Source organism: Lysobacter sp. M15, assembly GCF_022662515.1.
Classification (GTDB): domain Bacteria; phylum Pseudomonadota; class Gammaproteobacteria; order Xanthomonadales; family Xanthomonadaceae; genus JAKPBU01.
Genome location: NZ_JAKPBV010000002.1, coordinates 57,672 through 288,357, shown reverse-complemented (window position 1 = coordinate 288,357; position 230,686 = coordinate 57,672). Strand labels below are relative to the sequence as shown.

Annotated in this window: 203 protein-coding genes, 5 tRNA genes and 3 pseudogenes (2 of these 211 only partly in view); 100 read left to right on the top strand and 111 right to left on the bottom strand. The window is 67.4% G+C overall.

Going from position 1 to position 230,686, the window contains the following annotated elements; all coding sequences use genetic code 11:
• The 3 genes from ileS to murJ form a co-directional block, all read right to left on the bottom strand.
• Window positions 1-532, bottom strand: partial view of an isoleucine--tRNA ligase gene (gene ileS / locus MC380_RS02095; RefSeq protein ID WP_242162825.1) — the 5' portion only. 2,297 nt of this gene lie to the left of the window's left edge; the window shows 532 of its 2,829 coding nt (coding positions 1-532); its start codon is at window positions 530-532; the stop codon falls past the left edge of the window.
• Window positions 533-591: 59 nt separating this feature from the next.
• Window positions 592-1,575 carry a bifunctional riboflavin kinase/FAD synthetase gene (locus MC380_RS02090; RefSeq protein ID WP_242162738.1) on the bottom strand — a complete coding sequence of 328 codons (984 nt, stop codon included), beginning with the start codon at window positions 1,573-1,575 and terminating at the stop codon, window positions 592-594.
• 87 nt (window positions 1,576-1,662) lie between these two features.
• Window positions 1,663-3,300, bottom strand: a complete 1,638-nt coding sequence (gene murJ / locus MC380_RS02085; RefSeq protein WP_343223514.1) for a murein biosynthesis integral membrane protein MurJ — start codon at window positions 3,298-3,300, stop codon at window positions 1,663-1,665.
• Window positions 3,301-3,620: 320 nt separating this feature from the next.
• Here murJ and rpsT point away from each other — a divergent pair, with 320 nt between their 5' ends.
• Window positions 3,621-3,890 carry a 30S ribosomal protein S20 gene (gene rpsT, locus MC380_RS02080; RefSeq protein WP_242104631.1) on the top strand — a complete coding sequence of 90 codons (270 nt, stop codon included), beginning with the start codon at window positions 3,621-3,623 and terminating at the stop codon, window positions 3,888-3,890.
• 104 nt (window positions 3,891-3,994) lie between these two features.
• Here rpsT and cgtA read toward each other — a convergent pair whose 3' ends face one another.
• The 3 genes from cgtA to rplU all read right to left on the bottom strand — a co-directional run bounded on the left by cgtA (window position 3,995) and on the right by rplU (window position 5,803).
• Window positions 3,995-5,038 carry an Obg family GTPase CgtA gene (cgtA, locus tag MC380_RS02075; RefSeq protein WP_242104341.1) on the bottom strand — a complete coding sequence of 348 codons (1,044 nt, stop codon included), beginning with the start codon at window positions 5,036-5,038 and terminating at the stop codon, window positions 3,995-3,997.
• Window positions 5,039-5,194: 156 nt separating this feature from the next.
• Window positions 5,195-5,455, bottom strand: coding sequence for a 50S ribosomal protein L27 (rpmA, locus tag MC380_RS02070; RefSeq protein WP_242104342.1), 261 nt, complete (start codon window positions 5,453-5,455; stop codon window positions 5,195-5,197).
• 12 nt (window positions 5,456-5,467) lie between these two features.
• A complete protein-coding gene (gene rplU, locus MC380_RS02065; protein ID WP_242104343.1) occupies window positions 5,468-5,803 on the bottom strand; it encodes a 50S ribosomal protein L21 in 336 nt (111 codons plus the stop codon).
• A gap of 424 nt (window positions 5,804-6,227) precedes the next feature.
• Here rplU and MC380_RS02060 point away from each other — a divergent pair, with 424 nt between their 5' ends.
• The 5 genes from MC380_RS02060 to MC380_RS02040 all read left to right on the top strand — a co-directional run bounded on the left by MC380_RS02060 (window position 6,228) and on the right by MC380_RS02040 (window position 13,872).
• Complete coding sequence (locus MC380_RS02060) at window positions 6,228-8,294, top strand: S8 family peptidase (protein WP_242162736.1); 2,067 nt, start codon at window positions 6,228-6,230, stop codon at window positions 8,292-8,294.
• Between the two features lie 69 nt (window positions 8,295-8,363).
• Entirely contained in the window at window positions 8,364-9,332 is a 969-nt protein-coding gene (locus tag MC380_RS02055; RefSeq protein WP_242162734.1) for a hypothetical protein, read from the top strand.
• 95 nt (window positions 9,333-9,427) lie between these two features.
• Window positions 9,428-10,348, top strand: coding sequence for a hypothetical protein (locus MC380_RS02050; RefSeq protein ID WP_242104346.1), 921 nt, complete (start codon window positions 9,428-9,430; stop codon window positions 10,346-10,348).
• A gap of 156 nt (window positions 10,349-10,504) precedes the next feature.
• On the top strand, window positions 10,505-13,384 hold the full coding sequence (uvrA, locus tag MC380_RS02045; protein ID WP_242162733.1) for an excinuclease ABC subunit UvrA: 2,880 nt from the start codon (window positions 10,505-10,507) through the stop codon (window positions 13,382-13,384).
• Window positions 13,385-13,452: 68 nt separating this feature from the next.
• Window positions 13,453-13,872: a thioesterase family protein gene (locus MC380_RS02040; RefSeq protein WP_242104348.1), complete on the top strand. Its 420-nt coding sequence runs from the start codon at window positions 13,453-13,455 to the stop codon at window positions 13,870-13,872.
• 58 nt (window positions 13,873-13,930) lie between these two features.
• On the opposite strand, the gene MC380_RS02035 is transcribed toward MC380_RS02040, so the two are convergent.
• Window positions 13,931-14,377, bottom strand: coding sequence for a copper chaperone PCu(A)C (locus MC380_RS02035; RefSeq protein ID WP_242162731.1), 447 nt, complete (start codon window positions 14,375-14,377; stop codon window positions 13,931-13,933).
• 37 nt (window positions 14,378-14,414) lie between these two features.
• Here MC380_RS02035 and MC380_RS02030 point away from each other — a divergent pair, with 37 nt between their 5' ends.
• Together MC380_RS02030 and MC380_RS02025 are read left to right on the top strand one after the other, a co-directional pair.
• Entirely contained in the window at window positions 14,415-15,974 is a 1,560-nt protein-coding gene (locus tag MC380_RS02030) for a DUF4139 domain-containing protein (RefSeq protein ID WP_242162729.1), read from the top strand.
• A gap of 10 nt (window positions 15,975-15,984) precedes the next feature.
• Window positions 15,985-16,743, top strand: coding sequence for an enoyl-CoA hydratase/isomerase family protein (locus tag MC380_RS02025; protein ID WP_242104351.1), 759 nt, complete (start codon window positions 15,985-15,987; stop codon window positions 16,741-16,743).
• Between the two features lie 52 nt (window positions 16,744-16,795).
• Here MC380_RS02025 and MC380_RS02020 read toward each other — a convergent pair whose 3' ends face one another.
• The 3 genes and pseudogenes from MC380_RS02020 to MC380_RS02010 form a co-directional block, all read right to left on the bottom strand.
• Complete coding sequence (locus tag MC380_RS02020) at window positions 16,796-17,641, bottom strand: sulfurtransferase (protein WP_242162727.1); 846 nt, start codon at window positions 17,639-17,641, stop codon at window positions 16,796-16,798.
• A gap of 37 nt (window positions 17,642-17,678) precedes the next feature.
• A pseudogene (locus MC380_RS02015) lies at window positions 17,679-18,499 on the bottom strand (DUF1289 domain-containing protein).
• A gap of 109 nt (window positions 18,500-18,608) precedes the next feature.
• Window positions 18,609-19,310: an FKBP-type peptidyl-prolyl cis-trans isomerase N-terminal domain-containing protein gene (locus MC380_RS02010; protein ID WP_242104352.1), complete on the bottom strand. Its 702-nt coding sequence runs from the start codon at window positions 19,308-19,310 to the stop codon at window positions 18,609-18,611.
• 178 nt (window positions 19,311-19,488) lie between these two features.
• Here MC380_RS02010 and MC380_RS02005 point away from each other — a divergent pair, with 178 nt between their 5' ends.
• From MC380_RS02005 to MC380_RS01990, 4 genes are all read left to right on the top strand, one after another.
• A complete protein-coding gene (locus MC380_RS02005) occupies window positions 19,489-20,271 on the top strand; it encodes an enoyl-CoA hydratase-related protein (protein ID WP_242162725.1) in 783 nt (260 codons plus the stop codon).
• 27 nt (window positions 20,272-20,298) lie between these two features.
• Window positions 20,299-20,643, top strand: a complete 345-nt coding sequence (locus MC380_RS02000) for a hypothetical protein (RefSeq protein ID WP_242104354.1) — start codon at window positions 20,299-20,301, stop codon at window positions 20,641-20,643.
• The gene (gene nth, locus MC380_RS01995; RefSeq protein WP_242162723.1) at window positions 20,640-21,326 is read left to right on the top strand and encodes an endonuclease III; all 687 of its coding nucleotides are present in this window, start codon (window positions 20,640-20,642) and stop codon (window positions 21,324-21,326) included. Before MC380_RS02000 ends, nth begins: the two co-directional genes overlap by 4 nt.
• Before the next feature lie 236 nt (window positions 21,327-21,562).
• Complete coding sequence (locus MC380_RS01990) at window positions 21,563-22,705, top strand: OprO/OprP family phosphate-selective porin (RefSeq protein WP_242104356.1); 1,143 nt, start codon at window positions 21,563-21,565, stop codon at window positions 22,703-22,705.
• An 89-nt stretch (window positions 22,706-22,794) separates the two neighbouring features.
• On the opposite strand, the gene MC380_RS01985 is transcribed toward MC380_RS01990, so the two are convergent.
• Window positions 22,795-23,586: a hypothetical protein gene (locus MC380_RS01985; RefSeq protein WP_242104357.1), complete on the bottom strand. Its 792-nt coding sequence runs from the start codon at window positions 23,584-23,586 to the stop codon at window positions 22,795-22,797.
• A gap of 138 nt (window positions 23,587-23,724) precedes the next feature.
• Here MC380_RS01985 and pstS (MC380_RS01980) point away from each other — a divergent pair, with 138 nt between their 5' ends.
• The 10 genes from pstS (MC380_RS01980) to rnt all read left to right on the top strand — a co-directional run bounded on the left by pstS (MC380_RS01980) (window position 23,725) and on the right by rnt (window position 32,529).
• On the top strand, window positions 23,725-24,792 hold the full coding sequence (pstS, locus tag MC380_RS01980) for a phosphate ABC transporter substrate-binding protein PstS (protein ID WP_242104633.1): 1,068 nt from the start codon (window positions 23,725-23,727) through the stop codon (window positions 24,790-24,792).
• Between the two features lie 255 nt (window positions 24,793-25,047).
• Entirely contained in the window at window positions 25,048-26,136 is a 1,089-nt protein-coding gene (gene pstS, locus MC380_RS01975; protein WP_242104358.1) for a phosphate ABC transporter substrate-binding protein PstS, read from the top strand.
• 79 nt (window positions 26,137-26,215) lie between these two features.
• A complete protein-coding gene (pstC, locus tag MC380_RS01970) occupies window positions 26,216-27,184 on the top strand; it encodes a phosphate ABC transporter permease subunit PstC (protein WP_242104359.1) in 969 nt (322 codons plus the stop codon).
• Window positions 27,184-28,035, top strand: a complete 852-nt coding sequence (gene pstA / locus MC380_RS01965; RefSeq protein ID WP_242104360.1) for a phosphate ABC transporter permease PstA — start codon at window positions 27,184-27,186, stop codon at window positions 28,033-28,035. The genes pstC and pstA overlap by 1 nt, the downstream gene beginning before the upstream one ends.
• A 19-nt stretch (window positions 28,036-28,054) precedes the next feature.
• Window positions 28,055-28,882: a phosphate ABC transporter ATP-binding protein PstB gene (pstB, locus tag MC380_RS01960; protein ID WP_242104361.1), complete on the top strand. Its 828-nt coding sequence runs from the start codon at window positions 28,055-28,057 to the stop codon at window positions 28,880-28,882.
• Window positions 28,883-28,979: 97 nt separating this feature from the next.
• Window positions 28,980-29,690: a phosphate signaling complex protein PhoU gene (gene phoU, locus MC380_RS01955; RefSeq protein ID WP_242104362.1), complete on the top strand. Its 711-nt coding sequence runs from the start codon at window positions 28,980-28,982 to the stop codon at window positions 29,688-29,690.
• Between the two features lie 114 nt (window positions 29,691-29,804).
• Window positions 29,805-30,167, top strand: coding sequence for a hypothetical protein (locus MC380_RS01950; protein ID WP_242104363.1), 363 nt, complete (start codon window positions 29,805-29,807; stop codon window positions 30,165-30,167).
• A 126-nt stretch (window positions 30,168-30,293) separates the two neighbouring features.
• Complete coding sequence (locus MC380_RS01945) at window positions 30,294-31,118, top strand: DUF692 domain-containing protein (protein ID WP_242162720.1); 825 nt, start codon at window positions 30,294-30,296, stop codon at window positions 31,116-31,118.
• A complete protein-coding gene (locus MC380_RS01940) occupies window positions 31,115-31,861 on the top strand; it encodes a putative DNA-binding domain-containing protein (protein ID WP_242162718.1) in 747 nt (248 codons plus the stop codon). The genes MC380_RS01945 and MC380_RS01940 overlap by 4 nt, the downstream gene beginning before the upstream one ends.
• Before the next feature lie 41 nt (window positions 31,862-31,902).
• Entirely contained in the window at window positions 31,903-32,529 is a 627-nt protein-coding gene (rnt, locus tag MC380_RS01935) for a ribonuclease T (protein ID WP_242104366.1), read from the top strand.
• A 76-nt stretch (window positions 32,530-32,605) separates the two neighbouring features.
• On the opposite strand, the gene MC380_RS01930 is transcribed toward rnt, so the two are convergent.
• From MC380_RS01930 to rnr, 3 genes are all read right to left on the bottom strand, one after another.
• Complete coding sequence (locus MC380_RS01930; protein WP_242162716.1) at window positions 32,606-33,832, bottom strand: P1 family peptidase; 1,227 nt, start codon at window positions 33,830-33,832, stop codon at window positions 32,606-32,608.
• A gap of 13 nt (window positions 33,833-33,845) precedes the next feature.
• Window positions 33,846-34,595 carry a 23S rRNA (guanosine(2251)-2'-O)-methyltransferase RlmB gene (rlmB, locus tag MC380_RS01925; RefSeq protein ID WP_242104368.1) on the bottom strand — a complete coding sequence of 250 codons (750 nt, stop codon included), beginning with the start codon at window positions 34,593-34,595 and terminating at the stop codon, window positions 33,846-33,848.
• A gap of 76 nt (window positions 34,596-34,671) precedes the next feature.
• A complete protein-coding gene (gene rnr / locus MC380_RS01920; RefSeq protein WP_242104369.1) occupies window positions 34,672-37,008 on the bottom strand; it encodes a ribonuclease R in 2,337 nt (778 codons plus the stop codon).
• Window positions 37,009-37,202: 194 nt separating this feature from the next.
• Here rnr and MC380_RS01915 point away from each other — a divergent pair.
• The 5 genes from MC380_RS01915 (at window position 37,203) to MC380_RS01895 (ending at window position 45,599) form a co-directional block, all read left to right on the top strand.
• Window positions 37,203-37,289, top strand: a tRNA-Leu gene (locus tag MC380_RS01915).
• A 269-nt stretch (window positions 37,290-37,558) separates the two neighbouring features.
• The gene (locus MC380_RS01910) at window positions 37,559-39,865 is read left to right on the top strand and encodes a glycoside hydrolase family 3 N-terminal domain-containing protein (protein WP_242104370.1); all 2,307 of its coding nucleotides are present in this window, start codon (window positions 37,559-37,561) and stop codon (window positions 39,863-39,865) included.
• Window positions 39,866-39,956: 91 nt separating this feature from the next.
• On the top strand, window positions 39,957-42,203 hold the full coding sequence (gene parC, locus MC380_RS01905) for a DNA topoisomerase IV subunit A (RefSeq protein ID WP_242162715.1): 2,247 nt from the start codon (window positions 39,957-39,959) through the stop codon (window positions 42,201-42,203).
• 145 nt (window positions 42,204-42,348) lie between these two features.
• Entirely contained in the window at window positions 42,349-43,005 is a 657-nt protein-coding gene (locus MC380_RS01900; RefSeq protein ID WP_242104372.1) for a thiopurine S-methyltransferase, read from the top strand.
• Between the two features lie 92 nt (window positions 43,006-43,097).
• Complete coding sequence (locus tag MC380_RS01895) at window positions 43,098-45,599, top strand: penicillin acylase family protein (RefSeq protein WP_242162712.1); 2,502 nt, start codon at window positions 43,098-43,100, stop codon at window positions 45,597-45,599.
• A gap of 113 nt (window positions 45,600-45,712) precedes the next feature.
• Here MC380_RS01895 and asnB read toward each other — a convergent pair whose 3' ends face one another.
• The 7 genes from asnB to map all read right to left on the bottom strand — a co-directional run bounded on the left by asnB (window position 45,713) and on the right by map (window position 54,559).
• Window positions 45,713-47,407, bottom strand: coding sequence for an asparagine synthase B (gene asnB, locus MC380_RS01890; RefSeq protein WP_242104374.1), 1,695 nt, complete (start codon window positions 47,405-47,407; stop codon window positions 45,713-45,715).
• Between the two features lie 320 nt (window positions 47,408-47,727).
• On the bottom strand, window positions 47,728-48,855 hold the full coding sequence (gene dapE, locus MC380_RS01885) for a succinyl-diaminopimelate desuccinylase (protein ID WP_242104375.1): 1,128 nt from the start codon (window positions 48,853-48,855) through the stop codon (window positions 47,728-47,730).
• A complete protein-coding gene (locus MC380_RS01880) occupies window positions 48,852-49,214 on the bottom strand; it encodes a Spx/MgsR family RNA polymerase-binding regulatory protein (RefSeq protein WP_242104376.1) in 363 nt (120 codons plus the stop codon). Before MC380_RS01880 ends, dapE begins: the two co-directional genes overlap by 4 nt.
• Complete coding sequence (locus tag MC380_RS01875; protein WP_242162710.1) at window positions 49,211-50,221, bottom strand: glycoside hydrolase family 43 protein; 1,011 nt, start codon at window positions 50,219-50,221, stop codon at window positions 49,211-49,213. Before MC380_RS01875 ends, MC380_RS01880 begins: the two co-directional genes overlap by 4 nt.
• On the bottom strand, window positions 50,218-51,150 hold the full coding sequence (gene dapD / locus MC380_RS01870) for a 2,3,4,5-tetrahydropyridine-2,6-dicarboxylate N-succinyltransferase (protein ID WP_242162707.1): 933 nt from the start codon (window positions 51,148-51,150) through the stop codon (window positions 50,218-50,220). Before dapD ends, MC380_RS01875 begins: the two co-directional genes overlap by 4 nt.
• Entirely contained in the window at window positions 51,147-53,723 is a 2,577-nt protein-coding gene (gene glnD / locus MC380_RS01865) for a [protein-PII] uridylyltransferase (protein WP_242104634.1), read from the bottom strand. Before glnD ends, dapD begins: the two co-directional genes overlap by 4 nt.
• Before the next feature lie 59 nt (window positions 53,724-53,782).
• Window positions 53,783-54,559 (bottom strand): type I methionyl aminopeptidase, encoded by a 777-nt coding sequence (map, locus tag MC380_RS01860; RefSeq protein ID WP_242162705.1) that lies wholly within the window; start codon window positions 54,557-54,559, stop codon window positions 53,783-53,785.
• 335 nt (window positions 54,560-54,894) lie between these two features.
• Between map and MC380_RS01855 the strand changes: the two genes are divergently transcribed.
• The 6 genes from MC380_RS01855 (at window position 54,895) to tsf (ending at window position 61,794) form a co-directional block, all read left to right on the top strand.
• Window positions 54,895-55,392 (top strand): spore coat U domain-containing protein, encoded by a 498-nt coding sequence (locus MC380_RS01855; RefSeq protein WP_242162704.1) that lies wholly within the window; start codon window positions 54,895-54,897, stop codon window positions 55,390-55,392.
• 18 nt (window positions 55,393-55,410) lie between these two features.
• Window positions 55,411-56,163, top strand: coding sequence for a molecular chaperone (locus MC380_RS01850; RefSeq protein ID WP_242162702.1), 753 nt, complete (start codon window positions 55,411-55,413; stop codon window positions 56,161-56,163).
• Window positions 56,164-56,176: 13 nt separating this feature from the next.
• Window positions 56,177-58,489: a fimbria/pilus outer membrane usher protein gene (locus tag MC380_RS01845; RefSeq protein ID WP_242162700.1), complete on the top strand. Its 2,313-nt coding sequence runs from the start codon at window positions 56,177-56,179 to the stop codon at window positions 58,487-58,489.
• A complete protein-coding gene (locus tag MC380_RS01840) occupies window positions 58,486-59,511 on the top strand; it encodes a spore coat U domain-containing protein (protein ID WP_242162698.1) in 1,026 nt (341 codons plus the stop codon). The genes MC380_RS01845 and MC380_RS01840 overlap by 4 nt, the downstream gene beginning before the upstream one ends.
• A 359-nt stretch (window positions 59,512-59,870) precedes the next feature.
• Window positions 59,871-60,761, top strand: coding sequence for a 30S ribosomal protein S2 (rpsB, locus tag MC380_RS01835; RefSeq protein ID WP_242104380.1), 891 nt, complete (start codon window positions 59,871-59,873; stop codon window positions 60,759-60,761).
• A 154-nt stretch (window positions 60,762-60,915) separates the two neighbouring features.
• Entirely contained in the window at window positions 60,916-61,794 is an 879-nt protein-coding gene (gene tsf / locus MC380_RS01830; RefSeq protein ID WP_242104381.1) for a translation elongation factor Ts, read from the top strand.
• Between the two features lie 68 nt (window positions 61,795-61,862).
• Here tsf and MC380_RS01825 read toward each other — a convergent pair whose 3' ends face one another.
• Genes MC380_RS01825 through MC380_RS01815 form a run of 3 tightly spaced genes read right to left on the bottom strand, consistent with a single transcriptional unit; the run spans window position 61,863 to window position 65,647 of the window.
• Complete coding sequence (locus tag MC380_RS01825) at window positions 61,863-63,467, bottom strand: diguanylate cyclase (protein ID WP_242162696.1); 1,605 nt, start codon at window positions 63,465-63,467, stop codon at window positions 61,863-61,865.
• A 9-nt stretch (window positions 63,468-63,476) separates the two neighbouring features.
• Complete coding sequence (locus MC380_RS01820) at window positions 63,477-64,961, bottom strand: ATPase domain-containing protein (RefSeq protein WP_242104383.1); 1,485 nt, start codon at window positions 64,959-64,961, stop codon at window positions 63,477-63,479.
• Window positions 64,958-65,647: a hypothetical protein gene (locus MC380_RS01815; RefSeq protein WP_242162694.1), complete on the bottom strand. Its 690-nt coding sequence runs from the start codon at window positions 65,645-65,647 to the stop codon at window positions 64,958-64,960. The genes MC380_RS01820 and MC380_RS01815 overlap by 4 nt, the downstream gene beginning before the upstream one ends.
• Window positions 65,648-65,683: 36 nt before the next feature.
• Between MC380_RS01815 and pyrH the strand changes: the two genes are divergently transcribed.
• From pyrH to MC380_RS01720, 19 genes are all read left to right on the top strand, one after another.
• On the top strand, window positions 65,684-66,406 hold the full coding sequence (pyrH, locus tag MC380_RS01810) for a UMP kinase (RefSeq protein WP_242104385.1): 723 nt from the start codon (window positions 65,684-65,686) through the stop codon (window positions 66,404-66,406).
• Window positions 66,407-66,490: 84 nt separating this feature from the next.
• Entirely contained in the window at window positions 66,491-67,387 is an 897-nt protein-coding gene (locus MC380_RS01805) for a cation diffusion facilitator family transporter (RefSeq protein WP_242162692.1), read from the top strand.
• A gap of 193 nt (window positions 67,388-67,580) precedes the next feature.
• The gene (gene frr / locus MC380_RS01800) at window positions 67,581-68,141 is read left to right on the top strand and encodes a ribosome recycling factor (protein WP_242104387.1); all 561 of its coding nucleotides are present in this window, start codon (window positions 67,581-67,583) and stop codon (window positions 68,139-68,141) included.
• Window positions 68,142-68,207: 66 nt separating this feature from the next.
• A complete protein-coding gene (uppS, locus tag MC380_RS01795; RefSeq protein WP_277929527.1) occupies window positions 68,208-68,999 on the top strand; it encodes a polyprenyl diphosphate synthase in 792 nt (263 codons plus the stop codon).
• A complete protein-coding gene (locus MC380_RS01790; RefSeq protein ID WP_242162690.1) occupies window positions 68,996-69,832 on the top strand; it encodes a phosphatidate cytidylyltransferase in 837 nt (278 codons plus the stop codon). The genes uppS and MC380_RS01790 overlap by 4 nt, the downstream gene beginning before the upstream one ends.
• Before the next feature lie 57 nt (window positions 69,833-69,889).
• Entirely contained in the window at window positions 69,890-71,101 is a 1,212-nt protein-coding gene (locus MC380_RS01785) for a 1-deoxy-D-xylulose-5-phosphate reductoisomerase (protein ID WP_242162688.1), read from the top strand.
• A 79-nt stretch (window positions 71,102-71,180) separates the two neighbouring features.
• Window positions 71,181-72,545 (top strand): RIP metalloprotease RseP, encoded by a 1,365-nt coding sequence (gene rseP, locus MC380_RS01780; protein WP_242162687.1) that lies wholly within the window; start codon window positions 71,181-71,183, stop codon window positions 72,543-72,545.
• Window positions 72,546-72,676: 131 nt separating this feature from the next.
• On the top strand, window positions 72,677-75,256 hold the full coding sequence (gene bamA, locus MC380_RS01775; RefSeq protein WP_242162685.1) for an outer membrane protein assembly factor BamA: 2,580 nt from the start codon (window positions 72,677-72,679) through the stop codon (window positions 75,254-75,256).
• Window positions 75,257-75,448: 192 nt separating this feature from the next.
• Entirely contained in the window at window positions 75,449-76,486 is a 1,038-nt protein-coding gene (lpxD, locus tag MC380_RS01770) for a UDP-3-O-(3-hydroxymyristoyl)glucosamine N-acyltransferase (RefSeq protein WP_242104392.1), read from the top strand.
• The gene (fabZ, locus tag MC380_RS01765) at window positions 76,486-76,956 is read left to right on the top strand and encodes a 3-hydroxyacyl-ACP dehydratase FabZ (protein WP_242104393.1); all 471 of its coding nucleotides are present in this window, start codon (window positions 76,486-76,488) and stop codon (window positions 76,954-76,956) included. Before lpxD ends, fabZ begins: the two co-directional genes overlap by 1 nt.
• Window positions 76,957-76,963: 7 nt before the next feature.
• Window positions 76,964-77,749, top strand: coding sequence for an acyl-ACP--UDP-N-acetylglucosamine O-acyltransferase (gene lpxA / locus MC380_RS01760; RefSeq protein WP_242162683.1), 786 nt, complete (start codon window positions 76,964-76,966; stop codon window positions 77,747-77,749).
• A gap of 91 nt (window positions 77,750-77,840) precedes the next feature.
• Window positions 77,841-79,028 (top strand): lipid-A-disaccharide synthase, encoded by a 1,188-nt coding sequence (gene lpxB, locus MC380_RS01755; protein ID WP_242162681.1) that lies wholly within the window; start codon window positions 77,841-77,843, stop codon window positions 79,026-79,028.
• Between the two features lie 7 nt (window positions 79,029-79,035).
• Window positions 79,036-79,659 carry a ribonuclease HII gene (locus tag MC380_RS01750; RefSeq protein ID WP_242104396.1) on the top strand — a complete coding sequence of 208 codons (624 nt, stop codon included), beginning with the start codon at window positions 79,036-79,038 and terminating at the stop codon, window positions 79,657-79,659.
• A 249-nt stretch (window positions 79,660-79,908) separates the two neighbouring features.
• Window positions 79,909-83,427 (top strand): DNA polymerase III subunit alpha, encoded by a 3,519-nt coding sequence (dnaE, locus tag MC380_RS01745; protein ID WP_242162678.1) that lies wholly within the window; start codon window positions 79,909-79,911, stop codon window positions 83,425-83,427.
• A gap of 79 nt (window positions 83,428-83,506) precedes the next feature.
• Window positions 83,507-84,466 (top strand): acetyl-CoA carboxylase carboxyltransferase subunit alpha, encoded by a 960-nt coding sequence (locus MC380_RS01740; RefSeq protein ID WP_242104398.1) that lies wholly within the window; start codon window positions 83,507-83,509, stop codon window positions 84,464-84,466.
• Window positions 84,467-84,548: 82 nt separating this feature from the next.
• Window positions 84,549-84,854: a hypothetical protein gene (locus tag MC380_RS01735; protein ID WP_242104399.1), complete on the top strand. Its 306-nt coding sequence runs from the start codon at window positions 84,549-84,551 to the stop codon at window positions 84,852-84,854.
• Window positions 84,855-84,911: 57 nt separating this feature from the next.
• Window positions 84,912-86,252 carry a tRNA lysidine(34) synthetase TilS gene (gene tilS, locus MC380_RS01730; RefSeq protein ID WP_242162676.1) on the top strand — a complete coding sequence of 447 codons (1,341 nt, stop codon included), beginning with the start codon at window positions 84,912-84,914 and terminating at the stop codon, window positions 86,250-86,252.
• A gap of 67 nt (window positions 86,253-86,319) precedes the next feature.
• Entirely contained in the window at window positions 86,320-86,583 is a 264-nt protein-coding gene (locus MC380_RS01725; RefSeq protein WP_242104401.1) for an exodeoxyribonuclease VII small subunit, read from the top strand.
• Entirely contained in the window at window positions 86,576-87,547 is a 972-nt protein-coding gene (locus tag MC380_RS01720) for a polyprenyl synthetase family protein (RefSeq protein ID WP_242162675.1), read from the top strand. Before MC380_RS01725 ends, MC380_RS01720 begins: the two co-directional genes overlap by 8 nt.
• Before the next feature lie 44 nt (window positions 87,548-87,591).
• Here MC380_RS01720 and MC380_RS01715 read toward each other — a convergent pair whose 3' ends face one another.
• The 3 genes from MC380_RS01715 to pmbA all read right to left on the bottom strand — a co-directional run bounded on the left by MC380_RS01715 (window position 87,592) and on the right by pmbA (window position 89,961).
• Window positions 87,592-88,005 (bottom strand): DUF4870 domain-containing protein, encoded by a 414-nt coding sequence (locus MC380_RS01715; RefSeq protein ID WP_242104403.1) that lies wholly within the window; start codon window positions 88,003-88,005, stop codon window positions 87,592-87,594.
• A 113-nt stretch (window positions 88,006-88,118) separates the two neighbouring features.
• Window positions 88,119-88,544, bottom strand: coding sequence for a DUF4870 domain-containing protein (locus MC380_RS01710; protein WP_242104404.1), 426 nt, complete (start codon window positions 88,542-88,544; stop codon window positions 88,119-88,121).
• 37 nt (window positions 88,545-88,581) lie between these two features.
• Entirely contained in the window at window positions 88,582-89,961 is a 1,380-nt protein-coding gene (pmbA, locus tag MC380_RS01705) for a metalloprotease PmbA (RefSeq protein ID WP_242162673.1), read from the bottom strand.
• A 110-nt stretch (window positions 89,962-90,071) separates the two neighbouring features.
• Here pmbA and yjgA point away from each other — a divergent pair, with 110 nt between their 5' ends.
• Complete coding sequence (gene yjgA, locus MC380_RS01700; RefSeq protein ID WP_242162671.1) at window positions 90,072-90,635, top strand: ribosome biogenesis factor YjgA; 564 nt, start codon at window positions 90,072-90,074, stop codon at window positions 90,633-90,635.
• 44 nt (window positions 90,636-90,679) lie between these two features.
• Here yjgA and tldD read toward each other — a convergent pair whose 3' ends face one another.
• The 4 genes from tldD to MC380_RS01680 all read right to left on the bottom strand — a co-directional run bounded on the left by tldD (window position 90,680) and on the right by MC380_RS01680 (window position 98,352).
• A complete protein-coding gene (gene tldD, locus MC380_RS01695; protein ID WP_242104636.1) occupies window positions 90,680-92,125 on the bottom strand; it encodes a metalloprotease TldD in 1,446 nt (481 codons plus the stop codon).
• Between the two features lie 108 nt (window positions 92,126-92,233).
• The gene (locus tag MC380_RS01690; RefSeq protein WP_242162668.1) at window positions 92,234-96,127 is read right to left on the bottom strand and encodes a YhdP family protein; all 3,894 of its coding nucleotides are present in this window, start codon (window positions 96,125-96,127) and stop codon (window positions 92,234-92,236) included.
• A 123-nt stretch (window positions 96,128-96,250) separates the two neighbouring features.
• Window positions 96,251-97,741: a ribonuclease G gene (gene rng, locus MC380_RS01685; RefSeq protein ID WP_242104408.1), complete on the bottom strand. Its 1,491-nt coding sequence runs from the start codon at window positions 97,739-97,741 to the stop codon at window positions 96,251-96,253.
• Entirely contained in the window at window positions 97,738-98,352 is a 615-nt protein-coding gene (locus MC380_RS01680) for a Maf family nucleotide pyrophosphatase (protein ID WP_242162665.1), read from the bottom strand. The genes rng and MC380_RS01680 overlap by 4 nt, the downstream gene beginning before the upstream one ends.
• 120 nt (window positions 98,353-98,472) lie before the next feature.
• Here MC380_RS01680 and MC380_RS01675 point away from each other — a divergent pair, with 120 nt between their 5' ends.
• The 3 genes from MC380_RS01675 to MC380_RS01665 all read left to right on the top strand — a co-directional run bounded on the left by MC380_RS01675 (window position 98,473) and on the right by MC380_RS01665 (window position 100,364).
• Complete coding sequence (locus MC380_RS01675) at window positions 98,473-99,222, top strand: SIMPL domain-containing protein (protein WP_242104410.1); 750 nt, start codon at window positions 98,473-98,475, stop codon at window positions 99,220-99,222.
• 2 nt (window positions 99,223-99,224) lie between these two features.
• On the top strand, window positions 99,225-99,395 hold the full coding sequence (locus MC380_RS01670; RefSeq protein WP_242162663.1) for a hypothetical protein: 171 nt from the start codon (window positions 99,225-99,227) through the stop codon (window positions 99,393-99,395).
• 297 nt (window positions 99,396-99,692) lie between these two features.
• Window positions 99,693-100,364, top strand: coding sequence for an energy transducer TonB (locus MC380_RS01665; protein ID WP_242104412.1), 672 nt, complete (start codon window positions 99,693-99,695; stop codon window positions 100,362-100,364).
• Window positions 100,365-100,472: 108 nt separating this feature from the next.
• Here MC380_RS01665 and rlmH read toward each other — a convergent pair whose 3' ends face one another.
• Window positions 100,473-100,943, bottom strand: coding sequence for a 23S rRNA (pseudouridine(1915)-N(3))-methyltransferase RlmH (gene rlmH / locus MC380_RS01660; protein WP_242162660.1), 471 nt, complete (start codon window positions 100,941-100,943; stop codon window positions 100,473-100,475).
• A 109-nt stretch (window positions 100,944-101,052) separates the two neighbouring features.
• Here rlmH and MC380_RS01655 point away from each other — a divergent pair, with 109 nt between their 5' ends.
• A complete protein-coding gene (locus tag MC380_RS01655) occupies window positions 101,053-102,600 on the top strand; it encodes an alkaline phosphatase PhoX (RefSeq protein WP_242162658.1) in 1,548 nt (515 codons plus the stop codon).
• A 73-nt stretch (window positions 102,601-102,673) separates the two neighbouring features.
• Here MC380_RS01655 and rsfS read toward each other — a convergent pair whose 3' ends face one another.
• The 5 genes from rsfS to leuS all read right to left on the bottom strand — a co-directional run bounded on the left by rsfS (window position 102,674) and on the right by leuS (window position 108,358).
• Window positions 102,674-103,084, bottom strand: a complete 411-nt coding sequence (rsfS, locus tag MC380_RS01650; RefSeq protein WP_242162657.1) for a ribosome silencing factor — start codon at window positions 103,082-103,084, stop codon at window positions 102,674-102,676.
• Window positions 103,085-103,139: 55 nt separating this feature from the next.
• Window positions 103,140-103,772, bottom strand: a complete 633-nt coding sequence (gene nadD, locus MC380_RS01645) for a nicotinate-nucleotide adenylyltransferase (protein ID WP_242104416.1) — start codon at window positions 103,770-103,772, stop codon at window positions 103,140-103,142.
• Window positions 103,773-103,823: 51 nt separating this feature from the next.
• Window positions 103,824-104,852, bottom strand: a complete 1,029-nt coding sequence (gene holA, locus MC380_RS01640; protein ID WP_242162651.1) for a DNA polymerase III subunit delta — start codon at window positions 104,850-104,852, stop codon at window positions 103,824-103,826.
• Between the two features lie 22 nt (window positions 104,853-104,874).
• The gene (gene lptE / locus MC380_RS01635; protein WP_242104418.1) at window positions 104,875-105,405 is read right to left on the bottom strand and encodes an LPS assembly lipoprotein LptE; all 531 of its coding nucleotides are present in this window, start codon (window positions 105,403-105,405) and stop codon (window positions 104,875-104,877) included.
• Window positions 105,406-105,631: 226 nt separating this feature from the next.
• The gene (gene leuS, locus MC380_RS01630) at window positions 105,632-108,358 is read right to left on the bottom strand and encodes a leucine--tRNA ligase (RefSeq protein WP_242162650.1); all 2,727 of its coding nucleotides are present in this window, start codon (window positions 108,356-108,358) and stop codon (window positions 105,632-105,634) included.
• 96 nt (window positions 108,359-108,454) lie between these two features.
• Between leuS and MC380_RS01625 the strand changes: the two genes are divergently transcribed.
• Complete coding sequence (locus tag MC380_RS01625) at window positions 108,455-109,765, top strand: amidohydrolase family protein (protein WP_242104420.1); 1,311 nt, start codon at window positions 108,455-108,457, stop codon at window positions 109,763-109,765.
• An 18-nt stretch (window positions 109,766-109,783) separates the two neighbouring features.
• Window positions 109,784-110,029 carry a SemiSWEET transporter gene (locus tag MC380_RS01620; protein WP_242162648.1) on the top strand — a complete coding sequence of 82 codons (246 nt, stop codon included), beginning with the start codon at window positions 109,784-109,786 and terminating at the stop codon, window positions 110,027-110,029.
• Here MC380_RS01620 and MC380_RS01615 read toward each other — a convergent pair.
• Window positions 109,998-110,582: a DUF998 domain-containing protein gene (locus tag MC380_RS01615; RefSeq protein ID WP_242162646.1), complete on the bottom strand. Its 585-nt coding sequence runs from the start codon at window positions 110,580-110,582 to the stop codon at window positions 109,998-110,000. The genes MC380_RS01620 and MC380_RS01615 overlap by 32 nt on opposite strands.
• Before the next feature lie 145 nt (window positions 110,583-110,727).
• On the opposite strand from MC380_RS01615, the gene trxA reads away from it, so the two are divergent.
• The 7 genes from trxA to MC380_RS01580 all read left to right on the top strand — a co-directional run bounded on the left by trxA (window position 110,728) and on the right by MC380_RS01580 (window position 119,728).
• Complete coding sequence (gene trxA, locus MC380_RS01610; RefSeq protein ID WP_242162644.1) at window positions 110,728-111,600, top strand: thioredoxin; 873 nt, start codon at window positions 110,728-110,730, stop codon at window positions 111,598-111,600.
• A gap of 46 nt (window positions 111,601-111,646) precedes the next feature.
• On the top strand, window positions 111,647-112,078 hold the full coding sequence (locus tag MC380_RS01605; RefSeq protein WP_242162820.1) for a DUF4442 domain-containing protein: 432 nt from the start codon (window positions 111,647-111,649) through the stop codon (window positions 112,076-112,078).
• Window positions 112,079-112,157: 79 nt separating this feature from the next.
• Window positions 112,158-114,191 carry a bifunctional serine/threonine-protein kinase/formylglycine-generating enzyme family protein gene (locus tag MC380_RS01600; RefSeq protein ID WP_242162642.1) on the top strand — a complete coding sequence of 678 codons (2,034 nt, stop codon included), beginning with the start codon at window positions 112,158-112,160 and terminating at the stop codon, window positions 114,189-114,191.
• 42 nt (window positions 114,192-114,233) lie between these two features.
• Window positions 114,234-114,950, top strand: coding sequence for a DUF502 domain-containing protein (locus MC380_RS01595; RefSeq protein ID WP_242162640.1), 717 nt, complete (start codon window positions 114,234-114,236; stop codon window positions 114,948-114,950).
• Window positions 114,951-115,107: 157 nt separating this feature from the next.
• Window positions 115,108-115,878, top strand: a complete 771-nt coding sequence (locus MC380_RS01590) for a queuosine precursor transporter (RefSeq protein ID WP_242162638.1) — start codon at window positions 115,108-115,110, stop codon at window positions 115,876-115,878.
• 101 nt (window positions 115,879-115,979) lie between these two features.
• The gene (locus tag MC380_RS01585) at window positions 115,980-117,806 is read left to right on the top strand and encodes a DUF885 family protein (RefSeq protein WP_343223513.1); all 1,827 of its coding nucleotides are present in this window, start codon (window positions 115,980-115,982) and stop codon (window positions 117,804-117,806) included.
• 92 nt (window positions 117,807-117,898) lie between these two features.
• Window positions 117,899-119,728, top strand: coding sequence for a DUF885 family protein (locus MC380_RS01580; RefSeq protein WP_242162637.1), 1,830 nt, complete (start codon window positions 117,899-117,901; stop codon window positions 119,726-119,728).
• Window positions 119,729-119,818: 90 nt separating this feature from the next.
• Here MC380_RS01580 and MC380_RS01575 read toward each other — a convergent pair whose 3' ends face one another.
• Window positions 119,819-121,201, bottom strand: coding sequence for a DEAD/DEAH box helicase (locus MC380_RS01575; RefSeq protein ID WP_242104428.1), 1,383 nt, complete (start codon window positions 121,199-121,201; stop codon window positions 119,819-119,821).
• Between the two features lie 356 nt (window positions 121,202-121,557).
• Here MC380_RS01575 and MC380_RS01570 point away from each other — a divergent pair, with 356 nt between their 5' ends.
• The 3 genes from MC380_RS01570 to MC380_RS01560 all read left to right on the top strand — a co-directional run bounded on the left by MC380_RS01570 (window position 121,558) and on the right by MC380_RS01560 (window position 126,449).
• A complete protein-coding gene (locus MC380_RS01570; RefSeq protein ID WP_242162635.1) occupies window positions 121,558-121,923 on the top strand; it encodes a DoxX family protein in 366 nt (121 codons plus the stop codon).
• Window positions 121,924-122,076: 153 nt separating this feature from the next.
• The gene (locus MC380_RS01565; protein WP_242162633.1) at window positions 122,077-124,179 is read left to right on the top strand and encodes a M13-type metalloendopeptidase; all 2,103 of its coding nucleotides are present in this window, start codon (window positions 122,077-122,079) and stop codon (window positions 124,177-124,179) included.
• A 203-nt stretch (window positions 124,180-124,382) separates the two neighbouring features.
• Complete coding sequence (locus MC380_RS01560; RefSeq protein WP_242162631.1) at window positions 124,383-126,449, top strand: M13 family metallopeptidase; 2,067 nt, start codon at window positions 124,383-124,385, stop codon at window positions 126,447-126,449.
• Between the two features lie 9 nt (window positions 126,450-126,458).
• Here the strand turns inward: MC380_RS01560 and MC380_RS01555 are convergent, their stop codons facing one another.
• On the bottom strand, window positions 126,459-127,112 hold the full coding sequence (locus tag MC380_RS01555; RefSeq protein WP_242104432.1) for a rhomboid family intramembrane serine protease: 654 nt from the start codon (window positions 127,110-127,112) through the stop codon (window positions 126,459-126,461).
• On the opposite strand from MC380_RS01555, the gene MC380_RS01550 reads away from it, so the two are divergent.
• On the top strand, window positions 127,111-127,785 hold the full coding sequence (locus MC380_RS01550) for a 2OG-Fe(II) oxygenase (protein WP_242162818.1): 675 nt from the start codon (window positions 127,111-127,113) through the stop codon (window positions 127,783-127,785). The genes MC380_RS01555 and MC380_RS01550 overlap by 2 nt on opposite strands.
• A gap of 75 nt (window positions 127,786-127,860) precedes the next feature.
• Here MC380_RS01550 and MC380_RS01545 read toward each other — a convergent pair whose 3' ends face one another.
• Window positions 127,861-128,187 (bottom strand): MGMT family protein, encoded by a 327-nt coding sequence (locus MC380_RS01545; protein WP_242162628.1) that lies wholly within the window; start codon window positions 128,185-128,187, stop codon window positions 127,861-127,863.
• Window positions 128,188-128,234: 47 nt separating this feature from the next.
• Here MC380_RS01545 and MC380_RS01540 point away from each other — a divergent pair, with 47 nt between their 5' ends.
• Window positions 128,235-128,645, top strand: a complete 411-nt coding sequence (locus tag MC380_RS01540; protein WP_242104434.1) for a YbjN domain-containing protein — start codon at window positions 128,235-128,237, stop codon at window positions 128,643-128,645.
• Window positions 128,646-128,766: 121 nt separating this feature from the next.
• Here the strand turns inward: MC380_RS01540 and MC380_RS01535 are convergent, their stop codons facing one another.
• Together MC380_RS01535 and MC380_RS01530 are read right to left on the bottom strand one after the other, a co-directional pair.
• Window positions 128,767-129,888: an inorganic phosphate transporter gene (locus tag MC380_RS01535; protein ID WP_242104435.1), complete on the bottom strand. Its 1,122-nt coding sequence runs from the start codon at window positions 129,886-129,888 to the stop codon at window positions 128,767-128,769.
• Window positions 129,889-129,898: 10 nt separating this feature from the next.
• Window positions 129,899-130,525: a pit accessory protein gene (locus MC380_RS01530; RefSeq protein WP_242104436.1), complete on the bottom strand. Its 627-nt coding sequence runs from the start codon at window positions 130,523-130,525 to the stop codon at window positions 129,899-129,901.
• 234 nt (window positions 130,526-130,759) lie between these two features.
• Between MC380_RS01530 and MC380_RS01525 the strand changes: the two genes are divergently transcribed.
• On the top strand, window positions 130,760-132,088 hold the full coding sequence (locus MC380_RS01525) for a hemolysin family protein (RefSeq protein ID WP_242162626.1): 1,329 nt from the start codon (window positions 130,760-130,762) through the stop codon (window positions 132,086-132,088).
• Window positions 132,078-132,758: an exopolysaccharide biosynthesis protein gene (locus MC380_RS01520; RefSeq protein ID WP_242104438.1), complete on the top strand. Its 681-nt coding sequence runs from the start codon at window positions 132,078-132,080 to the stop codon at window positions 132,756-132,758. Before MC380_RS01525 ends, MC380_RS01520 begins: the two co-directional genes overlap by 11 nt.
• Window positions 132,759-133,587: 829 nt before the next feature.
• Here the strand turns inward: MC380_RS01520 and MC380_RS01515 are convergent.
• Genes MC380_RS01515 through MC380_RS01505 form a run of 3 tightly spaced genes read right to left on the bottom strand, consistent with a single transcriptional unit; the run spans window position 133,588 to window position 137,483 of the window.
• Window positions 133,588-135,717: an EAL domain-containing protein gene (locus MC380_RS01515; RefSeq protein ID WP_242104439.1), complete on the bottom strand. Its 2,130-nt coding sequence runs from the start codon at window positions 135,715-135,717 to the stop codon at window positions 133,588-133,590.
• Window positions 135,714-136,643 carry a phosphate/phosphite/phosphonate ABC transporter substrate-binding protein gene (locus tag MC380_RS01510; protein WP_242104440.1) on the bottom strand — a complete coding sequence of 310 codons (930 nt, stop codon included), beginning with the start codon at window positions 136,641-136,643 and terminating at the stop codon, window positions 135,714-135,716. Before MC380_RS01510 ends, MC380_RS01515 begins: the two co-directional genes overlap by 4 nt.
• 36 nt (window positions 136,644-136,679) lie before the next feature.
• A complete protein-coding gene (locus tag MC380_RS01505; RefSeq protein WP_242162624.1) occupies window positions 136,680-137,483 on the bottom strand; it encodes an RNA methyltransferase in 804 nt (267 codons plus the stop codon).
• 132 nt (window positions 137,484-137,615) lie between these two features.
• Between MC380_RS01505 and MC380_RS01500 the strand changes: the two genes are divergently transcribed.
• The gene (locus tag MC380_RS01500; protein WP_242162622.1) at window positions 137,616-138,434 is read left to right on the top strand and encodes an inositol monophosphatase family protein; all 819 of its coding nucleotides are present in this window, start codon (window positions 137,616-137,618) and stop codon (window positions 138,432-138,434) included.
• A gap of 918 nt (window positions 138,435-139,352) precedes the next feature.
• Here MC380_RS01500 and secF read toward each other — a convergent pair.
• The 6 genes from secF to MC380_RS01470 form a co-directional block, all read right to left on the bottom strand.
• Window positions 139,353-140,303: a protein translocase subunit SecF gene (secF, locus tag MC380_RS01495; protein WP_242104638.1), complete on the bottom strand. Its 951-nt coding sequence runs from the start codon at window positions 140,301-140,303 to the stop codon at window positions 139,353-139,355.
• A gap of 15 nt (window positions 140,304-140,318) precedes the next feature.
• Window positions 140,319-142,241 carry a protein translocase subunit SecD gene (secD, locus tag MC380_RS01490; protein ID WP_242162620.1) on the bottom strand — a complete coding sequence of 641 codons (1,923 nt, stop codon included), beginning with the start codon at window positions 142,239-142,241 and terminating at the stop codon, window positions 140,319-140,321.
• Window positions 142,242-142,295: 54 nt separating this feature from the next.
• Window positions 142,296-142,637, bottom strand: coding sequence for a preprotein translocase subunit YajC (yajC, locus tag MC380_RS01485; RefSeq protein ID WP_242162617.1), 342 nt, complete (start codon window positions 142,635-142,637; stop codon window positions 142,296-142,298).
• Between the two features lie 129 nt (window positions 142,638-142,766).
• Window positions 142,767-143,888: a tRNA guanosine(34) transglycosylase Tgt gene (gene tgt / locus MC380_RS01480; protein ID WP_242162615.1), complete on the bottom strand. Its 1,122-nt coding sequence runs from the start codon at window positions 143,886-143,888 to the stop codon at window positions 142,767-142,769.
• Window positions 143,889-143,955: 67 nt separating this feature from the next.
• Complete coding sequence (queA, locus tag MC380_RS01475) at window positions 143,956-145,008, bottom strand: tRNA preQ1(34) S-adenosylmethionine ribosyltransferase-isomerase QueA (RefSeq protein ID WP_242162613.1); 1,053 nt, start codon at window positions 145,006-145,008, stop codon at window positions 143,956-143,958.
• A 92-nt stretch (window positions 145,009-145,100) separates the two neighbouring features.
• Entirely contained in the window at window positions 145,101-145,532 is a 432-nt protein-coding gene (locus MC380_RS01470; RefSeq protein WP_242104446.1) for an Lrp/AsnC family transcriptional regulator, read from the bottom strand.
• Between the two features lie 138 nt (window positions 145,533-145,670).
• On the opposite strand from MC380_RS01470, the gene MC380_RS01465 reads away from it, so the two are divergent.
• Window positions 145,671-147,167 (top strand): aminotransferase class III-fold pyridoxal phosphate-dependent enzyme, encoded by a 1,497-nt coding sequence (locus MC380_RS01465; protein ID WP_242162611.1) that lies wholly within the window; start codon window positions 145,671-145,673, stop codon window positions 147,165-147,167.
• Between the two features lie 85 nt (window positions 147,168-147,252).
• Window positions 147,253-147,885 (top strand): uracil phosphoribosyltransferase, encoded by a 633-nt coding sequence (gene upp, locus MC380_RS01460; protein WP_242104448.1) that lies wholly within the window; start codon window positions 147,253-147,255, stop codon window positions 147,883-147,885.
• 22 nt (window positions 147,886-147,907) lie between these two features.
• Here the strand turns inward: upp and MC380_RS01455 are convergent, their stop codons facing one another.
• The 9 genes from MC380_RS01455 to rsmD form a co-directional block, all read right to left on the bottom strand.
• Window positions 147,908-148,621 carry a TMEM43 family protein gene (locus MC380_RS01455; protein WP_242104449.1) on the bottom strand — a complete coding sequence of 238 codons (714 nt, stop codon included), beginning with the start codon at window positions 148,619-148,621 and terminating at the stop codon, window positions 147,908-147,910.
• Complete coding sequence (locus tag MC380_RS01450) at window positions 148,618-149,508, bottom strand: MBL fold metallo-hydrolase (RefSeq protein ID WP_242104450.1); 891 nt, start codon at window positions 149,506-149,508, stop codon at window positions 148,618-148,620. Before MC380_RS01450 ends, MC380_RS01455 begins: the two co-directional genes overlap by 4 nt.
• Window positions 149,509-149,608: 100 nt before the next feature.
• Window positions 149,609-149,941, bottom strand: coding sequence for a hypothetical protein (locus MC380_RS01445; RefSeq protein WP_242162609.1), 333 nt, complete (start codon window positions 149,939-149,941; stop codon window positions 149,609-149,611).
• Between the two features lie 26 nt (window positions 149,942-149,967).
• Entirely contained in the window at window positions 149,968-150,693 is a 726-nt protein-coding gene (locus MC380_RS01440; protein ID WP_242162607.1) for a VirK family protein, read from the bottom strand.
• A gap of 94 nt (window positions 150,694-150,787) precedes the next feature.
• The gene (ggt, locus tag MC380_RS01435; RefSeq protein ID WP_242162605.1) at window positions 150,788-152,566 is read right to left on the bottom strand and encodes a gamma-glutamyltransferase; all 1,779 of its coding nucleotides are present in this window, start codon (window positions 152,564-152,566) and stop codon (window positions 150,788-150,790) included.
• On the bottom strand, window positions 152,563-152,817 hold the full coding sequence (locus tag MC380_RS01430) for a YfhL family 4Fe-4S dicluster ferredoxin (RefSeq protein ID WP_242104454.1): 255 nt from the start codon (window positions 152,815-152,817) through the stop codon (window positions 152,563-152,565). Before MC380_RS01430 ends, ggt begins: the two co-directional genes overlap by 4 nt.
• Window positions 152,818-152,933: 116 nt before the next feature.
• Window positions 152,934-153,422: a hypothetical protein gene (locus MC380_RS01425; protein WP_242104455.1), complete on the bottom strand. Its 489-nt coding sequence runs from the start codon at window positions 153,420-153,422 to the stop codon at window positions 152,934-152,936.
• A 42-nt stretch (window positions 153,423-153,464) separates the two neighbouring features.
• A complete protein-coding gene (gene coaD, locus MC380_RS01420) occupies window positions 153,465-153,977 on the bottom strand; it encodes a pantetheine-phosphate adenylyltransferase (protein WP_242104456.1) in 513 nt (170 codons plus the stop codon).
• Window positions 153,974-154,576 carry a 16S rRNA (guanine(966)-N(2))-methyltransferase RsmD gene (gene rsmD, locus MC380_RS01415; protein ID WP_242162603.1) on the bottom strand — a complete coding sequence of 201 codons (603 nt, stop codon included), beginning with the start codon at window positions 154,574-154,576 and terminating at the stop codon, window positions 153,974-153,976. Before rsmD ends, coaD begins: the two co-directional genes overlap by 4 nt.
• Here rsmD and ftsY point away from each other — a divergent pair.
• The 4 genes from ftsY to MC380_RS01395 all read left to right on the top strand — a co-directional run bounded on the left by ftsY (window position 154,458) and on the right by MC380_RS01395 (window position 158,724).
• Window positions 154,458-155,765 (top strand): signal recognition particle-docking protein FtsY, encoded by a 1,308-nt coding sequence (gene ftsY / locus MC380_RS01410; protein WP_242162816.1) that lies wholly within the window; start codon window positions 154,458-154,460, stop codon window positions 155,763-155,765. The genes rsmD and ftsY overlap by 119 nt on opposite strands.
• A 21-nt stretch (window positions 155,766-155,786) precedes the next feature.
• Window positions 155,787-157,121, top strand: coding sequence for a hypothetical protein (locus MC380_RS01405; RefSeq protein WP_242162601.1), 1,335 nt, complete (start codon window positions 155,787-155,789; stop codon window positions 157,119-157,121).
• Between the two features lie 79 nt (window positions 157,122-157,200).
• Window positions 157,201-158,319: an A/G-specific adenine glycosylase gene (mutY, locus tag MC380_RS01400; RefSeq protein ID WP_242162599.1), complete on the top strand. Its 1,119-nt coding sequence runs from the start codon at window positions 157,201-157,203 to the stop codon at window positions 158,317-158,319.
• Between the two features lie 135 nt (window positions 158,320-158,454).
• Window positions 158,455-158,724 carry an oxidative damage protection protein gene (locus MC380_RS01395; RefSeq protein ID WP_242162597.1) on the top strand — a complete coding sequence of 90 codons (270 nt, stop codon included), beginning with the start codon at window positions 158,455-158,457 and terminating at the stop codon, window positions 158,722-158,724.
• On the opposite strand, the gene MC380_RS01390 is transcribed toward MC380_RS01395, so the two are convergent.
• Window positions 158,706-159,146, bottom strand: coding sequence for a DUF6491 family protein (locus MC380_RS01390; protein WP_242162595.1), 441 nt, complete (start codon window positions 159,144-159,146; stop codon window positions 158,706-158,708). The genes MC380_RS01395 and MC380_RS01390 overlap by 19 nt on opposite strands.
• 147 nt (window positions 159,147-159,293) lie before the next feature.
• Between MC380_RS01390 and MC380_RS01385 the strand changes: the two genes are divergently transcribed.
• The 10 genes from MC380_RS01385 to MC380_RS01340 all read left to right on the top strand — a co-directional run bounded on the left by MC380_RS01385 (window position 159,294) and on the right by MC380_RS01340 (window position 170,531).
• A tRNA-Phe gene (locus MC380_RS01385) sits at window positions 159,294-159,369 on the top strand.
• A 163-nt stretch (window positions 159,370-159,532) separates the two neighbouring features.
• On the top strand, window positions 159,533-159,979 hold the full coding sequence (locus MC380_RS01380) for an LEA type 2 family protein (protein ID WP_242162593.1): 447 nt from the start codon (window positions 159,533-159,535) through the stop codon (window positions 159,977-159,979).
• A 109-nt stretch (window positions 159,980-160,088) separates the two neighbouring features.
• Window positions 160,089-161,885 (top strand): acyl-CoA dehydrogenase C-terminal domain-containing protein, encoded by a 1,797-nt coding sequence (locus MC380_RS01375; protein WP_242104463.1) that lies wholly within the window; start codon window positions 160,089-160,091, stop codon window positions 161,883-161,885.
• A gap of 174 nt (window positions 161,886-162,059) precedes the next feature.
• Complete coding sequence (locus MC380_RS01370; RefSeq protein ID WP_242104464.1) at window positions 162,060-162,731, top strand: HNH endonuclease; 672 nt, start codon at window positions 162,060-162,062, stop codon at window positions 162,729-162,731.
• 185 nt (window positions 162,732-162,916) lie between these two features.
• Entirely contained in the window at window positions 162,917-164,005 is a 1,089-nt protein-coding gene (locus tag MC380_RS01365; protein ID WP_242162591.1) for a hypothetical protein, read from the top strand.
• A 118-nt stretch (window positions 164,006-164,123) separates the two neighbouring features.
• Entirely contained in the window at window positions 164,124-166,037 is a 1,914-nt protein-coding gene (dxs, locus tag MC380_RS01360; protein ID WP_242162589.1) for a 1-deoxy-D-xylulose-5-phosphate synthase, read from the top strand.
• Between the two features lie 20 nt (window positions 166,038-166,057).
• Window positions 166,058-166,729, top strand: coding sequence for an ankyrin repeat domain-containing protein (locus tag MC380_RS01355; RefSeq protein WP_242162587.1), 672 nt, complete (start codon window positions 166,058-166,060; stop codon window positions 166,727-166,729).
• A 134-nt stretch (window positions 166,730-166,863) separates the two neighbouring features.
• Complete coding sequence (locus tag MC380_RS01350; protein ID WP_242162585.1) at window positions 166,864-167,598, top strand: sterol desaturase family protein; 735 nt, start codon at window positions 166,864-166,866, stop codon at window positions 167,596-167,598.
• A 36-nt stretch (window positions 167,599-167,634) separates the two neighbouring features.
• Complete coding sequence (locus MC380_RS01345) at window positions 167,635-169,542, top strand: 3-oxoacyl-[acyl-carrier-protein] synthase III C-terminal domain-containing protein (RefSeq protein ID WP_242162583.1); 1,908 nt, start codon at window positions 167,635-167,637, stop codon at window positions 169,540-169,542.
• 107 nt (window positions 169,543-169,649) lie between these two features.
• Window positions 169,650-170,531: a hypothetical protein gene (locus MC380_RS01340; protein WP_242162581.1), complete on the top strand. Its 882-nt coding sequence runs from the start codon at window positions 169,650-169,652 to the stop codon at window positions 170,529-170,531.
• 12 nt (window positions 170,532-170,543) lie between these two features.
• On the opposite strand, the gene MC380_RS01335 is transcribed toward MC380_RS01340, so the two are convergent.
• The 12 genes and pseudogenes from MC380_RS01335 to uvrB form a co-directional block, all read right to left on the bottom strand.
• A complete protein-coding gene (locus MC380_RS01335; protein ID WP_242162579.1) occupies window positions 170,544-171,593 on the bottom strand; it encodes a TraB/GumN family protein in 1,050 nt (349 codons plus the stop codon).
• Window positions 171,594-171,716: 123 nt separating this feature from the next.
• A tRNA-Pro gene (locus tag MC380_RS01330) sits at window positions 171,717-171,793 on the bottom strand.
• 113 nt (window positions 171,794-171,906) lie between these two features.
• Window positions 171,907-172,263 (bottom strand): MerR family transcriptional regulator, encoded by a 357-nt coding sequence (locus tag MC380_RS01325; protein WP_242104472.1) that lies wholly within the window; start codon window positions 172,261-172,263, stop codon window positions 171,907-171,909.
• Window positions 172,256-172,561, bottom strand: coding sequence for an integration host factor subunit alpha (locus MC380_RS01320; RefSeq protein WP_242104473.1), 306 nt, complete (start codon window positions 172,559-172,561; stop codon window positions 172,256-172,258). Before MC380_RS01320 ends, MC380_RS01325 begins: the two co-directional genes overlap by 8 nt.
• A gap of 14 nt (window positions 172,562-172,575) precedes the next feature.
• The gene (gene pheT, locus MC380_RS01315; protein ID WP_242162577.1) at window positions 172,576-174,963 is read right to left on the bottom strand and encodes a phenylalanine--tRNA ligase subunit beta; all 2,388 of its coding nucleotides are present in this window, start codon (window positions 174,961-174,963) and stop codon (window positions 172,576-172,578) included.
• Window positions 174,964-175,058: 95 nt separating this feature from the next.
• Entirely contained in the window at window positions 175,059-176,054 is a 996-nt protein-coding gene (gene pheS, locus MC380_RS01310; protein ID WP_242104475.1) for a phenylalanine--tRNA ligase subunit alpha, read from the bottom strand.
• Window positions 176,055-176,445: 391 nt separating this feature from the next.
• A pseudogene (gene rplT / locus MC380_RS01305) lies at window positions 176,446-176,784 on the bottom strand (50S ribosomal protein L20); the annotation flags it as partial.
• A gap of 11 nt (window positions 176,785-176,795) precedes the next feature.
• Window positions 176,796-176,993 (bottom strand): 50S ribosomal protein L35, encoded by a 198-nt coding sequence (gene rpmI, locus MC380_RS01300; RefSeq protein WP_006449141.1) that lies wholly within the window; start codon window positions 176,991-176,993, stop codon window positions 176,796-176,798.
• 482 nt (window positions 176,994-177,475) lie between these two features.
• Window positions 177,476-177,997, bottom strand: a complete 522-nt coding sequence (gene infC, locus MC380_RS01295) for a translation initiation factor IF-3 (RefSeq protein ID WP_242104641.1) — start codon at window positions 177,995-177,997, stop codon at window positions 177,476-177,478.
• A 71-nt stretch (window positions 177,998-178,068) separates the two neighbouring features.
• The gene (thrS, locus tag MC380_RS01290) at window positions 178,069-179,967 is read right to left on the bottom strand and encodes a threonine--tRNA ligase (RefSeq protein ID WP_242162575.1); all 1,899 of its coding nucleotides are present in this window, start codon (window positions 179,965-179,967) and stop codon (window positions 178,069-178,071) included.
• A gap of 221 nt (window positions 179,968-180,188) precedes the next feature.
• A tRNA-Val gene (locus MC380_RS01285) sits at window positions 180,189-180,263 on the bottom strand.
• Window positions 180,264-180,611: 348 nt separating this feature from the next.
• Window positions 180,612-182,654: an excinuclease ABC subunit UvrB gene (gene uvrB, locus MC380_RS01280; protein ID WP_242104477.1), complete on the bottom strand. Its 2,043-nt coding sequence runs from the start codon at window positions 182,652-182,654 to the stop codon at window positions 180,612-180,614.
• 331 nt (window positions 182,655-182,985) lie between these two features.
• Here uvrB and MC380_RS01275 point away from each other — a divergent pair, with 331 nt between their 5' ends.
• Window positions 182,986-183,522, top strand: coding sequence for a GspH/FimT family pseudopilin (locus tag MC380_RS01275; RefSeq protein WP_242162573.1), 537 nt, complete (start codon window positions 182,986-182,988; stop codon window positions 183,520-183,522).
• Between the two features lie 97 nt (window positions 183,523-183,619).
• Here the strand turns inward: MC380_RS01275 and MC380_RS01270 are convergent.
• From MC380_RS01270 to MC380_RS01250, 5 genes are all read right to left on the bottom strand, one after another.
• Window positions 183,620-183,696, bottom strand: a tRNA-Asn gene (locus tag MC380_RS01270).
• Window positions 183,697-183,738: 42 nt separating this feature from the next.
• The gene (locus MC380_RS01265) at window positions 183,739-186,108 is read right to left on the bottom strand and encodes a prepilin-type N-terminal cleavage/methylation domain-containing protein (RefSeq protein ID WP_277929827.1); all 2,370 of its coding nucleotides are present in this window, start codon (window positions 186,106-186,108) and stop codon (window positions 183,739-183,741) included.
• Window positions 186,109-186,162: 54 nt separating this feature from the next.
• Window positions 186,163-187,896 (bottom strand): hypothetical protein, encoded by a 1,734-nt coding sequence (locus tag MC380_RS01260; RefSeq protein ID WP_242162570.1) that lies wholly within the window; start codon window positions 187,894-187,896, stop codon window positions 186,163-186,165.
• Between the two features lie 16 nt (window positions 187,897-187,912).
• Window positions 187,913-188,530, bottom strand: coding sequence for a prepilin-type N-terminal cleavage/methylation domain-containing protein (locus MC380_RS01255; protein ID WP_242104481.1), 618 nt, complete (start codon window positions 188,528-188,530; stop codon window positions 187,913-187,915).
• Window positions 188,521-189,102: a prepilin-type N-terminal cleavage/methylation domain-containing protein gene (locus MC380_RS01250; protein ID WP_242162568.1), complete on the bottom strand. Its 582-nt coding sequence runs from the start codon at window positions 189,100-189,102 to the stop codon at window positions 188,521-188,523. The genes MC380_RS01255 and MC380_RS01250 overlap by 10 nt, the downstream gene beginning before the upstream one ends.
• Window positions 189,103-189,274: 172 nt before the next feature.
• Between MC380_RS01250 and MC380_RS01245 the strand changes: the two genes are divergently transcribed.
• Window positions 189,275-189,679: a type IV pilin protein gene (locus tag MC380_RS01245; protein ID WP_242104483.1), complete on the top strand. Its 405-nt coding sequence runs from the start codon at window positions 189,275-189,277 to the stop codon at window positions 189,677-189,679.
• An 87-nt stretch (window positions 189,680-189,766) separates the two neighbouring features.
• Here the strand turns inward: MC380_RS01245 and ppnN are convergent, their stop codons facing one another.
• The 5 genes from ppnN to grxD all read right to left on the bottom strand — a co-directional run bounded on the left by ppnN (window position 189,767) and on the right by grxD (window position 196,329).
• Complete coding sequence (gene ppnN / locus MC380_RS01240; RefSeq protein ID WP_242162566.1) at window positions 189,767-191,176, bottom strand: nucleotide 5'-monophosphate nucleosidase PpnN; 1,410 nt, start codon at window positions 191,174-191,176, stop codon at window positions 189,767-189,769.
• Between the two features lie 88 nt (window positions 191,177-191,264).
• Complete coding sequence (locus MC380_RS01235; protein ID WP_242104485.1) at window positions 191,265-194,429, bottom strand: TonB-dependent receptor; 3,165 nt, start codon at window positions 194,427-194,429, stop codon at window positions 191,265-191,267.
• 240 nt (window positions 194,430-194,669) lie between these two features.
• The gene (locus tag MC380_RS01230) at window positions 194,670-195,269 is read right to left on the bottom strand and encodes a YhgN family NAAT transporter (protein WP_242162564.1); all 600 of its coding nucleotides are present in this window, start codon (window positions 195,267-195,269) and stop codon (window positions 194,670-194,672) included.
• Window positions 195,266-196,012: an SDR family NAD(P)-dependent oxidoreductase gene (locus MC380_RS01225; protein ID WP_242162562.1), complete on the bottom strand. Its 747-nt coding sequence runs from the start codon at window positions 196,010-196,012 to the stop codon at window positions 195,266-195,268. Before MC380_RS01225 ends, MC380_RS01230 begins: the two co-directional genes overlap by 4 nt.
• Window positions 196,009-196,329, bottom strand: a complete 321-nt coding sequence (grxD, locus tag MC380_RS01220) for a Grx4 family monothiol glutaredoxin (RefSeq protein ID WP_242104488.1) — start codon at window positions 196,327-196,329, stop codon at window positions 196,009-196,011. The genes MC380_RS01225 and grxD overlap by 4 nt, the downstream gene beginning before the upstream one ends.
• A 146-nt stretch (window positions 196,330-196,475) precedes the next feature.
• Between grxD and MC380_RS01215 the strand changes: the two genes are divergently transcribed.
• Entirely contained in the window at window positions 196,476-197,054 is a 579-nt protein-coding gene (locus MC380_RS01215; protein WP_242162560.1) for a Fe-Mn family superoxide dismutase, read from the top strand.
• A gap of 165 nt (window positions 197,055-197,219) precedes the next feature.
• Here MC380_RS01215 and MC380_RS01210 read toward each other — a convergent pair whose 3' ends face one another.
• Together MC380_RS01210 and purE are read right to left on the bottom strand one after the other, a co-directional pair.
• On the bottom strand, window positions 197,220-198,359 hold the full coding sequence (locus MC380_RS01210; RefSeq protein WP_242162558.1) for a 5-(carboxyamino)imidazole ribonucleotide synthase: 1,140 nt from the start codon (window positions 198,357-198,359) through the stop codon (window positions 197,220-197,222).
• Window positions 198,360-198,371: 12 nt separating this feature from the next.
• On the bottom strand, window positions 198,372-198,905 hold the full coding sequence (purE, locus tag MC380_RS01205) for a 5-(carboxyamino)imidazole ribonucleotide mutase (RefSeq protein ID WP_242104642.1): 534 nt from the start codon (window positions 198,903-198,905) through the stop codon (window positions 198,372-198,374).
• 94 nt (window positions 198,906-198,999) lie between these two features.
• On the opposite strand from purE, the gene MC380_RS01200 reads away from it, so the two are divergent.
• From MC380_RS01200 to MC380_RS01190, 3 genes are all read left to right on the top strand, one after another.
• Window positions 199,000-199,269, top strand: coding sequence for a Trm112 family protein (locus MC380_RS01200; protein ID WP_242104491.1), 270 nt, complete (start codon window positions 199,000-199,002; stop codon window positions 199,267-199,269).
• A 20-nt stretch (window positions 199,270-199,289) separates the two neighbouring features.
• Complete coding sequence (nadC, locus tag MC380_RS01195; protein ID WP_242104492.1) at window positions 199,290-200,207, top strand: carboxylating nicotinate-nucleotide diphosphorylase; 918 nt, start codon at window positions 199,290-199,292, stop codon at window positions 200,205-200,207.
• 91 nt (window positions 200,208-200,298) lie between these two features.
• Window positions 200,299-200,637 (top strand): DUF3301 domain-containing protein, encoded by a 339-nt coding sequence (locus MC380_RS01190; protein WP_242104493.1) that lies wholly within the window; start codon window positions 200,299-200,301, stop codon window positions 200,635-200,637.
• A 120-nt stretch (window positions 200,638-200,757) separates the two neighbouring features.
• On the opposite strand, the gene MC380_RS01185 is transcribed toward MC380_RS01190, so the two are convergent.
• The 6 genes from MC380_RS01185 to MC380_RS01160 form a co-directional block, all read right to left on the bottom strand.
• Entirely contained in the window at window positions 200,758-201,216 is a 459-nt protein-coding gene (locus tag MC380_RS01185; protein ID WP_242104494.1) for a ClpXP protease specificity-enhancing factor, read from the bottom strand.
• An 87-nt stretch (window positions 201,217-201,303) separates the two neighbouring features.
• On the bottom strand, window positions 201,304-201,939 hold the full coding sequence (locus MC380_RS01180) for a glutathione S-transferase N-terminal domain-containing protein (protein ID WP_242104643.1): 636 nt from the start codon (window positions 201,937-201,939) through the stop codon (window positions 201,304-201,306).
• Window positions 201,940-202,145: 206 nt separating this feature from the next.
• Window positions 202,146-202,838 carry a cytochrome c1 gene (locus tag MC380_RS01175; protein WP_242104644.1) on the bottom strand — a complete coding sequence of 231 codons (693 nt, stop codon included), beginning with the start codon at window positions 202,836-202,838 and terminating at the stop codon, window positions 202,146-202,148.
• A 58-nt stretch (window positions 202,839-202,896) separates the two neighbouring features.
• The gene (locus MC380_RS01170) at window positions 202,897-204,156 is read right to left on the bottom strand and encodes a cytochrome bc complex cytochrome b subunit (RefSeq protein WP_242104495.1); all 1,260 of its coding nucleotides are present in this window, start codon (window positions 204,154-204,156) and stop codon (window positions 202,897-202,899) included.
• A 3-nt stretch (window positions 204,157-204,159) separates the two neighbouring features.
• Entirely contained in the window at window positions 204,160-204,813 is a 654-nt protein-coding gene (petA, locus tag MC380_RS01165) for a ubiquinol-cytochrome c reductase iron-sulfur subunit (protein ID WP_242104496.1), read from the bottom strand.
• A 146-nt stretch (window positions 204,814-204,959) separates the two neighbouring features.
• On the bottom strand, window positions 204,960-205,808 hold the full coding sequence (locus tag MC380_RS01160; protein WP_242104645.1) for a lytic transglycosylase domain-containing protein: 849 nt from the start codon (window positions 205,806-205,808) through the stop codon (window positions 204,960-204,962).
• Window positions 205,809-206,213: 405 nt separating this feature from the next.
• On the opposite strand from MC380_RS01160, the pseudogene miaB reads away from it, so the two are divergent.
• Window positions 206,214-207,566, top strand: a pseudogene (gene miaB / locus MC380_RS01155) (tRNA (N6-isopentenyl adenosine(37)-C2)-methylthiotransferase MiaB); the annotation flags it as partial.
• Window positions 207,567-207,594: 28 nt separating this feature from the next.
• A complete protein-coding gene (locus tag MC380_RS01150) occupies window positions 207,595-207,792 on the top strand; it encodes a hypothetical protein (protein ID WP_242104497.1) in 198 nt (65 codons plus the stop codon).
• Here the strand turns inward: MC380_RS01150 and MC380_RS01145 are convergent.
• The 18 genes from MC380_RS01145 to MC380_RS01060 all read right to left on the bottom strand — a co-directional run bounded on the left by MC380_RS01145 (window position 207,775) and on the right by MC380_RS01060 (window position 228,484).
• Window positions 207,775-209,472, bottom strand: coding sequence for an amidohydrolase (locus tag MC380_RS01145; RefSeq protein ID WP_242104498.1), 1,698 nt, complete (start codon window positions 209,470-209,472; stop codon window positions 207,775-207,777). The two genes, MC380_RS01150 and MC380_RS01145, sit on opposite strands and share 18 nt — an antisense overlap.
• A 157-nt stretch (window positions 209,473-209,629) precedes the next feature.
• Window positions 209,630-210,424, bottom strand: a complete 795-nt coding sequence (locus MC380_RS01140) for a hypothetical protein (RefSeq protein ID WP_242162556.1) — start codon at window positions 210,422-210,424, stop codon at window positions 209,630-209,632.
• Between the two features lie 47 nt (window positions 210,425-210,471).
• A complete protein-coding gene (locus tag MC380_RS01135) occupies window positions 210,472-211,488 on the bottom strand; it encodes a M15 family metallopeptidase (RefSeq protein WP_242162554.1) in 1,017 nt (338 codons plus the stop codon).
• Window positions 211,489-211,590: 102 nt separating this feature from the next.
• Window positions 211,591-212,700 (bottom strand): ABC transporter permease, encoded by a 1,110-nt coding sequence (locus MC380_RS01130; protein ID WP_242162552.1) that lies wholly within the window; start codon window positions 212,698-212,700, stop codon window positions 211,591-211,593.
• Window positions 212,701-212,833: 133 nt separating this feature from the next.
• Window positions 212,834-213,760, bottom strand: a complete 927-nt coding sequence (locus tag MC380_RS01125) for an ABC transporter ATP-binding protein (protein WP_242104647.1) — start codon at window positions 213,758-213,760, stop codon at window positions 212,834-212,836.
• A gap of 72 nt (window positions 213,761-213,832) precedes the next feature.
• Window positions 213,833-214,807, bottom strand: coding sequence for an HlyD family efflux transporter periplasmic adaptor subunit (locus MC380_RS01120; RefSeq protein WP_242104502.1), 975 nt, complete (start codon window positions 214,805-214,807; stop codon window positions 213,833-213,835).
• A 25-nt stretch (window positions 214,808-214,832) separates the two neighbouring features.
• A complete protein-coding gene (locus MC380_RS01115) occupies window positions 214,833-215,501 on the bottom strand; it encodes a TetR/AcrR family transcriptional regulator (protein ID WP_242104503.1) in 669 nt (222 codons plus the stop codon).
• Window positions 215,502-215,579: 78 nt separating this feature from the next.
• A complete protein-coding gene (locus MC380_RS01110) occupies window positions 215,580-216,374 on the bottom strand; it encodes a WecB/TagA/CpsF family glycosyltransferase (protein WP_242162811.1) in 795 nt (264 codons plus the stop codon).
• A 5-nt stretch (window positions 216,375-216,379) separates the two neighbouring features.
• Entirely contained in the window at window positions 216,380-217,189 is an 810-nt protein-coding gene (locus tag MC380_RS01105) for a polysaccharide pyruvyl transferase family protein (RefSeq protein ID WP_242104504.1), read from the bottom strand.
• Complete coding sequence (locus tag MC380_RS01100) at window positions 217,179-218,378, bottom strand: glycosyltransferase family 1 protein (RefSeq protein ID WP_242104505.1); 1,200 nt, start codon at window positions 218,376-218,378, stop codon at window positions 217,179-217,181. Before MC380_RS01100 ends, MC380_RS01105 begins: the two co-directional genes overlap by 11 nt.
• Before the next feature lie 26 nt (window positions 218,379-218,404).
• Entirely contained in the window at window positions 218,405-219,844 is a 1,440-nt protein-coding gene (locus MC380_RS01095; RefSeq protein ID WP_242162809.1) for a lipopolysaccharide biosynthesis protein, read from the bottom strand.
• A 50-nt stretch (window positions 219,845-219,894) separates the two neighbouring features.
• On the bottom strand, window positions 219,895-220,932 hold the full coding sequence (locus tag MC380_RS01090; protein ID WP_242162550.1) for a glycosyltransferase: 1,038 nt from the start codon (window positions 220,930-220,932) through the stop codon (window positions 219,895-219,897).
• Between the two features lie 14 nt (window positions 220,933-220,946).
• Window positions 220,947-222,101 carry a glycosyltransferase family 4 protein gene (locus MC380_RS01085; protein WP_242162548.1) on the bottom strand — a complete coding sequence of 385 codons (1,155 nt, stop codon included), beginning with the start codon at window positions 222,099-222,101 and terminating at the stop codon, window positions 220,947-220,949.
• Window positions 222,098-223,138, bottom strand: a complete 1,041-nt coding sequence (locus MC380_RS01080) for an acyltransferase family protein (RefSeq protein ID WP_242104508.1) — start codon at window positions 223,136-223,138, stop codon at window positions 222,098-222,100. Before MC380_RS01080 ends, MC380_RS01085 begins: the two co-directional genes overlap by 4 nt.
• A gap of 52 nt (window positions 223,139-223,190) precedes the next feature.
• On the bottom strand, window positions 223,191-224,459 hold the full coding sequence (locus MC380_RS01075) for a polysaccharide biosynthesis protein GumE (RefSeq protein ID WP_242104509.1): 1,269 nt from the start codon (window positions 224,457-224,459) through the stop codon (window positions 223,191-223,193).
• Window positions 224,460-224,547: 88 nt separating this feature from the next.
• Complete coding sequence (locus tag MC380_RS01070; RefSeq protein WP_242162546.1) at window positions 224,548-225,996, bottom strand: undecaprenyl-phosphate glucose phosphotransferase; 1,449 nt, start codon at window positions 225,994-225,996, stop codon at window positions 224,548-224,550.
• Between the two features lie 425 nt (window positions 225,997-226,421).
• Window positions 226,422-227,825, bottom strand: coding sequence for a GumC family protein (locus MC380_RS01065; protein WP_242162544.1), 1,404 nt, complete (start codon window positions 227,823-227,825; stop codon window positions 226,422-226,424).
• Window positions 227,807-228,484 carry a polysaccharide biosynthesis/export family protein gene (locus MC380_RS01060; RefSeq protein WP_242162542.1) on the bottom strand — a complete coding sequence of 226 codons (678 nt, stop codon included), beginning with the start codon at window positions 228,482-228,484 and terminating at the stop codon, window positions 227,807-227,809. Before MC380_RS01060 ends, MC380_RS01065 begins: the two co-directional genes overlap by 19 nt.
• Before the next feature lie 457 nt (window positions 228,485-228,941).
• Between MC380_RS01060 and MC380_RS01055 the strand changes: the two genes are divergently transcribed.
• Both MC380_RS01055 and ybeY read left to right on the top strand, forming a co-directional pair.
• Window positions 228,942-229,937, top strand: a complete 996-nt coding sequence (locus MC380_RS01055; RefSeq protein ID WP_242104512.1) for a PhoH family protein — start codon at window positions 228,942-228,944, stop codon at window positions 229,935-229,937.
• 75 nt (window positions 229,938-230,012) lie between these two features.
• Window positions 230,013-230,501, top strand: coding sequence for an rRNA maturation RNase YbeY (gene ybeY / locus MC380_RS01050; RefSeq protein ID WP_242104513.1), 489 nt, complete (start codon window positions 230,013-230,015; stop codon window positions 230,499-230,501).
• Between the two features lie 127 nt (window positions 230,502-230,628).
• On the opposite strand, the gene MC380_RS01045 is transcribed toward ybeY, so the two are convergent.
• On the bottom strand, window positions 230,629-230,686 hold the end of the coding sequence (locus MC380_RS01045) for a hypothetical protein (protein WP_242104514.1). It continues 431 nt past the right edge of the window; the window shows 58 of its 489 coding nt (coding positions 432-489); its start codon lies off the right edge, out of view — the gene reads right to left on this strand; its stop codon occupies window positions 230,629-230,631.

Sequence of the window (230,686 nt, the reverse complement as noted above, 5' to 3'; positions counted from 1 at the left end):
AGCCGCAGTCGAAGCACCAGTACACGGGCTTGACCCCGCGTACCAGGTGACCGCGTTCGATGATCCTGGCCAGCGAACGCAGGATGTCCGCTTCATAGCGGAAATCCATGGTCAGGTACGGCTTCTGCCAGTCGCCAACGACACCCAGGCGCTGGAAGTCGCGACGCTGCAGATCGATCTGGGTGGTCGCGTACTCGCGACACTTCGCGCGGAATGCGGCGGCATCGAGTTTGTCGCCGACCTTGCCGAATTCCTTCTCCACCTTGTGCTCGATCGGCAGACCATGGCAGTCCCAGCCCGGCACGTAGGGCGCATCAAAGCCGGCCAGCAGCCGCGACTTGACCACGATGTCCTTGAGCACCTTGTTGACCGCATGGCCGATGTGGATCTCGCCGTTGGCGTACGGCGGGCCGTCGTGCAGCACGAAGCGTTTTGCCCGCCCCTGCACCTTCTCGCGGATACGCGCGTACAGGTCCTCGCCCTCCCAGCGCGCGAGCGTGAGCGGCTCGCGCTTGGGCAGATCGCCACGCATCGGGAACGCAGTCTCCGGCAGCAGGATCGTGGACTTGTACGGGTTGTCTTGTTTTTCGCTCACGCGCTGGCTCGCCTGGGTGCTGGCTGTGGGAGGGAATTCTGCTGAAGAACCGCGCGCGCCTGGGCGGCGTCACGATGCATCTGCGCGACAAGGGTCGGCAGGTCCGGGAATTTCTCTTCGTCGCGCAGCCTGGCGACGAACTCGACCTCGATCCGACGGCCATACAGGTCGCCGTCGAAATCGAACAGATGCGCTTCCAGGAGCGGTTCAGTGCCATCAATCGTGGGGCGCGTACCGAACGACGACACCGATGGCCACGGCTGCGCGCCCACGCCATGCACGCGCGTGGCGTAGATCCCGCGCAGTGCCGGCGTCTTGTTGCCGAAGCGCAGGTTGGCGGTCGGGAACCCGAGCGTGCGCCCGAGCTGGCTACCGCGGACGACACGCCCGCCGATGGCGTAGGGCGCCCCGAGCAGTCGCGCGGCCAGCCCGAAGTCGCCCTGTCCTAGGGCGGCGCGGATGCGGGTGCTGGAGACGCGCTCGCCACCGAGTTCGACCGGGTCGATCGCGCCGGCGGCGAAGCCATGTTCCGCACCGAGCGCCTGCAGCGTGGACAGATCGCCGACGCGACCCTTGCCGAAGCGGAACTCCGGGCCGACCCACACCTCGCGCGCTGCCAGGCGCGAGACCAGCAGGCGCTGCACGAACTGCTCTGGCGACATCGCAGCCAGGGCGGCGTTGAATCGAAGCAGGCCGATCCGGTCGATCCCCGATCCGAACAAACCCTGCACTTTGGCGCGCGGCAGCATCAGCCTTGGCGGCTTGGCGTCGCGCGCGAAGAACTCGCGCGGCAGCGGCTCGAAGCTCAGTGCCACTGCGGGCACGTCCGTTGCGCGCGCGCGCGCGACCGCATGGCCCAGCAGCGCACGATGGCCCAGGTGCAGGCCGTCGAAGGCGCCGATGCAGACCACGCTGCCCTGGGGGCACAGCGGCCCGCCTTGCGCGTCGCGAAACATGCGGTCACGAAGCAGGTTGTTCATAAGGACCGGCGAGTATAGCTGCGGTGCAGCATGGCGACGGAGGCCGCGACCGGGCAAAGCCGCGTACTGCCGCGGGACGCTTCGCTGTCAATGCCGCAAATGCCGCGGCCGCAGGCCGGTGGCGAACAACGTCGCCCCGTAGACCAGCGCGCCGGCCGCCACTGCGGCCAGCAACCACACGGTGCGCTGCCACATGCTCGCGATCGTCGTCCAGTCGCCCACCCACCAACGAATCGCCACCAGCACCGCCGCCATGGTGAGGCAGGCCGTGGCCAGGCGCGCGGTGAAGACCTTCCATCCCGGTTGCGGCTGCAACATCCCGGCGCGACGCAGGTAGCGCCACAGCAGCCATGCGTTGAAGATGCCGGCCAGCGCAGTCGCCAGTGCGATTCCCCCGTGCGCGCCGTCCACACGGTAGTACCAGAGCGGCGTGGTCAGGGCGATGGTCAGCCCCACGTTCGCCGCCACGGTCCATAGCGCCGCGCGCATCGGGGTCTTCGTGTCCTGGCGCGCGTAGAACGCGGGCGACAGCACCTTGCTCAACATGAACGCCGGAATGCCCAAGCACATGGCGCCAAGGCTGATCGACGCCATGTGGGTGTCGTGCGCCGTGAACTTGCCGCCCTGGTAGACCACCGATGTCAGCGGCTCGGCGAGCAGCAGCAGGCCCAGCGCCGCCGGCACGCCCAGCAGCAGCGCCAGGCGCAGGGCCCAGTCGAGCGCGGCCGAGTAGCCGGCGGAATCGGTGGCGGCATGCCGGCGCGAGAGGTGCGGCAGGATCACGGTGCCGATCGCCACCCCGAACAGGCCCAGCGGAAATTCCACCAGCCGGTCGGACAGATACAGCCAGGTCTGGCTGCCGGTCACCAGCAGCGAGGCGAACACCGTTCCCACCAGCAGATTGAGCTGCCCCACCGAAGAGGAGAACAGGGTCGGCAGCATCAGCTTCGCCACCCGACGCACGTCGGGATGATTGAAGCCGGGTTTCAGGGTCGGCCGCAGTCCCAGCCGTCCCAGCGCCGGCCACAGCACCAGCAACTGCAGGATGCCCGCGGCCAGCACGCCCCAGGCCAGGGCCTTGGCCGGCACCTCGAAGTACGGCGCCAGCCACAGCATCGCCGCAATCACGGTCAGGTTGTGCAGCACCGGCGTGACCGCCGGCAGGGCGAATTTGCCGAAGCTGTTGAGCACCGAGGCCACCAGCGCCATCAGCGAGATGAACACCAGGTAGGGGAAGGTGATCCGCAGCATCTGCGTGATCCATTCGAACTTCTGCGGTTCGTCCATCGAGCCCGGTGCGAACGCGCCCGCGATCAGCGGTGCGGCCAGCATCCCCACGGCTGCGACCACCAGGACCACGGCAAACAGGGCGCCGGCCATGCGGTCGATGAACTCCTTCAGGGCGGCCTGGTCGCCGCGCTCGCGGATTTCGTTGAGCACCGGCACGAAGGCCATCTGCATCGAGCCTTCGGCGAAGATCCGGCGCAGGTAGTTGGGGATCCGGTAGGCGATGACGAAGGCGTCCATCGCCGCCGAGGTGCCGAAGATGCGCGACTGCAGCGCATCCCGGACGAAGCCCGCGATCCGCGACAACAGGGTCATGGCGCTGAAGATCGAGGTCGAGCGCAGCAAGCTGGCCTTGGGCAGCGGCTTGCCTGACGCCTCGGCCTCGCCCCCCGGCGAGACGACCGCCGGATCGAGCTTCGGATCCACCGGGTCGCTCACTCCAACCCCCGGATGTGGCGATCAGCGCTCTTTCCGCGCCCGGCCCCCGTGGGAGCGGCCTTGGCCGCGATTGCGTTTTCCATCATCCCGACCGAACCCAGAGCGATCGCGGCCGAGGCCGCTCCCACAGATGTGGCTGCCACGAGGCCTGCTCCCCCCGTAGGTCCGCCGCCCGCCCCGAGGGAGGTGCCTGGGCCGTTGACCCAAGTCCCTGAATCGCCCATACTTTCCCGCTTCGTTTGACCGGCCGGCTGCGCTTTTCGCGCGCCGTCGCTTTCGAACCCGCCCATTCCAACCCGCTTTTTCCAGAGATTCCGAACGTGGCCAACATCAAGTCCGCCAAGAAGCGCGCCAAGCAGACCATCGTGCGCAACGCGCGCAACGTCGCCCAGCGCTCGATGCTCCGCACTGCCGTCAAGAAGGTGATCAAGGCGCTCGGCGCGCACGATGCCAAGGCCGCGCAGGACGCCTTCGCCGCCGCCCAGCCGTTGCTCGACCGGATGTCGGCCCGCGGCCTCATCCACAAGAACAAGGCCGCCCGTCACAAGAGCCGCCTGACCGCACGCATCAAGGCGCTGCAGGCCGCCTAACACGCGCGAAACCCGCTGCGTCCAGAACCCGGCCCCGGCCGGGTTTTTTGTTGCCTGCGTTGCACCGCCGCGGCGATGCCGTGGCAAGGCGGCCGCGCCAGCGCTCACCCGTTTGCTTCCTGTTCTTCTTCACGCTGCCGGTCAAGGAAGGTCTGTACGGCCAGCATGACCGGCCATGTGCCTTCGCGGCCGATCGCCGAGGTCAGAAACCAGGGTTGCGTCCAGCCCAGCTCGGCAACCACTTGTTCGGCAAGCGTGCGCGCTTCGTCTTCGAACATCAGGTCCGACTTGTTGAGCACCAGCCAGCGCGGCTTGTCGAGCATCGCCGGGTCATATTTGCGCAGTTCGTGCTCGATCGCACGGACCTGCTCGACCGGGCTGGCTTCCACCCCGCCTTCCATCGGCGCGATGTCCACCAGGTGCAGCAGCAGCCGCGTGCGCTGCACATGGCGCAGGAACACGCTGCCCAGGCCGGCGCCGTCGGCGGCGCCTTCGATCAGGCCGGGAATATCGGCGATCACGAAGCTGCGATGCGGCTCGACGCTGACCACGCCAAGGTTGGGATAGAGCGTGGTGAACGGATAGTCGGCCACCTTGGGCGTGGCTGCCGACACGGCGCGGATGAAGGTGCTCTTGCCGGCATTGGGAAAGCCGAGCAGACCCACGTCGGCCAGCAGCTTCAGCTCCAGCCGCAACGTGCGCTGCTCGCCCTCGCCCCCAGGCGTCGAGCGGCGCGGGGACCGGTTGACCGAACTCTTGAAGTGCATGTTGCCCAGGCCACCATGCCCGCCGCGCGCAACCAGCAGACGCTGCCCGTGCTCGGTCAGGTCGCCGATGACCTCATCGGTATCGACGTTGTGCACGACTGTGCCCACCGGCACCGGGATGACCTCGTCTTCGCCGCCCTTCCCGTACATCTGGCTGCCCATGCCGCCTTCGCCGCGGCGTGCACGGAACTGCTTCTGGTGGCGAAAGTCGACCAGGGTGTTGAGGTTTTCGTCGGCCTGCAGCCAGACATCGCCGCCCTTGCCGCCGTCGCCACCGTCCGGCCCGCCCAGCGGGATGAACTTCTCGCGACGGAAACTCACGCAGCCGTTGCCGCCGTTTCCGGCGGTGACTGTGATTTCGGCTTCGTCGACGAGTTTCATTGCTGGTGGGAATCGAGGTTCGGTGAGCGGGGTTCAGCGAATTCTAGTGGGTCGTCCGAGCGCGGCTTCACCGGCGCTCCAAGGCAAGGCGGCAATTGCGCCCTCCGCAAATGAAAAACCCCGCCGAAGCGGGGTTTTCCGCGGATGTCGCCGGGATCAGGCGGCCGTCACCACGCTGACCGTGCGACGCTTTTCCTTGCCCTTGGTCGAGAACTCCACCGTCCCGTTGACCAGCGCGAACAGCGTGTGGTCGCGGCCCAGGCCGACGCCCATGCCCGGATGGAACTGGGTGCCGCGCTGGCGGATGATGATGTTGCCCGCTTCGATCGACTGGCCCCCGTAGATCTTGACGCCCAGGTACTTCGGGTTGGAGTCGCGGCCGTTGCGCGAGGAACCTACGCCCTTCTTGTGTGCCATGGCTGCTGCTCCTTACCTGCTCTTATCGGATTTGTCGCCGTCACCGGAAATACCGGTGATCTCGATTTCGGTGTAGTGCTGCCGGTGGCCCATCTGCTTGCGATGATGCTTGCGGCGGCGGAATTTCACGATACGCACCTTGTCGGCGCGGCCGTGGGACTTGACGGTGGCGGTGACCAGCGCGCCCTTGAGCGCATCGCCGAGTTTCACGCCTTCGCCGTCGCCGAGCATCAGGACCTGATCGAACCTGATCTCCTTGCCGGCTTCGACGTCGAGCTTCTCGACGCGGATCGTCTCGCCTTGCATCACGCGGTACTGCTTACCGCCCGTGACGAGGACTGCGTACATGGGTGTTTCCTTCTGTAGTTCTTCTAATGGTGACCCGCCCTGCCCGGTGCAAAGCCGGGCGGACAGAAGCGGAATTGTATCCAGAACAACGAGTTGCAGCAAGGCGCGCAGGCAGGCAATCAGGCGCGACAGCGGCGGCGGCCGGCATCCGCGGTCGATCCTAGGGTCAGCCCCAGCTTGCAGGACCGCCGCGCCGATCGAGAATCGGCTGCGTCGTCAAACCTGAACGCCAGCCGAGCGGGTCCTGAACGCTGGCGCCGGGATGGGGATGCCCAGCCGCGTACCGCTGGGTGGGTCAAACGGGGTCGGCCGGGTCGATTCCTACAACCAATTGTGCTCCGCCGGGATGGCGGGGCGATCAGGCACTTCCCGAAGGACAGGGGGGACCCTCGGGACGCCCCTTCACGATGTTCGGGAGAGAAGCATGATCCGCATCACCCGTTCCACCGGTCTCACGGCGCTTGCCGTGGCGACCGCGGTGTTCATCGCCCCGGTGGCTTACTCCGGCGGCAAGCTGGCGACCTTCGCCCAACGCGGCCTGCCGGCCAGTTCGCAGCTCGCGGCCAAACAGCAGGCCAGCACCGACCGCTTCATCGTTACCTATCGCGACGGCGGCGCCCGGCTCACCGCGGCTACGCGCAACGAGGCCCTGTCCAAAGCAGCGGTCGCGCTCGGCGTGCGCATCAGGCCGGTCCGCACTCTGGCGACCGGCGCGAGCCTGATCCGGACCGAGCGCAAGCTCGGCAGGGCCGCCGCCAAACGCCTGATGATCGAGTTGCTCAAGGATCCGAACGTGCGTGCGGTCGACATCGACGCCCGCGTGAAGCCCGCCTTCGTCCCGAACGATCCGCTGTACACGCAGCAGTGGCATTACGGCAATGGTGCCGGCGGGATCAATCTGGAGCCGGCGTGGGACCTCAGCCAGGGCGACGGCGTGGTGGTCGCGGTGCTCGATACCGGCATCACCGCGCATTCCGAACTCGACGGTCAGAAAGTGGCCGGCTACGACTTCATCGCCGACATCGACACCGCTGTCGACGGCGACGGCCGCGACGCCGACCCCAGCGATCCGGGCGACTGGCACGACGGCGAATGCAACATTTTCGGCATCCCCGAGGACAGCAGCTGGCACGGCACCCACGTCGCCGGCACCGTGGCCGCGGCGACCAACAACGGCGCGGGCGTGGCCGGCGTGGCTCCGGGCGCGCGGGTGCAGCCGGTGCGCGTGCTGGGCAAGTGCGGCGGCTTCTTCTCCGACATCGTCGACGCGGTGACCTGGGCCTCCGGCGGCAGCGTCGCCAACGTCCCGGACAACGCCACCCCGGCCGAGGTGATCAACCTCAGTCTCGGCGGCGGCGGCGCCTGCCCCGTGGCGATGCAGGACGCGATCGACGGAGCGGTCTCCCGCGGCACCACGATCGTCACTGCGGCCGGCAACGGCAGCAGCGACGTCGCGGGCCACACCCCTTCCAACTGCGAGAACGTGATCGCGGTATCCGCGGTCGGTCCGACCGGTGCGCTGGCGGGTTATTCCAATTTCGGCAACCTGGTCGACGTGGCGGCCCCGGGCGGATCGGGCGTGGCGCCGGCAGAAGACAACGTGCTGTCTACGCTCAACCTGGGCACGCAGGGGCCGACGACCGAGGGCTATGCCTGGTACGCGGGCACCTCCATGGCGGCGCCGCACGTCGCCGGGACTGTCGCGCTGATGCAAGCCGCAGCCGACACGCCGAAGACGCCCGATGTGATCGAGGAAATTCTCGAAAACACTGCCTACGCGAACGGCGGTTTCGCCGGCGGGTGCAGTTATGACAAGCCCTGCGGCACCGGCATCATCGACGCGCGCGCGGCGATCGCGGTGGCCAACGGATCCGAGCCGCTGCCGCCGGATCCCCCGCCGCCGCCGCCGCCGCCGCCGGGCATCCCGCTGCAGAACGGCGTGGTGGTGACCGGAATCCAGGTCGCCCAAGGCACGGACATCGTCTACGAACTGCAGGTGCCCAACGGCGCGTCGCAATTGTTCTTCGGCATGTCCGGCGGCACCGGCGATGCCGACATGTACGTTCGCCGGGGCCAGCGACCGACCGACACGGCCTACGACTGCCGGCCGTTCCGCTCCGGGAACGAGGAAACCTGCTACTTCCCCGCGCCGGAGAGCGGCACCTACTACGTGCGGATCAAGGGCTTCTCCGCCGCGACCGGCGTTTCGCTATATCCGAGCTTCGTGGATGCCAACTGGCCGCGCGGCGAAGCGGCCACGGTGACCCAGCTGTCCGGACACCGCACCCGGGTGCTGCTGACCTGGGATGCGGGCAAGCGCCAGGTGGATATCTACCGCGACGGCGCGATCTATGCCACCACTCGCAACACCGGAGCGTATACCGACATCTTCCGGATCGTGGGCACCGGCACCAAGACCTACATGATCTGCAACAAGGGCACCGAAGAGTGCTCGGACGAGGTCGAGATCGAGTTCAACTCGCGACGTTGACTGCCGCCAGTACGAGGGCCCGGTTCGCCGGGCCCTCGACTTGCCAGTACTTCCAGCATGAGGGGCGACATGTCTGCTGTTACGCTTCCGCTTCAGGCCCGCACGGTCATACGATCCGCGCTGCGTGCTGCGCAGCCGTTCGCAGTGGTTGCGCTGCTCGTCATCGGCACCGGCTGCGGGCAGCAGCCGAGCGGAGAACTCGCGCAGGCACCACAGGTCAGTCCATTGCCGAAGACGGACGCGCGGCTGACCGTGGCCAACAACAGCGGGCGCTACCATTTCGAAGGCATCGTGGCGGACCAGGCGACGCGCGAGTCCTTGTTGCGCAGCCTCGAATCGGTCTACGGCCGCGATGCCCAAGGCACGATCGCGCTCGACCCCAATACCCATCCGGCGCCTTGGGTGGGCGCGCTCGACAAGCTGTTCCTCGTTTTCCGCGTGCCCGGCGGCATGCTCGATTTCCGGGGCAAGCGCATCGAACTCAGCGGTGCGGTGCCCGACGAAAACCGGGCCGCTCTGCTGCGCAAGGCGCGCGAACTCTATCCGGACCATGCGCTGACCGGGTTGTTCGAAGGCGTCGATACCAATCACGCGCTGCCTGAGGGGGATGACCACGTTGCCTTGCTGGCCCTCCTCAACCGCATCCCGATCTCGTTCCAGGCCGACAGCGGGGTGGTTTCCCCCGGCAGTCTGGATGGCCTCAGCCGCGCCGCACGCGCAATCCAGGCGGCGGACACTGAGCTCCGCCTGCAGGTGGGCGTTCACCCGGAACGCAGCGACATGCCGGACTACGACCGCGACATCGCCTTCCAGCGCGCGAACTCCATCAAGGTGCAGCTGGCGATCCGCGGCATCGGTCCCGGCAGGCTCGATGCGACCGTGCTGGACGGCGGCCCGGCTGGCAAAGCCGGGCGTGTCGAATTCGCCCTGGCCGAGGTCGTACCGAGGGGCCTGGCGCGAGCCGAGCCTGCGGCCGCCAACGCCAGGCCGGGCAGTGGACGGTCCTCACCATTGGTGAACGCCCAGGCGACGCCCTGACAGGGTGTTGCACCGCGCAAAGGTGTCGCGCGTCATGCGCTCTGTCGTAAGGTGCGGATTCCATCGCGGCCGCGAGCCGGCGCAGACGCTACCCGATGACACCCACGATCCCGTATGCCACCGCCTGCCGCGGACGCACAGCGCTCGTCGCTGCGTTGGCCGGGCTGATGGCCGTGATCGCTGGCTGCAGCCGCCCACAGCAGGCTTCCGAGCTGCCGCACACGCCGATTCCGAAAGCCGAGGCCAGCCTGACCCTGGTCGCCGAGGGCAGCACGTTGCGCTATCTGGGAGTCGTCGCAGACGCCGCCACGCGCCGGCGGCTGACCGATGCGCTGGACGGCACCGGACCGGCGCAGGGCACGATCGACGTGGACCCGGCCACCCTGCCCCCGCCCTGGGCCGCGGAGCTGGGCCCATTGGCGGGCGCCCTGAGGCGCAGCGGCGGGCAGCTGCAGTTGCAGGGCAAACGGATCGAGCTTATCGGCGAACTCAGCCAGGAGCACCGGGCGACCCTGCTCAGGCAGGCACAGCGCCTGTATCCCGGGTATGCGTTGGCGGGACAGTTCATGGGCGTCGACCTGCGCCAGGCGCTACCGGAGCGGGGCGATCGGGACGGACTGCTTGCCTTCTTGAACGCCATTCCAATCCGGTTCCACGACAACAGTGGCCTGCTCGTCCCTGCCAGCATCGAAGGCCTGGCGCGCGGCGCGCGCGCGATCCGCGCTGCTGGACCGGTCGCGCGGCTGCGACTGCGGGTTTACCCGGAGCGCGACGGCGAAGGCGCTGCCATTGCCCGACAGCGCGCCGAAGCGATCGCCACCCAGCTGGCGCTGCGCGGCATCGGGGCGGACCAGGTCGAGGCCGTCGTGGCAGAGCCAAACGGTGGAGGCAAGGCCGACATCGTCGAATTCACGATCGCGCCGCCGCTGGACGCTGCGACGGACCAGCCTGCGACCGGCACCGAGCCGGTTGCGGAAGGCGAGGCCGGACCGGCGGCGCCCACGCCCGTCGACTGAACCGCGCCGCACAACCCGCCGTCTCAGCGGGCGAGACGCCGCCAGGCGATCTTGCCGAATCGCAAGTTTGCCCCCACCTCACCCAGTCGCTACGCTGGTCGATCGCCCGGCGTTCGCGGGCGTGATGCCCTTCTCCGCAGCAACCCGGACCCATTGATGGCGCTGGATACGATCCGCATCCGCGGCGCGCGGACGCACAATCTCAAGAATTTCGATCTCGACCTGCCGCGCGAGCGGCTGATCGTGATCACCGGACTGTCCGGCTCGGGCAAGTCCTCGCTGGCCTTCGACACGATCTACGCCGAGGGCCAGCGTCGCTACGTGGAATCGCTGTCGGCCTATGCGCGCCAGTTCCTGAGCGTCATGGAGAAGCCCGACGTCGATCACATCGAAGGGCTCAGCCCGGCGATTTCGATCGAGCAGAAGTCGACCTCGCACAATCCGCGCTCTACCGTGGGCACGATCACCGAGATCTACGACTACCTGCGCCTGCTGTACGCGCGCGTGGGCATCCCGCGCTGCCCCGACCACGGCTACCCGCTCGAAGCGCAGACCGTGAGCCAGATGGTGGATCACGTGCTGGCACTGGGGGTGGACGAGCAGACCCGCGACACGCGCTGGATGCTGCTGGCGCCAGTGGTGCGCGATCGCAAGGGCGAGCACGCCCAGGTCTTCGACCAGCTGCGCGCCCAGGGCTTCGTGCGGGTCAGGGTCGACGGCGTACTGCATGAGATCGATGCGGTCCCGCCGCTAGCCCTGCGGGTCAAGCACACCATCGAAGCGGTGATCGACCGCTTCAAGGTGCGCGAGGATCTCAAGCAGCGCCTGGCCGAATCCTTCGAGACCGCGCTGAAGTTGGGCGAAGGCAGCGCACTGGTCACGTCGATGGACGACGAGACCGCGGCCCCGATCCTGTTCTCCTCCAAGTACAGCTGCCCGGTCTGCGACTACTCGCTGCCGGAGCTGGAACCGCGGCTGTTCTCGTTCAACTCGCCGGTCGGCGCCTGCCCCACCTGCGATGGTCTGGGCGTGGCGCAATTCTTCGACCCAGCACGGGTGGTCGTGCATCCCGAGCTGTCGCTGGCCGCCGGCGCGGTGCGCGGCTGGGACCGTCGCAACGCGTATTACTTCCACATGATCCAGTCGCTGGCCAAGCATTACGGCTTCAAGGTCGACACCGCCTGGCAGGATCTGGACGAGGACGTGCGTCAGGCCGTGCTCTATGGCAGCGGCCGCGATGTGGTGAATTTCACTTACATCTCCGATTCGGGCAGCCGCCATCAGCGCAAGCACAAGTTCGAAGGCATCGTGCCGAACCTGGAGCGGCGCTACCGCGAGACCGAATCGTCCGCGGTGCGCGAGGAACTGAGTAAATACATCAGCGAACGCCCCTGCACCGAATGCGGCGGCGCGCGCCTGAATAGCTCCGCCCGCAACGTGTTCGTCGCCGACCGGCCGCTGCCGGACCTGGTGGTGCTGCCGATCGACGAGGCGCTGGCGTTCTTCGGCCAGCTGACCCTGTCCGGCTGGCGTGGCGAGGTCGCGTCCAAGATCGTCAAGGAAATCGCCGAGCGGCTGAGCTTCCTGGTCGACGTCGGACTCGACTACCTGACCCTGGAACGCAAGGCCGATTCGCTTTCCGGCGGCGAAGCGCAGCGCATCCGCCTCGCCTCCCAGATCGGCGCCGGCCTGGTCGGCGTGATGTATGTGCTCGACGAGCCTTCGATCGGCCTGCACCAGCGCGATAACGAGCGCCTGCTGGGCACGCTCACCCGCTTGCGCGACCTGGGCAACACAGTGATCGTGGTCGAGCACGACGAGGATGCGATCCGCCTGGCCGACCACATCGTCGACATCGGCCCGGGCGCCGGCGTGCACGGCGGCGAGGTGGTGGCGCAGGGCTCGTTCGAGGACGTGCTCAAGGCGCCGCGTTCGGTCACCGGCCAGTACCTCAGCGGCAAGCGCCAGATCGCGGTGCCGAAATCGCGGCACAAGCCCAACCGCAAGATGCTGCTGACCCTGCAGGGTGCCTCGGGCAACAACCTCAAGAACGTGGACGTCGAAATCCCGGCCGGCCTGTTCACCGCGATCACCGGTGTTTCCGGTTCCGGCAAGTCGACTCTGATCAACGACACGCTGTACGCACTGGCCGCGAACGAGATCAACGGTGCCTCGCACAAGCCCGCGCCTTACCGCGACGTGCAGGGGCTGGACCTGTTCGACAAGGTGGTGGACATCGACCAGTCGCCGATCGGCCGCACGCCGCGCTCGAATCCCGCCACCTACACCGGCCTGTTCACGCCGCTGCGCGAGCTGTTCGCGCAGGTGCCCGAATCGCGCGCACGCGGTTATGCCGCGGGCCGCTTTTCCTTCAACGTGCGCGGCGGTCGCTGCGAAGCCTGCCAGGGCGATGGCCTGATCAAGGTCGAGATGCACTTCCTGCCCGACGTGTACGTGCCCTGCGACGTGTGCCATGGCAAGCGCTACAACCGCGAGACACTGGAGATCCTGTACAAGGGACACAGCATCCACGACGTGCTCGAGATGACGGTCGAGGACGCACTCAAGCTGTTCGAACCGGTCCCCAGCATCGCACGCAAGCTCGAGACCCTGGTGGACGTGGGCCTGAGCTACATCAAGCTGGGCCAGAGTGCCACGACCCTTTCCGGCGGCGAAGCGCAGCGGGTGAAGCTGTCGAAGGAACTGTCGCGGCGCGACACCGGGCGCACGCTCTACATCCTGGACGAGCCGACCACCGGTCTGCATTTTCACGATATCGAGCACCTGCTGACCGTGCTGCACAAGCTGCGTGACGACGGCAACACGATCGTGGTGATCGAGCACAACCTCGACGTGATCAAGACCGCCGACTGGATCGTCGACCTGGGTCCGGAAGGCGGCCATCGTGGCGGCCAGATCATCGCCGAAGGCACACCCGAGGACGTCGCGCGGATGCCGCAATCGCACACCGGCCGGTTCCTGGCCAAGGCGCTTAACCTGGACACCAAGCCTGCCAGGCGCAGGTCGGCGGCCTGAGCAACGCGGCAGGCGCTGCGCGCGCGCCGCCAGCAGTCACTGTTTTCTTCCTCCCACATCCTGCCCGCATGAGCCTCGACAACCGCACCGCCCTGTTCCGCTTGCCGCTGCAACTGCGCTGGGGCGACCTGGATGCGTTCAATCACGTCAACAACTCGAACTTCCTCACCTACCTGGAGGAAGCGCGGATCCGCTGGTTCGACTCCATCGGCGAGGCCTGGGTGACCGACGAGTTCGCGCCGCTGCTTGCGGCGGTCCAGCTCAATTACCGGCAGCCGATTCCGTATCCGTCGGAGGTCGTCGTGCAGCTGTTCGTCGATCGCGTCGGCACGAGCAGCGTCACGATCGGCCATGCCATCGCCAGCGACGATGGAACGATCCTGTATTGCGATGGTCACGTGGTCGCGGTGTGGATCGATCGTGCCAGCGGGCGTCCACGGCCGTTGCCGGACTCGATCCGGAAGGCCGTGTCCATGCAGGAGCTGTAGGAGCGCCGCTTCGACGCGACCGCCTCACCAGCTCTCCAGTCGCGCTAAAGCGACGCGCCTACAACGCCGGCTTGCGCACCTCGAATTCGCCGAGCAGCTTGCCGCCGCTGGCCAGCTCGAACTCGATCGCCACCTTGCTGCCCGGCTTGGGCGCTGCTTTCGGCTGCATCAGCATCAAATGTAGCCCGCCGGGCTTGAGCACTGCGGCATCGCCTGGGGCGATCCGCAGCGTGGGGACCGCGCGCATCCGGCTCACGCCGCCATCGATGCGTGTTTCATGCAACTCCACGCTGGCGTAAGCCGGACTGCTCGCGGCCACGATCGTCACCGCCGATGCGCAGGAATTCTCGATCCGGCCGAACCCGGCGTGCATCGGCATGCCGCCTGGCGTGAGCCTGACCCAGCCCTCGCGCACCCGCGGCGCGCAATCGCTTGCGCATGCGCTCAACGCGATGCAACACATCCAAAACGCAGCCAACCCCGAAGCCAAGCGATGAGCGTTCATCGGCCTATCATAACGACAGGCCTCACAGGAACCGCTCATGCATCGTGCGCTACCCCTGCTTGCCCTCGCCTGCTCCATGGCAGGCTGTACCCGCGAACAAGCATCGCCTTCTGCGGCACCGCAGTCCGACAGAGCGGACCCGCTCCCCGTCGCGGCGTCCAGGAGTCCGCAAGCCGCCCAGCCCGGCACCCACCTGACGATCTACAGCGGCGATTACGAACAGCTCGCCGCCGGCGCCGATTTCCAGGGGCCGGCACCCGGTTTCGTGCTGGTGGAGCGTGCGCTGAAATACACGTTGAAGTCCGGCGTCAATCGCATCAGCGCCACCGGCGTCCCGCGCGCGATGGATGCCGAAGCCGTGACACTGCGGCCGCTGGGCGCAGGCATCGGCATCCTGTCGCAGCGCTATATCGCCCCACCGAAAGGTTCGCGCGACGTGCTGGCCGCTGCAGCCGGCAGGAGAGTGACGGTCGAACACACCTCCGGCGGCGCCAAGCAAACCGACACCGGCACCCTGGTCAGCGCCAGCGACGGGCTGACCCTCGCGCTGAACGACGGGCGGATCAAGGTGATTCGCGAGTACGACAACTTCAGCCTGGTCGAAGCCGAAGCGCTCATACCGCAACAGGCGGCCCTGCAATGGACCGTGCAGTCGGCGAAGTCAGGCGAAGGCCGCTTCGAACTGTCCTATCCGATGGGCGGCATGGCCTGGCGCGCGGAATACCTGGCCACGCTGGTGCCGGGCGGTGGCTGCAGGCTCGATCTCGACGGCGCGGCGCTGGTGGCGAACCGTTCTGGCGTCACCTTCGGTGATGCGAGACTGACGCTGGTCGCCGGTCAGCCGGCGCGCGAACAGCGTCAGCGCGAAGAATTCGGGTACGACGCGGCGGCTTCCGCGGCACCCGAGATGCAACAGATGGCGGGCAACGTGCCGCAGGAACGCACTTCGGGCGAATACCACGCCTACGAGCTGCCAGGCGGCTTCGAGATCGCCAATGGCAGCACCGAACGGGTGCCGTTGTTCGCACGGCTGAACGACGTCGCCTGCGAACGTGCCTACGAGACCACGCCCGAAATCGGGCTGTGGGAACCACCGCAGCCGCTGATCGAACCCGGCTTCAACAACCAGACCGGACCGCAGCCGGTAAAGAGCACCGTCTCGCTGAACAAGGACAAGGCCTCGGCGCTCGATCGCGCCCTGCCGGGCGGCCGCGTTCGCGTCTTCGACGGACGCGACTTCCTCGGCGAATCGACGCTGGCGCACACGCCGAAGGGTGCGCAGATCCGGCTCGAAGTGGGCACTGCGTTCGACCTGACCGCCGAACGTGAGCGCACCGCGTTCCGCGTCGATCGCGCCGGGCGCACGATGACCGAGTCCTTCTCCATTACGCTGAAGAACGCCAAGCCGATTGCCACGCCGGTGCTGGTGGTCGAGCCGATCCCGCGCTGGAGCGCATGGGAGATCGTCGACAGCAGCGTACCGGCGAAGAAACGCGACGCCCACCGCGCCGAGTTCGAAGTTACGGTGCCCGCCAACGGTGAGGCACGCGTCACCTACACTGCCCGCTACCGCTGGGCACCCGGCATCCGTCCATGACGCACCATCCATGACATTCGTCGAAACCATCGATCACGGCACCATCCACGAGTTGCGGCTGGCCCGTGCACCAGTCAATGCGCTGAACCCGGACCTGTGCGGCGCACTGACGAGTGCGATCACCGGTTCTGCGGCGGCGGGAGCGCAAGGACTGGTGTTGTCTGGCGGGCCGAAGGTCTTCTCCGCCGGCCTGGACGTGCCCTTCCTGCTGGCCTTGGGCGAGAACCGCGCTGCGCTCGCCGCAGCCTGGGACGCGTTTTTCCAGGCGGCACGCGCGCTGGCCAACAGTGCGGTGCCGGTGGTCGCGGCGATCGCCGGACACGCCCCCGCCGGCGGCTGCGTGCTGGCGCTGTGCTGCGATTACCGGGTGATGGCCTCGGGGCCGTACCGGATCGGCCTGAACGAAACCCAGGTCGGGCTGGTCGCTCCGGAGGGCATCCAGCACCTGATGCGGCGCGTGGTCGGTCCATATCGCGCGGAACGGCTGCTGGTCGGCGGGGAGATGGTCGACTCGGAGACCGCGCTGGCCCTGGGCCTGGTGGACGAGCTGACCGACATCGATCACGTCGCCCAGCGCGCCCGCGCCTGGCTCGAACCGCTGCTGCAGCTGCCGCGCACGCCGATGCTGCAGACCCGCGCCATCGCCCGCGCAGACCTGGTCGCGGCGCTGGCGCCCGAACGCATTCGCCTGGAGACGTTCCTCGACGCCTGGAGCGCACCCGACACACAGGCGGGACTGCGCGCATTGGTGGCGAAGCTGGGCAAATAATCCGGCGCCGGCGATGCGGTGCGAATGGGCCGGACCGGTCGGCCCGATCCGGTCAGTCGCCGGTGGCGACCGGCCGCGACGGATCGCCGATCCATCCGCTCCAGGAGCCCGGGTAGAGCTTCGCCCCCTTCAGGCCGGCGCGTTCCATTGCCAGCAGCAGATGGCAGGCGGTCACGCCCGAACCGCACATCGCGACCACGTCCTCCGGGGCACGTCCCCGCATCAGGGCGCGGTATTCGTCCGCGAGCTGGGCCGGCGGCTTGAACCGGCCAGCGCTCAGGTTGTCGGCATAGGGGCGGTTGACCGCGCCCGGCACATGGCCTGCGACCCGGTCGATAGGCTCCTGCTCGCCGCGGAACCTCTCAGCGGCCCGCGCGTCCAGCAGCAGGCCACCAGCCTCCACATGCGCCTGTACCTGCCCGGCATCGACGAGTCGCGCCGGATCGAAAGCGCCGCGATAGGAGGTCGGCAGCCGACGCTGAGTGAAGCTTTCCGACGGCAGGCCCAATGAAGTCCAGCGCTTCCAGCCGCCATCGAGCACGGCGACCTTCTCATGGCCGAACACGCGCAGCAGGAACCACAAGCGCGCCGCATAGGCGCCATCGGCATCGTCATAAGCCACGACCTGGCTTTGGGCGGTGATACCCCATTGCTCCAGCCGCGCGCGAAACTGTTCGGCATCAGGCCACGGGTGGCGCCCGGCGCCTGCCTGGCCCGGCGCGGCAAGGTCGCTTTCCAGATGCGCATACACCGCGCCCGGAATGTGCGCCTCCCGGTAGGCGGACTCCCCCGCGTTCGGATCCACCAAGCTGAAACGGCAGTCGACAACGATCACGTCGTCGCGCTGCAGAGCGATCGCCAGCGTTTCGGCCTGTACCAGCGTGGTCCAACCTGCCATTGGGATCCCTTCTCTTGTCTGGCGCACCAACGCGCGCTCAGGAGGCGCGCCGGTCCATCCGGTCCATGAAGTTGTGCAGCATCGACGCCGTGGCTCCCCAGATCCGGGCCCCTCCGTCGTGCGGTAGATATTCCAGCACGTACCGCGTGCGTCCACGATAGTCGATCGGCACCCGTCGCAGGTTGGCGGGGGCGAGCAGGTGCGCCAGCGGGACCTCGAACACCGCGGCAACCTCGCGCGGGTCGGGAACCGGTTCCGCGTCCCCATGCACCAGACCCACGAGCGGCAGCACCCGGAACCCGGTGATCGTGGCCAGCGGATCCAGCCAGCCGAGCGGCTCCACCTGGGCCGGCTGCAGGCCGATCTCCTCGCGGGCTTCGCGCAGCGCTGCCGCTGCCGGGCCCGGATCGGCTGCCTCGACCCGTCCACCCGGAAAGCTCACCTGACCGGCGTGGTTGCGCAGATCGTCGGTGCGCAGGGTCAGCAGCACATTGAGCGCATCGGTCCTGGCCACGAGGCCCACCAGTACGGCCGCGGGAACCAGGGCGCTGTTACCTGGCAGCAAACCCTCCAGTTCCGCCTGGTTCCAGGCCGGACCCGTCGGGATGGCGTGCGGCGGATGCAGTGCACGCCGGATCGCATCGATCCGGGCCGCATGTGGACTCATCCGCGACCTGCTTCGCGCTGCGGCAGCTCGGTCTCCATCAGTCGCAACCGTTCGTCGTCACCCATCTGAAGCCAGCTGGCGATCTCCGCGCCGGTGCGATGGCAGCCCAGGCAATAACCGTCCTCGCCCAGCATGCATACGCCGGTGCACGGGCTCAGAACAGCGCGATACGGGGGATAGAAGGAACTCATCTTCCGGATAGCAAAGCGCCGACCTTCGTGGTCGGCGCCAGCAGGTCCATGAAACCAGCAGGTTGATTCACCGCATCCCGCCGAGGCGGGCGACCTGCTGCGTTCGGGCTTACTTCACGCTCACCAGCTTGACGTCGAAGACGACAGCCTGGTTCGGGCCGATCGGAGACTGCGGCGTGTTGCCGTAGGCCTTGTCGGCCGGCAGCACCACTTCCCAGCGGGCGCCCGCGGGCATCATGACCAGCGCCTCGCGCAGGCCGGTCAGCGGGATCTGGCTGACCTTCATGGTCACCGGTCCTGCCGGCTGGCCCTGCTGCGGCGTGTTGGTATCGACGAACGTACGACCGTCGGCCAGCGAACCCTTGTACTGCAGCTGTACGTCGCTGTTCTGGGTCGGCTTGGCGCCCGAGCCCTTCTCCACCTCGCGATACTGCACGCCGCTAGGCAGGCTCTTCACGCCCGCCTTGGCCTTGTTCTGGGCCAGGAATGCATCGGACTTGGTCTTGTTCTCGGCCGAAGCCTTGTCGAACTGGGCCTTGGCCTTGGCCAGCTGGCGCTGTTGCATGGCCTGCACGGCCGTGCGCAGCTGCTCCACCGGCACGGTCGGCTGCTTCTTGCCGAAGCCGTCCTGCACGCCCTTGTAAACCGTGGCCAGATCCACCTGTTCACCGCTCTCGACCAGATTGCGGCCGAGGTCGTAGCCAAGCGCGTAGCTCAGCTTGCCCTTCTCGGACGCGGTGTCCTGCGCGCTGGCAGCGCCGGCGGTCAGGGTAATGGCCGTCAACGCGGCGGCAAGCAAACGCAACTTCATGCGGTACAACCTCCAGGTGGGGTGTGCGGGCGCGCGGAGCGCGCCGAGGGCACGTAACTCGAAATGGACACGCTAGGATACCGGGCAGCCGGCTTAACCGCCACTGACACCGACCCCCTACGACTGCGTCAGGCCTGACAAGTTCCGCGTCCGAACCCCGATTTACGAGCCTTTCACAATGTCCGACAACGTTCTGAAGATCGCCGACCACGGCACCGTGCGCGTCATCGCCATCGATCGCCCCGACAAGCTCAACGCCCTGAATGCTTCAACCCTGGAGGCGCTGCACCGCGCATTCGACCAGACCGCGGCGGATGCGGCGGTGCGTGTGGTGGTGCTGACGGGGTCGGGTCCGAAGGCCTTCGTCGCCGGTGCCGACATTGCCGAGATGGCGGATCTGACGCCGATGGAAGCACGCGATTTCTCGCTGCGCGGCCAGCGCATGATGCGACGGGTCGAGCGCATGCCCAAACCGGTGATCGCGATGGTCAATGGTTTCGCCCTGGGCGGCGGCCTGGAGCTGGCGATGTGCTGCCACCTGCGCATCGCTGCCGACACGGCACGCCTTGGGCAGCCGGAAATCAACCTCGGTCTGATCCCGGGTTTCGGCGGCACCCAGCGCTTGCTGCGTCTGGCCGGACGCGCGGCGACCCTGGAACTGTGCCTCACCGGCGCGCCAATCGACGCGAACCGCGCACTGCAGCTGGGCGTGGTCAACCGGGTAATTCCGGCGGCCGAACTCGAAGCGGAAACGATGCAGCTAGCAAACCAGCTCGCCAGTTCAGCGCCGCATGCGCTGCGCAGCATGCTCGACTGCGTCAACATCGGCGGCGAATGCGGCATCGAGGAAGGCCTGGAATACGAATCCGCGCAATTCGGGCTGGTGTTCGCCACCCAGGACATGCGCGAAGGCACGCGCGCCTTCCTGGAAAAGCGCAAGCCGGCGTTCGCGGGGCATTGAACGATGTCGGCTTGCAGCCGCTGCGGCATGGGTATCGACACCGGGCAAGCTGACGCCCTGCCTCGCGTCGCGGAGGCGCTGGCGCAGGGCGACGTGGCCCTGGCGCTAGACCGCGGCCTGCTGGACTGGAACGGCTGCGAGGATTGCGCTCGCTCCATGGGGATTTCCCTGGAACAGATCGCCATGCTTTCGTCGACCCGCGCCTCCCGATTGAAGGCACTGGAGGCGCGTCAGCGCTTCCGCACCCGCGAGCAGCGCCTGCAGCGACGCGCCGAAGAACGCGCAAGCAGAAGACTCCCGCCCGTATCGGCACTGCCTCCCGCTGCTGCCGCGGCGCTGGCCCGGGCCAGGACCAGGGCCGGCAAGCCTTGAGTGCCGCGCGCAAGCCGCGCCGCACCGCGCAGCTGTCCGCGGCGGAAGTGGAGGAGCTCTTCGCCCGACTGGCCGAACTCGACCCCGAGCCGGCGACGGAACTCGAGTACTCCAGTTCCTACGAGCTGCTGGTCGCGGTCATCCTGTCCGCCCAGGCCACCGACGTAGGCGTGAACAAGGCCACGCGCCGGCTGTTTCCGGTCGCCAATACGCCCGCGGCCATGCTGGCGTTGGGCGAAGAACGCCTGAAGCGCCACATCTCGACCATCGGCCTGTTCAACGCCAAGGCCGCCAACGTAATCGCCATGTCCCGGCTGCTGATCGAGCGACATGGCGGCGAGGTACCGAATAGCCGCGAGGCGCTCGAATCGCTCCCGGGCGTCGGCCGCAAGACCGCCAACGTGGTGCTGAATGTCGCGTTCGGCGAGCCCACCATTGCCGTGGACACGCACATCTTCCGGGTCTCGAACCGGACCGGCCTGGCCCCGGGCAAGGATGTGCGCGCGGTCGAGGACGCGCTGGAGAAACGCGTGCCCGACGCCTACCGGCTGCACGCGCACCATTGGCTCATCCTGCACGGTCGCTACACCTGCAGGGCGCGCAAACCGGATTGCCCGAAGTGCGTGATCCGCGACCTGTGCCGCTATCCGGACAAGACACCAGGCGACAGTCCTCTTCTGTGAGCAGCCAGCATGCACGGGCGGATCGGGAATCTCCCGGGCCGCGCGCGCAACCAGTCGGTCCAGAACATGCGAATGGCGAATTGTGTCGATTTCCTGACAAGCTCACGAACTTATGAGGCAGCATTTGACCGCCTGAAGGTCGGTGCGACGGTGGAGCCGGCGTTGTTGTCATCGCAACGAAATATTCACGCCCTAGCCTTGCGGCTCATCTTCCAGGCCCCAAGGGCATTGCCAACATGAAAGCCACCCGCCATCTCCTCGCCGTCGCCCTGCTCGCCGCGATCGCGCCCGCCGCCCACGCGGAAATCGCCATCGACGTGATCGGTGGCTCCGAAGTCAGTCTCGAAGGCCTGGTCCAGGCCGACGGCAACTGGTTCGACAACGATCTGGCGGACCTCAACGGCGTCGGCGCCAACGGCGACGACAGCGAGTACGAGCTGCGCCGCGCCGAGATCGTGCTCAAGGGCAAGGGCCCCGGCAACTTCGAATGGGTATTGGGCTACGACGCCAAGGCCGACAAGTTCCTGGACGTCAACGCCAAGTACAAACTCGGCGGTGACAGCAACCACTTCCTGCAGGTGGGCCAGTACAAGCAGCCCAACAGCCTGGAAGAACTGTCCTCGACCAAGAACAACGACTTCATCTCCAAGGCCGCGGTCACCAATACCTACGCCGTGGCCCGTCGCCTCGGCGCCGCCTACGGCTATGGCACCAGCGACTGGGGCATCACCGCCAGCTACTTCGGCCGCGAGCTGACCCGCAACCTGGCGCACGGCTCGGGCTGGGGCGTGCGCGGCAACTTCGCTCCGGTCAACGAGAGCGGCAACATCCTGCACTTCGGCCTGGCGTACGTGAACTACGACACCGATGCAGATACCTTCCGCGTGCGCTCGCGCCCGAATGCCGACCTGGCCACGGTGCGCCTGATCGATGCCGGCACCATGACCGACACCGACCGCATCGCCACCACCAGCGGCGAGGCGATGTGGGTGCACGGTCCGTTCAAGCTGCAGGGCGAGTACTACACCAGCACCATCGACCGCATGGAAAGCGGCGACTACACCAGCACCGGCGGCTACATCAGCGGGGTGTGGAACATCACCGGCGAGACCTGGGGGTACAAGGCAGGCGTGCCCACCACTCCGCTGCCGAGCGAACCGGCCAGCGGCATGTGGCAGCTGGGCCTGCGTTACGACACCATCGACCTGAACGACGGCGATGTCGAAGGCGGCAAGATGGATGCGTGGACCGCCGGCGTGAACTGGTACTGGCGCTCCAACTTCAAGTTCATGCTGAATTACGTGATGGTGAACAGCGAGCGCGAGGACGTCAGCGACGATCCGAACATCATCGAGGCACGCGCACAGTTCTACTGGTAATCAACCCAGCAAACGGACGAAACAAAAAGCGCGGCTCAGGCCGCGCTTTTTTTGTGCAGGAGGCTGGCCGCAGGGCGCTTGCGCCGCGGTCATTCGTACTCGGGTCCTCGCTCGGTCCGGACCACAACGCCATTGACGTAGTGCGACGTCACGGACTGGTAGGTGCCTTCGGGCGTGCGTTCGGTGCTGCTCACCGGTCCGTTCAAGGCCATGCCGTTTCCGTCGGTCTCGATCCGCGCTGCCCCTGTCGCCGGATCGATCTCCGGATCGGCGGTGTCGTCGTAAGGCGAAGTCATGAACGAATCTTCGGTTCGAACCCCATTCTCGAAACGGACCCAGCGGCAGTTGCCGCGGCTGTCGCCGTCGACTACGAAGTAGCCATCCCTTGGATTGCCCTGCTTGTCGGTGGTGATCGCATTGCCGTTGGGAGCGAAGGTCTCGGCATTCGTCGGCTGGCCGTTCGCGGCAGGCGTGGCTTTGTAGGGTTCGCCGACCGGCTGGCCATTCTGATAGTTCTGGTAGGCGACCTGCCCGTTTCCGTCCGGGCCGCCGACGGGCACGGCGCCGTTGTGCGGAGACACGGGCCTGACGTAAAGGACCTCGCCGGGCCAGATCAGGTCGGGATTGCGGCCACCCGCCGCATCCGCAAACTGCGGGTTGTCGGCCATGAACTGCGCGCGCTGCGCAGGGTCGTTCCAGTCGAGACCCTGCTGGGCCATCAGCCCGCTGATGGTATCGCCTGGCTCCACTGCCACCGGCACCGTGCCCGCCGGAGCCTGCTGACCCTCCGGCCCCTGTCCCTGCTGCGCCTCCATCACCGAGGTATAGCTGACGTCGGGATTGCCCTGATAGGGCGGCGCGGATGAAAGTTCGGTCCCCATTGCGGCCTCCTGCTTGCGTGTGGTTCCGACACGGGAAGCATCCCGTGCCGCATCGACGCCGGGAACTGGGGCCGGCCCTAGGTACTGTCACGCGGGCGACATGCCGCTGGCATGCCACTGTCACACAACCGTTATGGAATGCACGCCAGTGCGGCCCTGATCCGCATTCACCACTGGAGCGCTTTCGTGTTCAAGACCCTGAAATTCCGCGTCGCCGCGCTCGCCCTGGCGACGGCTTTCGCAGCCAATGCCTTCGCCGCCGACATCACCGGCGCGGGAGCGACCTTCATCTACCCGGTCATGTCCAAGTGGTCGGCCGACTACAACAAGGCCACCGGCAAGAAGATCAATTACCAGTCGATCGGTTCGGGCGGCGGCATCGCCCAGATCAAGGCGGGTACCGTGGACTTCGGTTCGTCGGACAAGCCGCTGCCTCCCGATGAACTGGCCAAGGCCGGACTGGCGCAGTTTCCTTCCGCGATCGGCGGCGTGGTGCCCGTGGTCAACCTGCCGGGCGTCGAGTCAGGCGCGATGAAGCTCGATGGCCCCACCCTGGCCAACATCTTCCTGGGCAAGATCAAGACCTGGAACGATCCGGCGATCGCCGCGCTGAACAGCGGCGTCAATCTGCCTTCGAGCAAGATCACAGTGGTGCATCGCTCAGATGGTTCCGGCACCACCTTCAACTTCGTCAACTATCTGTCCAAGGTCAGCGGCGACTGGAAGTCCAAGGTCGGCGAAGGCACCAGCGTGAACTGGCCGGCGGGCATCGGCGGCAAGGGCAACGAAGGCGTGGCCGCCTATGTCAAGCAGATCAAGGGTTCGATCGGCTACGTCGAGTTCTCCTACGCGCTGCAGAACAAGCTCACGTTCTCGCGCCTGAAGAACGCCGCCGGCAACTTCGTGCAGCCGCGCGACGAGACCTTCCAGGCCGCCGCCGCCGGCGCCGACTGGGCCAGCGCCACGGACTTCCACCTGGTGATGACCGATGCGCCCGGCGAGAACTCCTGGCCGATCGCCGCGACCAATTTCATCCTGATGTACAAGCAGCCCAAGAACGTCGAAGGCGCCAAGGCCGCCAAGGAGTTCTTCAAATGGGTCTACGCCAACGGCGACGAGCAGGCCAAGAAGCTCGATTACGTGCCGCTCCCCGACGCTCTGGTCTCGCAGATCGAGGCCTACTGGTCGCAGAACATGGCCTATTGATCCGGGCCCGGACGTTACCCAGAACAATCTTCTCTCGCTTAGTGAGCAACTGCGGGCCCTTAGGGGCCCGCTTTTTTTGCGCGATGCATCGCCGGGCAGAACCGGTTGTACGCGAGATCCGGCATCACGACGTGGTTAAGCCGCTCCCGGAGCAGGCAGAACACACGCGCAGGGCATGTCATTGGGCTGTAACAAAAACATCATTTCATAGCGGCTCCCGGCGGCAGTCGCCGCCCGATGCCCTCGGAGTTCCGTATGAACGTTCGCGTCGCCCTCATCGCCGCGGCGATCGCCGTTTCCCTCGCCGCCTGCAAGCCGGCGGACAACAACGCCCCGGTTGCAGCCGGCGACACGGCCGCTGGCGCCCAGACGGCGCCGACCGGCGACAGGATCACCGCCGAGATCACCGGCGCCGGCGCCACCTTCATCTATCCGTTGCTGTCGAAGTGGTCCGACGACTACAACAAGGCCACCGGCGCCAAGATCAATTACCAGTCGATCGGCTCGGGCGGCGGGATCGCCCAGATCAAGGCGGGCACGGTGGATTTCGGTTCGTCCGACAAGCCGCTGCCACCCGAGGAACTGGCCGAGTCCGGCCTGGCGCAGTTCCCGTCCGCCATCGGCGGCGTCGTGCCGGTGGTGAACGTGGAAGGGATCGAGCCCGGCAAGCTGCGCCTGACCGGCCCGCTGGTCGCGGACATCTTCCTAGGCAAGGTCAAGACCTGGAACGATCCAGCGATCGCCGCGCTCAATCCCGGCGTCGCCCTGCCCTCGGCCAAGATCAGCGTCGTGCATCGTTCCGACGGCTCGGGCACCACATTCAACTTCGTCAACTACCTGTCCAAGGTCAGTCCGGAATGGAAGGCCAAGGTGGGCGAAGGCACCTCGGTCGGCTGGCCCACCGGCGTCGGCGGCAAGGGCAACGAAGGCGTGGCCGCGTACGTGAAGCAGATCAAGGGTTCGATCGGCTATGTGGAACTGGCGTACGCCACCGAGAACGACATGGCCTATACCGCAATGCAGAACGCGGCCGGGAACTGGGTGCAGCCGAGCGCAGAGACCTTCCAGGCGGCGGCGGCCGGGGCGGACTGGAAGAACGCCAAGGACTTCAGCCTGGTGATCACCAACTCGCCCGCGGCCCAGGCCTGGCCGATCAGCGCGACCAACTTCATCCTGATGTACAAGCAGCCCAAGGACGCAAAGCGCAGCCGCAACGCGCTGGACTTCTTCAAGTGGGCGCTCGAGAACGGCCAGCCGCAGGCCGATGCGCTGCACTTCGTGCCGCTGCCCAAGGAACTGGTCGAGCAGGTCGAAGCGTACTGGGCTTCCGACATCAAGGCGTGACCGCAAGGACGATCGAGTCGGCCCACGTGCATGAGGCGGGCCACCGTTCGACGTGCATGAGCACCAGGAACGCAATCGAATGAACAGCATCGCAGTCCCTCTGCCCAGCAGCGAACGCGACCGCCTAGATCAGCGTGCCGATCGCGGATTCCGCTGGCTGGTCACGGCTGCCGGCGTCTTCGTGCTTGTGTCGCTCGCCGCCGCAGCGCTGTCGATGCTGTGGGGCGGACGCGAAGCCTTCGCGAAGTTCGGCATCGCATTCCTCTGGACCGACCAGTGGGATGCGGTGCAGCAGCAGTTCGGCGCGCTGGTGCCGATCTACGGCACCCTGGTCACGGCGCTCATCGCGATGCTGATCGCGGTGCCGGTCAGCTTCGGCATCGCCATGTTCCTCACCGAGATCGCGCCGAAGTGGCTGCGCGGCCCGGTGGGCAGCGCGATCGAACTGCTTGCCGGCATCCCCTCGATCATTTATGGCATGTGGGGCCTGTTCGTGCTGGTTCCGTTCCTGGCCGAGCACGTCTATCCCTGGGTGGATGCCCACCTGGGCCAGATGCCGCTGCTCGGCACGCTGTTCTCCGGCCCGCCGCTGGGCCTGGGCATGGGCACCGCCGGTCTGGTCCTGGCGATCATGGTGATCCCGTTCATCTCGTCGGTGATGCGCGAGGTGTTCCTCACCGTGCCCGGCCGGCTGAAGGAATCCGCGTACGCACTGGGATCGACCAAGACCGAAGTCGTGTGGGACGTGGTCCTGCCCTACACGCGCTCGGCGGTGATCGGCGGGATCTTCCTGGGGCTCGGACGCGCGCTGGGCGAGACCATGGCGGTGACGTTCGTGCTGGGCAACGCGCACTTCATGACCCTGTCGCTGCTCGAACCGGGCAATTCGATCGCCGCCACCATCGCCAACGAATTTACCGAAGCGGATTCTGCGATGTATCGCTCCGCGCTGATCGCGCTGGGGTTCGTCCTGTTCCTGGTCACGTTCGTCGTGCTGACGGTGGCGCGGCTGATGCTGCGCCAGCTGCAGAAACGCGAGGGCACCTGATGTCGACTTCGCTGCACGCACGGCGCCAGCTCAAGAACGCCGCGGCCCAGATTCTGGCCACCGTGGCGACGATCTTCGGGCTGTTCTGGCTCGTGTGGATCATGTGGACCACGCTGAGCAAAGGACTCGGATCGCTGAACCTCGCCCTGTTCACCGAGATGACCCCGCCGCCCGGCGACGAAGGCGGCATGCTCAACGCATTCGCCGGCAGCGCGTTGATGAGCCTGTTGGGCATCGCGATGGGTGCTCCGATCGGGGTGCTCGCCGGCACCTTCCTGGCCGAGTACTCCAAGCGCAGCTTGCTGGCCGAGGCCGTGCGCTTCGTCAACGACATCCTGTTGTCGGCGCCGTCGATCGTACTCGGCCTGTTCGTCTACACCGTGGTGGTCGCGCAGATGGGCCATTTCTCCGCGCTCGCAGGCGGCATCGCGCTTGCGTTCATCGTGCTGCCGGTCGTGGTGCGCACCACCGACGAGATGCTGCGCCTGGTTCCGGCGCAGATGCGCGAGGCTGCGCTGTCGCTTGGCGTACCGCAATGGAAGGTGATCTTGCAGGTGCTCTATCGCGCCTCCCTGCCCGGCATCGTGACCGGCATCCTGCTCGCGCTGGCACGCATCACCGGCGAAACCGCACCGCTGCTGTTCACCGCGCTCAACAACCAGTACTGGACGACCAACATCTTCCAGCCGATGGCCAATGTGCCGGTCGTGATCTTCCAGTACGCCATGAGTCCCTACGACACCTGGCATACCCTTGCCTGGGCGGGCGCCTTCGTCCTGACCCTGTTCGTCCTGCTGATCAGCCTGGTCGCGCGCGCCATCGTGCTGCGCAACAAGATGGTCCACGATTAAACCGACCGGATCGCCCGTCATGAACGATGTCCACGCCAGCACCGCATCCAAACCGCGCATCGCCACACCCCAGCGCGCAGCCGCCAACGCTTCGCCCGTGAAGCTGGCCGCACGCGGGCTCGACTTTCACTACGACAAGTTCCATGCGCTGAAGAACATCAACCTGGAGATCCCGGAGAAGCGTGTGACCGCGCTGATCGGGCCATCAGGCTGCGGCAAGTCGACCCTGCTGCGCATCTTCAACCGCATCTATGCCCTGTACCCGAAGATGACCGCCACCGGTGAGGTGCTGCTGGACGGCGAGAACATCCTCTCGCCGAAATATCCGATGAACCGGCTGCGCAGCAAGGTGGGGATGGTGTTCCAGAAGCCGGTGCCGTTCCCGATGACCATCTACGAGAACGTCGCCTATGCCATCCGTCATCACGAGAAACTGTCCAAGTCGGAGATGAACGACCGGGTCGAGCACGCGCTGCGGCAGGGCGCGCTGTGGGAGGAGGTCAAGGACAAGCTCGGCCAGAGCGCGCTGGGTCTGTCCGGCGGCCAGCAGCAGCGCCTGTGCATCGCGCGCGCCGTCGCGCTGAAGCCGGACGTGCTGCTGCTCGACGAACCCACCTCGGCCCTGGATCCGATCTCCACCAGCCGCATCGAGCAGCTGGTGGAGGAACTGAAAGCCGACTACACCATCGCCATCGTTACCCACAACATGCAGCAGGCGGCGCGCGTGTCCGACTTCACCGCCTTCATGTACCTGGGCGACCTGATCGAGCACGACACGACCGAGACGATCTTCTCCAATCCCTCGAAGCGGCAGACCGAGGACTACATCACCGGCCGGTTTGGGTGAGGCAGTTGCCCGCGCGGCATTGCCGCGCAGCTTGCCGAACGCCCGCCATGGACGGCTGCGGATACCACCTTAAGCGACGCTCACAGGATTCCAGACCATGAACAACCAGCCCCACGACCACATCGTCAAGAGCCATGACGAGGAACAGCAACGCCTGACCGGCGAGATCCTGCGCATGGGCGAGATGGCCTGCGCCCAGCTCAGTGCCGCCCTGGACGTGGTGGAACGACGCGACGACAAGGCGGCCGAGCGCATCATCGCCAACGACGAGGCGATCGATGCGCTCGAGCGCGAGGTAAGTCACGACGTGATGCGCCTGGCCCTGCGCGGACCGCTGGCCGCGGACCTGCGGATCATCCTGGCGGCGCTGCGCATCTCGGCCGACATCGAGCGCATCGGAGACTACGCGGCCAACGTGGCCAAGCGCTCGCTCACGCTCAACCGCACGCCACCGCTGCCGCATACCCGCGGCCTGCGCTCGCTCGGCGAATTGGCCCTGCAACAGGTGCGCGACGTACTGGTGGCGTATCGCGACCTGGACGACAACACCGCGCTGCGCGTACGCGCCCGGGATGCCGAGCTGGATGCGCAATACACCAGCCTGTTCCGCGAGCTGCTGACCTACATGATGGAGGATGCGCACAGCATCACGCCGTGCACGCACCTGCTGTTCATGGCCAAGAACCTCGAGCGGATCGGCGACCATGCCACCAACATCGCCGAAAACATTTGGTTCCGGCTGCACGGCGAACAGGTACTGCCGCCCCGGGAAAAGCGGGACGAATCCAATACCTTCGGGGTCGAATAACGAACCCTTAAGGAAGGCCGAAACGCCAGCACTTCCGGCAGGGGCGCAGGTCCGGCCAAAGCGGTAGGATGCCCCTCCCAGCGGGCGCGGCGCCCGCCCCAGCGGAGCATACGCATGAACAAGAAACCCCTCGCCCTCGTGGTTGCCGGTGGTCTGGTCCTGGCCGGCTCTTCCTTCGCTTTCAACGCCCTGGCCGGCGGTTACATGAATGCCCCCGGCGGGGAGAAAACCGCCGAAGGCAAGTGCGGCGAAGGCAAGTGCGGAATGGACAAGATGGACACCGACAAGGACGGCAAGATCTCCAAGGCCGAGTTCGCCGCCGCCCATGACGGCAAGGACGACCAGTTCGCGTCACACGACTCGAACGGCGACGGTTTCGTCGACGCCGACGAGATGAAGGCGCACATGGACGCCAAGGGCGACAAGGCCAAGATGGAAGGCAAGTGCGGCGAGGGCAAGTGCGGCGGCAGCGCCTGAGCCCTTGCGACAGACCGAACGCCCGCGCACCGCGCGGGCGTTCGCGTTTCCGGCGAGGCGCGGGCTCACGCCCGCAGACCGCCGTCGCACCGGACATCGCCCCATGTTTGAGATAGCGTCACCGGCGTGAACGCCATCACGCCCGACAAGAGCGCCGGCCTGGGCCTGCGCCGCGCCCTGCTCGAACCGCTAGGACAAGCTGCGCCCGGCAGCATCGATTTCCTCGAGTGCGCGCCCGACAACTGGATCGGCGTGGGTGGAAAACTCGGCGCGGCACTGGAGGTGCTGGCCGCACGCCATCCGCTCACCTGCCACGGTCTCTCGCTGTCGCTCGGCGGCCCCGACCCGCTGGACCAGGAGTTCCTGCGCCGCACGCGCGAGTTCCTCGACCGTCATGACGTAAGTCTGTACAGCGAACATCTGAGCTATTGCACCGACGGCGGGCACCTCTACGACCTGATGCCGATTCCGTTCACCGAGGAAGCGGTGAAACACGTCTCTGCGCGCATCCGCCAGGCGCAGGACGCGCTCGGGCGTCGGATCGCGGTGGAGAACGTGAGCTATTACGCCGCTCCCTGGCAGGCGATGGACGAGGCGGACTTCATCAACGCCGTGCTCGAGGAAGCCGACTGCGACCTGCTGCTGGACGTCAACAACGTGTACGTCAACAGCATCAACTTCGGCTACGACGCGCGCGATTTCCTGGCCAGGATGCCGGCATCGCGCATCGCCAGCTATCACATTGCCGGCCATTACGACCAGGCCGAGGATCTGAAGATCGATACCCACGGAACCGCTGTGAAGGACGCCGTGTGGTCCCTGCTCGGCGACGCCTATCGCCTGCACGGAGTGCGTCCGACCCTGCTTGAACGCGACTTCCTCTTTCCACCGCTCGCCGAGTTGCTGGCCGAAGTCGCCCGGATCCGTGAACTCCAGGCTGCGTCGCCGTGAGCGAACTCGGTCGGCAGCTGCATGCTTTCGCCGCACACCTGCGCGATCCGGCGCGGAGTCCGCCGCCGGAGGGCATCGAAGACCGGCGGCTGGCGGTCTATCGCGACCTGTTCGCCAACAACATACGCACCTTGCTTGCGGGCAATTTTCCGGTGATCCGCCGGACCCTCGCTGAGGACCGCTGGGCTGCGTTGGTGCACGACTTCTTCGCGGATTTTCGCAGCCACACGCCGCTGTTTCCGCAGATCGGCGAGGAATTCGTCCGCTACCTGCAGCAGCGGCAGCAGGTCGGCGCCGACGACCCGGCCTGGCTGGCCGAACTCGCCCATTACGAATGGGTCGAACTGGCGCTGCAGATCTCCGACACCACCGTGCCGGCCCACGACCCGCACGGAAACCTGCTGACTGGCATCCCGGTCGCCTCGCCGCTGGCCTGGCCGTTGGCCTATCGCTGGCCGGTGCATGCGATTGGGCCGGACCAGCTGCCTGATGAACCTCCGCCCGCGCCCACTCTGCTGCTGGTACGCCGCGACGCCGACGGCGAGGTGCATTTTTCCGAACTCTCGCCGCTGGTCTACCGGTTGCTTGAATTGCTGGAAGAGGACGCTGCCCGCACGGGCGCGGAAACGCTGTCCCGGCTCGCCGAAGAAGCGCAGGCCGCCGATCGCGATGCATTCCTGCAGGAAGGCGCGGCGATGCTGGAGCGGTTGCGCGGCGAAGGCGTGCTCCTCGGCGTCCGGTAGCGCCCGCAAGTCGACTCGAACGGCTCTGCTAGGCTTGTTGCATGGAAAATCTCCTCGCCACGCAAGCCGCGATCCGGCCGATGAAACAGCGCTTCCGCGGCTTCCTGCCGGTTGCGGTGGACGTGGAGACGGGGGGCTTCGACTGGAACCGGCATGCGCTGCTGGAAATCGCGGTGGTGCCGATCGACCTGGACGAGTCCGGGCGCTACGTGTGCGGTGAAACCGCCAGCGCGCACCTCGAGCCGGCGCCGGGCACCGAGATCGATCCGATCTCGCTGGAAGTGACCGGCATCCGCCTCGATCATCCGTTCCGCCTTGCCAAGCCCGAACGTGCGGCGCTGGACCATGTGTTCGCAGCGGTCCGCACGGCAGTGCGCAAGCACGAGTGCCAGCGCGCGATCCTGCTGGGGCATAACGCCCACTTCGATCTGAACTTCGTCAACGCCGCGGTCGCGCGCAGCGGTCACAAGCGCAATCCGTTCCATCCCTTCAGCGTGTTCGATACGGTCTCGCTCGCCGGAGTCGCCTACGGGCAGACCGTGCTCGCGCGCGCCGTGCAGGCCTCGGGCGACACCTGGAACAGCGACGAGGCGCATTCGGCGGTCTACGACGCGGAAAAAACCGCGCGGTTGTTCTGCACCATCGCCAACGCCTGGCCGGCGCCGTAACCGCACAGCGAATCTCCGCACCAAAGACTCGGAGATCATGGGCGGGCTACGGCCCGCATGTCGCCGGCTCCCGCGCTCAGCGCGCGTCGCCGGCCGCGGCCGGATCATCGCCGGATGCCGATCGAACGCCGTGGCGGGACAGGATCTCGCGCACCCGGTCCAGCGGAATCGCTTCGACCGTCTTGCCGTTGCCGCTGACCGTGGTCGCCATGAACAGCGAGTTGTACACCGCCTCTTCCACCGCGTCGACCGAGGCCTGGAACAGCGCGCTCATCTCTTCGTTCGCGAGTTGCGCGGTCTGCAGGCGCGTCGCGTCGTAGGCGCGGCGCACGGACGCGGCGGTGGAGAACGCCAGGGCGTAGTCGCCGCTGCCGTTGGAGGCGGAGCTGCCGGTGCGCCCGAGGCCCATCATCGCGCGCGAGGCGATCCGACCGAGGTTGCGATCGTCGACGGGGGCGTCGGTCGCGATGATCACGATCACCGAACCGTCGCCGCGATCGTCGGCCGGACCCGATGCCTGACTCGCATCGCCGCGCTGTTGCGCGACCGCATTCTGAAAGGCGTAACGGTCCAGCTCGCGCCCGACCGGCGCCCCGAGCACCTGGAGCACCCCGCCGTAGTTGCTCTGCACCAGCACCCCGACGGTCCAGCCGCCGAGCGATTCCGGCAGGACCCGGGATGAAGTGCCGATGCCGCCCTTCCAGCCGAATGCGACGGTGCCCGTTCCCGCGCCCACGCTGCCTTCCTGCACCGGGCCGGTGCGCGCACCTTCCAGCGCGCGGCGCACCGCTTCGGCAGAGAGCGGGCGCGCACGGATGTCGTTGAGTCCGCCATCATTGGTCTCGCCCACGACCGGATTGATCGAGCGCACCTGCCGCATGTCGGGCCGTTCCAGCATCCATTCCGCCATCGCATCGGCCGCCTTCCACACGCACAGTGTGCAGGTGAGCAGGATGGGCGTTTCCAGTTCGCCCAGTTCGGCGACCTGGCTGATGCCGACGAACTTGCCGAAACCGTTGCCGACATGCACTGCGGCGGGTACCCGTGAGCGGTAGGCGTTGCCCTCATGCGGCAGGATGGCGGTGACGCCGGTGCGGATGCGTTCGCCTTCGTGCAGGGTGACCTGCCCGACCCGCACGCCCGCCACGTCGGTGATGGCGTTCCAGCGCCCGGGCGCAAAGATGCCCGGCGCGACGCCGAGATCGCGCGCACGCTGACGTTCCTGCGCCTGAACCGAAATCGGGATCGCCAGCAGAGCAACCGCCAGCACCAGGCAGCCGCGCAGCTTCGTGCAACAGGCCATGCACCCACCCTCCTTATTGACGCTGGCGAACCGCCTCGAACAGGCACACCCCGGCAGCCACCGACACGTTGAGGCTCTCGACGTTGCCCGCTCCGGGCATGGGGATGGACACCAGCCGGTCGCAGTACTCGCGGGTGAGCCGGCGCAGGCCGTCGGCCTCGCCGCCGAGCACCAGGGCCACGTTGCCGGTCAGGTCGGTGGCATAGACCGTTGCATCCGAATCGCCGGCCAAGCCGTAGATCCACACCCCCAGCTTCTGCAGATCGCGCAGGGTGCGCGACAGGTTGGTCACCCGGAACACCGGGATGCTGTCTGCGGCACCGGCCGAGGTCTTGCGCACGGTCGCATTGACCTGCACCGCCTTGTCCTTCGGGATCACCACCGCGGTGACCCCGGCGGCTGCCGCGCTGCGCAGGCAGGCGCCGAGGTTGTGCGGATCCTGCACGCCGTCGAGCACCAGTACCAGCGCCCGGCCCGCGGCGGCTTCGACCAGCGCCGGCAGCTCGTGCTCGTCCCAGGTCCTGGCGGCGGCATAGCGCGCGACCGCGCCCTGGTGGCGCAGTCCGCCTGCCACGCCATCGAGCGCCTGCTGCGCGACCCGGCGCACATCGATGCCGTGGCGGCGTGCATTGCCCTCGATCTCGCCGATGCGCGGGTTCTTCGCGCCGGCTTCCAGCAGCACTTCGCGCACGTTGTCGGCGTCATGCTCGATCGCCGAGGCGACCGCATTGATGCCGGCGATCCATTGGGAATCTTTGCTCATCTCTCGTCCGTAGGGCGGGCCCTGGCCCGCCGTCGCTTTCTCATTATCCCGATGGCGGGCCAGGGCCCGCCCTACGTCAATACTTCTTCTTGCTCCGCTTCGCCGGCGCGCCGCGGGGCGGACGCGGCTTCGGTTCGCCGACGCCCTCCTCCACCAGGCGGAAGTCGATCTTGCGCTCTTCCAGGCTGGCCTTGAGCACGACGATCCGCACCCGGTCGCCCAGGCGGTACTCGCGCCCGCGGCGTTCGCCGCTCAAGGTCTTGCGGATCGGATCGAAATGGTAGAAGTCGTTCGCCAGCTGAGTGACGTGGACCAGGCCGTTCACCTTGGAATCGTCCAGCTCCACGAACAGGCCGAAGCTGGTCACGCCGCTGATCACACCGTCGAACTGACCGCCCACGTGCTGCTCCATCCACGCAGCCCGGTAGCGCTCATCCACTTCGCGCTCGGCCTCGTCGGCGCGGCGCTCGCGCTCGGAGCTCTGCAGCGACAGCGTGGCCATTTCGCGCGGGGTGTAGGCATGCCCGGTCGGATCCTGCGGATCGAGCGCATGCTTGATCGCGCGATGCACGAGCAGATCGGGGTAGCGCCGGATCGGCGAGGTGAAGTGCGCGTAGGCGCCCAGCGCCAGGCCGAAGTGACCGAGGTTGTCGGGCTGGTACACCGCCAGCGACTGGCTGCGCAGCAGCACCGACTCGATCAGCGCACCGTCGGGGCGGTCGCGGATCTTCTCCAGCAGGCGGGTGTAATCGCCGGGATGGACCTTGGACCATGCCGGCATCGACAGCTTGAATTCCTTGAGGAACTCGAGCAGGTCGGCGTACTTGGATTCGGGCGGCCGGTCGTGGATGCGGTACGGCGCCGGCACCTTGCGCGAGAGCAGGAACTTCGCCGCCTCCACGTTGGCCGCGATCATGCATTCCTCGATGAGCTTGTGCGCATCGTTGCGCTGGAGCATGCCGGCCTGCACCACCTCGCCCTGCGGGCCGATCACGAAGCGCACCTCGGAGGATTCGAATTCGATCGCTCCGCGCTTCCTGCGCGCCTTCGCCAGCACCTGATAGAGCTGGTGCAGGCGCTCGACCTGCGGCAGCAGGCGACCGATGCGCGCCAGCGCGGCGTCGCGATCATCCACCGGTACCGCGGTCTCCGGCGCGACCGCATTCCATACCTGGGTGTAGGTCAGGCGCGCGTGCGAGTTCATCACCCCCGGGTAGAACTTCGATTCGGTCACCTCGCCATCGCGCCCCACCTGCATGTCGCAGACCATGCACAGCCGGTCGACCTGCGGATTGAGCGAGCAGATGCCGTTGGACAGGGTCTCGGGCAGCATCGGCACGACGAAACCCGGGAAATAGATCGACGTGGCGCGCCGGGTCGCCTCCTCGTCCAGCACCGTGCCGGGACGGACGTAGTGGGACACATCGGCGATCGCGACCACGAGCCGGAACCCATGGCGGTTGGGTTCGCAATACACCGCATCGTCGAAATCCTTGGCGTCCTCGCCGTCGATCGTGACCAGCGGCAGGGCGCGCAGGTCGACGCGCCGCGCCGCGGTCGCGGCATCGACTTCCAGCGGCACGGCGCTGGCTTCGGCCAGCACCGCGGATGGGAATTCGTGCGGCAGGTCGTGCCCGTGGATCGCGGCCTCGACCACCAGCGAGGGCGTGAGCTTGTCGCCGAGCACCGTAAGCACCCGGCCGATCGGCGGGCGCTGCGCGGTGGGCGGCTGCACGATCTCGCAGACCACCAGTTGCCCGTGCCTGGCGGCCTGGCTCGCGTCGGCGGGAATCTGCACGTTGCGCTGGATGCGGCGATCGTCGGGCACGACGTAGCTGATCCCGGCCTCGGATTCGAAGCGACCGATCAGGCGGCTGATGCGGCGCTCGAGCACTTCCACGATGGCGCCCTGGCTGCGGCCACGCCGGTCCACGCCGGTGACGCTGGCCAGCACGCGGTCGCCGTGCAGCACCTTGCGCATTTCGGAGGGCGGCAGGAACAGATCGTCACCGGTGCCGCTGTCGGGCCGCAGGAAGCCGAAGCCCTCGGGATTTGCGATCACCGTGCCCGGGATCAGGTCGAGCTGGGTGGCAGGTGCCAGGTGGCCGCGCCGGTTTTCCAGCAGCTGCCCATCCCGGCGCATCGCCGAGAGCCGCTTGTCGAGTGCGGCGCGCCGGTCCGGGGCGTCCAGGCCGAGGTGCGCGGCCAGCGCGTCGGCATCCATGGGGCCGTCCGCGGCGGCGAGCACCTGCAGGATGGCCTCGCGGCTGGCGATGGGGTCGGCATAACGCTCGGCCTCGCGGCCGGCATGTGGGTCACGGAACGGTCCGTCGTTGCGTGGCGCGGAGGCCGACCGGTCGGAGCGGCCCCGACCAGTGCGACCCGGGACATCGGACGGACCCGGCTCGGGCATCCACGGCGGTCGTTTGGAAGGGGCGCGCCTGTTCTGGGGTGCGGACGGCGACGGTTTTGACGGTGTCGAGCCGCGGCGGCCACCGCCGCGCTTGCCTGGGGATTTGGTCATCGCGCGGATGGTACACGGCGCTCCGGCAAGCCCCGGTGTGCGTTGACATCGCCTGCCCCGCACCGCAACATACGCGCCCACCCGCCCGGGTGGCGGAATTGGTAGACGCACTAGCTTCAGGTGCTAGCGGAGGCAACTTCGTGGAGGTTCGAGTCCTCTCCCGGGCACCATATGCAGATTCAAGAGACCCCGCCGAAAGCGGGGTTTTTTGTTGCCCGTATTCGCCTCCGATGCACACGCGTGTGCATCCGCCATGGATCGCGCAACGCGGCGCACTTGTCCGGGTTTCGAACCCGATTTCCCCGCGCGTTGCGCCGCGTTCGCATGCGTTCGCTTCCCCACCCTTCGCGCGGGCCCAAGCTGCGGTCCATCTGAAGGGACTTTGCAATGGGAGCGGCCTCCGCTAAGGTCGCTGTAACCGTTTACAACCCGAGCCGCTATGACCCTACCGACGTCCGCCGCGCCGCCGGCTTCGCGCTTTTCCCGCCGCGGGTTCATTGCCGGGGCCGGTGCGCTGGCCCTGCTCGGCCGCTCGCCGCTGGGTTGGGCGCTCGGCCCGTCCAGCGTGGTCCTGCCCGCATCCATCGAGGCCCTCATCGGCCGGATGACGGTCGAGGAGAAAGCCGGCCAGCTCACCCTGCTGGGCACCGCCCTGTTCGGTGACGCGGCGGCAGCGGCGATCAACCCGCAGGTCGAGGCGTCGGTGGAAGGCCAGCTGGCCGCCGCCCGCGCCGGCCGGCTTACCGGCATCTTCAACGGCTCCCAGGTCGACTGGCACCAGCGCCTGCAGCAGGCGGCGATGGAAAGCCGCCTGAAGGTCCCGATGATCTTCGCCGCCGACGTGATCCACGGCTTCCGCACCGTGTTCCCGGTCCCTTTGGGCGAGTCCGCGAGTTTCGAGCCGGAACTCGCCGAACGCACCGCGCGCGCGGCGGCGGTCGAAGCCACCGCGGCCGGCCTGGATTGGACGTTCGCGCCGATGGTCGACATCGCCCGCGATGCGCGCTGGGGCCGCGGCGTGGAAGGCGCGGGCGAAGACGTGCTGGTGGGCCGGCGCTTCGCGCAGGCGCGGGTCCGCGGCTTCCAGGGCAAATCACTGTCGGATCGCGACGCCATGCTGGCCTGCCCCAAGCACTTCGCCGCCTACGGCGCGGGCGAAAGCGGCCTGGACTACAACACCGTCGACGTGTCGGAACGGACCCTGCGCGAGGTCTATTTCCCGCCGTTCCAAGCGGGCTTCGAAGCGGGCGCGCTGTCGACCATGGCCTCGTTCAACGAGCTCTCCGGCGTGCCCGCCACTGCCAACACCTGGCTGCTCAGCGACGTGCTGCGCGGCGAATGGAATTTCCGCGGTCTGGTCGTCTCCGACTACACCGGCGACCAGGAACTGATCGCGCACGGCTTTGCCGCGGATGAGAAGGAAGCGGTGAAGCTCGCCTTCCTGGCCGGCGTGGACATGAGCATGCAGAGCGGGCTGTACCTGAAGCACCTTCCGGCATTGGTGGCCGAAGGCGCGGTGCCGATGGAAAAACTGGACGAATCGGTCCGCCGGGTGCTGGCGGTCAAGCACGCGCTGGGGCTGTTCGACGATCCGTTCCGGCGGATCAAAGTGGCGCCGAAGGATCAGCAGGTCACGCGTGAACGCGTACCGGCATACCGCGAACTCGCACGCGAGTGCGCCCGGCGTTCGATCGTGCTGCTGAAGAACGAGGGCGACGTCCTGCCGTTGAAGAAGTCGCAGAAGATCGCGTTGATTGGTCCCTTCGCCAGCGGCCAGCGCGACCTGGTCGGGCCGTGGACCGTCTTCGGCAAGGATGACGACGCCATCGATCTGGCCACCGGACTGCGCAACGCCAGGGCGCAGTTGACGGTGGTAGCAGGCAGCGGCATCGAGGCGCCGGTCGCGGGCGGCATCGAGGCCGCGGTCGCTGCCGCCAATGCCGCCGATGTCGTGGTGTTGGCGCTGGGCGAGCCCTCGAACTTCTCGGGCGAAGCCCAGTCGCGGACCGAAGTCGTCATCCCCGCGGCGCAGCAGGCCCTGGCCGAAGCGGTCGCCAAAACCGGCAAGCCGATCGTCGTCGTGTTGCGCAACGGCCGCGCGCTGGCCCTGGAGGGCGCGGTGCTCGACGCGCCCGCGATCCTGGTCGGCTGGTTCCTCGGCTCGGAAACCGGCAACGCCCTGGCCGACGTGCTGCTCGGCGACTACGGCCCCTCGGGCCGCCTGCCAGTGAGTTTCCCGCAGGAGTCCGGGCAATCGCCCTACTACTACAACCACAAGCCCACGGGCCGTCCAAATCCGACGCCCGAAAAGCTCGAGGAATACAAGGCGCGCTTCCGCAACCTGCTCAACGAGTCGCGTTTCCCCTTCGGGCATGGGCTGACCTACGGGAAGATCGCGTACTCCGATCTCGACATTGGCAAAGGCAAGCTGATGGCAAACGGCGAGCTCGTCGTGAGCGCCAGGATCCGCAACACCGGCACACGCGCGGCCGAGGAAGTGGTGCAGCTGTACGTACGCGACCGCGCGGCCAGCATCACCCGCCCGGTGCGCGAGCTGAAGGATTTCCGCAAGATCACGCTCAAGCCCGGCCAGAGCCAGAGAGTGCGCTTCACCCTGCGCCGCGAGGACCTGCAGTTCATCGGCCAGGACCTGAAACCGACGGTCGAAGCGGGCAGCTTCGACCTTTGGATTGCGCCGTCGGCGGAGGCGGAGGGCGTGTCCGGGACGTTCGAACTGATCACCTGACGCTGTACGGTCACGCCTGCGATGGCTCCTGCGATCGCCATCCGGGCAACACCGGTAGAATCGGCATCACGACCGAATCTGCCCTTTCTCGATGACCGACGATCTGCCGCGCCCCGCCTTCCACGGCTTCGAACAGATCCCGCTGCGCGAGTACGCCGAGCGCGCGTATCTCGACTATTCGATGTACGTGGTGCTCGACCGCGCCCTGCCTTTCATCGGCGACGGGCTCAAGCCGGTGCAGCGGCGCATCATCTTCGCGATGAGCGAGCTGGGCCTGGCCGCAGGCGCCAAGCCAAAGAAGTCGGCGCGCACGGTGGGTGATGTGATCGGCAAATACCATCCGCACGGCGACAGCGCATGTTACGAAGCGCTGGTGCTGATGGCGCAGCCGTTCTCGTACCGCTATCCATTGATCGATGGCCAGGGCAATTTCGGCTCGACGGACGACCCGAAGAGCTTCGCGGCGATGCGATACACCGAGTCCAAGCTCACGCCCATCGCCGAAGTGCTGCTGGGCGAGTTGGCACAGGGCACCGTCGACTGGGACCCCAACTTCGACGGGACCCTGGAGGAACCGACCTGGCTGCCGGCGCGGCTGCCGCACCTGCTTCTCAACGGCACCACCGGCATCGCGGTGGGCATGGCCACCGATGTGCCGCCGCACAACCTCAACGAAGTGGTCAGTGCCTGCATCCGCCTGCTCGACGACCCCGATGCCAGCGTGCGCGACCTGTGCGAACACGTGCTCGGGCCGGACTACCCGACCACGGCCGAAATCATCACGCCGGCAGCGGACCTGCGCACAATCTACGAAACCGGCAACGGCGGCGTGCGCGCCCGCGCCACGTTTGTCAGGGAAGGCCAGAACATCGTGATCACCGCGCTGCCCTACCAGGTCAGCCCGAGCAAGGTGATCGAGCAGATCGCGCAGCAGATGCGCGCCAAGAAGCTGCCGTGGCTGGAAGACCTGCGCGACGAATCCGACCACGCCAACCCGGTGCGGGTGGTGCTGATCCCGCGTTCCAACCGGGTCGATGTCGAGCAGTTGATGGGGCATCTGTTCGCCACCACTGACCTGGAGAAGAGCTACCGGGTCAACCTCAACATCATCGGCCTGGACGGCCGCCCGCAGGTCAAGAACCTCAAGACCTTCCTGTCCGAATGGCTGGTGTTCCGCACCGACACGGTGACGCGCCGGCTCAAGCACCGGCTGGACAAGGTCGAACGCCGCCTGCATCTGCTGGAAGGGTTGCTGGTCGCCTTCCTCAACCTCGACGAGGTTATCCGCATCATCCGCAGCGAGGATGAGCCCAAGCCCGCCTTGATCGCCCGCTTCGACCTGAGCGAGGACCAGGCCGACTACATCCTCGATACCAAGCTGAAGCAGCTGGCGCGGTTGGAGGAAATGAAGATCCGGGGCGAGCAGGACGAGCTCGACTCCGAACGCGACCGATTGATCTCTACACTGGGCAGCAAGGCCAAGCTGAAGAAGCTGATCAAGGACGAGCTGCTCGCCGACGCGAAGAAGTTCGGCGATGCGCGGCGTTCGCCGCTGGTCGCGCGCGGCGCGGCGCAGGCGCTGGACGAGACCGAACTGGTCCCCAGCGAGCCGGTCACCATCGTGATGAGCGAGAAGGGTTGGGTCCGTGCGGCCAAAGGCCACGACATCGATGCCACCACGCTCTCGTACCGTGATGGCGACAGCCTGCTGGCGACGGTGAAGGGGCGCAGCACACAGCAGGTGGCGTTCCTCGATTCCAACGGCCGCAGCTACTCGACCCTCGCCCATACCCTGCCTTCCGCGCGCGGTAATGGCGAACCGCTGACCGGCCGCTTCTCGCCCGCGCCTGGCGGCACGTTCCAGGCGCTTGCCAGCGGCGGCAACGACGACCGTTTCGTTATCGCCTCATCGCATGGCTACGGCTTCGTCACTCGTTTCGAGAACCTGACCGGCCGCAACAAGGCAGGCAAGGCGATGCTCTCGCTCACCCCGGGATCGAAGGTGCTGCAGCCGGCGATGGTCGCCGGGGTCGACACCGACCGCATCGTCGCAGTCACCAGTGCCGGTCATCTGCTCGCCTTCCCCGTGGCGGAGCTGCCGGAACTCGACAAGGGCAAGGGCAACAAGATCATCGAGATCCCCAAGGCCAAGCGCGGCACCGAACGCGTGGTAGCGGTGGCGGTGGTTCCACCGGGAAGCAAGCTGGCGCTCAAATCCGGCACGCGCACCATGACACTGTCGTTCAAGGAACTGGACGGTTACCTCGGCAGTCGTGGGCAGCGCGGCGGACTGTTGCCGCGAGGATGGCAGAAGGTCGACGGTCTCTCCGTCGAGTAGGTCGGGGTTACCCCCGGCACGATGTACCCGTGGGAGCGGGCTTTGCCGCGAATGCCTTCGCTACCGCTTCCGACAGCCCCGACAGCGTTCGCGACAGATGTCGCTCCCACGGCATCGTGCATACAGTGCACGCAATGGAGGATGGATGAAGGCTGATTTTTGGCTGCAACGCTGGCGCGATGGACAGATCGGCTTCCACCAGCAGCAGGCCACCCCGCTGCTCGAGCAATATTGGGACGCAATCGACGCGCCGGCCGGATCGTGCGTGTTCGTGCCGCTGTGCGGCAAGAGCCTGGACATGTCCTGGCTCGCCGCGCGTGGCCATCGCGTGCTCGGCGCGGAGCTGTCGCAACAGGCGGTGGAGCAGTTTTTCGCCGAGCACGGGCTCGACCCCGAGGTCCGCGACTCCAGGTACGGGCGCCACTACGCGGCGGGCAGCGTCGAGATCATCTGCGGAGATGTCTTCGACCTCGATGCGGATGCTCTGGCCGGGTGCGCCGCAGTGTTCGACCGAGCCGCCCTAATCGCGCTGCCGCCGGACATGCGCCGGCGCTACGCCGGTGTGTACGCCCTGTTGCCCGCACACTGCCGCGGCCTGGTGGTCACGCTGGAATACCCCCAGCACGAAAAGTCGGGGCCGCCGTTCTCGGTGAGCGAAGCCGAGGTTGTTTCCTTGTTCCAGGCCGAATGGTCGGTTGCGCTGCTCGAGCAACGCGACATCCTCGCGCGCGAACCGGGCTTCGTGGCCGAAGGCGTCACCGCGCTGGTCACCTGCGCCTACCGGATCGAGCGCCGCCTGTAGCAGCGGCCCTGGCCGCGACGGCCCGCATCACGAAAGCCCGTCGCACCGTAGCGGCGCTCCTACAATGACGGATGCATCTGGGGAGTAAACGCATGGTCCGCTGGTTCAGGCGTCTGGCATTGCTGCTGCTCGGGCTGATCCTTGTATTCGCCATCCTCGCCTGGTGGCTGCTTCGCGCCAGCCTGCCGCAGCTCGACGGAGAGGTGGTCCTCGGCGACCTGTCCGCACCGGTAACGATCCAGCGCGACGCGCTGGGCGTGGTCACCATCGATGCGGCCAACGAAACCGACGCGATGCGCGCGCTCGGGTACGTGCATGCGCAGGAGCGCTACTTCGAGATGGATCTGATGCGGCGCACTGCCGCGGGGGAATTGTCCGAGCTGTTCGGGCCGATCGCGCTGGAGACCGACAAGAAGCACCGTATGCATCGGATGCGGGCGCGGGTGATGCAGAACCTCGACCGGATCGCGGGCGACAAACTCCCGCAGCTGCAGGCATACACCGACGGCGTCCACGCCGGACTCTTCGCCCTGGATGTACGCCCATGGCCCTACCTGCTGCTGCGCGCAAAACCGGAACCGTGGCAGATGGTGGATTCCGCACTGGTCGGATTCGCCATGTATTTCGATCTGCAGGATGCGCAAAACACGCGCGAACTCGCATTGATAAAGATCCGGCCGCATCTGCCGCCTGCGCTGTTCGCACTGCTCGCCCGCGATGGCACCAGCTGGGACGCACCCCTCTTCGGCGAACCGCGAGGCGATGCGCAGCTGCCTGAGGCAGCTCTTGTCGATCTGCGCGATCTGCCCGCGCCGCCGCGCGACGGCGTGCAAGCGCTGGCGTCCAAAGGCACCCCAGGAAGCAACAACTTCGCCGTTTCTGGCGAACTGACTCCTGATGGGCGCGCGATCGTTGCCGATGACATGCATCTAGGACTGCGCGCACCCAATATCTGGTTTCGTGCACGCCTGCGCTATCGCGATCCGGCCGCACCTGGCGGTAGGACCGACGTGCAAGGATTCACGCTGCCTGGGTTACCGGCCGTCATCGTTGGCAGCAACGGTCATGTGGCTTGGGGTTTCACCAACGGTTATGTCGATAACTCGGATGCCGGAGTTCCCTGCGTTAAAGCACATGACTCGTGTCTGGAAGCACAATCCGAAAACGCACGCATCGATATCGAACGCATCCTCGTCCGCGGTTCGCCGCCCTTGGACCTGCACATCCCGGAATTTCAGCCCTTGCAATGGCCCGGCACTCGGTCGGCCATTCCGATCACGCAGACTCCACCCGGCGATATCTGGGTCGCGAACCTGTGGTCGGCCTACTCTCCGGACGCGATCTCGCTCGATCTGGCCAGGACCGCCACGATGCGTTCGGTCGACAATGTCCTCGGTAGCCCGCTGATCGGATTGCCGGCGCAAAATTTTGTCATCGCGGATCGGACTGGGCGTATCGCCTGGATGATTTCCGGAAACGTTCCGACTCACGTCCCGGGATGCGATCGCTATGCGCTTGCATTGCTGGGGCAGCCCAGACCTGTGTTGAACGAAGTTCGCGACATCAAAGCCAAAGGCGCTTCACTTCCGAGCATCGGTGCAGGGCAACAGTCCACGCATCCGGACCCAACGGAAGCTGTGCGCGAAGGTGAAGGTTGCGAAGGTCGCCCGATGACAGCGGCGGAAACGCCAATGCTTGCCGATCCGGACTCGCACCGCCTCTGGACCGCCAACAACCGCACCCTCGACGGCGAAGCGTTGCAGAAAGTCGGCGACGGCGGTTACGCACTCGGTGCGCGTGCAAAGCAGATCCGCGACGACCTCTTCGCAAAAGACAAGTTCACCGAACGCGATCTGTTGGCGATCCAGCTCGACGACCGCGCCGTGTTCCTGGAGCGCTGGTGGAAGCTGCTGGTGCACCAGGCCGCGGTGTCGCGCACTCCGGCGCTGGCTGCGCTCTCGGATGCCGCCAGCGACTGGACCGGGCGTGCGAGCACCGGTTCGGTCGCCTACCGGGTCGTCCGCGCCTGGCGCCTGGCCGTGCACGCGCGCATCGCCGACGGCCTGACCGCCCCGGCGCAGGCCGCGCTCGGCAAAGACTTCGTCATGCCCGACCTGCCGCAGCTGGAGGGCGTGGTCTGGCCGCTGCTGCGCCAGCGCCCGCAGCATCTGCTTTCGCGCCGCTACGACAGCTGGGACGCGCTGCTGGAGGATGCCGCGAAGGAAGTCCACGACGAACTCGCATCGCAGGGGCCGCTGTCCGCCCGCACCTGGGGCGAGCGCAATACCGCCGACATCTGCCATCCGCTGGCGAATGCGATTCCGCTGGTCGGCAGGCGGATGCTGTGCATGCCGGCCGACCAGTTGCCCGGCGACACGGCCATGCCGCGCGTGCAGGGTCCGCGCTTCGGCGCGTCCGAACGCATGGTGGTGTCGCCAGGGCACGAAGAGGACGGCATCATCCACATGCCCGGCGGCCAGAGCGGCCATTTCCTCTCGCCCTTCTGGGGCGCCGGCCACGACGACTGGGTGCATGGCCGGCCGACGCCGTTCCTGCCCGGCAAGGCGGAGCACACGCTGCGGCTCACGCCGTAGGTCGCGCTCCACCCCACATCGTGGGAGCGGCCTTGGCCGCGATTGATCTTGACCCTGCGTGAGTAGCAAAAAGCAATCGCGGCCAAGGCCGCTCCCACAGGTGGTTCCTCGATCTAGGCGAGTGCGGCGTTGTGCACGCCGGCGATCGCACGCCCCGACGGATCGGCCGCGTTCGCGAAACCCGCATCCCAGGCGATCGCGGCGGGCGAGGAGCAGGCGATCGACTTGCCGCCGGGCACCGTGCGCGCGCAGGCCTCGCCCGGGAAGAGCTCCTCGAAGATGCGGCGGTAGAAATACGCCTCCTTCGTCTGCGGCGGGTTGAACGGGAAGCGGCGTTCGGCTTCGGCGAATTCGGCGTCGCTCACATTGGCCCCGGCATGCGCCTTCAGGCCGTCGATCCAGCCGTAGCCGACGCCGTCGCTGAATTGTTCCTTCTGCCGCCACAGGATCTCGTGCGGCAGGTAACCCTCGAACGCCTCGCGCAGCACGGATTTCTCGATCCGTCTGCTGCCGTCCGGCGCCGTGCCGCCCATCTTGTGCCGCGCGTCCATGCGCATCGCCACGTCCATGAACTCGATATCCAGGAACGGCACCCGTGGCTCAACTCCCCAGGCCATCATCGACTTGTTCGCGCGCAGGCAATCAAAGCTGTGCAGCGCGTCGAGCTTGCGCACGAGCTCTTCGTGGAACTCGCGCGCGTTCGGCGCCTTGTGGAAGTACAGATAGCCGCCGAACAGCTCGTCGCTGCCCTCACCCGACAGCACCATCTTCACCCCCATCGCCTTGATCCGCCGCGCCAGCAGGTACATCGGTGTCGATGCGCGGATGGTGGTGACGTCATACGTCTCGATATGGCGGATCACCTCCGGCAGTGCGTCCAGGCCTTCGGCGAAGGTATAGGTGAACCCGTGATGCACGGTCCCCAGCGCGTCCGCGGCGACCTGGGCGGCGGCCAGGTCCGGCGAGCCTTCCAGGCCGATGGCGAAGCTGTGCAGCCGCGGCCACCAGGCTTCGCCGCGATCGTCATCCTCGATCCGCTTGCGCGCGAACTTGGCCGCGCAGGCGGCGACCAGCGACGAATCCAGGCCGCCCGACAGCAACACGCCGTAGGGCACGTCGCTCATCATCTGCCGGTGGACCGCGCGTTCGAAGGCCGTGCGCAGCTCGGCCCTGTCGGCGGCCACGCCCTGCACCGCGTCGTATTCGCGCCAGGCACGCTTGTACCAGCGCACCAGAGTGCCGCTGGCGCTGTCGTAGACATGGCCGGGCGGGAACGCGGCCACGTCGTCGCACACGCGTACTAGCGCCTTCATCTCCGATGCCACCCACAGCCGGCCGTCGGCATCATGGCCCCAGTACAACGGACAGATGCCCATGTGATCGCGCGCGATCAGCACGCGCCTGGCGTCGGCATCCCACAGCGCGAAGGCGAAGATGCCGTTGAGCCGGCCCAGCCAGGTTTCCGGCGCTTCGCCATCGCGATGCAATGCATTGATCACCTCGCAGTCGGAACCGGTCTGGAACGCATAGGGATGCGCGAGCCGGCGCTCGAGATCGCGATGGTTGTAGATCTCGCCGTTGACCGCCAGCGCCAGTGCGCCATCGCCAGAAAGGATCGGCTGCGCGCCGCCGGCAGGATCGACGATCGCCAGCCGCTCGTGCACCAGCAACGCATTCGCGTCGCTATGCACGCCACTCCAGTCGGGGCCGCGATGACGCTGGCGCGCGGACAGCGACAGCGCCAGCGGACGCAGCGGACGCAGGTCCGCGCCGGGGCGGAAGTCGAACACGCCAAGGATCGAGCACATCAGGTTTCTCCAGCATTATCAGGAAGCGAACAACGAAAAACCCGCGCCAGGCGCGGGTTTCGGAAGTGTCGTGCGTGCTTGCAGCCGCGCCTAACCGCCGTCCCGCCCCCAGGGCGTCCGGTTGTTGTTGCGGCGATTGCGGGCAGCGCGATGCATGCGGCGACGCTAACCCATGCCGGGCTCGCGGGCAAGCGGCAAATGGTTGCGCTGGAAACCTGGTGCTTCCAACTGGGCGAGCCTCCCCGGCAAGGGTGTGCCGGAACGTTCCGGACCGGAGCACGACGAACCGCCCGACGCGGTCGCGATGCCGAAGACCGCAGCTACCGGAGCATCCGTTCGATCAGCGTCAGATACAGCTCGGGCAGCGCCTCCAGGTCGGCCACCGCCACGTGCTCGTCCACCTTGTGGATGCTGGCGTTGACCGGGCCGATCTCGATGCACTGCGCGCCAAGCGGGGCGATGAAACGCGCATCCGAGGTGCCTCCGCCGGTGCTCTCCTCCGGCGGCGCGCCGGCAAATGCCGCCAGCACCTCACGCGCCGCCGCTCGCAGCGGCCCTTCCGGCGTATGGAAGGGTTCACCGCCGCGCTGCCAGGCGATGTCGTATTCCAACCCATGCGCGTCCAGGATCGCAGCGCACGCCGTCTCCAGCCGCGACGCGTCCCAATGCGGGTTGTAGCGCAGGTTGAACAGCACCTGCAGTTCGCCCGGGATCACATTGTTGGCGCCGGTACCCGCCTGCACGTTGCTGATCTGCAGGCTGGTGGGTGGGAAGGTCTCGTAACCATCGTCCCAATGGCGCGCCACCAATTCCACCAGCGCCGGCATCGCCTGGTGGACCGGATTGCGCGCCTTCTCCGGGTAGGCGACGTGGCCCTGGATGCCATGGACGGTGAGCGTCGCCGACAGGGTGCCGCGCCGGCCCACGCGCAGAAGGTCGCCAAGAATCGCTTTCGAGGATGGCTCGCCGGTAATGCACCAGTCGACGGCCTGGCCGCGCGCGCGGAACAGTTCGGCAACCTCACGCACGCCATCGACCGCATCGCCCTCCTCGTCCGAGGTCAGCAGCAGCGCGACCGTGCCGGCATGATCCGGATGCGCGGCGACGAACTGCTCCAGCGCGATCACGAATGCCGCCACGCTGCCCTTCATGTCCGCTGCGCCGCGGCCATACAGCACCCCGTCGCGGACTTCCGGAATGAAGGGATCGCTCGACCACGCGCTGCGCGGACCCGGTGGCACCACGTCGGTATGTCCCAGCAACACCAGGACCGGCCCGCCGCTGCCGTGGGTGGCCCACAGATTGTCCACCTCACCAAAACGCAGATGCTCGCATGCGAATCCGGCGCGCTGCAGGCGTTCGGCAATCAGCGCCTGGCAGCCGGCATCGTCCGGCGTGACCGACGGACGCAGGATCAGCTCCTTGCCCAGGGCCAGGACTTCGCTCATTTCGCGACGCCGAAGCGCTGCTTGAAACCGTTATCGGTGAAGCCCTGCGTGACCCGGCCATCCTCGGTGACGACAACAGGCCTGCGAACCAGCTGCGGGTACTCCTTGAGCAGCAGTTTCCATTCTGCGTCGCTGCCGGGCATCTTGCGGTTCGCTGGCAGGTTGCGCCAGGTAGTCGAGGACTTGTTGACCATCGCGTCCCAGCCGCCGAGCGCGTCCTTCCACGCGATGAGCGTCTCCGGCGATTGCCGCTGCTCGCGATAGTCGACGAAGGCATGCGCGATGCCGAAACGGTCGAGCCACTTGCGCGCCTTCCTGCAGGTGTCGCAGTTCTGCAGGCCGTACAGGATCGTGGTCATGGTGCGGAATCCGATCGCGCGCCGTTCGCCGCCGGCAGCGGATCGGCGTCGACGCCGGCGTGGGTGATCTTCACCGGCAGGATGCGGCCCTGTTCGTCGAACTGCATGCGGTCGATCGACACCTGGCGGTGATCGCGCGCGGTATCCCCGAGCGGACGGCGGTGATAGACGATGTACCAGCGATCGGTCCCGGGCACCTGGATCACGGAATGGTGGCCGGCGCTGGTCGCCACCTCCGGATCCTGTCGCAACACCTTGTCGATGCGCTTGAACGGACCCATCGGCGAGTCCGCCATCGCGTAGGCGACCGAGTAGTCCGGACCGCCCCAGCCGCCTTCGGACCACATGTAGTACCAGCGGCCATCGCGCTCGAACATCAGCGAGCCTTCCACGTATTCGGGCGCCGGCGTGACTTCCTTGTACAGCGTGCCGTCGGGGAAGGGCCGCAGGCCGGTGAAGTCGTCCTTCAGCCGCACCAGGTTGGCGTGTTTCCAGCCGCCGTAGACCATGTACCAGTCCTCGCCGTCGCGGAACACGGCCTGGTCGATCGGCTGCGCGCCGTTGTGGAAGCTGTCGATCAGCGGCCTGCCGAGCAGATCGCGATACGGCCCTTCCGGCCGGTCCGCCACGGCCACGCCGATGCCGCCGTGTTCCTTGTCGCTCTGGATATCGTTGGCACCGAAGAAGAAATAGTAGCGGCCGTCCTTCTCCACCACCGACGGCGCCCACATCGCGCGGCGCGCCCACTTCACCGCATCAGCGGTCAGCACGTCGGGATGCCGGGTCCAGTGCACCAGGTCGGTCGAGGAGAACGCGTCGAACCGGGTTTGGTCCTCGTAGCGCGCGGAGGTGGTCGGGAAGATCCAGTAGCGGTTCGCGAACACGTGCGCGTCCGGATCCGCGTACCAGCCCGGAAACGCCGGGTTGCCGGCGGCGGCGCGCGTCCATGGCACGCACGACAACGCCAGGAACAGCAAGGCCAGCGCTGTGCCGCGACCTCGCCTCATTCGGCGTGCCCGCGCAGCAGATCGTTGATCGAAGTCTTCGCCCGGGTTTTCGCATCCACCTGCTTGACGATCACCGCGCAGTACAGCGAATGCGAACCGTCCTTCGCCGGCAGCGATCCGGAGACGACCACGCTGTACGGCGGAACCCGCCCGTAGCTGATCTCGCCGGTCGCGCGATCGTAGATGCGGGTGCTCTGGCCGATGAAGACGCCCATCCCGATCACGCTGTGGTGGCCGATGACGACGCCCTCGACCACTTCCGAGCGCGCGCCGATGAAGCAGTGATCCTCGATGATCGTAGGCGCGGCCTGCAACGGTTCGAGCACACCGCCGATGCCGGCACCCCCGGAAATATGGCAATGCTTGCCGACCTGCGCGCATGACCCGACCGTGGCCCAGGTGTCCACCATCGTGCCGGCGCCGACATGCGCGCCGATGTTGACGAAGCACGGCGTCAGCACGACGTCCTTGCCCAGGTAGGTGCCGCGCCGGACCACGGTGCCGGGGAGCACCCGCACCCCGAGCTTGCGGAACTGCGCTTCGCCATAGCCTGCGAAACGCATCGGGATCTTGTCCCAGAACGGCGCCGGCTCGGCCTCGATCAGCTGCATGTCCTGGGTGCGGAAGTAGAGCAGCACGGCCTTCTTCAGCCATTCGTTGACCGTCCAGTCGCCCTTGCCGTCGGGTTCGGCGACCCGGAACTCGCCCGACTCCAGGCCGTCGATCACGCGTTCGACGCTCGGGCGCGTGGAGCCGTCGATCTCGTCGGGCGTCAGCGCGGCGCGGCGTTCCCAGGCGCTGTCGATCGTGAACTTCAGTTCGTCGATGCCCGGCCCCTGCGCTGCCAGTTTTTTGCGCGGGCCCCTGCCCCCTGCGGACTTCTTTGCGGGGCGGTTCGCTGGCGTCTTCTTCCTGCCCGGTGGGCTCATCGGTTCGGGTCTCCGTCGAGGGTCTGCAGCAGCGCTTCACGCAGCGCATGCTGGCGGTCGGGATCGAGCGCCAGGTTGCGCTCGTCGGTGAGGTGGAACACGTCTTCGGCCTTTTCACCGAAGGTTGCGATGCGCGCATCGTGCACGCGCAGGCGCTGCGCACGCAGCACCTGGGCGATGTCGGCCAGCAGGCCGGGGCGGTCGGTGCAGACCAGACCCATCGCCGTGCGGCCGGCGGCGGTCTCTTCGAAGCCGACCTGCGGCACGATCCGGAAATGTCGCAGGTGCCGAGGCTGGGTGCGCCGCGCCGGGCGGATCATGTCCAGCGGCGCGGACAGCACCGCATGCAGTTTGCGCTCGAGATCGGCGGATGCGACCGGACGCGCCGGATCGGTCGGCAGCACTTCAAAGCTGTCGAAAATGGTCGCGCCAGGCCCATCGAAAATCCGTGCGCGTTGCACCGCCAGACCGAGGCGATCGAGCGTGGCCACGATCGCCGCGAACAGCCCGTCCCGATCGGGAGAGTGCACGAACACTTCCAGAGCCTGCGCCTGCACTGCCTCGCCAATGGGCCGCACGCGAACCCGGGTCGCACCGTGCGCCAGTCCCTGCAGCGCCGACGCCTGCCACGCGATCTGGTCCGGTCGCGCGCGCAGGAAGGCCTGCGGCGGCATCCGTTCGAACAGCGCTTCCACCGCCTCGGCTGGGAGGCCCTGTGCTTCAAGTAGCGCCTGGGCCGATGCCCGGGTCTCGGCGATGCGTTCGCCGGCGGCCACCGGATGCTCCAACCCGCGCCGGAACTCGCGCCGCGTCGCCGAGTACAGATCGGCCAGGAGCCGGTCCTTCCAGGCGTTCCACAGCTTCGGCGACGTGCCGGCGATGTCCGCGCAGGTCAACAGATAGAGATAGTCCAGTCGCTCGCGGTCGCGCACCTTGTCGGCAAAGCGATGGATCACTTCAGGATCGGCGATATCCTGCTTCTGGGCGGTCGTGGACATCAGCAGATGCTGCTCGACGAGCCACGCAACCAGCTCGCCGTCGCCGTTCGAAAGTCCGTGCGCCCGGCAGAAGTCGCGCGCATCCACCGCGCCGAGTTCCGAATGATCACCGCCGCGTCCCTTGGCGATATCGTGGAACAACGCCGCGAGCAGCAGCAGCTCGGGCTTGTGCAGGCGCGGCCAGACGTCGTGGGCGATGGCGAAACGCTCGTCGACGCCGGATGCGAACCCGGCAACGTTGCGCAAGACCGCCAGCGTGTGTTGGTCGACGGTATAGACATGGAACAGATCGAACTGCATGCGGCCGGACACGCGCGCGAATGCCGGCAACCAGCGGCTGAGCACGCCTAAACGCGCCATGCGCTCGAGCGTGCGCACCGGCTGCGGGCCGCGCAGCAACTCCATGAAGCGGTCCCGCTCCGTCTGCGTGGCTTGCGGATACGCAGACAGGAACTTCAGCGCTTCGGCCAACGCGCGCGCCGTACCCGAATGCAGCCCGCGGATAGCGGGATTGGCGGCCCAAGTCGCGAACAGCGCGAACACGGCATCCATCAGCCGGTCCGTGCCCGGATATGGCCAGCCCGGATCGCGCAGCGACAGGTAACCTCGCCGCAACTCGAACTGCGCATCGATCGGCTCGGGTTCGCCCTCGCCTTCCAGCTGTTCCTCGAAACGTTGCAGCAGGCGATCGCCGATGCGCTGCACCCGCGCGGCGCTGCGATAGAAGCCCTGCATCATCTGTTCGACAGCGAGGTTATCGGCATCGTCCTGGTGGCCGAGCCGAGCGGCCAGCGCCTTCTGGTGGTCGAAGCGCAGCCGTTCCTCGCGCTTGCCGGCCACCAGGTGCAGGCCCCAGCGCAGGCGCGACAGCGCGCGGCGCTCGCGGTCGAGCGTGCCGAATTCGTCCCCGCCCAGTTGGCCCAGCGCGATCAGCGACTCCAGATCGCGCACGCCCGAGACCCGCATCGCCATCCAGCGCAGGGTCTGCAGGTCGCGCAGGCCGCCGGGGCCATCCTTGAGGTTCGGCTCGAGGTTGTCCGACGTATCGCCGAAACGCGCATGCCGAAGGCGCTGCTCCTCGCGCTTGGCGAAGTAGTAGTCCCGCGCTGCCCAGAGTTTCTCCGGCGCGATCGCGTCGGCCAGCGCAGCGATGCTGTCGGCATCGCCATGCAGCAATCTGGCCTCGAGCTGCGCGGTCATCACGGTGATGTCCTCGCGCGCCGCGTCGCCCGCATCCTGCAGGGAACGCACCGCATGCCCGACCGGCAGCCCGGCATCCCAAAGCAGCGCGAAGAATCGCGAGAGGGCATCGGCATGCACGGCCTGCGCTTCAGGGCCGGCCAGCACCAGCAGGTCGATGTCGGATTGCGGAAACAGCTCGCCGCGGCCGTATCCGCCCACCGCGAACAGCGCGATGTCCGGCGCATCACCCATGCAGCGGACCCAGGCCTCGCGTACCAAGGAGTCCAACATGGCCGAGCGCGCGCGGGTCAGGCGATCCACGTCCTCGCCAGCGTCGAACCGGGCGGCCAGAGCCGCGTCGCCCTGCTTTAGGCGTTCGCGGACCCCGGCGATGAAGTCCGCTTCAGCCTGCGGCTCGGCGACCGCCGCAGGCGGGATTGCGGCGGAGGCGGTCACAGGTCGTTATCGTCCCCCGGGACGCGGGTCAGGATCTCCACGCCATCATCGGTCACTGCCACCGTGTGCTCCCACTGCGCGGACAGCTTGCGATCCTTGGTGACCACGGTCCAGCCGTCGGGCAGCACCCGGGTATGGCGCGTGCCTTCGTTGATCATCGGTTCGATGGTGAAGGTCATGCCCGGCCGGAGCACCACGCCCTCGCCCGCACGGCCGTAATGCAGCACCTGCGGCTCGTCGTGGTAGACCTTGCCGATGCCGTGCCCGCAGTACTCGCGCACCACCGAAAAACGCTGGCCTTCGGCGTACTCCTGGATCGCATGGCCGATGTCGCCCAGGGTCGCGCCCGGCGTCACCGCGCGGATCCCGCGGAACATGGCCTCGCGGGTGGCTTCCACCAGCCGCCTGGCCATCACCGAAGGCGTACCGACGTAGTACATGCGGCTGGTATCGCCATGCCAGCCGTCCTTGATCACGGTGACGTCGATATTGACGATGTCCCCTTCCTTGAGGACCTTCGCCTCGCTCGGGATGCCGTGACAGATCACGTTGTTGACCGAGGTGCACACGGTCTTGGGGAATCCGCGATAGCCCACGTTGGCCGGGATCGCACCCTGGACCTGAACGATATGGTCGTGGCAGATCCGGTCCAGCGCCTCGGTGGTCACGCCGGGCCTCACGTGCGGAGCCACGACCTGCAGCACCTCGGCGGCCAGGCGGCCGGCGACGCGCATCTTCTCGATATCTTCGGGGGTCTTGAGGGTGATGGGCATGCCTCATTATCGCCGATTCCCGGGTCTTCCTGAACGAACTACGCCCAATCCGCCGCAAGAAGCCCTTGCTGCGCGGCATGGGCGAGCGGCCCACAGTGTGAAGGGTGTTCATCTGCCTGAAGCCCCTCAGTGGCATGTGTAGCAACGATTTTTAAAAAAAATGACGCGGGCCAAAACAGCGCATGCTTGTACAGACGTGCTGCCGGCCAAGAAGCGCACCGCAACCCTTCCATGCCTTAGCCGCCTTTCTAAGCATCTGATTGGCATGACTCGTGCGTATTACAAAGCTGACCCCTGATCCTCGGGGCAAATCCGCTACCCGGAGATCCAACAAGATGAATATCTTCAAGTCCTCCCTACTCGCCACCGCCGTAATGGCGGCGGGCACAGCCTCGGTTTTCGCCGCCGATAGCACGACTTTCAATGTCAGGATCACCATCGTCACAGCATGCGACGTCGACGCGGCAGCGGCTACCGACGTGGACTTCGGCAGCGTTGCTTCCACTGCCGTCAATACCGACAACGCTGGCGCCCTGAACGTGCGCTGCACCCTGCTCACCCCCTACAACATCGCGCTGGACAACGGCGAGAACGGCACCTCGGTCACCGACCGGAAGATGAGCGACGGCGGTACCAACCTGGTTCCGTACCAGTTGTACCGGGCCGCGACGCGCGGTGCCGGCGACGTATGGGGTGCGACGATCAATACCGACACCTTCGGTGGCATCGGTACCGGGCTGGTACAGAACATACCTGTCTACGGCCGGGTGCCCAGCGCCAACTTTCCGGCTGGTAGTTACAACGACGTGGTGACGGCTACGATCATTTACTGAAGCGATCTGGGAATCCGGATGACAAGCAGGCCGCATGCGGGTGTCTGGGCTTCGGCTTCGGCTTTGGCACTGTCACTGGCGCTCGCCCTGGCACCTTGCGCCAAGGCTGCCAGCCTGCAGGTGTCGCCTACCTCTGTCACCCTGCGGGCCAACCAGAACGCGGATGGCCTGACCTTGACCAATACCGGAACGGCGCCGCTGCACGCGCAGGTGCGCGTGTTCCGCTGGACCCAGCAGGACAACGAGGACAAGCTCGAGCCCACCCGCGACCTGGCAATCAGCCCGCCGATGCTGGAACTGGCGCCGGGCGCGCAACAGCTGGTCCGGGTCATCCGTTTGAGGCCTCCGCCTGAAGGTGTCGAAATCAGCTATCGCCTGATAGTCGATGAGTTGCCCGTGGAGACCGGTAAAGCCAAACAGGGCCTGCAATTCGTGCTGCGCTATTCGGTGCCGGTATTCGTACTGCCGCGCGGCGGCGTCGAAAGTACGCCGGCACTGCGGACGCGAATCGTGCACGACCGCAACACAACCTTCCTGGAGATCAGCAATCCCGGGAGCCAGCATGCACAGGTCGCCGACCTGGGCTACACGACCGCCGGCGGCGAGCGTCATTCCATCGCAGCGGGTCTTTCCGGATACGTGCTTCCGGGGAACACCAGGCGCTGGCCACTACCGGCCATCATCACCGTGCCAACCACGGGCACGTTCAAGGCGAGGATAAATGGTGAGCCGGTCGAGCAATCGTTTACGCTGGATCCGCTCGCTCCCTGAAGCATTGCTGCTGATGACGGTCGCGGGTACGGCCGGGTCTCCTGCCATCGCCGCGGAAGCCCCACCGCCGGCAGAAGCGGCCGACGACGAAGAGTTGTACTTGGACGTCATGCTGAACCAAGCCCGCAAGGGACAGCTGTTGCGGTTCATCCGGCGCAAGGAACGTTTCTTCTCCGATGCGGACACACTGCGCCAGATTGGTTTCGCCGTACCCGGAAACGGCAGCCGGATGCATGCGCTGGATGAGTTCCCCGGCGTAATCGTCCATTACGACGTCGGACAACAGCGGATCGCCATCGATGCGCCGCTGTCGCAGTTGTCACTGCCCACCACGTTGTTGAACACCCAGCGTACAGAAGGGCCGCAAGCCACCGACACCTCGCCCGGGGCGCTGCTCAATTACGACCTGTATGCCAGCCAGCAAGATGGCGCAAGCAACTTCACGGCCACGACGGAACTGCGCCTGTTCGGCCTCGGCAACGGCCTGCTCAGCAATACGGCGGTCACACGTGCCTATCGCACCCGCGACGAAGGCTGGCACGGCCAAACCGTGCGACTGGACAGCAGCTGGCAATTCTCGTTTCCAGAATCTGCCGTCACCGTCATCGTTGGCGACACCTACAGCGGTGCCCTCAGCTGGGCTCGTACCGTGCGCGTGGGCGGCGTACAGGTCGGTCGCAACTTCGCATTACAGCCTTACCGCATCACTGCACCGTTGCCTGCCTTCCTCGGCGAGGTGGTCGTGCCATCGGCCGTCGACCTTTATGTCAACGGCATCAAACAATACCGCGGCGAAGTACCCACAGGCCCGTTCCAACTGGCCACGGTGCCGGGCGTGACCGGCGCCGGCAACGCGCAGGTCGTCATCACCGATGCGTTCGGCCGTACGCGCACGCTTGATTTTCCTTTCTATGCCACGCAGCAGCTGCTGGCGAATGGATTGTCGGACTGGTCGGTGACCGCTGGCGTGGTGCGCGAGGATTACGGTGTGCGCTCGTTTTCCTACGCCAGCGATCCTGTCGCCAGTGGCGATCTGCGTTACGGAATCAGCGACACTTTTACGGTTGAAGCACATTCCGAAGCCGGTGGCGGGCTGGCCAATGCCGGCGCCGGCGGCCTATGGCTGCTGGGGCGCGCGGGCGTATTGGGCGCTTCGTACGCGCGCAGCACACTCGACCATGACAGCGGTTCCCAGACAAGTCTGGCGTATACATGGAACAACGGTCGCTTCAATGTCTCGGCCGATCGGCAGCGTACCCATGGCGACTATCGCGATATCGCTTCGCTGTACGGCTCGCTGCCACCGAAGGCAAGCGAGCGTGCGCTCGCCGGTTTCACCACATTCTCGCTTGGCAACCTCAGCTTGAGCTACGTGCGACTGAGCTACCCGGAAACCGGAACCTCGCGCTTCGCCGGCGCGTTCTGGTCGCGGAGTTTCGCGCGCAGCTGGTCGGCCAATCTCTCGGTCAACCAGAACCTGGACGACGATCGCGATCGCAGCGTTTCCCTTGGGATATCCGTCGCGCTGGACGCTGGCCGCCAGGCCAGTGCATCGTTGCAGCGCAATGGCGATCGCGACAATGGCATCGTGGACGTCTCACGTCCGGTTCCCGGCGATGGTGGTTACGGCTGGCGAGTACAGGCACGTGATGGCGACGACGGCAGTGGCGGTCTCGTCGAAGCTGGCTGGATCAACAACGTCGGCCGCTATGGGCTCGGGATCGCCAGTTACGGCGGCGACAGCTACGGCTATGCCAGTGCCAGTGGTGGGCTGGTGCTGATGGGCGGGCATGGGTTTGCCTCGCGCAACATCAGCGATGCCTTCGCCGTGGTGTCCACCGACGGCGTCGCCGGCGTGCCGGTCAAGCTGGAGAACCGCCTGATCGGCCACACCGACGCCGATGGCATGTTGCTGGTCACGCCGCTCAACGCTTGGGAACGCAACAAGCTCTCGATCGACTCCATGGACCTGCCTGCCAACATGCGCATCGCCGACGTGGACATTATGGCAACGCCGCGCGACCGGGCGGGTGCGCGCGTGCGCTTCGCCATCACCCCGGTGCGCGCAGCGGTGGTCGTACTGCGCGACGCGTCTGGCCAGCCGCTGCCGCTGGGCAGCAGCGTGCGAATCGACGGCGTGCCGGGTTCCGAAGCGATGGTCGGCTACGACGGCGAAACCTATCTCGACGCCCTCAAGCCAGGCGAGAACCGGCTGCACATCCAGACGATGGCAGGAACTTGCGCTGCCCGCTTCGATTACCTCGCCAGCGAGGGCACCGTTCCTCGCGTTGGGCCACTGATCTGCACGACGGGGCTATCGCCATGAACCAGTACCTCCTGAGCTCGCTGCTTCCGTCTTTGCTGCTCTTCGTATGCGCGATCTTCGCGCCTGCCGCCAAGGCGGCGACCAACTGCAGCGCCACCGCGCCCAGCGTGACCTTCGGCAGCGTGTCGTTGACCGGAACGACCGAGGTCTCGGCAACGTTCCAAGTGACCTGTTCCACGTTCGGCCTGGCGTTGCTCGCCAACGCCAAGGTCAGGATGTGTCTCAACATCAACGATGGCGTCAGCGGCGGCGGCAACTTCAATCCCCGCAGAATGCTCAACGGCACTGGGGATCCCCTCCAGTTCCAGCTTTACACTGATGCGGCGCGGAGCCAGATCTGGGGCTCGCGCGGCAATTCGACCGTGCCCAACCCGCGGCTCGCGGATTTCGATTATTCGGTCCCGGTCCTGGGCGGCAGCCAGGTCATGACGATCACGATCTACGGCCGGGTCCCGACCCAGACCCTGGTGGCGGGCAATTACACCAACGTGTTCTCCGGAACGCATACCTCGATCGACTACCGATACAACGAGACGCTGCTCGGCAATGCAACCTACCCGGCTTCCTGCGTCTCCGGTGGAATCGGCGGCGCCACCGTCTCCGCCGCGTTTCCGTTCAGCGCATCGGCCACGGTGCCGCCGGACTGTCGTGCCTACACCACCTCCGATCTGGATTTCGGCAGCGTCGCCGGTCCGATCACTGGCAGCATCGACCAGACCTCGTCGATCAGCATGACCTGCACCGGGCGCACTGCCTGGAACGTGGGCCTGGACGATGGTCTGAACGCCAGCGGCAATATCAGGCGCATGCGGCAAGGGGCCACGGCGAACCATGTGAACTACGAGCTCTACCGGGATTCCGCCCGCGCCAACCGCTGGGGCAACGCCATCGGCACCGACACCGTCCCCGGCACGGGCACCGGGGTCGCCCAAACCCTGACGGTCCACGGCCGGCTACCCGCAGCCCAGAACGCGCCGGCCGGCAACTACAGCGATACCATCACTGTGACCATCACCTACTGAAGCCTGATCCACCCTTTTGCACGGCCCCGGCGCTTGAGAGCGAGCCGGCGACGTACGGGCCAGGCCGTTCCCAAGCGCATTAAAGGCAGGTTTGCCGGGGAATACTGATCGGGCTATACTTCAAAAGCTTTGTCGGGCATTGGTCCCACATGCCGTCCACGACGGACGCAGTCCCACCTGGGGCAGTCGAATTCACACCCGCTGCAAACACCCGTGCCGGGGTGTCCCGCGTCCGAACGACGTGGGATCTGGACACGGAGCGGCGGGGAGGCCCAACCCCGGAACCGATCGCCCTGCCCCGTGCACGGCGGACCGCCTTACCGACCCTGGCGGCAGGTTCCCTTTCGGAGTTTCAAGCAATGCCCCAGATCACCATGCGCCAGATGCTGGAAGCCGGCGTCCATTTCGGCCACCAGACCCGCTACTGGAACCCCAAGATGGCGCCGTACATCTTCGGCGCCCGCGGCAAGATCCACATCATCAACCTCGAGAAGACCGTGCCGCTGTTCGGCGACGCGATGAACTTCATCTCGGGCATCGCCCAGAAGCGCGGCATGATCCTGTTCGTCGGCACCAAGCGCAGCGCGCGCGAGGCGGTGAAGGAAGAAGCCGAGCGCTGCGGCATGCCGTACATGACCCAGCGCTGGCTGGGCGGCACCCTGACCAACTTCCGTACCGTGAAGGCCTCGGTCTCGCGCCTGAAGGAGCTGGAAGCCGGCGAGACCGACGGCAGCTTCCAGAAGCTGGTGAAGCATGAGGTGCTGGGCCTGCGCCGCGAGCGTGAGAAGCTGCTGGCCTCGCTCGGCGGCATCAAGGAGATGAACCGCCTGCCCGACGCGCTGTTCGTGATCGACATCGGCCACGAGGACATCGCGATCAAGGAAGCCAAGAAGCTCGGCATCCCGGTGGTTGCGGTCGTCGACACCAACTACGACCCGGCGCTCGTCGACTACGCCATCCCCGGCAACGACGACGCCATTCGCGCCGTGCAGCTGTACGCGCGCGCCGCCGCCGACGCCGTCCTGGAAGGCAAGGCCGCCGCGCCGCAGGCCGCGACCGTGCGTGAGGAGGAGTTCGTCGAACTCGACGCCGAGGGCAATCCGGTCGACCGCAAGGCCGCCCGCAAGGCGCCTGCCAAGAAGGCCGCGCCGCCCAAGCGCGCTTCGGCCAAGGACGACGGCCTGCCGGAAGCCAAGCCCGCAGCGGTCGAAGCCGACGCCGAGCCGGCCGCCGACGCGCCCACCGAGTAATCGCGGCGCAACCTGGCCGCGCCACGCTGGGTGGCCGGTCCTCGCCTAGGGCGGGTGCCCACCCGCCCGCCGTCCCATTCGGGAACGGCAGCGCGTTCCGATTTTTCGAAGGCGGATTCATCCCGCCCTACTTTCTTTTTTGAGGTCCCAAGCAATGGCTGACATCACCGCTTCCATGGTCAAGGAACTGCGCGAGCGCACCGGCGCCGGCATGATGGAGTGCAAGAAGGCGCTCACCGAGAACAACGGCGACATCGAGGCCGCCGCCGACTGGCTGCGCAAGACCGGCCTGGCCAAGGCCGACAAGAAGGCTGACCGCGTCGCCGCCGAGGGCCGTATCGCGATGGCCCAGGACAGCGGCAAGGCGGTGCTGGTCGAAATCAACTCGGAGACGGATTTCGTGGCCAAGGACAGCAACTTCCTGGCCTTCACCGAGGAAGTGGCGAAGACCGCGCTGGGCAACGGCGCCGCCGACGTCGAGGCGCTCAAGGCCGCCAGCACCTCGCAGGGCGCCACTGTCGAGGAAGGTCGCCAGGCACTGGTCGCCAAGCTCGGCGAAAACGTGCAGCTGCGCCGCATGCAGCGCCTGGAATCGGCCCACACCATCGGCGCCTACGTCCACGGCGGCCGCATCGGCGTGCTGGTCGAGCTCAAGGGCGGCAACGCCGAGCTCGCCCGCGGCCTGGCCATGCACATCGCCGCGATGAACCCGCCCTACATCTCGCCCGCGCACGTGCCGGCCGAGTTCGTCGCGCGCGAGAAGGAGATCGCCCTGGCCCAGGTCAAGGAGTCCGGCAAGCCGCAGGAGATCCTCGAGAAGATGATCGCCGGCAAGGTCGGCAAGACGGTGAGCGAAGTCACGCTGACCGGCCAGCCCTACGTGCTGGACACCAACCAGACCGTCGAGGCCGCGCTCAAGGCCGCCGGCGGCGCGGAGGTCCTGAATTTCGTCCGCCTCGCCGTGGGCGAAGGCATCGAGAAGAAGGAAGACGACTTCGCTGCCGAAGTGATGAAGCAGGCCGGCCTGGCCTGAGCGCCACCGGGCCCAGCGCACGAAAGCCGCGGACTTCCGCGGCTTTCTTGTTTCTGGAACCGGGCCGCCTATTCGCCCAGCGGCAGCCTGACCACGAAGCGGCTGCCCTGGCCGATGCCGCTGCTGGTCGCGACCACGCTGCCGCCGTGCGCTTCGACCAGTTCGCGCACCACGGTCAGCCCGATGCCGAGGCCGACACCGTTGAAACCGATCGCGTGTCCGTCCTGCACGAACGGCTCGAACACCTCCGGCAGGACCTCGGCGCTGATGCCGATTCCGCTGTCGGACACAGCCATCTCCACCGTGTCGCCGACGATCGCGACGGCAAGATCGATCTCACCGCCCTCCGGGGTGTATTTGGATGCGTTGTCGAGCAGGTTGCCGAGCACCTGGACGAGCCGCACCGGATCGACATCCAGGGCCACCGCGCGCGCTGGCAACTGCACCGTGAAGCGCTGCCGGCGCAGTTCCATCGCCGGCCCGCTGGCAACGGCTGCCGCGTCGACGATTCCGGCCAGATCGGCGACACGCCGCTCAAGCCGCAGCTTGCCGGTGTTGGCGCGCGAAACATCGAGCAGGTCGCCAACCACGCGCGACATGCGCGTCACTTCGCGCTCGATGATGGCCTGCATCCGGGCCGGATCGCTGGCGTCGGATTGCGCGAGCATGGTCGACGCCAGGCGGATCGACGTCAGCGGGTTGCGCAGCTCGTGCGCCATCACCGCCAGGAACTCCTTCTGCTGCTGCTGCGCACGTTCCGCGGCGGCCTGCAGGTCCTGGGCGGTCAGCGCGGCGAGCACCAGTTCAGCGTTTGCTTCGCGCAATTGGCCATGCTGGCGATCGTGCTCGAGCAGCGTCCGCTCGTACTGCGTAAGAGGCCGCGCATCCGCTGGCTCCACCGGATCTGTCTGCTCGCCGGCACAGTCCTCGCCGAAAAGACAATTGCCCAGTCCGCGCCGCTTCGCGCTGTACATGGCGGAGTCCGCGCGCGCCATGAGCGTATCGGCATCCTCCCCGTGATCGGGGTAGATGCTGATGCCGATACTCGCGTGGAGGCGAAACTCGTGCCCATCGACGCATCCGGGAACGCCCAGTGCCGCCGTCAGCTTCCCTGCCACGTCGACGGCATCGCCAACCTGCGATATCTCGGTGAGCAGGATCAGGAATTCGTCGCCGCCGTGGCGGGAGACGGTGTCCACGTCGCGCACGGACTCCGCCAGGCGCCGGGCGGCCAGCTTCAGCACCTCGTCGCCGAACGCGTGTCCGAAGGTGTCGTTGACCTGCTTGAAGTTGTCGATGTCCAGAAACAACAGCGCCAGGCGGGTGCCATGGCGATGCGCATGCGCGATCGCCTGCGCGAACCGGTCGAGCAGCAGCAGTCGGTTCGGCAGTTCGGTCAGGGCATCGAGCCGCAGCGATCGCGACATTTCCTGCAGCGTAAGCGCGCACGCGTCGGCGTCGTTTCGGGCCGACAGCGCCGAGCACAGCAGCTGCTCGCTGGCCTCGACCAGCTGCGCTTCACGGCCGCCATCGGGGCGGCGCTCCGCCTCGAACACCCGTTGCCGCAGCCGCGCGAGCGCGGCACGCGCCTGCCCGGCCTGCGCCCGCAGTCGCGCCAGTTGCCCCGCGGCTGTCGCGGCCGCGGACTCGTCCTTGCCGGGGGTGGTCTTCATGACGCGCGCCTAGCCGTCATCGTCGCTGGTCGCGGGTTTCGGACCGGGCGCGTGCCTGCTTGTCGGCCTGCCACCGAGCAGTCCCTCCTGATCGGGCAGCGTCTCGCCGATCCGGATGCCGCCCTCGTCGATGGCGTATTCGCGCAACTCGTCCGAATGCCCGCTCGCCCGCACCTTGACCACTGCCATCACCCGCCGTAACCGGCTCTCCACCTCGATGTAACGCTGCACGATGATGGCGTCGGTCAGGAACGCAGTGCCGTAAGGGCTGAAGCGCAGGTCGGTGTAGCGGTCCTCGAGTTCGGAGGTCATCAGCACGGTGACCCCGGCGGCGGCGAGCGCGGCGGCCATGCGCGAGAGGTTCTCGCGGAAATCGTGGCGGAACGTCGGCGCCAGGGCGAGCTCGAAACCGGAGAGCGAATCGACGACCACACGGGTGGCCTTGCGCCGCCGTACTTCGTCCAGGATCAGCAGCACGATCTCGTCGATCGACAGATCCGGCGCGCGCGTGTCCACCAGCCCGACCTGATCGGCGGCGATCAGCTCGGCAAGCCGGCGGTTGCGCAGATGGTCCGGGCGCTGCTCGAACACGGCGATGACGCCCGCTTCGCCGCTGCGCACGCCCTCGGCCAGGAACGCGGCGGCGAGGATGCTCTTGCCCGAACCCGAGGGCCCCGCCACAAGCAGCGAATATCCGCGCGGCAGGCCGCCGCCCAGCATGTCGTCCAGGCGCGGCACGCCCATGTGGAGACGCGCAACGGATTGGGCCGGCTTGGGTTCGCGGAGGGGACTCGACACCCGCGCCGGGGGAAATACCTGGATGCCGGCCGCACCGATGCGGAAGGTGTGCAGGCCCGGCAGTGTCGGCTGCCCGCGCATCTTCATGATCTCCATCTTGCGCACCATGGAGTTGCGCTCCACGCTCTGGCGCAGCCAGATCAGGCCGTCGGCGATGGTGAAGATCGGGTTGGGACCTGTCTCGGTGAAGTACTCGCCAATCAGGAAGGTCGTGGCCTGCCAGCTGGTCATCAGCATGCCGAGATGCTGCACGAACTGCTGCAACTGGTTGTGCGCGTTGCCGGCTGCGTCGCTGGCGAGTACCACCGAACGGAACGAGTCCACGAACACCAGCGCCGGGGCGTGCGTCTCCATCGCTTCGACGATGCGGCGCAGCACCCGGTCCAGATCGCCTGCGCTGGTTTCATCCGAGAGGTTGATGAAGCGGACCGATTGGTTGATCTGCGCGCTGTCGAAGAACGCGAACTGCTGCTGGTAGCGCAGCATCTTCAGCGGTGGCTCGCCGAGCACGGTGAAATACAGCGCTGGGCGCTGCGGCGTCGCCAGCGCGAACATCATCTGGTGCGCCAGCGTGGTCTTGCCGCTACCGGGCGGCCCGGCGATCAGGTTGAACGAGAATTCCGGCAGGCCGCCGCCCAGCACGTCGTCCAGGCCCGGCACGCCGGTGGCCAGGCGGTTGATGGTGACAGAGGTCATTGCGATGGGTCCTGCGTGGGTGAGCCGCTGGAGGGGGAAGGAGGTGTCCACACGGCGTCGAGCAGCCGCAAGGTGAGCGAGGAGCCGATCAAACTGATCAGCAGGGTCTGGAAAGCCTGCAGCACGGCGACTCCGCCGGCAGCGGCATCGGTGCTGTCCTGCCGGGTCATCGCCGACTTCAGGGCCGCGAGGTCCATCGTCGCCTGCGGGCCTTGCTGCGGTTCGAGCCAGGGATGAGCCGCGGCGGCGAGGTACAGGCTGCGTCTGTAGAGCGCGGCCACACCTCGTTGCCCGATGATCGGCGTCAGGGCCGACTCGACCTGTTCCCAGAGGGCGACGATCGCGCCGGCGGTCCGGGCCGCGTCCGCCCCTTCCCCGGCCCGTTGCGCCACGGCAAGGGCAATCCGGTCTTCTTGAGTTCCCACGGGATCCCTGTGCCGAACGCTCAGGACGGCATCGACTCGATAGTACGCTTTGACTTTCGCAACGGGCGTGACGGCGGACAGGCCATTCCTGCAGCCACCGCCAGGGCACTTCATGTGCCCGGGACCGCCCAGGCGATGCCGCAGCGACCCGACCGGTGCAAATCGGTTGTTTGAACCGACAACGCAGATGGAGATGATCTGCCTGACTGACCAGATGCGACGGCAGTGTGTACCGTCGGCTCTCAAGGCGTTCAGCTCCACTACAATGAGACGCTGAATACGCCGTCCGGAGTTTCCATGCCCCCACTCGCCTATCGCCGCATCCTGTTGAAACTGTCGGGCGAAGCCCTGATGGGCGAGGAGGACTACGGCATCGACCCGAAGGTGCTGCACCGGCTGGCCCACGAAGTCATCGAGGCGCGCGAGGCGGGAGCCGAGGTCGCGCTGGTGATCGGCGGCGGCAATATTTTCCGCGGGGCCGGGCTGGCCGCCGGCGGCATGGACCGGGTGACCGGCGACCAGATGGGCATGCTCGCCACCGTCATCAACGCGCTGGCGATGCAGGACGCGCTGGAGAAGCTCGGCGCCAAGTGCCGGGTGATGAGCGCGATCAAGATCAACGACGTGTGCGAGGACTACATCCGCCGTCGCGCGATCCGGCACCTGGAAAAAGGCCGCATCGCGATCTTTGCCGCGGGCACGGGCAACCCATTCTTCACCACCGATTCCGGTGCCGCCCTGCGCGCGATCGAGATCGGGGCCGACCTGCTGCTGAAGGCGACCAAGGTGGACGGGGTATACGACAAGGATCCCAAGAAGCATCCCGACGCGATCCGTTACAGCACGCTGACCTACGACGACGTGCTCGCCCGCGACCTGCAGGTCATGGACACCGCGGCGTTCGCGCTGGCCCGCGACAGCGACCTGCCGTTGCGGATCTTCGACATGAGCGAGCCGGGCGTGTTGCTGCGCATCCTGCGCGGCGAGGACATCGGCACCCTGGTGCGCGGCAGGAACTGAAGCCGCGCGCGCGCACCTCCTTCGTCGATGATGCCGCCTCGATGAAATTGTGTCCGCGCTCGCGCGGATGGCACCCTGCTCCGCATGCACGACCATGATCACGGCTCCGCCACCCGCACGTTCGCGTGGGTGACGCTGATCAACCTGGCGTACACCGCGCTCGAGGCCGGGTACGGGATCGCGACCGATTCGCTGGCGCTGCTGTCCGACGCGCTGCACAACCTGGGCGACGTCATGGGTCTTGCCCTGGCCTGGGCGGCAGCGGCCATCGCCAGGCGCCCGCCCACCGACCGGCACACCTATGGCTGGCGCCGCGCCACCCTGCTCTCACCGCTGGCCAACGCCGTCCTGCTGGTCGCCTTTTCCGGGGCCCTGGCCTGGGAGGCGATCCGCAGGTTCAATGCACCGCCCGAGATCCCGGCACTGCCGGTGATCGTGGTCGCGGCGCTGGGCATCGGCGTCAACCTGGGCGCCGCCTGGCTGGTGCGCGGGGGGCATGCCCAGGACCTCAATCGCCGCGGCGCATTCCTGCATCTGGTGGCCGATGCCGCGGTCTCGCTGGTCGCGGTCCTTGCCGGCATCGGCATGCTCACGTTCGGCTGGAAGTGGCTGGACCCGGTGACCGGGCTGCTGATCGGCGCGGTAGTGGCCCTGGGCGCCTTCGGCCTGCTGCGCGACGCCTTCGACGCGGCCATGGACGCGGTTCCGCGTGGGCTCGACCGTGCCCAGGTCCATGACTTCCTGGTCGCCCAGCCCGGCGTGCAGGCTGTGCACCATCTGCACATCTGGTCGCTCGGCGCCGGCGAGATCGCGATGACCGCGCACCTGGTACGCGCGCAGGGCGCGGACCACGACCACTTCATCGACAGGCTCAACCATGAACTGGACGAGCGGTTCGGCATCAACCACCCGACCCTGCAGATCGAATACGGAGCCGCCTGCGCCCACGACCTGCACGACCGCGCGCCGCATGCGCATTGAAGCCGCGCCGCGATCGAGCACGCCTGCGACCGACCCGAACGCGCCGCAGCGCGCCTGAAACGCCGCCCGCGGGCTGTTCCTGGACTATCCGCAACATCAATGCCTTCGTCTTTGCCCGCATGCGGTCGCGCACGCCAGCCCGTTGCGGCCCTTCCCCTATAATCCCGCGGCTGACCAACGACCGGAGCGGGCGATGAGCGTGAACGACATCAAGAAGGACGCGCAGGCGCGCATGCACAAGAGCATCGAGGCGCTCCGGCACACCCTGGTGAAGGTCCGCACCGGGCGCGCATCCACCGCCCTGGTCGAACACATCCGGGTCAACTACTACGGCTCCGACGTGCCGCTGTCGCAGGTGGCCAGCGTCGCCGTGACCGATGCCCGCTCGCTGACCATCACGCCGTGGGAAAAGCAGATCGTCGGCGCGGTGGAAAAGGCGATCCTGGCTTCCGACCTGGGCCTGACTCCCAACACTGCGGGCACGACCATCCGCCTGAACCTGCCTGCGCTCACCGAGGAGCGCCGCAAGGAACTGTCCAAGGTGGTGCACGGCGAAGGCGAGGACGCCAAGGTCGCGATCCGCAACATCCGCCGCGACGCCAATCACCAGGTCAAGGAACTGCTCAAGGACAAGGCGATCACCGAGGACGAGGAGCGCCGCAGCGAAGACGATATCCAGAAGCTGACCGACGCGGCCATCAAGGATGTGGACGAAGTCGTGAAGGCGAAGGAAACCGAGCTGATGGCGGTCTGAAAAGGCCGGGATTCGGGATTGGGGATTCGCTGACAGCATAGACAGCAACGCCTGCAGGCCCTTGCCTTGACCAATCCCGAATCCCCAATCCCGGATCCCGTCCCCCGCCACCTTGCCGTGATCATGGACGGCAACGGCCGCTGGGCGCAGAAGCGCAGGCGGCCGCGGATCATCGGCCACCGCGCCGGAGCGCGCGCAGTCAACGTCTGCGTCGACTTCTGCCTGGAGCAAGGCATCGAGGTGCTGACCCTGTTCGCGTTCTCGAGCGAAAACTGGGGCCGGCCGGACGAAGAAATCGGCGGGTTGATGAAGCTGTTCATCGGCGCGCTGGAGCGGGAGGTGGACGAGCTGCACCGCCGCGGCGTGCGCATCCGCTTCATCGGCGAGCGCGCCCGCTTCACCCCGCAGATCCGCGAGCGCATGGCCGCCGCCGAGGCGCAGACCAGGGACAATGCAAGGCTCGGACTGAACATTGCCGCGAGCTACGGCGGTCGCCAGGACATCGCGCACGCTGCGCGCACTCTGGCCGAGGACGTCGCCGCCGGCCGGCTGCGCCCGGACCAGATCGACGAAGCGGCAGTGGGCGCGCGCGTGGCGCTGGCCGACCTGCCCGCACCCGACCTGTTCATCCGCACCGGCGGCGATCACCGCATCAGCAATTTCCTGCTCTGGCAGCTCGCCTACACCGAATTGTGGTTCACCGAAACATTGTGGCCGGACCTCGATGCCGCCACACTGCGGCGCGCGCTGGACGACTACGCGGGGCGTGAGCGCCGGTTCGGCCTCACCGGCGACCAGGTGCGTGACCTGGCGCAGCCCATCCCCTCGACCCACCACCAGGACAAGGCCGACGCATGACCCGGACCCGCGTGCTCACCGCCCTGGCCATGACGCCGTTCGCGATCGCCGGCATCCTGCTGCTGCCGACGCCCTGGCTGGTGGCGATCTCCGCGGCGCTGTTCCTGGTCGGACTGTGGGAATGGTTCAAGCTGGCCGATGTCGACGACTCGCTGGCGCGCACCATCCTGCTGCTGGCCAACCTGTTGCTGATGGTGGCCCTGGCCTGGGGTTCGCGCACCAGCAGCGGCGGCACGCTCGTGCTGTTCCAGCTGGCGGTGGTCATCGGCGTAATCTGGTGGCTGCTCGCCTGCCTGTGGTTGAAGCACTACCGCTTCGCATCCGACCACGACACCCACGCGCGCGTGTTCAAGCTCGCCGCAGGCACCCTGGCGGTGGTGCCGGCGTGGTGCGCGATGGCGTTGCTGCACGCATCCCAGCCGAATGGCCACCGCTGGCTGCTGGTCGCGTTGGCGATCGTCTGGGCCGGCGACACCGGCGCCTATTTCGCCGGGCGCAAGTTCGGCAAGCACAAGCTCTCCCCGCGGATCAGCCCCAACAAGACGGTCGAAGGCCTGATCGGCGGAATGCTGTGCGCGTTGCCGGTCGCCGCCGGCTTCGCCTGGTATGCAGGGGCGACCGTACAACAGCTGCCCCTGGTGCTTGCGGTGACGCTCGCCACCTTCCTGGCTTCGGTGGTCGGCGACCTGTTCGAAAGCCTGCTCAAGCGCCACATCGGGGTGAAGGACTCGGGCGACATCCTGCCTGGCCACGGCGGCATTCTCGACCGCATCGATGCGGTGCTGGCGGCACTGCCTGTGTTCGCGCTGGGCAAGCTGTGGCTCGGGTTCTGACCGTCGGGATACGGCAACGGCCTCGCGCACGCGCAGACGCTGTCCACGCATAAGCCGATGTCTCCTCAAGTGCCTTCCACACCCAGTCCAGCGCCGGTGCAGCGCATCGCCGTCCTCGGCGCGACCGGTTCGATCGGCACGTCCGCGCTGGACGTGATCGCGCGCCATCCGGCCCGCCTGCGCGCGAGCGTGCTCGCGGCCGGCCGCCAGGTGGACGCACTGGTGGCGCTGTGCGCGAGCCATCGCCCGGAGCACGCCGTGATTGCGGATTCCCAGCTGTATCCACGGCTGCGCGACGGACTCCGGGATGCCGGTCTTTCCACCCAGGCCCATGCCGGCGACGAGGCGTTGGACGTGCTTGTCGGCGGCGATGGGTGCGACACCGTGGTTGCGGCGATCGTCGGCGCCACGGGCCTGGCCTCGACGCTCGCCGCGGCCCGCGCGGGCAAACGCTTGCTGCTGGCGAACAAGGAATCCCTGGTGCTGGCGGGCGACCTGCTGATGCAAGCCGCGCGGTCCTCGGGTGCGACCGTCATACCGATCGACAGCGAGCACAATGCGATCTTCCAGTGCCTGCCGGCGCAGCGCGACGACCAGGCCCTGCGCCGGATCGTGCTGACCGCCTCCGGCGGCCCGTTCCGCGGTCGCAGCCGCGCCTCGCTGGCGGACGTCACCCCGGAGCAGGCGATCGCGCATCCGAAGTGGTCGATGGGTCCGAAGATCTCGGTCGATTCGGCCACCCTGATGAACAAGGGCCTGGAGGTGATCGAGGCCCACCACCTGTTCGGCCTGCCGCGCAGCCGCATCGAAGTGCTGGTGCATCCGCAGAGCCTGGTGCATTCGCTGGTGGATTTCATCGACGGATCCACCCTGGCGCAATTGGGCCTGCCGGACATGCGCACCGCCCTGGCGGTCGGTTTCGCCTGGCCGCGGCGCATCGCATCCGGCGTCGCCCTGCTGGATCTCGCGGTACACGGCAGACTGGACTTCGAACAACCGGATCTGGACGCCTTTCCCTGCCTGGCCCTCGCCTTCGGGGCGCTGGAAGCCGGCGGCAGCGCGCCAGCCGTGCTCAATGCGGCCAACGAGGTGGCGGTTTCAGCGTTTCTTCAGCGCCGGATCGCTTTCCTGTCGATCGCCGAGGTGGTCGAAGCCGCCCTCGCCCGCGTCGACGACACCGACGGCTCGCTCGATGGGCTGCTGGCAGCGGACGCGCAGGCCCGGCGGGACGCCGACCAGGCGGTAGTCAGGCTGGCGCATCGTGGATGAGCCGAATGGCGGATAATCGTCCGGCGAATTGGCCCATTTGCGGGCCCATACCCGGCAGAGCGCAGTTTCGGAGCAATCGGTGACGGAAATCCTCGGATCGGTGTGGTGGCTGATCGTCAGCCTGGGTGTGCTGGTCACCTTCCATGAATTTGGCCATTACTGGGTTGCACGCCGCTGCGGCGTACGCGTGCTGCGGTTCTCCGTGGGCTTCGGTCGCCCGCTGTGGAAGCGCCTCGGCCGGGACGGCACCGAATACGTGGTCGCGGCGATTCCGCTCGGGGGCTACGTGAAGATGCTCGACGAGCGCGAAGGCGATGTTCCCGCCGACCAGCTCGATGGAGCCTTCAACCGCAAGTCGGTGTGGAAGCGGATCGCGATCGTCCTGGCCGGTCCGGTGGCCAACCTGCTGCTCTGCGTCATCCTGCTATGGGCGATGTTCGTGGTTGGCCGGCCCGACTACGCACCGGTGGTCGGGAACGTCGAAGGCATCGCGGCCGAGGCTGGCCTTGCGCGCGGCGACACCGTCGATGCGGTGGGCGATCGCGCGACCCCGACCTGGGGCGAACTGCAGATGGCACTGCTGCCCGCGGCGCTGGACCGCAGCGATGTCGAGCTGCGGGTTCGCGACGCCGATGGCAAGCCGCACACCCGTCACCTGCGCCTATCGGAATTGCCGCAAGGCATGGACGAGCGGCTGCTGCTCGACGGCGTCGGCCTGACCCCGCGTCACGCGCTATTGCCGCCGGTGATCGGTGAGGTGTCGCCAGGCACGCCCGCCACGGGCATCCTGCGCGCCGGCGACCGCGTATTGGCCATCGACGGCGTGCCGATCGCCTGGTTCGACGACATCGGCCCGCAGGTTCAGGCCGTCGGCGCGCGCGGCGAGCCGGCGATGGTGGAAGTCGAACGCAACGGCGAACGTTTCGCGCTGTCGCTGGCGCCGGAGCGGGCTGCCAACAGCAGCGGAGGTCGCTACTGGAGGCTGGGCATCGCACCCGTGCCACGCAGCGAGTTGCCGCCGAAAGACGCGGTCCAACGCTACGGTCCGATCGCTGCGATGCCGGCTGCGTTGCGCGAAGGCCAGTACCAGGCCAAGCAGCTGTTCGCGATGATCGGCCGCGCGTTCAGTGGCCGGGTCTCGGTGCAGAACACGGTGGGCGGACCGGTCACGATCGCCCGCACCGCCAATGCCTACGCCCAGCTTGGACCCGCGTGGTACCTGACGGTGCTCGCGCTGCTGTCCCTGAGCCTGGGCATCCTCAACCTCCTGCCGATCCCGCTCTTGGACGGGGGTCACCTGTTGTATTACCTTATTGAATTGGTCAAAGGCAGCCCGTTAAGCGAACGTGCGATGGCCGCAGGGCAATATGTCGGCCTTGCCCTCCTGGCCGGTTTGATGGGCCTGGCGTTCTACAACGACATCGTGAACAACTTCGTCCGTTAGCGGTCTGGTACCTCCAGGACCGGTTTCCGGGGCCGGCAATCGGTTTGTGCAACCTTGCCGGCCCCTGCTTTGGGCGGAATTCACATGCCCGGTTCCCGCCGCACGGCCTGCCTCCCATCCGGAATGTATTGATGACGCCCAGCCCGAAGACGCGCGCTCCCCGCCGCCACCTGCTTGCCCTGGCCCTGGCCTCCGCGGTCGTCGGCCCGGTTGGCGCCCAGCAGCCGGCCACCGATCCGCAAGCCGCCTTCGGCATCACACCTCCGGTCGAAACCGCCCAGACACCGGATCCCGGTTTCACCGTCAGCGACATCCGGGTCGACGGACTGCAGCGCATCGGCGCCGGCACCCTGTTCACCTATCTCCCGATCGAGCGTGGCGATACCGTCGACCAGGGTCGCGCAGCCGAGGCGATCCGCGCCCTGTACAAAACCGGCTTCTTCGAAGACGTGCGACTGGATCGCGAAGGCAACATCCTGGTCGTCACCGTGGTCGAGCGTCCCGCGATCAACAAGCTGACCCTGAGCGGCAACAAGGACATCAAGACCGAGGACCTGACCAAGGGGCTGGCCGACATCGGCCTGGCCGAAGGCAACACCTTCGACCGCCTGAGCCTGGATCGCGTCACCCAGGAGCTCACCCGGCAGTACAACAACCGCGGCAAATACAACGTCCAGATCACGCCCACGGTGACGCAGCTCGATCGCAACCGCGTCGACGTGACCATCGCTGTCGATGAGGGCAAGGCCGCGAAGATCCGGCACATCAACCTCATCGGCAACGAGAAATTCGAGCAGGAAGAGATCCTGGACAGCTGGGAATCGCGCACCAGCAACTGGCTCAGCTGGTACCGGCGCGACGACCAGTACTCGCGCGAAAAGCTCGAGGGCGATCGCGAGAAGCTGCGCAACTACTACCTCGACCGTGGCTACGTCGACTTCAGCGAGGACAGCGTCCAGGTCGCGATCAGCCCCGACAAGCGCGACATGTTCATCACCGCGGGGCTCACCGAAGGTGAGCAGTACGCGGTGGCGGACGTACAGGTCAGCGGCGATACGGTGCTGCCGAAGGAAGAAGTCGAGCGCCGCCTGCTGGTCAAGGAAGGGCAAATCTTCTCCCGCCGCCTGCTGGAGCTGACGTCCGAGTCGATCACCAACAGCCTGGCGAACATCGGTTACGCCTTCGCCCAGGTGAACCCGGTGCCCACCATCGACCGCGACAAGCGCACCGTCGGCATCAACTTCCAGGTCCAGCCCGGTCCGCGCGTCAACGTGCGGCGGATCGTGTTCAAGGGCAATACCCGCACGTCGGACGAGGTCCTGCGCCGGGAGATGCGCCAGTTCGAAGGCAGCTGGTACTCGCAGGCTGCGGTCGATCGCTCCAAGGTGCGCCTGCAGCAACTCGGCTTTTTCGAAAGCGGCAGCGTCGATGTCCAGACCGAACCGGTCCAGGGCACGAGCGACCAGGTCGACCTGGTGGTCAGCGTCACCGAAACCACATCGGGCAGCTTTGTGTTCGGTCTGGGCTACTCCCAGCTGACCGGCGTGTCGACCTCGGTGCAGCTCTCGCAGAACAACTTCCTCGGCAGCGGCAACCGGGTCGCGGTTGAGGCCAACCGCAACAGCTATCTGCAGCGGTATTCGTTCTCCTTCCTCAACCCCTACTTCACCGACAACGGCATGTCGCTGGGCTACAACCTGGCCTGGCGCGAGTTCGACAACTCGGACTTCAACACCGTCTCGTATTCGTCCACGAGCCGCCAGGGTCAGGTGGTCGCGGGCCTGCCGATCACGGAGTTCGACACCGTGTCCGCGGCGCTGGGCCTGGACAGCAACCAGATCTTCGCCTTCGCCGGCTCCACGCCGCAGGTGATCATCGACTACATCGACGCCCTCGACCAGCGGACCTTCCATGCCTGGCGCGGCGAACTGGCCTGGGCGCGCGACACCCGCAACGACTACTTTTCTCCGACCCGCGGCATGTACCAGCGGGTCTCGGCCGAGATCGCATTGCCGGGCTCCACCGTCGAGTACTTCAAACTCAACTACGAAATCTCCAAGTACTGGCCGCTCAGCCGCGCATTGGTGCTCAACACCCGTGCCGAACTGGGCTACGGCGACAGCTACGGCGATTCGGTTTCGCGCAACATCTGCTTCACCAATGGTTCCTACCAGGATACGGACAACGATCCTGATACGCCGTCGGTGTGGGTGCCCGGACCGGATCCGAGCGTCCCCTGCGATACCACGTCGCCCGACTTTACGAAGACGGTCACCGCCGATGGACTGCCGTTCTTCGAGAACTTCTACGCCGGCGGCGTGCGTTCGGTGCGCGGCTTCCGCGACAACACCCTGGGTCCGCGGGTCGCGATTTCGCCCGGCCAGCCGCTCGAGCAGCCGATCGGCGGTTCGGTCAAGACCGTAGGTTCTCTGGAACTCATCTTCCCGACCCTGCTCGACACGCCATCGGCGCGGGTTTCGGCGTTCCTGGATTTCGGCAACGTCTTCGCCGATACCGACAGCTTCGATGCCGGCGAACTGCGCGCATCGGCCGGTATCGCCCTGCTATGGCGCGCGCCGGTGGGCCCGATCTCGATCAGCTACGCATTTCCGCTGCGCAAGCAGGATGCGATCCGCGACGACGACGGCGATCTGATCCAGGAAGGCGACGAGATCGAGCGTCTGCAGTTCACCTTCGGCGGCGCGTTTTAAGCCATTCGTTGTTGCCTGCAGGAGCCAGCTCCAGGCGGCCGCCTGGGAACCACCCGTCTTGCAGGAGCATCCCCGGCCGTGCCCGGCGATTCGCCGTCCGGATGGGCTGATCCGCGCCAGGGTCCAGGTCGCTGCGGCGGCTCGGGAGCAGGCGCAGCGGGAGCGATGGCCGCGGCGCGGTAACATTTGCCGATGTTCTCCCCTTCCAGCTACGCCGCACGGGAACTGGCCGAGCGCTTCTCCCTGCAGTTGCGGGGCGACGGCGACGTCCGACTCATCGGTGTCGCCACGCTGGCCCAGGCGCAGCAGCAGCAGCTGGCGTTCCTGGCCAACCCGCGCTATCGCGCACAGCTCGATGCGTCGCAGGCAGGCGCGGTGGTCATGCGCCCTGCGGACGCGGACGGCTACGCCGGCACCGCGTTGCTGGCCGACGATCCCTACGCAGCCTTCGCGCGCATCGCTGCGCTGTTCGAACCGACCGTCCCCTTCGACGCTGGCGTGCACGCGAGCGCCGCGATCGACTCCAGCGCGTGGGTCGATCCCGGCGCCCAGGTTGGGCCGTTCGTGAGCATCGGCGCGCGCAGCCGTGTCGGTGCGGGCGCGGTGATCGGTCCGGGCTGCGTGATCGGGGAGGACTGCGAGATCGGCGCAGGCAGCCGCCTGGTCGCGCGCGTCACCTTGGTGACCAGGGTGCGGCTCGGCGAACGCGTGCTGGTGCATCCAGGTGCGGTGCTCGGCGCCGACGGCTTCGGCCTGGCAATGGAAGGCGGACGCTGGCTGAAGGTGCCGCAGCTTGGCGGCGTGGTGGTCGGCGACGACTGCGAGATCGGCGCCAATACGACGATCGATCGCGGTGCCCTGGACGACACGGTGCTCGAGGAGGACGTGCGCCTGGACAACCAGATCCAGATCGGCCACAACGTGCGCATCGGCGCGCATACCGCCATGGCCGGTTGCTCGGCCGTCGCGGGCAGCGCGCGCATCGGCCGCTATTGCCTGATCGGCGGCGCCGCCGGGGTACTCGGCCATCTGGAGGTCTGCGACCGCGTGGTGATCACGGCCATGAGCCTGGTCACCCACTCGATCCGCGAGCCGGGAGAGTATTCTTCCGGCACACCGCTGATGGACAATCGCAGCTGGCGCAGGAGCGCGGCGCGCTTCAAGCAGCTCGACGCGCTCGCGCGACGCATCGGCACCGGCGACCGCGGTGCAAGCAACCAGGAGACATGATGGGCCCGACCCCGACCCCGCAGGCCGTCGATCTGCCGATCGACGTCAACGGAATCCACAAGCTGTTGCCGCACCGTTATCCCTTCCTGCTGATCGACCGCGTGGTCGAGTTCGGGCCGGGCAGCCGCGTGGTCTGCCACAAGAGCGTTTCAGCCAATGAAGCGTATTTCCAGGGCCATTTCCCCGGTCGCCCGGTGATGCCCGGCGTGCTGGTGATCGAGGCGCTGGCGCAGGCCGGTGGGGTACTGACCCAGCTCGCACGCAACGGCACCTCCGACGGCACGCTGTCCTACCTGGTCAAGGTCGATGAAGCCAAGTTTTCACGCATGGTGGTGCCCGGCGACCGGCTGGAGCTGGAAGTGACGATCAAGCGCGAGATCCGCAACATGACCCTGTACGCCGGGGTTGCGCGCGTGGACGGTGAACAGGTGGCCTGCGCCGAGATCCTGTGCGCAGAAATCAGGGAATAACCGGGCGGTGACCGCACCTGGCATTCATCCGAGCGCCTCGGTCGATCCCTCCGCCAGGATCGGCGCCAGCGTAAGCATCGGCGCCTTCAGCCTGATCGGCGCGGGCGTCGAGATTGGCGAAGGCACCAGTATCGGGCCGCATTGCAGCGTGCTTGGGCCCACGCGGATCGGACGCGACAACCGGATCGTCGGCCACGCCGCGATCGGCGGCGAGCCACAGGACAAGAAGTTCGCCGGCGAGGACTCGCGGCTGGAGATCGGCGATCGCAACGTCATCCGCGAATTCGTCACCATCAATCGCGGCACCGGTGGGGGCGGCGGTGTGACCCGGATCGGCAGCGACAACTGGATCCTGGCCTACGCCCACGTCGCCCACGACTGCATCGTCGGCAACCACTGCGTGTTCTCCAACAATGCCACCCTGGCCGGCCACGTGAGCGTGGACGATCACGTGATCCTGAGCGGGTTCGCCGGGGTGCACCAGTTCTGCCGCATCGGTGCGCACGCCTTCGTCGGCATGGGTGCGTTCGTCAACGGCGACGTGCCTCCGTTCGTGATGGTCGCGCAGGAGGGCTATGGCCGGCCGCGCGGGATCAACAGCGAGGGCCTGCGGCGACGCGGCTTCGACGCAGCGCGCGTGGCTGCGATCAAGCGCGCGTACCGCGCCCTGTACATGTCCGGCGCCAAGCTTGACGAAGCCAAGACACAGCTGGCCGAGATCGCCGGCGACAGCGACGACGTGCGGGCGATGCTCGCGTTCATCGAAGCCGGCGAGCGTCCGTTGCTGAGATGAAAACCGCGAACGATCCGTTCGGTGGCCTTCGCGGCCGGACTCGGGCCATGCGAATCCGGCCCGGACGGCCGTAACGACCAGAGCAACCGACGTGCCCAATTCCCCCATCCCCACCACCGAACGCGGCCCCAGGATCGCGCTGTGCGCCGGCGAGTCTTCGGGCGACCAGCTCGGCGCCGGCCTGATCGAGGCGCTGCACCGGCGATTCCCCGATGCATCGTTCGCGGGCATCGGTGGCGAGGCGATGCGCGCGGCGGGGATGGAGACCTGGCACGACGCGCAGGAACTGGCGGTGATGGGGCTGAGCGAAGTGCTCTCGCACCTGCCGCGTCTGCTGCGCCTGCGCCGGGAATTCCGCGAGCGCGTGCTCGCATGGAAGCCGGATGTATTCGTCGGCATCGACGCGCCGGACTTCAACCTCGGCGTCGAGCGCTGGCTGAAGGCGCGCAAGCTGCGCACGGTGCATTACGTCAGCCCGTCGGTCTGGGCCTGGCGCGAGGGACGCGCGGCGAAGATCGGACGCAGCGCCGACCGGGTGCTGTGCCTGTTCCCGATGGAGCCGGACATCTACGCGCGGCATCGGGTCGACGCGCGCTTCGTCGGCCATCCGTTGGCCGATGCCATGCCGCTCGATCCCGACCGCGGCCAGGCCCGCGCCGCGCTGGGCATCGCCTTTCACGATCCGGTGCTGGCGCTGCTGCCCGGCAGCCGGCTGGGCGAAATCGCGCGCATGCTGCCGGATTTCCTGCGGGCGGCATCCCGGGTCGCCGAGCGCGTCACCGGCCTGCAGGTGCTGGTGCCCGCCGCGAATGCAGCCTGCGCCGAAGCGATCCGCGCCGAACTGGCCCGCCACCCAGCGCTCGCGCGCCGGGTCCGGCTGCTCGATGCTCACGCCCGCGAGGCAATGATCGCCAGCGACGTGGTCCTGCTCGCCTCGGGCACTGCCGCGCTCGAGGCGATGCTGGCCAAGCGGCCGATCGTGGTCGGCCACCGGATCGCGCCGACGACCTATCGCATCGTCCGCGCCTTCGGCCTGCTCAAGACCCGGTACGTCAGCCTGCCGAATGTGCTGGCCGGTGAAGCCCTGGTGCCCGAACTGCTGCAGGACGACTGCACGCCAGACCGGCTGGCAGCGGCGGTGCTGCATTGGTTCGAACAGCCCGAAGCCGTGGCCGCGTTGCGACCGCGGTTCCGCGCGATTCACGAGGCGCTACGTCGTAACGCTTCGGAGCGCGCTGCCGAGGCGGTCACGGAGCTGTTGGCCGCGAACGCGCCATAATCCGGCCATGGACGGCAGCTTTCACCCCGACCCCGGTCCGCCGCAACCGCCCTTGCGCATCGCCGGCGTCGACGAAGCCGGGCGCGGGCCGCTGGCCGGGCCCGTGGTCGTCGCAGCGGTGGTATTCCCCGCCGTGCGCACGCCAGTGAACGGGCTCGACGACTCCAAGCGCCTGTCGCCGCAGCGCCGCGAAGCGCTCTATCCGCGCATCGTCGAGCGCGCGCTGGCCTGGCACGTGGTGTCCGTGGAAGTCGAGGACATCGACCGCCTCAACATCTACCACGCGACGATGCTCGGCATGCGCCTCGCGATCGAAGCAGTGCAGCACGCCTGCGACCTGACGCGCATCGACGGCAATGCGCTGCCGCGCGGCCTGGGCTGCCGTGCCGAAACGGTCGTTGGCGGGGACGCCAGCGAACGCGCGATCATGGCGGCGTCGATCCTCGCCAAAGTCACGCGTGACAGGCGCATGCGCGAACTGCACGCGCTTTACCCGCAATACGGCTTCGACCGCCACAAGGGCTACAGCTGCCCGGAGCACTTCGCCGCCTTGCGCGCATACGGGCCGTGCCCCCAGCACCGGCGTAGTTTCGCTCCGGTGCGGGAGTGCGGACAGACGGCGCTTTTCTAGTCGCTGCCCCCGGGGCCAGTCGGCTGGCCGATCAGCGGTACTCGCGCATCGAATCCAGGCATGCCACGGATCTCGAAATCGACGCCAGCGGGACCGCCAAGCGTTGAGCGACGCCTGCCGATTCAAGGGCCGCCCAGCTCGGCGGCCCTTTTTTTCCGGCGCGTGGCGCCTGCGTGATCCCATGCCTGTCAAGCCTTGTCCGGGCCAGTCGCCGGCCCTAACCTGCGGACTCATCCAGCGGCTCCGCCGATGCCCGCCCGCTTCGTTCATCTCCACTTGCACAGCGAGTACTCGCTCGCCGATTCGACGATCCGCATACCGGAACTCGTTGCGCGTTGCGCTGCCCTGCAGCAGCCGGCAGTGGCGGTGACCGACCGCAACAACCTCTTCGCCCTGGTCAAGTTCTACCGGGAAGCGGAGAAGGCCGGGATCAAGCCGATCGCCGGGGCCGACGTGTGCGTAGCCGACGGCGACGGCAAGCTGTGGGACCTCACCCTGCTCTGCCGCGACCGCGCCGGCTATCTCGAACTGTCGCGCCTGCTCAGCCGCGCATGGATGGAAGGCCAGCGCCACGACGGCGTGGTGCTGCGGCCGCAATGGCTGCAGGACGAGGTCGGCGGTCTGTTCGCGATCGCGGGGCGTCACAGTCTGGCCGGGCAGCTCGCCGCCGGAGGCCGTCACGACCAGGCCGAACAGGTCGTGCGTGGCTGGCAGTCGGTCTTCGGCGACCGCCTGCACCTGGAACTCACCCGCTGCGGGCTGGCTGGCGAAGACGCGTTCAACGCCTTCGCCCTCGCCGCCGCGGCGACGTGCGGCGTCCCGGTGATCGCCAGCAACGACGTGCGCTTCCTGGATGCCGACGGATTCGAAGCCCATGAGGCGCGCGTGTGCATCGCCTCGGGGCGGGTGCTCGACGATCCGCGCCGCCCGCGCGACTACAGCGCAGAACAGTTCCTGAAATCCCCGGAGGAGATGGCGGCGCTGTTCGCCGACGTGCCGGACGCCGTCGACAACACCGTGGAACTGGCGCGCCGCTGCAACTTCGAGCTGAGCCTGGGCACCTATTACCTGCCGGCGTTTCCGGTGCCGTCGGACCACACCCTGGAAAGCTGGATCCGCAGCGAGGCCCGCGACGGACTGGCACGTCGGCTGGAGAAGCATCCGCCGCCGCCCGAGCACGGCGTCTCGCCCTACGAACAGCGGCTGCAGAGCGAGCTGGACGTGATCGTGGGGATGGGGTTCGCCGGCTACTTCCTGATCGTGGCGGACTTCATCAACTGGGCCAAGGACCATGGCATCCCGGTCGGCCCCGGCCGTGGGTCGGGCGCCGGTTCGCTGGTGGCCTGGGCGCTGGGCATCACCGACCTGGATCCATTGCCGTACGACCTGCTGTTCGAGCGCTTTCTCAATCCCGAACGCGTGTCGATGCCCGACTTCGACATCGACTTCTGCATGGACCGGCGCGACGAGGTCATCGACTACGTCGCCGCCAAGTACGGCCGCGACCGGGTCAGCCAGATCATCACCTACGGCACCATGGCCGCGAAGGCGGTGGTGCGCGACGTGGGACGCGTGCTCGGCTATCCCTACGGCTTCGTCGACAGCATCGCCAAGCTGGTGCCGATGACCCTGGGCATCGGCCTGGAAGACGCGCTCGGACGCACCGAGAAATCCCGCCGCGATGAGGCCTGGCGCTCGCCCGAACTGATCGCGCGCTACAACGACGAGGACGACGTCCGCGACCTGCTCGACCTGGCTTTGCAGCTCGAGGACCTGACCCGCAACGCCGGCAAACATGCCGGCGGCGTGGTGATCGCGCCCAGTCCCCTGTCCGAGTTCTGCCCGCTGTACGCCGAACACGATGGCCACGGCGGCGGCCGCAACCCGGTCACCCAGTTCGACAAGGACGACGTGGAAGCAGTGGGCCTGGTGAAGTTCGACTTCCTCGGCCTGCGCACGCTCACGATCATCGACTGGGCGGTGAAGGCCATCAACCAGCGGCGTGGAGATGCTGCCGCGCTCGACATCACCGCCCTCCCCTTGGACGACCACGCGACCTACGAACTGTTCGCACGCGGCGATACCGTGGCGGTGTTCCAGTTCGAATCGCGCGGCATGCGCGAGCTGCTCAAGCGCGCGCGGCCCGACACCTTCGAGGACATCATCGCCCTGGCGGCGCTGTTCCGCCCCGGCCCGCTCGGTTCCGGAATGGACCGCGAATGGGTCGACCGCAAGCATGGCCACACCGAGGTCAGCTATCCGCACGAATCGCTCGAGCCGGTGCTCAAGCCGACCTACGGCGTGATCGTCTACCAGGAACAGGTGATGCAGATCGCCCAGGTCCTGGCGGGCTACTCGCTGGGCGAGGCGGACCTGCTGCGGCGCGCGATGGGCAAGAAAAAGCCCGAGGAAATGGCCAAGGAGCGCGCCAAGTTCGAGGCCGGCGCCGCGCAGCGCGGCGTCGACCCGCGCCGTGCCACGCAGATCTTCGACCTGATGGAGAAGTTCGCCGAGTACGGCTTCAACAAGTCGCATTCGGCCGCGTACGCGTTGGTCGCCTATCAGACCGCGTGGCTCAAGGTGCACCATCCGGCCGAGTTCATGGCGGCGGTGCTGTCCAGCGACATGGACAATACCGACAAGGTGGTCGGTTTCCTCGACGAGACGCGTGCGCTCGGGCTCACCGTGCTGCCGCCGGACGTCAATTCGTCCACCTACATGTTCGAAGCGATGGACGATCGCACCATCCGCTACGGTCTTGGCGCGGTCAAAGGCGTGGGCCGCGGCGCGTGCGAAGCCATCGCAGAGGAACGCACGCGCGGCGGCGCGTACGCGGACCTGCTCGACTTCTGCAAGCGGGTCGACTCGAGCCGGCTCAACAAGCGCGTGCTCGAGGCGCTGGTCAACGCCGGCGCGCTCGACGCGCTCGGTGCAAACCGCCCGTCGCTGCTGCTGCAGCTGCCGGAAGTGCTCAAGGCCTCCGACCAGCTCGCCCGCGAACGCGAGGCAGGCCAAGTGTCGCTGTTCGGCGGCTTCGCCGAATCCGCGCCTGCGCTGCGGATCGAACTGCCACAGGCGCCGGACTGGTCTCTGGCCCAGAAGCTGCAAGGCGAACGCGACACCCTCGGGCATTACCTCAGCGGCCACCCGCTGGACCCGTATCGCGAAGAGCTGCGCGCCCTGGTCGGCTACACCCTGGGCGACCTCGACACCCTGTGGCAGGGCCGGCCGCAGGACGCGCGCAGCGGCTGGCGCCCGGAGATGACCGCGGTCATCGCAGGCCAGGTGGTGGGCCTGCGCAAGAAGGGCGACAGCCAGGCTTTCGTGCAGCTGGAGGACGGGCTCGGAAGGATCGAATGCGCGTTCTTCGCCGAAGCCTATCTGGAGTACGCCGCGCTGCTGACCCGCGACCGCATCCTGGTGGTCGAGGGCGGCCTGCGCGAGGACGAATTCAGCGGCGGGTTCGCGCTGCGCGCGCGCCGCTGCTGGGAATACCACAAGCTGTGCGAGACCTCTGCGCAACGGCTGTCGATGAGCCTGGACCTGCGCACGCCCGGTGCGCTGGCAGGCATCGAGGAGATCCTGGCCCGCCACCGCCCAGGTTCGACGCCGCTGCTTTACCAGCTGGTCGTGGACGGCGCGCAGGGCAGGCTCGATCTCAACGGCAGCGAGGGCGTCCGCGTCGACGCCGACCTGCCCGCGGTGCTGCGCACCCAGCCCGGCGTGCGCGCGGTCAAGGTGGCGATGGCCAAGCCCTGGGCGCATTGACCCACGCGAGCGGACTCGACGCCCTCACACCCTACCGCCGGGTACGGGCCGCCCGCCCCCGTTCCGCTAGACTTCGCCGATGAATCCGAACTACCTCGACTTCGAACAGCCGATCGCCGACCTCGAAGCCAGGCTCCAGGACCTGCGCCATGCCAGCACCGGGCCCGCGGTCAACATCGACTCCGAGGTCCGCACCCTGCAGGCCAAGCTGCGCCAGCGCACGGCGCACATCTTCCGCGACCTGTCGCCGTGGCAGATCTCGCAGCTCGCGCGCCATCCGCAGCGGCCCTACACCAACGATTACATCCGCGCGTTCTGCGACGAATTCGAGGAGCTCGCCGGCGACCGCGCCTACTCCGACGATGCCGCCATTGTCGGCGGCCTGGGCCGCATCGACGGTCGCAGCGTGGTGATCATCGGCCATCAGAAGGGTCGCGACACCAAGGCCAAGGTCCGGCGCAACTTCGGCATGCCGCGGCCGGAGGGCTATCGCAAGGCGCTGCGGCTGATGAAGCTGGCCGAGCGCTTCAAACTGCCCCTGCTCACCTTCATCGACACGCCAGGTGCGTATCCGGGCATCGGTGCCGAGGAACGCGGCCAGTCCGAAGCCATCGCCCGCAACCTGCTGGAAATGGCGGAATTGCGCACGCCCATCATCTGCACCGTGATCGGCGAGGGCGGCAGCGGCGGCGCGCTGGCGATCGGCGTGGGCGACCGCACGCTGATGCTCGAATACAGCACCTATTCGGTGATCTCGCCCGAAGGCTGCGCCTCGATCCTGTGGAAATCGGCGGACAAGGCCAAGGACGCCGCCGAACAGCTGGGGCTCACGGCGAAACGGCTCAAGGAACTCGGGCTCGTCGACAAGGTCATCCGCGAACCCATCGGCGGCGCGCACCGCAATGCGAAGCAGATGGCCACGCGCCTGAAGGCGGTGCTGATGAACGAACTCGACGTGCTCGAGGCGCTGCCGATCGACAAGTTGCTGGCCCAGCGCTACAAACGCCTGCGCGGCTACGGCGCATACGAAGCCGCCTGAGCGCGGGACCCCCTGCTTGCCCCTGGCGCCGCCGCGCTAAAGTGCCTATGCCGCGGTTCCGCGGCGCCATGGGGAGTTGGGCATGCTGATCAGGAAAGTCGGGGTGTTGTCGCTGGCGATCAATTCGGCCGTGATCGGCGCGGTCGCCGGCCTGGTGGTCGCAGTAGTCTTCCTGCTGTTCGGCTCGGCGGTCATGACGATGATGCAGGCAACGCACGGCGGCGCCGGGCTGGAAGGCTCCGCGTTCGGCGCCGGCATGGGCGTGGTGGGGCTGGTCCTGTTTCCGATCATGTATGCCGTGTTCGGCTTCATCGGCGGGGCGATCTACGCCCTGATCTTCAACCTGGCGGCCCGGATCACTGGCGGGCTGCAGATCGAGACGGCCTGACGCCGCTGGACCCGCAGTGGCCAGGGCCACTGCAGGTCGCCGCGCCGCCACTCACGCATGCCAGGCACACGGCCGCCCCGCCCTTCCACGACTGACGGCCTCGACATCGCCGCACCGGAGGCGCCGGTGCTCGTGGGATTCAGCGGCGGCTTGGACTCGACCGTGCTGCTGCACCTGCTGGCGGCCTCCGCACAGGTGCGCGCGACAGGCCTGCGCGCGGTCCACGTGCATCACGGCCTGCATCGCGAGGCGGATGCCTGGGCGGCACACGTGCGCGAGGTGTGCACAACCTTCGATGTGCCGCTCTCGGTGATCGGGGTCGAGGTTCGACGCGATAGCGGCCATGGCCTGGAAGGCGCCGCGCGCGTGGCCAGGCTCGCGGCCTTCGCCAGGGAGCTGCAGCCGGGCGAAGTGCTTGCGCTCGCGCATCATCGCGACGACCAGGCCGAAACCTTCCTGCTGCGTGCGCTGCGCGCGTCCGGGCCGGATGGTCTGGCCGCGATGCGGCCGTGGCGGCCCTTTGCGCAGGGCTGGTTGTGGCGGCCGTTGCTGGACATTCCGCGCGCTGCGCTGAGCGACCATGCGCACGCGCACGGTCTGCACTGGATCGAAGACGACTCCAACGCCGATACGAGCCTCGATCGCAATTTCCTGCGCCAGCGCGTGCTGCCTGCGCTGCGCGAACGCTGGCCGCAGGCCGATGCGGCATTCGCGCGTGTTGCGTCCCTGCAGGCCGCATCGGTCGAACTGCTCGAAGCAGAAGACGCGCGCGCACTCGCCACCGCGCGGACAGCCGATCCCCACGCGCTGCAGCTGGCGCCGCTGCTCGCGCTGCCACCGGCCCGCCGCGCCCGCGTGCTGCGCCGCTGGATCGCGATCCTGGAGTTGCCGCCGCTGCCCGGCGAAGGCATCGTCCGGATCGAGTCCGAACTTCTCCCCGCCGCTGCCGACACCGAAGCCGAATTCGCCTGGGCCGGCGCCGTCATCCACCGCTGGCGCGATCTGCTGTATGCCGACCACGAACGCGAAGCGCTGCCAGCGGATTGGTCGGTGACATGGTGCATGGACGCGCCACTGGTCCTGCCTACCGGCGATCGGCTGGAACTGGACGTGGCCTGTACATTCGACACCGACGTCCACGTGCATGCACGCGTCGGCGGCGAGCGCATCGTCCTGCCAGGCCGCACCCATTCGCACGCGCTCAAGCATGTGCTGCAGGAGCTCGGCGTGCCGCCGTGGGAGCGCAAGCGGTTGCCGCTGCTGTCGGATGCGGCGGGCAATCTGCTCGCGGCCGGAGATCTGGTGTATTCGGCCACTTTCGACGCGTGGCTGCGCGACCGCCAGCTGCGACTGGTGTGGACCTGCACCTGGCCGCACGCGCGCTCGCCGTCCCCGTGACCACTGACCATTGCGCGCCCCGCTCGCCGGTTGGCCGCGCCGGATGCGCCTGCAGTAGACTTGCACCATGCCGCGCAAGCCGGAAAACGAAGCCTCTCCCGTCGCCAATTTCGAGGCTTCGCTCGAGGCGCTCGAAACGCTGGTGGAGCAGATGGAGCGCGGCGAAATGAGCCTGGAGGAGTCGCTGGCGGCCTACGAGCGCGGCGTCGGCCTGTACCGGCACTGCCAGGCGGCGCTGGAGCAGGCGGAGCTACGGGTCAAGCTGCTCAGCGATCCCGCCGACCCGGCCACCGCAGAACCCTTCCAGCCCGGCAACGCGCCGGATGCGTGAGTCGCCGTTGCTGGACGCGCTGTTCGCCCGATGGCGGCAGCGGGTCGACGACGCCATCGCCGCGGCCCTGCCCGACCCCGAGACCGAGCCCCGCCGCCTGCACGCGGCCATGCGCCATGCGGCGCTGCTCGGCGGCAAGCGGATGCGCCCGCTGCTGGTGTACGCCACCGGCGCCGCGCTCGGTACGGACCTGGAGCGGCTGGATCCTGCCGCCACCGCGGTCGAACTGATCCACGCCTATTCGCTGGTGCACGACGACCTTCCCGCCATGGACGACGACGCCCTGCGCCGCGGCCAGCCCACGGTGCATGTGGCCTTCGGCGAGGCGACCGCGATTCTCGCTGGCGACGCGCTGCAAAGCCTCGCCTTCGAACAACTGGCGCGGGCCGCGCTGCCGGCCGAAACCAGCCTCGCCATGCTCGCGGAACTGGCGAACGCCGCGGGCGCCGCCGGTATGTGCGGCGGTCAGGCCCTGGACATCGACGCGACCGCGCCGCGGCCGCACCCGCCTGCAAATTCGTCAGCCGCGCCGCAGCGCGCCGACGAAACCCGCTTGCATGAGCCGTTTTCCTTCCCCACCGTGACGCTCGAATCCCTCGAGCGCCTGCACGCGATGAAGACCGGCGCGCTGTTGCGCGCGTCGGTGCGGCTCGGCGCGATCGCGGCGCAGGCCGATGCGCCGGTGCGCGCACGCCTGGACGCCTATGCCGAAGCGCTGGGACTGGCCTTCCAGATACGCGACGATCTGCTCGACGTGGAAGGCGACAGCGCCACGCTCGGCAAGACCGCGGGCAAGGACGCCGCGCAGGCGAAGACCACGTTCCCGTCGTTGATCGGAGCCGAGGGCTCGCGCGAGACATTGCGCAGGCTTTCAGCGCAAATGGAAGCAGCGCTGGCCGACCTCGACGACAACGCAGCCGCGCTGCGTGCGCTCGCACGTCTGGTCGTCGAGCGCGATCGCTGACCGACGACATCGCGGGGCGGCTTCGCGCCGCCCCGCGTAGCGGTTCATTTGAACAGGCGGATCGTCAGCGGATAGCGGTACATGTGGCCGTCGTAGGCCTTGAACGTGGCGATCAGGCTGCACACCAGCCACATCAGGCCGAGCACGATCCACACCGGCAGCGCCACGATGATGCCGATGCCGAGGGTGAAGATCACCAGCACCACGGCGATCGCCGCGTAGATGAACATGCTGACGTTGAAGTTCAGCGCTTCGCGGGCATGTTCCGCGGCGAAGGCGGACTTGTCGCGCACGACCATCCACACTACGAACGCGGCCACCGCGCCCGCGATGCCCGCGGCCCAGCTGGTCAGCAGCGCGAGCGCCAGGGCCCCGGCATGCGCCCCGGCCGCCCACTGGCGATCGCTCTGGGTCGGGGACGTGGTCTGACCCGTGCTCGGTTGGACAGTGTTTTCCATCGTCGACTCCTCCCGGAAGGATTCCGGTCGCTCAAACCAGATGCGGTCGCGGCGCCGGCGCTCAAGCCAACGTTCGACCTAGTTACAGCGTAACAACCGTTCGCGCACGCGGCTCACTTCACCAGGCGCAACGCGAACGGGTAGCGATAGGCCACGCCATCGTTGGCCTTGACCGCCGCGATCACGATGAACACCAGCGCGGCCACCCCAAGGATCAGCATCAGCGGCGCGGTGACCACGAACCCGATGCCCAGGGTGCCGATGCCCAGCAGCACGAGTACCAGCAGCGCGAGCGCCACGGTGATGTTGAAGTTCAGCGCTTCCTTGGCCTGGTCGGTCACGAACGGCATCGTGTCCTTCTTGATCTGCCAGATGATCAACGGCCCGAGCACGCAGCCGATGCCACCAAGCGTGTTGCTGGTCAGCAGCCCTCCGGCGATCGCGGACAGGTGGGCGAACATCGCCCACTGGCGTTCCTGGGCATCGGGGGTCCCTTCGGGGGCGGGTGGCGGGGTGGTGGCATCGTCCCATTGGCTCATCGCTGGCTCCCGTGGCGTGGCGTGATGCGACTCTACTTCATTGTGCGCCGGCGACGGTCATCCGCCCGACCAGGATGGACCCGGTGCGGATATGCGAGCGCGGGTCGAGGTCGCTGCCGACCGCCTCGATCGCGGCGAACATCTGCCGCAGGTTGCCGGCGATGGTGATGCCGTCGACGGGATGGACGATCGCACCGTTCTCCACCAGGAAGCCGGCCGCGCCGCGCGAGTAGTCGCCGGTGACGTTGTTCACCCCCTGGCCCATCAGCTCGGTGACCAGCAGCCCGCGGGACATGCCGGCCACCAGGGCGTCGCGCCCGGCGGCATTGGCACCGACCAGGAGGTTGTGCACGCCGCCGGCGTTCGCCGTCGTCGCCAGACCCAGTTTGCGTGCCGAATAGCTGCCCAGCACGTAGCGCTGCAGCACGCCGGCCTCGATCAGTGCGGTACGGGCGGTCGCGACGCCTTCGGAATCGAACGCCGCCGAGCGGAAGCCGCGCGCCAGGAACGGGTCCTCGACGATCGAGAACCAGTCCGGGAACAGCTGCTGCCCGGCCGCATCGACCAGGAAGCTCGCACGCCGGTACAACGCCCCACCCGAGACCGCGCCCACCAGATGTCCGACCAGGGAGCGCGCCATCTCCGCCGAAAACAGCACCGGCATCTCGGTCGTCGCCAGCTGCCGCGCGTCCAGGCGCGAAGCCGCGCGTTCGGCCGCCCGGCGTCCGATGGCCGCCGGCGTTTCCAGGTCCTCCGCGGCAAGTGCCGTGCTGTACCAGCCATCGCGCTGCATCGCCTCGCCGCGCCCGGCGATCAGCGCGCAGCCGATGGAATGGTGGGTGCCACGTTCCTGGCCGACGAAACCGTGCGAGTTGGCATAGACGCTGAGCGACTCGCCGGTGGATACCGAGGCGCCGTCGGAATTCTCGATCCGCGGGTCGGCGTCGCGCCCGGCGGCTTCGCAGGCCAGCGCCAAGTCGATGGCGCGATCGGCGTCGATCGACCACGGGTGCCAGCTGTCGAATTCGGGAAACCTGCCCTCCGCGGGCGGGCGCGCCATCAGCGCGGCGTCCGCCAGCCCCGCGGCGGGATCGTCCTCGGTGAACTTCGCGATCGCGCAGGCCTGGGCCACCGTTGCGACCAGGCTCTCCTCGCGCAGGTCCGCGGTGCTCGCGCTGCCCTTGCGCTGGCCAAAATACGCCGTGACCGAAATGCCGCGGTCGCGATTAGATTCGACCGTCTCCACGCCGCCCATGCGCACGTTGACGCTCAGGCCGCGCTGGTCGGAGCACGACACTTCCACCTGCGAAGCACCCTGGGCGCGTGCACGCTCAAGCAGCTGCGCGGCGATCCCCTCGAGCTGGCCGAGCCTGTCGCGGCTGTCGTCGTGGATGGCGGAATCGATGACTGCGTTCAATGGCTTATCCTAGATTCGCAACAAGGCGGTGTGTGTACAGGTCTCGAGTGCGCTCGGACTGCACCTACCCGCCGGCAGGTGCCGGGGAGCCCCGGGACGATGGAGAGGCGATGCGCGGACGCGACGACGACAGCGGCGAATACCTCGGCCCGAGCCGCAAGCAGCAGCGGCGCGATGCGCTGGACGTGCTCGCGCTGGTGAATCAGCTGGGCGAGCACAGCGCCAGCCAGCTGGAAAAGCTGCCGCTGCCCGAACACCTCCTGCCGCACTTCGCCGACCTCCGGCGCATCACCGCGCATGGCGCGCGCAAGCGCCAGGTGGCGTTCATCGCCAAGCGCATGCGCGGCGAAGACAACGAGGTCCTGGCTGCGATCCGCGACGCGATGGAAGCCGGCGGCGAGGCGGCGCGCCAGGAAACCGCCCTGCTGCACCGGGCCGAAACCTGGCGCGAGCGCCTGCTGGCCGACGGCGATGCCGCGCTGTCCGCGCTGCTGGACGAGCATCCCGGCGCCGATCGCCAGCAACTGCGGCAACTGATCCGCAACGCGCTCGAAGAACGTGCGAAGAACAAGCCGCCGCGAGCGTTTCGCGAGCTGTTCCGCGAACTGCGGGAACTGCTGGGACACGAGAGACCGGAAACGGGAGACGAGGCAAACGAAGCGTCCGAACGCTAGCGCTTTTCCGTCTCCCTTCTCCCGTTTCCCGTCTCCCGGTTTCATCACGCCCGCGTCCCGCCCACGGTCAGCTGGTCGATCAGCAGGGAGGGCTGGCCCACGCCCACGGGCACGCTCTGTCCGTCCTTCCCGCACACGCCCACGCCATCGTCCAGCGCCATGTCGTGGCCGATCATCTTTACCCGCTGCATGGTTTCGGGACCGTTGCCGATCAGGGTGGCGCCCTTGACCGGCGCGGTGACCTTGCCATCCTCGATCAGGTAGGCCTCGGTCGCGGAGAACACGTACTTGCCGCTGGTGATGTCGACCTGGCCGCCGCCGAAGTTCACCGCGTACAGGCCCTTCTTCACCGAACGGATCATCTCGTCCGGATCGTGGGTTCCGGCGAGCATGTAGGTGTTGGTCATGCGCGGCATCACCAGGTGCGCGAACGATTCGCGCCGGCCGTTGCCCGTGGGCGCCATCCCCATCAGCCGTGCATTGAGCGTGTCCTGCATGTAGCCGGTGAGCACGCCGTCCTCGATCAGCGTGGTGCAGGACGTCGGCGTGCCTTCGTCGTCAATGTTGAGCGAGCCGCGGCGTCCATCGAGCGTGCCGTCGTCGACGATGGTGACGCCGGGCGAAGCGACCCGCTGGCCCATGCGCCCGGCATACGTGGAAGTGCCCTTGCGGTTGAAATCGCCTTCGAGTCCGTGACCCACCGCCTCATGCAGCAGCACGCCTGGCCAGCCGCTGCCCAGCACCACCGGCATCACGCCTGCAGGTGCGTCGATCGCCTCCAGGTTCACCAGCGCCTGACGCAGCGCCTCGCGCGCGAATTTTTCCGGACGGCCTTCACCGAGCAGCTCGGCGTAGGAATAGCGGCCGCCGTAGCCGGCATAGCCCGATTCGCGGCGGCCGTTGTGTTCCACGATCACCTGCACATTGAGCCGCACCAGCGGCCGCACGTCGCCGGCCAGCACGCCGTCGCTGCGCGCGACCAGCACGGTGTCGACGCCGCCCGTCAGCCCGACCACCACCTGCTGCACCCGCGGATCGAGCGCACGCAGCAGCTTGTCGACCCGGCGCAGGGCCTCGACCTTGGCCTCGTTGCCGAGCACATCGATCGGATCCTGGGCCGGATACAGGCTGCGTCCCGCGCCGGGCGCGAGAGTGCCTTGCGCGTGCGAGCGGCCGTCGCGCGAGATTGCGCGCGCCGACTGCGCGGCCGACAGCAGCGCCTCGGCGTTGATGTCGTCGGAATAGGCGAACCCGGTCTTCTCGCCGCTGATCGCGCGCACGCCGACGCCCTGCTCGATCGAATGCGCGCCTTCCTTGACGATGCCGTCCTCCACGGTCCAGCTCTCGCGCCGCGAGTGCTGGAAATACAGATCGCCGAAATCGATGCCCGGCCCGAGCAGGCTGCCGAAGGTGCGGTCGAGGCCTTGGGTGTCGAGGCCGGCCGGCAGCAGCAGGCGGGACTGGGCGATCTGGAGTGAGCTGGACATCAGGCTGGGCGTTCCCGTAATTGGAGGACCATCATCCCGACTGCAGGCATCGATTCGCGCTGCCGGCGACGGGATGACAGGTTGAAGAGATTGCGACTAACGGCGACGCAATCAACCGGGCGGTTCCTTGGTGACGGCTGCGGCGTCGCCCCGGCTGATGGTTTCGACCTTGGGATCTTTCCACGGCCCGGTCACGCGATAGGACTTGGCCGCCAGCTGGCCCAGGGGCTTGTTGAGCACCGCATTGGCCGCGGCACCGATTGCGGCGCCGACCGGCCCGCCCGCGATCGCGCCAGCCACCGTCAGCAGGTTGCCGGCCCTGGGGAACACATCGATGGTCTGGTCGTAGGTCTGCGCCCGAAGATCGGCCGCGCCGCGGATCCGGATCTCGGCGGCGGGCCCGTCGATGTTCAGATCGTTGCTGCGCGCATTGCCGCCGCCGAAGTGCACCTGTCCGCTGATCTTGTTGAACGCGAAGCCCTTGTCGAAAAAGTCGCGGAAGTCGAATGCCAGACGGCGCGGCAGCTGGGCGATGCTGAGCAGGCCCAGCACGCGGCCGGCTCCAGGTTCGACCTCGACCAGCTGGCCGTCGCGCAGGTCCAGGCGCATGTCGCCCGCCAGGTCGGCGAGGCGGAATGTCGCCGGACTGCCCGGCCATTGCGCCTGCAGCCGGACCTCGCCCTCGCCCTTGGCGATCTGCCGGAAACCGAATGCACCCAACAGCGCGCCGAAGTTCTCGCTCTGCCAGCGCCCGTCCAGACGCGTCTGCATGCTGCCGGTGCGCCGCATCCAGTCGCCGCTGATGTCGATCGACTGCCCCTTGGCACGCGTTTGCAACTGGACGATGCGCATGCCCGCAGCGACCGGCTGGGTGCGCAGGCTGGCCGTGCCCAGGCGCGCGTCGCCGAAGCGCAGATCGTCGATCACGAGAATCAACGGCGGAACCTTGGACGGATCGGTGTCGTCCGCAGCCGGGGCGCGCTCATTAGGCATAGGAGACGGCGTCGCAGCAGGAGCCGCACCGGTCACAGCCTTGCTCGCCGCGCGCCAGTGCAGGCGTTCGAAGCGGCCGGCAATCGCCTCGGCGGCGGACTGCGGCAGCATGAAGGCACCGCTGAGCGCACTCCCCTCCATACGCACCGCGGTGCCGCCGGTTGCCGGCGCGGCGCGCAGGCGGGTGTTGGGGAAGCTGGCGCCGATCAGCTGCAGACCTGCCACGGTCACATCGACCGAACGCAGGGGCACGCCCCCGCTCGTCGCTGCGGATGACGCCGAAGGGGGCGATGCCCCTGCTGCTGCAGGACCGCCCCCACGCGTGAGCGCCGCCCAGTCGATCACATCCAGGCGATCACTGCGCCCGGTGGCGACCAGGCCCGAGGGTGGCGGCGCGGCGTCGACCCGACTGGCGCCCAGCACGACCCGCACTCCGGTCTGTCCGCCACGGCTGCGCGCGCGCAGCGCCAGCCGGTTGCCGAACGCCACGGCGACTTCGCCCTCGCCCAGGGGCAGCGCCACGTCGACCGTGGTCGGAAGCGCAGTCGACGCGGGCTTGTCCAACGGCGCCGGCAGCGTCAGCGTGGTGCCGACCAGGTTCGAGCGCAGCTGCAGCCTGCTCGGCGCCGCCGGCGACGCGCCTGCCTTGGGCACGCCCATGGCGAGGGTCCATGCCGACGTCCCGCTGATCCTGGGCCGCAACCAGCGCAGGTCAGGTGCACGATCGAGCAGATCCTCCGCGCTCAGCTGTGCGTCGAGTTCGGCTTCGAAAGCCTGGCGCTCATCGTGCACGTACTCGCCGGCCCGCAGCGCCAGCCGGCCCGGCCGGCCTTGGTGCACGACCTCGAGCCCGTCGGCATCGAAGCCGCCCCGCCCGTAGCGCGCGCTGCCGCTCACGTCGGCGAACGCCAGGTCCCAGCGCTTCTCCGAGAGCCGGGCGCGCTGCAAGGCGACCGTGCCCTGCATCACCGATGGCGGCGCGCCGCGATGCAGTGGCAGCTGAAGCCCGAACTCCACCCGCGCAGGGCCGGTCGCCTCGATGTTGGCGAGGGTTTCACCATGGGCCTTGCGCAGCGGGCTTTGTCGCAGCAGGTCGAGCAGCCGCGAGGCATCGGTCGCGGCGTTCGCATCCACCGTGAGCACCGCACGACCGAAATGCTCGATGCCGGCATCGAAGCTGCCGATCGTTACCCCCGCGATCGATGCGCGTTGCCCGCGCACCCGGAACCCATCCGCGATGAAGTCGACTTCCGCGTCCATGCGTTCGGCCGCCGGCCATTCCGGCTGGAACTTCACGACCGCATTCCGAATGTGTGCCGAGGCATGGAACACGCCATTCGCCGGCTGGCCGTCGCGACTACGGAACGGCCAATCGTCCAGATCGCCGGAGACCAGCGCCCGTCCGCCCTGCACGGTGCCACCGAGCAGCGCGGTATCGAGCCAGCGCACCGCGGCCGCCGGCATGCCGTGGCGCAACCAGAATCCCTTGGCGGCCACCACCGGCGCCGGGCCGACGTTGGCGGCCAGGTCCATCCGCGGACGGGTGCCGTCGCCCTGGAACCACAAGCCTCCGCGCAGGTCGACGCCGTAGTTGCGCCCGCGCACCGACAGGCTGGAGGTTTCCGCGCGCCATCCCGCCCCCTCGCGCCAGCCGACAATATTGCCGCGCAACGACATGCGATGCGCGACGCCGAATCCACGCGGCCAGTCCACGGTCACCGCCGAAGCCGGATCGAAACGGAAGTCCAACGCGTCGGCGTCGCCCAGCAATTCCCCACCCAGCCCGCGCAACCCCGGAGCGCCTGCCACCGGCTGGAAGCCGGTGTCGGCCAGGCGGCCATTGACCTGGAGCGCGCCGCCACGCACGCCGACGGCGCGAATGTCGATGAGCGTGGCCTCCGGTCTTGCCGCCTGCAGCCATCCGCGCAGGCCAGGCGCAAGGCGGTCGCTCAACGCCGTCACCGCAATCAACGGCGCAGCATCGATGCGCGCAGCCAGCAGCACATTCCTGCTGCCGCCTGCGACCGTGACGCGTTGCAGGCGCGGCGCACCCGCGCCATCGGCGAATTCCAGCAGCGGCGTGTCCAGCCGCCAGCCGCCGTCCACCGTTGTCCATTGCAACTTGCCGCGCACGCGATCGAGCCTGACCCGGGGCAGCGCTGCTCCGGGACGCGCTGCTTCGCCCTGCAGCTCGACGCGTTGCAGCGCAAGATCCGCGAACACGCCCACCACACGGTGCGCACGCAGCTTCGCCCACGCCTGCGCGCGACCACCGCCGGCCTCCACGCTCACGCCCGCATAGCGCAGCAACGGCGACCACTGCGCGAGTTCGGTGCGGCGCGACGCGATCCAGGCCTGGCCGTCACCGGCCTTGCGGTCGAAGTCGAAGACCGCGTCGACCGGCGCACCGCCCGGCCGCATCCATGCGCGGACGCCCGCACGCACGCGATCGCCCTCCACCCGCAGCCGCAGGTGCACCTGCGGCACCCGTGTATCCAGGCCCAGCGACGACGCGACCACATGCAGCTTCGCGCCGATCACCTGCAGTTCGCCCAGACGTTGCAATGACGCCAGCGGATCGCCGCCGGGGCGCTGCTGCCCGGGCAGGCCGCGCACGCGCCAACGGCCACCGGTCTCGCGCTCGAGGGTGAGATCCAGGTTGCGTACGCGCAGCTCGGTGAACGAGCGTCCGGGCAGCAACCCTGAGTACTGGGAGACCAGCATCTCGGCATCGCCGATCGTGATCTCCTCTGCGCCGGAACCGATCCGCAGGTTCGCAAGCTTCAGCAGCGGTCCGCGCCGGGTCCATTGCGTGTCGACCGCATCGAAACGGACCGGACGTCCTGCACGGTCGCTCAGCCATCCGGCGACGCGGTCAGGGTGGCGCTCGGCCAGCGGCAGGATCTGGGTCGCCGCCAGGCCCACCAGCGCCATCAGCACCAGCACGGTGGTCACCAGATACGCCACGCCATGATGCGCGCGACGCAATCGCTGCAGCCAGCGCAAGTGCATCAGCGATGCGCTCCGCTGATGCACGCTGCGCGCGCCGGGATTGGCGATTGGGGATTCGGGATTCGGAACGTCAAAAGCTCCTTGCTCTCACGAATTCCCAATCCCCGATCCCCGATCCCGGCTTTACAGCAGCACCACATCGAACTGCTCCTGCAGGTACTGCTCGTCCGCCTGGAAGCGAATCGACTTGCCGAGGAATTCCTCCAGTTCGGCGACTGCGGTGGATTCCTCGTCGGTGATCCGCGCGACGACTTTCGGCGACGCAATGACCAGCAGCCGCGCGGCTTCGAACTGGCGCACCGCGCGGGTGATCTCGCGGAAGATCTCGTAGGTCACGGTCTCGGCGGTCTTGAGCATGCCGCGGCCGGTGCACTCGTGGCAGGGCTCGCACAGCTGCCGTTCCAGGCTCTCGACCGTGCGCTTGCGGGTCATTTCCACCAGGCCCAGCGGCGAGAAGTCGTAGACCGTGGTCTTGGCATGGTCCTTCGCCAGCGACTTTTCGAGCGTGCGCAGCACCTGGCGGCGGTGCTCGGGATCGACCATGTCGATGAAGTCGATGATGATGATCCCACCCAGGTTGCGCAGACGCAGCTGGCGCGCGACCGACTGCGCGGCTTCCAGGTTGGTGCGGTATACCGTCTCTTCGAGGTTACGCTGGCCGAGGAAGGAACCGGTGTTGACATCGACCGTGGTCATGGCCTCGGTCTGGTCGATGACCAGGTAGCCGCCCGATTTCAGCGGCACTTCCTTCTCGAGCGCGTGCTGGATCTCGTCCTCGACGCCGTACAGGTCGAAAATCGGGCGCGCGCCGCCGTAGTGCTCGATCTTCTCGGCCAGGCCGGGCATGTACTGCGCGGCGAAGGTGCGCAGGCGATCGCAGGTTTCGCGCGAGTCCACCTTGACCTTCTCGACATCGCGGCGCATCAGGTCGCGCACCGCGCGCAGCGGCAGGCTCAGGTCCTCATACACGCAACTTCCGGTGCGGCTTTCCTGCACCTGCGCCTCGACCAGCGCCCAGGCGCGGCCGAGGTAGGCGATGTCTTCGGCCAGCGCCTCGGACGGCTGCGACTCGGCATTGGTGCGCACGATATAGCCCTGGGCGCTGCTCGGCGCGAGTTCCGACACCAGCGATTTCAGGCGCGCGCGTTCCTCCTCGTCCTCGATGCGCGCCGAAACGCCGATCACCTGCGACTGCGGCAGCAGCACCAGGTAGCGCGAGGGAATGCTCAGCTGCGTGGTCAGGCGCGCGCCCTTGCTGCCGATCGGGTCCTTGAGCACCTGGACCACGATGTCCTGGCCTTCGCGCACCAGTTCGGTGATGGGGCGCGGCGCCGGCGCCGGCAGGGCGACATCGCCTTCCTGGATGCTGGCACCGGCGACCGGCGTGGGGCGGAAGATGTCGTTGGCGTGCAGGAACGCGGCACGCTCGAGTCCGATCTCGACAAAGGCGGCCTGCATGCCGGGCATGACGCGCTGGACCCGGCCCTTGTAGATGTTGCCGACCACGCCGCGGCTCCAGCCGCGCTCGATGTGCAGCTCCTGCAGCATGCCGTTCTCGACCACGGCCACGCGGGTCTCGCGCGGGGTGACGTTGACCAGGATCTCCTCGGTCACGCGTGCTGCCCCGCAGGCCGGGACACACCGCCCTTGTCGCCACCCGGCCGTAGGCCGAATTCCTGCAACAGGCACGCGGTTTCGTACAGCGGCAGGCCCATCACCCCGGAATAGCTCCCCGAAAGGTGCGAAATGAAAGTCTGCGCAGTGCCCTGGATCGCATACGCCCCGGCCCGGCCCATGGCTTCGCCGCTGGCCACGTAACGCTCGATGGCCGCGTCGTCGAGTTCGGCGAACGTCACTTCCGAGGTCGACACCGCCTGCGCCTCGCGGTCGGCCGACACCAGCGATACCGCCGAGATCACGCGATGGGTGCGCCCCGACAGGCGCCGCAACATGGCCGCGGCATCGGCCTCGTCGCGCGGCTTGCCGAAGACCTCGTCGTCCAGCACCACTTCGGTGTCGCCGCCCAGCACCACCGCGCCGGGGACGGTCATCACCTCAAGCAATCCGGCACCGGCCTTCTCGCGGGCCACACGGCGTACGTACTCCTCTGCCGGCTCGCCGGGTGCACGCTGCTCCGGAATCTCCAGATCGAGGACGCCAAACGGCACGCCGAGGCGGCTGAGCAGTTCGCGCCGGCGGAGGGATTGCGAGGCAAGATGCAGCATCGGGGAAGGATACCCTGCGCAACCAGGCCGACTGTCCGCTGAAGGCGTGCAACCCCGGCACGGCTCACGAAGCGTTCACCGCTGCCTGCAGACCCTGCAGCCACTTTCATGGAGATCACAATGCCCCGTTACGTCGTCCGTCCGCTGCTGCTCGCCGCGGCCCTTGCCCTGGGAACTTCCGCAATGACCGCATCCGCCCAGAACACACCGCCCCAGAGCGGCAGCTACGCGATTTCCAACGACGGCACCCTGCTGTCGGTCTCGGCCCAGGCCGAAGCGCGGCGCGTTCCCGACGTGGCCACGGTGTCCACCGGCGTGGTCACCCGCGCGGCCGATGCCAATGCCGCCATGCGCGCCAATGCCGAGCAGATGGACAAGGTCATGACCGCGATCCGCGCCGCGGGGATCGCCGAGCGCGATACCCAGACCACGGGCGTCAATCTCAATCCGGACTACCGTTACGAAGAAAACAAGGCGCCGATCATCACCGGCTACCAGGCCAGCAATACCGTCAACATCAAGGTCCGCGACCTGTCGAAACTGGGCAAGGTGCTAGACGCGCTGGTCGCCAGCGGGGCCAACCAGGTCAATGGCCCGAACTTCGAGATCGACCAGCCCGAAGCGGCCTACGACGAAGCCCGCCAGGCGGCCCTGAAAAAAGCCCAGGCGCGGGCCGAGATGTACGCCAAGTCGCTGGGAGTGAAGGTCCGCCGGATCGTCAGCATCAGCGAGGGCGGCGGCTTTCGCCCGCCGGTACCGATGCCGATGGTGGCAATGGCGCGCGGCAAGGCCGAGGCGGACACCGCGATTTCTCCCGGCGAAACCGCACTGTCGGCCAACCTCGATGTGGTCTTCGAGTTGGGGAACTGAGCGTGACCGAACCTAAGACCACCCCACCAACCCCGGATCCACGACGTGGGCGCAATCCCGGCTATGCCGAACCGCAGCCGCGCGACAAGGACGATGCTCAGCGCCCGCCGGCACCGGAGAAGAGCAATCCCGACGAGGGCGGTATCGACCGCGATCCGGACCCGGCGGTTTGACCGCCGCCTGACCGGCAAGCCCGCCCACTGGCGGGCTTGTCGTATCAGTTCCGACTGCGCGGCGTGGACGCGGACCTTGTACGCGGCTCTGACGGCTGTCGATGCGAATGATTACCATTCGTCGCTTGTGCCACGCCACCCATCGGCGACCGCTTGCCGTTCGTGTCGGACCGGCCGCAGCGTGGAAGCGCAACAGGCAGCGACGGCGCAGGATGCGGTCCCAAGCCAACCCCGCCTCCTCTACCGGCGCGTTGTTCCGGATACGTCCGCCACGCGGTCAACCACAGGAGGTGCGCCATGGTGCTCGTGCAGTCCGCCCCGCAATCGCTGTTCTCCAGAGTCCATCCGAATCCGGCCCGCATCCTCGGCATCGCCGGGGCAATCGCGCTCAACATCGCCTTGCTAATGGCATTGATGATGCCGATGCAGACGCCGCCGGCACCGGTCATCGAAGAGGTACCATTTCGCTGGGTGCTGCCTGAGCTGAAGGAGCAACCGCCCGAGAAGCCCGAGCGCGTGCCGGTCACCAGACCCCAGCCCGAGCCTGTCAGGCCCGTGGTTGAGCCCCGGATCACGACTCCGACCGTGGATCCGCCCGTCATCACCGACCAGGGTTCGTCCGTCGACTTGCCCGTCGAGCCGTTGGCCGACCCGGGGCCTATCTCACCGCCCATCTCCGAAGTGGGACCCATCGCAGGCGTGCGCCTCGAATACGCCTCCGCCCCACCGCCGTCCTATCCCCGCCGTCCGCTGACCGACCGGATCGAGGGCCAGGTGCTGCTGCAGGTGCTGGTGGACGTCGACGGAAAACCGCTGCAGGTCAGCATCCATCGCAGCAGCGGCAATCGCGAGCTCGACCGGGCCGCGCAGCAGCACATCCTGCGCCGCTGGACGTTCCGGCCGGCGATGAAGGATGGGCGTGCGGTCCAGGCGATCGGGCTGGTGCCGATTGACTTCAAGCTGCAGTGATCCCGACGCCCGTGCCGCTCATCAGGAAGAAGAAGCCCCGCCGATAGGCGGGGTTTCGTCGTTGCACGCCGCGCGGATCCGAACCGTTCGCCGAGTAACCTCCCCCGCTCAGGCGCGGTGGTAAGGATGCCCGGCGAGCATCGCCGCTGCCCGGTACAGCTGCTCCACCGCCACCAATCGCACGAGCATGTGCGGCAGTGTCAGCGCGCCGAGCGACCAGCTCTCGTCCGCCCGCGCACGAACCTCGGCCGCATGGCCCTCGGGGCCACCGATCAGGAAGGCGAGATCGCGGCCCTGCTCGCGCCATGCAGCCAGGCGCTGCGCCAGCTGTTCCGACGACCACGCCGACCCGCCGCCATCGAGCGCCACCACATGCGGCGATTTCGGTAATGCGGCAAGCACGCGCTGTCCCTCATCGGCCATCGCACGCAACGGATCGCGGCCCTTGCCGCGCAGGCCCGGTTCCACTTCGACCAGTTCCAGCGGCAACCAGTGCGAGAGGCGCTTGCGGTATTCGGCGAAGCCTTGCGCGACCCAGGCCGGCGCACGTTCGCCCACGGCGATAAGACGGGCTTTCATCGCACAGATCTTATCCGCTGCGCCTGCTGCGTCATCGGACTGTCATCGCTGCGTTATCCACGGCGCCTACGGTCTGCGCTCCCCCAGCGAACCGCCAGGAGTGCGACAGATGAATTCGATCAACCCGTCCCGCCGCCAGCTGCTCAAGGGCTCAGCCGCGATGATGGCCATGGGTACCGTGGGCAGTCTCGGCGGCCTGTATTCGCGCCAGGCGATCGCGGCCGGCGACCCGGCCCGGCTCGCGCCGGTACCCAGTCCGTACGGACCGCTGGCGCCGGTTGCCGATGCGGTCACGGGACTGTCGCTGCTGCAGCTGCCGCCGGGCTTCGCCTACAGCACCTTCGCCTGGAGCGGCGACGTCATGGCCGATGGCCAGCCCTGCCCCGACCGTCACGACGGCATGGCGGTCATGGCCACCGGTCGTGGCCACGCCCACGGCGTCGGCCGCAATGGACGCGGCCAGGGACATGGCCCGGAACTCGTGCTGATCCGCAACCACGAGCGCGGAGCGGTTTCCAACCCGATCGGCGCGCCCGGCGTGTACGACACCGGCGACGTCGGGGGCGGCAATCTCGCCGGCGGCGGCACCACGACCTTGCGCTACCGCAACGGCGAATGGCTGGGCGTGGAAGCCAGCCTCGGCGGCACGGTGGTGAACTGCGCCGGCGGCCTGACCCCGTGGGGTACCTGGCTCACCTGCGAGGAGGTCAAGACCAACGCTGTCTCCAGCGCCGGCAAGAAGCACGGCTACGTGTTCGAGGTGCACCCCGACGCCGAGCGTACCAACGGCCGGCCTTTGATCGCCCTGGGGCGCTTCTCGCACGAGGCGGTGGCGATCGATCCGCGCACCGGCTACGTCTATCTGACCGAAGACGATCGCAACAAGTCGGGCCTCTATCGTTTCGTTCCCAACGACCGCAGCGGACGTTACGGCTCCCTGGAAAACGGTGGCCAGCTGCAGGCCGCGCGCGCCAAGGGCCGGCCCAACGCCGACCTGACGGTGGCCTCGATCGGCGACGTGTTCGACCTGGAATGGGTCGACCTCCCCGATCCGGATCTGGACAGCATCGTCGCTCCTGCCGGCTTTCCGGATGTCTCTGCCGGCGACACCCTCAGCGGCCCGTTCGCGCAGGGCTGGGCCGAGGGCGGCCTGCGCATGAGCCGCGGCGAGGGCATCTGGTACGCGCACGGGAAGATGTTCATCATCGATACCAGTACCGGTACCGACAGCAGCGGCCGCAAGGGACGCGGCAATGGATCGGTCTGGGTGCTCGACCTCGCCACACAGCGTCTCAAGGCCTTGTTCGTCAGCGGAAACCAGCTGGCGGCCCACAATCCCGACAACATCACCGTCAGCCCGCGCGGCGGCGTGGTGCTGTGCGAGGACGGTGGCGAGAGTCCCGACCAGTACGGACCTGGCGCGCGCCTGATCGGCCTGACCCGCGGCGGCGAATCCTTCTACCTGGGCAAGAACAACGTCGAGCTCACCTCGACCCAGATCGCCGGCGCAGACAAGCAGGTCGAGGAGGGCGACCATCGCGGCAGCGAGTTCTGCGGCGCATGCTGGAGTCCCGACGGCCGCACGCTGTTCGTCAACATCCAGACGCCCGGCATCACCTTCGCCATCACCGGGCCGTGGCTGCACGGCCCGCTGTAGGCGTTACGTAAGCCCGGAACATGAAAACGGCGCCACAAGGCGCCGTTTTTCTTTCGGATGCGGTGGAATGCTCTTACCGGCCCGCTTCGGAGAGATCGACCTCAGGTGGCTGGTCGCCGACCGTCCACAAACGCTCGAGCGCATAGAACTCGCGCACCCGCGGCAGCATCACGTGCACGACGACGTCGCCCAGATCGACCAGGACCCACTCGGCCTCGCGTTCGCCCTCGACGCCCAGCGGCTGCACGTCGAGCTTCTTGGCGAACTTGACCACCTCGTCCGCGATCGACTTGACGTGCCGGGTCGAGGTGCCCGAAGTGATCACCATGTAGTCGCAGACGCTGCTCTTGCCACGCACGTCGATCTCGACGGTATCCCTGGCCTTGAGTTCCTCGACCGCGGCATGCACCTGCCTGAGCAGGACATCGACCGGCGGCGGCGGGTTGGGAAGACGGGTCTTGATGACTTGGGCGTTGCTGGTCAAGGGCGCTGGTGCTCGCGATCGGCGCGGAAATCCGCGGGGAAATTATACCGGCGGATCATCGGTAGAGCCCGTGACGGTCGATGTAGCCCGCGACCGCCGCCGGAACCCAGTCGCGCCAGGGTTCGCCGGCGGCGATCCGGGCCCGCAGGGCACTGGCCGACTGCGGGAATATCGGTTGGTCCAGGATGAAGACCCTGCCTGCCGCCGAGGCATGTAGCTCCTGCGGCGAGCGCGCCCAGCGGCCCGCGACGGCCTCCGATACGGGCCCGGAGAGTTCCCCGAGCGCGCTGCCCGCACGCGCTGCCACCACGAGATGGACCAGGTCGAACAGTTCGCGCCAGCGGCTCCAGCTGTCGAGCGCACAGAAGCTGTCGGCGCCGACCAGGATCGCCCACGGCTGGCCGGGGCCGACTTCAGCACGCAGCGCACGCAGCGTATCCACCGTATACGAAGGACCATCGCGTTGCAGCTCACGCAGGTCCACGCACAGGCCGGGCTCGTCAGCGACTGCAAGTTGCAGCATGGCGCTACGCTGCGCGGCATTCGCATGCGTGGGTCCCTTGTGCGGCGGATCAGCCGCGGGCATCAGCCGGACCTCGGCGTCCAGCGCATCGCGCGCATGGCGGGCGACGCCCAGATGCCCGCAGTGCACGGGGTCGAAGGTTCCGCCATACAGGATGCGTAGCATGCGATCAGCGGTCACGGCCTGCGAGCCGCGCACTTCATCCAGAAAGACATCTCAGCCCGCAACCAGCCGTGCGGCCTTCGCATCCGCCACCGCCAGCAGCACCCGTTCCAGCTGCTGCCAGGGATCGCCGTCCCCCCGGCCCTTCGCGGCGCGGTCGACGCGACCGATCCGGGCGACGAACTCGTCCCAGCGCGCGGCATCGTGCCGCGCCAGCGCGCGCTTGTACGCGGCCTGTTTGGAATCCCAGATCCGCTGCGCCTTGAATTCCGCCGCCAGGTTTCCGCCACGGGCCTGCACCTGGGCCAACGCCGCAGCACGCTGCAACTCCATCGCCACCATCCCGAGCAGCGCCGGTACCGCAATGCCCTCGGCGCGCAAGCCGGCCAGCATCCGCGCTGCGTGGGCGCCCTGTCCATTCATCGCGGCATCGAGCAGTCGGAACACGTCGAAGCGCGCGGCATCCGCCACCAGCGATTCCATGCGCGCAGCATCGATCGTCGCGCCTTCGTCCAGCAGCGCGAGCTTGTCGATCTCCTGCGCCGCCGCGAGCAGGTTGCCCTCGACGCGCTCGGCCAGCACCTGGACCGCATCGCGATTTGCGCGCAGGCCGCGCGCACGCATGCGGCGTTCGATCCATTCCGGCAATTCGTGCGCCTTGACCGGCCAGGCCACGACCACATGGCCGACACGCGCGATCGCCTCGCTCCACTTGCCACCATGCTGGCGGCTCCACTCGTCGCAGGTCACCAGCAACACGACGTCCGGAGGCGGATCGGCACAGAACCCGCCCAGGACCTTGGCCCCGTCGGTGCCAGGCTTGCCGCTGGGCAGGCGGACTTCCAGCAACCGCTGCGCGGAAAACAGGCTGGGCGCGTGCAGGCTGGCTTCGAGCAGACTCCAGTTGAACCTGGCATCGACGTCGAAGATTTCGCGCTCGCCGATGCCCTGCGCCCGCGCGCGCAGGCGGACGGCGTCGGCCGCCTCCAGCACCCGCAGCGGCTCCGCGCCAGCGATCAGGTACACCGGGCGCAGCGTTTCGTTGTCGAGCTGCGCGACCAGGCGTTCGGGCGTCAACTCCATGGCGGAAGTGGCGCGATGCCCGTCAGGGCGATTCCACAGTGCTGGACGCGGCAGGCTGCGGCGCCTTGGTCACCGCGTCGATCCGGCGCAGGATCGCCGAGACCATTTCGCGACGCATTTCGCGGGTGAGGATCTCGCGCTCGCTCTCGGTTCCTTCCGACCGCGTCGGCACCGAGATGTAGTCGCGCGACAGTTCGATCGACTGCTCCGGTACCACCACCGTGCCGTCGGCACGGCGCAGATCGAAAATAGTGGCGTAGCGCAGGCTGAACTCCTGGCCGCGGCCCTGCACGTCGACGGAGATAGGCGTATTGCCCCATTTCTCGAACAGGATGTTGAGCGTCGACACGCCTTCCTTCGGTCCGTCGGCCCTGGCCTGTCCGCCGACGCGATCCAGCGATTGGGCCAGCGACTCGGCCAGCGGGCTGTACGGATCTTTCGCCACGACCCGGATCTCGCCGACATCCGCGGGCAGCTCGAGCGCCCCGCGCAGATGGAACCCGCAGGCGGAGAGTGCAAGCGCGGCCACGGCCGCAAACAGGAATCTGGTCATGCGCGAAGTCTGGACGAGCCGGCGGTATGCGGCAAGGCTGGCGTGCGTATCGGGTTCAGGCGGGCCGCGAAGGGGCTTGTACCGATTGGCTTGGCCAAGCAATCGCGGCTGACGCCGCTCCAACGGGAGGAACGTCTCGCGCGCAGTGCGAATGGGGGTATGGAGGCCAAGGCGTGGGGCCCAAAGTTTCGGCGCGAAACTTCAGGGGGTAAGCCACTACAGGGGCTTACCCCGCCACGATATTGACGATCTTGCCGGGCACCACAATCACCTTGCGCACCGCCAGGCCCTCGAGAACCATCGCCACCCGCGGTTCGGCCATGGCGGCCGCTTCGATCGCCTCGCGCGAGGCGTCGAGCGGCATTTCGATCTGCCCGCGCAGCTTGCCGTTGACCTGGACCGCCAGGGTCACCGCGTCGCGCACCAGTGCAGCCGGATCGGCCTTGGGAAAGGGCGCGTCCTCCAGCAGCGTCTCCGGATGGCCCAGCGCCTGCCATGCGGCATGCGAGAAATGCGGCGTGATCGGATTGAGCAGCAGCACGATCGCCTCGAACGCCTCATGCCGCACCGCCCTGCCCTGGTCGCTCATGTCGGTGAACTTTCCGACATGATTGAGCAGTTCCATCAGCGCGGCAATCGCGGTGTTGAAGGCATGGCGGCGACCGTAGTCGTCGCCCACCTTGGCGATGGTTTCGTGCACGTGCCGGCGCAGGGTCTTCTGCACCGCATCCAGCGCAGGCGGATCGACCGGGGGATGATCGGGCTGGGCCACGTGCGCGTGCAGTTCCCGCCACAGGCGGCGCAGGAAGCGCGCCATGCCCTCGACTCCGGCATCGCTCCATTCCAGCGATTGCTCTGGCGGCGCCGCGAACATCGAGAACAGGCGCACGGTGTCCGCGCCGTAGCGATCGATCAGCAGCTGCGGATCGACACCGTTGTTCTTGGACTTGGACATCTTCTCGATGCCGCCGATCGCCACCGGCTGGCCGTCGGCCTTCAGCGTCGCGCCGGCGACGTGGCCGCGCTCGTCGCGCAGCAGCTCGACGTCGGCGGGATTGACCCAGTCCCTGGACCCATCCGCCTTCTCGCGATAGAAGGTTTCAGCCACCACCATGCCCTGGGTGAGCAGGCGCGTGGCCGGCTCGTCGCTGTCCACCAGACCCGCGTCGCGCATGAGCTTGTGGTAGAAGCGGAAGTACATCAGGTGCAGGATCGCGTGTTCGATCCCGCCGATGTACTGGTCCACCGGCAGCCAGTGGTTCGCGCGCCGGTCCACCATCGATTCCGCACCCGGCGAGGTGTAGCGCGCGTAATACCAGCTCGACTCCATGAAGGTATCGAAGGTATCGGTCTCGCGCTCGGCGGCCGCGCCGCAGCGCGGGCAGGTGGTCTTGCGCCATTGCGGATCGGCCTTGATCGGCGACTGCACGCCGCTGAAGGCGACGTCTTCGGGCAGCACTACCGGCAGCTGGTCTTCGGGCACCGGCACCGCGCCGCAGGCGTCGCAGTAGATCACCGGGATCGGGCATCCCCAGTAGCGCTGGCGGCTGACACCCCAGTCGCGCAGGCGGAAGTTCACCCGCCGCGCGCCGCGGCCTTCGGCTTCGAACTTCGCCGCCAGCGCTTTGAACGCGGCCTGGAAGTCCATGCCGTTGTATTCGTCGGAGTTCACCAGGAAGCCGCGCTCGGTATAGGCGCCCTCTTCCTGCACACTGCGCACGAAATCCTGGACCACCTGTACCGCGGCGCCGGTGTCGTAGGCATCGACCGGCGCGCGTTCGCCCAGCGCCGCGCCCATCGGATCGGCGTCGCTGCCGATATCGGCGGTGACCTGCGCCAGCGCGTCGCGGACGGCCGTGGGAACGACCACCATCCGGATCGGCAGCCCATAGGCCTTGGCGAATTCCCAATCGCGCTGGTCGTGGCCCGGCACCGCCATCACCGCGCCGGTGCCGTAGCCCATCAGCACGAAGTTGGCGACCCACACCGGTAGCTCCTCGCCGGTGACCGGGTGCAGCGCGCGCAGGCCGGTGTCCATGCCGCGCTTTTCCTGGGTCTCGAGCTCGGCTTCGGACGTGCCGCCCTTGCGCAGATCGGCGATGAACGCCGCCAGCCCCGGGTCCGCTGCGGCGGCCTTCACCGCCAGCGGATGTTCGGCCGCGATCGACAGAAAGGTTGCGCCCATGAGCGTGTCCGGGCGGGTGGTGAACACAGTCAGCGGCTCGGATTCGCCTTCGATGCGGAACTGGATCTCCAGCCCTTCGCTGCGACCGATCCAGTTGCGCTGCATGGTCTTGACCGAATCCGGCCATCCGTCGAGCGCATCCAGTCCGTCGAGCAGTTCCTGCGCGTAGTCGGTAATGCGCAGGAACCACTGCGGAATTTCCCGCTTCTCCACCACCGCACCGGTGCGCCAGCCGCGGCCGTCGATCACCTGCTCGTTGGCCAGCACGGTCTGGTCGACCGGATCCCAGTTCACCACCGAGTTCTTGCGGTAGGCGATGCCCTGCTGCATCAGGCGCACGAACATGCGCTGCTCGTGCACGTAGTACTCGGGCGTGCAGGTGGCGAATTCACGCGTCCAGTCGATGGCATACCCCATCGCCTTGAGCTGCTCGCGCATGTGCGCAATGTTGGCGTAGGTCCACTTGGCCGGCGCGGTGTTGTTCTTAATCGCGGCGTTCTCGGCCGGCAGCCCGAACGCGTCCCAGCCCATCGGTTGCAGCACGTTGTAGCCGGTCATGCGCTTGTAGCGGCTGATCACATCGCCGATGGTGTAGTTGCGCACGTGACCCACATGCAGCGCGCCCGAGGGGTACGGAAGCATCGACAGGCAGTAGTACTTGGGCTTGGGCGAGGATTCGTCCACCTCGAAGGCGCCTGTGGCCTCCCAGAAATGCTGGGCGGCGGGCTCGATGGTCCGGGGATCGTAGGCGGCGGGCTCGGAGGGCACGGAAGACTGGGCGTGGAAGCGGCCGGACAGCCTACCGCAGCGCACAAAACCCTGCCATGCGTGGCACCATCGCCCCTCCTCTCGACGGAGTCGGACATGAGAACAGCGTCCTGCGTGGCTGGCGTACTGGGGCTGGTCTGCTCTGTGCAGGTAGCCGCGGCGCCTCCGGCGCCCGCGCCTGCGCAAGCCTTGCAGTGCGAACGCCTGTTCGACAGCCGCAGCGGGCAGCTGCTGGACGCACGCACGGTGGTGGTTCGCGAAGGCAAGGTGGCCGAAGTGCTCCCCGGCAAGGTGCAGGTGCCGGGCGCGACCGCGATCGACCTGTCCGGCCGTACCTGCAGCCCGGGCTGGACGGATCTGCACGTGCACATGGCCAGCCAGTCCAGTCCGCAGAGCTATTCCGAAGGCTTCCGCCTGGACGACGTCGATTTCGCGTTCCGCGCCGTCGGATATGCGGAAAAGACCCTTATGGCCGGCTTCACCAGCGTGCGCGACCTCGGCGGCGAAGTCGCCCCGCACCTGCGCGACGCGATCAACCAGGGCCTGGTCAGGGGACCGCGCATCTTCGCCGCCGGCAAGTCGATCGCCACCACCGGCGGCCATGCCGACCCCACCAACGGCTACAACTCCGAGCTCTCGCACCTGGTCGGCCCGCCCGGCCCGACCGAGGGCGTGGTCAATTCGATTGACGAGGCCCGCCAGGCGGTGCGCCAGCGCTACAAGGAAGGCAGCGACGTGATCAAGATCACCGCCACCGGTGGCGTGCTGAGCTACGCAAAATCAGGCGACGCGCCGCAGTTCACCGTGGAAGAGGTCCGCGCCATCGTCGACACGGCGCGGGACTACGGCTACAAGGTCGCCGCACACGCGCACGGCGAGGAAGGCATGCGCCGGGCGGTCGAGGGCGGCGTGACCAGCATCGAGCATGGCACCTACATGAGCGAGGAGCTGATGGCGCTGATGAAACGCAAGGGCACCTGGTACGTGCCGACCATTTACGCCGGTCGCTTTGTCGCCGACAAGGCCAAGGTCGACGGCTATTTCCCCGAAATCGTACGGCCCAAGGCTGCGCGCATCGGCGCGCAGATCCAGGACACCGCGGCCAAGGCCTACAAGGCGGGCGTGAAGATCGCCTTCGGCACCGACATGGGCGTGGGGCCGCACGGCGACAACGCGCGCGAATTCGTCTATATGCACGAGGCCGGCATACCGGCCGCATACGCGCTGCAGGCGGCCACGATCCGCGCCGCCGAAGTACTTGGCGTCGAGGACCAGGGCGTGGTGGAAGCCGGGCAGCGCGCCGACATCATCGCCATTCCTGGCGATCCGCTGGCCGACATCAACGCTGTGATGAACGTCGACTTCGTGATGAAGGATGGCGTGGTGTACAAGACGCCGACGCAGTAACCCTGCAGGAGAAGCAAGATGGAATGGCTGGGCTACGTCGCCGCGACCCTGACCACCATCGCCTTCGTCCCGCAGGCGTTCAAGACCATCCGCACGCGCGACACGCGGGGCATCTCGCTGGGGATGTATGTGGTGTTCACCATCGGCGTCGTGTTCTGGTTCGGCTACGGTCTGGTGCTCGGCTCATGGCCGATGATCGTGTCGAACGCGATCACCTTCGTGCTCGCTTCGGTCATCCTCGCGATGAAACTGCGCCACGGTTAGCGGGAAGCAGCAGCCACCAGCAGAACCACAGGGCGAAGGCGATGCGTTGAGCCAGCGGCGCGGGCATCAGGGCCACGCCGTACAGCGCGCACGCCGGCAACAGCAGCGCGAACGCCAGGCCGGCCAGGCGCCGACGCGCGACGGCGGCCGCCAGCAGCAGCGCGCCCGGCACGAACGCCACCCACCAGAGCGTCCACGCGACGGCATGCAGGCGGCTGGCGGGCGCGAGCAGGTTGTAGGGATCCAGCGGCAGCACGCCCTGCGCGGCGAAGGCGAGGGCCGACAGCATCGACAGCTGCAGCCCGATCCGCGCCATCCAGCCGTCCGCAGTCGCGGCCGAACGCCAGGCGAACGCGCACCACGCCAGGATCACGCCCGGCGCCAGGAACCCCAGCAGATTGAAGGCGAGCGCATGCGGCTCGCCGCGGGCCCCCAGCAGCGCCACCGGATGCACCAGCTGCGAGTAGCCCGGCGAGGCCATGCCGAAACCCGCCACCGCGGCGAACCAAAGCAGCGCTGCCAGCCATGGCAGGCGGCGCTGTAATTCGTGCATGGTGCTCCCACCCATCGGACCCCTCGCTGGGCCATCTTTCCGCGCCAATCATGCCTTGCGCCGGAAATGCCGGCTTCGGCGAGCGCGGACTTGCATCGCGAGGCGGCTGGCACAATCTCGGTCCGCTCCCACCCCGGATCCCCCGATGCCCGCAGACGTACGCAATCCCCACGTTTTCGATGCCACCACCGCCGGATTCGAGACCGAGGTGCTGGCGAAATCGCTGGAAACCCCGGTCCTGGTCGACTTCTGGGCGGACTGGTGCGGTCCGTGCAAGACCCTGGGGCCGATCCTGGAGAAGCTGGCCGCCGAGTTCAATGGCGGGTTCGTGTTGGCCAAGGTCGACACCGAGCACGAACAGCAGATCGCCGCGGCCTTCCAGATCCGCTCGATCCCCACCGTCTTCCTGGTCAAGGGCGGGCAGATCGTCGACGGCTTCCAGGGCGCGCTGCCCGAAGGCCAGGTGCGCGAATTCCTCACCCACCACGGGATCGCGCCGGCCGAAGCCGCCGAACCGACCATCGAAGCGGAAGCGCCGCCGCCCGACCCGCATGCCGAGGTGGTGCGGTTGCGCAAGCTGGTGGAAACCGAGCCCGACCAGGCCGGGCACCGATTGGACCTGGCCCTGGCGCTGCTGAAGACCGGCGCGGCGGCCGAGGCCGAAACCCTGCTCGACGCCCTGCCCGCCAACCTGTCCACCGACGAGCGCGCCGTGAAGGCGCGCGCGCGCCTGGGATTTGCCGCCCTGCTCAAGGACGCGCCGCCGGCACAGACCCTGCAGGCGGCGATCGCGTCGGATCCGGACGATCTGCGCGCGCGGCACCTGCTGGGTGCGCACGAACTCGTGGCCGGCAACGCCGAAGCCGGGCTCGAGCAGCTGCTGGAGATGCTGCGTCGCAACCGCGACTGGAACGACGGACTGCCGAAGAAGGCGCTGATCGATGCCTTCCGCGTGGTCGAGGACGAGGATCTGGTCGGCCGCTACCGCAGGAAGATGTCCTCGCTGCTGCTGGTCTGAGCGCCGTCGGACGCCCGCCCCTGTGAGGCAGCTCTCCGCGGCCAATCTGCGCCGGCTGTTGAACCTCTGGCCGCCGTTCCTGTTCGCCGGGATCCGGGTGACCGCACTCGCCGACGACTTCCGCCAGGCCCGGGTCGAACTGCGCATGCGACCGTGGAACCGAAATTACGTGGGGACCCACTTCGGCGGCAGCCTGTTCGCGATGACGGATCCGTTCTGGATGGTCTTGGTGATGCACGCGCTGGGCCGCGACTACATCGTCTGGGACCAGGCCGCCGAGATCGTGTTCCTCAAACCCGGCCGCAGTACGGTGCGCGCAAGCTTCGACCTCGACCAGGACGTGCTGGACCAACTGCGCCGCGCCACCGCGGACGGGGGCAAAGTGCTCCACTGGTTCGAAACCGAAGTGCTGGACCAGGCAGGCGACCCCGTCGTGCGCGTGCGCAAGCAGCTGTACGTCCGTCGCAAAAACCGTTGAAACCATGCGGGAAGCCGCCGGCCGGTGGTTGCCGGCCCGCGGCGCGGCGTATCCTCGCCGCTGTCGACCCGGGGACGACATGAATCGCGACCCATCCATTTCGGGCCAGAATCCCGCGCTGCCGGACATCTTCGGATACCGGCTGCAGCGCGTGCTCGGCTATGGCGGCATGTCGACCGTGTACCTCGCGCGCCAGATCTCGCTCGACCGGGAAGTCGCGCTGAAGGTGATGCTGCCCGAGGCGCTGACCGACGAGATCAGCCGCCGGCGCTTCGAGAACGAGGCACGCACCATCGCCCGGCTCGACCATCCCAACATCGTGGGCATCTTCGAAGTCGGCCGCACCCGTGACGGGCTGCCCTACTACGCCATGCCCTACCTGGCGCGCGGGCACGTGGGCCAGCGCGCCTTCGGCGCCGATCCGGCGCAGGTACGCTCGATCCTCGATGCCCTGCTCTCCGCGCTCGAATACGCGCACAGCCGCGGGGTGGTGCACCGCGACGTCAAGGCCGAGAACGTGCTGTTCGACGACGCCGACCGGCCGCTGCTGGCCGATTTCGGCATCGCCCTGCGCCGCGGCTATGGCACCCGCGTCACCACCGCCGGCCTGGCCGTCGGCAGTACCGCCTACATGCCGCCAGAGCAGGCGCGCGGGCACAACGTCGACGGTCGCGCGGATGTGTACAGCGTGGGCGTGCTGGGCTGGGAAATGCTCACCGGACGCCTGCCGTACAACGCCGGCGATGCCCTCTCGATGGCCCTGCAGCACGCGCAGGAACCGATCCCGCGCCTGCCGCCGGAGCTGCGCCACTGGCAGAAGTTCTTCGATCGCGCGCTGGCCAAGACGCCGGAGGCGCGATTCGCCAGCGCGAAGGAAATGCGCGCGGCGCTCGCCAAGGTGCCGGAGCACGCCCACGGCACTTCGGGCGACGCGCAACGCTGGCTGCCCTGGGCAGGGGCCGCCGCGGTGCTGCTCGCGTTGGTGGCCGGTTTCATGGCCTGGCCCTGGGGCTCGCCGCAACGCGGCGTGGCTGGTTCCGCAACGCCGGCAGCCGGCAGTACGTCACCGGCATCCGGGGCGGCCGCGCAGCAGGGGACGCAGGCGCTGGCCGTCGATGGCCTGGATACCTTGAAGCGTCCCCTGCCCGAATCTGCCACCGAGCGCTGGCTCGTGGCCGCCGAAACCCAGATCGAGCAGGAGCGCTGGACCACGCCCCGGGGCGACAACGCCTACGAAAGCCTGATGACCGCTGCGCAGGCCGATCCCACCCACCCGCGCCTGGCCCCGGTTGCGGGCGAACTGATCGCCGCGCTCGCCCAGCAAGCGGTCCGCACCCTCGGACGCGGCGAAACCGCGCCCGCCGTGGAAGCGATGACGCGCGCGCGCGCGCTGTCCGAGCGTATTGCCCTGCCCAGAGCCAACGGGGCCACGCAGCCGCAGGCCCTGCTGCGGATGGAATCGCAAGTCACCGATGCATTGCAGGCGCGTGTCGACGAAGCCGTAAAAAAGGGGGACCGGGATGCGGTAGCCGGCATCGTCGCGGACGCGCGCAAGCTCGGTCTCGATCCATCGCGCCTGCGCGGGACCACGATCGCCATCGCTGCACAGGCCGAACGAGTCGCCGCGCAGCCGATGCCTCGCGAACGTGGCTGGACCCTGCTGCGTACCCGGGCAGGAAGCGTCGCGATCGCCGACGGAAATGTCAGCCGCGGCGACTATGCGCGCTTCGCCGAAGTCAGCCGACGACCACCGGCCCGATGTCGCGAACGGGGCTCGCTGCTGCGGATCCTGGCACCGCGCGACTGGACGTCGCCCGGCTTCGAACAGACTCCGCAACAGCCGGTAGTCTGCGTGTCCTGGCAGGACGCGCAAGCCTATGCGCGCTGGCTGGGCGCGCGGGATGGTCGGCGCTACCGGCTGGCCAGCGCGGAAGAACTGCGTGCGGCCCCGGCCGCCGGCAGCGGCGCGATCGGCTCCTGGTCGGACGCCTGCGGCGAGACCTGCGCGCAGCGCCTGGCCATCGGCGACGGCGCGGGCGAGGAAGCCGAGCGCCGCCTGCAGCCCGACCGCGGCTACGACGATGTCGGTTTCCGTCTCGCACGGGATCTCTAGCGCCCGCTCATGGGCGGCTCGCCTCCCGCCTACAATCGCGGCATGACCACGCCCCCCGTCCCGCCGCACGCGATTCCGCCACGCACGCACAATCCGCAACGCCCCAGCCTGCAGAAGATCTTCCTGACCGGCGTGCTCACCCTGCTGCCGATCTGGCTGACCTGGGTGGTGGTGAAGTTCGTGTTCGTGCTGCTCTCGGATACCAGCCGGCCGCTGGTCGATCCGTTGCTGCGCAACCTCGCCGTGACCAACCCGCAGGCGTTCGCATGGCTGCAGCAAGCCTGGGTGCAGATGTCCATCGGACTGCTGGCCACCCTGGCGGTGATCCTGCTGTCCGGGGTGATGGCGCGGCGCGTATTCGGCCAGCGCCTGTTGCGCTGGTTCGAAGCGCTGGTTGCGCGCGTGCCGCTGGCGAACACGATCTACGGCAGCGCCCGCAAACTGCTCGACATCCTGCAGACCGCGCCCGACGGCACCCAGCGCGTGGTGCTGATCGACTTCCCGCACACCGAAATGAAATCGGTCGGCTTCGTGACCCGGGTGATCCGGGAGCACGGCAGCGGGCGCGAACTGGCAGCGGTGTACGTGCCCACCACGCCGAATCCGACTTCGGGCTACCTCGAGATCGTGCCGGTCGAAAAGATGACGCCCACCGACTGGACCGTGGACCAGGCGATGAGCTTCATCATCTCCGGCGGCGCGGTGTCGCCCGACTCGATTCCGTTCTCGGTGCCGGCGCCTCCGGTGCCGGACCGCTGACCGGTGCGGCACTGCGCGCATCCGGGGATGCGTACGCCCTGCCTCGTAGCGGGCATCGTCGACATCGATGAAGCATGGTCCGGCTACTTGCCGCATCGCGTCGACGCCGCGCGCGCAGCACGGCCGCATCATTTCTTCGATTGGTGACCTATAAGCCATGACCCAGCGACCCCTCGACGACCGCGCCACCCGTCTGTACATCGGCCTGGCTGCCTTCTTCTGCGTCAACGCCGTGCTGGCGGAGTTCATCGGGGTCAAGATCTTCGCGCTGGAGGAGACGCTGGGACTGGCGCCGTTCGAGTGGAACCTGTTCGGCCAGAGCGGTTCGCTCAACTTCACCGTGGGCACCCTGCTGTGGCCGTTCGTGTTCGTGTTCACCGACGTGATCAACGAATTCTTCGGCATGCGTGGCGTGCGCTTCGTGTCGTGGATCGCGGTGGCGCTGATCGCGTACGGTTTCGTGTTCGCCTTCGCCGGCATCGCGCTGGCGCCTGCAGGCTGGTGGGTCGGCGCGGCGCAGGAACAGGGCGTGCCTGATTACCAGGCGGCGTATGCGGCGGTGTTCGGCCAGGGCCAGTGGAGCATCGTCGGTTCGATCATCGCCTTCCTGCTGGGCCAGCTGATCGACGTCAGCGTGTTCCATCGCATCCGCAAGGCGACGGGCGAGCGCTGGGTGTGGCTGCGTGCGACCGGATCCACCGCGGTATCGCAGCTGGTGGACAGCTTCGTGGTGCTGTACATCGCCTTCGTGCTGGGGCCACAGCACTGGCCGATGCCACAGTTCCTCGCCATCGGCAGCGTCAACTACGTCTACAAGATGGGCGCGGCCGTGGCGATGATCCCGCTGCTGTACCTGATGCGGCGGGCCATCACCCGTTACCTCGGCGCCCAGCGCGCCACGGAACTGCGCCACCAGGCCGCGCTTTGAGCCGCAATCGGCAGCGTTGATGCGCCGCAAGTGACCTTTGGCCCATGGCCCGTCGCCTCGCAGCGGCGAGGCTTGGGGTTTGCCCTGCCCCCGGAGCCCCCATGCCCGTACGCGTCCTGCTCGCCGCCGCCCTCGCGATCGCCCTGGTCGGCTGCGCCACCACGGCTCTCGACGGCACCCGCACGGGCACGGCCGACGAGCTCGCCTTCCCGCGCTCGGACAAGGCCGCGCGGCTGGACAAGCTGTACGCGGACTACTGGGAAGCGCTGCTCAAGCTCAATCCGGTCCAGGCCACGTTCCAGGGCGACAACCGCTACAACGACCAGTTGCCCGACTTCGGCACCGCGCAGTTCCGCGCGCAGTCGCGCAAGTTCACCCAGGACTGGCTGCAGCGGGTGGAAGCCATGGGTGCGGACGGCCTGCAGGGCCAGGCGCTGCTGAGCTACCAGATCTTCGTGCGCGATGCGAGGAACTCGCTCGAAGCCGACCAGTACCCCACCTGGATGCAGCCGATCAACCAGATGGGCGGCATGCCCAGCTTCGCCGTGCAGCTGGGCTCGGGCACCGGTGCGCAGCCGTTCAAAACGGTCAAGGACTACGACAACTGGCTGGCACGCGGCAACCGGCTGCCGGCGCTGTTCGACACCTCGATCGCCAACATGCGCGAAGGCATGACAGCAGGGGTCGTCCAGCCCAGGCCGTTGATGGAGAAGGTGATCCCGCAGCTCGACGCGCTGATCAAGGACCGGCCCGAAGACACGCTGTTCTGGGGACCTGTCAGGAGCATGCCGGCCGATTTCAGCGATGCCGACAAGCAGCGCCTGACCGCCGCGTACCGCGACATGATCGGTCAGCGGGTGATGCCGGCGTACAAGAGGCTACGTGCCTTCATCGCCGATGAGTATCTGCCCGCCACCCGTACGACCGTGAGCCTGGACAAGCTGCCCAACGGCGCGGCCTGGTACGCGTTCAACGTGCGCAACAGCACCTCGACCGACATGACGCCGGCGCAGATCCATCAGCTGGGGCTGGACGAAGTCGCGCGCATCCACGGCGAAATCGGCAAGGTGATGCGCCAGGTCGGCATCAAGGGCGACCTGCAGGCCTTCTTCAAGTTCATGCGCACCCAGAAGCGATTCGAGTACAAGACCGAAGGCGCGCTGCTCGAGCACTATCGTTCCCTGGAAGACAAGATCAACGAGAAGATCCCCGGGCAGTTCTCGCTGGTCCCGAAGGCGCCGTTCGAGATCCGCCCGGTCGAGCCTTACCGCGCCAAGTCCGCTGCGGGCGGTTCGTACATGAGCCCCAGCGAGGACGGCAGCCGGCCGGGCATCTTCTACGTCAACACCTACGACCTGCCCACGCGCAAGACCTGGGACGCCGAGGATCTTTACCTGCACGAGGCGATCCCGGGCCACCACTTCCAGCTGGCGCTGCAGCAGGAACTGACCGACTTGCCCAAGTTCCGGCGCTTCGGCGGCGAGACCGCCTTCATCGAGGGCTGGGGCCTGTATGCCGAGTCGCTGGGCAAGGACCTGGGTGTGTACACCGATCCGTACAACTACTTCGGCTACCTGCAGAACGAACTATGGCGCGCGATCCGCCTGGTCACCGACACCGGCTTGCACAGCAAGGGCTGGACCCGCGAGCAGGTGATCAAGTACATGCTCGACAACTCCGCGGAAAGCGAAACCCAGGCCACCGCCGAAGCCGAACGCTACATCGCCTGGCCCGCGCAGGCCCTGGCCTACAAGATCGGCGAGCTGAAGATCAAGGAAGTCCGGGCGAAGGCTGAAAAGGAGCTTGGGCCGAAGTTCGACGTCCGCGAGTTCCACGCCGAAGTGCTCAAGGACGGCTCGGTCCCGCTCGACGTGCTGGAGCAGAAGATCGACCGCTGGGCGAGCGGACGCGCCAAGCAGATGCCTTGAATCCCATCTGCTGCGTCCGCGCAACGACGCCTTCCAATCCATAACCCATCGATACACACCGCAGTTCCATCGCTTCCACCAGGAGATCCCACGTGACGCTACGCCCGCTTCTGCTCTCCCTTGCCATCGCCGGCGCGCTTGCCGCCTGCGACCGCGCGCCGTCCACCGATGCCGCGACGACCACGCCAACCGCCAACGTCAGCACCGCGGACGCCGCCGCGAAGGCTTCCCAGCTCAAGCAGCTCTACGCGGACTACTGGGAAGCGTTGCTCAAGCTCAACCCGGTGATTGCAACGTTCACCGGCGACAACCGCTACAACGACCAGCTGCCGGATTCGGGCTCGGCGGCCTACCGCCAGCAGATGCAGCAGTTCACCGAAGAATGGCTGAAGAAGGCCGAAGCGATCGGCTCGGCCGGACTGAGCGGACAGGACCTGCTCAGCTACGAAATCTTCGTCGCCGATTCCAAGGACACGCTGGAAGGTTTTCAGTACCCCGACTGGCAGATGCCGGTCAACCAGATGCGCAGCACCGCGACGCTTGCGGTGCAGCTGGGCTCGGGTACCGGTGCGCAGCCGTTCAAGACGGTCAAGGACTACGACAACTGGCTGGCACGCGCCGGCCGCCTGCCGGTGCTGCTTGACACCGAGATCGCCAACATGCGCGAAGGGATGAAGACCGGCGTGGTCATGCCGCGCGCGCTGATGGAGGACGTGATCCCGCAACTCGACGCGCTGATCAAGGACAAGCCGGAGGAATCCCTGTTCTGGGGCCCGATCACGAGCATGCCGAAGGAATTCCCCGAGGCCGACCGCACCCGCCTGACCGAGGCGTTCCGCAAGCTGATCCTCGAGCAGATCAACCCTGCCTACCAGAAGCAGCGCGACTTCATCGCCAACGAATACCTGCCCAAGACCCGCGACAGCGTGGGCCTGGACAAGCTGCCCAACGGCGCCGCCTGGTACGCGTTCAACGCGCGCCAGAGCACCACCACGGACAAGTCGCCGGCCGAAATCCACCAGATCGGGCTGGACGAGGTCGCGCGCATCCATGGCGAGATCCGCAAGGTCATGGCCGAGGTCAAGTTCGAGGGATCGATGCAGGACTTCTTCAAGTTCATGCAGACCGATCCGCGCTTCAGCTTCAAGGACCAGAAGGCGCTGCTGGAGCACTACCGCGCGCTGGAAGACAGGATCAACCAGAAGATTCCCGAGCAGTTCTCGCTGGTCCCGAAGGCGCCGTTCGAGATCCGGCCGATCGAGCCGTTCCGCGAGAAGTCCGCCGCCGGCGGCGAATACATGATTCCGAGCGAGGACGGCAGCCGGCCGGGCATCTTCTACGTCAACACCTACGACCTGCCCACGCGCAAGACCTGGGACGCCGAGGACCTGTACCTGCACGAGGCGATTCCGGGCCACCACTTCCAGCTGGCGCTGCAGATCGAGCTGAAGGACATGCCGACGTTCCGGCGCTGGGGCGGCGAAACCGCGTTCGCCGAAGGCTGGGGCCTGTACGCCGAGTCGCTGGGCAAGGACCTGGGCGTCTATACCGATCCCTACAACTACTTCGGCTACCTGCAGAACGAGCTGTGGCGCGCGATCCGCCTGGTCACCGACACCGGCCTGCACAGCAAGGGCTGGACCCGCGAGCAGGTGATCAAGTACATGCTCGACAACTCCGCCGAAAGCGAAACCCAGGCCACCGCCGAAGCCGAGCGCTACGTCGCCTGGCCCGGACAGGCGCTGGCGTACAAGATCGGTGAGCTGAAGATCAAGGAAGTCCGGGCGAAGGCAGAAAAGGAGCTTGGGCCGAAGTTCGACGTCCGCGAGTTCCATGCCGAGGTACTCAAGGACGGCTCGGTGCCGCTGGACGTGCTGGAACAGAAGATCGACCGCTGGATTGCCGCGAAGAAGGCGGCCTGACCGGGCCTGTTTCGCGCCCGCGCGGTTCCCCAACGGAAGAAGGCCGGCAATGCCGGCCTTCTTCTTTTGCCCCAGGATGCGGGTGTGCGCTTATGCGCGCACGTCGCGCCGCGCATTGCCGCCACCGCGATGCTGCTTGGGACCTGCATGGGCCTGCGCGCCGCGCGACTGCGGCTTGCCATGCGCACGGTGCGCAGGCTTGCCCGGTGCGCCGCTGCGGCGCGGGGGCTGCTGGCCGGCGGGCTTGCCACGACCCGGCTGGGCCCGGGCCTGCTGGCCGCGACCACCGTTCGGCGGTCTGGCCACGTCCAGGCGGATCGGGCGGCTCGGCTCGAAGCCGCGCACCACCTGCATCTCGATCTCGGCCTTGAGTACCTTCTGGATGTCGCGCAGCAACGCGCCCTCTTCCGGCGAGACCAGCGAAAGCGCTTCGCCGGTGGCGCCGTTGCGGCCGGTGCGTCCGATCCGGTGGATGTAGTCTTCAGCCACCATCGGCAGATCGTGATTGATCACCAGCGGCAGATTGGGGATGTCCAGGCCGCGTGCGGCCACGTCGGTCGCCACCAGGATCCGGGCCTTGCCGGACTTGAACTGCGCCAGCGCCTTCTGCCGCTGCGCCTGGCTCTTGTTGCCGTGGATTGCGACCGACGGCAAGCCAGCCTGCTCCAGCTGCTCGGCGAGGCGGTTGCAGCCATGCTTGGTCTTGCCGAATACCAGCACCTGCTCGGTATGGCGCGCGGCCAGGATCTCGACCAGCAGGTCGCGCTTCTTCACCGCATCGACCGGATGGGCGCGGTGCACGATGGTCTCGGCGATGGTGTTCTGTGCCGCCACCTGCACCTGCTGCGGATTGCGCATGAATTCCATGGCCAACGCCTTGATCTGCGCTTCGAACGTCGCCGAGAACAGCATGGTCTGGCGGTCCTTGGGCACGCGGCCGAGGATCCGCTTCATCGCCGGCAGGAAGCCCATGTCCAGCATGCGGTCGGCTTCGTCCAGCACCAGCACTTCCACCGCGTCGAGCTTGGCGGTGCCGCGCTCGAGGTGGTCGAGCAGGCGGCCCGGGCAGGCCACCAGGATGTCGACGCCACGGCGCAGGTTGTCCATCTGCGGCTGCATGCCCACGCCGCCGTACAGCGTGGTCACGTTCAGGCGCAGATGCCTGCCGTAGGTCTTGAAGCTTTCCGCCACCTGCACCGCGAGTTCGCGGGTGGGCACCAGCACCAGCGCGCGTGGCTTGCGCCCGCCGCTGATGTGCGTGTTCTTGGGCGGGGTCTCCTTCGACAGGCGCTGCAGCAGCGGCAGGGCGAAGGCCGCGGTCTTGCCGGTGCCGGTCTGGGCGCCGCCAAGCAGGTCGTGGCCGCCCAGCGCGAGCGGGATCGCCTGCACCTGGATCGGGGTCGGGGAGGTGTAACCGTGTTCGGCAAGCGAACGCAGCAGCGCGGGCGAAAGCCCGAGGGTTTCAAACGTCATGTGGAACTCCATTGGAAGCTGCGCGCGATGGCGCGAAGCGTTACCCGGAGCTATCCAAAACCGCGCTGCGAGTAGGGTTTGACGATGCCGGATGCTCCGGATCGTGTCTGCGCGACGAAAGACGTGCGGGGAAGTGCCGGCGATGGCTCATCGAGCCTGGATCGGCGGCGGGCTGCCTGGAAAAACGGACCAGCCGTGCGCGGTACGGGGCGCACTCTACGCGAATGCGCCCCGCGCCGCCACCCGGGGCCTGAACCACACCTTTGCTCAAGCGCCGGAATCCGCCGCCACTGGCAGATGCGACCGCTGCGCAGGTGTGCGACCCTGTGCGCCCGATCCATCGGGAGCATCCACCGATGCAACGACATCCGGGAACCACGATGGCGCGGCTGCTCATGGCCAGCGTCTTCATCGTGATGGGCGCCTACCGGCTGTGGGGCGCGTACAAGGGCGTTCCGACGCCGGGATCGACCCTGACCTTCAGCGCCATCGAGCTGGTGCTGGGCCTGCTGCTCGCCTGGGGTTGGAAGCTGCGCGTAACCGCGGCGCTCGCCGCAATCCTGATGCTGGCCGATGCGGCGCTGTCGCACCGTTTCTGGGGCCTGGCCGGGCAGGCCCAGGGCGCCCAGCTGCTGCACTTCATGAAGAACATCGGCTTCGTCGGAGGCCTGCTGCTGCTCGCCATGACTGCGGGAAGCGACCACCGCCGCCACCGGCGCTAGCCGTCACGCACTCTCGCCCGCAGGCCCCGCGAAGCGCGAGCCCCGCGGCCGCCCCGCATGACCTTCGACATTCGCTGGCGGCGGCCCCGGCGCGTAGAGTCGCGCGACCTGCCCCAGCCGGGGCCGACCCCACTCGAGCGGAGCCCGTCCCACGTGAGCAAAACCCCGAAGTTCCTGCTGCTGTCCCTGTCGATCACCCTGGCGCTGGCCGCCTGCAACCGCGCAGCGGACCCGGCGGCGACCGCCTCGGCCGACGCCGCGAAACCGGCAGACGCACCAGCCTACACGCTCGACGAGAGCAAGCTGCCGCCGGTCAACCGCTTCGACGTGGCCGACCTCGACACCACCAAGAACGCGTGCGACGACCTTGCCGGCTATGTCAACGGCAAGTGGCTGGCCGCGAACAAGATTCCCGGCGACCGCACCAGCTGGGGCGCGTTCGAGATGCTCGACGAGCGGTCCAACGGCATCCAGCACCAGCTGGCCGAACAGGCTGCCGCCAGGAGCGATGCCACGGGCGTAGACAAGATCGTGGGCGACTTCTACGCCACCGGTATGGATCAGGCCAAGATCGACGCCCAGGGCATCAAGCCGCTGGAAAGCCGCCTGGCCGAGATCGATGCGCTCACCGACGGCGCCGCGGTCGCCAATTACCTGCGCGCCTCGTACGCCAAGGGCGAAGGCCAGCTGTTCGGCTTCGGCCCGGAAGCCGACTTCAAGGACTCGGCGATGAACATCGCCTACGCCAGCCAGGGCGGGCTGGGCCTGCCGGACAAGGGCTATTACTTCGACGCGGACAAGAAGGACAAGCTGGCTGCGTACGAGCAGCACGTGGCCAAGGTACTCGAGCTTTCCGGCGTCCCCGCCGCCGACGCCGCCAAGCAGGCCAAGGACGTGGTCGCCTTTGAAACGCGCCTGGCCAAGGCGTCGAAGTCGAGCGAAGAACTCTCGCGCGACGTGTCGCTGTACTACAACCCGGTCAGCGCGGCCGAGGCCGACAAGCTCACCCCGAACTTCTCCTGGACCGAATTCTTCAAGGCCCAGGGCATCGCTGCACCTGCGAAGTTCTCGCTCGCCATCCCGGCCTTCCACCAGGAAGTGAGCAAGGCCCTGGGCGACATGCCGGTGGACCAGTGGAAGAGCTATCTGCGCTTCCACATGGTCGACAGCGCTTCGCCCTTCCTGAGCGATGCGTTCGTGCAGGAGAACTACAACTTCTACAACAAGACCATGCGCGGCCAGGCGCAGATCAAGGAGCGCTGGAAGCGCGTGCTCGACACCATCGAGAACCAGGCCGGCGAAGCCTTCGGCCAGATCTACGTGAAGGTGGCCTTTCCCGCCGAGTCCAAGGCGCGGATGGAGAAGCTGGTGCAGAACCTGCGCGACGCGCTGAAGGTGCGGCTCGAGAACCTGGCGTGGATGAGCCCGGATACCAAGAAGAAGGCGATGGAGAAGTGGGCCAGCTTCACGCCCAAGATCGGCTATCCGGACAAGTGGCGCGACTGGAGCGGTCTGCAGACCAGCCGCGACAGCTACATCGGCAACGTCCTGGCGGCCAACGAATTCAACTACAAGTGGAACCTGTCCAAGATCGGCAAGCCGGTGGACAAGACCGAGTGGGGCATGACCCCGCAGACGGTCAACGCCTACTACAACCCGCTGCAGAACGAGATCGTGTTCCCGGCCGCGATCCTGCAGCCGCCGTTCTTCGACGCCAAGGCAGACGATGCCTACAACTACGGCGGGATCGGCGCGGTCATCGGCCACGAGATGATCCACGGCTACGACGACCAGGGATCGCGGTTCGGGCCGACCGGCAACTTCGAGAACTGGTGGACCGAGACCGACAGCACCGGCTTCAAGAACCTGACCAACAAGCTGGTGCAGCAGTTCGACGAGTACGAGGCGATGCCCGGCAAGCATGTCAACGGCAACCTCACCCTGGGCGAGAACATCGCCGACCTGGGCGGGCTGGCCGTGGCCTACGACGCCCTGCAGCGGGCGCAGCCGGACCAGAGCAGCAGCGAGGTCGGCATGACCCGCGACCAGCGCTTCTTCGCCAACTGGGCCACGGTATGGCGCCGCAGCTTCAAGCCGGAAGAACTCAACGTGCGCCTGACCACCGATCCGCACGCGCCTGCGAACTTCCGTGCCATCGGCGCGCCGTCCAACATGCCCGCGTTCGCCAAGGCGTTCCAGTGCAAGGCCGGCGACAAGATGGTGCGCGACGGCGACAAGAGCATCCAGATCTGGTGACGCATCGCAAGTGGTGAGCCTCCCCCACGGGAGTGCGGAAAGGCCCGGCTCGTCCGGGCCTTTCCTTTTGAGCGCGGCTGGGATGCGCGGCCGGTTGCGGAGAGCTGCGCAGAACCGGATCGCCCGCGCGTGATTCCGGTGTTCAGGTGGATATGCGGGGCCTTGTTAAACTTCGCCGACTTTTCTGCCTGGAATCTGGGTAAATGCCGAATCTGCGCCCGTCGACCCTCGCCTTCGCCCTGAGCCTGCTGGTCGCCGTGGGCGCCACCGACGCCCAGGCGCAGAAGAAGAAACGATCCACGGCCAAGAAGCCCGTGGTGGAAAAGATCGACGCCTGCAGCGATTTCTATACCTACACCCACAAGGCCTGGCTCGACGCGAACCTGCATGTCGCAGGTTCAGGCATGACCACGGCGATGAGCCAGTTGCGCGAGCGGGCGCTGCAGCAGCAGATCGACCTGCTCAACAGCGACATGCAGACGGCGCAGGGCGGCATCGGCAAGCTACTGGGCGACTTCTGGGCGAGCGGCCTGGACGAGGCCGCGGTGGAAACCGACGGCGCCAACCCGATCGCACCCCTGCTCGACCGGATCAACGGCATCCGCCGCGACAAGGACATCGCCCCGGCGATCGCGGCGCTGCATCAGGTCGGCATCCCCGCGCTGTTCAACTTCAGCGCCAACATCGATCTCAACGACCTCGAGCGCCACATCGGCTATTTCACCCAGGGCGGCCTGGGCTTGCCGGATCCGGCCTGGTACACGCGCAACGATCCCGACACCGCCGCGCTGTTCAGCCGTTACCAGGACTACGTCAAGCAGATCCTCACCCTGACCGGATCTTCTGCCGAGAAACTGGACGCCGACCTGGCGGCGGTCCTGGACCTGGAGAAGCGCATCGCCGGCATCTCCAAGCCGATCACGCTGATGCGCGATCCGCGCGCCAGTTATGCACTGGTGCCCACCGCGAACCTGGGCAAGCAGTACAAGAAACTGCAGCTGCTCGACTTTCTCAAGGCCCAGGGCGTGACCGACGAAAGCGTGTCGATGGCCGACCCGCAGCTGTTCGCGCAGCTGGACACGCTGGTGGATACGCTCAAAGCCGACCAATGGAAGGCCTACCTGCGCTACCAGGTGGGCGCGGCGATGGCACCGTACCTGTCGAAAGCCTGGCGCGATGCAGACTTCGAATTCCGCGGCCGCGTGCTGCGTGGCGAGGTCGCACCCGGTCCCCGCCAGAAGCAGGTGCTGGACGCGATCAACCTTGCGGCCGGTCCGATGTTGGGGCGCGACTACGTCACCCGCTACCTGCCCGCCGCCACCCGCGCGCGCGCGGACGAGGTGGCCAAGCAGGTGCGCGATGCGCTCGGCCGCGGCATCGACAGCAATACCTGGATGAGCGCTCCGACCAAGGAACAGGCCAAGGCCAAGCTGGCCAAGCTCAGGATCGAGATCGGCGCCCCCGCGCGCGACCTGGATTACAGCGTGCAGCCGATGGGCCGCGGCAGCTTCGGCGGCAATATGCTGATCGCGTCCACCTGGCGCCATCGCGAGGAGATGAAGCGGATCGGCCGCGGCAACGCCGACCGCCGCTGGGACGTGCTTCCGCAGGAACCTGCACTGGCCTACGACATCGCCCATAACCGGCTGATCGTCACTGCCGCGATGCTGCAGGCGCCGGTGCTGGACATGGCCCAGGATTCGGTGAGCCATTACGGCTCCTACGGCGCGCTGGTCGGCCACGAACTGAGTCATGGCTTCGACAACAAGGGCCGCCTGGTCGACGCCAGCGAAACCCTGCGCGACTGGTGGACGCCGGTCGACGCCGCGGCCTGGGACGCGCGCGCCAACCAGGTCGCCGCGCAGTTCAATGTCTTCCCCTATCCCAACGCGCCCGGCACCAATGTCAACGGCACGCTGACCCGCGACGAGAACGTGGCCGACCTCGGCGGCGTGGAACTGGCCTGGGACGCACTGCAGGCCGCGCAGCCGGGCGCCGACGCCAAGGCCTTCTACGGCGGATGGGCACGCCTCTGGCCCCAGCAGATGTCCGCCGACGTCGCCGCCCTGCAGGCCGCCACCGACGTCCATGCCCCGGGCCAGTGGCGCACCAACGGGCCGCTGATCAACCAGACCAGCTTCGCCACCGCGTTCGCATGCAAACCGCCGGCGAAGATGGTGCTGGCCAAGGATCAGCAACCGATCCAGGTCTGGGGCCTGGCGCCCGCGGTCGAGCCGCCTGAAGACCCGAAAGCGAAGTCGAAGAAGTAATCGCGCCGGCTAGCGTACGATCCGCGGCCGCCGCGGGCCCCCACGCCCGAACGGCGGCTGTCCGCGCCAGTGGCGGATCAGCAGGTAGCCGAACAGCATCCCGCCCAGGTGGGCGAAGTGCGCCACGCCCGGCTGCAGGCCGGTGAAGCCGAGCAGCAGTTCGATCGCGCCGTAGACGAAGACCAAGGTGCGCGCCTTCATCGGGATCGGCGGAATGAGCAGCATCACCCGCTGGTTCGGAAACAGCATGCCGTAGGCCAGCAGCAGGCCGAACACGCCGCCGGAAGCGCCGATGGTGGGATACGCGACGCCGCCCTGCATCACCGCCCACGAACCGACCACCAGCTGGCACAGGCCGGCGCCTGCAACGCAGGTCAGGTAATAGGTCAGGAAGCGGCGATTGCCCCAGACGTATTCCAGCGGCGCGCCGAACATCAGCAGCGCGAGCATATTGAAGATCAGGTGCGCGAATCCGTTCGGATCGTGCATGAAGCCGTAGCTGAGCAGCTGCCAGGGCATGAAATCCATGCCGCCCGCGCCATCGCCGCCCCACGGCCAAAGCATCAGCGGGGCGAGTGCCGGACCGGCGACCCATTGCAGCAGGAACACCAGGCCGTTGGCGATCAGCAGCGCCTTGGTGACAGGCGGAAGATTGGAGAACATGCGGGTCCGGTCGATGGCGTGGACCTATCATAACGGGATGCCCGAGCTAGCCCGTGCCGACTGCCGCGACCATCAGGCGCTGGCGTTTGCATTACGCGAGTCGGGGGCATGCCTGCTCCAGGGTTTCCCCACGCCTTCGGCATCCGCTGCGCTGCGGACGGATCTGTTGCGGCTCCGCGACGCCGGACACCTGCAGCCCGCGGCGATCGGGCGCGCCGGCGATCGCCGGATGCGCGAGGAGATCCGAGGCGACCGAACCCTGTGGCTCGACGATCCGCGCTGCTCCGCCGCCGCGATCAGCCATCTTAAGCACCTGGATGCGCTGCGGACTGAATTGAACCGCCGCCTGTTTCTGGGCATGCGATCGGTCGAAGCCCATTACGCAGCCTATCCGGCAGGCGCGCATTACGCGCGTCACAGCGACCGGTTCCGCGATGATGCGTCGTCAATGCGCGGCGCGGCGCGCGTGCTGTCGCTGGTGAGCTATCTCAACACCGACTGGACGCCGGCCGAAGGTGGCGCGCTGCGCCTGCACATGACCGATGGCGCGATCGACGTGCTGCCGCAGGAGCACACGACCGTATGCTTCCTGAGCGAAATCGAACACGAAGTGCTCCCGGCCGTCCGCGAGCGTCTCAGTATTGCTGCCTGGTTCCGTCGTGACGGCAATTAGCTGCATGAGACAGGTACGTCTCGCATCGCGCGCGGCCGTGCGGTATCGGTCGCACGGCGCACCACTATCGCGTCGTCAGCCCCAGACCTGCTCGTCGAGCGTCGCGGCCGCCCGCTGTCCGCGTACCCGTCCCTTCTCTACGATCACGCCTTCCGCACGCAACCTGCGCGCCTGCTCGCGCCATGCCCGGGAATTTTCCGGAAACGCGATCCGGCCATCGCTGCGCAGCACCCGATGCCACGGCAGTCCGGCATCCTGGTTTTCGCTCAGCACGCGCGCCACCAGTCGCGCGCGACCCGGCAAGCCTGCGCGACGCGCGACTTCGCCATAGCCGGCGACCTGCCCGCGCGGGATCGCGCGGATCGTGGCAAGGATTCGCTCCGCGGCAGACAGGTCGGTCATCGCGGTTTAGGATAGCCGCATCTTTCGCACCCTTCGCTGCCCCCGACATGCAGAACTTCGAGAAGATCCGCAGCCATCTGGCCTCCGGACGCTACAAGGTCACCATGCAGGACCCCTACGTGGTCTGCGTGGAGCTGTCGCTGGACAATGGCAAGCGCCACCAGGCGATCTTCCTGTCGGAACTGCAGGACGATGACGGTCGCAATTATCTGCGCGCGAGCACCGTGATCGCTCCCATCACCGGCGTCGACTGCCGGCGCGCGCTCGCGTTCAACTGGGAGAGCCGCGTGGGCTACCTGGCGATCGGCGATCTCGACGGGGTGCCTTACATCCAGCTATGCGAGAACCGTCCCTACGAGGGGCTGACGGCAGCCGAGGTCGACCGTCTGATCCTGGAAATCGGCGGCATGGGCGACCGCCTGGAACGCGCACTCTCCGCAGGCGGCGACCTGCTCTAGGGAGCGCTCAAGCCCGCCATCCCGGCCCGCGAGCCGGCGATCTCCCGCATGGCGGTCTCAAGCCCGTCATCCCAATAATCGGTTCGGCCGGTTCGGCCGGTTCGGCGGGCCTGGGCCCGCCCTACGTCCAGCCGATCACATCGAACAGCTCGAACAGTCCGTAAGCCACGCCGCCGGCAGCGGGGATCGTCAGGATCCAGGCCCAGATGATGCGTTCGATCACGCCCAGCTTGAGCGCGCGCGGGTTCTTGGCGAAGCCGACGCCCATGATCGCGGTGGAGATGCTGTGGGTGGTGGACACCGGCATGCCGAAATGCGCCGCGGTGACCAGGATCGTGGCCGAGGCGGTTTCCGCGGCGAAGCCATCGATGGGATGCAGCTTCACCATCTTGTGACCGAGGGTCTTGATGATCTTCCAGCCACCTGCCGCGGTACCGGCCGCCATTACCAGCGCGCAAGTCGCGATCACCCAGCTGTCGATGCCATCCTTGCCTCCATCCGGATGCAGGAACTGCAGCCATGGCGGCAACGCGTCAAGGGTGCCGGCCGACTGCGCGCCGAAGATCGCCAGGGCGATGATGCCCATGGTCTTCTGCGCGTCCTGGCGCCCGTGCGCGAACCCCATGTAGGCCGCGGACATCAACTGGGCCTTGCCGAAGAACGCATTGACCCAGCGCGGGCGCGCCATGCGCGCCAGCGGGCCGCCTGCCCGGGTCAGCCCCGCGATCAGGATGTACAGCAAGGTAATGATCAGCACGCCCAGGATGAACCCGGCAATCGGCGAGCTGACCATCGGCACCACCACCTTCCACAGCAGGCCCTTGTTCTCGGTCCACCCGCCACCGCTGGCCTTGGACCAGATCAGCGCGGCCCAATCGTTGTTGGCCGCCGCCAGTGCGGCGCCGCACAGACCGCCGATCAGCGCATGCGACGAGGAGGACGGCAGCCCGCGCCACCAGGTGATCAGGTTCCAGATGATCGCACCCGAGAGCGCGCAGATCAGCACCTGCGAGGTGACCACGACCACGTCGGTGTCGACCAGGCCCGAGGCGATGGTCTTGGCCACGGCGGTGCCCATGAACGCACCGATCAGGTTGGTGACGGCGGCCAGGATGATCGCCTGCCCCGGGGTGAGTACCTTGGTCGCCACCACGGTGGCGATGGAGTTGGCCGTGTCGTGAAAGCCGTTTATGAACTCGAACAGCAGCGCGGTGAGGATCACCACCAGCAGCAGGGTGAGCATGGCGGGCGCCTTACGAGTTCTTCAGCACGATCTGGTAGGCGACCACGCCCGCCTCGCGGCAGCGGTCGATCGCCTTCTCCAGGATCTCGAAGAATTCCTTGAGCAGGAACATCTGCTGGCTGTCGAGCTTGCCCGAGTAGATGTCCCGGTACAGTTCCAGCATCAGCCGGTCGGCTTCGTTCTCGATCGCGCGCAACTTCTCGTTGAGCTTGGTCATGCGGTCGATATCGAGCCTCGACAGGTCGTGGACCATTTCCTGGACCACGGCGGAGGCCTGTTCCAGCATCGCCGAGCGCGGAGCGAAATCGATGCCCTCCAGATGCTGCACCGCCAGCGAATAGCGGTCGGCGAACTTTTCGATCTGCTTGGGAATCTTGTACAGCGCCGAACCGAGCGCCTCGATATCCTCGCGCTCGATCGGGGTGATGAAGCTGTCGACCAGGGCCTTGCCGATCTTGTCGGAGGTGGCGCGCTCGCGCTGCCGGGCGAGCTTGAACGCGTCCAGCGCAGGCTCCCGGTCGGGTTCCCGCATCATCATGTGCAGGGCCTTTGCGGCGTCGTGAGCCGCGTCCGCGGCCTCGTCCAGGAGTGCGTAGAACTGTTTGCCGGAACCGAAGATCGTCTGTAGCGAGAACATACCGAGGCCCTGAAGGTTGCAATCGGGTGACAACCCTATGTCGGGATTATGACGGTTTCGTGACTTGGGCTGGGGAAAAGTGCCCCAACCTGCCCTGATATCATCCCCCGGCGCCTGCGGCGCACCCTATGGACGACGACTCCCGACCTCCGCCCGCCCGCCCTGCATCGCCGACGGCATCCCGGGCGGGCCTGTGCGGTTTCGAGCCGCTCCGGTGCTTCCCCCGGAGCGGCCATGATTGAGCTGTTCGTCGTCATCGCCCTGATCCTGCTCAACGGGTTTTTCGCGCTGTCGGAAATGTCGGTGATGACCTCGCGCAAGCTGCGGCTCAAGCAGATGGCCGAGGATCCATTGCGTCCCAGCCGGGGGGCCGGCAAGGCGCTGGCGCTGGCCGAACATCCTGACAACCTGCTGTCGACCGTGCAGATCGGCATCACCCTGATTGGCGTGCTGACCGGCGTGTTCGGCGGAGAGGCGATCGGCCTGCAGATCGCCGACTGGCTGGACAATGTGCTCCCGGCCGCGCGCGAATACGCAAGGCCCATCGGCATCGGTACCGCCGTGACCCTGATCACGGCCGGCTCGGTGATTTTCGGCGAGCTGATCCCCAAGCGCCTGGCGCTGACGAATCCGGAGGGAATCGCGGCCGTCGTTGCCATTCCGCTGCACATGCTGGCGCGGGCGGCCAAGCCGGCCGTGTTCGTCCTGGGCGCGATCAACCGCCTGGTGCTGCGGGTGCTCGGCATCCGCGACGATGCCCGCAACGCCATTACCGAGGAGGAAATCCGCCTGCTGGTGAGCGAAGGCCACGAGCAGGGCGTGATCGACGACGACGAACGCAACATGATGCACCGGGTGATGCGCCTGGGCGATCGCACGGCGGAAAGCCTGATGACGCCACGCACCCGGATCATCTGGCTGGACGCCGCGGCGAGCTTCGAGGAAAACCTCGCCGAAATGCGCGAAACGCCCTATTCGCGCTATCCGGTGTATCGCGGCAGCGACGCCGACGTGCTCGGCGTGCTCGAGGTGAAATCGCTGCTGGATCGCCTCGACCAGTTGGCGCCGGACCTGTTCAAGGAACTGCGCCCGGCGGTCTTCGTGTCCGAGTCCACCCACGCGCTCAAGCTGCTGGAAATCTTCCGCGAGGAGCAGCAGTCGCTGGCGCTGGTGGTCGACGAATACGGCGACGTCACCGGCATGGTCACCCTGAACGACCTGATGGGTGCGGTGCTGGGGCGGATCCAGTCGGGCGAAAGCGCCGACGCCGAGGCGCTGGTGATCGCCCGCGACGACGGCTCGCTGCTGGTCGACGGCAGCCTGCCGGTGGACGAATTTCGCGATCTGATCGGCGGCGGCAAGCTGCCCGACGAGGACGAGCACGACTACCACACCGCGGCGGGCATGATCATCGCCCGCTTCGGCCGCATCCCAAATCCGGGCGAACACTTCGACTGGGCCGGATGGCGGATCGAGGTGATCGACCTGGACGGGCCGCGGATCGACAAGCTGCTGCTGCAGCGGATGGCCGAGTCGCCAGCGGAACACGACGATGACGCCTGAGCCGCGCGAACCGGCCGAACCGGGCGATCCGGGATCAAGGCGCCGACGCTGGCGCAGCTGGCGGCGCGCGGCCGAGCGCGGCACCCGCGCCCTGCTCGACCAGCTGGCCGAAGGCGATCCGGACGATCAGCTCAAGCTCGGCGACCTGCTCACCGGCCTGGGCCGTCGCGCCTTCGGCGTGCTGCTGTTCCTGGCCATTCCCCCGTCCTTCATTCCCGGCGTGGCCGGTGTCATCAGCAGTCCGATCGTGGTGCTGGTGGGCGTGCAGCTGATGGGCGGCCTGCGCCGGCCGTGGCTGCCCAAGTGGTTGGCGGCGCGCGGCCCGCACCGGAGCGTGCTGATCAAGTTCGACCGCTGGTTTGCGCCGTGGCTGGCCAGGCTGGAAAGGGTGATCAAACCGCGCATGACCGCTTTGCTCGACCACCGCATGGCCAGCATCGTGAGCGGCGTGATCCTGGTGCTGCTGGGACTGCTGCTGGCGCTGCCGATTCCGCTGACCAACGGGATCTTCGGCGTACTGCTGCTTCTGTTCGCGCTTGCGCTACTGGAACGCGACGGCGCGCTCATGATCGTCGCCTGGGTCGCTGGAGCGGTATCGATCGCGGTGTTCGGCGTGCTCTCGGGCAATCTCGCGGCCATGGCGGCGCGGTGGATCGATTTGCTGGTGTGAGCGCGGCGGCGCGGCGCCAACCAGGAGTGAGAGCACGATGATGTCGTGCCCGCGAAGGTTGGGCGGTAAACCAAGGACGTTGCTTTTTTGCGCTCTCGTTTCCGATCAACACCACTCGTCCTTCGGGCTTAGAGCTTTCACCTGAAGGCGACCCAGCTTCTTTGCTGGTGCAGTGCGTCGAACACGCGTCAGGAAAGTAATCAAAGAACGAGCAAAGAGCTTTCGCCTTTCGGCGAGTTACTTTCTTTGCTGGTGCAAAGAAAGTAACCAAAGAAAGCACCTTTCTCGTGAGATCAAACCCGCTCAAGTGGTGTGCGGTGTCGTCGCCATTTTCGCAGCGGACATCCGTGTCCGCTCCGAAAACGGCCGGCATCCATGCCGGCCGCCCTCCGGGTGTCCGGATACAGGTCGCATACGCAACGCAGAAAACATCAAACGCCGAAGCTCGCGCTCGTTGCCACGGAGCTCATCAGGCGATCTGACCTAATCCGCTGTCTTTGACTTTCATGGTCCCGCAGTAGCTGTCAGCTCCCGGAAACCCCGAAGGGGCGGCGGCCATGGATGGCCGCCGTTTTCGGATCGAGCCATGGATGGCGAGTCCGAAAATTGCTTCGGCATCCACATCCCTTGAGCGATGTGGATCCATTGGGTGCTTTCTTTGGTTACTTTCTTTGCACCAGCAAAGAAAGTAACTCGCCGAAAGGCGAAAGCTCTGCTTCACCGCTGCCGCGAGTTCGGCATCCGAGCAATAAATGTCGCCTTACTTGCCACGCCCCGCACACGCGTGCCGACCTTCGTAGGCACAACCGCGAAGGCCTCAGGCCCCGCATCAAGCGATCAGCTTCGCAAACTCGCGCGCCGCCACCGGGCGGCCGAACCAGTAGCCCTGCCCCAGGTCGCAATTGCGCTGCTTGAGCAAGGCATATTGCTGCTCGTCCTCGATCCCCTCGGCCACAACGATGATTCCGAGCGAATGGGCCATGGCGATGATCGCCGTGGTCAGCGCCAGATCGTCCGGATCGCGGGTCACGTCGGACACGAAACTGCGGTCGATCTTGACGCCGTCGACAGGCACCCGGCGCAAGTGGCTGAGGCCCGAGAAGCCGGTGCCGAAATCGTCCAGCCATACCCGCACTCCCTCGCCGCGCAGCTTCGACAGCATCGCGCTCGCCTGTTTCTCGTCGCTGATGATCGTGGTCTCGGTCAGCTCCAGGTGCAGCGCATGCGGGGCCAGGCCGGACTCCTGCAGCGCCCGGGTCACGTGCCGCGGCAGATCGCCGCTGCGCAGCTGTCGCGGCGACACGTTCACCGATACGAACAGCGCCTCGCCATTGGCGGCACTCCATGACGCCGCATCGCGGCAGGCTGCGCGCAGCACTTCCGGCCCGATCCGTTCGATCAATCCGCTCTGTTCGGCGACATCGATGAAGGCCGACGGCGCGATCGCGCCCTGCTCCTCGTGCTGCCAGCGCAGCAGCGCCTCGGCGCCCACCAGCCGGCGGTCGGAGAGCCGGTACACCGGTTGGTAGGCCAGGGAGAGCTCGCCCCGTTCCCAGGCGCCGCGCAGGTCGGTCTCCATGCGGATGCGGCGCGCCACCGCCTGGTCCATCGCGCGGCTGAAGAAACGGAAGCAGTTCTTGCCCGCGACCTTGGCCTGGTACATCGCGATGTCGCCGTTCTTCATCAGCGTCGCTGCCTCGCGCGCGTCATCGGGGAACAACGTGATGCCGATCGACGTGCCCAGGAACACCTGCCGCTCCTGCACCCGGATCGGCCGGCTCAGCTCCGACACCAGGTTCTCGGCGACGCTGCTGGCGAGCGCACGCATGTCCGCGCCGTGGCGTTCGTCGGCCTGCAGCAGCACCACGAACTCGTCGCCGCCGAAGCGGGCCAGCATCGCATCGCTGCCCCCGTAGCGGCTCACGGCTTCACGGATCCTGTTGGCGAACTGCACCAGCACCTCGTCGCCGGCGTCGTGGCCAAGGCTGTCGTTCACGCGCTTGAAATCGTCGATGTCCGCGAACAGCAGCGCCATTTCCCGACCGGCGCCCTGCAGCTGGACCACGCGCCGGTCCAGGTTTTCGCGAAATGCCAGCCGGTTGGCCAGCCCGGTCAGTGGATCGGTATAGGCCATGCGCCGGATGTCGCGATCGTGCCGGCCGATGCTTTCGCTCATGCGTCCGAACGCGCGCAGCAGGTCGCCGACCTCGTCCTGGCGCCGGCTGTCCGGGATCTCGGCGGCGAAGTTGCCCGCCTCGATCTCGCGCGCCGCGCCGGCCAGCTGCCGGATCGGCCGCACCAACGCGCGCTGCAGGGCGTAACTCACCAGCACCGCCAACCCGACCAGCGACAACAGCAGCACCACGATCCATTGCAGATGGCGCTTGCCGATTTCGTTGAGGCGCTGGGACATGCGCGCGGAAGCCTGCTCCTCGTCGGCCCGCGCCGAGGTCAGGGAAAACCCGATCCTCACCCCGCCCAGGCGCTGCTCGCCCACGCTGATCGGAGCCGACACGTCGAGCACGCCAGCGGTCAATTGGGTGTGCTCGCCGCGCGCCGAAACCACCTCGTAGGCGAGCGGATCGTTCATCGCCTGGCCGTAGGTGGGGATGTCGCCCGATCCGTCGTGGATGATGTCACCATTGGTGTCGTAGACCAGGACATAGGCCACATCCGGCTGCCGCATCACGTCCCGGGCGATGCCGCCAATCGAATCCAGGTCGAAGTAGTACAGCGGGTTGACCAGCGAGTCGGCGACCTGGCCGATGGTCGCCTCGCCCCGCTTGCGCAGCCGCGACATGATCAGCGTGCGCATCGCGTCGCCGCCGACCCTGACCACCTCCGCCTGCATCGCATGCTGCCGCTGCAGCATCAGCAGCACGACTCCCAGCAGCACCACCAGCGCGATCGCGATCAGCGCGCCGAACTTGGCCGATAGCCCCATCCGCCAGGTCATCATTCGACTTCCGCCCGGACCCGGCCGACGCCGGCGCCGACCTTCTGCAGCGCCTGCATCGATGGCGGGTCGATCGGCAGGAATCGTGTGGTCTTGAAGAAGCGCAGTAGGGCCTCGCGCGCATCGGGATCGTCCGCGGCCTGGCTCAGGACCTGATACAGGCGTGCCTGCACCTTCGGATCCAGATCGCCACGCACCATTTCAAGCGCGCGCGGATACGGGTCCGTTTCATGGAAGATCACCAGATCGCGCCGGTAGCTCGGCGGCACCCTGGCGGGGTTGTCCCAGTCGAGGTTGCTCATTGCGCCTGCGTCGGCCAGGCGCTTGTGCACCCAAGTCGACACGTTGAGCTCTGAGCGGGCGAACACATAACCCACCGCATCGGGATCGGGCCGGTCGTGCGGGGACAGCAGCAGGGTCAGTGGCAAGCCGCGCTCGAGCAGCGCAGCCGCGGGCACGAAATAGGAACTGGTCGATTCGGCGGCCTGGAACGCGATGCTCCGGCCCCGCAGCGCCTCGATGCTGCGGATACCGCTGTCGCGGCGCGCCACGAACAGGGTCCGGTATCGGCTGACCCCGTCGCGCTCGGTCAGCAGCAGCGGCTTGGCACCCGCGCGCTGCGCCAGCTGCATGCCGGTGCCGCTGGTCTCGGTGACCCAGTCGACCCGGCCGCGGCGCAGATAGCTGGCCATCTGCTGCGGATCGCGCGCCATCAGGATCCGGCCTTCGCGGATGCCCACATCGGCCATGCGCGGTACCACGTAGTCCAGCAGCGGCTTGAGCTGCTCGTAGTGCGCCTTGGGATCGTCGCTGATCCGGCCCAGCACCAGCACCTGTCCGTCCCCGTCCGCCGCCTGCGGTGCGCGCGGCAGCAGCAGGGCCGAGAGCAAGGCAACGGCCATCCACAGCGAGCGCAGGCGCGAAGTCACGTGGTTCGAAGGCCGGTGATTGAAGGCCCGGCGAGCCTAGCCCAAACCCCCCGGCGGCGACAGGGGGGGCGTTGGCCCCGCTTCGCCGGCCAGCCGCGCCATGCGCTGCGCGTCGGCCAGCACACCGCGCAGCAACCGGACCTCGCGCTCGTCCAGGCTCGCGCGCAGGAACAACCTGCGCAGCTTGCGCATCGCCGACTCTGGTGCGCGGCCCTTGTGGAAATCGATGTCATCCAGGGTCTGGGCCAGCTGTGCGAACAGCCCTTCCAGCTGCGCATGGCTGGCGGGCGGATCGTGCGGTGCGGGCAGCCGCGCTGCCGCACCCTGCAGCAGCGCCAGGCGCAGCTCGTAGGCCAGCACTTGCACTGCCATCGCCAGGTTCAGCGAGCTGTAGTCGGCGTTGGCCGGGATGTGGATCGCAGCATGGCAAAGCTGCAGCTCTTCGTTCTCCAGCCCGGTGCGCTCGCGCCCAAACAGCAGCGCGATCTCGCCGCCGTCGCGCGCAGCGGCGACGACCTGCGCCGCCGCCTCGCGCGGCGTCCACTGGGGTAGTGCGATGCGCCGATCGCGCGCGGTGCAGCCGAGTACCAGCCGGCAGTCGGATACCGCATCGGCCAGGGAATCGGCCACGTGCGCACGCGCGAGCACGTCATCGGCGCCGGCCGCCAGCGCGTCCGCCTCGCTGTGGGGAAAGCGTTCGGGCTGCACCAGCACCAGGCGCGACAGGCCCATAGTCTTGAGGGCGCGCGCGGCTGAACCGATGTTGCCCGGATGCTGGGTACCCACCAGGACGATGCGGATGCGCACGGCGGCCTGGGTGTCGAAGTCTCCGGTGTTCATCGGGTCGGATGTTAAACTGCGCCGCCGGCCCTGCGCCGGGATGTTCTTTTCCGCCGCCCCTTCGATCCGCCCGGCCACGCGCGCAGCCGCCGCACGCCCGGCAGACGCCTCGACCCGCCATGGAGCCCGCCGATGCTACAGCCCGCCGTCAACATCATGGTCAAGGCGGCCCGCGCGGGTGGCAACGTCCTCCTGCGGCACATGCACCGGCTCGACGCGCTCAACGTGGTCGAGAAGCAGCGCATGGACTATGCCAGCGAAGTCGACGGCCTGGCCGAGGCGGAGATCGTCAAGGAGCTGCGACGCTTCCATCCCGCCTACGCGTTTCTGGGCGAAGAAGGCGGAGCCCAGGGCAAGCACCGCTACACCTGGGTGATCGACCCGCTCGACGGCACCAGCAATTACCTGCACGGCATGCCGCATTGGTGCGTCTCCATCGCGCTGGTGGAGAACGGCGAACCGCTGCACGGGGTGATCTTCGACCCGCTGCGCAACGAGCTGTTCATCGCCACGCGCGGCAAGGGTGCTGTGCTCAACGACAAGAAGATCCGCGTGGCCGAACGTCGAGACATCGCCGGCGCCATGCTGATCACCGGCTTCCCGCCGCGCGAGCGCAGCCGCCTGGGGCCGCATCTGGAGTGCGTGAAAGCGCTGATGGCCGAAGCCGAGGACCTGCGTCGCACCGGCTCGGCGGCATTGGATCTGGCCTGGGTCGCCGCCGGCCGCGCCGACGCGTACTTCGAGGCCGGTGTGCAGCCCTGGGACATCGCCGCCGGCGCCCTGCTCGTGCGCGAGGCGGGCGGCCGTCTGTGCGACTACCGCGGCCGTGCGCCGGGGCGGATGGATGTGGCGATGGCCAGCGGCACCCAGATCATCGCCGGCAACGTGAAGCTGGTCGAACCGTTGCAGCAGTTGGTGGTCAGTTCTGGCTATGCGAAGGCGTTCGATTAGGGGTGTTGGCTGACGGCGACGGCAAATCGCGCGCGCGAATCGGTTCCTGCGAGTCGAGCTTGAACCCCGGGGCTGTGATCCAAGAGCGCGCTGTTTCGATCCCCCAGATCAACGACATCTGCAGGTCAAACAAGAGCTCCGTCCGTCGAAAGCCTGCCGATACCTGGTAGTTCGACACTTGCTCGTACGCGCACAATAGAAGCAGAGCTTTCGCCTGAAGGCGAGTTACTTTCTTTGCTGGTGCAAAGAAAGTAACCAAAGAAAGCACCTCAGTGGATCCACACCGCTCAAGGGATGTGGATGGCGAAGCAATTTTCGGACTCGCCATCCATGGCTCGATCCGAAAACGGCGGCCATCCATGGCCGCCGCCCCTTTCGGGGTTTTCGGGTGCTGACAGCTACTGGGAGACCAGGAAAGTCAAAGGCATGGGCCATCAGCGCCAGCCACAGCCCGCGCCCGCACCTGGCTGCCTGGCTCTCTAGCCTTTGATCTTCTCGAGGCTTCGCATGCAACCCGCATCCGGACACCCGGAGGGCGGCCGGCATGGATGCCGGCCTTTTCGCAGCGGACATGGATGTCCGCTGCGAAAATGGCGACGACACCGCACGTCCCCTGAGCGGGTTTGATCTCACGAGAAAGGTGCTTTCTTTTGGTTACTTTTCTTTACTCGCCACTACGTGGCTCGCCCTTCGCGCCGGCTCCGCCGTTCGCGCCTTCGGCGCAGTGCACCAGCAAAGGAAAGTAACTCGCCGGCAGGCGAAAGCTCTGCTCCTAACGGCTGTAATTCCGGACCCACGGATCGTTGGCTCTCCGCCTTCGCGGAGATGACAAAACGAACACTGCGGCCCCAAATTCCGCGCGCCCCAAAAAACCAAGGGCCGCATAAGCGGCCCCTGGCTGGAACTTGGCAGGAAAAGTCAGGGCCTGCGCGCCAACGCCGCCTCGTCGCGCGCCTTCGGCATCAGGTCCTGCTTGCTCACACCCAGCCACAGCAGGATCGGGCAGGCCACGAAGATCGAGGACAGGGTGCCGATGATGATGCCGATCATCTGCGACTCGGCCATGCCCTTGAGCGAGCCGCCGCCATACAGATACAGCGCCAGCACGGTCAGGAACGCCACGAACGAGGTGATCACCGTACGCGACAGGGTCTGGTTGATCGACTTGTTCAGCACCGCGCGCGGTTCCACGCGCATCGACTTGAAGTTCTCGCGCACGCGGTCGAACACGACGATGGTGTCGTTGATCGAGTACCCCATCACCGACAGCACGCCGGCGAGCACGGTCAGGTCGAATTCGTGGCCGGTCAGTGCGAACCAGCCGGCGACGACGACCACGTCGTGCAGGGTGGTGATGATCGCGGCGACCGCGAACTTCCATTCGAACCGGAACGAGATGTAGACCAGGAACCCGATCACCACGAACAGCAGCGCGTACAGGCCGTTGAGCGCCAGTTCCTTGCCCACCTGCGGACCGACATAGCCGCTGCTCAGGCGCTGGGCCGGGTTGTCGGGCGTCGAGGCCGCCTGCACCACCAGGTCGGCGGTCTGGCTGGTGTCGTCGCGTCCGGCGCCCTCGCGCGGCTGCAGCCGCACCAGCAGGTCGCTGCCGGTTCCGTAAGCCTGGACCTGGGCATGGTCGAACCCGGCCGAAGCCAGGCGCGCGCGCAGGTCGTCGACGTCCGCCGGCTTGGCGAAGCGCAGCTCCACCGCGGTGCCGCCGGTGAAGTCCAGCGCGAAGTTGAAGCCCTTGGTGAACATGGCGCCGATGCCGACGAACATGATCAGCGCCGCGATCACCAGCGACACCCAACGCAGGCGCATGAAGTTGAAGTTGCTGTCGTGCGGAAACACATTGAACTGCTTGATCATGGTCGTGCTCCGTCAGATCGCGACCGACTTCAGCTTGCGCCGACGTCCGTAAATCAGGGTGGCGATACCGCGCGAGACCGACACCGCGGTATACATCGAGGTGGCGATACCGACGATCAGCGACACCGCGAAGCCCTTCACCGGGCCGGTACCGAAGGCGAACAGCGCGATACCCGCGAGCATGGCCGTGATGTTGGCGTCCGCGATCGTGCCCGAGGCCTTGTCGTAACCGCTGGCGATGGCGGTCTGCGGCGGCACCCCGGCGCGCAGTTCCTCACGTATGCGTTCGTTGATCAGCACGTTCGCGTCCACCGACATGCCCACGGTCAGGGCAATGCCCGCCAAGCCAGGCAGGGTCAGGGTGGCCTCCAGGAACGACATCACCGCGACCACCATCAGCAGATTGATCAGCAGCGCCACGCAGGTGATCACGCCGAACATGCGGTAATAGATCAGGAAGAACGCCAGCGCGAAGGCGAACGAGTACAGCACCGCGCGCAGGCCGCGCTCCACGTTCTCCTTGCCCAGGCTAGGACCGACCACGCGCTGCTCGACGAAGTCCATCGGCGCGGCCAGCGAGCCCGCACGCAGCAGCAGGGCCAAGTCCGCCGCTTCCTTCGGGCTTTCCAGGCCCGAAGTCTGGAACGTCTTGCCCAGCGGCTCGCGGATGTTGGCGACCGAGATGACGCGCTCGTTGATCCGCGAGCTGCGCACTTCCTTGCCGTCGACCATCCGCACTTCGGGAATCCGGTCGATGAACACCACCGCAAGCCCCTTGTTCACGTTCTCGCTCGAGTAGTCGAACATGCGCTGGCCGCCGATCCCGTTGAGGTTGATCGTGACCGCGGGCGAGCCGTCGTCCGGAGCGCGGCCGGAAGTCGCGCCGACCAGCTGCTCGCCCGACACGATGACCCGCTTCTTCAGCAGGATCGGAATCGGCTTGCCATCCGGTCCGAGTTCCTGGCGGTAATACAGCTTCGCATCGGGCGGCACGTTGCCGGTGGTCACCGCATCGAGGATGTCGCCGCCCTCGTACACGCCGTGGAATTCCAGCGTCGCCGTGGCACCGAGGATGCGCTTGGCCTGCGCGGTGTCCTGCACGCCGGGCAGCTGCACGACCACCCGCTCTGCGCCCTGGCGCTGGATCACCGGCTCGGCCACGCCCAGCTCGTTGATGCGGTTGCGCAACGTGCCGACGTTCTGCTCGATCGCGCCAGCGGTGATCTGCTGCAGGTCCTGCTCGGCCGGCCTGATCACCAGCTGGTTGGTTCCGGCCGGCTCGACTTCGACCATCGGCACGCCGCTGGCGAGCACGCCCGAGCCGGAGGCGCCACTGCTGACCGTGGCCAGGTCGGTCTGGATCGCGGTGCGTGCGGCATCGCGGTCGCCGGGTTTGGCCAGGGTGACCAGGAACGTGTTGTCCGGGCGGCGTTCGACCGACTGATAGGTCAGGCGCTTGTCGCGCAGCAGCACACGCAGGTCTTCGGCGTAGGCGTCCATGCGCTTGTCCAGCGCCGCCTTGCGGTCGACTTCCATCAGGAAGTGCACGCCGCCCTGCAGATCCAGGCCCATGAGCATGCGCCGGGCACCGATCGCGTCGAGCCACGCGGGCGCGGTCGAGGCCAGGTTCAGCGCGGAGACGTAGCTGCCGCCCAGCGTGTCCTGCAGCAGATCGGAGGTCCGGCCCTGCTGCTCGGCGCTGGCCAGGCGCACCACCAGGTTGTCGCCCTCGATCGCCACCGCCTTGGGTGCGATGCCGGCCTTCTTCAGATCCGCTTCGACCCGCTGCGTCAGCGCAGCGTCGATCTTGGCACCGCGGTTGGCGGTGATCTGCACGGCCGGATCCGGCGGGAACAGATTGGGGACCGCGTACAGCGCGCTGAGCGCCAGCACGAACGCGATGATGAAGTACTTGACGCGTGAATATTCGAGCATGGACAGGTCCAGGACGCGGCCCCGGGGCCGCGCCGGTCATGGAACGACGACGGATCAGGCGGCCTTGAGGGTGCCCTTGGGCAGGACGTTGGCTACCGCGCCCTTCTGCACGCGAAGTTCCACGCCACTGGCGACCTCGACATGGATGAAACTTTCGCCGATCGTGCGCACGGTGCCCGCGATGCCGCCGTTGGTGATCACCTCGTCGCCCACCGACAGCTTTTCGAGCATGGCGCGGTGTTCCTTGGCACGCTTCATCTGCGGACGGATCATGAGGAAGTACATGATCGCGATCAGCACGATCGGGAACAGGAGCGAGCCCATCATGCCGCCGGCACCAGTGGAAGGGGCGGCCTGTGCGTAGGCAGGGGCGATCAGCAAGTCGAGCAGGTTCATCGGGCGGATTTCCACGGAAAAATAGCGGGCGATTATGCCATGCGGCATGGCCACCGATGCCCGTGCGGACGCGTCCGACCCGGCGCCGGCGGCGTCCCCAGGCCATCGAAGCGCCCGAGCGGGCGGGTTTCAGCCCGTGGCTGCGGGCTGCTGGGCGGCAAGAAAGGACTGACGGAACGCGGCGAAGGTTCCCGCTGCGATGGCCGCGCGCATGTCCGCCATCAGCTTCTGGTAGTGCCACAGGTTGTGCAGGGTGCCCAGGATCGGCGCCAGCATCTCGTTGCAGCGGTCCAGGTGCCGCAGATAGGCGCGGGTATAGCCGCCGGTGCAGGTCGGACAACCACAGCCTTCCTCGATCGGGCGCAGGTCGCGCTCGTACTTTGCATTGCGGATCCGCACCACCCCGCCGTGCACGAAGTAGTGCCCGTTGCGCGCGTTGCGGGTGGGCATGACGCAGTCGAACATATCCACGCCTCGGGCCACCGCCTCGACCAGATCCAGCGGGCGCCCCACTCCCATCAGATAGCGTGGCCTGTCGGCCGGAAGCTGCGGGCAGCAGTGTTCGAGCATCGCATTGCGCTCCGCCTCCGGCTCGCCCACCGCCAGTCCGCCGATGGCGTAGCCGTCGAATCCGATCCGCTGCAGCGCCTCGGCCGAGCGCGTGCGCAGTGCAGGATGCACCCCGCCCTGGACGATGCCGAACAGCGCCGCGTCGTTGCCTTCGTGCGCGCGCTTCGAGCGTTCTGCCCAGCGCAGGGAAAGCTCCATCGACTTGCGTGCCACCTCCTCGGTGGCCGGATAGGGCGTGCATTCGTCGAAGATCATGACGATGTCCGAATCGAGTACGCGCTGGATGCGCATGCTCTCCTCGGGGCCGAGGAACACCTGACTGCCGTCGGTGGGCGCGGCGAAGGTGACGCCGGCCTCGCTGATCTTGCGCCGGTGCGCCAGCGAGAACACCTGGAAGCCGCCCGAATCGGTCAGGATCGGCCCGTCCCAGCGGGTGAAACCGTGCAGGCCGCCGTGGGCCTCGATTACCTCCAGGCCCGGCCGCAGGTACAGGTGGAAGGTGTTGCCGAGGATGATTTCCGCGCCCAGGGCGCGCAGCTGTTCGGGCAGCATGCCCTTGACCGAACCATAGGTCCCAACCGGCATGAACGCCGGCGTTTCCACCGTGCCGCGCGGAAACGTGAGCCGACCGCGCCGTGCGGCGCCGTCGCTGGCCAGCAACTGGAACGACATGCGGCTCATGGGGCTCCGATGGCAGGCGATCTGCGAGGAGCCCGCAGGTGCGTTTTTGTGGCGCGTTGCGACGCCTTCATTGGCTCGGGTCCTGCAAGCCATCGCGGCGCGGAAACAGCAGCATCGCATCCCCGTACGAAAAGAACCGGTAGCGCTCGCGCACCGCATGTTCGTATGCGGCGAAGACACGCGCCTTGCCCGCGAATGCCGACACCAGCATCAGCAGCGTGCTTTCCGGCAGATGGAAGTTGGTCAGCAGCGCATCGACCGAATCGATGCGGTAGCCGGGAAAGATGAAGATGCTGGTCTCGCCCGCGAAGGGCTGCAGTTCGCCGTCGCGCAGCGCCGACTCCAGTGCACGCACCACGGTGGTGCCGACCGCGATCACGCGCGCACCGCGGGCGCGCGCCGCGCGCACCTGCGAAACCAGTTCGGCGCCGACGTTGATCCATTCGCTATGCATGCGGTGCTCGCGCACGTCATCCACGCGCATCGGCTGGAACGTCCCCGCGCCAACGTGCAGGGTCACGTGGCCGAACTCGATGCCTTTCTCGCGCAGCGCATCGAGCAGGGCGTCGTCGAAGTGCAGGCCCGCGGTCGGCGCCGCGACCGCGCCCACTTCGCGCGCGAACACCGTCTGGTAGCGCTCGGCGTCGTCCGCTCCGGGCTCGCGCCGGATATAGGGCGGCAGCGGTAGCCGACCTGCCCGCAGCAACCAGGACTCCAGCGCATCGTCCACCTCGAAGCGCAGGCGATAGAACTCGCCGTCGCGACCGAGCACTTCGGCGGCGCCGCCAGGATCCAGGGCGATCCGGCTTCCGGCCCTGGGCGATTTGCTGGCGCCGATCTGGGCGCGCGCCTCGTTGCCCGGCAGCAGGCGCTCGATCAGGATTTCGACCCGGCCGCCGCTGGCCTTGTGTCCGAACAATCGTGCCGGGATCACCCGGGTGTCGTTGAACACCAGCAGGTCGCCCGCCCGCAGCAGGTCCGGCAGGTCGCGCACGTGCAGATCGTCGAAGCCGCCCTCGTCCGGCGGCACCACCAGCAGCCGGCTGGCCGAGCGCTCCGGCAGCGGCGCCTGCGCAATCAGCGCCTCGGGCAACTCGTAGTGGAAATCGGATTTCTTCAAGACGGAAAAGAGGTGGATGCAGACGCGCGCGGGCCGACAATTGTAGGCGGGCGCACCGTGGGAGCGGCCTTGGCCGCTCCCACGGTCATGCGCTACCGCGCGAACTTGGTCGACAGCACGATCGAGGACGTGGTGCGTTCGACACCGTCGATCGCCCCGATCCGGTCGGTCAGCTCGTCCATTTCGCCCACGTTGCGCACCACGCCGACCGCGATCAGGTCCCAGCCGCCGCTGACCGATTGCAGGGTGCGGATCTCGGGCATCGCGCGCAGCTCGCGCACCACCTCGGCCATGCGCTTGGGCAGCACCATGATCATGATGTGGGCACGGATCAGGCCCTGCTCGAGATCGTCGGCGACGCGTACGGTATAGCCCTGGATCACGCCCTCGCGTTCCAGCCGGTCGATCCGGCTCTGCACCGTGGTCCGCGAGAGCCCCAGACGGCGTGCGATCTCGGCAGTCGGGGCGCGCGCATCCTCGCGCAGCAGCGAGAGCAGTGCCTCATCGGCGGGTGTGGGCTTCATTTGGACGAGAATAATCGTCGAATCGACGAAATTCCAGGCAAATCCGCACAAATCGGACCTACCAAACGCCGACAGATTCCCGATAATGGCTGGATGACCAATTGATCGCCGCGTGCCAGCACGCGCCGGGGAGCCACGATGACCGTTACCGAGAAACTCGCACCGCTACGCGCCCACGCGGGCCAGCGCCGCACCCAGGGCCTGGCCGACGCCGTCGTCGAGCGTTTCGCCGCCAGCCACCCCGACCTGGTCGACGCCATCGACGCGGCCGTGGCCGAGTACGCGCGCATCCGAGGCGAGTTCGCCGATCTGCTGGACCTGGATGAGGACGCGCAGGTGCGCGCGGTGCAGGCCGGCTACATCAATTTCTACCCCGAGGACGCGGTGAATCCGTACGTGTCCCTGGCCGCGCGCGGCCCCTGGCTGGTCACGCTCAAGGGCGCCGTGCAGTACGACACCGGCGGCTACGGCATGCTCGGTTTCGGCCACACGCCCGCGGCGGTGCTGGAGGCGATGGCGCGGCCGCAGGCCATGGCCAACATCATGACCCCCAACTTGTCGCAGCTGCGCTTCGAGCGCGCACTGCGCAGGGAAATCGGCCATGCACGCGCTACCGGCTGCCCCTACGTGAAGTTCATGTGCCTCAACTCCGGCTCCGAGTCGGTGTCGCTGGCCGCGCGCATCGCCGACGTCAACACCAAGCTGATGACCGACCCGGGCGGTCGCCACGCCGGACGCACGGTGAAGCGGCTGGTGGTCAAGGGCGCCTTCCACGGGCGCACCGAACGGCCCGCGCTGTATTCGGATTCCTCGCGCAAGACCTATCTGCAGCACCTGGCCAGCTATCGCGGCGAGGACAGCCTGCTCACCGTGGCGCCGTACGACATCGAGGCGCTGCGCCAGGTCTTCGCCGATGCCGACCGCAACGGCTGGTTCATCGAGGCGATGTTCCTTGAGCCGGTGATGGGCGAAGGCGATCCGGGCCGCAGCGTGCCGGTGCAGTTCTACGCCGCGGCGCGCGAACTCACCAGGGAGCACGGCGCGCTGTTCCTGGTGGATTCGATCCAGGCCGGCCTGCGCGCGAACGGCGTGCTGTCGATCGTCGACTATCCGGGTTTCGAGGGCCAGGAAGCGCCGGACATGGAGACCTATTCCAAGGCGCTCAATGCCGCCCAGTTCCCGCTGTCGGTGCTGGCCGTGGGCGAACTGGCCGCGGGCCTGTACCGCAAGGGCACCTACGGCAACACCATGACCAGCAATCCGCGCGCACTCGACGTGGCCTGCGCCACGCTGGCGCTGCTCACGCCGGAACTGCGCACCAATATCCGCGAACGCGGCAAGGAAGCCATCGCCAAGCTCGAGGCGCTGCAGGCCGAGACCGGCCTGATCACCAAGGTCCAGGGCACCGGCCTGCTGTTCTCGTGCGAACTGACCCGCGATTTCAAGGGCTATGGCGCCGGATCGACCGAGGAATGGCTGCGCGAACGCGGCTTGGGCGTCATCCACGGCGGCGAGAATTCGCTGCGCTTCACCCCGCACTTCGCCGTGACCAGCGCGGAGCTGGACCTGGTCTTCGACCTGGTCAAGCGCGCACTCCTCGAGGGCCCGCGCCAGCGGCAGGCCGCCGCCGCGTAGTGGGACCCGCGCGCGGCGCGCGCCTCGCCTCATTCGCGCGTAGTGGAAATCGCCGCGTGTCCGCACGGGGCGGTAAAGTCGCGGCATGAAAGTCGTCGAGTGCCGTCACCCGCTGCTGCAGCACAAGCTCGGCCTGATGCGCCGCGCCGACAGCAGCACCAAGACCTTCCGTGAGTTGGCGGCGGAAGTGGCGATGCTGCTCACCTTCGAGGCGACCGCAGATCTCGCGCTGGAAGACGGCGAGGAAGCCGGCTGGGCCGGTCCGGTGCCGGTACGCCGCATCCACGGACGCAAGCTGACCCTGGTGCCGATCCTGCGCGCGGGCCTGGGCCTGCTGCCCGGTGTCCTGCAGATGATCCCCGCGGCCAAGGTGAGCGTGGTCGGCATGCGCCGCAACGAGCGCACGCTGACGCCGGAGCCCTATTACGACAACTTCGTCGGCAGCCTCGCCGACCGCACCGCACTGGTCCTGGACCCGATGCTGGCCACCGGCGGCACCCTGATCGCGACGCTCGACCTGCTCAAGTCCTCCGGCTGCACCCGCATCAAGGCCCTGTGCCTTGTGGCCGCGCCCGAAGGCCTGCGCGCGCTGGAAGCCGCGCATCCCGAGGTCGAGGTCTATACCGCCGCTGTCGATGAGCGGCTGGACGAACGTGGCTACATCCTGCCCGGGCTGGGCGACGCGGGCGACCGCATCTTCGGCACCCGGCCCGGCTAGGGCCCAGGGCCCGGCCATCGCCTCAGTGCCGGCGCCTGGTCCCGCGCCGCCGCCGGATCAGGGCGAGCAGCGCGAACACGAGCAGTGCACCGGCCCCGACCGGGAGCAGATAGCGGTGCGCGGTTTCCCGCCCCGCCAACGCCGGATCCCGAGCGGGCGCGGCACCGGCATCCGCGACGGCGGCACCGGGTTTCAGCACCCAGACCGCATTGCGCAGCGCAACCCGGCCCGCCAGGGGCGGCAGCGTCATTTCATGCCAGGTAATGCGCAGGTCCCCGATCTGCGGATCCAGCGGGTTTTCGGCGCTACCCAAGCCATCGCCCTCGGGCTGGAACGTGGCCGAAAGGTTTCCGGGCAGGGCCGAGAATCCCGGCCTGAAGCCGCGCCACTGCCCCAGCGCCTTGAGCACGTCCTCGTCCACCGGCCTGCCATCCACCGTGACACGCGGGGCGATCCAGTAGCGGGTTTCGATCGGGAACCCGCCCGGGTTCGCATGCCGGGCATCGAATCCCGATGAATCGACCGGCTCAGATGTCCAGACCCTGGCGTAGCCGGCGCCCTGCCTGCGCCACTGCAACATCTCGACCCGGCGCTGCAGGCCGAACTGGCGGGTGGAAACGCCGAATTCCGCGTCGCGCAGCCGCTCCGCCGCGACCGGTTCGCCCTGCGGTACCGGTTCCTGGGCCGCGGCGATGCCTGCGAAGGCAAGCAACCCGGCCGCGAGGCCCGCCCTCATGCGGCCAGCGGCCTGGCGTGCAGCGCGGGCACCTCGTGCGCGGTGCCGAAGCGGCCCTTCGCATCGCGCGTGACCTGCGCCAGCGCGCAGCCCGGGTCGTGGGTGAAGAACAGATGCACGTTGCGCGCCTGCTTGTCTTCCAGGAACTCGCGCTTCTCGTCGATCAACAGCTCTGCGTTGCGGTCGTAGCCCATCGTGATAGGCACGTGCACCCACGGTCGTCCGGGGATCAGGTCGGCGCAGAACACCACTCCGCCATGCGATTCGCCGTTCACGCGCTCGGGCCCCACGATCTCCGACAGCATCAGCCCTGGGGTGTGCCCGTCGCTGAAATGGAAGCGCACCGCCTCGCCGAGCGCCTCCGAGTGGGTGCTGTCGACGATTTCCAGCCGCCCGCTCGCCTTGAGCAGCGCCGGCAGTTCCGGAATGAAGCTGGCGCGGTCGCGCGGATGCGGCGCGCACGCGCGATCCCAGGCGGCGGCGCTCACCACGAACGTGGCATTGGGAAACAGCAGCTGCGGCGCCGCACCCTCGCGCCATGGCGCGAGCAATCCGCCGGCATGGTCGAAATGCAGATGCGATAGCACCACCACGTCGATGTCCTCGTGCGAGAAGCCCGCTTGGGCCAGCGAGTCCAGCAGGACGTGGCGATCCTCGACCACCCCGTAGCGCTGGCGCAGGTCCGGCGGGAAGAACGCACCGATCCCGGTTTCGAACAGCACCGTCTTGCCGTTCAGCGGACTCGCCAGCAGCGCGCGGCAGGCCAGGTCGATGCGATTGGCATCGTCCGCGGGAGACCATTTCGACCACATCGCCCTGGGTGCGTTGCCGTACATGGCGCCACCGTCGAGCTTCTGCGAGTTGCCGAGAATGGACCAGAGCTTCATGCGCCGATTCTACGCCCGACGACCGCTGCGGGGCCGCTCCGGGACCACGCGGAGACGCACGTTCTTCCATCGGGGCCCTGTTGCGCTCCGACGACCGGATTCACCAGGACCAGACGGCCACCGCAACTGCCAGAAGGAGGGACATCGCGCAACGGGTGATGTCCCCACGGCGCAGTTTGCGTGTCGGGCCCTCGCAGAGCCGGGTGGATGCGGATTCCCGGCGTCCCACGTTGTAGACGTACCGGACATTCGCCGAATGCAGCAACTCGCCGCCTTCGTCGTCGCTGCCGTCGTCGCCCACGAATGCGCACGATCCGGCCTCTGGCAACCCACTCGCGCGAGGCAGGCCGAGACGGATGCTCCGCAACTGCAACAGCGCAAGTCCGGTGAGGATCAGCGTCACAACGAAGCAAACGATCGCGGTCCTGGTCATGCCGACGACCAGACCCCGATTACGGATTACTGTTGATCCGCCGAAACATAAAACACGAATGCACCGCCCGAAATCTCGGGCGCCGCGACCCGGATCGCCACTTCCGCGCCATCGGTCGGCAGGACGCCCTCACCTACCGCGTCCGGCTGGCCTTGCAAGCGCAAACGGCTCAGTCGCCAGCCCTTGATGGCCAGCCGCGCCGGCCTGTCCGGCGGTAGTCGCAGCCGCGCGTCGAGATCTTTCGGTCGGACGACGTTGCGGCCGCCGGCGTCGTCCAGATCGTCCTGCTCGAAGGCCAGCAGCGGCTGGCCGTCGGCCTCCACCGTGAAGCGCCAGTCGGTGGTGCCGGGCGAGCCGTCGTCCTGGACCGCGATCCGGTCCAGCACGACGCGCAGGCGCACCGGCCCGCTGGGAGTCGCCGATGGCGCCGGCGCGCTGGCGGTGCCTGCCGTTTCGGGACCGGCCGATGCGGAGGACGCCGGCGTCGGCGCGACCGTCGGCAGCACATCGCGGCCTTTTTCGCGCAGCTCCAGCAGATTGCCCAGCAGCGTGGTCAGGGCCACCAGGAACACGACTCCACCGGCCAGTTTGGCCGGAAGCTGCTGGAACCAGGGCTTGTGCTCTTCGCGCTGCGCTGGACGCTGGTGCAGGCGATCGGCGCGATCGCGCGCGGCGCTGCGCCAGGCCTCGGCGGAGCGATCGGCTGGTGGCTCGCCTTCGCCAGGTGGTTTGGAAGGGGGATCGGGGTTCATCGTCGTTCCTGCGGTCGGGCGCGGACACGTTCGGCCCGCCTGTCGCCGCGCCCGGATGTTGCCAGAAGCCGCGTTTACCCGGCGACGCGATGGTCTATCGGGGCGGCGCCAGCACCGCCGCCTTGCCCACGCTGTTGCGCGGGTCGCTGCCGCCCTGCAGGGTGTTGTTCGTCCGGTCCCATTCCACCGTCTGCAGATTGCCCCAGACGTGACTGGAGCCGCGGCCGCCTTCGGCCTCCTGCGGTGGGAGCTTGAGCGCATGCCCCATGGCCTGCAGCGCCTGCGCCACCTCGGCGGTGAACGTGCCCGATTCCGCCTCGATCACGTCCGGCAGCCACTGGTGGTGGTAGCGCGGCAATGCGGCCACCTCCTGCGCGCTGAGCCCCGCGTCGTAGCCGAGGATGCCGAGCAGGACCATGGTGATGATGCGGCTGCCGCCGGGTGTGCCAAGCACCGCGACCTTGTCCTTCGATTCCATGAAGGTCGGGGTCATCGAGCTGAGCATCCGCTTGCCCGGCTTCGGCGCATTGGCCTCGAAGCCCATCACGCCGAAGGCGTTGGGCGTACCCGGTTTGAGCGCGAAGTCGTCCATCTCGTCGTTGAGCAGGACACCGGTGCCGGGCGGGATCAGACCCGAACCGAACAGCAGGTTCACCGTCTGCGTGCCCGCGACGCGATTGCCCTCGGCGTCGATGATCGAGAAGTGCGTGGTCTCCTCGTCCTCCAGCGGCGTCGGCGTGCCGGCGAGCAGATCGCTTGGCGTCGCCTTCTCCGGATGGATGGTGGCGCGCAGCCCGGCCGCATAGTCCGCGCTGGTCAGCAGCCGCTGCGGCACCTCGACGAAGTCGGGATCGCCCAGGTAGAAGGTGCGGTCGTGGAAGGCGCGGCGCATCGCTTCGACCACCAGATGGGTGCGGTGTGCGGCATCGAGCTTGTGCAGGTCCCATGGCTCCAGGACCTGCAACATCTGCGAAAGCGCGATCCCGCCCGACGAGGACGGCGGTGCCGTGGTGACGTTCCAGCCGCGGTACTCGAAACGGACCGGTTCGCGCTCGCGCACCTGGTACCCGGCCAGTTCGCCCGGGGTCCATTCGCCGCCCTGCGCGTTGACGCCGGCCACCAGCTTCTCCGCGACATCGCCCTTGTAGAAGCCATCGAAGCCGCGCTCCGCGAGCAGTTCCAGCGTGCGCGCCAGGTCGGGCTGCCTGAATACATCGCCTTCCGTTGGCGCCGCACCGTTGGCCAGAAATACCGCGCGCGTGCCGGGATAACGCTCCATCACCTTGCGCTTGGCCGCATAGCCGCGTGCGAATCGCGCGTACACCGGGAAGCCGTCGCGGGCGATGCGGATCGCCGGCGCCAGCGTCTGCTCGAGCCTCAGCCGGCCATACCTGGTTTGCAAATGAACCAGCCCGGCCGGCAGCCCCGGGATGCCGGCCGACCACGGGCCGTTCTGGGCGCGGTCCTCGTCCAGTTCGCCATCCGCGGTCAGGTACTTTTCCGGCGTTGCCGCCTTGGGCGCGATTTCGCGGGCGTCGACGAAGACATCTTTCCCGGACTTCGCGTCGTGCAGCAGGAAAAACCCGCCGCCTCCCAGGCCGGAGCTGATCGGTTCCACCACGGACAGCACCGACGACACCGTGACCGCGGCGTCGAAGGCGTTGCCGCCGGCGCGCAGGGTCTCGAGACCGGCGTCGGTGGCGAGCGCGTGCGCGGAGGCGATTGCGGCACCGGGCGGCCTGGCCGATGGAGGAGATGCAGAAGCCTGCGCCGGACGCGTATCGCGAGCGCTCGCTAGCGTCGGCAACAGCAGCGCCACGAGCAGGATGGCGAGGACCCGGGCGCATCCGGCCGTGCGCGTTGACTGGCTCATGCAGCGTTCTCCTGCAGCCGCTGCAGCTTGGCCAGCAGCGCTTCCTGCGATTCGGGATGCTCGGGATCCGGATCGATGCATTCCACCGGACACACCGCCACGCACTGCGGTTCGTCGTAATGGCCGACGCATTCGGTGCACAGCGCCGGATCGATCACGTAGATGGTTTCGCCCTGCGTGATCGCCTTGTTCGGGCAGACCGGCTCGCAGACGTCACAGTTGACGCAGAGTTCGTTGATCCGGAGCGACATGCGCCCATTGTAGAGCCTGCCCCGGATTCGATCCGATTGCCTGGGGCGCGACCGTTGTGGGGCGGTCGCGCCCGGATCCCGCCGCTGGCGGAAGAAACGATACGCGTACCCGCGTCTTACTTGGCCTCGACGAACACGTAGTCCACGCCAGCCGGCGTGACCGCGGCCTTGACCCGCTCGTTGTCGGCGGCACTGCCGATGAACAGCACTTTGACGCCCTTCATGCTGTTGGGCTCGACGGTCTTGAACGATTCCACCACCAGGTCCGCGACTTTCGTCGAGGAATGTCCGCCATAGGCCAGCAGGTTGCCGGAGATGATGCCGCGGGCCACATCCATCCTGGCCTTCTCGAGCAGGCGCTCGTACTGGTCGGCGAAGTCCGGCAGCGATTCGGACGGCACCATGTACACGAAGGGCTGGTTCTGGATCCCGTCCATGTTGCGCCCGACCACGTCCTGGAGGTAGTTGAGCCAGGCCTGGCGATCGTCGGTCGTGGGTGCGCTCATCGGCGCCTTCACGGTCTCCTTGGGCGCCTCCTCCTTCTTGCACGCCGCGAACGGCAGTGCCAGACAGGCGATCAGCATGAAGCGGTTGAGGATGTTCATTGCGGGCTCCCGGTGGGTGCGAAAAGGTGACGACTGGGCTGGCTATGCCTTGCGATTGTCGGCGCGCTGCCATTCGGCTTGCAATGCCCGCGCCACTGCCGGCGGCACGAAGGCGGAGACGTCCCCGCCCAGGCGCGAGATTTCGCGGACCAGCGAAGATGAAATGAAGCCGTATTTCTCCGCCGGCGTCATGAACAGGGTCTCGACGTCCGGAATGAGATGCCGGTTCATGCTGGCCAGTTGGAATTCGTATTCGAAATCCGACACCGCGCGCAGTCCACGCAGCAGCACGCCGCCGCCGACCTCGGCGACGAAATGCGCGAGCAGCGAGTTGAAGCCACGGACCTCGACGTTCGGGAATCTCGCGAGCGCCTCGCGCGCGAGCCCAACCCGCAGCTCGAGCGGTAGCGCCGGGCCCTTGGCCGGGCTTTCGGCCACGCCGATGATCATGCGCTCGAACAGCGGCGCGGCGCGGTCGACCAGGTCGACGTGACCGTTGGTGATCGGATCGAAGGTGCCGGGATAAACGGCGATACGGGTGCGGGCAGCGCTCATGCGTCGGGGATTGGCGCCGTCGGCGTGGGGTCGGGCGCGAGTGTAACGGCCTCGCTGGCGGGCCGCACGCGTCGATACAGTCCGTAGCGCACCTCACGGGTGCGCCCTTCGCGGTGGGGCTGCCAGGCAGGCCCAGGCGCCGTCGCCCCCTGCGCCGGCGTCTCCAGGTAGAGCCAGGCGTCATCGGCCAGCCATGGAGGCAGCCGCTCCAGCACGCGCGGCCACAGTTCCGCATCGAACGGCGGATCCACGAACACCAGGTCGAAGCGTCCATGCAGCGGTGCCTGCAGCCAGGCCAGCGCGTCGGCCTGGACGATGTGGATGCGCTCGCCTGCTTTCAGCCGGTCTGCGGTACCGCGCAGTGTCCGGACGATGCCGGGCTCCCGTTCGACCAGCAACACCTCGCGCGCGCCGCGCGACGCCGCTTCGAACCCGAGCGCACCGCTGCCCGCGAACAGGTCCAGCACGCGCGCGCCGGCGATCTTCGGCTGCAGCCAGTTGAACAGGGTTTCGCGCACACGGTCCGAGGTGGGCCGCAGACCATCGAGGTCGGCCACGGGCAGGCGCGTCCCGCGCCATTCCCCGCCGATGATGCGCACCGCGCCCGCGCTGCCGGAACGGCGTGGCTTCATTCTGGGCGCTCGTACCACGGTGATACCATGCGGTCCATTCTCCATCATCGTCCGGCGCATGGTCAGCTGGTTCCGACGCAAGAAGCCCGACGCCGCCGCGCCCGCCCCTTCCGCAGAACGTCCCGCAAGCGATGCCCCCAGCGGTATCGATGCGCAGGACACCGGATCCGATGCGACCGCGCTGGCGTCCGATGCTCCACCTGCCGCGGCTGCGGCAGCGCCCGGACGTCAGGGCTGGCGCGAACGCCTGCGCGGCAGCCTGTTCGCGCGCAGTTTCGGCGGCGTGTTCTCCGGCAATCCGCGTCTCGACGACGCCCTGCTCGACGAGATCGAAACCGCGCTGCTCACCGCCGATGTGGGCGTGACCGCGTCGACCGCGATCGTCGAGGACCTGCGCAAGCGGATGAAGGCGCGCGAGTTCAGCGACGCCGCCGCATTGCTGGGCGCGCTGCGCGCCGATCTGATCGACATGCTGCGACCGGTCGCCGTGCCGCTGCGCTTTCCGGCGGACGTGAAGCCGTTCGTGCTGCTCACCGTTGGCGTGAACGGCGTGGGCAAGACCACCACGATCGGCAAGCTGGCGCGTCGCTACCGCGACGAAGGCCGCAGCCTGATGCTGGCAGCTGGCGACACGTTCCGCGCCGCGGCGGTGGCACAGCTGCAGGCCTGGGGCGCGCGCCATCAGGTGCCGGTGATCGCGCAGGGCCAGAACGCCGACGCGGCATCGGTCGCCTACGACGCGCTGCAGGCCGCCCAGGCCCGCGGCGTGGAGGTGCTCATCGCCGACACCGCCGGGCGTCTGCATACCCAACAGGGACTGATGGCCGAACTCGGCAAGATCCGCCGGGTGCTCGCCAAGCTCGATCCCGCCGCGCCTCACGAAGTGCTGCTCGTGGTCGATGGCACCACCGGCCAGAACGCGGTTTCGCAGCTGCGCCAGTTCCATGCGGCGGTCGGCGTCACCGGACTGGTGGTCACCAAGCTCGACGGCACCGCCAAGGGCGGCGTGGTGTTCGCGCTGGCGCGCGAATTCGGCATTCCGATCCGCTATGCCGGCATCGGCGAGCAGCCCGAAGATCTGCGCGAATTCGATCCGGTCGCCTTCGTCGATGCGCTGCTGCCGCCCCGCGAGAGCTTCGGCAACGGGAATGCGTAGCGCGACACATCGCGCCCGCAGATGTCTTCCCGCATTCGCGATCCCGACGCCATGAACGTGCCTGCCGCCGCGGCGCGAAGGAAGCACAGGCTGACCCTCGGGCTGGGCGCGCTGGCCATACTGGCCTTGCTGCTCGCGCTCTCGCTGCGGGTGATGCTGCGGCCCGAGAACGTCACCCGCCTGATCCTGCGACAGGTCGGCAACGCGCTGGGCTTGGAGATCACCGCAACCGGCATCGGCGAATACCGGCTGCGTGGCACGCCGCAGCTGATCGTGCGCGATGTCGTTGCGCGCTCGCCTGGCGCGAAGACCGCATTGCTCCGCGCCGAGCGCATCGCCATCGCGGTGCCGTGGGCGACGCTCCGCTCGCGCGGCGCACTGCTGGAGGTCTCGCGTGTCGAACTCGATGCACCGGTGCTCGAACTGCGCGCACTGCAGGACTGGATGGCGACACGTCCGCCCGGCAAGACCAGGATTCCCACCCTGACCGATGGCCTGGCCGTCACCCGCGGCCGGGTCGACGGCGATGGCTGGCGTATCGACGGAGTCGAAGTCGACCTGCCGCGGCTGCACCCGGAGCAGCCGGTCAATGCCCGCGTGGCCGGCCGCTATCTGGATCCGCCGACGTCGATCGCCTTCGATCTCGACGTGGCGCTGACCCGACCGACCAACCACGTCGGCGCGGCGGCAATCGGCGCGATTACGTTCGCGCGCGACGACTGGCGACTTCCCGCACGCGTCAGGCTGTCCGGCCCCATGCACCTGGGCGGCGAACTCGCTGGCGGCAGAAAACAGGTGCTGCGCATCACCCCGGTCCGCCTGGCCATGTCGGCGGTCTACGAATCCGGTACATCCGCCGCATCCGACCGGCTGCCATTTGTGCTCGGCGTACACGGGCCCCTGCGCTTCGATGGAGCCACCTGGACGCTGGCACCGGTCGGTGTCGCGCTGCGTGGCGAGGGTGTATTGCCGACGCTGGATGCGCGTGGTGCGATCGCATCCGGTCGCCGGCTGGTCATCCGGCTCGCCGGGCAGCTGCCCGGATGGAAGGACGCCTGGCCGGCGCTGCCGCCGCCGATCGGACAGTCCGCTTCGCCGCTGCCGTTCCGGCTCGGCTACTCCGGCAAGGCCGATGCCAGCGATATCACGACCCTGCGCCTGCTCCGCGACGACACCCGATTCGACGGACGGTTCCGCCTGCCCCAAGTGTTGGCCTGGATGAAGGCTGCACGCGCCGGCTCGCCGATCCCGCCGCTCGACGGCACCATCACGGCGCCACGCCTGGAGATCTCCGGCGCGCAGCTGCACGGCGTGGAAGTGGAGATCGACGATCCGGACGTCGAGGGATCGCCGTGACCCTTTGGCCGCAGTATTCGGATACGCCTCGCGATCGCCCGCGCCTTCGTCCGCAGCATCGCCGCCGACGTCGCCTCCGATGAGCAAACCACGCAAAACCGGCGCAAAGCCTTCGACTTCCGTTCGGGATGCGTCGACCGGGGCACCCGACGAAACATCAAGCGGTTTCGCCGCGAAGCTCCTCGCCTGGTTCGACATCCACGGCCGCCACGACCTGCCCTGGCAACATCCGCGCACGCCATATCGGGTGTGGCTGTCGGAAATCATGCTGCAGCAGACCCAGGTGCGGGTGGTGATCCCCTACTTCGAACGCTTCGTCGCCACCCTGGCCGACGTGCGCGCGCTCGCCACCGCGCCGCTCGACGAGGTGCTCGCGCTGTGGTCGGGCCTGGGCTACTACGCGCGCGCCCGAAACCTGCATGCGGCTGCGAAATTGTGCGTGGAACGCCATGGTGGCGAGCTGCCGCGCGATCTCGATGCGCTGATGCGCCTGCCCGGCATCGGCCGCAGCACCGCAGGCGCGATCCTGTCGCAAGCCTGGGGCGACTCCTTCCCGATTCTCGACGGCAATGTCAAACGCGTGCTGAGCCGCGTGTTCGGCGTGGACGGCTGGCCGGGAACCCCGACGATCGAGAAGCGCTTGTGGACGATCGCCGGATCGCTGCTGCCCGATGCGCGCCTGGCCGACTACGCCCAGGCGCAGATGGATTTCGGCGCGACCCTGTGCACGCGCCATGAACCGGATTGCGTCCTGTGCCCACTGCAGGACGACTGCGTGGCGTTGCGCGAGGGTCGCGTGGCCGAACTGCCCACGCCCAGGCCCGGAAAGCCACTGCCGCAACGTCATGCGATCGTGCTGCTGCTGCGCGACGCACACGGACGGATGCTGCTGCAACGCCGCCCACCCACCGGCATCTGGGCCGCGTTGTGGTCGCTGCCGGAGGCGGAAGATGCCGCGAGCGCCCGCGCCTGGTTCGAAGCCCGCGTCGACGCCGACTACGACTCGATCGCCGCACTCGAACCGATCGCGCACGGCTTCACCCACTATCGCCTGCAACTGCAGCCGCTGGCGCTCGCCGGCGTCGGGCTGCGCGCGCGAATCGCCGACGACGACAGCCTGCGCTGGTTCGCCCCTGCGGATCTGTCCTCACTGGGCATTCCCGCCCCGATTCGCAAGCTGCTGCAGGCCACGCTGTAGGAGCGCCGCGTCGGCACGACGGGCACGATCGGGGCGCAACCCTCGTGCGACCCATACCCGGCGCATCCCGCATGCAGAATCCGCCACCCGAAGCGGCGCTCCTACAATAGGCGTTTCCGGATCCGAGGCACGCACATGTCCCGCCAGGTGTTCTGCGAGTACGAACAACGCGATACCGAAGGATTGGACTTCGTCCCCTGGCCCGGCGAGCTGGGCAAGCGCGTGTTCGCACACATCGGCAAGGCCGCGTGGGCGGCCTGGCTGACCCATCAGACCATGCTGATCAACGAAAACCGGCTGTCGCCGCTCGATCCAAAGCACCGCGCCTTCCTCGAAGGCGAGATGGAGAAGTTCCTGTTCGCCGGCGGCGCCGACAAGCCTGCCGGCTACGTGCCCGAAGCCTGAACCGCGCTGCGGGCGGTGCGTTCGGCCTGCTTGATCGCCTTGATGTCGAGCGGGCGGATCCGGGCGATATGGCAGGGCACGTTGACCGCGCTGCGGCTGTACACGATCACCTTGTCGAACGGCACGCTGACCTGGCCGAAGGTGTTGGTGATAGTGATCGCCGGGGTGAACTCGATTTCGGGACAGGGACCGGTCAGATCCAGCAGATAGGCCTCGTTCGGACGCGTCCAGACGGCGATCGCCTCGGCGCCGAGCGGCGTCCAGCCGTTGATGCTCCCGAAGTAACGGAACTTGTTGACCGGAGCCCCCGCATGGGCGTTGTACAAGGCCAGCTTGTCGGCATCGCGCTGGGCCCGGTCGGTGGCGCAGGCGGACAGACTGGCCAGGGCCGCGGCTGCGAACAGCACAATGGAGTGACGCATGGCATCCTCCTAATGGAGCCGTGTAACGTGATGATGCGCCTGCCTGGCGCCGACTCCACATGGCTCCGTCCCAGCATTCAGCGGCCATGCGGGTTGCCGCGAAGGGCCCGCGTCCGTATCATCGCGCCCTCGGTTTGACCGGCCCGTGGCCGGGTAGCTCAGTTGGTAGAGCAGGGGATTGAAAATCCCCGTGTCGGGGGTTCGATTCCCTCCCCGGCCACCATTTCGTTCGGACAAATCGTCATCATCGCAAGAGGCCGCGCGCGAGCGCGGCCTTTCTGTTTGCCGGACGCCGTGCGCCGTCGCGATTCAGGCCAAGTAGTATTCTCCGACTTCCGCGGACACTTGGGGCCGGCATGGGTTGGAAGCGCGCGATCGGATCGGGAATGGCCATGTGCCTGCTGCTTGCCTCCTGCGCCGGCGGGCCCCCGCGCCGCGTCTCGGAGCCGGCTGCGGGCATCCAGCAACTCAGCGTGCGTGCCAACGGCAGCTGGTCGGTGGACCTGCGGATCGAAAACTTCAGCAGCATTCCGATGCGGTTCGATGCGATCAGCCTGCCGCTGACGCTCGCCGGCCAACCCGCAGGCACGCTGCAGGGCAACGCCGGGATCAGCATCGGCCCCGAATCCGCGGACGTCGTCACCCTGGCCCATATCCCCGGATCCGATGCCAAGATCGCATTGGCCGACGCCCTCGCCGACAACCGTGGTGTCTCCTACAGCTTCGAAGGCACGATCCAGGCCACGCCCGAGGACGGCAAACCCCGCAGCTTCGAGCTCAAGCGCAACAGCTCGTTGAACCCGGTGCCGGGGCTGCCGGGCGTGCTGCGCTGACGTCCGCCGGCCGACCCGCGCTGCGCGAACTCGCGATCGCGCCATATTCGAGTAAATATCCTCGCCCGCCGGCCCATGCTTGCGGCATCGTTTCTGGTGAGAGCTAGGCATGAACACCTACAAGGCCCCGCTGGCCGATATCCGCTTCGCGCTGTACGACGTCCTGCAGGCAGAAGCGCTGTTCGAGCGCCTCGGGTTCACCGACGCCACGCGCGACATCGTGGATGCCGTGCTGGAGGAAGGCGCGCGTTTCAACGAAACCGTGCTGGCCCCGCTCAACCGCATCGGCGACGAAGTCGGCTGCAGCTACGACAAGGCTACCGGTGCGGTGACCACGCCGCCCGGTTTCAGCCAGGCCTACCGGCAATACGTGGAGGGCGGCTGGCCCGGCCTGGTTTCGCCCGCGGAGTTCGGCGGCCAGGGCCTGCCGCACAGCGTCGGCGTGCCGATCAAGGAAATGATCGACGCCGCCAACCTGTCCTGGGGCAACTTCCCTCTGCTCTCGCATGGCGCCACCGAGGCGCTGCTGCACTTCGGCGACGCCTGGCAGAAGGAGGTTTTCCTCAAGCGCCTGGTATCGGGCGAATGGACCGGCACCATGTGCCTGACCGAGCCCCACTGCGGCACCGACCTGGGCCTGCTCAAGACCCGCGCCGTGCCGAACGACGACGGCAGCTACGCGATCAGCGGCACCAAGATCTTCATCACCGCCGGTGAGCACGACTTCACCGACAACATCGTGCACCTGGTGCTGGCGCGCTTGCCGGACGCGCCGTCCGGCAGCAAGGGCATCAGCATGTTCATCGTGCCCAAGCTGCGGGTCGTTCGACAGGACGATGGGCAGATCGAACTGGGCGAACGCAACGGCGTGCGTTGCGGCGCGATCGAACACAAGATGGGCATCCACGGCTCGGCCACCTGCGTGCTGAACCTGGACGATGCGCAAGGATGGCTGATCGGCGCGCCGCACAAGGGCCTGGTGGCGATGTTCGTGATGATGAACACCGCACGCCTGGCGGTGGGCCTGCAGGGCCTGGGGCTGTCCGACCGCGCCTACCAGAACGCACTCGCCTACGCGCGCGAACGCCTTCAGATGCGCTCGCTCTCCGGCGCGAAGTTCCCCGACAAGCCGGCCGATCCGATCATCGTGCATCCGGACGTGCGCCGCATGCTGCTGACCCAGAAGGCGCTGGTGGAAGGCGGACGCCTGCTCGGCTACCACGCCGCATCGCTGGTCGATGTCGTCGGGCATTCGAACGATGAGCAGGAAAAGGCGCAGGCCGACGCGCTGCTTGGTTTCCTCACCCCCATCGTCAAGGCCTGCCTCACCGAATGGGGCGTGGAATGCACCTATCACGCCCTGCAGTGCTTCGGCGGCCACGGCTACATCGCCGAGCACGGCATGGAACAGCTTGCCCGCGATGCGCGTATCACCACGTTGTACGAAGGCACAACCGGCATCCAGGCACTGGACCTGATGGGGCGCAAGACCATCCAGGGGCAGGCGGCGGGATTGCGCGTGTTCCTCGGCATGATCGAGGAGTTCTGCAAGGCCAACGAGGGCGATGCGGCGCTCGCGGAGTTCATCGCGCCGCTGCGCGAAAAGGCCGGCGAGTGGCAACAGCTCACGCTCGAGATCGGCAAGCGTGCGATGGCCAACGCGGACGAGATCGGCGCGGCGGCCTGGGACTACCTGTTCTATTCGGGCTATGTCGCGCTGGCCTACTGGTGGGCGCGCAGCGTCGCGGCGACCGATGCTTCCGCGCAATCGCAGGCGTTCCGGGACACCAAGCGCGAAACCGCCCGCTTCTACTTCGCGCGCATCCTGCCGCGCACGCTGGCCCATGCGGCGAGCATCCGTTCCGGCGCGGCGCCGTTGATGACAGCCGAGGCAGACGCCCTGTAGCGACCCCGGGCCCTCACCTCGCCCCGGGGTGCGGGCGGCGTCGCCAACCCGGCGTCGAGCAGCAGCCGGAAGCACCCCGCCACTGGTCCGCGCCCGCAGAGGAACGCGGGGACAACCGAGGCCCTTTGCCGACCTACACAAAAAGTAAACAAAGGCGTATAAGCTGTTGCTCCCATGGAGACCGACAGAGCGAAGCTTCGCCTGATCCGTTCCGGGGCCACCGCCGGGATCATCGACAATTCCGGCGACCTCGTATCCCCCCTCGTCCTTCCGGCCCGTCTCGACGCGGTGCGCCTGCTCTCGCTCGACGCCCACGGCCGCGTGCTCGACTGGATGAGCTGGCAGGATGCCGCTTGCCTGTATGCGCGCGAGGCGGTCGCCTGGACGCTGGGCGATCCGTGCCTGACCGTGCATGGCGGCACTTGCCGCCAGACCGGCGAGCGCAGCTTCATGCAACTGCATCCGATCATCGCCGCGCGCGGCCATGTGCGCCCGCAGTCGTTCGATCCGACACCGGCGCTGACCAACGCCGCCCTGTTTGCACGCGACCAGTCGCTATGTCTGTACTGCGGGCGCGAATTCCACCGCCAGCAGCTCACCCGCGACCATGTCATGCCGCTCTCCAAGGGCGGGCGCGACACCTGGGAGAACGTGGTCGCCGCCTGCTTCCACTGCAATTCGCGCAAGGGTGGGCGCACGCCGCAACAGGCGTCGATGCCGCTGCTTGCGGTGCCCTACCGGCCGAGTTGGGTGGAACACCTGATCCTGTCGAACCGCAACATCCTGGCCGACCAGATGGCGTTCCTGAAGAACCATCTGCCCAAGCGCAAACCCCGCTTCAACTGACTCGACCGCAGGTCGGCCGGATGCCCGGCCAGTCCAAGCACGGGCGTTCGGTGCGGGACGGGCGTCCCGCGCACCAGAGGTAACGAATCTGGGATGTGCTGGCGGGCCCGGAACGCACATTGTTTCGCAGTCCGTCGATCCGCAAGCCGCTAGACTGCCGCCTTTGGTCCGCAGGGGAGGACAGGATGGTTCGCAAGCTCGGCATCACCGGCATGGATTCGACCACCGAGGCCGATCTGCGCGCTGCCTTCCAGCAGGCGCGGTCAGCCCTGGGTGATCGCTGGGAGCTGACGGGCGAAGCCGAAGCGGACGCCGTCATCGTCGACATGGACAGCATGTACGGTCCGATGAGTTGGATCCGCCTGCATGCCGCCGGAAAGCAGGTGGTCGGACTGACGAGCTCGCCGAGAACCCAGGCCGATCATCGGCTCGAGCGGCCGTTCAACGGCCGCACGCTGGGCAGGCTACTGGCGGAAATCGATGCGCATGCGCCGGCGGACGTCACGCCTGCGGCGCCAGGGATCCCCGAGCCGCATGCCGAGGCCCCACCCTCCTCCTCCACGCCGGCCCCCGCTCCGGCGGACCTGCTGCCGGAAGAACAACCCATCGCGACGGACGAAGAGGCCATGGCACCGGCGGAACCGGCCGCGGCGCTCGAGCCCGTCGCTGCCGCGTCGGTCGCAGAACCCGAACCTGCCCCGGCGCCACCGCGCGATCCGACGCTTGCCGACTGGTTCGCGCCCGGGGCCCTGGCCGGCCGCTGGCGCTATGAGCGTGACGGCATCGGCATCGTGTTCGACGCCGATGCACGGCTCTATCACGGCCCGGGCGGGCTCAAGCCGCTCGCCGGGCTGTTCGACGCCGTCGTCCGCCAGGCCGATCTTCAGCAGCTCGACCAGGCCGCCTGGACTTCCGCCACCGCCGGGATGGGCGCGGCACAGGCACTCGCACGCTTGCAGTGGTATGCCGGGCTGCTCGCCGGGCACGGCGCGCTGCTCCCCGGCAACGATCCGGACGGCAGGTACCGGCTGGCGAAATGGCCGCAGACCGAGCGCGAGTTCCCGAAGCATTTCCGCATCGCCACAGCGATGATGAAGGGCCCTGCGACCGTGGCCGAGATCGCCGCGGGCAGCGGAGTTCCTGCCGAGGAAGTGGCGGACTTCATCAACGCGAACCTGCGCACCGGCTATGCCGAGCTGGTGGCCCCCACCCCGCCCGAGTCAGGCGAATCCCCCAAGGCCGCCGGACTGTTCGGGCGTCTGCGCGGCCGCTGAGTCCGCCACGGGCACGGCCTGCAGCGGGGCCTCCGGCGGAACAGCTCCCACCGGCGCGGGCCTGAACGCACAGGCCGCCGTGCCGACCGTCCCCCGCGCGCGGATTTACAATGCACGGATGATCGACTCCACCCGCTATCCCCGGCTGTCGCGTATCGACAGCCCCGCCGACCTGCGCACCTTCGACGAGGCCGAATTGCCGGCGGTCGCCGAAGAACTGCGTGCGTATCTGATCGAGTCGGTCGGAAAGTCGGGTGGTCATTTCGGTGCCGGGCTGGGTGTGATCGAACTCACCACTGCCCTGCACTACCTGTACCGCACGCCGGAGGATCGCATCGTCTGGGATGTCGGCCATCAATGCTATCCGCACAAGATCCTGACCGGTCGCCGCGACAGCATCCACACGGTCAAGCAGAAGGACGGGGTAGCGCCGTTCCCGAAGCGCGAGGAAAGCGATTACGACACCTTCGGCGTGGGCCACTCATCGACCTCGATTTCGGCGGCATTGGGCATGGCCATCGCCAACGCGCGCGCAGGCAACGACCGCCGCGTGGTCGCGGTGATCGGTGATGGTGCGATGACCGCCGGCATGGCCTATGAGGCGCTCAACCACGCCGGCGGCATGGATCCCGAGCCCAGCCTGCTGGTGATCCTCAACGACAACCGCATGTCGATCAGCGAGAACGTCGGCGGCATGACCCGGATGCTCGGGCGCGTGACCGGCAGCCGCACCCTTAACGCGCTGCGCGAGGGCGGCAAGAAGATCCTCGGAGACAAGCGCAGCAGCGGCACTGCGCGCTTCGTGCGCCGCTGGGAGGAGCACTGGAAGGGCATGTTCGTGCCCTCCACCCTGTTCGAGGAGATGGGCTTCCACTACACCGGGCCGATCGACGGGCACGACGTCCACGCGCTGGTGGCCACGCTCAAGACCCTGCAGAAGCTCAAGGGTCCGCAGCTGCTGCACGTGATCACCACCAAGGGCAAGGGATACGAGCTCGCCGAAGACGACCAGATCGGCTATCACGCCGTGTCCCCGTTCGATCCGTCGCAGGGCGTCGTGGCGAAGGCGGGCGCGAAGAAACCGACCTATACCGACGTGTTCGGGGACTGGCTCTGCGACATGGCCGCAGCCGACGACAGACTGCTCGGCATCACCCCGGCGATGCGCGAAGGCTCCGGGCTGGTGCGCTTCAGCAGGGAATATCCGGATCGCTATTTCGACGTCGCCATCGCCGAACAACATGCGGTCACGCTCGCCGCCGGCATGGCCTGCGAAGGCGCCAAGCCGGTGGTCGCGATCTATTCGACGTTCCTGCAACGTGGCTACGACCAGCTGGTCCACGACGTTGCGATCCAGAAACTGGACGTGCTGTTCGCGATCGACCGTGGTGGCGTCGTCGGCCCGGATGGCGCCACCCACGCCGGCAACCTCGACCTGTCCTATCTGCGCTGCGTGCCGAACATGGTCGTGATGGCGCCCGCGGACGAGAACGAATGCCGGCAGATGCTCAGCACCGGCTTCGCGCATGCCGGTCCGGCCGCGGTGCGCTATCCACGCGGCACCGGCCCGGGTGTTGCCGTGCGGGCCGATCTGGACACGCTGCCCATCGGCCAGGCGGAGCTTCGCCGCCACGGTTCGCGCATCGCGCTGCTCGCGTTCGGCGCGATCGTGCCGGCCGCCGAACAGGTGGGCGAGGAATTTGGCCTGACCGTCGTCAACATGCGCTTCGTCAAGCCGTTGGACCGCGCGCTGATCCTGGAACTGGCGCAGAGCCACGAAGGCTTCGTCACCCTTGAAGACAATGTCGTGATGGGCGGCGCCGGTTCCGCGGTGGCGGAACTGTTGGCTGCGGAGAACATCTCCATGCCGATCCTGCACCTGGGGCTGCCAGACGAATTTCAGCACCATGCGAGCCGCGAGGACCTGCTCAGCGAAGCCGGACTCGACACCGACGGCATCCGCGCCGCGGTACAGGCTCGCTGGCCGGACCTGCTGGCGCCGCGGACGCCCCTTTCAGCCGCTGCGGGATAACCGGCCGCGTCGCAGGGACCATGTTCCAGCGCATCGCCAACGGACGGACCGATCTGGTCTTCGACCACGTCGCACACGGTGGCCTCGCCACCGCCGCGGATGCGGATGGGGTATCGCTGATCCGCTGGTGCGCCTACTACGGCGACGTGTCCGCGATCCGGCACCTGCTCGAACATGGCGAGTCGCTGGCCTCGCTCGGGGACAACCACGACCTCAACGGCGCGGCGTTCCACGGCCACTGGCAGCTATGCCAGTTCCTTCTGGAGCACGGTGCCGACCCCAACCGGCCCTTGCCCGATACCGGCGAGACGCCGTTGCATGCGGTGTTGGCGAACGACGACCGCGTCCGCTACGACCTGGCGATGGAGGTGCTGCTGGCCCATGGCGCCGATCCCAATCGGGCGACCCGGCCACATGCCGAAACCGGTGCTTTCATGCGTGATTGCCGCACCCGTGGCGAAACGCCGTTGCATCGCGCTGCTGCGTTCGGTGGCGAGCGCACCATCCGCCTGCTGCTCGACGCAGGCGCGGCGCTGGACGCGAAGGATGCATACGGAGACTCGCCGCTGGCGTGGGCCAGCTGGCATCGCCGCCCACGCGCGATCCTGCGGCTGCTTTGCTACGGCACCTTCCGCATTCCCGGCCACGACGCCGACCTGCGCGCGCACCTGCTGGGCAAGCCTCACGACTGAGGTCTCCAGCCTGGCGACGCCGGGGTCTCGGCACGAGCCACCGGACTCGTCAGACCCGGGGTGCGGGCGGTGCTGATATCGCAAGATCGCCTTCGCTATAGTGCGTGCGACCGCAAACGAGCAGGGAACGTCAGGTGGGCGAGTGGTTCGTCTCGCGCAACGCATGGCAGGTCATGACGGCAGGAACCGCCTACTTCGCCGTGCTGTATTTCGCGACGGCACTGGCGGCCCTGTGGCTGACGCGCGTGGCGCTGCCGCGCATCGGCTTCGGGCGGACACTCGATCCGCGTGAGCTGCCCGCGGACCAGTACCGCCGCGAGATTGCACAGGCATGCGTTTCGATCCTGATCTTCGGTGCCGGGGTGGTGTTCCCCTGGGCCATCCTGAAGCTGGGCTGGGCGAGTCTGACGCCGGATCCGTCGGCGGTGCGGGTCGCTGCCGAGGTCGCGGCACTGTTCCTCTGGAACGAGCTGCACTTCTATGCCTGCCACCGCCTGCTCCACACACGGGTACTGCGACGGTTCCATGCCGATCACCACCGCTCGCACGTTCCCACGCCGTTCTCGACCTACGCCTTCCATCCGGTCGAGGCGCTGCTGCTCGGCAGCGTGCCGCTGGTGCCGATGCTGCTGCACGATTTCAGCTTCGAGGCGCTGCTGTGCCTGCCGGTGCTGAGCATCCTGCTCAACGTCCTGGGTCACGCCAACTACGAGCTCAGCCGCAGCGCGCCCGCGCGCGGGCTGCTCGGCGCCAGCCGCCGCCATGCCCTGCACCACGCGCGCTACCACGGCAACTACGGGTTCCTGCTGCCGGTGTTCGACCGGCTTTCGGGCACTCAAATCGACGGCGACGCGGCGACGCATCGCTGACGCCGGCTCGACCCCTTCCCCCTCGCAGGACGCTGCATGCCACTCCGCTTCGAACGCACCTGGATCCAGGGCACCGGCCGATTCCTGCCCGGCCCGCCCGTCGACAACGACGGCATGGATGCCTACATCGCCCCGTTGACGCGTCTTTCCGGTCGCATCAAGCGCCGGATCCTGGCGGAAAACGGGATCCGCGCACGCCATTACGCGATCGATCCCGAAGGCCGCACCGTGCATGCCTGCTCCGCCATGGCCGCCAACGCCATCGCCGACTGCCTGGCCGATGCCCGCCTTCGCATCGACGAGATCGGCCTGCTCGCCTGCGGCACTTCGGGCGGCGATGCGCTGATGCCCGGCTTCGCCAGCATGGTGCTCGGGCAGATGTCGGCGCCGCCGATGCAGACCTTCTCCAGCCACGGGATCTGCGCCTCCGGCGTCGGCGCCTGGGAAGCGGCCGCGGCGTCGGTCGAACTGGGTTCGCATGCGCATGCGCTGGTGGCCGCGGCGGAGATGCCTTCGCGCCTGTTCAAGCGCTCGCGCTACGCGGCACGCGGCTACGACGCCGATTTCGATGCGCACTTCCTGCGCTGGATGCTGTCCGACGGCGCCGGTTCGCTGCTGCTGACGTCCTCGCCGCAGTCGCGCGCCGGGGTGCGGCTGCGCCTGCGTTTCATGCACCAGCGCTCGTTCTCCGGCGACTACCCCGTGTGCATGCAGCTGGGGCTGACGCCGGACCGTTCGCGCTCGCATCTGGACTACGCATCGTGGCAGGAAGCGGAGGCCGACGGCGCGCTGTTCCTGCGCCAGGACATCCGTCTGCTGCCGCACCTGTTCGATGTCGGGATCCATGAGTACGCGCAGCTGGCGAAGGATGGATGGCTGGAGCCGGAGCGGGTCGATCATTTCCTCTGCCACTACTCGTCCGAAAAGTTCGCACCGGTGGTCGACGAGCTGATGCACAAAGCCGGGCTGTCGATCCCCCGCGAGCGCTGGTACAGCAACCTCACCACGCGCGGCAACACGGGTGCGGCTTCGATCTTCATCATGCTCGACGAGTTCCTGCGCACTCGCCAGGTGGCACCCGGCCAGCAGATCCTGTGCTTCATCCCGGAATCGGGACGGTTCACCGTGGCGTTTGCACTGATCGAAGTGGAAGCAGCGGATGTCCCCGGCGAATCCTTCTCCTTCCGTCCTGCCGGGATTCCGATGCCGGCTGCTGACGACGATGTCATCGCTCCGCCGCACGACCCCGCCGATGCTCCCGAAGCGCTCCGTCATCTGCTCGCGGAGCTGGCCGCGGTATGGCATTCCTACCGGTCCCGCGCCTGGCGTACGCCGCTGATCCGCAAGCTGCGCGAGCGGCGCTTCGATCAGGCGGACTATGTACGATGGATGGAGCACTGGATCCCGCAGGTGCGCGAGGGCAGCAAGTGGATGCGCGAAGGCGCGGCGTCTGTCCTTCCGCCCTACGACGCCCTGCGCGCGCTGATCGAAACCCATGCCGGCGACGAGCAGGACGATTACATGATCCTGTTCGAGGATTACCGGAAAGCCGGCGGATGCGTCGCGGACATCGACCTGCTGCGCCGCAATCCCGGCGGCGAAGCGCTGAACAGCTACCTGCACGCGCTGGCGGCCACCCCGAACCCGCTCGGCCTGCTCGGCGCCATCTACATCATCGAGGGGACCGGCCAGCGCATCATCCCTGCCCTGCTGCCGCTGATGAAGGTCAGCCTGACCGGCGCTGCAGATGGCCTGCCCGCGGATGCGTTCCGCTTTCTCGAGTACCACGGCGCCAACGACGAGCACCACCTGCTGCGCTGGCTGCGGGCGGTCGAGATCGTGCTGGACCACGATGCCGACGGCGCAGGCGCGCGTGCGATCATCGACACCGCCCGGCGCACCGCGGAGCTCTACCTGATGCAGTTCGAACACATCACCCCATGACGCCCGGCCGCCTTGCAAGGCGCCGCACATCGGAACGTGCCTGCGCCAGGCCGAGCCGGGTGCCCCGATGCCGTCGCGACCTCACGGTCGAATCCTGACAGCCCGCCATGAAACATACGCCCGACTTCCTCGAACAGGCCTACGACCCGCGCGATCCCAGCCCCTGGCTTGCGCTCTACCTCGACCGGAGCACGCCGCTGGACGAGGAGGTGAAGCGTGCCTGGCTGGCGGATTCCAGCTCGCGCTCGCGCCAGTTCGTGCTGCCGTTCGTGCGCCCGTTCGCGCGCACGCTGATCGTGCTGTTCCAGGTGGTCAAGACGTTCACGCCGCGCCGCTGGGCGTTCTCGCGCCAGCTGCACCGACTGCTGGCCTGGGGCATGGAGAACTTCATCCGGCCCGAAGCGAACTGGCTGATCCTGCGCCACTTCCATCTGGGCTCGCAGGTGCTCGCATTCATCGCCCGCAACTCCGGCACCGACACCGCGACCAATCCGCTCAAGCCGCTCAGGATCGAAGACGTGCGCGAGGACATGTTCCTGGTCCACGACCTCAACCTCTACAACTTCGTTATCCGCCTCAACCAGAACCTGCGCGAATCCGGGCGCAGCCTGGAGCACGTGCCCGCGCCGGACCTGTCGATGATCGTGCGCCCATCACTGGAACTCGCCGACATGCCGCGGCGCCGGCGCAATTTCCTCGATCTGCAAAGCTCGATCGAGCTGTTCACCCCGATCTACCAGCTGCTGCTGACCGACAGCGATTTCTGGCGGGCGACCAATTCGCTGCAGCTGGACGAAACCATCGGCCTGTACTCGGCCACCATCCTCGACGCGCGCGAGCATCTGATCCTGCTCAACAACCGGCATCCGCTCGTGCCCATGTCCACCCTGCGCGCCGGTTTTCGCCTGACCCTGCATGGCCTGTCGACCGAGATGCTGCATGCCTTCCTGATGGGCAAGAAAGCGGCAATGCAGGTCTCCGCGTCGTAGGAGCGACGCTGGTCAGGGCGCTTCGACCGTATAACCCTTGGCCTCGAGCCGGGCGAGATAGCCATCGCTCTTCAGCAGCTCGGCGATCGGCAGCGTGGCGAAGGTCGTGTGATTGCGCATCAGCGCGGACTCCGCCGCCGCGAGCCATTTGTTCTGCATCTGCCCGGCCATGTCGGCCACGCCATGCTTGCGTGCGAGCGCGGCGCTGCTGAAGGCCGCCGAACAGGTCGTGAACTGGTTGCCGTAAGGCAGTTCGCGCAGGGTCTGGATGTCGCCGATGGCCCAGGCGTTGGCGCGCGCGACCATGGTGCCCAGGTCCGTTTCGATCCGGTCCATGGTCTTGCCGAAACAGTCCAGGTCTTCGAGCGACGTGTTCGCGAATTCCTTCAGCGCCTGCCTGGGCTGACTGATGGTGATCATGAGTTTGGGGTTGCTGACCTTCACACCGTGGCGCTTCGCGAGCTTCGTGACCGTCGGCCCGATCAGTCCGCGCGCACTCATGCCCGACTTGCGAATCGCCTTGTCGTACAACTCCAACGCCGCGAACACCGGCCGCCATTGCTCGATGCCGCGATCGCCGCCGATGTACCTGGCCTTGAGCACCTGCCAGCGGGCGTACTGCTCCGGGGTGACCACGTCCTGCAGGCGCTTGCCGTCCGGATTGCGCCGCGCCTTGAGCGCACTCGGGAGCAGAACGAGGTTGCCGAAGAAACCGCGATCGGTCTTGATCTCGACCGAAGGCGAGAACAGCACTTCCTGCGATTGCGAAATCGCCTTCTCGATCGCGCCAGAGTCCCACTGCATTCCGCGCGGCAGCGGCGAGAGCGTGCCGAGCACCCACATCACATGGCCGCCCTTGCTGACCCGCCACAGCCCGGGACCGGGCTGCACGCCGGTGACAACGATGGCCTCCAGGTCACGGATCGGAATTTCGGGCGCGCCTGCGGTCGGGGTCGCTATCGGCGGTGCGGCGGGCGCGGGTGCCGGGTCCTGCGCGGAGGCGGTCGCGGCGATCCCGAGCGCAAGGACGAGCAGCAGCAGCAAGGGACGGCGTAGGGCCATGGCATTCAACACGGAAGATTGCGGACCGCGGGCATCCTGCCATCGGCGCTCCCAAACAAAACGCCCGGCGAGCCGGGCGTTGCGGAGCGCTTCATGAAAACAGGTTTCATGGATCGCTTGAATTGGTCGGGGTAGCCGGATTTGAACCGACGACCACTTGTCCCCCAGACAAGTGCGCTACCAGGCTGCGCTATACCCCGGTGGGCAGGATTATAGCGTCTGTGGGAGCGGCCTTGGCCGCGATTCCTGTTCCCCGGCCGGATTTTGCGTAGAACGGCAATCGCGGCAATGGCCCCGCGCACCCAGGGGCGGTTCAGCGCCGCAGCAGCTGCAGGATCTCTTCCAGTTCCTGCCGCACCTGCTTCACGATCTGCGAGCTGAGCGCGGATTCCTCCTTCGCTCCGTCGCCTTCCAGGCGCAGGCGCGCGCCGCCGATGGTGTAGCCCTGCTCGTACAGCAGGCCGCGGATCTGGCGCACCATCAGCACGTCGTGGCGCTGGTAGTAGCGGCGGTTGCCGCGCCGCTTGACCGGCTTGAGGCTGGGGAATTCGGTCTCCCAGTAGCGCAGCACGTGCGGTTTCACATCGCACAGCTCGCTGACTTCGCCGATGGTGAAGTAGCGCTTGGCCGGGATCGGCGGCAGTTCGCGATTGCTGCCCGGATCAAGCATGCGGCACCCCGCTGGAGTACGCCTCGACCCGGTCCTTGAGCTTCTGCCCAGGACGGAAGGTGACCACGGTGCGCGCGGAAATCGGGATTTCTTCGCCGGTCTTGGGATTGCGGCCGGGTCGCTGGTTCTTGCGGCGCAGGTCGAAATTGCCGAAGCCCGAAAGCTTGACCTGGCGCCCACGCTCGAGCGATTCGCGCAGCGCGTCGAAGAAGGCGTCGACGAATTCCTTCGCCTCGCGCTTGTTCAGCCCGACTTCGTCGAACAGCCGCTCCGCCATTTCCGCCTTGGTCAACGCCATCTTCGCCTTCCCCGTCAGCCGCGGATCGCCGCGGCATGGTCGCGCTGCAGGGCAGCCATAACCGCGGCCACCACCCCGTCTACATCGCGGTCGGTCAGGGTGCGGGAATCTTCCTGCAGAATCAAGCCTATAGCGAGACTCTTGAAACCGGGTTCGACCCCCTTGCCGAGATAGCGGTCGAACAGCCGCAGCTCCCGCAAAACCGGGCCCGCGGCCGCTTTCACCGTTTCCGAGACCGACGCCCATGGCACGGCGTCCGGAACGACGAACGCGAGGTCGCGGCGGACGGACGGATAACGCGACAGCGCGGCCGCACGGGCAATCCGGCGCCGCAGCAACGGCTCGAGGTCCAGCTCGAAGGCGACCGCCTCTGTGTCGATATCCAGCGCACGCTGCAGCCGCGGATGCAGCTGGCCGATCCAGCCGATCGCATGCCCATCGCGGAACACGTCGGCGGACCGGCCCGGGTGGCCATGCGGTGCCTGCGATGGCCGGTACTCCAGCGTGGCGCCAGCCAGGGCCGCCAGGCTCTCCAGATCGCCGCTCAGGTCGTGGAAATCCACGCCGCGCGCCGCTACGCCCCACTGTTCGCGCCGCGCATCGCCGCAGGCGACCGCGGCGATCCGCAAGGTTTCGCGCGGCGGATTGCCCGGATCGTCGGCGAAGACCTTGCCGATCTCGAACAACCGGACCTGCGGCTGCTGGCGCGCGACATTGCGTGCCAGCGCGTCCACCAGCCCGGGCAGCAGCTGCGTGCGCATCACCGCCAGCTCCGCGCTCAGCGGATTGGCCAGCGGCACTACACCGGCATCGGCGCGCCATTTGCCGAGCAGCGCACTGTCGACGAAGGCGTAGTTCACCGCTTCCAGATAGTCGCGCGCGGCCAGCTGGCGACGCACCGCCGCTTCATCGATCCGGGTTTCGGTGCCTGCGGCAGTCTGCACCGACCCGCCTGGAAGCGTCGCGGGGATCGCGTCGTAACCGTGGATGCGTGCGATTTCCTCGACCAGGTCTTCCTCGATGGCCAGGTCGAAACGGCGGGTCGGCGCCGTGACGTCCCAGCCATCGGCATTCGCGGCGACCTCCAGGCCGAGCGCGCGCAGGATCCGCTCGACCTCGGCGTCGCCGATTGCGGTGCCGAGCAGACGCGCCAGGCGCGCGCGACGCAGTCCGATGCGGCGCGGCTGCGGCAGCACATCGGCACGCACCGCTTCAGTGACCGGGCCGGGCGCACCGCCTGCGATCTCCACGATCAGGCGCGTCGCCACCTCGATCGCCTGGCGCGGCAGTTCCGGGTCGACCCCGCGTTCGAAGCGATGACCGGCATCGGTATGCAGGCCGAGCTTGCGGCCGCGGCCGATGATCGCCGACGGAATCCAGTGCGCGGCTTCCAGGAACACGTTCCGGGTGGCGTCGGCGACACGGGTGTCGTAGCCGCCCATGATGCCGCCCAACGCGACAGCGCGTGCCCCATGGCCGCCCTGGCTGTCGGCGACGACCAGGAAATCTTCGTCCACTGCCACCGTGCGGCCGTCGAGCAACCTGACCTGCTCGCCCGCGCGGGCCGCGCGCACCACGATCGGCTGCGCCAGCGTATCGAGGTCGAAGGCATGCATGGGCTGGCCGAGTTCAAGCATCACATACTGGGTCACGTCGACCAGGAAGCTGATCGGCCGCACGCCACTACGGCGCAGGCGTTCGCCCATCCACACCGGCGTCCGTGCGTTGGCATTCACGCCCTCGATCGCGCGGCCGACGAACCGCGGCACCCTGGGCCCGGCGTCCAGTTCGACCACCAGCGTCCTGTCGTTCAAGGCCGGCATCGGCGTGGCGTCGAATACAACCACTTCGCTGCCGCTCGCCGCGGCCACGTCATAGGCGATACCGCGAACGCTGAAGCAGTCGGCGCGGTTCGGCGTGAGCTTGAGCTCGAAGCTGGCGTCGGGCAGGCCGAGATATTCGGCCAGCGGGCTGCCGACCGGCGCGTCGTCGGGAAGTTCGAGCAGGCCGGAGGCATCGGTGTCGAGGCCCAGCTCTTTCGCTGAGCAGAGCATGCCGTTCGACTCCACGCCGCGCAGCGTGGCCGCCTTGATCGTGAGCTCGCCCACTTGCGCACCGATCGTGGCGAGCGGCGCCTTCAGGCCCACGCGCGCGTTCGGTGCGCCGCATACGATCTGCAAGGGAGCGCCCTGCCCCGCGTCGACGCTGCACACCTGCAGCCTGTCGGCCTCCGGATGGGGCTCGGCGCCGAGAATCTGCGCCACGACCACGCCATCAAGACCTTCGCCCAGCGGCGTGAGCTCTTCGACTTCCAGACCGATCGCGGTCAGCGTCGCGGCCAGTTCGTCGCGGCTCGCGTCGGTCTGTACGTGCTGGCGCAGCCAGTTTTCTGAAAATTTCATTCTGAAATTTGGGGATTCGGGATTCTGGATTCTGGATTGGAGATCAGGAGCCGGGGTCGCCGCCTTGACGAACCCCCAATCCCCAATCCCCGCCTTCAGGCGAACTGCCGCAGGAACCGCACGTCGTTGTCGAAGAAGCTGCGCAGGTCGTCCACGCCATAGCGCAGCATGGCCAGGCGCTCGATGCCCATGCCGAAGGCGAAGCCGGTATGCCGCTCCGGATCGATCCCGACATTGCGCAGCACGTTCGGATGGACCATGCCGCAGCCGAGCACTTCAAGCCAGCGGGTGGAGCCATCGGCCTGCTGCCAGGCGATGTCCACTTCGGCTGATGGCTCGGTGAAGGGGAAGTAGCTCGGCCGGAAGCGCATCTCGAAGTCGCGCTCGAAGAACGCACGCACGAACTCCACCAGCGTGCCCTTGAGATCGGCGAAGCTAGCGTGCTCGTCGACCAGCAGGCCTTCGCACTGATGGAACATCGGCGTATGGGTCTGGTCGGAGTCGGACCGGTAGACCTTGCCGATCGCGATCATCCGCAGCGGCGGCTTGTGCGCGTCCATGTAACGCACCTGCACGCCCGAGGTGTGGGTGCGCAGCAGGCGGCCGTCGCCGAAATAAAACGTGTCGTGCATCGCCCGCGCCGGATGGTGCGGCGGGAAGTTCAATGCTTCGAAGTTGTGCCAGTCGTCCTCGATCTCGGGGCCGTCGGCGAGTTCGTAGCCCAGACGCGCGAAAATGTTCTCCATGCGCTCGATGGTGCGACTGATCGGGTGCAGCCCGCCGCGCCCGGCATCGCGTCCGGGCAGGGTCACGTCGATCGTTTCGGTGGCCAGGCGCGCGTCCAGCGCCGCATCGTCCAGGGCCAGCTTGCGCGCGGCCAGAGCCGCGCCGATCGCATCGCGCGCACGGTTGATCTCTTCGCCCGCGGCTTTGCGCTGCTCGGCAGGCAGCGTTCCCAGCGACTTCAGCAGCGCGGTGACGCTGCCGTGCTTGCCGAGCAACGAAACCCGCAGTCCTTCCAGCGCGTCTGGCGATTGCGCCGCCGCGATGTCGGCCACCGCCTGCTTCGACAACGATTCGATTTCGCTCATTCGCCGATCAGCCTCGAAATCCCGAATCGCCACCCGGAAGGCTGCCCTGTGAGACAGGGTGGACCCATGGACCTGTTGTCGCAGGCGCCGAACGACGCCTCAGGACACTGGACCCCTGCCCTCTCGGGGGCAGGCTGCACCGGGATGACGACGATGAAAACAAAATGGGGAAGGACCTGCGCCCTTCCCCACTGGTGACGACTCGCGGGGAGACCGCGCCTTACGCTGCGGCCTGGCCGTCCTGCGCCTTGTCGCCCTTGGCGGCAGTCTTCCTGGCCGGCGCCTTCTTCTTCGAAGCAGCGCCCGACGTGGCCTCGGCCTTGGCCGGGACCTCGCGCACGAAGCGCGGCAGGCTGACCGGCTTCTTGACTTCGAGGTTCAGCGCCTTGCCGGCCGCTTCGGCCAGCGTGCCGAAACCGGCGAGGTCATGCACCGCGATGTCGGCCAGGACCTTGCGGTCCAGGGTGATGCCGGCCTTCTGCAGGCCGTTCATGAAGCGGCTGTAGCTCAGGCCGTACATGCGCGAAGCGGCATTGATGCGCGCGATCCACAGACTGCGGAACTGGCGCTTCTTCAGCTTGCGACCGATGTAGGCGTACTGCAGTGCCTTGGTGACCGCCTGCTTGGCGACGCGGAAAACCTTGCGGCGGGCGTTGTAATAACCCTTGGCCTGGCGAATGACTTTCTTGTGACGGCGGCGCGCCGTGACACCACGCTTGACTCGTGCCATGTCTTATCTCCTCACAAATACGGCAGCATGCGGTCCAGACGGCCGGCGTCTTCCGGGCGGACGTGGTTCGTCTGCCGCAGGTTGCGCTTCCGCTTGGTCGCTTTCTTGGTGAGGATGTGGCTTCTGTTGGCGTGGCCGCATTTGTACTTGCCGGAAGCGGTCTTCCGGAAGCGCTTGGCCGCCGCCCGATTGGTCTTGATCTTGGGCATGAGAGATGTCCTTGCGAAATCGATGACTGGCCTGGGCGCCAGCTCCCGGTGCGTTGCGACTGGGTCGCGGCCCTGCAAAGGCCTTGCTCCGAAAGCCGGGCTTTCCGTCCTGCCCGTGCCGGTTGGTAAGTCGTTGATCCCAAAGGCCGAGGCGTTCGGAAGACGACGGGTCCACACGCATGCCGGAGCATACCGGCACAGCGAGCCGCGCATTATGCAGGGTAGCGGTTTTCCTTGCAAATCAGGCCTGTAGGGCGGGCCCTGGCCCGCCATCCGGATAAAAATCCGGACCGCGCACGGCGGAGCGTCTTCGAAGCGGCGACGCCGCTAAGCCGGGGATCCCTGGATCCATAGCACACTGCACCAGGACCCACCTTACGTTGCTGGATCTCGGGGAAGGCGGGCCAGGGCCCGCCCTGCGGCTGCACGCTCTCGTCAGGGGGAGTGCAGCGGCCGGCATCGCCACCCGCAGGTGGCGGGATTCATTTCTTCTTCGGCGCGATCATCATCACCATCTGCCGCCCTTCCAGGCGCGGGCGCGATTCGATCACGATGTCATCGCCCAGGTCGGCCTCGATCCGCGCCGCCATCTCGCGGCCGAGCTCCTGGTGGCTCATCTCGCGGCCACGGAAGCGGATGTTGACCTTGATCTTGTCGCCCTCTTCCAGGAAGCGGCGCATGTTGCGCAGCTTGATCTGGTAGTCGCCCTCGTCGGTGACGGGGCGGAACTTCATTTCCTTGATCTCGACCTGCTTGGTCTTTTTCTTGGCCTCGTTGGCCTTCTTCTGCAGCTCGAACTTGAACTTGCCGAAGTCCATGATCTTGCAGACCGGCGGGTCCGCGTTGGGCTGGATCTCCACGAGATCCAACGCCTCTTCCTCGGCCATGGCCAGCGCCTCGTCGCGCGACAACACGCCGATCATCTCGCCGTCGCTGCCGATCACGCGCACGCGTGGGACGCGGATCTCCTGGTTACGGCGGTTCTGCTTTTCCGGTGTACTGATGTTGCAATCTCCAAAATGGAACGTTCCGACCGCACGATCGTTGCGGACGGGCTCGGCTTGCGCCGCAGATGCTACAGCGCTTCGGTACGCAAGCGTTGTGCGAAGTCGGCCACGGACATGGTTCCCAGGTCTTCCCCGCCGCGCGTGCGCACGGCCACCGCCCCGCTTTCCTTCTCGCGGTCCCCCACCACGAGCAGGTACGGCACGCGCTGCAGCGTGTGCTCGCGGATCTTATAGCCGATCTTCTCGTTGCGCAAATCAGCTTCGACCCTGAACCCTTGATTTGCAAGGGTTTTTCTCACGTCCTCGACCCAGTCCGCCTGGGCATCGGTGATATTGGCCACCACCGCCTGGACCGGGGCCAGCCAGGCCGGGAAGCTGCCGGCGTGGTGCTCGATCAGGATGCCGATGAAGCGCTCCATCGACCCGACGATGGCCCGGTGCAGCATCACCGGGGTCTGGCGCTGGCTGTGCTCGTCCACGTATTCAGCGCCCAGGCGACCCGGCATCATGAAATCGACCTGCATCGTGCCCAGCTGCCAGGTCCGGCCGATGGCGTCCTTGAGGTGGTATTCGATCTTCGGGCCGTAGAAGGCGCCCTCCCCCGGCAGCTCCTGCCAGTCCACCCCGGCGGCCCGCAGGGCGTTGCGCAGCGCCGCCTCGGCACGGTCCCAGGTCGCATCGTCGCCCAGCCGCGGCTCGGGGCGCAGGGCGATCTTGAGCTGGACGTCGGTGAAGCCGAAGTCCGCGTAGACCTGCATCGCCTGGCGGTGGAAGGCGGTCACCTCGGACTCGATCTGGGCCTCGGTGCAGAACACATGGCCGTCGTCCTGGGTGAAGCCGCGCACGCGCAGGATGCCGTGCAGGGCGCCCGAGGGCTCGTTGCGGTGGCAGGCGCCGAACTCGCCGTAGCGGATCGGCAGGTCGCGGTAGCTGTGCAGGCCCTGGTTGAAGACCTGCACATGGCCGGGGCAGTTCATGGGCTTCACCGCATAGGTCCGCTTCTCAGACTCGGTGAAGAACATGTTGTCCTTGTAATTGTCCCAGTGGCCGGACTTCTGCCACAGCGACACGTCCAGGATCTGCGGGCAGCGCACCTCGCCATAGCCGGTCTCGCGGTAGACGCGGCGCATGTACTGCTCGACCACCTGCCAGATGCTCCAGCCCTTGGGGTGCCAGAACACCAGGCCGGGCGCTTCTTCCTGCAGGTGGAACAGGTCCTGCTGCTTGCCGATCCGGCGGTGGTCGCGCTTCTCGGCTTCCTCCAGCTGGGTCAGGTAGGCCTTGAGGTCCTTGTCGTTGAGCCAGGCGGTGCCGTAGATGCGGCTGAGCATCGCGTTGTTGTGGTCGCCGCGCCAGTAGGCGCCGGCCACCTTCATCAGCTTGAAGCTGCGCAGCTTGTCGGTGGACGGCACGTGCGGGCCGCGGCACAGGTCGGTGAATTCGCCCTGCGCGTACAGCGAGAGCTCCTCGTCGGCGGGGATCGCCTCGATGATCTGCGCCTTGTACTCCTCGCCCATGTCGCGGAAGAACTTGGTGGCCTCGTTTCGCGACATCACACGACGCGAGACGGGCTGCGCTTCCTTCACGATCTTCTGCATCTCGGCTTCGATCGCCGGCAGATCCTCGGGCGTGAACGGACGCTCGTAGGCGAAGTCGTAGTAGAAGCCGTTCTCGATGACCGGGCCGATGGTGACCTGCGCGCCCGGGTGCAGGCGCTGTACCGCCTGCGCCAGCAGGTGCGCGGTGGAGTGGCGCAGCACGTCGAGCGCATCGGGATGCTTGTCGGTGACGATCTCGAGCGCCGCGTCGTGTTCGATGCGATGGCTGGTGTCGACCAGCCTGCCGTCGACCTTGCCGGCAAGCGCGGCCTTGGCCAGGCCGGGGCCGATGGATGCGGCGACGTCCGCGACCGAGACCGGGGTGTCGAACTCACGGCGGCTGCCGTCGGGAAGGGTGATCGTGACCATGATGATCTTTGTAGGAGCGACGTCAGTCGCGATTCTGGGACTTGCGGGAGCTCGCGACTGACGTCGCTCCCGCAAGCAGGCCGGAAAGCTCCGGAAACAAAAAAAGCGCCCGGGGGCGCCTTCCGCTGGAACTGGGCCTCGGGTGCGTTAGCGCTGGAGCACGGTAGTCCTCATGTCGCACCTCGTTGCATTGCCGGAATTACCGGGAACCACGCATCGCGTGGTGGGCGGTACAGGGTTCGAACCTGTGACCCCTACCATGTCAAGGTAGTGCTCTACCGCTGAGCTAACCGCCCGTTTTTTGAACAATAACCCGGTCGGGCGATGCCCGCCGATCACTTCCCCTCTCCCGCCCGCGGGAGAGGGCAAAGGGTGAGGGCAAAACCCCGCAAGGGGCGCGAATTCTAGCCCGGCGGGGGTTGTGCGGACAACCGGCAAGCACCGTGGGAGCGAGCTTGCTCGCGATTGCCTGTGTCACCCGGGACCGGGCCAAGAGCATTCGCGGCCGAGGCCGCTCCCACAGAAAGCCGGGCGTGGGAGCGAGCTTGCTCGCGATTGCCTTTGGCACTCGGGGCCGGGCCAGGAGCATTCGCGGCCGAGGCCGCTCCCACGGAGGCTGGCGGGGATCGGAGGGTCGCCCCGCCCTATCCCAGGCTGGCGTCCTTCAGCCGGCGCAGCTGGTCGCGCACGCGGGCGGCGTCCTCGAATTCCAGGTCGCGGGCATGCTGGTACATCTTCTGCTCGAGCGCCTTGATCCGGCTGGCGATCTGCGATGGCGAAAGCGTCGCGTAGTCCTCCGCCTCTTCGGCCACCTTGCGGCCCCGGCCGCGGCCGCGCTGGACTTCGCCCGGCTCGGCACGCGCACCCTCCATCACGTCCATGATCGCGCGCACCACGCTCGCGGGGGTGATGCCGTGCGCGGCGTTGTACTCCACCTGCTTCTGCCGGCGCCGGTCGGTTTCGTCGATCGCCGCACGCATCGATTTGGTCACCGAATCCGCATACAGGATCGCCTTGCCGCGCAGGTTGCGCGCGGCGCGGCCGATGGTCTGGATCAGCGAGCCGCTCGAACGCAGGAAGCCTTCCTTGTCGGCGTCCAGGATCGCCACCAGCGACACCTCGGGCATGTCCAGGCCTTCGCGCAGCAGGTTGATGCCCACCAGCACATCGAACTTGCCCAGGCGCAGGTCGCGGATGATCTCCACCCGCTCCACCGTTTCCACGTCCGAATGCAGGTAGCGCACGCGCACGTTGTGCTCGGACAAGTACTCGGTCAGGTTCTCGGCCATGCGCTTGGTGAGCGTGGTGACCAGCACGCGGTCGCCCATCGCCACGCGCTCGTTGATTTCCGACAGCAGGTCGTCGACCTGGGTCGCGACCGGCCGGATCTCGACCTGCGGGTCGACCAGCCCGGTGGGGCGCACCACCAGTTCGGTGATCTCGCCTTCGGTTTCGCGCAGCTCGTACGGACCCGGCGTGGCCGAGACGTAGATGCTGCGCGGCGAGCGCAGCTCCCATTCCTCGAACTTCAGCGGGCGGTTGTCCAGCGCCGACGGCAGCCGGAATCCGAACTCCACCAGCGTCTCCTTGCGCGAACGGTCGCCCTTGTACATGGCGCCGATCTGCGGAATGGTCACGTGCGATTCGTCTACCACCAGCAGCGCGTCCGGCGGCAGGTAGTCGAACAGGCACGGCGGCGGCTCGCCGGGCGCGTGCCCGGTGAGGTGCCGCGAGTAGTTCTCGATCCCGTTGCAGTAACCGACCTCGGCCATCATCTCCAGATCGAACTGGGTGCGCTGGGCCAGGCGCTGCGCCTCGACCAGCTTGTTCTGCGCGTACAGCTGTTCCAGCCGCTCCTTCAACTCGGCCTTGATCGTCTCCACCGCGTTGAGCGTGCGGTCGCGGGTCGTGGCGTAGTGGGTCTTAGGATAGACCGTGTAGCGCGGCACCACCCGAATCGCCGCGCCGGTCAGCGGGTCGAACAGCGACAGCTTCTCCACCTCGCCATCGAACAGCTCGATGCGCAGCGCCTCGGCGTCCTCCTCGGCCGGATGCACGTCGATGGTTTCGCCGCGCACGCGATAGGTGCCGCGGGTGAGTTCGGTTTCGTTGCGAGTGTACTGCAGCATGGTCAGATGGCGGATCAGCTCGCGCTGATCGATGCGCTCGCCGCGCGACAGGATCAGCCGCAGCGAGAGGTAGTCCTCCGGCGCGCCCAGGCCATAGATCGCCGAAACCGTTGCCACCACGATCGTGTCGCGGCGCGACAGCAGCGCCTTGGTCGCGGACAGCCGCATCTGTTCGACATGCTCGTTGATCGAGCTGTCCTTCTCTATGTAGGTGTCCGAGGAGGGCACGTAGGCCTCGGGCTGGTAGTAGTCGTAGTAGCTGACGAAGTACTCCACCGCGTTGTGCGGGAAGAACGCCTTGAACTCGCCGTACAGCTGCGCGGCCAGAGTCTTGTTCGGCGCCATGACCAGGGTCGGCTTCTGGATCGCCTGGACCACGTTGGCGATGGTGTAGGTCTTGCCCGACCCGGTCACGCCGAGCAGGGTCTGCTTGGCCAGCCCGGACTCGAAGCCGGCGATCAGCTTCTCGATCGCCTGCGGCTGGTCGCCGGCCGGGCCGAACGGGGACACCAGCTGAAAGCCGGAAGAAGCGTCGATGGGGGCGATTCGGGCGTTCATCGGGGGCATATGGGGGCGGTCGTCCAGTTTATCGCCTCGCCCGGGGGCGGCCGGAGCCGATCACGAGCGGTGACGCCGAGCCCTGCAGGATATGGACCGTGGCGTGCGGCAGGTCGACGGGGACATCCGGAACCTCGACGGGGCGCTCGGAAACCTCGACGGGGGCATTCGAAACGGCTTTTGCTGGCTCGCCGGGTGGCGGGAGCCCTGCAGACGCCCGGGGCGCACCTGACCCCGATGCGGCAAATTCCTAGGCCCCGCTGCGCCTTGCGCTGATGGGCTGGCCAAGGCGTCTTCGCGATCCTGCGCGCTCCCCACATGGAGCGTGGACATGCGGCGCAATCGCGGATTTACCCTGCTCGAAGCCCTGATCGTGCTGGCGGTGGCCAGCATCCTCGCGTGCATCGCCGTCCCGGCGCTGCGCAACGCCAACGCGGAGGTGCACACCGCCACGGCGAAGGCAGCCTTCCTCGACACCTGGCTCGCGGCGGTCAACCATGCCGCCCTCACCGGTGCCGAAGTCGTGGCCTGCCCCGGGACGGCGGCCGGGTGCACGGGGGGCACCGACTGGAGCCAGGGCTGGATCGCCTACGCCGACCTGGACGGCGATCGCGTACGAGACCCCACCGACACGCTGCTGCGGACCGTGCAAGCCTTGGGCGGCGGGGTCCGCATGCGCAGCACCGCCGGCCGCACCCGCCTGGTGTTCCAGCCCCATGGCGGCAACGCCGGTTCCAACGTCACCTTCACCCTCTGCGACGGACGCGGCCCGTCCAGAGCCACGACCCTGGTGATGTCGAACGGCGGTCGGCTGCGCCAGGGCACGCCGACCGCGGATGCGGCGAGCAACTGCGTTTATGCGCCCTGATCTCTGACACGGCCCAATGCTGGGGGCTCCTCCCACGCACGCGAGCGGACCCGGAAAGCAGAAGGCCAGCCTGTGCGGCTGGCCTTCTGGAGGTGTCTGGCGCCCGAAGTTGGACTCGAACCAACGACCCCCTGATTAACAGTCAAGTGCTCTAACCGGCTGAGCTATTCGGGCGGGGCCGCATATTTTGCGGCCGCCTGTCGATGACGTCAACGTTCACGACCTGCATCCGCTGAGCGGATTGCCCGCGACAATTGGGCACCAAGGCTTGTTCCAAAGCACGTTCTGGATCTTGTTGTGGCCGCCGTTGGTGGTGCAGCTCGAGATCGTGGCGCTGGTCGGGCTGCCGGTCTCTTCGGCGAGCGTGAGTTGCACCACGTTGTTGGCCGCGATCGCGCCGAAAGCGATGTCCGTGTACTCGGCCATGGTGTTGTCATCGACCGGGGGCGAGATCGTGCCGTTGGTGGCGCCAATTGTTGCCGTCGTGACCGCGTAGTTACGGAATGTCGGCACTGCGATCGTATCGGTTGCATTGGTGCCGTCGCACACGGCCGTGGTCACGCTTTGCGATGTCGTTGCCTCGGTCCAGTAGTGCGAAACGCGGACCGTTCCGGCCTGCGGCAGCACGGTGCCGTTCGCGGTCACGCAACGGTGGTCGCCGCTCGCGGGCTTGGTGCACTCGACATTGAGATCCGTCCCCAGCGTGAAGAACACGAACGGGTTGGTGCCACCGCCCGTCACCCGCACGTTGAATGTCGGACCTGCGTTGACGGTGCCGCCGACCTCGAACTCCTGCGCATCGGAGGATTCGCCGCTGGCGTCCAGCGGGTCGACCCCGCCCTCCACCACTTCGCTGAAGGCGACCCCTGAGTTCGAATTGCGCGCCGAACCGGTATTGTTGGCCGTGCCCACGGATGTGCCGACGGTGCGGCCGCCCGACGGCTGAGCCGGATCGGTCGCCAGCAGGTTGCCGCTATTGACCGTCAGGACGTTCTCGTCGCTGGCCAGCCACGTCGCGATCTCGGTCATGTTGATCGTGGTGAAGGGAAGATACGGCAGGATGCATTCGGACACGTCGGAAACCGCGTTCGGCCCTCCCGTCGGACAGGCCCCGGTATCGCCGGTATCGGCAAGAATGTCGACGATCCGCTGCCGTGCATCCTCTTCGAGATAGTCGATGTAGAGTCCGCGTGCATGGACATAGCGATAGTCGCTATTGCTCGGCGCGGCGATCGGCACGGTCGTCGCATTCAGGCCGCGACCGGTTTCGTCGAACAGCGCCTGCGCACCGGCGGGGGCATTGCCACTGCTCGCGGTCGTCGTCTGGTAGCCGCGCACGTAGTCCTTGATGAACTGGGTGTAGGCGGTTGTCGCAGCCGTCGTCGGCAGGCCGGACTTGGCCCTCACCGAACTGACGGGCTGGGTTTCGAGCAAACCGAACTGGCGCGAATACATGTCCGCCGCGGTACGCCAGAAGCCATCCACCCGGATCAGCCTGCAGGAATTGATGTAAGTCCCGTTGGTGGTGTTCGCCAGGACAAGCGTGCCGCTGCCATTGGGGTTGTACTTCTCGCGTCCGTTGCTCTCCCCACTGGTGCTGACCCGCTCCGGATCGAACTTCGCCACCCCGGTCGCAGAGGTGTCGTGGTGGTCGCGACAGCATTCCTGGCAAAGCTCACTCTGTTCGACACCACTCGCGGGCCCGGCGGGCGCCGCCAGCGTCTGGCCCGGAGCATCCGCCGACGAGTCCGGGTCGTAGACGTCGTAGCGTTCGCCCGTCCATATCGCGGGCCATTGCGGCGTGCGATAGATCTCCGGCAGGTTGTTGCCGCCTGCCCCGTACTGGCAGGTGCACTTGATGATGTCGTTTTCGAACCGCTTCTGGATCCTGGCGGCGTCGCCTGTTTCCGGCGTGTAGGTCAGCACGTTGAAGCGGGTGCCGACGATGGTCTGATTGTTGTTTCTGCCGACCAGTTCAGGTTTCGGGTTCGAGGACGCGCTGGAGTCTCCGTTGCCCAACGCGACTGGAATCACGCCAGCCGTAGCCGGGCTGTCCTGACGCACGATCGGGTTGCTGCCGCCGGACTCCGAGTCATCGGGTTGCTGCACCAGCGATGTCACCAGGCTCAGGGCGCTGACATCGGTGCGGGTTGTGAGGGTATGTCCGCTGTTGGCCGCATCGGTCCAGTTCGCTGTCAGGGTAATGCGCCTGAACTGGGCCATGTCGGGATCGGTCGTGGTCGTGGCGGTGAACGTGCCGCTGCCGGACCACGTCGTCACGTTCTGGTTGACCGTCAGCGATCCGAGGTTTGCTTCCGCGCGCGTGCAGTCGAGCCAATCGGTCGTGTCGCCATCACCGCATGGATCCGTGGTGCTCGTCTCCTCCGGTGCATCGCCTTCAGTCAATCCCCCACTTTGCAACCGCAGATCTTCCATGCGCGCGGTCAGCATCGCGGCCACTCGACCACGCGCCTTGGCGTCGGCGGAAGCACGCGAGAGGCTCCCCTGCAGCGCGGCCAGGGCCAGCAACCCGGTCGCAAGAATGACGACCGCGACCATCACCTCGATCAGGCTGAAGCCCCGCATCGGACGAAGGACAGTGCCGCTGTTGGTTGTACTCATGTCTCGCGCTCCGGTCCGTCAGTACGAACGCTGGTCGTTCCAGGCACCCGGCAGGGTTGCCGGCGTAGTGCCTTCGTTCTCGGCGATGGTGCGAAGCACCGTGGCGTCGTGGATGACCGCCGATGTACCGTTGACGTTCATCTGTCCCTGCAGCACCAGCGCTCCGTAAATCGCCGCACCAGCGTTCATCTGTAGTGAGCAGTTACTGGGACAGGCGCCGGTCCCACTGCTGCCTGTAGCAGGGTTCATCGTCGTACCCGTCTCACGGATGAAGATCATGCCGAATACGACGCCCTGGATGCGCACCGATCCGGTCCCCGGGCGGTCCAGCACCAGGATCACCGGTGCTTCCGGTGTCCCAACCTGGACGTTGGAGCCGATATCGCAGTTCGCCTGGCACCAGATCAGGCCCGCTGTCGCGGATGAGGAAAGCAGCGCCGCGGTTCCAAGCTGGCTGGCGCGGATCAACGGGCTGGGATTCGACGGATCGGCCGGGATGATCTTGTCGGCATTGGCATACAGGTGCGCTTCGTCCGGACCAACGCTGCCGGTCGCACCGCTGTCCGGATTCTGGTAGACGACGTTGGCGAGTTTGGTTTCGCCGAAACAGTCGTTGTTGGTGTCATTCCAGGCCCTGACGCCGAAGACGAAGCGGAACAGATCCGGCGGGAACTCGCAGGTCGGGTACGAGTACTGGTCGCTCCTGACGTTGTAGTTGGTCCCCGTACCACGATCTCTGGAGTCGCCTTCCACGTCCAGGATGTCGATGCCCTCTGCCTGCAGATTGCCGCTGTTGTCGTAACTAAGCGTGGCCGGCGCGCCGTTGGCATCGCATCGGCAATCGTCGCAGCGTATCGTCCCCTGGTAGGGCACCGGATTGGCGCTGCCCTGGGTGTAGCGGAAGAACTCGTCTGCGTAGCAGGTGTTGGTGGTACCGGTTTTGGTGATATTCAGGCGGTTCCAGACCGACACCGGCACGCCCGGACCGCCCGCGTTGGGATTGGTCACGATCTGCAGCGTACCGGTGACACCGGCGCTGCCCGAAGCGGTGATGGGCGGCTTGCCCATCGGGTCGTTGAGCGTCGGATACTCGCCCAGCGTCTGCACCAGGGTGGCGCTCGCCGATTCTCCCGGGATCTTGGCCACGCTCACGAAGGTCACCGCCTTCAGGTCTGTCACGCCGCTGGCGCCCGGCGCGCCGCACTGGATCGGCAGGTTGGCCACTGACGTCGCGGGGCGCGCCATGAAGCAGACCACCGGTGCCACGCCGTAGGAAACGCTTGCTCCGTTTGCCGCGGTGTCGATCTTCGACGTCTCCTCAAGCTCGAGCATGTAGTTGGCAAGCGCATTGTCCAGGCCGGGGATGGTGTGGCTGGTCGCGTGCAGGCGATACATCGTTGCCCTGCGCGCCGTATCGGCCGTTCCGTCCCCATCGGTGTCGATCGGCGCAGCTGAAATCGCACCGCACGGAAACGAAATATCCGTCGCAGTGCACTTCTGCCATAGGCTAGCGTCCTCCAGCATTTCGGAGTGTTGGCGCATCAGGTACTCGAAGCCTTGCGCGAGGCCGGCTTCGGCGACTTCATTGACCGCCTTGGCCCGCAGATCGTTGCCGGTGCTGCGCTGTTCGAACAAGCCGACGTTCATTGCGAACACGGTCATCACGCCCGCAAGCAGCAGCAACAGCACCGCCACCAGCAGGACGGCGCCGGACTGGCGCCCCGGATGATCGAAATTAGGATTGACGCGCATGGTCGTTTCCTGGTCGTTAGGTGCCGTCGCCGATGGAACGGATGAAGACCGTCTGGCGCATGGTCCGGGTAATCCCGGAAAGTTCGGTATCCGGGTCGTTGAGGCGGCCGGTGATCGTGATGTCGTACCTGCGCGCGGTGGCGCTCGACACGGCGGGCTGGATATCGAAAGCGGTGATGAGGACCTGGTCGGACCCGAGTTCAGTCCCGGTTGTCGCGCACGTCGCGTTGCCCTGTGCGGACCCGGCCGAGAGCACGAGGCGCTGGTTCGTCGTGTCACGCCGGATGCTGCGCCAGTCGCCGCCAGGCCCACCGGAGTATGCATAACGAACACAACCTGCGGTCGAGGAGTCGACCACCTCATACGGGTTGCCGCCTGCTGCGGTTGCGATGGTGAACGGGTCTTCGACGCTGCGCGCACGCTTGATATCGTTGGCGATGACGGCAAGCGTCGCCCGCAGTTCCTGGTTAAGCCGGGTCGCTTGCAGGGTCTGCCGGTTGGAACGCATCATCGACAGAACGAGCGCCGTTACTGCCCCAATCACGATCAGGCCGATCACGCTGCCGACCATCAGCTCGACCAGCGAGAAGCCAGCCATCGCGGCGCGGCTAGGACGAGACTTGATCATGAGCATACCGGGATCCCCGCCATCGTCGGCTCTCCGCTGGGGGTGCAAAGACGCGCCTGCCCAAGAGCGTTTACCGCAACGTTCACGTCGTAGCGGCCACTCTGCGATGTAAGGGTGACGCCATAGTCGTCATCCAGCGGCACCACCGTGCCGAGCTTGCTGTCGAAGCCAAACGAGCTCATGGACGTCGTGAGAGTCACTCCGCTGAAGGCACTGCCATCAACGACTTGCCTCTGGCCGGACACCATGCATTGGGCCGTATTCGTGCAGTCGCACTCGCCAGCCGTGCCTGCCGGCTGGCCTCCGCTGGGCGGGCTCGCGGCATTCGCCCCGGCACACCACGTGCTGCCGCTGCCGGTGAAGTTGATATTGACGTCCAGATCGGTCTTGACCGCTTCCGCTCGAGCATTGCTGATCAGGCTGACGACCGCCTCGCCTGCCCCGCGCAGACGGTAGCGGTCGAAGAAGTCGCGCAACGACGGCTGCGCCGCCATCGCCAGAATCACCAGCACAACCATCGTGACGACCAGCTCTATGAGCGTGAAACCGCCGGCCTTGCGGGCGTGGCCGAGTTGCATGCAGATACCCCAGGATGTCCCCAGCGCAATCTAGGACGACGCGGCCCGCCGGGCAAGGCACCGGGGGATGGGCGGTCGAACAGGGTGGATGGACGCGCCAACGGGCGCCGCAACACCGCAGGTGCGATGCTAGTATCGTTGGCGAATCCGGGGGGACACTGGGGATAAGGTTATGAACAGCCGGCGCGCACGGGGCTTCACGCTGATCGAACTGATGGTGGTGGTGATGGTGGTCGCAATTCTGGCTGCGATTGCCATCCCGAGCTACCTGGAACAGTCGCGCAAGGGGCGGCGATCGGAAGCAATGAGCGCGGTCGGTGAGCTGCAGCTCCGCCAGGAACGTTGGCGTGCGGAGAATCCCAGCTACGCGGACTCGACCGAGCTGGCGACGATGGGTGCCATTCCTACGCTGCCGTACTACACCATTACCGCGAGCGGCGAATCGGAAACGGCATATACGATTACAGCCACGCCAACGGGCAAGCAGACAGGCGATCGTTGCGGCAATCTTGTGCTGAGCTGGACAGCGGGCAGCGGCAAACCCCTCTGGTCCGGCGACGCCGACTGCAACAACTGACCGAGCCATCGCGTCGGCTGCGTCAAATCAACGGGAATACATCGGAGATCCCGGTCGCGCCGAAGCGGCGCTCCTACAACACCCGTATCAGGCCACGATCTCGTAGCACGGCCGGTACTCACCGGCGATCTTCATCCGGCGTTGCTTCACGAACGCGCGCAGCAGCGCGTCAAGCGCCTGCATCATGGCGGGGTTGCCGTGGATGCGATACGGGCCGAACTGCTCGACCCTGCGCAGCCCCTCTTCCTTGACGTTGCCGGCGACGATCCCCGAGAAAGCGCGTCGCAGGTCCGCGGCCAGGGCGTGCGCCTTGCGGCCCTGGTGCAGATCCAGCGTGGCCATGGCCTCGTGGGTCGGCACGAACGGCTGCTGGAAATCGAACGGAATGTCGAGCGCCCAGTTGAAATAGAACGAATCCTTGTGCGCGATGCGGTAGTCGCGCACCTTCTTGATCCCGGCGACCATCTGCCTGGCGACCTGGTCCGGATCGTCGATGATGATCTCGTAGCGCGAGGCCGCCGCCTCGCCCAGGGTCAGGCGGATGAACTGGTCGATCTGTTCGAAGTACGGCGCCGACGCGGTCGGGCCGGTGAACACCAGCGGGAACGGCAGCTGCGCGTTCTCCTCGCGCAGCAGCAGGCCGAGCAGGTATAGGATCTCCTCCGCGGTGCCCACGCCACCGGGGAACACGATGATGCCGTGACCCATACGCACGAAGGCCTCGAGCCGCTTCTCGATGTCCGGCATGATCACCAGGTGATTCACGATCGGGTTCGGTGACTCTGCGGCGATGATGCCTGGTTCGGTGATCCCGATGTAGCGAGTGTGGCGCCGCCGCTGCTTGGCGTGGGCGATGTTGGCGCCCTTCATCGGTCCCTTCATCGCGCCCGGGCCGCAGCCGGTGCAGATATCCAGCCCGCGCAGGCCGAGCTGGTAGCCGACGTGCTTGGTGTACTCGTATTCGTCGCGGTTGATCGAATGCCCGCCCCAGCACACCACCAGGTTGGGTTCGGCCGGCTGCAGCAAGCGCGCATTGCGCAGCAGGCGGAACACCGCGTCTGTGACGCCGGCCGAGGTCTCCAGGTCGGCCGCGAATTCCGGCGCCAGTTCGATCGCCGTATAGGCCAGGTCCCGCACCACCGCGAACAGCAGTTCGGCGACGCCGCGGATGATCACCCCATCGACGAATGCCATCGCCGGTGCGTTGGCCAGTTCGATCCGGATGCCGCGGTCCTGCTGCAGCACGTGGATGTCGAAATGCGGATACAGCTCCTGGGCCGCGCGCGGATCGTCGCTGTGGCTGCCGCTGGTCAGCACCGCTAGCGCGCAGCGGCGCAGCAGGTCACTCATCCCGGTGGAGGCGTCGCGCAGGCGCGCCACTTCTTCGCGCGACAGGATGTCCAGCCCACCGCGCGGATAGATGTGCGCATCGACGGTGGGAAGGCCGATGTAGATATGGCCCTTGGGAGAGGTTACGGATGCGTTGGTCTTGTTCATCGGACAGGGACTCTAACCCACGCGGGACCGGAAACGGAAACGGCCGGGAATACCCGGCCGTTCCTTTTGAGCCACGGGAAAGATCGGATCAGAACTCGTACCGCAGGGTCAGCATCGCCGACCAGCGCGAGACGACGCGCGGGACCCGCCCCTCGTACTCACGCAGGTCCTGCCACGAAGGATTGTCGGGGCTGCCAAGGTCGTACACGTAGGTGCCATCGGCATTGATGCCACCCAGACGGGCCAGGTAGCGGGTATCGAATCCGCCGATTTCCTCGGTCACGCCCCAGTCGTTGTTGAGCATGTTAAGGAAGTTGTAGATGTCCAGACGAACGACCGACTTGTGTTCCTTCATGAAGCCGGGAAGCTCCTGCTGGATGCCTACGTCGAGCTGATTGACCCAGGGAAGCTGGTCGGCATTCCGGCTCGCGATCTTGCCGCGGTTCTTCGACAGATACGAGTCGCTGTTGATGAACTCGTTGAACGCGGCGATCTGGTCGGCGGTCGCCGATCCGTAGCTGACGTTCGGATCGTTGAGCATCGGAATGTAAGCCGGATCCTGGAAGATGCCATCGCCGTTGGCATCGCCATTGATCAGCCAGGTGTACGGCAGCCCGCTGCGACCGTTGTAGAAGGCGGAGAAGCTCGTCTTGTAGTCGCCGAAGAAGGCATGCTCCCAACCGATCGAAGCCTTCACGGAGTGCTCGATCTCGCGGCTGGCGGTGCGTGCGACTTCCTCGTTCGGGTTGAGACGCGACACGTACTGATAACTGGACCATGCCTGCGAGCTTGCGTCCGAACCCACTTCCGTCGCGTGGGTGGCGGTGTAGCTGAGGTTGGCGTACCAGCCATCGGCCATGGGCTTGTCGAGGGCAAAGGTCACCGACGTCGACCCGCCCTTGTCCGTGTTGCGCATGACGGTGGAAATGGCGCTGAAATCGGGGTTACGACCGCAGTTCTTGTTGGAGCTCGACAGGCTGCCGAGCTCGCAGTAGTAGTAGTTGCGGCCGTCCGCCAGCGTACCCTGCACTTCGCCGATGTTGAGGGCCTGATAGAGGACCGCGTCCTTCGCCTTGATCGCCTGCAGTTCGACGGTGCCAATCAGGCCGTACCACGGCAATTCGGCGTCGACGCCCAGGCTGGCCTTCCATACGGTAGGCAACTTGAAGTCCGGGTCGATGGTGTCGATCTGGTTCGACGGGCTACCGACCGTCGGGACGTTCTGGTTGTACGGATCGGGACTGAACGGCGCATCGGCCGGATCGAAGCTGCGGTAGGACAGCGCCGTGACACCACCATTGTTCTGGTACGGATTGGCCAGCCACACGAACGGAGGCACGCTCTGGAACGCGCCGAATCCACCGCGCACCTGGGCGAACAGGTCGCTGTCGAACTGGTAGTTGAACGAGATGCGCGGCAGGACGACCTTGTTGTCTGAGCCCAGCTTGAAGTCGTTCGGGTAACCGAACGCTTCCTCGAAGCCCGGTGCGCGCTCCGGAGCCTTGTTGACCTTCGGGACGTTGACGCGCACGCCGTAGGTCAGCGACAGGTTGTCGGTAACCTGCCAGGTGTCTTGCAGATACGGACTGACCTGGCTGTAAACGAGCGCGGCGGCCGTGTCCTCGATTCCGAAACCGGGCGCCGGCGTGCGCAGGTTGTACACGTCGTAATTGCCTGCTTCGAAGTCCTCGAGGCTTTCGAAGACGTAAGAGCCGTGCAGATCGCGTCCGTACAGGTTGAACACATCGTGGCGCAGATAATCCAGGCCGCCCTTGATGGTGTGGTCGCCGGCATAGAGGGTGCCCGACACCGATGCGGACAGGCGCTCGGTGTTGATTTGGTTCTCATGGCGGTTGTTGTCCTCGCCGATGAAGATCGAACCGCCGTTTGCGGTCTCGACTTCCACTTCCGGCTGGTCGACGGGGTTGCCATTGACCTGGTCGAACTTTTGCTGGCTCAGCTTGACCTCGGTCGAGAAGTTGTCGCTCCAATCGCTGAACAGCTGCAGCGAGGTGTTCTTGGTGACGTTGTCGATGTTGTACCAGTGGCTGCTCAGGACGACCGTGTCGGAAAACGCATCGTAGGGCGTCGGACGGAACTCCTCGGTCTGCTGGTAGGTCAGGCTGGCGCGGTGGTAGTCGTTGATGTTCCAGTCGAGCTTGGCCAGGTAGCGCTTGATGTCCAGGTTGGCGCCGGTTGAGCCGTAGGTGCCCGGCTGCAGGCCCAGGCTGGTGGCAATGGCGATCGCGCGGTCCACGTCTTCCTGGGTCACGTCGCCATTGGCGACGCCATCGGAAGTGGAAGATCCGCCGAAGTTCTTGATGGTCTGCTCTTCGTACGATGCGAAGAAGAACAGCTTGTCCTTGACGATCGGGCCGCCCAACGTGACGCCCCAGGTGCGGTCGGTATCGAAACCGGCGTAGTCGTCGCCGTCGAGCTTGCCCATCCAGTCGGCGTCGCGCATCACGCCGTAGAGCGATCCGTGGAACTCGTTGGTGCCGGACTTGGTGACGGCGTTGACCGTGGCACCGACCGTATCGGAAGCGACGTCGTAGTCGGAGATCTTCAGATCGTACGCCTCGATGGTGTCCACCGAGATCGGCGAGCCGATGTAGGGCATGCCGTTGGCGTTCAGCCCGAACGGGTCGCCCTGCGACATGCCATCGACCGAGATCGTGTTGTAGCGGTTGTTCACGCCAGCGACCGAGATCGAGCCGTCGCCGGCGTCGGTGACCTGGATGCGCGGGTCGAGGCGCGCGATGTCGTCCACCGAACGGTTGCCCTGCGGTGTCAGCTCGAGTTTGCGCCCGCTAACGTTGGTGCCAACGCCCTTGTTGTCCGCGTTGAAGGTACCCAGAAGGCGAGACGCCGTCACGCTGACCGCACCGAGGGTGGTGGCGTCGCCCGAGGCAAGCTGCGCATCGACGTTGCTGACCTGGTTGAGCGCCAGATACACGCCGTCTTCGGTATCGGTTCCTGCGCCTTCCTTGACGACCGTGATCGTGTAGGGACCGCCCACGCGCAGGCCGCGTGCGTTGTAGCGCCCGCTGGCGTCGGTGATGGCTCGGCTGACCGTGCCGGATTCGACGTGGGTGATGGTGACTTCGGCACCGGCCACCGGCTGACCGTCGGCCCCGGTGACCAAGCCACCGACACCGGCGGACGTGCTTTGCGCAAAGACCGGCGCGGTGGCGAGGACGGCGATGAGACCCAGCGACAGTTTGGACAGCCGGAGACGGTTGTGACGGATCATGCTTCTTAGCCTCGAGACAGGAATGGCGGCAGCAGGCGCGCGCATCTGCGCGCCACGCTTCGGTAACCGTTTGGGGAACCCCTACCCCGGCGTATGGATCGTCACCGGAGTTAACAACAGGTTAACACGGTAGCCGGCGTTTATGACAGCCCGGTGACCGTACGTTGGACCTGTAAGTATCTGGCCGGGTTGACTTTTAAGCCCTACGCGAGGTCTTGAGGCCAAGTACCTGATCGTTGGTCAGGGCGACAGGGCGAGCTGCAGATAGGTGGCGATCCCATCCAGCAGCATCTGCACCGAGATGGCCACCAACAGCATGCCCATCAGCCGCTCGACCGCGATCAGGGCGCGGCTGCCCAGGCGTTTGTAGAGCAGGGTCGCCGAGAACAGGATGGCGGCGGTGGCGGCCCAGGCCAGCAGCAGGGCCAGGCTCCACGCACCCATCCGATCCGGCTCCTGGCTACCCATCAGCATCACCGCCGCCATGCCCGACGGACCGGCGACCATCGGGATCGCCATGGGCACGATGAACGGTTCGCCGTCCGGGATCTCCCCCATCAGCCCTTCGGGCGGCGGGAAGATCATGCGGATACCGATCAGGAACAGCACGATGCCGCCGGCGATCGACACCGACTCCTGGCGCAGATGCATGAGCTCCAGCGCGTACTTGCCGCACCACAGGAACAGCATCAGCACGGCGAGGGCGATCAGCAGTTCGCGCGCCAGCACCAGTCGCTGCCGCTGTGGCGGCATCCCGCGCAGCAGGCTCAGGAACACGGGAATATTGCCCAGCGGGTCGAGGATCAGGAACAGCAGCAGCGCGGCTGAAACAATCGTCACGGCGCTGTTGGCACCCAGACATTGCCGCGATGGACGGCGCCGGCGGCCGACAGCAGGGCGACACAATGCGCGGCGTAGTTCGCCGGATCGCGCGCGTGCCGGTCTTCGTCCGCGGCGTAGGCGCGCGCGCGCAGCGGCGTGCGCATCGGGCCGGGTTGCAGGCCGCTGACGCGAACGGGGGAATGCGCCAGCTCCGCCTGCAGCATATGGACCAGGCCGATCAGACCGTGCTGGGCGATGCCGTATCCACCCCAGTAGGCCCCGCCCACCCGTGAGATGTCGTCGATCGCGAAGACCACCGCCGCATCATCGCGCTGTTCCAGCAGCGGCAGGCAAGCCTGGGTCAGCCACCAGCGGGCGGTGAGGTTGACGTGCACGGCACGGGCGAAATCCGCCGGGTCTGTGTGGAGCAGCGGCGTCAGGCCGCGGAACTCGGCGGCGCAATGGAGTACGCCGTCCAGCTGGCCGTATGCCGCGCCAATGCGCTCGACCATCTGTGCGTAGTCGTCTGGCGCGGCGCCTTCCAGGTCCAGCGGATACGCGCTCGCCTCGGCGCCGGCCTTTTCGATGGCATCAAGGAGCCGGTTCAACTTGGGCACGCGCCGCCCGAGCAGCACCAGTCGCGCGCCCGCTTGCGCGCAGGCGAGCGATGCCGCCTGGCCCAGCCCGCCGTTCGCGCCGGCGACCAGAATCACCCTGCCGGCAAGTGCCGGCGGGGCGGCGTCGACCGGCACCTCGCTCACGCCTTGTGCGTTTCCGCGACGATGCGCGCGAGCTCGCCGGATTCGAACAGCTCCAGCGTGATGTCGCAGCCGCCGATCAGCTCGCCGTGGATGAACAGTTGCGGGAATGTCGGCCAGTTCGAGTAGGCCGGCAGATTGGCGCGGATTTCCGGTTCCTCGAGCACGTTGACGGTATGCAGCTGCTCGGCGCCTGCGGCCTTGAGCGCCTGCACCGTGCGACTGGAAAAGCCGCACATCGGGAAGCGTGGCGTGCCCTTCATGAAGAGCACGATCGGGTGGCCTTCGACTTCGGCCTGGATCCGTTCCATTACGGACATCTGGATATCTCCTGCGATGCAGCGTTGCGGCCATTGACGGCGCGGCAACGTCGCGAATGGGTAAACTCCCATTGTAAGCGCTGCGTGTGACACCCGGCGCCGATCCCGGACCCGCCCACCCCGCCTAGCCCACCAGGAGCCCTGCCATGGCGATCGAACTGCCTCCCCTGCCCTACGACCGCGCCGCGCTGGAACCGCATATCTCCGGCGAAACCATCGACTACCACTACGGCAAGCACCACAAGGCTTACGTGGACAACCTCAACAAGATGATCGAGGGCACCGAGTTCGCGGACATGGCGCTGGAGGACATCATCCGCAAGGCGCAGGGCGCGATGTTCAACAATGCCGCGCAGGTCTGGAACCACACCTTCTACTGGAACTGCCTGTCTCCCAACGGCGGCGGCGAACCTTCGGGCAAGCTGGCCGATGCCATTGCCAAGGCATTTGGCGACTTCGGCAAGTTCAAGGAACAGTTCACCGACACCGCGATCAAGACCTTCGGTTCGGGTTGGGCCTGGCTAGTACAGCGTCCTGACGGCACGCTGGCCCTGGCGAGCACGCCCAACGCCGCTACCCCACTCACCGGCGAGGACACCGCCCTGCTCACCTGCGACGTATGGGAACACGCCTACTACATCGATTACCGCAATGCGCGGCCGAAGTACGTCGAGGCGTTCTGGAACCTGGTGAACTGGGATTTCGTGGCTTCGAACATGAAGTGACCGCGGACCGCACGCTTCGATGCAACCAGCGACGGCCGGGGCGGCCCGGCCGTCGCTCGTAGGAGCGCCTCTTAGGCGCGACCCGGTCAATGCAAGGACGACGCCACGCCTTCAAAGCGTGAACCGGAGATGTTGCGGTACGCCTGTCGCGCCTAAGAGGCGCTCCTACAGCAGCCTCGCGACCACCGGGGCGACCTGCGACTCACGGCCCAGCGCCGCACCGACGCGCTGCAGTGCATCGACCAGTTCCGCGTGCGTCTCCGCGCGCAGCGTCGCATGCCCGACCTTGCGGCCCGCCCGCGGCGCCTTTCCGTAGTCGTGCCAGTGGCCGCCGGTTTCGCGCAGTACGATGCCGGCGTCGGGCATGGCGCCGATCCAGTTGAGCATGCACGCCACTCCCACCATCCGCGTGTCGCCCAGCGGCAGTCCGAGCACGGCACGCAGATGGTTCTCGAACTGCGAGGTCTCCGCGCCTTCTATGGTCCAGTGCCCCGAGTTGTGCACGCGCGGCGCCAGCTCGTTTGCCAGCAGTTCGCCGTCGTGGCAGAACAGCTCCAGCGCGAATACGCCCACGTAATCGAGCGCTTCGGCCAGCGACCGGGCGTAGTCCACCGCGCGCGCCTGCAGCGCATCGTCGACCATTGCCGGGGCCAGGCTCGCGGACAGCACGCCATCGACATGCCAGTTCTCGGTGAGCGGCCAGGTGCGGAACTCACCGTCGCGCCCGCGCGCGGCGACCACCGACAGCTCCCGGTCGAAGGCCACAAATGCTTCCAGGATCAGCCCGACGGTCGTGGCCTGCGCGCCGAGCGCCTCCCAGGCCTCGCCGACATCGGTCGCCGCCCTGACCCGGAACTGACCCTTGCCGTCGTAGCCCAGCCGACGTGTCTTCAGGATGCACGGCGTGCCGATGCGCGCGACCGCCTCTTCCAGCTGGTCGCGCGAGGTGATGTCGACGAACTCCGGCACCGGGATCCCCAGTTCGCGGAACAGGCTCTTCTCCGCGAGCCGGTCCTGCGCCACTGCCAGGGCGCGCGGCGCCGGAAAAACCGGTATCCGCTCGTTGAGCCAGCGTGCGCTTTGCGCCGGCACGTTCTCGAAATCGAACGTCGCCACATCGACGCGCGAGGCGAACTCGGCCAGCGCAGCTTCATCGGTGAAGTCGCCCACCACCATCGGCGCGCACTGGCCGGCGCAGGCATCGTCCGCGCTGTCCATCACCAGGAAGCGCAGGCCGAGCGGCGCGCCGGCGAGCGCCAGCATGCGCGCAAGCTGGCCACCTCCGAGAATGCCGACCGTCGCCATGCGTCAGAGCCGCTACTTGCGCGGATCGTCGTTGGCGACGACCTCATCGGTTTGCGCGGCGCGGAACCCGGCCAGCGACGCGGCGACCGCGGGGTCGCCGTTCGCCAGCATCGCCGCAGCGAACAGCGCCGCGTTCGCCGCGCCGGCCTGGCCGATGGCGAAGGTCGCCACCGGAATACCCGCGGGCATCTGCACGATCGACAGCAGCGAATCCAGTCCGTTCAGCGCACGGCTCTGCACCGGCACGCCCAGCACCGGCACCGCGGTCTTCGCAGCCAGCATGCCGGGCAGATGCGCCGCGCCGCCGGCACCGGCGATGATCGCGTACAGGCCGCGCGCCTGCGCCGAGGCGGCGTATTCGAACAGCACATCGGGCGTGCGGTGGGCGGAAACCACCCGGACTTCATGGGCGATGCCCAGCGCCTCCAGCTTCGCTGCGGCGTGCTGCATCGTGTCCCAATCCGAGCGCGAGCCCATGACGATGCCGACACGTACGGGTCCGGCATGTGCGGTCCCAGCATCCGGCGCTTCGGGATTGCCTGCCATCATGGTCCCCGCTCGCTAAAGACGTATTCTAGACGCGCATGCGCCCGGATGGCATCCGCCACCGCGCGTGCGATCTGCCCATATCGAAGCCCGCATGGACAAGAAGCTGCTCGACATCCTGGTCTGCCCCGCCACGCGCCAGCCGCTGGCCCTGCTCGAGAAGGCCGCGCTCGAAACGCTCAATCACGCCGTGGCCGGCGGCACCGTGAAACGCAACGACGACAGCCCGCAGGCCGAGCCGCTGCGCGAGGCCCTGATCACCCGCGACCGCAAGACCGTCTACCGGATCGACGACGGCATCCCCGTGCTGCTGGTGGAGGAAGCCATCGCGACCGCGCAGGTGCCCGGCTTTCCTGGCGGGTGAGCGGCGTGCCTTCGCGGGGCATGCCACTCGCGCCTCCACCCGAGGTGATCGAGGCCGACGTTGCCCGTGCCCTGGGCGAGGACCTGGGCAGCGGCGACGTCACCGCCCAGCTGCTGCCGGATGCGGCCGACAGCGCCTACCTTCTGTGCAAGGAGGACTGCGTCGTTGCCGGACGGCCCTGGTTCGACGCCTGCCACCGCGCGCTCGATCCGGAGGTACGGATCGAATGGACCTGCAGCGAAGGCGATCGCGTCGCCCGGGGCAGCGTGCTGGCGACGCTGCAGGGTCGCAACCGTTCGCTGGTGAGCGCCGAACGCGCTTCGTTGAACTTCCTGCAGACGCTCAGCGGAGTAGCCACGGTCACCGCGGCCTACGTCGACGCGGTACGCGGCGCGCGTGCGCCGGCGCCTGATCCGCAGATCCTGGATACGCGCAAGACCATTCCGGGGCTGCGCATCGCGCAGAAATACGCGGTGCGGGTGGGCGGCGGCGTCAACCACCGCATCGGGCTGTTCGATGCAGTGATGCTGAAGGAAAACCACGTGCGTGCGGCGGGTTCGCTGACGGCGGCGATCCGCAGCGCGCGTACGCGCTACCCGCAGCTGCCGCTGATCGTGGAGGTGGAAACCCTCGTACAGTTGCAGGAGGCGCTCCGCGAGGGCTGCACCCGGATCCTGATCGACGACTTCGACCCGCCCAGCCGGCGCGAGGCCGTGCGCATCGCCCATGCCGCGCCGTTCGACGGACGCATCCCGCTGGAAGTCTCCGGCGGCGTCGACCTGCAGACCGTACGCGCCATCGCCGCCGACGGCGTGGACTGCATTTCGATCGGCGGATTGACCAAGCACGTGCATGCGGTCGATCTGTCGCTGAAGCTGGGCGTGCCGCCGCGCGGGGTCGTCACCGCTACGCCCCGGGATCCGCATAACGCCGCGTAAGACCTCACCGCACGCAGCGACGGGGCACGTCGCGGCTTGTCGGCAGGTGCAACCACTTGCGAAGGCGCCGGCCTGCGGCAATATTGGGCCCATGCCTACGCTCCTTGTCCTGATGCTGCTGTTCGCCGCCGGCTTCTTCTACTGGAGCGCTGCGCGTGGTGCCGCCGAGCGGGCCGAAGCGGTGGGCCGCAATGCCTGCCGCGCCGCGGGCGTGCAGTGGCTGGACCAGACCGTGCATGCGGACGGCCTGCGCCTGCGTCGGCGCCACGACGGCCGGCTGGGCTTCGAACGCAGTTTCCGGTTCGAATACTCGATCGACGGCAGCGACCGTTACATCGGTCGCATGGTGCTGCGTGGCGGCGAACTGGTGTCCTTCAGCGGGCCGGCGCAGGCGGCTGCAGTATTGAACATGCGCCCGGCAGGGACCTAGGCCGGCCTGACGTGGCCGACGCCAAGACGCATCGGCAAGTAGGGACGCGCGTATGTGTCGTCGACGCGACGGTGCGTCGGGGACATAGCCCCGGTCTACGTCGCTGAGGCATGTTTCTGCCTACTTCACGATCCGCAAATGTGCGCCCCGCTTCGGCGGCTGCGGCGTGTCGTCATCGGGCCCGTTGTCGCCAGGCTCGGTCGCTTCCGGATCCCCGCCTTCCGGCGCGGACGCCGTCTGCGAAGCTCCCATCTCCTCGGGCAGCGCCATGCCCTGTCCCGTCTCGCGCGCGTAGATCGCCAGGATCGCGGTCACGGGCACCTGCACCGATTGGCTCACCCCGGCGAAGCGGGCGCTGAAGCTGACCATGTCGTTGCCCATTTCCAGCTTGGCGACGGCGCGGTCGGCGATGTTCAGCACCACCTTGCCGTCCTTGACGGTATGCGCCGGCACGCGCACCCCCGGTTGCCTGGCGTCGACCAGCAGGTGCGGGGTCATGCCGTTGTCGGCGATCCATTCCCACAGCGCGCGCAGCAGGTACGGACGATGGCTGGTCATGCGCGTGCCGTCCTCGCTCATGGCGTGCGCGCCCTTGCTCGCATGGCAGGGTTCGATCGGGAACAGAGCGGGAAACTGCGTAACCGCATCGTCATGCGGACCCCACGTCTACGCGGGCAGCTCGCGCAGCAGCTTCTCCTGCGGCGTGAGGCTGCGGACGAAGCCGGGATTGCGGAAGATGCGATTGCCATAGTCCTCGATCACCTTGCCGTCCTTGGGCAGCGCGATGTCCAGCGCCTGCAGCCGCCAGATGATCGGGGCCATGGCGCAGTCGGCCAGGCTCATTTCGGAATTGAGGAAGAACTTGCTGGCCTTGAACAGCGGCACCGACGCGGTCAGCAGCTCCTTGAGCCGCTTGCGTCCCGCTTCGGCCTGCTGCCGGTTGCCCAGCTGGATCGCCTGGACCTGCGGCACCCAGTCGTGCTCGATCCGCAGCATCGCCAACCGCAGCCGCGCGCGCGAAAGCGGGTCCACCGGCATCAGCGGCGGATGCGGGTAGCGCTCGTCGAGGTATTCGCTGACCACACTGGCCGCGTACAGCACCAGCTCGCGCTCGACCAGGGTCGGAACGGAGTGATAGGGATTGAGGTCGATCAGATCCTCGGGCGGGTTCTGCGGATCCACCGGCACGAAGTCGTAGGTGACCCCTTTGGCCGCCAGGACCAGGCGCGCGCGGTGACACAGCACGTCGTCGACCGAGGAAAACAGCGTCAGGGTATTACGCATACGCGAACTCACCGCCACCATGGGCTTCTCCAGGGGCCGGAACGCGCCGGCCGGATGGCGCCGCCTGCCCCTCGCAGGGCGGTCGCCCGGTTTGGCTGGCCACCGCACCGCGGCCCCACTCTAGGGGGTTTTGCGCGATCCGCACAGGGGGCGCAGCGGGTCGGCCAGCGACCTTTCGGGAAGCCTGCACCGGCAGGGTGCGGGTGCTTGCGTCGGACATGCGGTCAGTGCACGTCGCGCCAGTATTCGTTCTTCAGCAGCCACGCCAGGAAGGTCAGGAAGACCAGGAACAACACGACCCACACACCCAATCCCTGGCGCTTGAGCGCGGCCGGTTCGCCGGCGTACTCCAGAAACGCGGTGATATCGCGCACGGTCTGGTCGAACTGTTCGCCCGTCTGGGTGCCCGGCTGCGCGATCTTCAGCCCTTCCACCGGCCGTTCACCCGTTGCATCGGGTGCGCCGAACTCGGCGTGCTGCAGGCCCTGCATCTCCCACAGCGGGTTGGGCATCGACGCGTTGGGGAACAGCGTGTTGTTCCAGCCCAGCGGCCGCGACTCGTCCAGGTAGAACGACTTCAGATAGGTATAGACCCAGTCGCTGCCGCGCACGCGGCTGATCAGCGACAGGTCCGGCGGCGCCTTGCCGAACCACTTGGCCGAACCGTCGGCCGGCATCGACACCTGGATCTGCTCGCCGAACTTGGCGCCGGTAAAGTTGAGGTTCTGCATCACCTCGTCTTCGCTCAGGCCCAGATCCTCGCCCATGCGCGAATAGCGCAGGTACTTGAGCGAATGGCATCCGGAGCAGTAGTTCATGAACAGCTGCGCGCCGCGCTGGAGCGAGGCCCGGTCCTCCAGGTCGGTACCGGATTGCATCAGCGCGCCGCCTTCCGCGGCGAACACAGCGGCCGGCATCAGGGCCAGGGACGCCAGCAGGCCTGCGGCGACCAGCGCCGCCTTGTGGGCGAATTTCTTAATCATGCAGCGTCACCCGTTCCGGCAGCGGCTTGGTCTTGTCGAACTTGGTCCATACCGGCATCGTGATGAAGATCGCGAAGTACAGGAACGTCAGGACCCGGCCGATCTGGGTCTCGACCGGATCGGTGCCCGGACCCGCGCCGATCTTGCCCAGCCACACGAAGCACACCGCCAGCAGTCCGAGCGCGACCTTGGTCATCCAGCCGCGGTAGCGGTGCGAACGGACCTTGCTGCGGTCCAGCCACGGCACCGCGAACAGGATCGCGATCGCCGAAAACATCACGATCACGCCCGAGAGCTTGTGCGGAATCACGCGCAGCATCGCGTAGTACGGGGTGTAGTACCACACCGGTTTGATGTGCGCAGGCGTCACCAGGCGATTGGCCTCGGTGAAGTTGTCGTGTTCGAGGAACCAGCCGCCGAACGCGGGCGCGAAGAAGATCACGAACGCGGCGATGACCAGGAAGGCGCAGACGTAGAACCCGTCCTTGACGGTGAAGTACGGGTGGAACGGGATGCCGTCGGCCGGCGCGCTCGGCGACCAGCGGTTGCCCTTCGGCCCCTTCTTGATCTCGATGCCGTCGGGATTGTTCGAGCCGACCTCGTGCAGCGCGCCGATGTGCAGCACCACCAGCAGCAGCAGCACCAGCGGCAGGGCGATCACGTGCAGGGCGAAGAAACGGTTGAGGGTGGCATCGCCGGGCAGGTAGTCGCCCATGATCCACTCGGTCAGGCCGTTGCCGATCACCGGGATCGCGCCGAACAGCGAGATGATCACCTTCGCGCCCCAGAACGACATCTGGCCCCAGGGCAGCACGTAGCCCATGAAGGCTTCGGCCATCAGCACCAGGTAGATCAGCATGCCCAGGATCCACACCAGCTCGCGCGGCTTCTGGTAGCTGCCGTACATCAGGCCGCGGAACATGTGGATGTAGACCACGATGAAGAACATCGAGGCGCCGGTGCTGTGCATGTAGCGGATCAGCCAGCCCCACTCCACGTCGCGCATGATGTATTCGACCGAGGCGAAGGCTTCGGCGGCGCTCGGCTTGAAGTGCATCGTCAGGAAGATGCCGGTCACGATCTGGTTGACCAGCACCACGATCGAGAGCACGCCGAAGATGTACCAGATGTTGAAATTCTTCGGCGCGTAGTACTCGGTCATGTGCTTGCGGTACACCGGCATCATGCCGGGGGCCCGCTCGTTGACCCAGTCCATCAGGCCGTCGGCCGCTTTGGTGAAAACGTTCGCCATGGCTTACGCGGCCCCCGTGGGATCGACGCCGATCACGATCGTGCTGTCGTTCTGGTAATGATGCGGCGGCACCAGCAGGTTGGTCGGGGCGGGCACGCCCTGGAACACGCGGCCGGCCATGTCGAAGCGGGACTTGTGGCAGGGGCAGAAATAACCGCCTTTCCATTCCGGATCGAACGGCTCTGGCTTGATCTCCGCGACCATTTCCGGGGAGCAGCCCAGGTGCGTGCACAGGCCGACCAGGACCGAGATGTCCGGCTTGATCGAGCGCGCCTCGCCGGTGATGTAGGCCGGTTGCTGGTCCTTGTTCTCGGACTTCGGATCGCGCAGGCGTCCGTCGAGCGTGGGCAGGATGTCGAGGATGGCCTTGGAACGCTTGACGATCCAGATCGGCTGGCCGCGCCACTCCAGGACGAGGCGCTGGCCTTCCTGCAGCCCGCTGATGTCCGCAGTGACCGGCGCCCCTGCCAGTTTGGCCCGGGCGCTGGGATTCCAGGACTTGATGAACGGCACCGCCGCGAAGCCCGCGCCCACCGCCCCCACCACCAGCGTGGTCCCGGTGAGAAAGCGCCGACGCCCGAGGCTATCGGGCTGGTGTTCGTGCTTGTTGTCGGGCTGGCCGGCGGCCGCCGGGTCCAGCACCCCTTCGTTGGACATCCGCCACTCCGAAATCGTGCCCGCGATACGGGCGTGTACAGGCCGGGCAGACGTGCGCGCGCGGTGGCGGAACGGCTGCCGCAAAGACGATCAAGTGTAACGGAACGCTGAATCGGCCGACAATCTCCGGCCTCCGCACGGGCCCTTTACTGAGCGGAGAGCGTGCTGCGATAGCGGTCGGCCAGCACCCCGACCCGCTCGACATAGCGTCGGGTTTCGCTGTAGGGCGGCACGCCCTTGTACTTGTCCACAGCACCCTCGCCGGCGTTGTAGCCGGCCGCGGCCAAGGTCAGATTGCCGTTGAAGCGCTTCAGCAGCCAGGACAGGTATTGCACGCCGCCGCGGATGTTCTGGCCGGCGTCGAAGGCATTGCTCACCCCGAAGCGCCGCGCCGTGGCCGGCATCAGCTGCATCAGTCCCTGGGCGCCGACCCGCGACAATGCGTTGGGACGGAACGCGGATTCGGCGTGGATGATCGCGCGCACGATCGCCTCGTCCACCCCGTAGTCGCGCGCGGCCGAAGCGATTTCGGCGCGATAGGCGGCGGTGTTCAGACGCGTGCTGGCGAAGTTGACCTTGGACTGCACGCCGCAGGCGTAGCAGGTTTCCATCTCGAAGATCGGATACTCGATCCGGTTGACCGTGACGTTGGCCACGCCCTTGGGGCGCTTGTTGCTGTAGTTCCGCACCCCGTGGGCGTCCACGTAGGAGTACATCGTCGACGAACCCATGCGCACGAAACGCGCCTTGCGCGGGGTCGAAGGCGTGGCGGCGGCGGCCGTGGCGCTGGCCGCGGGCGCGTTCGGCGCCGTCACCGCGCCGGCGCCCGGGGTTACGACCGGCGCGGGTGCGGCGGATCGTTTGCGCTTGGGTTCCGAATACGTGCTGACGGCGGTGCAGCTGGCGCCGGACACGCGCTTGCTCGAGTAGCTGCGGATGCCGTCCTTGCCTTCGCAGCGGTAGACGGTTCCGGCCACGGCCGGTCCGGCCAGCATCGCGGCCAGCAGGCAGGCTGCCTTCAGTAGTCCCCTTCCCCCGTCCATCGGTGCGAGTGTCACCCGGTCCGCCCTTGTTGCCAAGTCCTTGATCCTGAAACGCATGCCGGTGCGACTACAGGACGTGACCGGTTACACGCCTTCTCGCACCCCCGAATCGTCCCGTGGCCGCTCTGGCGCGACTTTCTGGTCTCCGGAAACCCCGGCCCGGCTGGCGGGCCCGCGCAGCGCGCGGGGCGTTCGGGCCGCATCAGATGCCCCGCAGGCGTCTGCTAATCTCGCCGCCTCTCACCCGGCCCGGAATCACCGCCGCGCCCCGGAACCGACATGAACGCAACCGACCTTGCCACGGGCGATGCCCGTGCCCGCCCCGATTCCGCCGCCTCTGCAGCACCGTCGCCAGCCCGGGGAAAGCTGTACATCCAGACCCACGGTTGCCAGATGAACGAGTACGACTCGGCCAAGATGGCCGACGTGCTGGCCGCATCCGACGGGCTGGAGCTGACCACGATCGCCGAAGAAGCCGACGTGATCCTGGTCAATACCTGCTCGATCCGCGAAAAAGCGCAGGAAAAGGTGTTCAGCCAGCTGGGCCGTTGGCGCGCCCTCAAGCAGGGCGACCGCCCGGTCCTGATCGGTGTCGGCGGCTGCGTGGCTTCCCAGGAGGGGGCTGCCATCGTGAAGCGAGCACCGTACGTAGACCTGGTCTTCGGGCCGCAAACCCTGCATCGCCTGCCCGAACTGATCCGCGCGCGCCGCGCCTCCGGCCAGCCCCAGGTCGACATCAGCTTTCCCGAGATCGAGAAGTTCGACCGCCTGCCCGAACCGCGCGCCGAAGGTCCGAGCGCGTTCGTGTCGATCATGGAAGGTTGCAGCAAGTACTGCAGCTTCTGCGTAGTGCCCTATACCCGTGGGGAGGAGGTCAGCCGGCCGTTCGAGGACGTGCTGGTGGAAGTGCTGCAGCTGGCCGCGCAGGGCGTGCGCGAGGTCAACCTGCTGGGACAGAACGTCAACGCCTATCGCGGACCGATCGCGCCCGTGGATGACGGATCCGGGGCCGGCGTCGCCGACCTCGCATTGCTGATCCGCGCGATCGCCGAGATCGAAGGGATCGACCGGATCCGTTTCACCACCTCGCACCCCCTCGAGTTTTCCGACGCGCTGATCGACGCCTACCGCGACGTGCCCAAGCTTGCGAACTATCTGCACCTGCCGGTGCAGTCCGGCAGCGACCGGATCCTGGCGGCGATGAAGCGCGGCTACACCACGCTGGAGTTCAAGCAGAAGATCCGCAAGCTGCGCGCGGTGCGGCCCGACATCTCGATCTCGTCCGATTTCATCGTCGGCTTTCCCGGCGAAACCGACGCCGATTTCGAAAAGACCATGCAGCTGATCGAGGACGTCGGCTTCGACCAGAGCTTCAGCTTCATCTATTCGCGCCGGCCCGGCACGCCGGCCGCGGACCTTGAGGACAAGGTTTCCAGCGAGGAGAAGCATGCGCGCCTGTCGCGGCTGCAGGCGCATATCAACGCACACGCGGCCGGGATCTCTAATGCGATGGTCGGCAGCGTGCAGTCGGTATTGGTGGAAGGACCGTCCAAGAAGGACGCGAACGAGCTGACCGGCAAGACCGAGAACATGCGCTCGGTGAACTTCGCCGGACCGAAGCGCCTGATCGGCCAGTTCGTCGATGTCGTCATCACCGAGGCGATGAGCAATTCCCTGCGTGGGCGCGTGGCGGCACAGCGCGGGGCCTGATGGCGGGAATCACGATCCGCGGCACGTCATGAAGCGCCGCGGCTGGCTCGCGCGCAATGCGCTAGGACTGTGGTTCCTCGCGATCGCAGCCCTCGGTTTCATGCGCTGGTGGATGAAGGTGGCGCGCGAGGACGCCGCCGCGTTCGCGCCGGATGTCGCGCTGTGGCTGGCCGGCTCGATCGCGATGGCTGCGATCGGCCTCATCGCGCTATGGCGTAGCCGCTGAGCCAGCCTTGCCCGCTTCGTAGACCGGCTTGCCGTCGACGTAGGTCGCACGCACGCTGAGAGTGCGCAACTGTCCCGGCGGAACCGACAGCGGATCCTCGCCCAGGATCACGAAGTCGGCGCGCTTGCCGGGCTCCAGGCTGCCCACTTCGCCTTCGGCGAAACCGGCGTACGCGGCGTCGAGGGTGAAGCCACGCAGGGCCTCTTCCGGGCTCAGCTTTTCCTGCGGGCGCCAGCCGCCCGGCGGATTACCGTCTGCATCGGCACGCGTGGTCGCGGCATATAGGCCCAGCCTCGGTTCGACCGATTCGACCGGAAAATCCGACCCCAGCGCCAGCCGCGCCCCGCTGTCGCGCACCTGCCGCCATGCATAGGCGCCGCCAATCCGGTCCGCTCCGAGCCGGTCTTCGGCCCAGGGCATGTCGCTGGTGGCATGGGTCGGCTGCATCGATGCGATCACGCGTAACTGCGCGAGCCGCGGCAGGTCCTGCGGCGCCAGCACCTGCGCATGTTCGATGCGCCAGCGATGATCGCCCGCTGCCTGCTCGCCGAGCACCTGCTCGTACACGGCGAGGACTTCGTGGTTGCCGCGATCGCCGATCGCATGGGTCGCCACCTGCACGCCGCAGCGGCTGGCCTTGCCGGCCGCAGCCAGCAGTTGCTGCGGCGACATCACCATCAGGCCGCGATTGCCGGGATCGTCGCTGTAGTCCTGCAGCAACGCGGCGCCGCGGCTGCCCAGGGCGCCGTCGGCGTACAGCTTGACCGTGCGCATCTGCAGCCGGCCGGACGCATGCCGGTACCGACCCGTGCGACAGAGTTCTGCCAGCGCCTGGTCGTCGCCATCGGCCATCGCGGTGATGCGCAGGGGCAGCGCGCCGCGATCGGCCAGGCGCTGATAGGCGCGCAGTTCGGCCAGCGGCACGCCGGCGTCGTGCACACCGGTGAGGCCGGCGGCGACCGCGGCCTGCATGCCGAGCGTCAGCATGCGCTCGACCGTGGCCGCATCCGGAGCGGGACGAACATCGTCGACCAGCTGCATCGCCGCGTCGACCAGAATGCCGGTCGGCCTGCCCTGCTGGTCGCGCTCGATGCGGCCACCTTCCGGTTGCCAGTCGCCCTGCAGCTCGCGCTCGACCGCGCGCAACGCCGCGCTGTTGGCCCAGCCGGCGTGGCCGTCGACGCGGACCAGCCACACCGGTCGCTCGGGGAACGCGTCATCCAGATCGGCCGCCGTGGGGAACCGCCGTTCCGGCCAGTCGTTCTGGTCCCAGCCGTTGCCGACCAGCCAACCATCGCCGGGATTGGTCTGCGCGAACGCCTGCAGGCGCTGCACGACATCCTCTTTGCCGGCCGCGCCGATCAGGTCGGCGATCATCCGTGCTTCGCCCAGATCACCGACGTGGCCGTGCGCATCGATCAGGCCGGGGACGATGGTGCCCGCGCCGGCGTCGATGCGCGCGGCCTCGGGAAAGCGCGCCAGCAGCGCATCGGTGGTACCGAGCGCCAGGATCCTGCCCGCCTCATCGTAGGCCATCGCCTGCGCCTGGGGTTGATCCGGATCGACGGTGTGGATGCGCGCGGCACTGACCACGGTCACCTCGGCGGCCATCGCAACGCTGGATCCGGCCATCAGGGCGCCGGCCATCACGACGGAAAGCGGCAAACGCGGATTGGGCATGATCGGTACTCGTCGGCGAAGTCCGGACTCTGGGCAAAAACCCCGGCGCGGGCAAGGCAAAGACGGCCGCCCGGCTTCGGCCGAAGCCACGGCAATGCGCGGAGGGTGGCTGAGCGTTCCAACTCCGGCAGCCCGGCCGAAGCGAACCGCGGTCGGTTCAGGGACGCGACTGCCGGGTCCAGAGTGCGCGACCGGCGGCATCCTCGATCACCCACCAGCGACCGTCGGCCGACACCGCAATCGGCCGTGCGCCCTTGGGCCAGTCCGTGGGCGCCGCCGCCCCATCGGCGGGTACGGACATTCGCGGCGCCCGCAGCGATGGCCGCCGCAGCGGCGCGCCGGGGTCGGCTTCGGCATCGGACACGCCGGCCGGCACCGGGTCGGTCTGTTCGCTGCTTACGTTGCAGCTGGCATCCAGCCAGATCTGACGACGCAGCATGCCAGTGCCATCGGCGTGCGTGTATCCGGCGGCAACCGCTCCCTGCGCGTCGATGCCGAGCAGGCGATCCAGTTCGACATCGGCGCGGCAGGCCACGGCCCCGTCGCGCCAGAGCTGCGCGTCGCCCGCGATGACCCAGAGCGCGCCGTCCGGCGCGAAACCCACGTCGGTCACCCAGGCACCCACCGGGTGCCTGGACTCCGCATCCTGTGCCAGATCGAGCATGCGGATTTCCTCGCCGGCAGCCCAGGCCACGCGCGGTTGCGAAGGATCGAACGCCACCGCACCCGCACCCGGCAGCATCCGCAAGGGAGCGGCGATGGATGGCGCATTCGATGCATCCGGGCGCGCTGCATCCACACCAGCGGATGCAGCTGCCTCCTGGGCGCTCGGCGAGGCGCTTCCGTCCGCGCCGGCGCAGGCCGCCAGGAACATGAGCACAGCCAGCGCGACCACTCCTGTGCGCCACAGGCGGGCGGGTCCGCGGATCGAATGCATGCGGTGTGCAGTCACGAGCCCGGATTCTGCCAGAGGATCGGCCGCGCGTCGGCCCGAGGCCTTCAGGGCTGCTGGCCGATGCCCATGCGGTCCCACACTGCTTCCAGTCCGCCCTGGCGCATGTTGCCGGCGAACTGACCCGCGTCGCCCGCGCCGAAGCCGGGGTGGTACTCCACGTGCGGACGGTCGGGATTGCGCCAGTTGCCGCCCCAGGTCAGTCCGTAGCCGTCGGCGATCTGGCCATAGCGCGTCCAGTTGCCGTTCTCGGGCCAGGACGGCTGTCCGGTGGGAGTGCTGAACACCAGGTCCACGGCCAGGCCGTAGTTGTGCCAGGACTGTCCGCCGCGCGCATTGGTCACGCGGTTGCCGGGCGCCGTGCGTCCCTGCGCGTACAGCGCGTCCTGCTGGGCGAAGGTGCGGTAGGCCAGGTCGGTCTGCATGTCCATGCCTTCCCGGCGCGCGCGCTCGAGCGTCTGCCTGACGCGATCGGCGAAATCCTGGTTGACGTTGGCATCGTCGAGCCGGCCGCGGCGATCGGCCGGATGCAGGTCCAGCATCGTTTGCAGCTCGCTGTTCACCTGTTCCTGCATGCGCACGCGGGCGCTGAGGTCGCTGTAGACGTTGCGCGGCTGCTGTTCGGTGCTGAGCTGGACTTCGCCGTTGTTGTTGATGGTGCCCGCCGGGCGCCCGTCGGCCCCGATGAGGGTGCCGTGATCGATCGTGTAGGTCTGCCCGGCGATGGTGAGCGTGCCCGCATCGGGCGAAAGCAGCGACTGCGTGGCCGCCGGGTTGACCCCCAGCGTCTGCGCCACGGTGCCTTCCACGTAGGCCGCGGTCGCGGCGTTGGGCGCGGCGGCAAACGCGTCCAGCGCCTCGACCCGCTGTTGGTCGCTGAGGTTGTAGCAGTTCAGATTGGCGCTGAGCTGGTCTAGGGCTGCGACAGCCTGCGGATTCGCTGCGAGCTCTGCGCGCAGTTCCTGTTCGCGGACGCTGGCCGCGCTGGTCTGCTCGCGCGCGAGCGATTCGCTGAGCGAAGATGTCTCGTTGCTGCGATCGGTTCCACCGACGCTGTCGACCATGGCGATATCCTCCGGAAGCCTTTCCAGATGCGCTCGGCGCAAGCCTGTCTTATAGCCAACGGCGAGCACGCCGCCCACCTGGGGCGCACCCTAGGTTCGTCATCAGTCGAGCCGTTTGCGGAACCGGCTGATCGCCAGGGTCATCATCACCGCAGTGAACGCGATCAGCGCCGCCACGTCGGGCCACAGTTCGGGCAGCCCCGCACCGCGCAGCATCACGCCGCGGATCAGGCGCAGGAAATGGGTCAGCGGCAGGACTTCCGCGAGCCACTGGATGACCCGCGGCATGCCGGCGAACGGGAACATGAAGCCCGACAGCAGGATCGAGGGCAGGAACACGAAGAAGCTCATCTGCATGGCCTGGAACTGCGACTGCGCCTTGGTCGAGATCATCAGGCCGAGGGTGAGGTTGGCGACGATCAGCAGCAGCGCGGCGACGTAGACATCCAGCACGCTTCCGCGCACAGGCACCTTGAACAGCCACAGGCCGAGCAGCAGCACCAGGGTGGTCTGGACCAGGCCGATGCCGACGTAGGGCAGCACCTTGCCGATCATCAGCTCGCTGCGGCTGACCGGCGTGGCGATCAGCAGCTCCATGTTGCCGCGCTCGCGCTCGCGCACGATCGACACGCCGGTGAACAGGACCATCGTCATGGTCAGGATCACGCCGATCAACCCGGGCACGATGTTGACGGCAGAACGGCGCTCCGGGTTGTAGAAGCTGACCACGGCGATCTGCCGGGCCGTGACTTCGCGCGCGCCCGTGGCGTTGGCAAGCGCAACGCTGTTGTCCAGCGGCATCTGCGCGAGCTGGATGGCGGCGCTCTGGACCACCGTGTCGCTGCCGTCGACCAGCACCTGCACCGCTTCGCGGCCGTCGATGCGGCGGCGCTCGAAGTCGGGTGGGATCACCACCCCCACGCTGATCTCGCCACGGCGCAGGCTGGCCATCAGTTCCTGCGGCGTGTTGACCGTTTGCGTCGGCGCGATCACGCCGGTGGCCACCATGTCCATCACCAGCGCGCGCGCGCCGGCCGTTCCTGCCTGATCGGCTATACCGGCGGACAGCCCGCGCAGGTTGAGGTTGATCGCATAGCCGAACAGCACCAGCTGCATGACCGGGATGCCGACGATCATCGCCAGGGTGATGCGGTCGCGGCGCATCTGCCGCATTTCCTTGAGCATGACGGCGAACAGGCGGCGGAAGTTCATGGCGACACTCCGCTGGGCGTGGGAGCTGCCTTGGCCGTGATCGGTCCGGGCTGCGCACCCGTTCGCGTAGAAGAGACTCGCGGCCAAGGCCGCTCCCACGGAGACCGCACGCCCGCAATGCCGATGTGCATGCTCATGCCGCCTCCCTGTCCGGCTCGCGCCCACGCGTGGCCGAGACGAAGACGTCTTCGAGATTGGGCTGCGACGCTGCGACTTCCGCCTGCAGCCCCGCCTGCCGCAGGGCGGCGTGGATGCGCGCGCCTGCATCGCCGTCGGCCGTGGTCAGGACGCGCAGGCTGTTGCCGATCTGGGCGACGCTGAGCACCCCCGGCAGACCGACCAGCGTCTGCTGCGCGCGGCGGGGCTGCTGCGCGAGCACCGAAACCGTGCGACCGGCCAGCGCGGACGTCAGTTCGTCCGGCGTGCCGTCGGCCACCAGCGCGCCGCGATCGAGAATGGCGATGCGGTGACAGCGTTCGGCCTCGTCCATGTAGTGGGTGGACACCAGCAGGGTGGTGCCGGCATCGGCCAGGTCGAAGAGTTTTTCCCAGAAGTCGCGCCGCGATTCTGGATCCACCGCGCTGGTCGGCTCGTCCAGGAACAGCAATTCGGGCTCATGGATCACCGCACCGGCCAAGGCGAGCCGCTGCTTCTGGCCGCCGCTCAGGGTGCCTGCGAGCTGTTTCTGCCGGTCGGCGAAATGGTATTGCTCGATCAGCTCGTCGATCCGCCGCCGGGCCTGCGGCTTGTCGAGCCCCTGCACCGCGGCGAGGAAGTCCAGGTTCTCGCGCACGGTCAGGTCCTCGAACAGCGAGAACTTCTGGGTCATGTAACCGATGCGCAGGCGCAGCGCGTCGGCCTGCTCGGGAATGCGCAGGCCGAGCACCTCGATCTCGCCTTCGCTCGGTGTCAACAATCCGCAGAGCATGCGGATGGTGGTGGACTTGCCCGATCCATTGGGGCCAAGAAAGCCGTAGACATGGGCCGTGGGCACGGTCAGGTCGACGTGGTCCACCGCGACCAGGTCGGCGAAGCGCTTGGTCAGGCCGCGCGCGCGGATTGCAATGGATTCTCCCGCTCCATCGGAGGATTCGTGCGCGATCGCGGGCTCCGGACGCGTCATCGGGCGCCCTCAATCCTTTCCCGGCTTGGCGGAAGTGGGTCCGGACGCGAACTCGACGCGCACCGGCAAGCCCGCCGGCAACTGCGCGGCGTCCTTACCCAGGGATATTTCAGCGAGATAGCTCAGGCGCGCGGCGTCCTCTCCGATCAGTGCGTAGTACGGCGTGAAGCTGGGCTCGCTGCGGATCATGCGCACCCGGCCCGACAGCACGGCATCGCGACCGTCCACGTGGACCTGCACGCGGTCGCCCACCTTGACGCTGGCGCGCAGGGGCTCGGGCACATAGATGCGCGCGTACGGTGCGTCGCCCACGAGCAGGATCGCCAGCGGTGCGCCGACCGGGGCCTGATCGCCCAATCGATAAGGCAGGCTATCGATGCGACCGGCGCGCGGCGCGACCACGTCGAGTTTGTCCAGCGTCGCCTGCTGCGCGACCACCTGCGCTTGCGCACCCTCGGCCGCAGCGCGCGCCTGCGCGATCTGCTCGACGCGCGCACCTCGCTCCAGCTGTTCGAGCACGGCCTGCGCGGCGCGGACCTGCGCTGCCGCATTGCCGGTGGCGGCCCGCGCGCGGTCGACATCGGACGCGGCGACCAGCTGCCGGCTTCCGAGCGGCTGCAGCCGCGCGTAATAGGCAGCGGCATCGCGTGCCTGCGCCTGCACTGCGGCGAGGTTGGCGCGTGCCTGGGCGATCTCCTCGCTGCGGGTACCGGCTTCCAGTTCGGCCAGGGCATCGCGCTGCCGCTGCGCCTCGGCTTCCGCCGCGCGGGTCTGCGCCTGGGTGCGGGTGCGTTCCAGGGTGAGCAACTTGGCGCCGGCCGCCACCTGCTGGCCTTCGCGCACGTCGATCGCGACGATGCGCTCGGCAGCGGGCGCCGGCAGGGCAACGCGATCGTATTCCAGGGTGCCGAGCGCCTGCGGCGGGTCCTCCGCACATCCGGCCATGACCACCACGACGACGACCGCAGTGCGCAGGAATTTCATGCAGATGCTCCGGTGTGCATATGGGTCAGCCGGCGCCGATGCCGCGATCGAGCAGCGCCAGCGTATGCAGGCGCAGGGCGTCGGCATCGAGGTCGTCGGCATCGAAGATGCGGCGCCAGATCGGCGCGCCGGCGGCGGGGAACAGGGTCAGCCCGACCAAGGACACCACCAGCAGGCGCGGGTCGAGATCCGGATTCAGCTTGCCCTGCGCCTGCGCGGCAGCGAAGCGCTGCGCCAGCAGCAGCGGCACCTGCGGCGCCATCCGGCCGACGAGAAGATCGCGCAGCGCGCCGCCCTCACTCAGGACCTCGCGCACCCACAGCGACGGCAGCCACGGATGCTGCACCACCAGCCGGCCGATGCCGATCACGAAGCGCGCGACCAGCTCGTCGACATCGTCGCCGGCCGCCAGCAGCGTCTCGCGCAGGCCGGCAAACAGCGGCATCAGCCGCTCCTCGATCACCGCATCCTGCAGCTGCGCCTTGTCGCCGAAGTAGTAATGCAGCAGGGCCGGGGTCACCTCGGCTTCGGTGGCGATGTCGCGCAGCGAGGTGGCGGCGATGCCGCGCACAGCGAAGCGGGCGACCGCCGCATCGAGCAGCCGCTCGCGCAGGTCGGGGCCTGCGGTGCCGGGGCCGCGCCCGGAGGGGCGGCCGCGGGTGCGTTGTCTTGCCGGGGTCTTGGCTGTGGCCATGACCGTATTTAATTATATGTTTAATTAAATTTCAAGCCGTTCACCTGCATTCGGCCGCAAGCGGCGGCTGGGTCGGTCCTACGAGGCCCCGGACAAGCCGGGCAGCCGTCGCCCCTCACGCAGGCACACAGCGAAGAACACGAACAGATCCAGGGTGTAACGCCTGAGCAGCCGCCGCGGTTCGCGCGCCAGACGGTACAGCCACTCCATCCGCCAGCGCCGTATCCACCCCGGCGCCCGCTCCACGTTGCCGGAGAGAAAATCCAGCAGCGCACCGACCCCGAACAGCACCGGTGCCGTCAGCGCCTCGCGATGGTCGAGGATCCACGCCTCCTGGCGCGGATTGCCGAGCGCCACCAGCACGACATCCGGTCGCACCGCGTTGATCCGCGCCACCAGCCCGTCGCCGGCCGCGGTGAATTCGTCATACCCGTCGCAACTGCCGACGACCTGCTGCCCCAGTGATTCGGCCAGGTGCCGCCCTGCCCGCTTGGCCACGCCCGGCGCGCTGCCGAGCAGGAAGAAGCGCAGCGGCCGCGGGCTGCACGCGCACAGGTAGGGAACGAAGTCGGTGCCGTTGAGGTTTTCCGCAAAGCGACGGCGGTGCACCAGCAGGGCGGCCAGATCCATGCCGATGCCATCGTTGACCACGCGCACGGACGGCGCCAGCAACCGCGGCCGCAGCGCACGGCACTGCACCACGAAGTTGGTATTGGCGAAGAACACCTGACGCCTGGCGCCGCCTTCGCAGGCTGCGAGCACGTCGCGCGCAAGCACCTCGCGTGCCAGCGAATGCACCCGATACCCGCCGAGCGTCAGCGGCGCCTCAACTTCGGCAGGCGCAGGTCCCGCCACGGTCGCGCCGTCCCGCACCGGCGTCACCACAGGTCGTAAGGGAACGCGGCCATCAGCGCGTCCTGCAGCCCGGCCAGATCGAAAGCAGCGTTGCCGCCGAGTGATCGGCAGGCTTCGACGGACTCGCCGGCATGCCATTCGCTGCGGCCGGTGCCGCGGTAATAGTCGTCATACTTGAAGCGGTGCTCGCCATTGCCGCTGTCCAGGTACACCGCGGGGATGCCGTAGGCCTCGGCCAGGATCACCCCGTGCAGCGAGCTCGACACCACCAGGTCGGCGCCCAGTAGCGCGCGCACGAAGGCCAGCGGCTTGCACGTCGGAAGCACCAGGTGATCGCGATAGGCCGCGTACTTGTCCGGCGATTCGTTGAAATGCGGCACCACCGCGAACGCCTTGCGCGAGCCGGTGCCAACCAACTCTCCCGGGAAGAACCGCGGCATCAGCAGCGCCGGGTCGCCGTAGATCTCGGGCACGGCGATACCGCGCGCCTGCAGGTAACTGCGCGTCAGCGGGCCCCGCACTGCGCGTACGTCGAGCCTGCGGAACTGGTGGCGATCGTCGTCGATCTTGCCGTTGATGCCGCTGCCCCATACCGCCTCGCCATCACGGGCGTTGTGCAGCACCGAGCCGATCGAGAACAGCCGGTGGCGCCGGTCGCGCTTGTCGATCAGGTCAAGATCGCGCAGGCCAAGCATCGCTTCCACGATCACTTTGGCAAGGTAGTCGCCGACATTGATCGCGCCGTTCTTCGGCCGCCACCAGTACATGGCGCGCTGTTGCTCGCGTTCGATCCAGGCCTTGAGTATCGACACCGGCGCCCCCTCAGCCCGCATGCCGCATGCGCGCAGCTGCGATGCGCGTGTCGGGAAACGCCGCGGGGTCGAGCAACCGGTCGACGGTCTGCGCCCAGTCCAGCGGCCGACGCGAGCGCACGCGCGGAGCGGCGAGCGCGCGGCGCACCGCGGAGGCGATCGATTCGGCGTCGCCCGGCGCATAGCCGAAACGCGAGGCGTAGCCGCCGACGATCGCCTCCGGACAGATCGCCGGCACCCCGAAGAAGTCGTACTGCAGCAGCTTCAGCGAACTGTCGGCGAGGTATGCCGGGAGCCGGGCCGAGGCATACGGCGCGATGCCGAAGCGCGCGTGCTTGATGTAACGCAGGGTTTCGGTATGCGGCATCTCGCCATAGACGCTCACGTTGTCGCCATAGCCAGGCTGGCGGCCGTACCCCGACCCGATGACATGGAAGGCGATCTGGGGGAATGCACGGCTGGCGGCCGCGATCGCTCCGGGATCGAACAGCATCGAACCCACCGACACCGCGTGCACGCCATCGGCATATGGCGATGGATCGCCCTGCTCCGCCAGTGCCGGATCGATCCCGTGACCGATGTGGTAGACGTTGTCGCGGCTGGCGATCTCGGCCGCCATCGTCGGCGAGACCAGCGCGATCGCATCCATTGCAGGCGCGATCCGGGCCAGGGCGCGCGCGACGTAGTCGGCGCTGTCGATGGCCGACAGGCTGTCGGAGGCGCGGTAGATCAGCCTGGCCTGCGGATTGGTGCGCCGCGCCAGCTCGATGAACACCGCCGCCGTACCGCTCTCGAACACGATCGTGTCGGCCTCGCGCATCCACTGGCGCAGGATCGCGGGCGGCCTGGCGGCGTAATGCCGGAACAGCCCGTCCTCGAATGGACGCAGCCAGCGGCGGCGGGTGTTGAATGGGTGCAGCGTGGTCTTCCACAGGAAACAGTCGACGCCGCGATGGCGGACCACGGTGTTGGCGCTGGCGTCCAGGGGCAGGCGGATGTCGCGTTTCCACTTCGACAACCGGCTGTAGCGTAGCGAAAAGAAACGGGTCGGACCGCGACGGGCGAGCTCGGCGGCAATGGCATGGATGCTCGCGCGCCGCGGCGTGCGGTAGTCGTGCGCCGAGAGCACCAGAAATCCGCCGCTGCGAGGTACGACGTACGCGGCCGGTTGCGGGATTACGGCAGTAGCGGTGGCGGTGCCTGCGCCCATGGTCCGGCTCCTCGTCGATGCGATCGTCATCCGCTGCGCGCCGTGCGCAGCAGGGTGTGGGTCTGCAGGATGCCGGCGACGTCGCGCCGGAACCCCGGCCACAGCGCACACACCGCCGCGAACGTCGCCGCACCGGCGGCGGCGCCGAGCGCCAGTTTCATCGGCAGCGCTGTGGCCCAGTGCGCAGCGGTCCCATAAGACACAACGCCGCACAGCGCATAGCCGGCGATCGCGCGCATGCCGTTCCCAGCCATGCCGCGCACCGGCGCATCCGAAATCCTTCCCAGCCACCACAACGCGAGCGGCCAAGACAGGGCGCTGCCGACGGCGTAACCCATCGCGACGCCAAGCGCGCCCCACTGCGCACCGGACGCGATGCAGGCGATCACCAGCGTGCGGCTGATCACGGCGTAACGCAGCTGCGAAGCGGTCAGGCCCTTCGACATGAACACCCAGTACGCGGCATAGCCGGCCGACTGGAACACGGCGCCCACCGCGAGCGCCTGGAACATCGGCACCGCCTCCGCCCAGCGCGCGCCGAGCGTCAGCACGATCAGCGGCTCGGCCTGCGCGCAGGCGAATGCGAACACCGCGATCAGGAAATGCATCAGCGCCGCCTGCCCGCGCAGCAGAAACGCTGCGTATCGGGCGGGATCGCCCTGCAGCCGCGACAGCACCGGCAGCGCCACCGAGGTCGCCGGCGCGTTGAGCTGGGTCAGCGGCATCGCCACCAGCGCGAACGCGCGGTTGTACAGACCCAGTGGCGCCGCGCCCAGACGATTGCCGATCAGGATCTGGCCGACGTTGTTGCTGAACCAGGCCAACAGCTGCGAGGCCATGACGTTGCCGCCGAAGCGCAGGAAGCTGCGCACCTCGGCATCGCGCTTCGGCAGGCCGGGCAACCAGCGCGCTGCGGCGACCATCACCGCGAGGATCATCGCCGCCTGCACGATCTGCTGCACGACCAGCGCCCAGTAGCCGTAACCGGCCAGCGCCAGCACGACCGCCACCGCCAGCCCCGCCAGCTGCCCACCGACTTCGGCCGCGGTCAGCCGCTTGAAGCGCAGCTCACGGGTCAAGTGGGCGCGGTACTGCGTGGTCAGACCGTTGAGCAGAAAGGTCAGCGCGATCGCCTGCGCCAGGCCGCGCAGCAAGGGCTCGCCATAGAACGCCGCGATCCGGCCGGCCATCAGGAACACGACCAGGGCCAGCACCAGCCCGATCGCGGTGTTGATCCAGAACAGGTTGTCGCGCTGCCCGCGGCTCAGGTGCCGCGCCTGGATCGCCGCCGAGGACAGGCCGAAGTCGCGCAGTACCTCGCCGACTCCGACGATCGCCAGCACCATCGTCACCAGGCCGTAGTCGCGCGGCGTGAGCAGACGCGCCAGCAGGATGACGCCGCCAAACTGCACCGCAATCTTCGCCAGCTGTCCGCCCATGGTGACCAGCGCGCCGCCGGCCGCCATGCGTCCCAGCGACGGTGGTGTCTTGAGCTCGGATCCGCGCGCAGCCACCGTCAGCGCTCCTTCCACCGCTTTGCCGCACGCAACGCGCTGGCGTAGGTGGCGTGATGCTGACGGCCGAGCTCGGGCCAGTCGCGCCGCGAAAGGTCCGGAAGCCCTGGTGGCGTGGGGATCCGCAGCGCTTCTGCCAGTGCTTCTGCATCGAGCACATCCTGATAGAGCCGCACCCAGCCGGGCCCGACTTCCTTGGCGAGGCGCGCATTGGCCTCGCTCCATGGCACCAGCACCGGTCGCGTCAGCGAAAGCGCGAGCAGCAGGGCGCCGGAGTTGTGCATCTGCCGGTACGGCAATACAACCAGCTGCGCCTCGCCGATCTCGCGCGCCAGCACGCCATCGTCGACGTAGCGCAACAGCGCGCTGACCCGCGGATCGGCATCGCAGGCCGCCTGCACCTTCGCGCGCATCCGGTCCGAAGCCGGATTGCCAACGACGCGCAGCGTCGGCGATCTGCCGGGCAATGCGGAATCATGCAATGCGCCGAATGCCTCCAGCAGCGCCTCCACGCCCTTGTACGGACGGATCAGGCCGAAATACAGCAGCCGACCCGGCACCGTGGGCGGAATCGGCCGCGCCGCAAACCAGTCGCGATAGTGCCCGTGCAGGATCGTGTCGGTCGCCTCGCTGCCGTCGTCGCCGGCGGCGTTGATGCAGATCCGGCGTCTGGTCAGGCGGTCGAGCCCACGCAGCAGCAAGCGCTCCGTCCATCCACCGCCCTCATGCGGCTGCAGGTTGTGCAGGGTGCGTACCACGGGCGTGCCCGTCGCCCACAGCCGCAGCAGCAGCGCGCCCACGCCTAGCCGCTTCAGCAGCGCGCGCAGCCGGTTGGGATGGCGCAGCAGATACTCCGGCCAGTGCACATGGAACAGGTCGTAGTGCGCGAACAGCGCGCTGCGCAGCGAGTAGTACCTGGTTTCCACCTCCCGCGGCAGGGCTGCAACCAACTGGCGGAGGTAGGGATTGGTCGTTTCGTCCGGGGGCGGGATCGACTGCAGCACGACAATGCGCGGCATGGCCGCCCGCACGTCGGTCATCGCGTGCGCCGGCATCATGGCGACGCCCCGTCCGGCTGCGCATTCGGGTCAGGCCGCGCCAACGCCGCCCGATACTCCGCCAGATAGGCGGCAACCGCGTGCCGCCACTGGTAGCGGGCGGCGTGCCGCATCGCGCGCTCGCGTCGAGCCGCATGGCCTTGCTCTGAAATGTCCACAAGCCCGCGTACCGCGTCCGCGGCGGCGGGCAGATCGCCCACGTCCACCAGCGCGCCGAGTCCGGACTCGGCATGCAGCTTTGCGTAAGGCGGGATCGCGCTCAGGATCGGCACCAGTCCGCCGCTCATCGCCTCTATCGCTGCAATGCCGAAGCCCTCATGGCGCGACAGCGAGACGAAGTACTGCGCGCGTGCAAACAACTCCGCCAGTCGCGACTGCGACGGTGCATGCACGATCTCGACCGCCGGCTGCAGTCCGCGTGCCGCGACCCCCCGCTCCAGATCGGCGCCACTCAGGTCGAATTCGCGTCCTGCCAGCAGCAGCCGCCAGTCGGTACCGTCGCCGCGCAAGGTCTCCAGCAGGTCGAGGGTTTCGATCAGGCCCTTGTTGACCGACCAGCGACCGAAACTGAGCAGGGTCCGCCCCGGCGCCGCACTGCCGAGGCCCGCGAACTTGTCCACGTCCACGCCGTTCTCGATCACCCGCAACCGCTGGGCCGGGACCACGCGCGCGAACAGGTCGCCGTCGTTCTGACTGGTGGCAATGATGCGCCGGTAGGCACGCGCCGACGCGCGAGTCACCGTGCCGAACCAGAACCGCTTCAGTGCCGACGCGTAATTGGTGTGGAAAAACCCGCCATGGGTGGAGACGATCATCGGCTTGCCGTGCACGACGGCGGTCGCGGCCAGGTAGTCGTAGAAGAAGTCGATGCCGTGCACGTGGATCAGATCGGCGTGACGCACTGCAGCCAGTGCGTGCGGGCACAACGGGTAGCGGGACGAACCGATGTACGACAGGCGCCGCACCGGCACGCCATCGTACAGATCGCTGCCCGGCAGACGGTCGCCATCGCCGCGGAACAGGCGGTCGAGGGTGATCACTTCGACCTCGTCGCGACCTTCGGCCAGGTGGCGACGGGCGATGTTCGCCACGACCTCCTCGATTCCGCCCACGGAAGGGTGGAACTGGCGGACCACGTGCACGACCTTCATGCTCGCGCCTCGCGGAAGCCGGCGCGCAGGCCCAGTGCCCACGGCGCCCAGCCGACCAGCAGCGCCCGCATCGGCACGCACAAGGCCAGCGCCAGCAGCGATACCAGCACCGCCCAGGCCGGCCCGGGCTTGCCGCCGTCGAACAACCCGGTCAGCGACGCCACCCCCGAGAGCACGAAGAACACCGGCATGTGCGTGCACAGGATCAGCAGGGTGTTGCGGCCGATCCACTGCAGCGCCCTCACCCGCACCAGCGCCGCCGACGCGGACAGCAGCAGCGCGGTGCCGAGCAGCGCAGCGCCAAAGAACATCCAGCCCGATGCGCCGAAGCGCAACTGCACAATGTCGACGCGGCCGTTGAACCAGGCCAACGCCGCCCATGACAGCAGCAGCGCAGTCGCGCTGGCCGCGGCCAGCGGCGTCCACCGTGGCACCTGGACCCCGGCACCCGCCGCACCGACCGCGTAGAACGCCAGCGCCACCGGCAGCACGTCGAGCGCGAACGGCAGGCGGATACCGACCTGCGGGAACCATGCGATCCATGCCAGTCCGGACGCCAGCGACAGCAGCGCCAACGCCCGTGGCGGCAACACGCGCCGCAGCAGTGCATACGCCAGCACGGTCACGAACAATGCCGGCAGGAACCAGAGCGCCGGATTCACATAAAGGTGCGGGCCGATGCCGCTGACGAATCCGGACAACGGATCCCACCACGGCACGTCGCCCCAGCGCTGCGCCTTCTCTCCGATGTCGCGGGTCAACAGCCAATAGGCATATGCGGCGAAAAAGAACGCCGCATACGGCAGCAGCAGCGAGCGCGCCAGCCGCATGGTGAGCGCACGCGGTTCATCTCCGGCACGGCGCGCGGCGAACCAGCCCGACAGGACGAAGAACGCGGGTACATGGAAGCTGTAGACCGCGGTCGCGAACCAGGCTGGAATACCCTTGGCGTGCCCGAGTACCACCAGCACGATTGCTACGGCCCGCGCAGCATCGATACGTGCATCGCGCACTGCGGGCGGGCGTGACGGGCTCACGGCGCGGGGCATCGCGGGGGCCTGTGCGATCGACACGACGCGGCAGCCCGGCTCAGGCCCGTGCCAGCGCATGCAACGCGCCATCGCGTGCGGATCGGTCCTCGATCCAGCGCCGCGCCGCCGCAACCCGCCCCACCTGCACCTGCCACAGGTAGCCGCAGGCGAACCACCACAGCGCGCCGGTCTTGATCGAGAAGTAGCTGTTCGACACCAGCAGGCTGAGCGCGAACGCGAAGATGAAGAGGTTCTTGAACAACTGGCCGTGCGTCGTTGGCATCCGCAGCAGGAACGCATACCCGACCAGGAAGGCCAGTACCGTGGCCAGCGACTGCGATGCGATGAAGTACGCGATGCCGCTGTCGGAGTAGGTATACGGCGCTCCGAGGTCCAGCCCCAGCCATGCGCGCGGCGACATGTTGCTCAGCGCGTCGACGGTCACATAGATCCGCCCAAGCAGCGTGTCCTCGTACGCCTCGACGCCCGCCAGCCGCACCAGCAGCCAGCCGCCCGCCACCACCCCCATGAACACCAGCATCGACAGCGACTGGTCCAGTCGCCGGAACAGCGGCGCGAGTACCAGCATCATCAGGCAGGTCGCCGTGGCCAGCCGTCCGTCCGATGCGATCAGCAGGAACAGCACCACCGCCAGCGACAGGACCTGACCACCCACGCCCAGCGCACGGCGGAAGGTCAAGGCCACCGCGGCGAAAAAGATGATGAAGTTCCCCATCGTGACCGGCTCGACGAAGATCGACGACGCCCGCGGCAGCGTCATGCCGGCCAGCCAGATCCGCTCGCCCGGACGCGTGGCATTGACATTGAGGTTGCTGTCCGGGTTCCAGAAATCCTCCTCGACCGCGCCGCGGGTGTTGATGAAGTAACTGCGCGGGTCCGCCAGGTCGCCATACAGCGTCGGAAATGCCATCTCGAACGCCGCGACCAGCACCACGACCAGCGCCAGCCACAGCAGCAGTCGCGGCAGCGAGCCGCGATAGGCCGTGCCAAGCATCAGGAACGCGAACGGCACCAGCGCATCGCGCAGAAACTTGAGGTCGACTTCCCACAGCACCAGGGTGCGCGCGAGGTTGAGCAGCACGAGGCTGCCGATCCCGGCCAGCACCAAGGCCATGCCGTTGCGATCGAGGGTACCGACGCCGAGCAGGAAGCAGCCGGCATAGGCGACCAGTTCCGCGGCGTACGCTGCCGACGGACCGATCGCGAACAGCTGCGCGTTGACGATGGCCAGCAGGAAGTTGTAGCCCACCGCGAACAGCAGCAGCAGCGCCGCGATCCGGTTGCGCCAGGCGTCGCCCGGGCTCATCGGCACACGGACTCGGAAGCGGGACCTGTGACCGAAACCCGGAGCACACACGTCGTTGGCCTGCATCCCCGCACGAATCGGAGCCGACTCAATAGGCCCCCTTCTGGCCAAGCACCTTGACCAGGGTCATCGCCATGATCTTGATGTCGAACCACAGCGACCAGCGGCGGATGTAGTCGAGGTCGTACTGCACCCGCTTGCGCATGTCGCGCAGCATCGGCGTCTCGCCGCGGAAGCCATTGACCTGCGCCCAGCCGGTGATTCCCGGCTTCACGTAGTGGCGCTGCGCATAGCAGTTGATCAGCGCCTGATAGTGGCGATTGTGCGGGATCGCATGCGGACGCGGGCCGACCAGCGACATGCTGCCACCGAGCACGTTGAACAGCTGCGGCAGTTCGTCCAGGCTGGTGCGGCGCAGGAACGCGCCGACCCGTGTCACCCGCGGGTCCTGGCGTGTTGCCTGCGTGACTTGATGCTCGCCTTCGCGATGCATGCGCATCGAGCGGAACTTCAGCATCTGGAATTCCCTTCCGGCGCGCCCTTGCCGGCGCTGGCGGAAGAAGACCGGTCCGGGCGAGTCCAGCTTGACCGCGATCGCGATCGCGATCATCACCGGGGCAAGTCCCAGCAGCGCGACAAACGCCAGGCAACGGTCGACGACCGCCTTGAACACCAAAAACTGGCTCTCGCGTCCGACGCTGCCCTGGCGCAGGCTGATCACCGGCACGTTGCCGAGCTGCTCGCCGGCCTGGTTGAGCATCGAGATCTCGACCAGGTCGGGAATCAGCTTGATCTTGATCGGCGTATGTTCGAGCTGGGACAGCAGCGGCTTGATGCGGCTCAGCTTGTCGAGCGGCATCGACACCCATACCTCTTCGACGCTCTCGTCGGCGAGGAATGCCGGCAGGTCGCGCAGTTCGCCCAGACAGGTCATCTCCGAGCTTTCGCCCACCGCCATGTCGTCGCGGGTGCGGAAGTAGCCAAGCAACCGCATTCCGACCCATGGGTTCTGGCGCAGGTAGCGCTGGATACGCACGACCGGGGGCCGCAGCCCCACCACCACGATGCGCTGCACGTCGACCCCGTGGCTGCGCAGGCCGTGGAGCAGACTGCGCACCAGCGTGCGCGACAGGGCGAGCAGCACGAATCCCCCCGCAAACCACATCCCGACCCACATCCGCGACACTTCGTGCCCGACCTTGAGGATCAGCGCGTAGATCGAGAACAGTGCGAAGGTGCCGCCCCAGGCGGCGCCCAGTACCGCGATCTCACGCAGCAGCCCGAGCCCCCGCCAGCTGCGGTACAGCGGCAATGCGTTGAAGCAGATCACCGCAAACAGCAGCGATGTGCCGATGACGAGGCGGTAATCGGCGCCTGGCATCCAGCTGCCGGAACGGAGCCGATAGGCGATGAGGGCCGCGCCCAGGACGACGATCATGTCCGAGATGCGCAGGAACACATCGGCAGCAGCCGAGTATTTCGAAAGCAGCCGCGGGGACGCACCCGCGAGGCCTGCGTTGAGGTTTGCCAGCAGCATGTGCGTTGTTCGCAACCAAGCCGGCATGCAGGAGGTGGGGGAACATCCGCATGACCGTACTGTTTGCCACCTTGCCCGCGTCCTCTCCGATGCCCTCCCGTACCGGCCCCGGATCACGGCAAGTCGTTTTCGTTTCCACTGGAAGTTCTGTCGCGGCGCCATGCGACGAAGCGCATGCCGCGCTTGCGTTGTGCTCAGACCATGTGCACTCCTTTACGCGATGGTGCATTGCACCATAACCCATTTTTCTGAAGGTTTTGCGTCGTTGGGCGACTTGTTTGAAGGTTCAGCCCATCAACATGCGCGAGTGCTGGCGATGTTCCATTTTTTCTGCGACCAGATACTCACACTGCACCCACACCGGGCGCGCGCAGGCATCCACCGGAGCCATGTTCGCGATGCCGAAATGCGCGGCCCGCCCGAATTCACCGCCGGACCCGCACGACATGCGCGAACAACGCAGCGACCACGCCCCCGAACAATCCGAACAGCAGGGCCAGTGCCAGGTTGAGTGCGATCCGCGGCGAATCCGCCTTCCCGGGAACGTCCGCCGGGTCGACCACGGCGATGTTGTTCGCCCCGACGTTGCCAACCACGCCGACTTCCTTGAACCGCTGCAGCAAGCCGTCGTAGAGCTGGCGATTGGTATCGACCTCGCGCTTGAGCATGTTGTAGCGGATGCTGCGGTCCTGTAGTTCCAGCTCATCGGTCTTGAGGCTGTCGATCCGGGCCTCGAGCATCTGCTCCTGCAGGCGGGCCGCCTCGTACTCGGCCTCGATCGAGGCGCGGACCCTCGCGACCTCGGCCGTGATCTGACGATCGGCTTCGCCGATCCGCCCGCTGAGCCGCTGCATCTCCGGGTAGTCAGGCTTGAACGTCGGCAGTTTCTGCTGGTATTCGGCGCTGAGCTGCAAACGGCTCTGCTCCAGGCCCTGAACCAGCGGATTGGACACCACCTGGGGCAGTGCCCTGCCGTTGCCACGCTCGGCCTGCCGCCACGCCGCCTCTGCCTTGATCCGCGCATCCTGCGCCGATGCAAGCAGTGCATTGAGCTCGGCCAGGTTCTGCGCGGGCAACGATGGCTTGTCGTCGCCCACCGAGACGATCCGCTCCGCGCCGGCGAAGGCGACGAAGCGCCGTTCGGAATTCTGCAGCCGCTCGCGCTGCTGGGCGAGCCGGGTCGCGAGATATTTGGTGGCGAAGCTGGACGCCTGCAGGCGGCGATCGAGGTTGCCGGCGATGAACTCGGCAGCGTACGCGTTGGCGACGCGCGCAGCCAACTGCGGATCCGGCGAGCTGAAGTGCAGTCGCACCAGCCGGGAATTGCGCACCGGTTCGACCTGCAACGCGGCCAGCACCGCCGGCACCAACGCGCGCTCGACGGCCGCCTGGCGCTGGGCGGAACCGGCCCGGGCACCAAGCTTGTCCAGCGTTTCCTCCACCAGGTCCGCATACGCCGGTTGGGTGGCGAGCCGCGCCCTGCCGATGACCCGACGCGCGAGGGTGCGGCTCATCAGCAGCTCGTACTGGGTCTGGTAGAAATCGCGGTCCATCGGCGATTCGGCCGGCAGCAGGTCCTGCATGTCCACCACCTTCAGCGGTTCGCGCTGGATCTGCAGCGTGGTGGTGGCGCGGTACTGCGGCGTCATCATCAGACTCGCGAACAATGCGAGCGCCACCGCCATCGCCGCGACCAGCAGGACCAGCCACCAGCGGCGCAGGATCGCGCCCATATATTCGGCCAGATGGCTCTCGGCTGGCGCGTCGTAGAGTTCGCGCTGCGCGGCGCGGGTACGGCGGTCGTCGCTGGTCATCGGTATGCGCGCCACACGGCCAGGAACGGGGTGAGCTCGACCAGGGTGCGCAGCACCGTCCGCACGCCCGAGACGTCGACGATCACGATGTCGCCGCCATGGATGTCGGGGTCGTCCAGCGCGCCTTCCTGGATCTGCTTGAGGTCGAAGCGCGCGAACACGCGCTTGCCGCCCACGGTACGGAAGACGATCACATTGCGCGGATTGGCCACGTTGGTGATGCCCCGGCTCATCGCCACCGCCTGTTGCAGGGTCAGGTGCGGCGCCTCCATCGGGTACACGCCCGGTTCGGTGACCGCGCCGCCGACCGTGACCCGCTGGGTCGGCGATTCCTGCAGCGACACCGTCACCTGCGGATCCTGCAGGTAGCGCTCGCGGTAACGCGCCGCGATCCGCTCCTGGAGGCGCGCGATGTCCAGCCCCGCCGCCTCCACGCTGCCGATCAGCGGCAGCGAGATGCGGCCGGCATTGTCTATGCGGATGTCGCGATCGAGATCCGGGATCTGGAAGACCTGCACCTTGAGCAGGTCTCCGGGGCCGAGCCGGTATTCGGGACGTCCAAGCGCGTCGCTCAGCGGATCGCCCGGCGGCAGTTCCTCGACCGGCGCGCTGCTCGCGCATGCGGCCAGCCCCAGCATGGCGACCGCAAGCAGCAGCGCCCGTATGGAAATCATCGGCAGCCTGCGCCGAAGGATGGTTGGACGCCCGGGGGACAGGGGCGATCCGCTGGCGTGGACAGGGCGCAATCGGGCAAGACGAACCTTCCTGGGGAAGCAGGGATATCGGATCCTGATGGGCCGCCTTGTCTGGCGGCGGATCCAGCACCAGAAGCGCCGCGGAGACGGCATGCAGCGACTTGTTCTTCTATGTATACCGCAGTGCAGCAAAATTTCCGCTGCCGCAGATTAAATCCAAGGTGAACCAAGCAAAGGTTGAGCGATGCATCACATCGGTCGGTCGTTGAAACGACTTCCAGGAGCCGTCATGCGACCATGACAACGCCGCTGCGGCGAATCTCATCGCTCCCGCGCGGCACATAAGATTTCACCTGCAACCAACGGCGCGTCCGCCACTTCAGTGACGACGGGCCTACCCAAGCCTCAGCCCTGGCGCCCCATCCGCCCAAGCGCAATGCCTGCATCCCCTGCCCAACGCGATTTCGCTCTCGAACCCGCCGACACCGAACGCCTCGCCAACCTGGCCGGACCGTTCGACGCCCACCTGCGCCAGATCGAGCTTCGGCTGGGGGTGGAGATCTCCAATCGGGGCAATGTCTTCCGGATTACCGGCCCCGAGGCCGAACCGGTGTCGCAAGCCGAGCAATTGCTTCGCGAGCTGTACGAGGAAGCCGAGGACGAGACGTTCGACGGCCATGCGATCAATCTGCGCCTGAACGCGGTCGGGAGCCGGGCCGCGGACCGCGCGGTCGATGGCGGATTCGTGCCGCAGGACGTGGCGATCCGGGTCAAACGCGGCACGATCCGCGGGCGTGGCCCGAACCAGCAGAAGTATCTGCATGCCATCGCGACCCACGACATCAATTTCGGGGTCGGTCCGGCCGGCACCGGCAAGACCTTCCTCGCGGTCGCGATGGCGGTGGATGCGTTGAACGAGTCCCGGGTGCAGCGGCTGATCCTGGTTCGCCCGGCGGTGGAGGCCGGAGAAAAGCTCGGATTCCTGCCGGGCGACCTGAGCCAGAAGGTCGATCCTTACCTGCGCCCGCTGTACGACGCCCTCTACGAGATGCTGGGCGTCGAGAAGGTGATGAAGCTGCTGGAGAAGTCGGTGATCGAAATCGCGCCGCTGGCCTACATGCGCGGCCGCACGCTCAACGACGCGTTCGTGATCCTGGACGAGGCCCAGAACACCACCATCGAGCAGATGAAGATGTTCCTGACCCGCCTGGGGTTCGGCAGCACCGCGGTGGTGACCGGCGACATGACCCAGATCGACCTGCCCCGGCACGTGAAGTCGGGCCTGAAGGATGCGATCGAGGTGCTGCGCGGCGTCGAGGGAGTCAGCTTCACCTTCTTCGAGGCACGCGACGTGGTCCGCCACCCGCTGGTGGCGCGGATCGTCAGCGCCTACGACGCACGCGATGCCAAAGACGCGCAGACCGGCCCGTAACCGGCATCGCGCGACGTTCGCCGTGCATCCTTCCCGAGTGACCGGCAGGACTCGGACCCACGCTACAATCGCCGGGTGACCAAGGGTCCCATCCGCCTCGACGTTTCCGTCAGCTACGCCACGCCGCGCGCCGGTCTGCCGTCGGCGGTGAGCTTCCGCAAATGGGTCGCGGCAGCGCTGGCATCGCGCATCCTCGAAGCCGATCTGGCGATCCGCATCGTCGGCGCCCGGGAAGGCCGTGCGCTCAATCGCCATTACCGGGGCAAGGATTACGCGACCAACGTGCTCAGCTTTCCCGCCGACATGGCCGAAGGCGTGAAGTTGCCCAAAGGCGTGAAGCTGCCGCTGCTGGGCGATATCGTGCTGTGCGCGCCGGTCGTGGCGAAGGAGGCGAAGGAGCAGAAGAAGCCCCTCGCCGCCCACTACGCGCACCTGACCGTGCACGGCGTCCTGCACTTGCTGGGCTGGGATCACCAGGACGAACGCGATGCCGACTGCATGGAAGCGCTGGAGCGCGAGATCCTCGCCGGCCTGGGTATCGAGGACCCGTACCTCTCCACTTGATCCCGTTCGTCGCAGGGTCGACAACGCCCAGAGTATCCGTCAAATCACACGGGAAGGCGGGCGGAATCTGCGTTCCCCCGCCTTCCCGGGCGCACAAATCCTGGCTATTCCGGGTGCGCCCCTGCCGTCAAAGGCAGTCGATCAGGCCGTCCATGATGGTTCTCGTCGAATTCGGCAGTGGCGCA

Excerpts from the sequence above, each read along its gene's own strand:
- MC380_RS02090 (WP_242162738.1), bottom strand. The coding sequence starts at position 1,575 with ATGAACAACCTGCTTCGTGACCGCATGTTTCGCGACGCGCAAGGCGGG.
- cgtA (WP_242104341.1), bottom strand. The coding sequence starts at position 5,038 with ATGAAACTCGTCGACGAAGCCGAAATCACAGTCACCGCCGGAAACGGC.
- rpmA (WP_242104342.1), bottom strand. The coding sequence starts at position 5,455 with ATGGCACACAAGAAGGGCGTAGGTTCCTCGCGCAACGGCCGCGACTCC.
- rplU (WP_242104343.1), bottom strand. The coding sequence starts at position 5,803 with ATGTACGCAGTCCTCGTCACGGGCGGTAAGCAGTACCGCGTGATGCAA.
- MC380_RS02060 (WP_242162736.1), top strand. The coding sequence starts at position 6,228 with ATGATCCGCATCACCCGTTCCACCGGTCTCACGGCGCTTGCCGTGGCG.
- MC380_RS02055 (WP_242162734.1), top strand. The coding sequence starts at position 8,364 with ATGTCTGCTGTTACGCTTCCGCTTCAGGCCCGCACGGTCATACGATCC.
- MC380_RS02050 (WP_242104346.1), top strand. The coding sequence starts at position 9,428 with ATGACACCCACGATCCCGTATGCCACCGCCTGCCGCGGACGCACAGCG.
- uvrA (WP_242162733.1), top strand. The coding sequence starts at position 10,505 with ATGGCGCTGGATACGATCCGCATCCGCGGCGCGCGGACGCACAATCTC.
- MC380_RS02040 (WP_242104348.1), top strand. The coding sequence starts at position 13,453 with ATGAGCCTCGACAACCGCACCGCCCTGTTCCGCTTGCCGCTGCAACTG.
- MC380_RS02035 (WP_242162731.1), bottom strand. The coding sequence starts at position 14,377 with ATGAACGCTCATCGCTTGGCTTCGGGGTTGGCTGCGTTTTGGATGTGT.
- MC380_RS02030 (WP_242162729.1), top strand. The coding sequence starts at position 14,415 with ATGCATCGTGCGCTACCCCTGCTTGCCCTCGCCTGCTCCATGGCAGGC.
- MC380_RS02025 (WP_242104351.1), top strand. The coding sequence starts at position 15,985 with ATGACATTCGTCGAAACCATCGATCACGGCACCATCCACGAGTTGCGG.
- MC380_RS02020 (WP_242162727.1), bottom strand. The coding sequence starts at position 17,641 with ATGGCAGGTTGGACCACGCTGGTACAGGCCGAAACGCTGGCGATCGCT.
- MC380_RS02010 (WP_242104352.1), bottom strand. The coding sequence starts at position 19,310 with ATGAAGTTGCGTTTGCTTGCCGCCGCGTTGACGGCCATTACCCTGACC.
- MC380_RS02005 (WP_242162725.1), top strand. The coding sequence starts at position 19,489 with ATGTCCGACAACGTTCTGAAGATCGCCGACCACGGCACCGTGCGCGTC.
- MC380_RS02000 (WP_242104354.1), top strand. The coding sequence starts at position 20,299 with ATGGGTATCGACACCGGGCAAGCTGACGCCCTGCCTCGCGTCGCGGAG.
- MC380_RS01990 (WP_242104356.1), top strand. The coding sequence starts at position 21,563 with ATGAAAGCCACCCGCCATCTCCTCGCCGTCGCCCTGCTCGCCGCGATC.
- MC380_RS01985 (WP_242104357.1), bottom strand. The coding sequence starts at position 23,586 with ATGGGGACCGAACTTTCATCCGCGCCGCCCTATCAGGGCAATCCCGAC.
- pstS (WP_242104633.1), top strand. The coding sequence starts at position 23,725 with ATGCACGCCAGTGCGGCCCTGATCCGCATTCACCACTGGAGCGCTTTC.
- pstS (WP_242104358.1), top strand. The coding sequence starts at position 25,048 with ATGAACGTTCGCGTCGCCCTCATCGCCGCGGCGATCGCCGTTTCCCTC.
- pstC (WP_242104359.1), top strand. The coding sequence starts at position 26,216 with ATGAACAGCATCGCAGTCCCTCTGCCCAGCAGCGAACGCGACCGCCTA.
- pstA (WP_242104360.1), top strand. The coding sequence starts at position 27,184 with ATGTCGACTTCGCTGCACGCACGGCGCCAGCTCAAGAACGCCGCGGCC.
- pstB (WP_242104361.1), top strand. The coding sequence starts at position 28,055 with ATGAACGATGTCCACGCCAGCACCGCATCCAAACCGCGCATCGCCACA.
- phoU (WP_242104362.1), top strand. The coding sequence starts at position 28,980 with ATGAACAACCAGCCCCACGACCACATCGTCAAGAGCCATGACGAGGAA.
- MC380_RS01950 (WP_242104363.1), top strand. The coding sequence starts at position 29,805 with ATGAACAAGAAACCCCTCGCCCTCGTGGTTGCCGGTGGTCTGGTCCTG.
- rnt (WP_242104366.1), top strand. The coding sequence starts at position 31,903 with ATGGAAAATCTCCTCGCCACGCAAGCCGCGATCCGGCCGATGAAACAG.
- MC380_RS01930 (WP_242162716.1), bottom strand. The coding sequence starts at position 33,832 with ATGGCCTGTTGCACGAAGCTGCGCGGCTGCCTGGTGCTGGCGGTTGCT.
- rlmB (WP_242104368.1), bottom strand. The coding sequence starts at position 34,595 with ATGAGCAAAGATTCCCAATGGATCGCCGGCATCAATGCGGTCGCCTCG.
- rnr (WP_242104369.1), bottom strand. The coding sequence starts at position 37,008 with ATGCCCGAGCCGGGTCCGTCCGATGTCCCGGGTCGCACTGGTCGGGGC.
- MC380_RS01910 (WP_242104370.1), top strand. The coding sequence starts at position 37,559 with ATGACCCTACCGACGTCCGCCGCGCCGCCGGCTTCGCGCTTTTCCCGC.
- parC (WP_242162715.1), top strand. The coding sequence starts at position 39,957 with ATGACCGACGATCTGCCGCGCCCCGCCTTCCACGGCTTCGAACAGATC.
- MC380_RS01900 (WP_242104372.1), top strand. The coding sequence starts at position 42,349 with ATGAAGGCTGATTTTTGGCTGCAACGCTGGCGCGATGGACAGATCGGC.
- MC380_RS01895 (WP_242162712.1), top strand. The coding sequence starts at position 43,098 with ATGGTCCGCTGGTTCAGGCGTCTGGCATTGCTGCTGCTCGGGCTGATC.
- asnB (WP_242104374.1), bottom strand. The coding sequence starts at position 47,407 with ATGTGCTCGATCCTTGGCGTGTTCGACTTCCGCCCCGGCGCGGACCTG.
- dapE (WP_242104375.1), bottom strand. The coding sequence starts at position 48,855 with ATGAGCGAAGTCCTGGCCCTGGGCAAGGAGCTGATCCTGCGTCCGTCG.
- MC380_RS01880 (WP_242104376.1), bottom strand. The coding sequence starts at position 49,214 with ATGACCACGATCCTGTACGGCCTGCAGAACTGCGACACCTGCAGGAAG.
- MC380_RS01875 (WP_242162710.1), bottom strand. The coding sequence starts at position 50,221 with ATGAGGCGAGGTCGCGGCACAGCGCTGGCCTTGCTGTTCCTGGCGTTG.
- dapD (WP_242162707.1), bottom strand. The coding sequence starts at position 51,150 with ATGAGCCCACCGGGCAGGAAGAAGACGCCAGCGAACCGCCCCGCAAAG.
- map (WP_242162705.1), bottom strand. The coding sequence starts at position 54,559 with ATGCCCATCACCCTCAAGACCCCCGAAGATATCGAGAAGATGCGCGTC.
- MC380_RS01855 (WP_242162704.1), top strand. The coding sequence starts at position 54,895 with ATGAATATCTTCAAGTCCTCCCTACTCGCCACCGCCGTAATGGCGGCG.
- MC380_RS01850 (WP_242162702.1), top strand. The coding sequence starts at position 55,411 with ATGACAAGCAGGCCGCATGCGGGTGTCTGGGCTTCGGCTTCGGCTTTG.
- MC380_RS01845 (WP_242162700.1), top strand. The coding sequence starts at position 56,177 with ATGACGGTCGCGGGTACGGCCGGGTCTCCTGCCATCGCCGCGGAAGCC.
- MC380_RS01840 (WP_242162698.1), top strand. The coding sequence starts at position 58,486 with ATGAACCAGTACCTCCTGAGCTCGCTGCTTCCGTCTTTGCTGCTCTTC.
- rpsB (WP_242104380.1), top strand. The coding sequence starts at position 59,871 with ATGCCCCAGATCACCATGCGCCAGATGCTGGAAGCCGGCGTCCATTTC.
- tsf (WP_242104381.1), top strand. The coding sequence starts at position 60,916 with ATGGCTGACATCACCGCTTCCATGGTCAAGGAACTGCGCGAGCGCACC.
- MC380_RS01825 (WP_242162696.1), bottom strand. The coding sequence starts at position 63,467 with ATGAAGACCACCCCCGGCAAGGACGAGTCCGCGGCCGCGACAGCCGCG.
- MC380_RS01820 (WP_242104383.1), bottom strand. The coding sequence starts at position 64,961 with ATGACCTCTGTCACCATCAACCGCCTGGCCACCGGCGTGCCGGGCCTG.
- pyrH (WP_242104385.1), top strand. The coding sequence starts at position 65,684 with ATGCCCCCACTCGCCTATCGCCGCATCCTGTTGAAACTGTCGGGCGAA.
- MC380_RS01805 (WP_242162692.1), top strand. The coding sequence starts at position 66,491 with ATGCACGACCATGATCACGGCTCCGCCACCCGCACGTTCGCGTGGGTG.
- frr (WP_242104387.1), top strand. The coding sequence starts at position 67,581 with ATGAGCGTGAACGACATCAAGAAGGACGCGCAGGCGCGCATGCACAAG.
- MC380_RS01790 (WP_242162690.1), top strand. The coding sequence starts at position 68,996 with ATGACCCGGACCCGCGTGCTCACCGCCCTGGCCATGACGCCGTTCGCG.
- MC380_RS01785 (WP_242162688.1), top strand. The coding sequence starts at position 69,890 with ATGTCTCCTCAAGTGCCTTCCACACCCAGTCCAGCGCCGGTGCAGCGC.
- bamA (WP_242162685.1), top strand. The coding sequence starts at position 72,677 with ATGACGCCCAGCCCGAAGACGCGCGCTCCCCGCCGCCACCTGCTTGCC.
- lpxD (WP_242104392.1), top strand. The coding sequence starts at position 75,449 with ATGTTCTCCCCTTCCAGCTACGCCGCACGGGAACTGGCCGAGCGCTTC.
- fabZ (WP_242104393.1), top strand. The coding sequence starts at position 76,486 with ATGGGCCCGACCCCGACCCCGCAGGCCGTCGATCTGCCGATCGACGTC.
- MC380_RS01750 (WP_242104396.1), top strand. The coding sequence starts at position 79,036 with ATGGACGGCAGCTTTCACCCCGACCCCGGTCCGCCGCAACCGCCCTTG.
- dnaE (WP_242162678.1), top strand. The coding sequence starts at position 79,909 with ATGCCCGCCCGCTTCGTTCATCTCCACTTGCACAGCGAGTACTCGCTC.
- MC380_RS01740 (WP_242104398.1), top strand. The coding sequence starts at position 83,507 with ATGAATCCGAACTACCTCGACTTCGAACAGCCGATCGCCGACCTCGAA.
- MC380_RS01735 (WP_242104399.1), top strand. The coding sequence starts at position 84,549 with ATGCTGATCAGGAAAGTCGGGGTGTTGTCGCTGGCGATCAATTCGGCC.
- tilS (WP_242162676.1), top strand. The coding sequence starts at position 84,912 with ATGCCAGGCACACGGCCGCCCCGCCCTTCCACGACTGACGGCCTCGAC.
- MC380_RS01725 (WP_242104401.1), top strand. The coding sequence starts at position 86,320 with ATGCCGCGCAAGCCGGAAAACGAAGCCTCTCCCGTCGCCAATTTCGAG.
- MC380_RS01720 (WP_242162675.1), top strand. The coding sequence starts at position 86,576 with ATGCGTGAGTCGCCGTTGCTGGACGCGCTGTTCGCCCGATGGCGGCAG.
- MC380_RS01715 (WP_242104403.1), bottom strand. The coding sequence starts at position 88,005 with ATGGAAAACACTGTCCAACCGAGCACGGGTCAGACCACGTCCCCGACC.
- MC380_RS01710 (WP_242104404.1), bottom strand. The coding sequence starts at position 88,544 with ATGAGCCAATGGGACGATGCCACCACCCCGCCACCCGCCCCCGAAGGG.
- yjgA (WP_242162671.1), top strand. The coding sequence starts at position 90,072 with ATGCGCGGACGCGACGACGACAGCGGCGAATACCTCGGCCCGAGCCGC.
- MC380_RS01690 (WP_242162668.1), bottom strand. The coding sequence starts at position 96,127 with ATGCACTTGCGCTGGCTGCAGCGATTGCGTCGCGCGCATCATGGCGTG.
- MC380_RS01680 (WP_242162665.1), bottom strand. The coding sequence starts at position 98,352 with ATGCTGCATCTTGCCTCGCAATCCCTCCGCCGGCGCGAACTGCTCAGC.
- MC380_RS01675 (WP_242104410.1), top strand. The coding sequence starts at position 98,473 with ATGCCCCGTTACGTCGTCCGTCCGCTGCTGCTCGCCGCGGCCCTTGCC.
- MC380_RS01665 (WP_242104412.1), top strand. The coding sequence starts at position 99,693 with ATGGTGCTCGTGCAGTCCGCCCCGCAATCGCTGTTCTCCAGAGTCCAT.
- rlmH (WP_242162660.1), bottom strand. The coding sequence starts at position 100,943 with ATGAAAGCCCGTCTTATCGCCGTGGGCGAACGTGCGCCGGCCTGGGTC.
- MC380_RS01655 (WP_242162658.1), top strand. The coding sequence starts at position 101,053 with ATGAATTCGATCAACCCGTCCCGCCGCCAGCTGCTCAAGGGCTCAGCC.
- nadD (WP_242104416.1), bottom strand. The coding sequence starts at position 103,772 with ATGCTACGCATCCTGTATGGCGGAACCTTCGACCCCGTGCACTGCGGG.
- holA (WP_242162651.1), bottom strand. The coding sequence starts at position 104,852 with ATGGAGTTGACGCCCGAACGCCTGGTCGCGCAGCTCGACAACGAAACG.
- lptE (WP_242104418.1), bottom strand. The coding sequence starts at position 105,405 with ATGACCAGATTCCTGTTTGCGGCCGTGGCCGCGCTTGCACTCTCCGCC.
- MC380_RS01625 (WP_242104420.1), top strand. The coding sequence starts at position 108,455 with ATGAGAACAGCGTCCTGCGTGGCTGGCGTACTGGGGCTGGTCTGCTCT.
- MC380_RS01620 (WP_242162648.1), top strand. The coding sequence starts at position 109,784 with ATGGAATGGCTGGGCTACGTCGCCGCGACCCTGACCACCATCGCCTTC.
- MC380_RS01615 (WP_242162646.1), bottom strand. The coding sequence starts at position 110,582 with ATGCACGAATTACAGCGCCGCCTGCCATGGCTGGCAGCGCTGCTTTGG.
- trxA (WP_242162644.1), top strand. The coding sequence starts at position 110,728 with ATGCCCGCAGACGTACGCAATCCCCACGTTTTCGATGCCACCACCGCC.
- MC380_RS01600 (WP_242162642.1), top strand. The coding sequence starts at position 112,158 with ATGAATCGCGACCCATCCATTTCGGGCCAGAATCCCGCGCTGCCGGAC.
- MC380_RS01595 (WP_242162640.1), top strand. The coding sequence starts at position 114,234 with ATGACCACGCCCCCCGTCCCGCCGCACGCGATTCCGCCACGCACGCAC.
- MC380_RS01590 (WP_242162638.1), top strand. The coding sequence starts at position 115,108 with ATGACCCAGCGACCCCTCGACGACCGCGCCACCCGTCTGTACATCGGC.
- MC380_RS01585 (WP_343223513.1), top strand. The coding sequence starts at position 115,980 with ATGCCCGTACGCGTCCTGCTCGCCGCCGCCCTCGCGATCGCCCTGGTC.
- MC380_RS01575 (WP_242104428.1), bottom strand. The coding sequence starts at position 121,201 with ATGACGTTTGAAACCCTCGGGCTTTCGCCCGCGCTGCTGCGTTCGCTT.
- MC380_RS01570 (WP_242162635.1), top strand. The coding sequence starts at position 121,558 with ATGCAACGACATCCGGGAACCACGATGGCGCGGCTGCTCATGGCCAGC.
- MC380_RS01560 (WP_242162631.1), top strand. The coding sequence starts at position 124,383 with ATGCCGAATCTGCGCCCGTCGACCCTCGCCTTCGCCCTGAGCCTGCTG.
- MC380_RS01550 (WP_242162818.1), top strand. The coding sequence starts at position 127,111 with ATGCGGGTCCGGTCGATGGCGTGGACCTATCATAACGGGATGCCCGAG.
- MC380_RS01555 (WP_242104432.1), bottom strand. The coding sequence starts at position 127,112 with ATGTTCTCCAATCTTCCGCCTGTCACCAAGGCGCTGCTGATCGCCAAC.
- MC380_RS01545 (WP_242162628.1), bottom strand. The coding sequence starts at position 128,187 with ATGACCGACCTGTCTGCCGCGGAGCGAATCCTTGCCACGATCCGCGCG.
- MC380_RS01540 (WP_242104434.1), top strand. The coding sequence starts at position 128,235 with ATGCAGAACTTCGAGAAGATCCGCAGCCATCTGGCCTCCGGACGCTAC.
- MC380_RS01535 (WP_242104435.1), bottom strand. The coding sequence starts at position 129,888 with ATGCTCACCCTGCTGCTGGTGGTGATCCTCACCGCGCTGCTGTTCGAG.
- MC380_RS01530 (WP_242104436.1), bottom strand. The coding sequence starts at position 130,525 with ATGTTCTCGCTACAGACGATCTTCGGTTCCGGCAAACAGTTCTACGCA.
- MC380_RS01525 (WP_242162626.1), top strand. The coding sequence starts at position 130,760 with ATGATTGAGCTGTTCGTCGTCATCGCCCTGATCCTGCTCAACGGGTTT.
- MC380_RS01520 (WP_242104438.1), top strand. The coding sequence starts at position 132,078 with ATGACGCCTGAGCCGCGCGAACCGGCCGAACCGGGCGATCCGGGATCA.
- MC380_RS01515 (WP_242104439.1), bottom strand. The coding sequence starts at position 135,717 with ATGATGACCTGGCGGATGGGGCTATCGGCCAAGTTCGGCGCGCTGATC.
- MC380_RS01505 (WP_242162624.1), bottom strand. The coding sequence starts at position 137,483 with ATGAACACCGGAGACTTCGACACCCAGGCCGCCGTGCGCATCCGCATC.
- MC380_RS01500 (WP_242162622.1), top strand. The coding sequence starts at position 137,616 with ATGCTACAGCCCGCCGTCAACATCATGGTCAAGGCGGCCCGCGCGGGT.
- secD (WP_242162620.1), bottom strand. The coding sequence starts at position 142,241 with ATGCTCGAATATTCACGCGTCAAGTACTTCATCATCGCGTTCGTGCTG.
- yajC (WP_242162617.1), bottom strand. The coding sequence starts at position 142,637 with ATGAACCTGCTCGACTTGCTGATCGCCCCTGCCTACGCACAGGCCGCC.
- tgt (WP_242162615.1), bottom strand. The coding sequence starts at position 143,888 with ATGAGCCGCATGTCGTTCCAGTTGCTGGCCAGCGACGGCGCCGCACGG.
- MC380_RS01470 (WP_242104446.1), bottom strand. The coding sequence starts at position 145,532 with ATGAAGCCCACACCCGCCGATGAGGCACTGCTCTCGCTGCTGCGCGAG.
- MC380_RS01465 (WP_242162611.1), top strand. The coding sequence starts at position 145,671 with ATGACCGTTACCGAGAAACTCGCACCGCTACGCGCCCACGCGGGCCAG.
- upp (WP_242104448.1), top strand. The coding sequence starts at position 147,253 with ATGAAAGTCGTCGAGTGCCGTCACCCGCTGCTGCAGCACAAGCTCGGC.
- MC380_RS01455 (WP_242104449.1), bottom strand. The coding sequence starts at position 148,621 with ATGAGGGCGGGCCTCGCGGCCGGGTTGCTTGCCTTCGCAGGCATCGCC.
- MC380_RS01450 (WP_242104450.1), bottom strand. The coding sequence starts at position 149,508 with ATGAAGCTCTGGTCCATTCTCGGCAACTCGCAGAAGCTCGACGGTGGC.
- MC380_RS01445 (WP_242162609.1), bottom strand. The coding sequence starts at position 149,941 with ATGACCAGGACCGCGATCGTTTGCTTCGTTGTGACGCTGATCCTCACC.
- MC380_RS01440 (WP_242162607.1), bottom strand. The coding sequence starts at position 150,693 with ATGAACCCCGATCCCCCTTCCAAACCACCTGGCGAAGGCGAGCCACCA.
- ggt (WP_242162605.1), bottom strand. The coding sequence starts at position 152,566 with ATGAGCCAGTCAACGCGCACGGCCGGATGCGCCCGGGTCCTCGCCATC.
- MC380_RS01430 (WP_242104454.1), bottom strand. The coding sequence starts at position 152,817 with ATGTCGCTCCGGATCAACGAACTCTGCGTCAACTGTGACGTCTGCGAG.
- MC380_RS01425 (WP_242104455.1), bottom strand. The coding sequence starts at position 153,422 with ATGAACATCCTCAACCGCTTCATGCTGATCGCCTGTCTGGCACTGCCG.
- coaD (WP_242104456.1), bottom strand. The coding sequence starts at position 153,977 with ATGAGCGCTGCCCGCACCCGTATCGCCGTTTATCCCGGCACCTTCGAT.
- MC380_RS01405 (WP_242162601.1), top strand. The coding sequence starts at position 155,787 with ATGTCTTCCCGCATTCGCGATCCCGACGCCATGAACGTGCCTGCCGCC.
- mutY (WP_242162599.1), top strand. The coding sequence starts at position 157,201 with ATGAGCAAACCACGCAAAACCGGCGCAAAGCCTTCGACTTCCGTTCGG.
- MC380_RS01395 (WP_242162597.1), top strand. The coding sequence starts at position 158,455 with ATGTCCCGCCAGGTGTTCTGCGAGTACGAACAACGCGATACCGAAGGA.
- MC380_RS01390 (WP_242162595.1), bottom strand. The coding sequence starts at position 159,146 with ATGCGTCACTCCATTGTGCTGTTCGCAGCCGCGGCCCTGGCCAGTCTG.
- MC380_RS01380 (WP_242162593.1), top strand. The coding sequence starts at position 159,533 with ATGGCCATGTGCCTGCTGCTTGCCTCCTGCGCCGGCGGGCCCCCGCGC.
- MC380_RS01375 (WP_242104463.1), top strand. The coding sequence starts at position 160,089 with ATGAACACCTACAAGGCCCCGCTGGCCGATATCCGCTTCGCGCTGTAC.
- MC380_RS01370 (WP_242104464.1), top strand. The coding sequence starts at position 162,060 with ATGGAGACCGACAGAGCGAAGCTTCGCCTGATCCGTTCCGGGGCCACC.
- MC380_RS01365 (WP_242162591.1), top strand. The coding sequence starts at position 162,917 with ATGGTTCGCAAGCTCGGCATCACCGGCATGGATTCGACCACCGAGGCC.
- dxs (WP_242162589.1), top strand. The coding sequence starts at position 164,124 with ATGATCGACTCCACCCGCTATCCCCGGCTGTCGCGTATCGACAGCCCC.
- MC380_RS01355 (WP_242162587.1), top strand. The coding sequence starts at position 166,058 with ATGTTCCAGCGCATCGCCAACGGACGGACCGATCTGGTCTTCGACCAC.
- MC380_RS01345 (WP_242162583.1), top strand. The coding sequence starts at position 167,635 with ATGCCACTCCGCTTCGAACGCACCTGGATCCAGGGCACCGGCCGATTC.
- MC380_RS01340 (WP_242162581.1), top strand. The coding sequence starts at position 169,650 with ATGAAACATACGCCCGACTTCCTCGAACAGGCCTACGACCCGCGCGAT.
- MC380_RS01335 (WP_242162579.1), bottom strand. The coding sequence starts at position 171,593 with ATGGCCCTACGCCGTCCCTTGCTGCTGCTGCTCGTCCTTGCGCTCGGG.
- MC380_RS01325 (WP_242104472.1), bottom strand. The coding sequence starts at position 172,263 with ATGCTTGATCCGGGCAGCAATCGCGAACTGCCGCCGATCCCGGCCAAG.
- MC380_RS01320 (WP_242104473.1), bottom strand. The coding sequence starts at position 172,561 with ATGGCGTTGACCAAGGCGGAAATGGCGGAGCGGCTGTTCGACGAAGTC.
- pheT (WP_242162577.1), bottom strand. The coding sequence starts at position 174,963 with ATGAAATTTTCAGAAAACTGGCTGCGCCAGCACGTACAGACCGACGCG.
- pheS (WP_242104475.1), bottom strand. The coding sequence starts at position 176,054 with ATGAGCGAAATCGAATCGTTGTCGAAGCAGGCGGTGGCCGACATCGCG.
- rpmI (WP_006449141.1), bottom strand. The coding sequence starts at position 176,993 with ATGCCCAAGATCAAGACCAATCGGGCGGCGGCCAAGCGCTTCCGGAAG.
- thrS (WP_242162575.1), bottom strand. The coding sequence starts at position 179,967 with ATGGTCACGATCACCCTTCCCGACGGCAGCCGCCGTGAGTTCGACACC.
- uvrB (WP_242104477.1), bottom strand. The coding sequence starts at position 182,654 with ATGAACGCCCGAATCGCCCCCATCGACGCTTCTTCCGGCTTTCAGCTG.
- MC380_RS01275 (WP_242162573.1), top strand. The coding sequence starts at position 182,986 with ATGCGGCGCAATCGCGGATTTACCCTGCTCGAAGCCCTGATCGTGCTG.
- MC380_RS01265 (WP_277929827.1), bottom strand. The coding sequence starts at position 186,108 with ATGCGGGGCTTCAGCCTGATCGAGGTGATGGTCGCGGTCGTCATTCTT.
- MC380_RS01260 (WP_242162570.1), bottom strand. The coding sequence starts at position 187,896 with ATGCGCGTCAATCCTAATTTCGATCATCCGGGGCGCCAGTCCGGCGCC.
- MC380_RS01255 (WP_242104481.1), bottom strand. The coding sequence starts at position 188,530 with ATGCTCATGATCAAGTCTCGTCCTAGCCGCGCCGCGATGGCTGGCTTC.
- MC380_RS01250 (WP_242162568.1), bottom strand. The coding sequence starts at position 189,102 with ATGCAACTCGGCCACGCCCGCAAGGCCGGCGGTTTCACGCTCATAGAG.
- MC380_RS01245 (WP_242104483.1), top strand. The coding sequence starts at position 189,275 with ATGAACAGCCGGCGCGCACGGGGCTTCACGCTGATCGAACTGATGGTG.
- ppnN (WP_242162566.1), bottom strand. The coding sequence starts at position 191,176 with ATGAACAAGACCAACGCATCCGTAACCTCTCCCAAGGGCCATATCTAC.
- MC380_RS01235 (WP_242104485.1), bottom strand. The coding sequence starts at position 194,429 with ATGATCCGTCACAACCGTCTCCGGCTGTCCAAACTGTCGCTGGGTCTC.
- grxD (WP_242104488.1), bottom strand. The coding sequence starts at position 196,329 with ATGTCCGTAATGGAACGGATCCAGGCCGAAGTCGAAGGCCACCCGATC.
- MC380_RS01215 (WP_242162560.1), top strand. The coding sequence starts at position 196,476 with ATGGCGATCGAACTGCCTCCCCTGCCCTACGACCGCGCCGCGCTGGAA.
- MC380_RS01210 (WP_242162558.1), bottom strand. The coding sequence starts at position 198,359 with ATGGCGACGGTCGGCATTCTCGGAGGTGGCCAGCTTGCGCGCATGCTG.
- purE (WP_242104642.1), bottom strand. The coding sequence starts at position 198,905 with ATGGCAGGCAATCCCGAAGCGCCGGATGCTGGGACCGCACATGCCGGA.
- MC380_RS01200 (WP_242104491.1), top strand. The coding sequence starts at position 199,000 with ATGGACAAGAAGCTGCTCGACATCCTGGTCTGCCCCGCCACGCGCCAG.
- nadC (WP_242104492.1), top strand. The coding sequence starts at position 199,290 with ATGCCACTCGCGCCTCCACCCGAGGTGATCGAGGCCGACGTTGCCCGT.
- MC380_RS01190 (WP_242104493.1), top strand. The coding sequence starts at position 200,299 with ATGCCTACGCTCCTTGTCCTGATGCTGCTGTTCGCCGCCGGCTTCTTC.
- MC380_RS01185 (WP_242104494.1), bottom strand. The coding sequence starts at position 201,216 with ATGAGCGAGGACGGCACGCGCATGACCAGCCATCGTCCGTACCTGCTG.
- MC380_RS01175 (WP_242104644.1), bottom strand. The coding sequence starts at position 202,838 with ATGCCGGCCGCTGTGTTCGCCGCGGAAGGCGGCGCGCTGATGCAATCC.
- MC380_RS01170 (WP_242104495.1), bottom strand. The coding sequence starts at position 204,156 with ATGGCGAACGTTTTCACCAAAGCGGCCGACGGCCTGATGGACTGGGTC.
- petA (WP_242104496.1), bottom strand. The coding sequence starts at position 204,813 with ATGTCCAACGAAGGGGTGCTGGACCCGGCGGCCGCCGGCCAGCCCGAC.
- MC380_RS01160 (WP_242104645.1), bottom strand. The coding sequence starts at position 205,808 with ATGCTGGCCGGACCGGCCGTGGCCGGAACCGTCTACCGCTGCGAAGGC.
- MC380_RS01150 (WP_242104497.1), top strand. The coding sequence starts at position 207,595 with ATGAAGCGCCGCGGCTGGCTCGCGCGCAATGCGCTAGGACTGTGGTTC.
- MC380_RS01145 (WP_242104498.1), bottom strand. The coding sequence starts at position 209,472 with ATGCCCAATCCGCGTTTGCCGCTTTCCGTCGTGATGGCCGGCGCCCTG.
- MC380_RS01135 (WP_242162554.1), bottom strand. The coding sequence starts at position 211,488 with ATGGTCGACAGCGTCGGTGGAACCGATCGCAGCAACGAGACATCTTCG.
- MC380_RS01130 (WP_242162552.1), bottom strand. The coding sequence starts at position 212,700 with ATGAACTTCCGCCGCCTGTTCGCCGTCATGCTCAAGGAAATGCGGCAG.
- MC380_RS01120 (WP_242104502.1), bottom strand. The coding sequence starts at position 214,807 with ATGAAATTCCTGCGCACTGCGGTCGTCGTCGTGGTGGTCATGGCCGGA.
- MC380_RS01115 (WP_242104503.1), bottom strand. The coding sequence starts at position 215,501 with ATGGCCACAGCCAAGACCCCGGCAAGACAACGCACCCGCGGCCGCCCC.
- MC380_RS01105 (WP_242104504.1), bottom strand. The coding sequence starts at position 217,189 with ATGCGGGCTGAGGGGGCGCCGGTGTCGATACTCAAGGCCTGGATCGAA.
- MC380_RS01100 (WP_242104505.1), bottom strand. The coding sequence starts at position 218,378 with ATGGGCGCAGGCACCGCCACCGCTACTGCCGTAATCCCGCAACCGGCC.
- MC380_RS01095 (WP_242162809.1), bottom strand. The coding sequence starts at position 219,844 with ATGGCGGCCGGCGGCGCGCTGGTCACCATGGGCGGACAGCTGGCGAAG.
- MC380_RS01090 (WP_242162550.1), bottom strand. The coding sequence starts at position 220,932 with ATGACCGACGTGCGGGCGGCCATGCCGCGCATTGTCGTGCTGCAGTCG.
- MC380_RS01085 (WP_242162548.1), bottom strand. The coding sequence starts at position 222,101 with ATGAAGGTCGTGCACGTGGTCCGCCAGTTCCACCCTTCCGTGGGCGGA.
- MC380_RS01075 (WP_242104509.1), bottom strand. The coding sequence starts at position 224,459 with ATGAGCCCGGGCGACGCCTGGCGCAACCGGATCGCGGCGCTGCTGCTG.
- MC380_RS01070 (WP_242162546.1), bottom strand. The coding sequence starts at position 225,996 with ATGCTGCTGGCAAACCTCAACGCAGGCCTCGCGGGTGCGTCCCCGCGG.
- MC380_RS01060 (WP_242162542.1), bottom strand. The coding sequence starts at position 228,484 with ATGATTTCCATACGGGCGCTGCTGCTTGCGGTCGCCATGCTGGGGCTG.
- MC380_RS01055 (WP_242104512.1), top strand. The coding sequence starts at position 228,942 with ATGCCTGCATCCCCTGCCCAACGCGATTTCGCTCTCGAACCCGCCGAC.